The organism is Lysinibacillus sp. UBA5994, assembly GCF_002429725.1.
GTDB lineage: Bacteria > Bacillota > Bacilli > Bacillales_A > Planococcaceae > Lysinibacillus > Lysinibacillus capsici.
On sequence record NZ_DJAU01000012.1, the window covers coordinates 1 to 194338 of the forward strand.

The window sequence follows — 194338 nt, forward strand, 5'->3', positions numbered from 1 at the left end:
GTTAGACTGGTGGTTCTGATTAATTAATTTATGGAATCAATCTGTGCCTTAATCGTTCGATAGACTTCCTCAATTTTTCGTTTATAGGGCAAATCCACTAAATCCAGTGAATCTGTATAGGCCATTTTTGCAATTTCATAGGCTGTTGTTAGCTCACCAAAATGTGCATAGCAAAGGGCTTTATAGGAAAAGCATTCATTTAAGCTTAAAATATCATATGGATGATTAATATAGATCGGTCTGTGTTTATACTGTTCGAATGCAGCCTTCGCCTCCTCATATTGTCCAAGTAAATATAAGGATTTTCCTTTTTCAGCATAGTAAAAGTTTGGATCTAGCTTGTCTAAATAATCATCGTGTCTAAGCTGATAAAAACGTTCTATTTCCATCAGAGCCTGCTCATAATTATTGCTGTAATTATTACAATAATGTGCCTTCAATACAAAAATAAAAGCATCAACCTCAACACGTTCAGCAAATGCCTGATATTGCTCCAGTTTCATAAACATATGATTGGTTTGTTCAAAATCACGATCAATCATGGCACAATAGGCACCAATTCTGTACATATTATCAATCTGATAGAACAATTGGTTTTTATGAGCATTGGCAATCGTCTCTTGAATTAATTTTTTCCCTTCCTCATGCTCACCAATTGCAAGTTGGAAAATACTTGTATAATAAGTCATTAATAAGGCATCACGAGAATCGAGCTGATAGTCCTCTTGTTCGATAATTTCCTTTGCCTGTAAGATACGATCGTACGCCAATGTATATTGACGTTTTGCTGCTAAAATAGCCATCTCGAGGATAAAGGTTTTGAACCAATGGCTGAGTAAATTAATTTCCTTAAAAATAGTGCGGGCTTGCTGAAGCGGGACTTCCCATGTTGTTAATCCAGCTTCATACTGGGCATCTGCGTAAATATACAATAAACGGCCAGCTTCATAACTTTGAGGCAGGCCCTCCACAGACTGCTTAATTAAATCGACAATTTCTTGATGATGATGAGCATCACCACGTTTTACTTCTGCAAATAAACTTTCCACCTGCTCTAATAGCTGGCGTATGGAGGATGGGGTTACTTCTTCCAGTAATTCACTAGCTTTTACACCTAAACGTTCAGCAATATAGTCAAGGCTTTCCATAGAAGGCTTAGCCTTATCATTTTCTATTTGGCTTAACATTCCTTTAGTTAGACGATCACCGGCAAGTGCCTCTAATGTTAATTTTTGTTCTTTCCTTAATTTGCGAATTCGTGTGCCTAAAGAGTCCACTGCCTCGCCTCCTTTTGTTTAATTATATTAAACTTTCGCTTGCATGAAAAGAGGGAGCTGTGGTATATTTTGTTTAACATAATTAAACTTTTTAATTTAGTTAAATAATGGAGGGATTTAGATGAATGAAGCGGAAAAATTAAAAAAGGCGACCTATCACTTATGGACGTTCACGGCGAGTAAAATGATTGCCATGTTAGGTGCAAACGTCATGGCATTCGGTATTAGCTTGTATATTTTAGCGATGACTGGGTCGGCAATGAGCTTCGCTACCAATATGATTTGTTCAGTATTACCACGCGCACTTGTGGCACCCTTAGCAGGCTATGTCGCAGATAATTTTTCAAAAAAACGTACAATATTAATAGCACAGGCAGGAACCATTTTGACAGTAGGGGGATTACTGCTTTATACAGAAACAGTAGGAATGTCCGTTTATGCTATATACATAGCTACTGTTTTTAATACGATTTGCTCAGCCTTTTCTGGTGTAACGTTTTCATCAGCAATTGCCACACTTGTCAATCCAGAGAGATTACAACGTGCGATGTCATTTAACCAAATGTCAATGTCCGTAGCTGCAATTGGAGGACCAGTCATTGGTGGTATGATGTATGGATTTTTTAATATGGATGTATTTTTAATGGTGAATATGGTGGCCTATGCGATTGCCTTTTGTTTAGAGGCAACAATGGATTTTAACCTTTATAGTACAAGAGGGGAAGATACGAAAAAAGAAAAGATGTGGGAAGGGCTGAAAAGTGGTTTTCATTATATCAAGCAACGTAACGTCATTAAGACCATTATGTGGGTGGCATTGTGGATCAACCTATTCTTTTCTGCCATTGCTGTTGGAGGAACGTACATCATTATTGAATTGCTAAAAGTAGAATCCACACACTTTGGCTTTATTGAAGCGTCTGGTGCATTAGGTATGCTCTTAGCATCCCTTTATTTCGCAACAAGATCTGAAGTAAAGGTCCCTTTACGCTTTTCGAAAATCAGCTTATTACTATTGGCGGGAAGTGTTGGCTTAGCAGTCATCCCTTTAGTTACTGATTTTTCCTATATGGCTATTGTGATCTTCTATCTCATCATTTACTTTATTTTCGCAATTTTCGAAATGGGGATTAATATGCCCATCGGGGTGTATATGCAAAAAATCATTGCGGAAGAGTACCGTGGGCGTGTTTTTGGGCTAATGGAGACGATGGCGATGTCCATGATGCCGATTGGTATGGTAGTCTATGGCATGTTATATGATACATTACCAGCAACTATTATTTTACCAGTAACGAGTGTCATTATTATTATCATTTCACTTGTGATGCTACGCTCATCTATTTTAAAAGAGGCACATCCAGAGTATTATGAAAAAGCAGCTCTCCCAGAAGGTGTTGCGAACACAACAACTTAAAATAACGAGGCTGGGACAGAACTCGATTATATTGAAAAACAATAAAAATGGATATTAGCTTTTTCACTTTAAGAAGTTAAATATGCCTTCCTAAATCAAAAAAATGTTAGACTAATTATATCTTGGTCTAACATTTTTTCTTTTTGTCCCAGCCTCGTTCTTAGTGTTGAAAAACAAAACATTCAATTGAAAGGTAGAAATGGATTTCCGTTGCAGGCTACTTGCTTTCCTGTGGGCGAGCGCCGAATCGCTTCCTCCGCTACGGCTCCGTGCAGTGTTTCGCCTGTCTCGCTATCCCACGGGAGTCAAGTAGCCTTCCACTTCAACCCACTAACTTTTTAGCAAAGGTTTTCAAATAAAGTGAAGGTCTTCACTACCCATTTTATGGAGGGCTTTTGACACTCATTACTTCTTCGCAATGAAATTAAGAGTCTATCCTTTCTCTAATCATACAAATAATAGGCTAATTTGATTACTACGGCTAGCTAGTATGAAAGATAAGGAAAAGCATCTTTTGCAGAATGGTTGATTGGAGTGGAGCCAGCGTCACTCCTAGGGGATTGAGCGTCACAGAGGAGACCCTGGAGCGAACGGAAGTGAGTGAAGCGGCTCATCGGACGCCCCCTGGAAAGGACGCTGGCGGAACGGAAATCAACCCCTCACCTTGCAAAGTTGCTTTTTCTGCAGTTGACATCATCTTTTTCAACAACAAGAACAGGCATGCGGTGAAATGCATGCCTGTTCTTTTACTGATCATCAATAACAATATAGGTTGCTTGAATAGGGCCATGGACACCAACGATAAGAATCATTTCGATATCGGCTGAGTTACTTGGTCCCGTAACAAAGTTGATACAGGAAGCAATTTTTTCACCCTGACGGATTTTTTCACTAATCCAACGAGCTGCCTGTGTCATACGAGGCACAATTGTACTTTTAGGAATGATAATGATCGACTTTTCAGGTAAAAAGCTAATGCTTCTCCCTCTATCTTTGCTACTAAAAAGCACGGCAGTTCCCGATTCTGCTAACGTCATTTCACTAATTGTCACGCCAATATTTGCTTTTTCAGCTTGACGGATATTTTCCTCAGGTTGCTGTGAATCCCATTCATAAAGCTGAATATTGGCTTGTGGCCATTGTTCGTTCATAAGTGCGGATAACCCGTAGTCCTGGAACCGTTTATCCTTCCATGTAATAACAGACTGACCTCCATACTTGTCAACAACGTCCTGTAAATCCTCTGGAAGTGTGGCAGTATTAGAAATGACAATATTGGTATGGATGTTGGCACACTGCTTAATTAATATTTCCACCAATTCATCCTTTGTCGCATCTTTGAGCACACGATCTTGTGGCTGATACTGCCAAGTTGGTCGTGGTAGTTCTGTCTTAGGCGAACGTCCGAGCTGCTTCGCAATATTTGCTAAAAAGGTTTCTCGACGCTGAATCATACCAGTCATTATTGCCCGCCTCCTTTTGTACGATGCTTCATCCAGTCTCTAAAGCTGTCTTTACTTGGTGCAGGGAAATCCCTTGCCTCAGTCCATGCTTTTAATGGGCCTGGACCATTAGAAATAGTCTTGTTTTTGATAAATGGAGACATGGCAGGTGCAGCCATTTTTGTCGCCATTTTATAAAGGGTAGGGGAGGAAGCCCCTAGACCAAATGCCTTCATTAAAAGCTTTTCAGAGATAGGTGCCTTGCCCTCATTTTCAACAATAACCTGACGATGGCGATGAATGAGCTGATGTAATGGAATTTTAACAGGGCATGCATCTGTACAAGCACCGCACAATGTAGAAGCATAGGGCAGTTCTTTAAAATCATCGTAGCCTCCTAAAAGTGGAGAGAGCACAACACCTACAGGTCCAGAGTAGATAGAGCCATACGTATGCCCACCAACATGACGATAGACAGGGCAAGCATTAACACAGGCAGCACAGCGAATGCATTGTAAAATAGGCTGGAATTCACTACCTAAAATAGCCGAGCGTCCATTATCAACAATAACTAAATGAAATTCCTCTGGTCCATCCGTATCCTCTTCGTCCTTTACGCCTGTTAACGTTGTAATATAGCTCGTTAGCTTTTGACCGACAGCACTTCTTGTTAATAAACTAACAAGGACCTCCATTTCTTCAAATGTAGGAACTATTCTTTCCATTCCCATAACTGTAATTTGTGTTTTTGGTAGCGCTGTTACTAAATCAGCATTCCCCTCATTCGTAACGAGTGTAATCGATCCACTTTCAGCAATAGCAAAATTACAGCCTGTAATACCAATATCGGCTGTTAAATATTCCTGTCTTAATTTTTCACGTACATAAAGGGCAAGTTCCTCTGGTTTTTCTGTTTGACTGTAGCCTTGTTTTTCCTTAAAAACATCTCGAATTTGCTCCTTATTTTTATGCAAGGCTGGCGCCACAATATGCGAAGGGGGCTCGTGATCTGCCACCTGCAAAATATATTCACCTAGGTCTGTCTCAATCACTTCACAACCAAGCGCTTCTAAAGCCGTATTTAAGTTAATTTCTTCTGTTACCATTGATTTGGATTTCACAATTTTTGCCGCATTTTTCTTTTTAGCAATGCTTTGAATATAGTCGGTTGCTTCCTGTGCAGTTTGCGCAAAGAACACATGCCCACCTCGTTTGGCAACATTTTCACTTAAATGATAAAGGTAATAATCAAGATTTGCTAAAACATGCTTGCGAATTTCCTCTCCATGAGAACGCCATTCTTCCCAATGTCCTAATTCCTCTGCTTGTTGAAGGCGACGTGTTTGAAAACGTTCTTGGGCACTCGAAACCGCACGACGCATAAACTGATTATCTAGCTCTTTCGTGACACGTTGTTGAAACCGATCATCACTTGTTTTCATGGCCATGTTTATTTCCCCCTTTTATCGGCAATTTAACACTTCTGCAATATGCATCACTTTAATTGGCTTACCCTGACGTTGAATGCGGCCACCGATATTCAATAAGCAGCCTGCGTCAGCTCCTATCAAAATGTCAGCGCCTGTTTCTTCCACATTCAGTACTTTTTCATTGACCATTTCTCCAGAAATATTGCCCATTTTAACTGAAAATGTACCACCAAATCCGCAGCATCGATCCTTACCAGGGAGATCCACATAATGCAAGCCCTTGACGTTCTTTAATAATTGGAAGGGTGCCTCTGTTACACCAAGTAATCTTGTCATATGGCATGACGTATGATAAGTAGCTTTACCTTCTAGATACGCTCCAACATCTTCTATCTTTAATACGTTGACAATAAACTCTGTGAATTCATAGGTTTTAGCTGCTAATGCTTGCGCTTTTGGCTCCCATATGGGGTCTCCTTTAAAAACTTCTGGATATTCCTTCAACATATAAGCGCAGGAACCAGAGGGAGAGACTACATATTCAGCATGCTCAAAGGCTGTGATCATTTTTTTCATCGCATTTTTCGATTCTTCGACATAGCCGCTATTGTAAGCAGGCTGTCCACAGCAAATTTGATCCTCTGGAAAGTCGATGTCACAGCCAAGTCTTTCTAATACTTCAACAACTGCTTTTCCCACATCCCCTTGAAACATATCCACTAAGCAAGTGGCGAATAGTGTGACTTTCATATTCATCGCTCCTTTTGTAAACAACTGGTCATCTGATGACTTGTCAATAATTTAATCTTACAACAAATTTGAAAAAGTGAAAACGTTTTTTTATGAATTTTCAGAAAAGAAAAACTACCTAGCTTGTACTAGGTAGTTTTTAGTGTGAATTGGATTCTGCTGTTTCGAAATATTGTAATAGCACTTTTTCAACGTTGCTTAAATGAGATGCCATTGCATGTTTGGCTAGCTCTTCGTTTTGCTGTTTAATCGCGAGGAAAATCTGCATATGTTCATCATATAATTGTTCGCTCGTTGTTTTTTGTGAATACAACCAAATTCGCCGTGTCTCTTTCATCGTTTCGATCATTAAACCAGAAATTTGATCTAAAATTGTAGTGAGTAGGGGGTTTTGAGAGGCATTGGAAATAGCTTCATGAAATTGATAATCTGCTTTTTCACCAAGCTCGCCATCACCATGTGCCTGCTTCATATCCTCTAAAATTTGTACCATTGCCTGAATATCCTGATCTGTACGTTGGAGGGCTGCACGTCCTGCTGCTCCCACTTCAATAATTTTGCGCACTTCTAGTAAATGAGCAATATCCTGTTTATTCGTTAACATAGCGGTGGATAAAGGAAAGTCAAGCTGATGGGCTGGGACACTTTTGACAAACGTTCCAGAGCCTTGTTTGATTTCAATCAATCCCATTGCTTTTAATGCAGATAATGCCTCCCGTACAGCGGAACGACTCACTTGTAATTGCTCGGCAAGCTGCTCAACTGAGTCAAGCCGATCACCTGGCTTTAGGACACCAGCTCGTATTTTTTCATGCAAGACTTCTGATACTTCTTCATAGATCTTTTTTGGTCTAATCTTTCTTAATTCCAAGGGCTACACCTCTTTTTTTCGCTCATTTGCTATCATCATTATACATGAAAATAAGTCATTTACTCATGGTTTACCATGAACACTTTGTGTAGAGTAGAGGAATGTCGAGATTTAAAGAAAAAATAATGAAACATATAAACATATAATAAGGTCATCTGATGACTGTATTTCCAGATGATTTAAAAGATGAGTATAAAATAAATAGTTTCTTACTATAACATGAGCGTGATAGTGTCTATGAAAATCAGAAGCTTCTTTCAACATTAATGACAAGTAATCGACACTGTCAAGAAAAAGGTAGAAAAATTAGCTATACTCTTTTTGAAAAAGGTGGAAGATTGGCGGATTTTGTTGACAGAAAATCAACAGGGGCGCATAATGCAGAAGTAGCTTGGTGGGACTTCTCAAAAATCTCATCATTTTGCCATGAAACGTTCACAAACTAGAAGGGCGCTTTTTATTTTGTTTTTTGGTACGATGGATGCAGTAACTGTAAGGAGCGAATAAAAAATATGGGATCTGATATTAACGTATTTTTAGCTTTTGGTGCAGGGTTCTTAAGTTTTATTTCACCATGTACTCTTCCACTATATCCAGCATTTTTATCGTACATAACGGGTATGACATTAGATGAGCTAAAATCAGAAAAAGGTATGCTACAAAAACGTGCCATTTTCCACACACTATTCTTTTTACTAGGCTTTTCCATTATCTTTATCATTATTGGACTAAGTGCTTCATATGCAGCAGAATTCTTCCTAAATTATCAAACATTATTACGACAGGTTGGGGCTATTTTAATCGTCGTATTCGGTCTAATGATTGTCGGATTATTGCAGATAGACTTCTTAATGAAGGATCGAAAGTTCCAATTTAAAAATAGACCATCTGGCTATTTTGGGTCTGTCTTAATTGGTATTGCCTTTGCGGCAGGCTGGACACCATGTACAGGACCAATCCTTGCATCGATTATCATGTTAGCAAGTACAAACCCAGGTGCGGGCTTTAGCTATATGTTTGCGTATTATTTAGGATTCGCCATTCCATTCTTCGTGCTATCTTTCTTCATTTCACGAATGACTTGGATTCGTACACACAGCCAGAAAATTGTAAAAATCGGCGGTTACATCATGATTGCCGTTGGGATTTTATTATTCTTTGATGGCTTAACGTATATTACACGCGTTTTACAGCCTATTTTCGGTGGATTTACAGGGTTTTAATTTGTTAAACTAAAGAGGCATACCGAACTTTAACGTGGAGGGAGATGAACATGTGCCTACAGTTTTAGTAGTAGATGATACGCTATTTATGCGTGTTGCAATCAGTAATATGTTTACAGAATGGGGCTATGAGGTAGTCGGTAAGGCAGTAAATGGTAAGGAAGCTGTGGCGATGTATCGTGAGTTACAACCAGATTTAGTCACAATGGATGTAACGATGCCCGTTATGACAGGTATTGCAGCCGTAAAAAAAATCATCCCAGAATTTCCAGATGCAAAAATCATTATGGTAACAGCATTAGGGCAGCAAAAATTAATCGTAGAAGCGATTGAGAGTGGGGCAAAGGATTTTATTACAAAGCCTTTCGAGCCAGAACGATTAAAGGCTGTTGCTGATCAATTACTTGGACAAAATTGTTAATTAGACATTAGAGGAGGATTTTTTTATGTTAAGCAGCATCCCTTCTCACTATTATGTTATAGGGTCGACCATTATGGCCATTCTTATGGGGAGCTTTGTGATGGTCATACGAATGAGAGCTTCCAAAATGCCGACAAATGAGAAGAAAATTATTATTCCACCAATAGCGATGTCCTCAGGTGCACTGATGTTTTTATTCGAGCAATTCCGTGTACCACCGATGCAAATCTTAGAGGCGGCAGCTGTAGGAATGGTATTCTCGACAATATTAATTGCTACTTCTAAATTTGAAGTAAAGGGTCGAGATATTTATTTAAAACGTTCAAAAGCATTCGCTTTTATATTAATCGGATTGTTAATATTCCGAGTGGTGGCGAAAATGATTTTAAGTAGCTCCATCGATGTCGGTGAATTAGCAGGTATGTTCTGGATATTAGCCTTTGCCATGTTGGTACCTTGGCGTATCGCAATGCTAATCCAGTTTAAACGCGTCAAAAAAACAATTCCAAAACTACACTAGTGCTGAAGCTAGTGTAGTTTTTTTATGCATTTAAGCGCTGGAGGAACTGGATAGCCTCATAAAAGTGGCGGATAAAGCAGCAAAGCATGGATAGAAGTCCAAAAAAAGAGGATACAGCTAGCAAAGTGCAGGATAGCATCTTAAAAGTAGCGGATAAAAACTCAAAAGTAGAGGATAGAGCAGCAAAGCGCGGATAGAGGTCCAAATGAAGAGGATAAAGCTAGCAAAGTGGAGGATAGCTTCATAAAAGTAGCGGATAGAGCAGCAAAGCGCGGTTAGAAGTCCAAAAAAAGAGGATAAAGCTAGCAAAGTGCAGGATAACTTCTTAAAAGTGGCGGATAAAAACTCAAAAGTAGAGGATAGAGCAGCAAAGCGCGGTTAGAAGTCCAAAAAAAGAGGATAAAGCTAGGAAAGTGCCGGATAGCCTCATAAAAGTAGCGGATAGAACCTCAAAAGTAGAGGATAGAGCAGCAAAGCGCGGCTAGAGGTCCAAAAAAAGAGGATAAAGCTAGGAAAGTGCCGGATAGCCTCATAAAGGAGGCGGATAGAACCACAAAAGTAGAGGATAGAGCAGTAATGCGCGGTTAGAAGTCCAACTAAAGAGGATAAAGCTAGGAAAGTGCAGGATAGCTTCTTAGGACAATAATCCCATAGCTAAGTAAAAACGCTGCACAAAGATTTGTGCAACGTTTACTCATTCGAATAGATGTTCGTAGGGGGAGATGTCAATTTGCATTTGCTCTAATTTTTTGCGTAAAAATTTGTGATCGCGTTTTGGTGTTGCTTGGATATAGCCGCGAATAATGAGGTCATTGTTAATGGCAGCTGCTTTTTCTTCTAATGCGAGCTCACCAATTTTTCCTGCAATTTTTTCCTTCGCCACTTGTCTAAAAAGCTCAGGGACGGGGCTTACGAGTTCATAGAGTAATTCTTTTTCAGCTTGTCCCCACAAGTGAACGGTTTTATCTAAATAATATTCTTGCCAATCTAAATCTGATTTTCCATCCTGCTTTGGGAGTGCCTTTAAAAATTTGCGGAACATGAAGAATCCGCCAATAGCCATCAATGAAATGAGGACGACAACCCAAAATAAAATAAACCATAAAAACCAACCTTGTAACAAATCGTTCACCTCTTTGCCTTCTCTCACTCTATTATAAAAGCTTCCGAAAAAAAATTCATCCTTAATGTCCCTTTTTTAGCAATTCGCCTTTATATAGTGTGCAGAAGGGAGGTGATGCTACATGGCTAATGTTAACTTTGTAAATGCTACACTGCGTCTCAAGTATGTGGATGGCTATGATGAGAACAATGAGCCTACGTTCACCACGAAATCGTATCGAAATATTAACAACACACATAGCGCGGACGATTTGTTAGCTGTTGCTTATGCTATTGCTAGTCTTTCATCACAATCACTGGCTGGCATTGCGAAACAGGAAACACACGATTTATCTTAAGGAGGGATCACAGAATGACACAAGTTCTAGAATTGCAATTTGCCACAACTGATGGGAAAACGACAACCCTTTCGATTGATGCACCGAAGCCGAATATCACGGTGACTGACATTCAGCAGGCAATGGGAACGATTATGGCTAAAAATGTTTTTACTGGGCAAGGTGGTGCACTGTCAGCCATCAAGGGAGCTCGTATTGTAGATCGTCAAGTCACAGAATTTGAAGTAGTAACAGAATAATTCAACAATGGTCTTTGCTACGAGAAGTGCAAAGACCATTTTTAACGTGAGAGAGGAGGAGAAGGATGGAACAGTGGTTGAACATGATATCCGATATCGGTTTTCCGATTTTAGTGTCATTTTATTTATTACACCGCGTCGAAGTAAAGCTTGATGCGATTCATGCTGCACTCGTTTCATTAAAATGAAATGGATTTCACAAAGATGTACGAAAGCTGTCACTTAGAAGTTCTTGTCAACGCTTACAACCTACGTTAGGATGGGGATAGTGTAGGTTAGGGAGAGTGTTGACATGAAACGTAAATTAATAGGGCTAGTGCTGCTGTTAGCCTGTGCATCTGTGCTAGGCGCATGTGGAAACTTAAAATTTAAAGCAGATTATAGTCTAGAAATACCCGATTTTGAACATGTTAATCAACGTGGTGAAACGGTTTCGCTTGAAAGCTTAAAAGGTAAGCCTTGGATTGGTATGTATATTTTCACAAACTGTGTGTCCATCTGCCCGCCCATGTCATTAAACATGGCACAAGTCCAAGAAAAGCTTCAGAAAAAAGGAGTAGAGGACTATAACATCGTTGCCTTTTCAGTAGATCCAGATGTTGATCAACCCGATGTGTTAGCGGATTATCTTAGTAAATACAATGTTCCAGATGAATCTAAATGGAACCTTCTTACAGGGTATTCACAGAAATATATCGAACAATTTGCGGTGAAAAATACAAAGATTTTAGTGAAAAACGACCCTAACAGTGACCAAGTCATTCATGGCAATCAATTTTTCTTAGTCGATAAAGATGGTGTCCTCGTCAAAATGTATAATGGCTATGCTGAAAACATTGAAGATGTACCGATTGATACGATAGCTTCTGATATCGAAACATATATTGATGAAAATTTATAAAGTAACAGTAAACCGTCTCAAATGGTTGAGGCGGTTTTTTTATGTATTTTTCTATCTGGAAAAATAATCTTTTTCTGGTTGTGAGTCGTTTATAGTGTAGAAGGAGGATGATGGCGTGTCTGATCATGAAAATTTCGAGCAGTTAATGGCTATACATACGGAGCAATTGTTTCGAATTGCTTATTACTATACAAAGGATTTACAAATAGCCGAGGATATTGTACAGGATGTGTTTATTAAGTTCTATCATCAAAAACAATATGAGGAACGAGGAGAAATGAAGGCATACTTAGCCCGCATGACAATCAATAAATGCAAAGATTATTTAAAAAGCTGGGCATACAGAAAAATAACATTTCAGCATAAATTTTTTACTAAACAAAAATCAACATTGCCGGACACACTGATTCGTCAAGATGAACAAGCACTGTTAGATGATGCCATTTTAAGCTTACCTCTCAAACCACGAGAAGCAATTGTCTATTTTTACTTGGAGGAGATGACGATTAAAGAGATTGCGGAGCTACTTGCGATTCCTGAAGGTACTGTGAAATCACGTTTAAAGAAAGGAAAGGAGCTATTAAAAATAGAGTTACAACATATTGAATGGGAGGTGCTTTTCCATGGATAAGCATACAATGCAGGTACTACAAGATGTTTCAGCACATAAGGAAGCCATTATTCATAAGGTTCGACAACAAATTCAGCAAGAGCCTGTTATGCCCAAGCCAAGATGGACATATCGTGCCGTTACGATAATGATTACCTGCTCTATTTTATTATTCATTGCCTGGCAAGCTGCAAAACCGATGGATGAGCTGGTGACACAGGATGAAGGAGAAACACCTACATTCACGGATTTATTTCAAACAGAAGTGGAGGGAAAAGCCACAGCATACAGTAATTTTCTTCCACTTGCTAATTATTTAAGTCAGGCAAAACATATCCAATATTATGCACCACTTCAAGGTTTAGAGGCGATGCAATCAGTAGCAACATCACTGGAGGATGTCGTTCATCTCACTGATCCTGAAAATTTACCATTTCAACCAAAAATACATGAGGTCTATGCAATTTCAGCAAAAATGGAGGATGGTAGCCAACAAACGCAATTTCAATTTAGCTATAAAGAAAAATCCTCCACTGGGGTGGATTTACAATTTATTAATTTTACCGTGACAAATGTAAAGTATAATCCCTTAGCGAGCTATGTGAAGTCTAAAAATATGGAAGAAACTTTAGGGATGAAAGTTTCGAATATAGGCTTAAATTTTATGAATCCCCTGTTTTATCGGGAGATGTCACCAGAACGAGGTTATGTATATACTTATTATAATTATGATGAGACGGATAAGCGAATCTTTCAAATGACTACTAGAGCCAATGAGTTTTATTCTTACTATAACGGCTATGTCTATCATATCGGGTATCAACTTGATGGAGAACCACAGGAGGTTCAAGAAAAAATGGCGATCCTTGCAAGAGATTTTATTCTTGGCGAATAAGTCATGAGACATTTCAATTGAGCTATAATAGAATGATAGAAAAGAGGGGATGGAGGTTCGACTATGACAATTGCACAAACCTATTTACAAGTTGTTCAGAAAAGATTTCAAAGTGTGAAAGAGCTAGGGGATAAAACACTTGCCCAAATGGAAGAGGCACAATTGCACTGGGCATACAATGAAGAATCCAATAGTATTGCAGTGATTGTAAAGCATATAAGTGGAAATATGGTTTCCCGCTGGTCAGATTTTTTAACGACAGATGGAGAAAAGCCAACGAGAAATCGAGATGATGAGTTTGAGGATAGTCTTCACACCAAAGAAGCAATCATCTCAGCTTGGGACAAGGGGTGGCAAGTGTTATTAGAGGCCTTGGCGAGTTTAACAGAATCCGATTTACAGGGACATGTCACGATTAGAGGGGAGCGGCTAGCAGTCATTGATGCTATTGAAAGACAAATGGCACACTATGCACAGCACGTCGGTCAAATCATTTATATCGCCAAATTGGTAAAAGGCTCTGATTGGCAAACACTCAGTATTCCTAAAGGACAGTCACAAGCTTTTACTGAAGCCATGCTAGATAAACATCAACGCTAAAGAAGAAAGATCGTAGCCAAGTAGTAGGTGCTACGATCTTTTTTCTGCTAAATAGAGCTTGTATAAGGCTGTTTCTAGATCGGTCGCTTGAGCGAGTTCAAATGCCTCCTGCTGACTTCTATGATTTGTGATTATCTCATAGAAAAAGTGAATTAGAAACATGAGATTAGCATTACCCTCAATATAATCATCAGGTGCTAGGTAGGAATGACAGCCACTCTCTAAAAAGGCTGTCGCTAGCTGCTGCCAGCCTAATGTACAGCCTGCCGCAATGACCTTGACACCCTGTAGCTGACAATAGGTTAAGACATCTTGAGGTTCAAAATAGATACTCCTTGGTTCATTTTCTTCATATACCTCTTCTCCTAGCTCAGGCAGACAAAATCGCCCCTCATCGCCGTGAAAGTTTAATAGCAAATAATCCATTTTGTGAGGAAGATCATTTCCAGATAAAATATCAATTAAATCATTTGGTCTGCCAATTAAATCGAGTGTCACTCCTGCACCAAAGGATTCCAGTGCTGCTCGAATGGCCATGGATTCAAAATCACAGTCAGGACCAACTACTAAATGTACGTATAATTCTGGTCTACTCATATATCATCACCTCTATTTAAGTATAGCTGAAACTTATTAGATTAGTAAATCGTATATGACAATAATTACTATAAATGTAAAGTGGTAAAGGAGGTGATAAAGTGTACAAGAGTGGTTATATTCATACACTTATTCTGGGCATTGTTCTAAGTATAAGCACACTACTACTCTTCATTTACAATGAAAGGCAGCGGGAGGAGCTAGTGCCGCTGCATACTCCCATTCAATCAATTAAAGAGGCTTGGTATTTGTCTGGAAGTAATGGCAAAGAGCAATATTTATATCCATTAAAGCAAGTATTCTACGTCGACCGCTATGAGGTGAAAGATACAGATCGCCTTCAGCAAGTTTTACAAACTAAAAAGGACCTTAGCAGTCGACCAGCAGACCATGAAGCAGTAAGTGATTTATACATACACTTCCATAATGGCAAGGAAACGGCCTTGAAAGTAATAGTCGAGGATGAACGATTCTTCCTAATGGATCAAAAAACAGGATTGTATTATGTACTGCAAGCACAAGAAGCTGAGGATTATTTTCATTTGTTAAATGAGAAAAGCAAAATGTCGTGGCTATTATTTATTGTTTATACAATTTTATTTTTTGGTCTTGTCTATATGCTTGTAAAGAAACTAATAGCCGCTAAATCCACAGAGAAAGAAAGCATTCCCTCCGATACGAGGGAAAAAAGATCACTAGCAGATTCTATTTATCCAGCCATCCTGCCCTTGGTCATCACATTCTCTATGCAGATTTATGGGGCTCAACATAGCTTACTATTACTGAGTGCGATGATGCTAACTTCAGGCATTCGAGAGTTTTTAGAAAAAAGAGGTCATTTTCTGAAAATGCTCCTACTTCTTCCGCTCTTTTGGTGTTATCTCTATGGTTTCCAAATGATTACTTCCTATTTCAACTAGTAAAATAGTGGATATTATTGTCAATAGATTAGATGCGAAATTCTCATTATTGTTAAATTTTAGCGATAGTTTAGGAGGATGAGCATAGATTTTATAGGCTAATAGGTTTAGGTAGGCTATACTCAAGTGGATTATAGAAGAATAGAGGGAATCATATGAGACTAACTGTGGAACGGAAATTGCAATTTGCTTTTGGTATTGTCCTCATCTTTTTACTGCTTATATCAGGGATTGCTATGTACTACTTGAATAATAATAATCAGACATTAGCAGAAATCGAAGACAATACGGAATTAATCCATTTATATCAAGATATCTCGTTCCAAACCGTACGAGCGAATGCGGCTATTCGTGGGTATATGTTATATGGCAAGGAAGAAATGCTCAACAATCATCATGAAATCCGAAATACCTTACATACGTCGATTAATCGACTTCAAGAAGTAGGCGATAGTAATCAAGATTTTGATCAATTTTTATCGCAGCTTGACGACTGGGAAAAGGCTATAGATGGGCAGATAGTGCCTCTTTATCAGCGAGGGGATCATCAGCAGGCACAACAAATGGCTTTACCGATTTTAGGTGAGGGCTCTCAGAAATTGGTTGTCTTTGGAAAAACGATGGCAACAGCTCAGCAAGAAGATATGCAGGCTCATATTGAGGCTACCAAGCAAAAAGGAGAAAGAAGTGGCCTGGAAATTATGATTCTAGTGGCTATTTCTCTACTTATAAGCATTATCATTGCAACACTATTTGGTAGACGGATCGCAAAAAATATTCAACAAACAGTAGTTGAAATGGATAAGTTTTCGGAAGGGAATTTGCATACGCATTTACAATTTAAAACCAAGGATGAGTTTGCACACTTAGCCGATTCCTTCAATAGTATGTCAGAAAAGCTTCGACTGATGATGAAACAAGTCGGAAACTCCTCTGAGCAAGTTGCCGCAACATCCGAACAGCTAACAGCAAGTAGCATGGAGGTTACACAGGCGACAGAGGTGGTAACAGAATCTATTCATGATATTGCACAAGGAATTGATCAGCAGGATACATTAACAAGTGATGTACGAAATTTATCTGCCCATATCTTGAAGAAAATGAATGATATTTCTACAAGCATACAAAGCGTGAATCAAGCAACAGTCAACACGAAAAATATGGCACAAACAGGTCGTTCTTCGGTACATGATGTTACAGCGCAAATGAATGAAATCTCTACTAACACAAGTGAGCTAAATACACGTGTGCAAGATTTAGATGACAATACAGCGGCGATTGTATCAGCAGTAAATGTCATTAAGAGTATAGCGACACAGACCAATTTACTAGCAATCAATGCCTCTATTGAAGCCGCAAGGAGCGGGGAGCATGGGAAAGGCTTTGCGGTAGTGGCAGAGGAAGTCCGCAAGCTAGCAGATGAGTCAAATCTTGCTGCAGTCGATATTGAAAAAGTAGTGGCCCAAATTACAGATAGCACGAGGATTATCGAGGAAGATATGGTTAATAGTAATGATTCTGTCCATGTAGGTCGTGAAAAGGTTAATGTGGCAAGGGATAACTTTATACAAATTGATGATGCCATTAATGATGTACAAGCACAGACCGAGCTAGTAACGGCAGCCATTCAAGCAATTCATCAAGATATTGAAAAGTTAGTGCAGGAAATGGACTATATGAGTGAAGTGTCGATAAAATCAAGCCATCATGTGCAAAGTGTTGCAGCCTCTTCAGAGGAACAAAATGCAGCTATGGAGGAGGTAGCAGCAGCCTCTACCCATCTAGCAAAGATGGCAATAGACCTGCAAGAATCCATTCAATCGTTTAAATACTAAATTCAATTGACCCCTGTCTAGTTACAGGGGTTTTATTTGTCGGTAAAGCCTGAATAATATGAAAATCGTAAAAATGTTAGAAAAAATTTTTTTCGTCCGATAAAAGCTTTGGGAGAAATGTTAAGCAGATAAAGAGAGGGAGAGGTTTAGAAAAAATCAAAAGGAGATTGATATATGAAGAAACTATTTAGCAGTTTTAAGGGCAAGCTTTATACGCTATTCGCGCTAGTATTACTTATCCCTGTCATATCTGTTGGGAGTTTGTCTTATTTATCTGCAAAAGACTCGATTGAAGAAGAAATTTTATTTAGTGCCAATGAAAGTGTAGGCATTTTAAATAAGCTCATTGACAAAACGATTAGTGAGAAAATGAGTGACATCAATGTATTTAGTAGTGAAATAGATGCGCGTCAATATGAAGAAGCACAAGCTTCGATTGTGGCTAAATTTCAGCAATATACAAAGCTTAATGCAGATGTATTGAGTGTTTATATTGGCATGAATGACGGTCGATTTACACAGGAGCCAAAATTGAATGGTGCAGACTATAATCCATTAGATCGAGATTGGTATAAAGAGGCGACAGCTTTAAAAGGTGAAACCTTAATCACCAACCCTTACAAGGATGCGGGGACGGGTGATATGGTGGTAACAGTTGCTAAGCAGACGAAGGATCATGCTGGAGTTGTGGCAATCGATATTAAATTAACCGATCTTCAAAAAATTGCTGATTCAATTCGAATCGGAAAAAATGGGTATCCTTCCATTTTTGGAGAAGACAAGATGGTCATTTCACATCCTACACTTGAAGCGGGAGGGGAGCTGAAAGAAAGTTTCCTTGATGAAATGTACGAAAGTCCATCAGGTACGTATGAATATGTCTTTAATGGTGATGATCGTCTATTATTCTATACGACAAATGAACTGACGAATTGGAAAATAACAGGAACGATTTTTGCTGAAGAAATTGATGAGTCTGCTTCCTCGATTTTATACCATACGATTCTAGTCCTCATAGCAGCAATTATTATCAGTTCCATCATTTTTTATTTTGTAATGAGGGCTGTCATTAAACCAATTAAAGCCTTAAAGGATAGTGCGGTTACGATCAGCAAAGGGGATCTCACGGAAATGGTAACGATTACGTCAAAAGATGAGATTGGCCAATTAGGACAAGCCTTTAATGATATGCAAGAAAGCTTACGGACACTAATTCAAAAAATTGAGCAAAATGCAGAGGAGGTTGCTTCTTCAGCAGAAGAGCTAACTGCCAATGCCAATCAGACAAGCATTGCAACAGAAAAAGTGGCGATTTCCATTCAGGATGTTGCAACAAGTGCTGATTCTCAAACGATTAGTGCCAATAAAAATGCAGCTTCTTTACATGAGCTTTCTACTGCCATTCTGCATATTGCTGAAATCTCCTCGTCTGTGACGGACCTTTCACAGCATGCGACATTACAGGCGGATGAAGGCGGACAAGCTGTTCAAAATACAAAGAATCAAATGCAATCCATTCATTTATCCGTAGCAGACTCCAATGCGAAAATCCAGACATTGCATGAACGCTCTCAGCAAATTACATCCATTTTAGATGTGATTACAAGCATTGCAGATCAAACAAATTTACTAGCTTTAAATGCAGCTATCGAAGCAGCGAGAGCAGGAGAGCATGGGAAAGGCTTTGCAGTCGTGGCAGACGAAGTGCGTAAGCTTGCAGAGCAATCACAGGAATCAGCTAAACAAATATTTGAACTTATCCGAGGGATTCAGCAAGAAACGGAGCAATCTGTCAGTATTATGGCGAAGGTTACAGAGGATGTGCAAAGTGGATTGCATATTTCCGATGAAGCCATTGCAAAATTCCAAGTCATTATGACAAGTATGAATGAGATTACCCCTAAAATGGAGGAGGTTTCCTCAGCCTCTGAACAGATGTCTGCAGGTGTTCAAGAGGTAGCGGCAGTAACAGAAGATTTGGCATTCTCCGCGAAAGGCAATGCAGCGGCGTCTGAGGATGTAGCGGCATCAACAGAGGAGCAATTAGCCTCAATGGAGGAAATCAATGCCTCTGCGCAAGCACTCGCACATATGGCGGATGAATTAAAGCTACTGATTAGTCAGTTTAAATATTAAAGCACAACGCCACTCCAAAATTTTGGGGTGGCGTTAAGTGTTGATTACTAGTAGAGCAAAGTAACCGTTTTTTATAAAATTACCTTTATTTAAATATCGAAAAAACGCCACTCTAATTTTAGAAGTGGCGTTCAGTATTTTATCGATCTTCTTCTTCCCAACAGTCTGTATTTTTTAAGGTTGGGATTGATTTTGCATAGAAGACAGGATTTTTTCCTGCTCTACGTTGCTCAGTAAAGTCGTCTAGCACAAGGAAGGCAATTTTACCGAGCATCATAATGATGGCGATATTGATAAGTGCCATCAGCCCCATAAAGAGGTCAGCGAGATTCCATACAAGCTGTACCTGTGCGATGGAGCCGAACATGACCATAACTAACACTAAAATTCGATAGCAAAACATCCAAGCTTTATGGGCATCCATAAATTCAATATTGGATTCACCATAATAATAATTACCAATAATCGAACTAAAAGCGAAGAAAATGATGGAGATGGCAATAAAATAAGGAGCCCAATCACCAACATGAACAGCTAAAGAATTTTGCGTCAAAATAATACCATCACTCTCACCTTTATCATATAAGCCCGCTAAAATAATGATAAAGGCAGTGGCCGTACAAATCATAATCGTATCAAAAAAGACACCTAAGCTTTGTACAAGTCCTTGCTTAGCAGGATGCGAAGTATTAGCAGTCGCAGCAGCATTCGGTACACTCCCCATCCCTGCTTCATTGGAAAATAAACCGCGACGTACGCCCTGCATGATTGCTGCCCCAATTGCGCCACCAGCAGCTTCCTGTAGGCCAAATGCATGAGTGAAAATTAATGAAAAAACATGTGGGATTTCCGATAAATTAGTCACCACTACAAAAAGAGCTACAAGTAAATAGAAGATGGCCATAACTGGAACAAGAACTTGTGTCACCTTTACAATTCGATGGACACCACCAAAAATAATTAATCCAGTTAAAATGACAAGTATAGCCCCGATAATCTTTGGATTTACATCGAAGGCTTCGCCGACTGAAGTGGCAATTGTGTTGGATTGCACAGCATTAAAAATAAAGCCAAAGCTTAATGTTAATAGAATACTAAAAATAATGCCAAGCTTTCGCTGACCTAATGCTTTCTCCATATAGTAGGCGGGCCCACCACGGAATGTATCGCCATCCTTCACTTTATAGATCTGTGCTAAGGTACTTTCAATGAAGGCAGTGGCCATCCCTAAAATCGCGATTATCCACATCCAAAATACTGCACCAGGACCGCCTACACCAATGGCTAAGGCTACCCCTGTAATATTTCCTGTGCCGACACGTGAAGCAGCACTAATGGTAAAGGCTTGGAACGGAGAAACCCCCGAATCGCCCTCTCTTTTTTCTACAATTAAACGAAACATTTCAGGAAAAAGACGAATTTGTACAAACTTCGTACCGAATGAAAAATATAGTCCTGCTGCTAAAAGTAAGATAATGAGGATATATGTCCATAAAATATTATTTCCACTGTCAACTATTGTTGAGATCCATTCCATAAGTTGTCCTCCTTTCACAATACGCTTTAGTCTACACTGTTTTTTTATTAAAAATCAACTTTTCTAAAATAATGAATTATACTAAAATTTTGATATTTATAATTTATTAATTGAGAAAACTGATTTTATCTACTATTTTCCAATCCTTGTATATTATTTTTGGAAAATTCTCTTATTTTTGTTTTAGAGAGGCGTATAATAATAGAAAAAGGAGTGATGTAGACATGAAAACAATCGGCTTAATCGGTGGGATGAGCTGGGAGTCATCTGCTGAATATTACAGACTTATCAATGAACAGGTTAAACATAGGCTAGGGGGCCTACACTCTGCGAAATGTATTTTGTTTAGTGTAGATTTCCAGCAAATTGAGCATTTTCAAGCTAACGGGGAGTGGGACAAAGCAGGTGAGGTTCTAGCTCAAGCTGCACAAGCACTTGAGCGGGCAGGCGCAGACCTAGTCATCATTTGTACCAATACAATGCATAAGGTCATTGATGTTATCGAGTCTGCTATAACCATCCCTATTTTACATATTGCGGATGCCACAGCTAAGCAAATCAAAGAAGCGGGGTTACAGAAAATAGCGCTTCTTGGCACAAAGTACACAATGGAGCAAGCGTTTTATAAGGCAAGGGTAGAAAGCTTTGCCATAGAGGTGATTGTGCCTGACAGCAACGACCGAATGGAAGTAAACCGAATTATTTACGATGAATTGTGTCTTGGTACCATTGTACCAGCATCTAAAAGGTACTATAGCCAAGTGATCGAGGAGCTTGTACATGCGGGGGCGCAAGGGGTAATTTTGGGCTGTACGGAAATTGGCTTACTGATTCAGCAGGAGGATGTCAGCATTCCCGTGTTTGATACAACGGCTATCCATGCACAGGCTGCTGTGTTAATGGCGATTCAGGAGGATGCATAATATGCAGGGAAAAGTAAGACAATTGGGCATTGAAATTGGTGTGTTACCAGTTGGTCAGAAAAACTGCATCACCGATGTAGAAGGAGTTCAAGTGGGGCATGTGACATTGGATGAGCCATTAGATCAGAATGGGGCCTATGCGTGTACAGGCGTTACAGCCATTTTACCGCATGGAGGCAATGTATTTCAGCAAAAGGTGACAGCGGCAAGCTATGTACTAAATGGCTTTGGGAAAACAACGGGACTTGTGCAAGTGAATGAACTAGGTGTACTGGAATCGCCCATTATGTTAACCAATACTTTTGGCGTACCCGCTGTGACACAAGGTACATTAAGCTATATGCTTGATAGGAATGAAGACATTGGACTGACAACAGGAACCATTAATCTCGTTGTGGGCGAGTGTAATGATAGTTATCTTAATTCGATTCGAGCTTGTCCAGTGACACCTGCGCATGCCATAGAAGCCATTCGTCAAGCCTCTACAAAGACGGCACAGGAAGGCGCTGTTGGTGCAGGAAAAGGGATGATGTGTTTCGGCTACAAAGGAGGAATTGGTTCTTCCTCTCGCATCGTCAAAGTAGAATCAAATGAAGTGAACTATACAGTAGGCTGCCTAGTTCTTAGTAACTTTGGACAAGACAGGGAGTTTTTAGCCGAGCATTACAAAGTCTCAACTATGCAAAACCAATCTACTCTATCACCAACAGATGGCTCCATTATCATTGTCCTTGCGACAGATGCCCCGCTAAGTAGTCGACAATTAACACGTGTCATTAAACGCTGTGGTATCGGTTTGGGACGGACAGGCAGTCATTTTTCACATGGTAGTGGCGATATTGTGATTGGCTTCACGACGGCACATTGTATTCCTCATATCGCTGATCAGCTTATTGAGACTAGAACTCAGCTTCGTGAGGATCATCCCATCATGAATCAACTGTTTACAGCCGCAGCGGAAGCGACAGAGGAAGCGATACTGAATTCGTTATCGCAGGCACAGACAACAACTGGCCGCAATGGTCATACTGTACAAGCTTACTCCTTTCATCGGGCATAAAAGAAAAGGCTATTGAAACAGCAATTGTGTTTCAATGGCTTTTTTTGAGCACCAAACAGGTTTCGTTAATTTTTTAGCATGAGCGAGCTATAAGATGAATAAAATCCTTAATTAGAGGATATAAGTGGTTTTTCGACCCGTCAATTGCTGGAATATGTATCATTGTAAGAATATATCCATTATTTTGTAATTATTCTTTTTTTATCTAGTCAATGGTAGAGAGATATGATAACATTCAACTTAAAAAACTGAATTATCTAACTATTTAAAGGAGGGTTCTGTTATTATGGACCTTTTTCAACCGATAGCACCCTCTCTAAATGGAAGCCCCTCGCCATCACTAGTTGTCTGTGAAAACAATGAGCCGCTTATCCAGCTTACAGGTGCTCATCCTAGGATATTTATGGAACCCATCTACTATCAGCAACAGATTTCTAATAGTTTACGAGTTATTCATGTAAGAGAAGGAGTCTATGAGCGTTTGCAACAGGTGTTAACATTATTACCTCAAGAGTATTGCTTATTACTTTATGATGGCTATCGTCCATTTCAAGTACAGCAGCATTTGTTTAGCCATTTTTCTCAGCAATTAGCAAAAAGGCTGCCGCAGTTAACATCACAAGAGATTGTGCAGGCGACCAAAAAATATGTAGCATTTCCAAGTAAAGATGCAGCCCATTTAGCCCCCCATTTAACAGGGGGTGCCATCGATGTAACACTGGCTGATGTTCATGGTAAAGCCCTCGATCTTGGGACAGCGTTTGATGAAATGAATGAAAAATCCGCGACCCGTTATTTTGAACAACATACGCATGAAAATCCGCTTGCCTGTCAGTACCGACGTTTGCTGTATAACTGTATGACACTTGCTGGATTTACGAACTATGCGGAGGAATGGTGGCATTATGATTATGGCAATGTGGCATGGGCTAGACGTGTTCAAGCACAGGCAGCGCATTACGGAGCAGTACACGCAACAATTCAAAATCACCATGTAAAGGAGTTTCGATTTCTATGAAAGTTTATATTAGTGCAGATATTGAAGGGATTACAGGTACAACTTCGTGGAGTGAGACCGAGTTAAACGCACCTGACTATCAGTTTTTCCAAAGACAAATGACACGTGAAGTAGAAGCTGCCATTGAAGGAGCGATAGCGGGGGGCGCAACCGAAATTTTAGTAAAGGACGCACATGATTCAGCCCGCAATCTAGACATTTCCAATTTACCAATCAACTGTAAAGTTATCCGTGGCTGGACATACGACCCTATGTGTATGGTAGCGGGTCTCGATAAAAGCTTCGATCGTGCTATTTTTATCGGCTATCACAGCAAGGGTGGCAGTGAGCGTAACCCACTAGCCCATACACTTTGCACATACGCGGATGTCAAAATCAATGGCGAATATGCGAGTGAATTTCTGATCAATACCTATGCAGCAGCCTTACACGGTGTTCCTGTGTCCTTTGTGAGTGGGGATGTGGGGTTGACAGAAGAGATTCAATCCGTAAACGAACACATTGTCACATTTGCTACTAAGGAAGGAATCGGCAATGCGACGATTAGTGTCAGTCCACAACTAACTATCATGGAAACCAAGCGACTGGTAGAGTCTTCTATGAAGGTTCCTCGTACCGCATTACAGGTAACGTTGCCAGAACACTTTAGGGTAGAGCTTATTTATCGTGATCATACACGAGCCTATCGTAATTCATTTTATCCAAATGCCAAATTCAAACCGCATAATACCGTGGAGTTCATGACCCATGATTTTTATGAGGTGCTGCGTGTCCTGCAATTTTTAACATGATGGAAAGGTTTAGTGAGAGCTTTTATATCAAGTGAGGATTCTAATTCATGAAAGGTGAGAAGTGATCAAAAAAGTGGTGGACCCGCTCAAAAAGCAGTGGGACACGCTGTCTGAGTGGTTTGATAGTTGATAGAACCAAAAATTTAATCTCATAACTGTGACAATGAGTATGTACCGTTGTTCATTTCATCGATAGATGGTCGATTTAGACAGACCTAGCTTATGTTTGAATGATCCTATTGAAGATGCAATCCATCCTACCAATAGGATTTTCATTATAAAAAGATGACTAGGGGGATGCTTGTGAGAAAATATTGGTTGCTGTTCGTATGTCTGGTCGTATTATTTTGTGTAGCCTGTAATGACAAGTCAGCGAGTGAAAAAGCATCGGAATATCGAGTGGTGTATTCAGGGGAAATTAAAACGTTAAATTATTTAAAGACGTCAGAAACAAATGAATTTGCGGTAGCTGCGAATATGGTGGATGGGCTCATTGAATATGACAACTATGGGGTGGTCCAACCAGGATTAGCGAAAGAGTGGTCTGCGAATGAGGATGCTACGGTGTGGACATTCAAATTGCGTGATGACGCAAAATGGGTGACACATGAGGGCAAGGAATATGCTGATGTTGTGGCACAAGACTTTGTGGATGGCTTACACTATGTGCTTGATGCTAAAAATGAATCGTCGACAGCTTGGATTGCGACGGTGGTGAAAAATGGGGAAGCCTTCTATAATGGCGAGATGAACGATTTCAAGGAAGTAGGCATAAAGGCGCTAGATGAACATACAGTAGAATATACTTTAGAGGCGCCGACACCTTATTTTCTTTCTATGTTGAATTATGTTTGTTTCTTCCCTGTGAATGGCAAGTTCATTGCGGAAAAGGGAGAGGATTTTGGCACAACACGTGAAAACTTCCTCTATAACGGTGCCTATATTTTAGATAAATTTGAGCCACAAAATGAACGCGTTCTTGTGAAAAATGAAACGTACTGGGATAAAGACAAGGTGCTGATTGACCGTATTCGCTATAAATACAATAAAGAGGCGGCAACTGTGGCGCCTGAGCTGTTTTTACGTGGCGAAATCGATTCGGCTAGTATCCCGACCTCCATCATTGATGAATGGTTTAAAGATGAAAAGAAAAAATCTCAGGTTCGTCAAACACAAAATAACTTCTATACCTACTTTTATGCACTCAACTTCAACCCACAATTTGACGCACAATACGAACCTGATAACTGGAAAATCGCCGTCAATAATAAAGATTTCCGCAAATCCTTATTCCATGCGCTTGACCGTGTCTCCGCGATGCTAACGGTTGAGCCTTATAATCCAGCAGATTTGCTGAGCAATACCATTACACCGAAAAACTTTGTTGATGTGGAAGGAGTGGATTATACACAACTAGCACCCCTTACATCCATTTCCAATGAGGATTCCTTCAATAAAGAGCTGGCCCTAGAGTATAAAGAAAAGGCAAAAACAGCGTTAGCAGGTAAGGCCACATTCCCTGTAAAGGTTTTAATGCCTTATAACGCTGGTATGCCAGATTGGGCTAATCGCTCTCAAGTAGTCGAGCAGCAAATGGAAAAACTACTAGGGACAGATTATGTCGACATTATCGTAGAGGCTGGTCCATCCACAGGCTTCTTATCAGAGGTACGTCGTCCTGGTAAATTTGCGCTCTTAGAGGCGAACTGGGGTCCTGATTATGCAGATCCATCAACGTATACAGATCCTTTCACAGTCGATGGTACCTATAATAAACCAGAATTAGCAGAGGGCTATAAAGAGGCGAATGGTAAAACAACTTATCAAAATCTTGTGGATCAAGCGAAAGAAACAATTGACACAGCCAAACGCTATGAGCTATTTGCGAAGGCAGAAGCGTTTTTAATTGAGGAAGCCTTTGTTATTCCATATTCAGTTGGTGGTAGTGGCTATATGGCATCTAAATTAAATCCATTCGAGGCGCAATATTCGCCATTTGGTGTAACGGCAGAGAAATTTAAAGGCCAGCAAGTGCTAGAAAAGCCAATGAGTAATGAAGAATTTAAAAAAGCACTTGCCGAGTGGGAACAAGAACGTGCGGAAGCACTAGCCAATGCTGAAAAGTAGTAGAATTTCGTAGATGAAAAGGAGATACCGAAAAGAATAGTCGGCATCTCCTTTCGTCTTTTTGACAAAGGAGGATGGCGCGATGTTGCAGTATATAGGAAAACGACTCTTACAATCCGTTTTAACCCTTTTTATTATCATCACCATTGTCTTTTCATTATTACGGCTAATGCCAGAGGAAGGCTATTTAGGAGCGGCAGCTGATAAAATGTCACCTGCTCAGCAGGAAATTTACTTAACAAATCTCGGCTTGCGAGACCCAATCCTTGTCCAATTGGGTAATTTTTACAAGAATTTACTGCAGGGGGATTTGGGTAAATCAGTGACTTATCGTACCGATGTCCCAGTAGTGACGATTATTGCAGATAAAATCACGTATTCTCTGCTCTTTGGTTTAGGAGCAGTCGCTATATCACTCCTGATTGGTGTGCCGCTAGGAATAATGATGGCCTATCGTAAGGGACGTTGGCTGGATCGACTTGGGACAGGCTATATCGTATTTGTTGTTGCAGTCCCTGCAGCGGTTTATTACTTAGTTATTCAAATGTATATTACAGAACTCTTTCAATTACCGATGCTGTTTGATGAATACAGGCCGATTACTTGGATTCTTCCACTTACGTCAATGGCATTGGCTCCAACTGCCTCCTACGCGATGTGGATGCGACGCTATATGGTGGATGAACTGAACAAGGACTATATTAAGCTGGCTAGGGCAAAGGGCGTAAAGGAGCGGACACTGATGTTCAAACATGTATTACGTAATGCCTTTATTCCCATGGCACAATATTTACCTGCAACAATTCTGTTTACGATTACAGGCTCGATTTATATAGAGTCGTTGTATTCCATTCCAGGGATGGGGGGCTTACTTGTGGATGCTATTCAGCGACAGGATAATACGATTGTTCAAGGCCTAGTGTTAGTGTTCTCTTCCCTTGGTATCATTGGCCTTATTTTAGGGGATATTGCCATGGCACTTGTCGACCCTCGTATTAAATTAGGCAAGGGAGGGGGTGTGCGTTAATGGGGATGTATACAGATGAAATCAATAATATTTCCAATAAATCACGTGAAACCTTATTTGAATTTGCCGAAGTGGACGCAAGACAGGCGGAGGAAACGGGCTATTCAAATTATTCTTATTGGCGGTCTACATGGCAATCCTTTTTGAAAAATCGACTGGCCGTTTTTTTATTAGTTGGGGTGATCATCATTGTTGGCTTTACGATTCTACAGCCCTATTTACCTGCGCAAAAATCACCAACTGAAATTTACTTGGATGAACAAACAGGGATGCAGGCACGTAATATTGCACCTAGTGCAGAATTTTGGTTTGGCACGAATTCAATCGGTCAGGATTTATGGTCTCGTATTTGGGCGGGGACGAGAACCTCACTTTTTATTGGCTGTGTTGTCGCCTTAGTGGAGGCAGTGGTGGGCATTACAATTGGCACGCTATGGGGCTTTTCACGGAAATTAGAAGCGCCTATTACACAGCTTTATAATGTTGTCGATAATATCCCCACAACCATTGTGCTCATTTTAATGTCCTATATCTTACGGCCAAGTATTTCAACCATTATTATTGCCATGTGTATTACGGGATGGGTGGAAATGGCGAGGTTTATCCGCAATCAAATTGTTATTTTGCGTGACCGTGAATACAATCTAGCCTCGAAGTGCTTAGGCACACCTGATTATCGTATTATCCTAAAAAATCTATTACCTTATTTAATTTCTGTCATTATGCTCCGCATGAGCTTAGCGATACCCTTTGCAATTGGGGCCGAAGTCTTTTTGACGTATATTGGCTTAGGGCTTCCGATCAGTGAGCCATCCTTAGGAAATTTAATTAATGAAGGACGTGTCCTTATGATGTCACCAGATCTACGGTATCAGCTTATTTTCCCGAGTATTGTGCTAAGCGTTATTACGATCGCATTTTATATTATTGGTAATTCCTTTGCAGATGCAGCAGATCCGAAAAACCATGTATAAGGAGAGGAAGCGAGTGACATTGAAAAAATCAAGCATATTAGGCATCCAAAATTTAGTGATTCAGTTTACGCTACGTGGTCGAATTTTAACAGCGATTCGCGGTATTTCACTCGACCTTTACAAGGGAGAGAGCTTAGCCATTGTGGGTGAATCAGGTTCGGGTAAATCCGTGCTGATGAAATCCATTATGGGCTTGCTCGATAAAAATGGTCGTATTAAGCAGGGACAAATTATTTACAATGCACAGGATTTAGGCAAATTCACAACAGAGCAAGAATGGCTAGGGATTCGTGGTAAGGAAATAGCGATGGTGACACAGGATCCGATGACATCGTTAAACCCGCTCAAAACCATTGGAAAGCAAATTGAAGAATGTGTGGTTATGCATCAAGGATTAAGAGGTAAGGAAGCCTATACAGAAACACTAAAACTGTTAACAGATGTCGGCATTACCGATGTGCAAAAGCGCTATAAGCAATACCCGCATGAATTTTCAGGAGGGATGCGCCAACGTATCGTTATTGCGATTGCCATTGCGTGTAAGCCGAATATTTTAATATGTGATGAGCCCACAACAGCTTTGGATGTAACCATTCAGGCACAAATTTTACAGCTCTTAAAAAGTCTTCAGCAAAAATACGGCTTAACAATCGTCTATATTACGCACGATTTAGGAGTAGTCGCAAAAGTGGCTGACCGTATTGCCGTGATGTACGCGGGCGATGTCATCGAGGTTGGGGAAACACATGAAATTTTCTTTCATAGTAAGCATCCTTATACGTGGGCGCTTATTTCCTCCTTACCACAGCTTGGCTCAAAAGGGGAACAATTGTATTCCATCAAGGGCACACCTCCGAATCTTTTTCAGGAAATAAAGGGAGATGCCTTTGCCCCACGAAATCCATATGCATTGAAAATTGACTTTATCGAGCGGCCACCTTTTTTTCAGGTCAGTGATACCCACTATGCTCGTACATGGTTATTAGACCCACTTGCACCAAAGGTAGAGCCTCCAGCAGCCTTACAAGCATTTTTTGCAGAGGGGAGGCATTATGCGAATGACTGATAAAGAGGTGCTTGTAGATGTAAAAAATTTATCTGTTGTTTTTGGCAAAGGGAAAAATAAGTTTACAGCCATTGATGATGTCAGCTTTCAAATTTTTAAAGGCGAAACATTTGGCATTGTAGGTGAGTCAGGTTCAGGGAAGACAACGATTGGTCGAGCGATTATGCGCATCAATGAGGTCACAGAGGGACAAATTTTGTACCATGGTAAAAGTATTCAGGGGAAAATCCCGAAAGATTGGGATAGAGAAATTACGCAAAAAATCCAAATGATATTCCAGGACCCTATGGCATCTCTGAATGAACGAGCAAAAGTAGATTATATTGTCTCAGAGGGCTTATACCCTTCGAAAAAATATAAAGATGAGGCAGAGCGGCAACAAAAGGTGCGCGATGCGTTATTGGACGTTGGGCTACTTCCAGAGTTCTCAAGCCGCTTTCCGCATGAGTTTTCAGGAGGTCAACGCCAACGTATTGGCATTGCTCGTGCGTTAGTGATGGAGCCAGAGTTTATCATTGCAGATGAGCCAATATCCGCCTTAGACGTATCCATTCGAGCGCAAGTATTAAATTTATTAGCAAGCCTTCAACAGCGAAATCATTTAACGTATTTATTTATTGCCCATGATTTATCGATTGTCCGTTTTATTACGGATCGTACGGCAGTCATTTATAAGGGGAAGATTGTGGAGCTAGCGGAAACAGAAAAGCTTTTCGCTCATCCGCTGCATCCTTATACAAGGGCTTTATTATCAGCAGTACCAGAGCCGAATCCCTATAAAGAGCGGGAGAAAGTTGTAGAAGTGTATGATCCGTCACAGCATCGCTATGAGGAAAATCCCCCCTCATTTGTTGAAATAGAGGAAGGTCATTTTATTTTAGCCAATGAAGAGGAACTGGCCCATTATCGTACTTCACTGAAAAGGGAGGAAAAGATATGATTTGTCCAAAGGCATTGAAAAAGGGTGACACAATTGGTCTTATTAGTGCTTCTGGAGCAACGCCACCCGAAAAGCTGCAACCTGCTATTGCTAGTATCGAAAAGCTAGGGCTCAATGTGGTCGTTGGGGAGACCTGTCACGCAAGACATGGCTATTTAGCAGGCACAGATGAATTACGGGTAGCAGATGTTCATCGTATGTTTGATGATCCAATGATTGATGGTATTTTTTGTATACGTGGGGGCTATGGTGCGACGAAAATTTTAGCCCAATTAGACTTTGACTTGATAAGTGCCAATCCCAAAGTATTTGCAGGCTATAGTGATGTGACCGCTCTACATATAGCTTTTAATCAGCTATGTGGCTTTGTAACCTATCATACGCCGATGCCATCCACAGAATTTATTAGACAGGAGATGGATGACTATACTTGGCAGTCGTTCATTCAGCTGATTATGGAGAATGAAAGAAAGGCGTATTACTTAAAAAATCCCTCTCACCAGCCCATGTCTACACTGGTTCCTGGGAGCGCTTCAGGTCAACTCATCGGTGGCAATTTAACATTAGTGACAGCTTCACTTGGCACACCCTATGAAATTGATACACGAGGTAAAATTCTGTTTTTAGAAGATATCGATGAAACGGAGCAACGGGTGGATCGTATGCTGACACAATTAAAACTGGCAGGAAAGCTAGATGACGTGGCAGGCATTTTATTGGGCGCTTGGACAAATTGCGAACCTGAAAATCCCGAAAAGCCAGCTCATAGCTTATCATTACAAACTATTTTTCAAGAAATTCTAGTGCCTTTAGGGAAGCCTATGATTGCAGATTTGGCATGTGGTCATTGTTTACCAACGATGTCGCTTCCTTTAGGAAGAAGCGTCAAGATGGATGCGGACAATCAGCGTATCCATGTAGTTGGATAGGTGGTCTATGGAGCAGAGAATTACTACACTTATTCAAGAATCGCCCTATAACGTACATTTGTTTATTAAAAATCTAACAACGAATCAGTTGCTCATCAGTCATCAGCTAGAGACTTCATTTTCAAGTGCAAGTTTAATCAAAGTGCCGATTCTGTTAGCCTTGCTCTCATATATAGAGAAAAACAAATTATCACTTAATTCTACGCTTACGATTTCACCAACTGATTGGGTGGATTTTAGTGTGATTAGTGAACAAAGACTTACACAAAGCACTTTCTATGATCTGCTATTGTGGATGATTATTACTAGCGATAATACAGCTACGAACGTCTTAATCGATGTAGTTGGCATGGAATATTTGAATGACTATTTTCAGCATATCGGTTTACAGGACACACTGCTACAGCGAAAAATGATGGATGTGGAGCGGCTAGCAAAGGGCATAGATAATCGCACATCAGCAAGGGATATGGCGCATCTTTATACGCAAATCTATCAGCAAGAGCTTTTATCGCCTCCCTACAATAAACTAGTCATTGATATTTTAAGCCGTCAGCGTATACATGACTCCCTAAAGCGCTATCTAGTAGAGGATGTGAGGCTGGCACATAAAACAGGCGGACTGGATACAGTCGATCATGATGTAGGGATATTTTACACGAATGCAGTCGATTATAGTATGGGTGTTTTTATAACAAATGTAACGGACAATGATCAGGCGCGCCAACTCATTGGTCGTCTATCAAAAGTTGTCTATGACCAGCTGGTGAAGCGGAAGGGGGAGAAGGATGAAGGCTATCGTTACAGCCATGATTGCTAGCTTGCATGCCATGCCAGATAAAGCTTCTGAACTAGTCGATGAAGTGCTTTATGGGATGACCGTAGAGATCATCAGGGATGTCAATGAAGCTTGGGTTTCTATTCAAACGGCCTATCGTTACGAGGGTTATTGTCAGAAGGCGGACTTACTGCTAGAGGAAGCACTTGCATCTACATGGCAACAAGATGCACAGTATGTAGTTTGTCAAAGCTTTGCAGATGTTTTGCAGCAGCCACGTATTCAAAGTACAAAGCTGCTAACGCTTGTAAGAGGCTCTTCCATTCGTGTTATGTCAGACGAAGCAGTACCTGAAGAATGGTCAGCTGTACAGCTAGTGTCAGGACAAATAGGGTATGTTCGAACAAAATGGCTACAACCAAAAATAACAGCACATTCATTATCGGAGCAGCAGTTCCGAGAAAATGTGGTGGACACAGCGCTCAGCTATTTAACGGTCCCTTATCGCTGGGGTGGCAAATCGCCACTAGGTATTGATTGCTCTGGTTTATGTTCAATGGCTTATATGTTAAACGGTGTCTATATTTATCGTGATGCCCGAATAGTAGAGGGCTTCCCTATTGTTAACATAGAGCAAGCCCGAATGCAGAAGGGTGATTTAATCTATTTTCCAGGTCATATTGCTCTATACATGGGTGATGATTTGTATGTCCATTCATCGTTAGGTGGTAATGAAGTAACCATTAATAGTCTAGATGCCAAACATCCCCTCTATCGACAAGATTTAGCCACGACCATACTAGCAGTAGGTACTTTATATAACTCACAGAAGACTAGTTAAGCTTTTTTAAAGGTCAGTCCCATCTTGAGGATGATAAACGTACTGAGATGGATCAGTGCTAACACGATAAACTGCCAGAGCCCAATTAAAAATGTACTCATGCATAAATCAAACACTGCTTCACCTGGGGGCATATCTGGATAGGGCTCTAGTTGCCCATAATGCCACACAAAATAACAGGCTATAGAGGTGCCTTGTCCCACATAGACAAAGGTCCAATGGATAGAGGCTGCTACTCTTTGCCGACTACAACATAGTAAAAGGTTCGATAAAATAATAAGAGCGGGGAAAATAATAAGATAAAAGGAACCCTCAGCTATTTTTGTTGTGAAATATAGGTTGTAGCTAAGCTGAATCAATGGCAATAGCATAAGGTTAACGGCGAGAAGACTGAGCAATTGTGTACGCTTCACTGTGTTCCTATCCTTTCCGCATTTTTACACTAAGACGTTTAGACAAACGAATAAGTTTCATGAGAAAAAACGTCCATACTCCTTGATGAGTCATGGACGTTTTATGTTAATAATGATAAATATTAAGTTGCTGGCCTGCTTCAAGACGTTCTGTTCGAAGCTGATTCCACTGCTTAAGTGATGTCACCTTCACATTATAGGCTTCGGCAATCTTCATAAGTGAATCTCCATCAGCCACCGTGATGGTTTTCTTATCTTTTACAGGGCTATCATATTGCTGAAGGTCATATTTTGCGATCAATGTATTTAATTTTTCATTGTAAGCCGAATCAGTTGCATAGGAGCCTGTTAAAAACTTGGTCGCATCTGTATAGGTAGTTGTGTTGCTTTTGAAAACGCCTGCGTAAAAATCTTTATTCCATGACACGCCATTACGCATTAATTTTACATAATCCTGCATGGATGCTTCATAGGAAGGGTATTTGCGGAAGTCAGCCATGATGGTAGAAAGGTTGCCTGCCCCATCATCCTCTGTGGTTTCGAGTGTGACGGAATTATTTTGGTAGCTGCCTTTCATTCCAAAAAGATTATAATTAGGGGCAGAGCCAAGTCCACTTTGCCCATGCTCACTTTCTAGAATCGCCTGAGCAATCATCACGGATGCATATAAGTCATTGTCAGCACCAAGATCTCGTGCGGTCTCTGCAATCTCACCGATAAACTCTTCCACACTTGGACGATCATCAATAACCACAGACTCTTCTCTTTCAGTCGTATTAAATAACTGTGTCACCATATAAAACGAAATACAAATAACAACAACGACAATCATAAGTCCTTTAAAAAAGTTTAGCACGTATTTCATTGTAGCTGGATGTTGGTCGTGACCACATCTCCCTCCCTTCTATTAAAAGTTTAGCTATCTCTCATTATTACAGAGAGTGAAAGAGATGTATAGTTGAATAGACTTCATCATTCATAGAACGTTTCTTGCCTTAATTAGTTCCTAAATCTATCTTAAAATTCTGAGACATAAATTGTTTGAATCTCTCAAAATATCGCTCGGACGCTTCCCATTGAATCGTGTTTAAATAAGATAGCTCTTGTCGACCAAAAACGTTAGGAGGCTGATAGTGGCGAGCAACATAGGATTGATTTTCGAGCGTATAAAAATAATACGCTTCATCAGGCGTCATAATTTCAATGCGAGCATGTATCCTATCGCCTTCATCATCCAAATAGGTTTGACGGAAGCTATAGCATTTGGAACCATCCCACAATCCATCATGTTCATCGTCTAAATCCAGAATCGTAGGATGCTGGAGAATTTGTTGTACATCTCGCACCTCGATACTATGCAAGTAAAGTTCTGCTACATTGATGCAGGTTAACAACATCAGCCAGTGCTGTTGTAAATCCACTAAATCCTCCTGGGGGGATGCTGTAATATCCCACCATTCAGCTTCTTCATCTAGTGTTTTTGTCAAGAGAGAGACGGATTGATCCTCATTAAGCCAAATAAAATAATGACACTGCGAGGTCAATATATAAATACTATCATTGCGTACATCTCCATCAGCATTGGTATGTGCGCGTTGGATCATAAAATAAACATCCTGTTCCGTCAAATCGAAAGAAGGTTTGTCAGGTGTCATCAGAATACATGAAGTCAGTTTCAGTATGTTTTCCGCATTGATCGAATGGTGCGTGAAATAAATAGGAGCTGCTATTGTCCTTTGAGGAACGCTTGTAAATTGAGTGAGTGCAGAACGCCCTTGTTTTAGAATTTCCACGAGTGAAGTGAAGGAAAAGCCGATGTCATCCTCATCCTCAGGTAAAAATATCTCGTCTACTAATACATCTTCAATACGGATAGGGAGCTCCTGAAAAACGCCATCTCCGTGCCATATATTTACGATACAAGGAATCGACTTCTGACCCTTTACGTTGATGCGATACTCATCATCTTGAACCAAAATTGCTGCCTGAAGATTGCCATTAACGATCGTTTCGCCATGATTGTAGGAGCCACATAATATATTCTCGACTGTCAGATGCCCGTGCACATAGATTTCCTGACCACCTACAGCTATATTTTTAGAAAGTACATTGCCCATCACTATCAGCCCAATTGCCCCATCTGTCTCTAAATTATAGAGGGTGTCTACGGTTAGATGACCATTGATGAAAATGAGAATGGTCTTGTCCTGTTGTGGGAATGGCATATCCCAGTCCAAATCAAGAGAGGGAAGTGTTAAATCCCCCTCATAGTACGCTACTAGATCATCCTCACTAAAATCCTTGTAAAACTTTGCCCACCAAGAGTCTGCTGGAAACCTTTTTGCTAGTTGTGAAATCGCCAAAAACTGAAAGCCATTATGCATAGGTCACGACCTCTCTACTACAATTTTTATTATTTTCTCACAGCTAGTAATTGGCAGTCAATTTCATAGAATGGTAGAGACAAGATTAATTTCATAGAAAATGGTATTATTAACCTTTAAAACAATGAGTTGAAAGGGCGTTTTGATTGAATACGATTTTTAATGTGACACAAAAACAACTATATGATTTTCTACTGAATGTAGCGACAATAAGACCAGTTTTTATTTGGGGAGCACCTGGCATTGGGAAATCAGCGATTGTTGAAAACTTTGCTAGTGAATTAGGGCTACATTGTGTATCGTTATTGGGCAGTCAGCTAGCACCTGAGGATATTATTGGTGTTCCGCAGATTAAGGATGGCTACAGTGTTTTTTGTCCACCCAAAATGATTGCACGCGATGAACCTTATTGCCTTTTTTTAGATGAATTAAATGCTTGCTCACAGGAAGTACAAAAAGCGTTTTATAGTCTTATTCATGAACGCAGGATTGGAGAGTTTACATTGCCAGAGGGTACGATTGTTATTGGTGCAGGCAATCGGGCTCAGGATAACGCGATTGTTAAGCCGATGTCCTCCGCATTAATCAATCGGATGGTCCATGTTCAGCTGAGGGCATCGCATAAAGATTGGCTTGAATGGGCCTATACACATGAAATACATCCATATGTGATTGAGTATATTCAAATGCGTCCCGATCATTTATGGAGCGAACCTCCGAAAACAGAAGAACCCTTCTCCACGCCTCGTTCATGGCATATGTTAAGTGATTGTTTGTATGCATATGGCAATAGCTTACAAGAACAAACAATTGATCTATTAGCAAGTAGTTGTCTGTCCGCGCATACTGCCAGTCAATTTAAAGCCTTTATCAAGCAAGTGCAAAGTAAATATGATCTCGCTAAAATTATTCAAGGAGAATTACGTTGGCCCGATCAACCTGATGAAAGAGATTTGCTTTATTTCATGGCACAATCCTTCCGTGCTCAGTTACTGAAGGAGCTTCCGAACGAGCATACGACATTGAAGGGCAATCAACGGCAATTAGCCTTTCGTGCCAAAGATTTGATCAAGGACTTATCATCCATCAGCTTAGAAATTGCACAGATGGTTGTATCAGAGCAAAAGGGTGAAGCATTGCCTGCCTGGTTTATGCTGGAGGTTATCCGAGATTTACCTCGTTTAGTAGCCAAAAAGGAAGGGTAGCTTATGGCCAAAAAGAAGAAAGCATCACAGCAGGAGCATAAAAATGAGAAAGCCATTGCACGTGGGCATGACATTGTCTGTACACATCCCCTGTTCGAGGCGTTGTGTCATGCTGTTTACATGCAATACGAAAGTATGCCCCAAAAGGATTGGGCTTACGTTACAAGCGCAGGTGTTATTTATGTGAATCAGGATAAAAAAGGTCAGCCAAATGAATGGGCTTATGTGATAGCGCATTGCTTGCTACACCTTGGCTTACATCATCATCAATCAAAAGAGCAGCAGGAGCTGTGGAATATTGCCTGTGACTGCTATATAACAAAATTTTTAGCAGAGCTAAAATTTGGTCAAGCACCAAAGGAAATGAGTAATCCTCTTTTTGAGGCCATTAGCTCTGAGGAAAAATTATATGAAAGATTTTTACGCGAAGGTGTGCCAGATGATTTGAAAGGCTATAGTACAATGCCAGGTCAAGGGGACTTTGTTATATCACAAAATCAAACAGGCTATTTTTATCGAGGGAATAGTAATTTCGCTGCATTATTTGCACAAGGTTTATCGAAAGCCGTACAAAGTGCCATACGAGTAGCGGGAGGGGTAGAAAATACATTGGGAGGCACAACGAGGGTAACACAAGCACAGCGCGCAAAGGCTTGGTTTATGAGCTCCTATCCCTTATTTGGTGCTTTGGCAGCAGATTTTACGATCATTGAAGACCCACTTATTTGCACAAGAATGGATATTTCGGTCGCAGCCATTGCAGTTGAAACAAAGGAAATTTATTTGAATACGGCGGTGGGAATGACCGATGAGGAAATGCGGTTTCTCATGGCACACGAATTGCTTCATGCAGGTTTGAGCCATGCGACCCGCAGACAAGGACGTGATCCCTACTTATGGAATGTTGCTTGTGATTATGTTATCAATGGCTGGCTCATCGATATGCAAATCGGCGAGATGCCAGCATTTGGCGGGCTATATGATCCAGCATTAAAAGGACTTTCAGCCGAATCTATTTATGATCGTATAGTTACAGACATTAGGATGTATCGCAAATTAAGAACCTTTCGAGGGCAGGGCATAGGAGATATGATCGAAACGAATCCACCAGATTTTTGGGAAGGCAAGGTTGGCGTGGATTTAGATGCTTTTTATAGAAGGGCATTGAGTCAAGGGTTAAGCTATCATATGACCCAAGAGAGAGGATATTTGCCACAAGGGCTCATTGAGGAAATTCGTAGCCTAGCACAGCCTCCTATTGCCTGGGATGTGGCATTAGCCAAATGGTTTGATCGGATGTTTCAACCGATAGAGAAAGTTAGAACGTATACCCGCCCCAGTAGAAGGCAAGCATCGACACCTGATATAGCTAGACCAAGATGGATTCATCAAAGCGGTGAGGAAGATGGACGTACTTTCGCAGTCCTTATTGATACATCAGGCTCCATGGACCGTCTCTTACTAGGAAAAGCACTCGGCACAATAGCGAGCTATAGCATCGCTAGAGATGTCCCCTTTGTTCGCGTTATATTTTGTGATGCTGTTGCCTATGACGCTGGCTATCTAGCCCCTGAAGAACTATTAACGAAAGTGAAGGTAAGAGGTAGAGGAGGCACAGTATTACAGCCTGGTATACAGCTACTTGAAGCAGCACAGGATTTTCCAAAGGATGGTCCTATCCTGATTATTACAGATGGACAATGTGATCGTTTAGCCATTAAAAGACAGCATGCCTTCGTACTACCACAGGGGGCCAAGCTACCGTTTGTGCCCAAAGGCGAGGTATTTAGAATGAAATAGTTGCAGCTATCTACAAATGTTTGAAATGATTTTTGTTGGTGAAATATAAAAAGTGAACGCATTTCATGAGCACATTTTAAAGGAGATGACAGATGATTATATTTGACAATGTCTCAAAACAATATGATAACAACCAAATAGCTGTCAAAGCGCTAAATGTAGAAATTAAAAAGGGTGAATTCTTTGTTATTATTGGCCCTAGTGGATGCGGCAAAACTACTTTGTTGAAGATGATTAATCGATTAATACCCTTAACAGCAGGTACCATCTGGATCAATGATAAAAGAATTAGCGATTATAATATCCATGAGCTGCGTTGGAGTATTGGCTATGTACTACAGCAAATCGCCCTATTTCCGCATATGACAATAGAGGAAAATATTGCGGTTGTACCAGAACTGAAGAAATGGAGTAAAACGAAAATCCATCAGCGTGTAGACGAACTATTAGCGTTGGTGGGTCTGGAGCCAGCGAAATATCGTCAGCGTAAGCCAAAGGAGCTGTCAGGAGGCGAACAGCAAAGGGTTGGCGTTGTTCGTGCCTTGGCAGCTGACCCAGAAATTATTTTAATGGATGAGCCCTTTAGTGCGCTAGACCCTATTAGTCGCACCAAACTACAGGATGATCTACTAGAGATGCAGCGTACCATCCAGAAAACCATTGTATTTGTATCACATGATATGCAGGAAGCACTGAAATTAGGAGATCGTCTCTGTATTATGAAAGATGGCGAAATTGTTCAGATAGGCACTCCACAGCAATTGCTACAGAATCCTGTAAATGATTTTGTCCAACAGTTTATTGGAGGTAAGCAGTTGGATCAATTGTTTACGATCCATGATGTGTTACAGCCAATCACAGTGACAAACGACTTTGGGCATACCATTCCTGTTGATGCCCCATTTCCGATGATTCTTGAAAAATTAGCCGAGCATGACGTGTTAGGTGTCGAAGAGAATGGCAAGCTCATTGGTATGGTGACAAGAGCTTCCACGCTTCGTTATTTAGCAGCGGATTCTAAGAAAAGAGGGCATGTGCATGGTGGCTAATGTGGTAGATGTATTTCAGGAACGGAAGGCACAGCTGCTGGCTGCATTACTAGAGCATATCCAAATCTCTTTTATTGCGCTATTTTTTGCTGTCCTCATCGCTATTCCCCTAGGTATCTATTTAACCAATAAAAAGAAAATAGCCGAGAGTATTATTGGAATCAGTGCTGTGCTGCAAACGATTCCTTCCTTAGCGTTGCTCGGCTTATTAATCCCTTTATTCGGTATTGGGAAAGTTCCCGCAATTATTGCGTTAGTCGTCTATGCGCTGTTGCCTATTCTACGAAACACCTACACGGGCATCAATGAGGTTGACCCATCACTGAAAGAAGCGGCATTAGCTATGGGAATGAATCGATCAAAGCGTTTAGTAAAGGTTGAGCTACCACTTGCTATGCCTGTTATGATGGCTGGTATTCGGACAGCAATGGTGCTGATTGTGGGGACAGCAACATTAGCCGCTTTAATTGGGGCAGGAGGCTTAGGAGATATTATATTACTTGGGATTGACCGAAATAACACGGCACTCATTCTTATAGGAGCCATTCCCGCTGCTATTTTAGCCCTGATTTTTGATGTGGCGCTTAAAAAATTAGAATCTCTGTCCTTTAAAAAAACAATAACGACGTTGAGTCTCATTAGTTTAGCGGCACTGGTAATGATTTTCTTCCCGCTCCTAAGCAGTAAACAGCAAGATGAAATTGTCATTGCAGGAAAGCTTGGTGCGGAGCCTGAGATTCTCATCAATATGTATAAATTATTAATTGAGCAGGAGACCGATTTAACGGTGACATTAAAGCCAGGGCTTGGTAAAACTTCATTTGTATTTAATGCTTTGAAATCGGGCAGCATTGATATTTATCCTGAATTTACAGGCACCGCTATTTCGGAGTTTTTAAAGGAAGAAGCCATCAATAATAACCAAGAGGACGTCTATCTTCAGGCAAAAGAGGGGATGCAGGAGCAATTTGATATGGTCATGCTAAGCCCCATGAACTATAACAATACGTATGCACTCGCTGTATCAGAGGAGCTGGCTGAGAGCTATCAACTGCAAAAAATCTCTGATCTTAAACCGATAGAGCAGAAGGTGAAAGCAGGCTTTACATTAGAATTTAATGACCGTGAGGATGGCTATGTTGGCATACAAAAACGGTATGGGATAGCCTTTACGACACTTGCAACGATGGAGCCAAAGCTTCGCTATCAGGCAATACAATCAGGTGATATTAATTTGCTAGATGCTTATTCAACGGATAGTGAAATTCGTCAATACAAGCTACGTGTATTGGAGGACGATCAAGCATTATTCCCACCATACCAGGGAGCGCCTTTACTAAGGAAAGAAACGCTGATTGACTATCCAGAGATTGGAGAAGCGTTAAATCAACTAGCTGATCACATTACAGATGATGAAATGCGAGAAATGAATTATCAGGTGAATGTAGAAGGAAAGCTTGCAGCAGAAGTAGCAAAAGAATATTTAGTAAAGATAGGATTATTAAAATAAACCCTCTACCTTTAGAGGGTTTATTTTTATCAATAATTTATTAATGATAAACATTAAAAAATTATTGATAGAGATAAAAGGGGATGTATAATAGAGAGAAAGGAGGGAGAGGTTGATAATGGGGCAAACAATTCAAAGTAAAGAATTTCGATGGATGACAAAGGGGCTTCGTACCGCTTTTACCATCATCATGGTGATGATGATTTTTGTCTTGACGATGCTCGCGATTTTTATGGTGGGAGCAATGGTGGTATCAGAGCAACAAGTGAATCATTTATTAGCAAAGGGCAGTGTGACCGCTGCCGTTCAGTTAGAAGGATTGGAAATGAAGCTGGCAGACCATGTGACAAGGGACATTCACTATTCAAAAAAAGATGTCATGACCTTTCTATTTACTGCTACAATATACATAGCTATTTTATTAATGATTATTGTACAAGTGAGGAATATATTAAGTAACTTATCAAAAGGTATTGTATTTTCACTCGCAAATAGTAAAAAAATGGAGAGAATTGCCTACTGTGTGATTGTACTGAGCTTGACAGTAAATGTATTTCGTACATATACCGTCTATCTGATTATGCAACAATTCCAATTGGAGTCCCGATTTGTAGAGACGGGTTTGATCAAGGGGATTAGCTATCATTTTACAGGCATTCACTGGACTCTTTTACTATGTGGTGTGGTGATTTGGACCTTTGCACGTATTTTCCGATACGGTGCATTCCTTCAGGATGAATATGATGCAACAGCTTAGGAAGTGAAAACATGACCATAATTATTCGATTAGATCGTATGCTAGCGGATCGTAAAATGCAGCTGAGTGAACTTGCAGAGAGGGTAGATGTTTCGATTGTCAATCTCTCTAATTTAAAAACAGGCAAAGTAAGGGCCGTACGTTTTTCTACATTAAATGCCATTTGTAAAGCTTTGGGCTGCCAGCCAGGAGATATATTGGAGTATGTAGAGGAAGAAGATGACATCTAGAAGCAAAGCAGAAAGGATTTTTTGAATGACGGCTTTTAGTTTTTTAATGCTCGCTATTATAGCAGAGGTTTTTGCCAGTTCCTTGCTCAAGCGTACGGAGGGCTTCACACGAATTGGGCCATCAATTGGCGTAGTAGTAGGCTATGGAACGGCATTTTATTGTTTAGCCTTAACATTAAAAGTGATTCCTATTGGCACAGCCTATGCAATTTGGGCAGGTTTAGGGACAGCGTTAACAGCTATTGTGGGAGTTGTCCTCTATAAGGAACGATTTAATCGCAAGAAGGTATTAGGGATTCTATGCATTATCTTGGGTGTTGTGGTACTCAATCTTGCTGGTGGTCATTAGGAGGCTGAACAGGATGAAAGGCTATTTATTTTTAACACTATCGATTATAAGCGAGGTCTTTGCAACAACCATGCTGAAGTTCTCAGACGGCTTTACTGTCCTCGTTCCATCCTTGGCGGTAGCAATTGGCTATGGTATTTCGTTTTATAGCCTATCCCTCTGCTTAAAAACCATGCCATTAAGCTTGGCCTACGCTATCTGGTCAGGTGTCGGCACAGCTTTAACCGTTCTGGTAGGCATTGTCATTTGGCACGATATTTTTACTGTTTATTCTGCGATCGGTATTGTCCTCATTATAGGAGGCGTTATCTTGTTGAATCAGGGGGAAAAGGTAAAGAAGTGGTGGAAAAGGGTCAGATCTGTGAAGATAGGCGGATAGAGATGCGAAAGTAGCGGATAGCGGGTCTAAATTGATGGATAGGATTAGAAAATCGACGGAGAGGTCTGCCAAAACCTAGGCTTAGTTCAGCGCAAACCAATAGAATGGGGAGAATTTGATGATAAAAGCTCTAATTTTTGATTTTGACGGTACAATCATTGATACGGAAACAGCATGGTATAACGTTTTTAAGGATGCCTATGCACAATATGGTGTTGAATTATCGTTAGCAACCTATGCTAAGTGCCTTGGGACCAATCTTCAAACCTTTAATCCCTATACATATCTTGTTACACATCATCACATACAACTGGATGTGGAGGCTTTTCAAACATCCATTCAGCAACGCCATGCACAATGGATGGAAACGGAAACGCTAAGACCTGGTATTTTAACATTGCTACAGCAGGCAAAGGAAGCGGGTTTGAAGATTGGACTTGCTAGTAGCTCCAGTCGTCAATGGATTGATGTGTATATGGATCGGCTGGGTATCCGACATTACTTTGATTGCTTTTGTAGCGCTGACACGGTGACAAATGTTAAGCCTGATCCAGAGCTTTACTTGCAGGCGCTTGAACAATTAGGAGTAGAGGCCGATGAGGCCATGGCAATTGAGGATTCACCGAATGGCGCACAAGCCGCTGTAGCAGCGGGGCTTTATACAGTGGTCATTCCGAACGAGATTACCAAGCAATTACCATTCAATACAAAACACCATACCGTTACGGCATTAGAACAATATACAATACATGATCTCCTCGCAACATAAGCTTTTGCAAAAGCCTCCCCCTCATTGGTGGAGGTTTTTTTAGTTTCTTTAGGAAGAAGTCGCCATATTTTTTGTCGCAACATATGATAACGAGAGGGCAACTTACACGGATCAAATCGTATAGTCAAACTAAGAGAGGGGGCTACGAATTGAATAGTGATAAGAAAAGAAATCACTTTTTATGTGAAGCTTTAAGTGATTTAAAGGATCTTCAGGATATTATGATGAATTTTCATTCTAAATATTTTGGTCAGCTACTTATTAAAATTGTCGGGAGTGATACGATTCCATTTTTTTTAATTACACATAGTGGTGCTCATTTAAGCTTATTGGATACAGTGAAACAGTTTGAGACAGAGTTTTTCCGCATTGAGGATGTTGATAGAGAGCGTTGCCGTGGCACAGTATCATTGTTGCGTGCTTTTGATTATGAAGGAAACGATACAAATTCGATTGCAGATGTGGTGAGGTTAGAAAAAACAAGTACAAAGAAATCTATTGAACTCAGTGGTATATCGGCCATTCAGCTCTTAAAACCAGACATGTTGAAGGGGAAATTTATCATAGAGCCGAAATGGTAGTACCATATTAAACTACTAAAGCTAGAGCATCTGTCTATATGCAAGGGATACAAAGTGAATGTAATAGAGAGAGAATCTAATGAAAGGAAGTTTAGCTATGACGATTATTGGTATGCTGCATCATCGACTTGATCCAACAACAGTGCTCAAGTCCTATGCCTTTGCAGTAGTTGCGAAAGCTGAAGGCGCAACATTTTTTTACTTCACACCTAAAAGTGTGGACTTTGCCAAACGTTCTATTCGAGCAAAGGTCTATGAGAATGGACAATGGCAAGAGAAAACAATGCCCTTTCCTGATGTTATCTATAATGCAGGAAGCCCTGAGAAATTATCTGTCTCGAAGGAGATTATTGACCGTTTAAAAGAGGAGATTCCATTCACAACCCATTCAATCGGGAACAAATGGAATGTGATGAAACGATTAAAGGAAGCGAAGGAATTTGAACAGTATTTGATTCCCTCTGAAATTGTAAAGGATGCCGATTTATTTCATAAGTTCGTTAATTATTATAAACGAGTTGTGTTTAAGCCAATTGATGGACGAAAAGGGAAGGGTATTTATTTTATAACGAAGGCGGGAGCCAAATATTTTGAGGTGCGAAAGGATAGCACCACGACAACCTATACAAAGCCACAATTGGATGCATTGATAAAGGAGCAACTTGCGTCTGGCACCTTTATTATGCAGCCGTATATTCAATCTGTTACAAAATCTGGTCAGGTCTATGATTTCCGCCTACATGTTCAAAAAAATGGAGAAGGTAAATGGGTAGTGACAACGGTGTATCCACGCATTGCACCGAATGGCTCCATCATACCGAATATTAATAATGGTGGCTATACCAATTATTTAGATCCTTTTTTGGAGCAGGAGTTTAAGGAAGAGGCCTATAATATTCGGCGAATGCTTGAGCATTTTTCACTGGCGCTGGCACATCATCTGGATGAAATTCAAATGGCGAAATTTGGGGAAGTTATTGATGAAATTGGCATTGATGTAGGGTTAGATCAAAATCAAAAAATTTGGATGTATGAGGTCAATTGGCGCCCAGGCTGTCCTCCTGCCTTTTACTTGGAATTAGATGTGGTCATCCATTCCATCCGTTATGCGATGTATCTTGCCAAAAATCAAAAACCGCTGAAAAAGAAAATTGTCCAACAAAAAACGAAGCAGGTGGAGGCAAAGAAAACCTTACCTATTATTGCGATTACAGGAAGTGCAGGGAAAACCACGACAAAGGCATTTGTGGGTTCGATCTTATCGAAAAAGTGGAATGTATTTGAATCAAAGGATTATTGGAATACGACGGAGCATACGAAAAAGCATAAGGAAGAAATCAATGATACACATCAGGCCGTTGTATTAGAGTATGGTATGGCTTACCCAGGCATTATTACCAATCACTGTAGCATCATCCAGCCGAATATTAGTATTGTAACGAATATAGGCTTAGCCCATGTTGGGAACTTTGATGGAGATGTAAGAGGTGTTGCCAAGGCAAAATCGGAATTGATTCATGGTATGGATCAACAGGGATTACTCATTGTCAATCAAGATGATGACAATTCAAGATACTTAGAGACACAGCAATTTAAAGGGAAAATCATCACGGTAGGCATTAAAAAAGAAGCGGATTACCGTGCATATGATTTGCAATATAAAGATGTCGGCATGTCCTTTAAAATGAAGCTGCATGGGCAAGAAATAGAATTATATATTCCTATTTTAGGAGAACATCATGTATACAACGCATTGAATGCAGTGGCAGTGGCTGATCTTTTAGGATTTAGTCCACTTGATATTCAGGCAGGACTCAACTTTAAAAAACCACCAAGACGTTTAACGATTTATAATTGCCGTGATGATATAACGGTTATTGATGATACAGTACACTCTCATCCGCAGGGGGTTCGTGCTGCGCTCGATGTACTGAAGAATATCGCGACAAATCGCAAGGTAGCCATTATTGGACAAATGCGAGAACTTGGTGTCTTGAGGGAAGAGGAATATCGTAAGGTTGGAGAGTACGTGTATGAGATAGGCATCGATGAATTTATTACCTATGGCTTTAGGACAGATGAAATGAGTAATGCTGCCATATCGAAGGGCATGGACCCATCCAGAGTACATCATTTTATTAATAAAGATCAATTGCATGCTCTCCTTGAAAAGCTCATTAAGCCTCATGATACCATTCTTGTGAAGGGTGCAAGTAAAACCAATATGTTTGAAACCGTGAAGTTTTTAGATCAAACGTTTAAAGAAGAATAATCGTTTACGACTTATGAAGATAAAAAAGCCCGAGTAACTGTCCACTGGCAAGCGGCAATTATTCGGGTTATTTTTTTCAAACTCTCAAAATGAATTTTATTTCCTTCGCTGCAGTGATTGCGTGATTTCTTGCTTCCTTCAAGGTTGCTCCCTCTGCAATGACATAGGCGTAACGGTGACCCATCGATAAAGGTGGGGTAAGGAGGGTGCCTCTTCTTGGTTTGACATATACTTCAACGACGCCAGTTGACCTTGTCGCTCTTGCCTTGCCAATAACCTTTTCTAAAATTCCTCTACTTTCCACAATGACATATTTTGTATACACAAATTTTTTATGTCTTGGTTGCAGATTAGGCTGTTCTCCTAGCAAAATCTTCAGTGTTTCTTCTACTAAACTAAAACCTAGAGCTGCTTGTAGCATATTATTCATAGCGCCACCTGAAATTCGAGGATTGATCTCGATAAGTTTCCAACCATTTTGGGTTAATCGAAGCTCTAAGTGAAGAGCCCCATTCTCAATACCAAAGGCTTTCACGATGGAATGGAGTACCTCCTCGATGCCTGATTGGATGTCTTTAGGGGCTTTCACTAGAACACCATAGCCAGTAATGATAAATCGTTTTCCTTGCGTAATTTCTTGCTCAATTATACCAATGACATGTGGTTGTCGTTGATAAACAACCGCCTCTACTAAATATTGAGGGCCATCTAGATATTCTTCAATCATGATGGTTTCATAGGGATTTTTACTGCGTAGTGCTTTGAGGTGGTTATTGAGCTGGTCGGCATCCGTTGCTAGTAAGACATCTTTTGAGCCAGTTGATTTAGGAGATTTTACGATTAATGGAAAGGTTAAATTTTTAGCTATAGGTTCGTTCGGTTTCATGAGCGAAAATTTTGGTGAGTATGGTTGGTCTTGTAAAAACTTTCTTGTTTTTTCTTTATCCTCCATAGTTTCAATGGCACTGGAGGATGTATAGTTCTGACAAAATTCATCACATAGTATTGAAGCAATATGGACAAATGGATCAACAAAACTAACGATACTTTTAATATTTAATCCAGCTTTTCCTAGTTTCTCAATTTCATCTTTCATGCTCTCGATATCAAAAGTATCAATGAGTATCATTTTATGGATGTCGGGGTAGGATCTGCGCTGCTGAAGTTGTTTTTCATTATTTGTGAAAAGTACTGTGAAGTAGCCTAATTTTTCTGCTGCCCTTGTTGCTTCACGACTAGACCCAGATTTGTTTGTACCGATAAATACAATGGCTTTCAGGTATATCACTCCTTCTATTGGTACTTAGATACTTAATCACCTTTATATATATGCAATGAAATAGATTTCCTCTAGTTATGTATCTTGTCTACATCCAAGCAACTTTTAAGAGGTTACATATACTAGAAAAGAAAGGAGGGAGAAAAGATATGAAGCCTCTTTCGGTGAAAAATTTAGCAATGATTACGGCAGGCTATCTAGTGCACGGGTCAGAGGATACACTGATTCAGCATGGGGCTTATCGATTAAAGCAAGTGAAAAAGTCCAATACGGCACTTTTTACAAGTAAACGTATTGTTAATTGGAAAAATCTTGAGCCACTTTCTCCTCTAGTGCTAGTGACCGATAGAGCTTATCGGCCAACTGACATTCCCAATCATGTCATTATGATACAGGTAGCGAATGCAGAAGAGGCCTATTGGAAATTTGTCCATTTTTATCGCAGCCAGTTTCATATTCCGATTGTCGCGATCACAGGTACATCAGGCAAAACAACGACAAAAGAGATGATTAAACATATTCTTTCGGCTGATCGGAAAGTGACTGCGACGACATTGAGCAGCAATTCTAGAACGGCTTCTTTGCAATATTTACTGGGCATTGAGGATGAAACCGAGGCTGCCGTTTTTGAAACAGCAGTGGGCTCACCTGGAGACGTTACGAATGCAGGGAGATATTTCAAACCGACAATCGGTATTATTACGAATATCGGAGCCCATCATTTAAATTATTGCAAAACATTAGAAGGCTATATTCAAGCAAAGGGAGAAATGCTAGATATCATTCATCCAAAAGGTACATTAATTATCAATGCTGAAGATATGAATACGAAAAAAATAGATGTTTCGAGATTTCGTGGGCGTTTGATTAGGGTAGGAAAGCATGACTCCTGTGATTTTCGCGCAAGCCATATCCACTACTATCAAAAAGGGATGAAATTTATTCTGCATCATGATAGAAAAAGCTATGACATACTTGTACCAGGGTTTGGAGAGCATCAGGTTTATAATGCTCTAGCTGCCATTGCCGCGGTCCATGATATGGGGATCCCTATTCCAGTCGCAGCACAACAGCTTCAATCATTCCGTCAATTAAAAAAACAACTGCAACTCTTTGAGGGCATTAATCATTCCATGTTATTGGATGATACATGGAGTATTACAACCACTTCCTTAGAGGCTGCCTTAAAAGTGTTGAATGAATTAGGTGACGGAAAGAAAAAGATTGCGGTTATTGGTACGATTACCGATTTAGGTTCATGGGGCTACATTATTCACGAACAGGCGGGTGAATTAATTCAACGTATTGGCGTGGATGTTCTGATTACCATTGGAGAACACGCAAGGATTATGGCTGATCATGCAGTAAAGCTAGGATTTAGCGCGCCTGTTTATACATTTAAAAATAGTACGCTAGTCTACCCGTTATTGCAGAAGATTGTGGATGAAAATACCATCATTCTCATAAAGGGAGATATGTATAGCAAACAGGTCTCTAAACTAGCAACGGAGCTAAAGCTAAAGCCTCCACCACCTGCTGATTAGCTTCTTTCCATATAGGATATTGACTGTGCCACATAGAAGAGCTTTCTAATAAGGTATAGTAATTGATCAAAAAGCAGCACGCTAGATCAAGAGAAGAAATAAGTCATCTACAAGATTGATAAAGAGAGGAGGCGTAGTACACTTGCAATCCATTAGTGTGCAGAAACTTAGGAATGTCCTACAGGGAAAGCTCATTCACGGATCAGAACAATGGTCTGTTAAGCAGGCGATCTACTATAATCGGCATGATTTAACAAAGAGCCATTCGCTCCTGTTTGTTAGTCGAAACGATCAAATCAATTGGCAAGAGATTGATCGGAAAGGTCCGTCTCTTATCATATCCGATAAACCGTCTACAGAGTTAAAAAATGCACTGGAGAATACAACCGTTTTACAAGTGAAAAGTGTTGCACAGGCATATTGGACATTTATCGAGTATTATCGTGGGCTCTTTGAAATTCCCGTTGTGGCTTTAACAGGAACTTGTGGGAAAACAACGACAAAAGAGATGTTAAAACATATTGCTAGTAAGCATTGGCAAGTGCAAGCATCCATCAGTAGTAAAAACGAGCCAAGGCAATCATTACCTTATTTAACGGGCATTGACGATAAAACACAAGCCGCTATCTTTGAATTAGGCTTAGGGAATACGGGGAATATTAAACATCAATGTATGATCTATCAGCCAACTATTGGGATCATTACAAACATTGGTGTGCATCATCTAGATGGCTGTCTCAATTTGGAGGGCTATATTAAGGCTAAGGCAGAAATTGTGGAAGGCATTAAAGAAGATGGCACGTTAATCATCAATGCTGATGATGCCAATACTAAAAAAATCTCATTGAAAAGATTTAAAGGGAAGATTATCAAGTTTGGCTTACAGGATACGGCAGATTACAAGGCTTCGAAAGTGGAGTTTGCCAATACGGGCATGAAATTTGTTTTAGAGGTAGCGGATGAAACATACAATGTGTTTGTCCCAGGCTATGGAGAGCATCAGGTCTATAATGCCTTAGCCGCGATTGCAGCTAGCCATGAAATGGGGCTGACCATTCGTCAGGCAATCGCAGGACTAAGAACATTTAAACAGATGGCAAGACATTTAGAATTTACGACAGGACTTGGTGACAGTACGATTATTGATGATACATGGACAAATAACCCAACATCTGTAGAGGCAGCCTTAAAAGTGCTAGATACGGTGGGAAAAGACAAAAAGGTCATTCTTGTTTTAGGGGATATAAAGCGATTAGGCAATTTTGAAGAAAAATATCATCGCGAAATCGGCTCCATGGTAGCACTAAGAAAGATCGATACATTGATTACCATCGGCAAAAGGGCAGAGAAGATTGCCGATCAAGCGCAAAAGGATGGAACCAGCGCAGAGGTTCATACGTTTAAAGAGGTAGCAGGCGTTTTAGAATTATTGAAACCAAAGCTAGATGCGGACACGATAGTTTTAATTAAGGGACCGATGTCTAGTAGATCCATGATCGAATTTGCCAATAAACTAAAAAACGCATAGAAAAAGGGTGTCTCAAAATGAATGAGACACCCAATTCTTACTTATTTTAAAACACGCCGAGCTGTTACCCATGTTATGCTTAAACTTTGTTTCACAACAGTTCGTAGTCATATTAATATATTGATTACTCCCTATAATAGATCCTCGTTTGTGTGATTTCTATTGGTAGAGATGAATAATAAATCTACTTTTTGAAACTGAGATTTTTGAATACGTTTACCAACTAAAGCTTGTGTTTGCTAATTTATTCTTCAACTCAATACCATGTTTCTTAAAGACATAGTAAGTAAAACCTGTACTTGTAAAAGTCAGTGCACTTAACAGGGCGTAGAGTTATTTAGTAGAGATAACGCGCTTCGCAGTAATATAGTGTTGAGCATAATAATCAACAAATAATACTCTTGTCATGACACCATCGGAATTAGGGATGATGATACGGTGATCGCCTGCATAAATCCCTACAAGAGAAGGTTTTTTTGAACCTTTCACACTATTAAAGAAGACTAAATCACCCTTTTTCAAATTAGCACGCGCTACAGTTGATCCTTTGCTCATTAAACCGCTTAAAGAAGTTGATCCGAGTTTAACGCCACTTTTACGGTAGATGAAATCGACAAATGCTTGAGCGGTAAAGCGTAGACTTGACTCATTTGTTGTCGAGCTAATCGATACTTTATTTTTATAAGTCAGCGCATTCTCAACAATTTTATCGCCTTTTGTTGCAGGGTTGGCTGATAGCAGAGTAGGTAATACTCTACGTGCCGATACATAGTTTTCTTTATAATACGGCTTACTATTTAAATCAGAGATAACTATATTTTGTTTGGTATCAGCCATATGGATGATTTTATTGTCGCCAATATACATACCGACATGATCGGGATCAGTTCCCGTTTTTTTACTTTTAAAGAACACTAAATCGCCTTTTTGTAATTGGTTTCTCGCTACATAAGTCCCTTGCTGAATCATATAATTTTCATTATACGTACCAAGGTCTATCCCGTTTTTCTCGAAGATGTACATTAAAAATGAAGCACAAGAAAATTTGTATGGGTATGTAGGCTTGTAAACCGAATTGCTGTATGTTGCTTGCCCCATTAAGCTTTTACCAGTCTGAATTAATTGGTCTGCTTTTGCAGCTACCGCCTGTGCGTTGTTCTGAGCATTTGTTGTCGCAGCCTCTACTTGTATTGGCTGGATCGCTGTTTGCACCATTCCAAATGAACTAAATCCAATTGTTAATGCAAGTGTTGTAGATAAAAATCGTTTATTCATTTTGTGTAACCTCCTAAAGCATCTAGTAGGATTTCTCCTGTATACCTTTGCCATGGAAATAATCGTAGCATGAAAAAGTAGGGCTTCTGAGCGGTAAATGTTACCAGGGTAACTGAAGGGAGGGCTTCAACACTTGCTATAAAAGGCTTTATCAAGGGAATTTACAGTTTTATTACAAATGTTTCAGTAAGATGTAATATGGAACAATTCCATGAAAAAAGCTGCCCCAAAACGAGGCAGCCTACACGATTTTCTGTATCATTTCTACACGATTACCAAAGGGATCACGGAATTCAAAACGCTCGTAATGAGGAATAGGCACAGAATCGAGTATCTTGATTTGATGAGCTGCGAGTTTCTTCCGCCAATACTGAATATCCGCTACTTGATATGCAATATGCGCCTTTGTGGTCAAACGATCGAAGCCATCCTCTGTCCCTACATGGACCTCCTGTTGACCAAGCTGTAACCAAAATCCCCCACGTCCTTTGAGAGAGTCAGGCTTCTCTAATTCTTGAAGTCCTAAGACATGACAATAAAAATCCTTCCCTTGCTCCTCACAACCTTTCGGAATTGTAATTTGCACATGATGTAAACCCATTATCATCTCAGACTGCCCCCCTTTTTTCTTAATTATAGAGTAATTTCTAAATATTTGAAATGGATGGAAGGATAGAATTTGAACTGGTGGATAGAACTTCAAAAGTGGAGGATAGAATTCTAAAACTGGCGGATAGAATCATCAAATGGAAGGATAGAGTTTAAACTGGCGGATAGCGCTCCAAAAGTGGAGGATAGAATTCTAAAACTGGTGGATAGAATTATCAAATTGAAGGATAGAGTTTGAACTGGTGGATAGAACTTCAAAAGTGGAGGATAGAATTCTAAAACTGGTGGATAGAATCATCAAATGGAAGGATAGAGTTTAAACTAGCGGATAGCGCTCCAAAAGTGGAGGATAGAATTCTAAAACTGGTGGATAGAATTATCAAATTGAAGGATAGAGTTTAAACTGGTGGATAGAACTTTAAAAGTGGAGGATAGCGCTTCAAATTAAGTGGATAAAACCTCGAAAGAGAGGGATAGCGCTCTAAATCTAATCTTTAGAACTTCAAAAGCCCAATATTTCTATTCTGTTAAGATTTAATACTATGGTATAATAATAAAAACGGAATAATAGGATAGAGGTACAAATTAGATTTTTTAATTTGTTTAAAAGGGAAGATCGGTGTGAATCCGACGCTGTCCCGCAACTGTAAATGGGAGCACATTTCAAAAGGCCACTGTTACGAGTCGTAATGGGAAGGTGAAAGGTGTGATGAACATAAGCCAGGAGACCTGCCTTTATCTAGTACAGCCAAAAAACCTACGCGGATAGGGGGTGTTGAGTGTGACTAGAGAATTTCTCCTGCATGCTCATAGTACGATGATTGCTAAAAAGGGTGCTTCTATGTTTAATAGAAAGCTTCTTTCCATCTGGCAATCACCGTATTATGTCGTGTATTTGTCATAGTAGACATCTTTCTGATGAGGGAAAGATGTTTTTTTATGGAAAAAATTAAAGGAGCGGTCCACATGAATCCACAAGTTGTTGAGTACTATGAAAGCTTATTCAAATTTGAAATTATGCAAGAGCCTAAACCCTTAAAGGAGCTTGTCGAACAATATGTTGGGCATGATGCTTCACATGAGCAATCTATTTTAGCAGCGTACGCAAATGTTTTGAAAGAATTAAGAGGATAGAATATGTTTGGCTACTTCGAAAAACGAAGTAGCCATTTTTTAATAAGCGCATGCTTTGACAATTAATAATAGTAGGCGTACAATTTCGTTGAACAATTGTTTTGAACGTTTGTTCAAAAAAGAGGTGAGAACTATCGATCAAAAAGAAAAAAATAAAGAGGTAAAGGATCAAATTTTACAAGCGGCAAAAACCTTGTTTTCATCAAGGGGCTTTGATGGCACCACGGTGAGACAAATTTGTGAAGAAGCAGATGTGTCACTTGCACTTGTTTCCTATCATTTTGGTGGCAAGGAAAATGTCTTTAATGCATTATTTGAACCGCTACGCCACACCTTTATGAATGCTCATTATGACGTTCAAGATTCAATCGGTGCGCTTCGTAGCTTTTGTCGTAACTTTGTTCTTTACCGAATCCAGGAGCATGAGTTAATTGATATATTACAGCAAGAAATAGTCATGAATAGTCCTAGGCTTGAGATGCTAAAGGATGTGTTTTTACCTTCCTGGGAGCAACTTCGGACAATTTTATTGGCTTGTCAGGAGCAACAGACCATTTACTTCGAGTCACTTGATGTTGCACTGAACTTTATTATGGGAACGTTAATGTATTCGTTGAACAATCCCTTTTTAAACCGTTCTTCATTACAAGTAACACCTGATCAGATTGCGGAGCTTGCAGTGAACTTCGTGTTACATGGTCTTCAAACAAACTTATAAAAAGAAGGTAGTAGAATGAAAGCAGCAAAATTTTACGGTGTAAAAGATATTCGAGTAGAGGAGGCACAACTGCCAACACTAGAGCCAGGCATGGTGAAAGTAAAAGTTGCCTTTGCTGGAATTTGTGGTAGTGATTTACATGAATATGTTGGTGGGGCTTATGCATTCCGTACACAACCCGTATTAGGGCATGAATTTGCAGGTGTCGTTGTAGAGGTTGCAAAAGGCGTTACACAGACAAAAGTAGGAGATCGTGTGGCAGTGGAGCCACCAATTCCATGTGGTAAATGTGATAATTGTCGACGTGGCTATTCCAACTTATGTAAACGTGGTCAATCTTATGGCTATACAATTTCTGGCGGATTTGCAGAATATGCAGTTGTACAAGAAGAAAATATTCACCTTCTTCCTGACAATATGAGCCTAGAGCTAGGCGCACTTGTTGAACCTACAGCAGTCGCGGTTCACGCAGTTCGTCAAAGTCAATTAAAGCTTGGCGATACAGCTGCTATTTTTGGTGCGGGTCCTATTGGTTTATTGGTCTTGCAGGCTGTGAAGGCTGCGGGAGCAAGTGAAATTTTTGTCGTAGAGGTATCCGATGAACGACGCCAAAAAGCACTTGAATTAGGCGCAACGTATGTCATTAATCCAATTGATACGGATGCAGTAGCGTTTATACGTGGAAAAACAACTGGTGGGGTAGATGTTGCGTATGATGCAGCAGGTGTGCAAGCAACATTTACAAGCGGAGTTAGTGCTGTTCATCCAGGTGGCGAATTTAAAATCGTCAGCGTTTGGGAAAGACCTGTAGAATTTAACCCTAATGCGGTGGTTTCTCCAGAGGTAAAAATCAGTGGCTCGTTTGCCTATGTGAATATTTTCCCTGAAGTGATTCGATTACTTGCTCGTGGTGTAATTGATGGACAAGCTGTTATCACAAGCCAGATTGCAATAGAGGATATCGTGGAAAAAGGTTTTGAAGCTTTAACAAAGGATCGTAGCCAATGTAAAATTCTTGTGAATATGAGCATGTAATTTTCTGAAATCATAGCCGAACTTGAGGTTTGGCTATGATTTTTTGGGCTACCTTAATAACATAATACCAATTGGAATACATTTGTTTGTCATAAAACTGCCTTTAGGACTTCATTCATATTTCACTTTTTACTTATATAATTAATCTGCTATAAATAGAGAGATTGGAGATTAAATATGAAAAATTTGCTTTATTCTAGGTTTTGGCGACTTCATTTTTTCGCAGCACTTTTTATTACGCCTTTATTGCTGTCTCTCACATTAAGTGGGATTGGTTATTTGTTTTTTACAGATGTAGAAAATCGCTTATATGACGATTATTTCTTTGGTGAGAGCCATAAGGAAGAGGTCTTAACAATTGATGATGCCGTGGAAAAAGCGGAGGCGGCATTTGCAGGATACTCTACTACGAAAGTGATTATGTTGGAGGAGCCATATAATACGCGTTTAACTTTATCAAATGGCACTAAACAAAAGTACGTATTTTTAGATGATCACAATCAAATGGTTGGTAGTCAGGACGCCGATTATACATTTTCAAATATTATGAGAAATACGCATAGCTCCCTCTTTATTGGTGGTACCTTTGTAAACTATTTAGTAGAGCTAGCAGCTTGTTGGACGATCTTTTTATTACTGTCAGGTCTTTATATGACATTCAAAGGTAATCTCCTAAAGAAGGGCAAGTTGGAGAATAAGAGGCAAAAAAGTAAGAGATTGCATGCACTTGTTGGGACAATCATTACCATTCCAATGGTGATGTTCATTTCGACTGGGCTATTATGGTCTGCTTTTCAAGGTTCCATGCTTGCAGATATAGCGTCAGAAAATCCTACTTTTGGGTATCCATTACTCCAACAAAAGCCACCAACATCTGATGTCTCTGAAATACCATGGGCGACTCGTCAATTAGAGGCACCGACATCAGAAGGAGAACATGCCCAACATCATGGCGGTGGAGCTGTCCGTTATACGAACGATAGCCAAATGACGATTGCTCAGCTTGAAAAAGAAATCAATTCGATGAACATTGCTAAGCCTTACTCTATAATTTATCCGTCAAACGGTGAGGGCGTCTATACAGTGGCGAAGGCTAGTAATTCTGGTGTAACAGGGCTAGATGTAAAACCTACAGCAGAAGCCACAATGTATTTTGATCAGTATAGTGGCAAGTTTATCGATCAAGTGAATTATGACGATTATGGCCCATTAGCTAAATTCTTTACATGGGGAATACCATTACATGAGGGGCATTTATTCGGCTGGCCGAATAAGCTTTTAAACTTAGTGGTTTGTCTAGCCTTCTTAGCCGTAATCGTGTGGGGCATTCGCACTTGGATTTTACGTAGAAAAAAAGGGGAGCTGTCTGCACCACCGCAAATTTCTCATAAAATATCCATGCCTTTCATTATTTTCCTTGTCATATTAGGGATTATGATGCCGCTATTTGGTGCGTCATTAATCGCTGTGGTAGTAATTGAATTTATCCTTTTAGGTTGGCAAACAAAGAAGAAGCTAAGAGCACAAGAAACTAAATAAAGCAAAGATGATACGGCACAGCGGGTTTGTGCCGTATCTTTTTTTTTGTTTATTTCATTTATAGGAACGCAATACTATACTGAGGCGGCAAAAATGTTTATAGATTTTTCAGCATGATTTTATAAAGTTTTAAGATTTGTATGGTACATTGCTAGTAGTTTCAGCTTATGGGGGTATGTAGATGTCAATAAAAACAAGGTTTTTGCTATCTTATGTGGGTGTCATCATCATTGCCATCACACTATTACTAGCAGCGGTTTTTCTTTTTTCCTTTGCCATTACAGGTGATGTCAAAGCGATTGAGCATTTTTATAAAAAATCTTATGTCCAAAAGCCTTTGACGACAGTAGAGGAAAATGCGTTTCTAGATTTAAAATTACTAGCTAAAAAAAGTCCCCAGCAGCTTTTAGATCTCGAACAGCTTGAACAAATCAATGCGCCTTCGATAGAGATTGTGGTACGAAAAGATCATCAAATCGTGTATTCAACACAGAAAGAGCATAAACAATTATTGCTTCAAAGCTTACCTAGCTTTGAAGCGACCAATATTAATTCTCGTGACACCATCATGATAAATCGAGCCTTTTATACGTATGTTAAATTTGATTTTTATTTTCCAGATCAAACAGAGGGCAGTATTTTCGTATTGAGAGAGGTTAGTTCCCATGCAGAGGTAACGAGGGAACTGCTACCGATTCTTTTAGGTATTTTATTTGTCCTGTTTATGATGATTATTGGCTTTTTAAATTATTTAGTATCAAGAAGTATTATTAAACCGATATCGGCATTAAAGGAAGGGGCAGAACGAATTAAATCGGGCGACTTGGATTTTGAAATTGCGACCCACTCGAAGGATGAAATTGGTCAGCTGAATCGGTCATTCGAGGAAATGAGAGTCAAATTAAAAGAATCCATCCAGCTTCAGCTTCAATATGAGGAAAATCGAAAGGAGCTCATCTCCAATATCTCCCATGATTTAAAAACGCCGATGACTTCCATTATCGGCTATGTGGAGGGCATTAAAGATGGTGTGGCAAATACAGAGGAAAAGATGGATAAATATTTAACTACTATCTATACAAAGGCAAAGGATATGGATGTATTAATTGATGAGCTATTCTTATTTTCTAAATTGGATTTAAAAAAGATTCCCTTCCAATTGGAAAGCATCAATCTCCACCAATATATGCATGATTATGTAGAGGATGCAAGCTTTGATTTTATTGCACGAGATATTCATTTACAATATCTATCAGCAGGCTCGCCGCTTTTGGCAATGGTGGACCGAGATAAATTAAGACGTGTCCTGACGAACCTTTTAAGTAATAGCGAAAAATATATGGATAAGCCATATAAGCAAATCATTATTTCCTTGCATGAGCGAGCAGAGGATGCGATTATTCAGGTAACAGATAATGGTGCAGGCATTGATCCTGTCGCATTGCCCTATATTTTTGATCGATTTTACCGTGCGGAGCCTTCACGTAATTCGCAAACAGGAGGCAGTGGCTTAGGGTTAGCCATTGCCAAACAAATCGTTGTTGAAATGGGTGGCGATATTTGGGCAAAGAGTGAATTAGCAAAGGGGACGAGCATATTCATTTCATTGAAAAAGGCTGAGGAGAAGGTGAATCATCATGAAAAAAATTCTGCTAATTGAAGACGAAGTGAGCATAGCTGAGCTTCAACGAGATTATTTAGAGATTAATGGCTTTACAGTAGATATCCAACATCATGGAGAGGATGGGCTACAGCAGGCACTTAAAGGTAATTATGATTTAATCATTTTGGATATCATGCTACCAGGGATAAGTGGCTTTGACATTTGTAAACAGATTCGAGCAGTACACAATATTCCCATTTTATTTGTTTCAGCTAAAAAGGAGGATATTGATAAAATTCGTGGTCTTGGACTAGGAGCGGATGATTATATTACAAAACCATTTAGTCCGAGTGAATTAGTGGCAAGGGTCAAGGCCCATTTATCGAGATATGAGCGTCTGGCGACCCATCAACAAACAAATCATATGATGTCCATTCATGGTATTACAATCGATACTTCGGCTAGAAAGGTGTTTGTTAATGGTGAGGAGATTGCCTTTACAACGAAGGAATTTGATTTACTTGTCTTTTTTGTTAGACACCCCAATCAAGTATTAAGTAAGGAACAGCTATATGAGCGAAACTGGGGCTATGAATCAGCTGCAGACGTTTCGACTGTCACTGTTCATATACGAAAGCTACGTGAAAAAATTGAACGAGAGCCAGCGCATCCCAAGTTTTTGGAAACAGTATGGGGTGCAGGCTATCGCTTCAATGTTTAAGTAAAACTACCTCGTCCTTGTGGCGGGGTAGTTTTTTTAGACTTTTTTAAGAATTCGTTAATGGGCAATTTAGCATTACCGCTTACACTGAGGAAGGAAAGGCGGTGTATTAAAATTGAAAAAAAGGCAGGCAGTAATCATTGCATTAACATTTTTACTTCAAGGGTGTGCCTCAATTGATACAGAAACAATACAGCATGATAAAGGTGGGAGTGAAGTGGTGGGAACAGAATGGGCGAGTGAGTTGCTCAAGGCAGCTGAAAGGGGAGATATCGATGGGCTTCAACATGCTTTGAAACAAAAAGGGGACATCAATGTACAAGATTCAAATAATCGAACAGCTTTGATGATAGCTACCTATAATCAGGATATAGAGGCAGTTAAATTATTAATAGATGCAGGAGCAGATGTTAATATTCAGGATAATCAGCAAAATACGCCATTTCTCTATGCAGGTGCGGAGGGCTATCTGGCTATTTTAAAGATGACCATTCAAGCTGGTGCTGATCCGACTATTTTAAATCGATATGGAGGAACAGCACTCATACCAGCAGCAGAGCATGGTCATGTGGAGGTCATCGAGGAGCTATTGAGCAATACCGATATTGACGTCAATCATGTGAATCATTTAGGCTGGACAGCCCTGATGGAGGCGATTGTCTTAAATAACGGCAATCCAACACAGCAAACCGTAATACAACGACTAATTGAACATGGTGCTGATGTAAATATTCCCGATCAAAATAACGTGACACCTCTGCAACATGCAAAACAACGAGAATTTAAAGCAATCGAACAAATTCTACTTGCAGCAGGCGCAAAGTAACCCAAACTGTAGAGACGGCTCTCTACAGTTTTCTTAGTGTTGAAAAACAAAACAGTCAATTGAAAGGTAGAAATGGATTTCCGTTGCAGGCTACTTGCTTTCCTGTAGGCGAGCGCCGAATCGCTTCCTCCGCTACCGCTCCGTTTAGAGTTTCGCCTGTCTTGCTATCCCACGGGAGTCAAGCAGCCTTCCACTTTAACCCACTAACTTATTAGCAAAGGTTTTCAAATAAAGTGAAGGTGTTCACTACTCTTTATGAAGAGGTGTTGTCATGCATCACTTCTCCACATTGAAAATAAGAACTTATCCCCTCTAAGAATACAGTTAATGGACGATTTGTTACTATAAAAAAGTCAAGACACTTTGCAGAATGGTTGATTGGAGTGGAGCCAGCGTCACTCCTAGGGGATTTAGCGTCACAGAGGAGACCCTGGAGCGAACGTAAGTGAGTGAAGCGGCTCATCGGACGCCCCCTGGAAAGGACGCTGGCGTAACGGAAATCAACCCCTCGACTTGCAAAGTTGCTTTTTCTGGCGTTGACATCATCTTTTTTCAACAACATGCAAACTGTAGAGACAGCTCTCTATAGTTTTTTGTTCTTAAATTATTTTTCCTATTTTTTAATTCTTTTTTAATAGTTTATTTATTAGCAGTTTAGATATGGACTTTATGATAAATTTTGTAAACCAAATTACACCATAAAGGAGAGTTCAACAAATGAAATTAAGAAAACGTATTGTCCCAGCAGCATTAGCTTTATCCGTATTATCTGCAGGTCTAGTAACCATAGGCGAGCCATTAAATGCAGATGCGGCAAGCAATAAAGCAGTAGTAGCGGAAAACGAGCAAGTAGCTAAAATTACAAACATCAAGCCATTAAATACAATGACACTACAAATTACATTTAATCAGCCATTAGCAGCAGCTGATGTAGACCTAAATCATTTAGATGCTATAAAAAAACATTTTACGTTTAATGGAGATTTAGAGATTGTCAATGTGCCACGCTTAATGACAGGCTCTAAGAGTACATATATTGTACCAACAACATTCCAAGAAGATGATTTTATCTATACATTGAGCTATAAAGAGCAACGCAATAAAGTTTTTGAGGGCACAGATGAAAAGGTATATGTACGCAATGTGGAGCAAGTCACAAATGATACATTTACATTGGAATCCTTTCAGGAGGATGGCGTAGTAGATTATGCTAATATTATTGAAGCCTATCGCGCAGGCCGTGGAGATTTAGCATTTAGCTTAGATGGTCATAATCGAGATGCTAGCGGCAAACGCTTTGATGTTATTTCTTCCTTACGTGATCGCTATGTGACGGTGAGAACAAGTGAGGGAGAAGAGTTTGTTGCTAATTATGTACCATTTACACAAGCAGCTGATGGCAGACAGGCTCCACAATTTAGACTCCCTGCTGGCAAGGTTTTAAAACCAGGTGTGACTTACCGTGTGTACGCACAATGGGCGGAAATAGATGTAAGGAGCTTTGTAGCGAAAGAATTCGCGCCAATCACTCTGCAAACAGCGAAAGCCATGGATGAAAAATCCTTTGAATTACAATTAAGAAACGATCCGCAATCTGATTTACTTGCTGGCCGAAGTGTAGTGTTAAAAGGCAGTGATGGGAGTACATTGCAAGCACAATATCGTTATTCATCACGTAAAGGTGCTGTGGGCATTTTTGATCTAACGAATGGTGGTACGTTGAAAGCAAATGTCAGCTATACCGTAATCCCATTAAACAACTGGGCTATAGCAACAGATTTAGTTCTACAAGGAAAATAAACGTTCTTTTGCTTAATAAAACAATGAATCTGTCGTTTGAAGCTTAATAAATGGAACGTATTTTATGCTAACATTGTAAAAATCTCGTCACAGCTGTGGCGAGATTTTTTTTATAGCCAGCCTTTTTCACCTGCTACCTGAGCGGCTTGCTGTCTAGATTCAACTTGTAGCTTTTGAATAGAGGTAGATAAATAATTGCGAATCGTGCCCTTCGTTAAAAATAACTGCTTACTGATTTCGTTTGTGGTCAAGCCTTTTTTGACTAGCTGAAGCACCGCAATTTCTCGTTCATTTAAAGGGTTTTGCTCCTTCATAAATAAGGAGGCGGCTAAATCCTTGCTGACCACCTTTTCTCCTTGCATGATTTTTCGAATAGTAGCAATTAAATAATCGATGGGTTCATCTTTCAATAGATAGCCGTGTACCTCGCAATCCATTGCCTTCTGCAAATAACCAGGGCGTGCAAAGGTTGTTACAATCATTACCTTGCAAGGGAGGTTGGCCTGTTTAATTTTTTCAGCAAGCTCAAGCCCTGATAGATGGGGCATTTCAATATCGACTAGGCAAATATCTGGTGGCTCCTGCTGGATCAATTCCCATGCTTGTTGTCCATCTGCCACCTCAGCTATGACCTCAATATCAGGCTCAAACGCTAGTAGCGAAGTTAGGGCACCACGTAACATTTGTTGGTCTTCTGCTAGTAATACACGTATCATGTTAGAGGCTCCTTTCCATCTTGAATTGGTAGAGTGAGGGTGACGCTGGTGCCTACTGGTGTGTCACTTTCAATCAGGGCAAAGCCTTGCAGCATATGCATTCTTTCTTTTATGGAGTGGATGCCATTCCCACGTCCTTGTGACTGTAAACCGATGCCATCGTCTTTCATCACAAGTGTATAGTGTCCAGCACAACATTGAATGGTGAAATGACATTTTTTTGCCTGACTATGCTTGAGAATATTCGTAGTCGTCTCTCGTACACATAGAGCAAGCATCGTTTCCTCCACACTAGAAAGTACGATTTGAGGACATTGATTGTCAAGGGTTGTCGTAATATTCGCGCTTTGTAAAAGCTGTTGGCAATGGATAAGCTCCGTTTGCAAAGAAATAAAATTCATATCAGACACAAGCTCACGTACTTGTTTTAAGGCGGTACGGGTAGTGGCTAATATGTCATGTAGCTCAGGCTTCACGCTTGAAGGATCTCGGTCAATCAGTTTGGTCGTTAGTTCGGTTTTTACTTTAATCATTGTGAGCGTATGGCCAATTATATCATGAAGGTCTCTAGCGATCCGTTGTCGTTCCTCTTGCTGAACAAGCTGTGTATTTACGTCTGCCAGCTCAGCCTGCAGATTTTTCGACTTTTCCACAAAATAAATGAGAATCGGGAGCACCAGTTGAAACATCATAATCGGTACTAGTACCTGTGATTCCTTTGGTAAAAGGGAATCTGTTGTCATGTACAAAACCGTCAAAAACATGACAGCGATGGCTACAATCCCACAGGCAATATGCCATTTTGATTTTGCACGTCCTAGTAAGTCGGCAAAGGTAAAGCCAAAAATAAGCATAAAAGGATCGACAATTATGCTAAGTAAGGTGATAAGGACAAAGGCTACTAGAGATGCAGTAAGTAGCCTCCAATCTCGATGCCATAAAGCAATGTAGAAGGCTATTAGGTATAAAAGGAGCACTGTTATTTTCATAGCTAAGGGAAGGGAATGAGACCCTAATACTAATGCGAATAGGAAAATGACAGAAGCTGCATCAATGATTAAATAATGCTTAATTTGTTCTCTAGGATATATTTTTATTACTAGCACCATCCTTTGTTGCTGATTACTGTGTCATCGCTTGAAGGGCTTTTTTACGAATCCATTCCATAGGGCCCATTTGAAATTTCTGTAACCAAGCGAATGCTATAACAAGTTGTAAGATTGATAGAGATAGCCAAATACCAATGACAGTGAAGCTATTGACTTGCCCACCTAAGCCAAGCCCCCAGCCATAAAAAATAATCGACGCAAGCACATTTTGGAGGACATAGCAGCTTAAAGACATTTTACCAACATGAGCAAAGCGCTGCCAAAGCCAGTCTAGCCTCTTATATTCTACCAGTTTACCTAAAATTCCAATATAGCCAATGGATAGAAGAGGGGCACAAAGATAGCGAACAGGTAAATCAAAAAGCCCACCAGGAATAAAAATAAGCAGATTGATAGGAAAGCCAACGAATACACCGATATTAAAGAGCTTTTGTCGAGTTTGACGTCCTTTGTCTGTTGGTGAAAATACCTCATTACGCATGAACTTCACGCCAAGTAAAAATAAAAAGACATTCATCGGGATAATAAATATAGCTTCTGAGCGATAAAATAAAAAGTTTGTGAGACGATGCTGCACCTGCGCAAACCATGTGCCATGTTCATAGAGCTCAGAAACGGATGCCATACCATTTAATGAAACACCAGCTCCTTGTAAGGTACTGATAAAAATAAGTAGAATCATTAGAATGTGAAAGCCACCAAAAAAATAAAAGGCTCCTGTCATGACCTTATCACCCAAACGTACAATAAAAGCGACGATGAATGCTGTGACAGCATAGCTCATTAAAATATCATACTCCATCACAAGCGTGTAGTGCAGTAGCCCTTCTAACCCTAAGAAGACGATAGTCCACAGGTACACTCCTGGCCAGGCTGTACCTCTCCGTAAGGCTTGCTGATATTTTAATTGCAGGCCTACTCCAAACATAATTGTTAACAATCCAAGCAGCTTGCCATTAACGAAAAATAATACGACCATACGTAAAAAATCATTGAAGGACCACCAACCAGAATAATCACTCGTTGTTATATACGATAAATCACCAAGATAAGCAAAAATCCAAATATTCGTGCCAAGCGTTCCTAAGACGGCAAAGCCTCTTAACATATCGATAAAGGGAAGTCTTTGTTGTGTTTGCATAAGTTCGATCACTCTTTCTTTGTTTTCTTACCTTAAGGATAAGAAAATTTCAAGAGAAAACCTATTCACACCAGTCAAAGAATCTTGATGACAGGTGTCATAAAGTATGCTGTGCCAGCACAAAAACCAGCAACGCTTTTGCTGCCGGCTCATTATTTTGTACAGGTATAGATGCGATAGTCTAAAATGTCTTCGTATTTTTCATTCATGGCAATATGCTGATCCATGATTTTATAGAATTCGGATTCTATATCTTTGGAAACTTGAAATTCAGGCTTGGATGAGATGGATTTGTTTTTTTGTATATGGATATCATAAAAACCAGCCTGTTGCAGTAGTCTTACCCAATCCTTTTTCCTGAGTAGAGACTGAAAGCCGTAAAATTGTTGAAGGTCGTCTGCAAGTTCGGTACGAAGTGTTTGAGGAATGGTAAATTCGATAGCAATGAAGCGGCCACCTTTTTTCAATAAACGATAAATTTCCTGCAAAGCCTGCTGCAAATTAACAAAGGCCAGAACCGACTCAGCTAGAATCAAGTCAAATGTCTCGTTCGCTAACGAGGTTTGTTCAATAGAGCCTTGCAGAAGTTTAACAGGTAGACGCGCTTTATGCATTCGCTGACGAGCCTTTTCTATCATGATGGGCTGAATATCGAGACCTGTGACGTTTGCTTGATAGGAAGATGCTAAATAAGCAGCCGTTTGCCCTGTACCACATCCCACATCTAAAATATGTGTGTTTTGCTCGATATTCTCCGCTTGCAAAACAGCCTTTGATAGATTAATGCCCCCAGGATGTGCGCCTCCGACCCCGAACTTAGCTAAAAAGGTAAGATAATGAGAGTCTTGTATAGTACCACCTTCTTTTTTCTTATAGTATGACAGGGAAACTAGTATGGTTCCCTTATTATTTTTAACCTCTTCTTCAAAAGTCTAATTCGCTATAAAAATTTTTACATATACTAGTTAGAAGCTTTCAGATAGGGGGTGTATAAATGCCATATTTTCAGCCGAATGCTAGAAGAGGTCCATATCCGCCAAACAATAGGCAATATTTTGGCCCACCTTTTCGAGGTAGGATGGTGCAACCATACTATTCTCCCAATCAACAACAGCAAGGTCCTAGATTAGGAAATTTACCAGATCATTTAAATACAATTATGGGGCATGCTGGGACGATTACAAATGGAGTAAATATGTTGAGACAGATGGGAGCGTTATTAAGTTTATTTAGATAAAAACTAGAAACCCTCTTAAGATCAGGCTCTTAAGAGGGTTATATTTAGGTTTAATGGGCTGGTGCATATTGCTTTTCGATAATAGAGCGATTTTTCTCTTTAAATAGCTCATTATGTGAGGACACCATGCCATGACGATAGGCAGTTGGTTCTAAATACGTTTTAATAGAATTGACTGCATTGGCGGCATCTTGGAATGTGCCAAGTAGCAAATTAATTTTTCCATCAAATGATAAAATATCACCTGCTGCAAAAATACCTGGCTGTGCTGTTTCACCTGTTGCCTTTCCTTCAACATAATAATCATCCTTTTTCGGAATGGCAATGGCCTCATCAAATGCAAGAGACGCCTCACGATTATAGCCATGACTGACGATTACCTCATCGATTTGACGCGTATAACTTTGCTTCGTTATCGTATTCTCACATGTGACTAATTGAATAGCCGTTTTATCAATATTTGCGGAAAGCTTTGTAATCGTTGTATTACACTCAATGCGCACACCTGCATCCAGTGCTTCCTGTACAGTGGCTTCGTGTGCTGATAGATTCTCTTTGCGGTAAACAATCGTTACGCTTTTGGCAATCGGACTTAATTCAACAGCCCAATCGATGGCTGCATTACCACCGCCTGAGATCATGATATCCTTATCGACAAAACGTTTATACGATTGCACAGTGTAATGTAGATTGGACATTTCATATTTTTCAGCGCCCTCAAGTGTTAGCTTTTGAGGGCTAATAATGCCGCCACCTACAGCTAACAGTACCGTTTTAGAATAATGCTTTTCACCAGCTGCTGTATGAATGACAAAAATATCATTGTGACGTTCAATTAAATCTACTTTTGTACCTGTCAAAATTGTAGGATCGAATGTTTTGGCTTGCTCGATTAATTGTTTAACAAATTGTTCACCCAAAACGGGCGGATGTCCCCCAATATCCCATATCAGCTTTTCAGGATAAAGTAATACTTTACCGCCAAGCTGTGGTTGACTTTCTAATAATTTTGTTTTTAAACCCCGTAAACCACTATAAAAGGCACTATATAAGCCAGCTGGGCCACCGCCAATAATTGTCACATCATACACATGCTGCATTTTTATTGCCACATCCTTAACAAATAGTAAAAAAGTAATTGACAAAATCTTATCAGGTAACTAGACTAATTCTAGTGATAATGATTATCATTTTTAGCTTTGAATATCATAGCATGGAAAGAAGTAAAAAGAAAGTGAGGGTCCGATTTGCGTTTAGAAGTTGAATCGATTCGTGTTGGTTATGAGAATAAAACGATTGTGCATGACTTATCGCTGCAAATTCCTGATGGCAAAATCACGACAATCATTGGTTCAAATGGTTGTGGAAAATCAACCTTGTTAAAAGCTATCACACGGATTTTAAAGCATGAGAGTGGACAGGTCATATTAGATGGTCAAAATATTTCCAAGATGAAAACAAAAGAATTAGCAAAAGAACTGGCAATCTTACCACAGAGTCCAGAAAGTGCACATGGTTTAACAGTGGAAGAGCTTGTATCCTACGGTCGATTTCCTTATCAAAAGGGCTTCGGGAATTTATCACAAAAAGATAAAGATGTTATTGGCTGGGCTTTACAGGTAACCAAAACAGAAGAATTCCGTTTACAATCTGTAGATGCTTTATCTGGTGGACAACGTCAGCGCGTATGGATTGCGATGGCCTTGGCCCAAGAAACCGACATTATCTTTTTAGATGAACCGACAACTTATTTAGATATGGCTCATCAGCTAGAAGTTTTAGAGCTACTTTACAGGCTGAATGAAGAACAGGGGCGCACGATTGTCATGGTCCTCCATGATTTAAATCAAGCGGCACGTTTTTCAGATTATATTGTAGCGCTTTCACAAGGTGAGCTTGTAAAATTCGGAACGGCTGAAGAAGTGATGGTTCCAGAAGTATTGAAAAAAGTATTTAATATAGATGCAGTTATTGGCAAAGATCCACGAACGAACAAACCAATGTGCATTACATATGACTTATTACAAACCATTTAAAAGGAGAATAACAATGAAAAAGTGGCTATTACCAATGTTTATGATGCTTGTGCTAGTACTTGCAGCATGTGGCAGTAAGGAAGAAAAAACAGAGAAGGCTGATGAAGGCTCAAAAGAGGAAGCTTTAACAGAAACAATCACATATCAATCAGAGTCAGGTCCTGTAGAAGTACCAGCAAATCCGAAACGTGTTGTTGTACTATCTTCTTTTGTAGGAAGCTTATTACAGCTTGATGTAAATGTTGTTGGTGTGGATGCATGGGCAGCAAAAAATCCCAACTTCGAAGATGCGATTAAAGATGCTGTTGTAGTTGAAAATACAGATATTGAAAAAATTCTTGAGCTAGAACCAGATTTAATTATTGGCTTAAATGGTATTGAAAATGCTGATAAATTAGCAGAAATCGCGCCAACTGTATTATTTACGTATGGTAAAGTAGACTATTTACAGCAGTTCATCGAAATCGGTAAAGTGGTAAATAAAGAAAAAGAAGCAACTGCTTGGGTGGAAGATTTTAAAACACGTGCAGCAGAAGCTGGTAAAAAGATTAAAGAAAAAATCGGTGAAGATGCGACTGTAACAGTAGCAGAGAACTTTAATAAACAGTTCTATATTTATGGCGATAACTGGGGTCGTGGAACAGAGATTTTATATCAAGAAATGGGCTTGAAAATGCCTGAGAAAGTAAAAGAAACAGCGTTAGAGCCTGGCTACTATGCTATTTCTCAAGAAGTTTTAGGGGAATATGCAGGTGACTACGTGATCTTCAGTATGTTCCAAGATCAAGATAATTCCTTTACAGATGCAGCATGGTTTAAAGATTTAGAAGCAGTGAAAAATGGTCATTTATTTGAAGTGAATGCAAATGCCTTTTATTTCAATGACCCTATCACATTAGAACATCAACTGAAGTTCTTTGAAGAGAAATTTTTACAATAATTAGTAGAGAGTAGCGAAGGCGAATGACAAAGTTTCGAAAGCTTCCATTTTGGCTTCAAGTATTGCTTGCATTGCTTGTATTAATTGGTACTGCTAGTATCTCGCTGTGCTTAGGGGCAGCGAATACAAGCATTCAAGATGTCTTTCAAGCAATTGTCGGACAAAGTGGAGGTAAACATTACACGATTTTACGTGAAATTCGATTTCCTCGTATCATTGCAGCTATTTTTGTTGGGAGTGCCCTCGCAGTCGCTGGGGCGATTATGCAAGGGGTTACACGGAACCCATTAGCTGATCCAGGGCTGCTTGGTTTAACGGCAGGGGCAAATGCTGCCCTTGCTTTAACAATGGCATTTATCCCTAAATTCTCGTATTATACGTTAATTTTAGCCTGCTTTGTTGGGGCGGGAATCGGTATGATGTTAGTTTATGGGATTGGTGCTTCTACTAAAAAAGGCTTTTCCCCTTTAAAGCTTGTTTTAGCTGGTGCGGCTGTCACAGCCTTATTACAGGCAATCGCTGAAGGGACGGGCATTTTATTTCAAATTTCCAAAGATGTTTCGATGTGGACAAGTGGCGGTTTCATTGGCACAACATGGCAGGCATTATTGATCGTACCCGTTATTATTATTGGCTTACTGCTTTCATTTGCTTTTAGTCGTCAATTAACGATTTTAAGCTTAAATGAAGAAGTAGCAGTGGGTGTCGGACAAAATACTACGCTCGTAAAGGGTGTAATGATGTTCGTTGTGGTTATTCTGGCTGGCTCTGCTGTGGCCCTAGTCGGAAATCTAGCTTTCGTTGGCTTAATGGTACCGCATATTGTCCGCGCGTTTGTTGGGACAGACTATCGTTTTGTCTTACCAATGAGCGCCATTGTTGGTGGCTGGTTTATGGTGTTGGCTGATTTCGCAGGGCGTATGATTAACGCACCTTATGAAACGCCAGTTGTCGCTATTATTTCGATTTTAGGTCTTCCATTCTTCCTATTATTAGTGCGGAAGGGAGGACGTCAATTTGTTTAAAGAAGGTCGCAAAAAACAGCGTAAATGGTTACTCATATGGCTTGTGGTAACCTTGTTCATTTTTATTTTAGGGATTTCATTAGGTGCTGCTTCGGTTTCTATTGACCGAATTCTTCCAACCTTACTGGGCGATGGTAGTTTTAAAGAGTCCTTTGTACTCTTTTCAGTCCGTTTACCCAGAATGTTTGTGCTAGCGGCTGCAGGTATGGCATTAGCACTGGCAGGGGCCGTATTACAGGGCGTAACCCGCAATGATTTAGCAGACCCAGGAATTATAGGTATCAGTGCTGGCGCAGGTGTTGGGATTACTGTCTTTTATTTGCTAGTAGATGGCGACCTTCCTCACTTTGCCTATATTTTACCGATTGTCGGCTTTTGTAGTGCCTTAGTGACAGCACTGGGTATTTACTTTTTCTCTTATCAGCGTAATAAGGGTGTCCATCCCGTACAGTTTATTTTAGTAGGGGTAGGCGTAGCATCAGCCTTATCAGGGGTCATGATGGTATTAATATCCTCTGCTGAGCGGAGCGATGTACAATTTATTGCACAATGGCTAGCCGGAAATGTATGGGGCACAGATTGGCCATTTTTCTGGGCGCTAATGCCTTGGCTTGTACTGGGCATCCCTTACATGTTCTATAAAGCCAACGTTTTAAATGTCTTGGCCATGACGGAGCAAACAGCAGTCGGTCTTGGTATGAACATTGGGCGAGAACGTTTCCGATTATTAATTGTTGCGGTTGCACTAGCGGCTGCCGCGGTATCCGTAACAGGGGGAGTAGCCTTCATCGGTTTGATGGCTCCCCATATTGCAAAACAGCTCGTTGGTCCACGCTACCAATTCTTTTTACCACTGACGCTATTCATTGGCGCAAGCTTGCTAATGCTTGCTGATACCATTGGACGTGTTGCTATTGCAAGTGCAACGGTTCCTGCTGGGATTGTTGTTGCATTTATTGGCGCACCTTATTTTCTATATTTATTACGGAAGAATGTCTAGAAAAGTACTAATCAAAATTGAATGATGCTCGAAAGAAAAGACTTTTGTTCTAGCGAAAATAGGGGAATTTTTATTTTAGGCATTCTATATGGTAAGTTTTTAGGAACCTCATTCATTGAGGTTCTTTTTTTATATAATCATGGCAGGAGGTGATTAGATGATTTTATTAGAACGTCAAACATCAGAGACGCAAAAGATGCTAGAGGCACTTGTACAAAGACTTCCTATATCCCATAGTAAATACACAATATATTGTGAGCATTTAAGGCGCCTACAAGCAGGATTCGCTGGTGAACAGTTCGTTGATGCAAAATGGCTTGAACTTGACTTACCATTCCCCCACTATTTTCTTCATGACTTTCAAACAATGAATGACTTCGGTTCTACCCATCAAATGGACACCGTCTTTCTCTGTCCTCACTTTTTACTCATCCTAGAAATCAAAAATATTACAGGCAAACTTTCATATGATGCTTCGTTCGCTCAATTAACACGTACGACCGCAGATGATACGGTCGAAGGCATGACGGATCCATTTCTTCAGCTGGAACGGCATGTAGTATGGATGAAGAAGCTATTACAGAAGGAACGCATCGATTTACCAGTTTTGCATGCGGTGGTATTGGCAACGAAAAATGGTATTTTGACAAAGGGATTTGACGGGCTGCCTATCTTTCATGTGGCAGGGTTACGATTTTATTTACAAAAATGGATGGAGCGGCATCAACCTAGAGTAAGAGTAGACCTTTTGCGATTCGCCAACCTTTTATTATCCCTGCAAACTAAGTTGAAAAAAGAGGTAGAGGTGCCGTTCAAGGAAATAGTGAAAGGTGTGCTATGTCCACAATGTGTTAATGGGCAGCGATTATCGTATCACTATAAAAAATGGACGTGCCCACGCTGTGGATTGGTGGACGATGATGCATTGGTTCGAACATTAGAGGACTACAGGTTACTAGTCGGGCAGCAGGTAACCAATCGAAGCTTCCGCGAATTCTTTGGCATTGACTCTCCCGATTTAGCGTACAAGTTGATGCAACAACTCCCTTTGAAAGCGGAGGGTGTCAAAAAGCATCGGAAATATTGGATTAAGGAATAGCGAACTAAGCGTTACAATTCAAGCGGTCTGAATTGTAGCTTTTAGTGCTGTAGAGAGAAAGGGCGCTTGAAGTAGGTGGATAGAATGCTGAAAGTGACTGATAGAACAAGGAAAGTAGTGGATAGAACGCGCAAAGTGATGGATAGAGCAGAGAAAGTGGAGGATACGCTTCGTGTAAGTGGATAGATTGCTGAAAGTGACGGATAAAACAAGGAAAGTAGCGGATAGAACGCGCAAAGTGATGGATAGAACAGAGAAAGTGTAGGATACGCCTCGTTTAAGTGGATAGAGCAGGATACCACTCACCCCCAAGAGCGATGTTTCGCTTATTTCCTACTAGACAAATAGAGTTTTTAGGTATATAGTTAGCTAGGCTAACTAATATAAAAGGAAGTGATAGTGTGACAATTGAACAGGAATTTTTTAATCAGTACCGCTTAATGTATCGGCCGTTTATTAATCAGTTGAATGTGCAGCTTGAACCCTATCAGTTATATAGCTCACAGTGGGCAGTGCTTCGTTTCTTGAATGATAAGGGTCCACATTCATTTGTAGATATCGCGAATTTCATGTCTATAGAGAAGCCAAGTGTCACGAAGCTTGTACATAAACTGGTGGAGCTAGGCTATGTGGAAACGATGACGGGCAAGGATAAGCGTGAAAAGCTGGTACACCTATCAAAGCATGGGGAAGAGCTTGTGCTGGAAATAAAATCGCATCTACATCCATTTTTTGAGCAGGCTTTGGCAGGCGTGCCAAAACAAGATATTGACATTGCGACACAGGTTTTAGCAAGAATTTGTATGAATATTAATCAATAGGAGAGAGCAACGTGGAAGCAACCAGAAAGAAACTATGGACAAAAGATTTTTTAATTGTCTCACTTATTAATTTTACCATTACGTTAATCTTTTATTTATTAATGGTTACGATAGCAGCATATGCGGTGGAGCATTTTAATGCCTCTACAAGTACAGCGGGGCTTGTATCGAGTATTTTTATTATCGGGACACTATTAGGTCGTCTTGGGACAGGGCGTATTATTGGAGACTGGGGTAGCAAAAAAACATTATTTTGTGGACTATTATTATTTATGTTATCAACAATGTCTTATTTTATAGCAGGCAATTTACCACTGCTGATGATCAATCGTTTAGTACAGGGGATTGCACTAGGGATTGCCAGTACAGCAACAGGTACCATTATTGCACAAATTTTACCAGCTGAGCGTCGTGGAGAAGGGATTGGTTATTATAGCTTAAGCGCTATTCTAGCCACAGCCATTGGCCCATTTATTGGAATATTATTAACACAGCTATTTGCAGATTATCGTATGATTTTTGCAGTAGATTCTGTGTTAGCGATTATTTGTTTCTTTATGTATTACATTGTGACCGTGCCAGATGCACCGAAAAAAGCAAAGGATACAGCTGTAAAGGCTGGGTTTAAAGTGACGAACTTTATTGAAATGCGTGCAGTACCGATTGCCTTTGTGGCACTTGTGATTGGCTTTGCTTATTCAGGTGTGATGTCGTTTATGACGTTTTATGCAAAGGAGCTAGATTTAGTATCAGCAGGTAGCTACTTCTTTATTATCTATGCTATTGTCATTTTGGCTACACGTCCATTTACAGGGAAATTGCTTGATACAAGAGGGGCAAATATCATTATCTATCCATGCTTAGTGTTGTTTGCAATAGGCATGTATGCCTTTAGCTCAGCAACAACTACGATTGCCTTTTTAATCGCTGCCGCTTGTATCGGGATTGGCTATGGAAACTTCAACTCGGTGGCACAGGCAATTGCCATCAAAGTAACACCAAATGAGCGTTTAGGACTTGCGACATCTACGTATTTTATTTTTTATGATTTAGGCTTAGGTGTCGGGCCTTATTTCTTAGGCTTATTTGTACCATCTATGGGCTACAGCTCGATTTTCTTCTCGATGGTCTTTGTTATTTTAGTGTCGATTGTGCTTTATTACCTTTTACATGGAAAACATGAAAATTTGAAACAAGCAAAAATTTTGTAGATTAGAATCATTATATTGTAGAAAAAACGTCTTTTTTCTAGTTGTTTGTAAAGAATAACTGAAAAATGACGTTTTTTTCTATTTACAAAAATAGTTGTTGCAATAGATGATGATAATCATTATCATCACAATATAAAACAAATTCGGAAGTAGGTACGAAGTATGAAAAACAAATCATTTTTGTCGGTATTAGTAGCAGGAGGCATTTTAATGGCTGGCTGTGGCAATACAGAAGAAGTAAAAAAAGAAGATAAGCCAGCAACAGAACAGGCGGAGCAAGCTACAAAAGAGGTGGATTTATCTTCTGAATTATCAGCCTATCAACAATTTGCGTTAGAGCAAATGGATCAATTTTTACTAGATACAGAGAAATTTGTGAACCTATTCAAAGCAGGCGATATTGAAGGGGCAAAGGCAGCGTATGCGCCAGCACGTATGTATTTTGAACGCTCTGAGCCAATTGCGGAAAGCTTCGGTGATCTTGACCCTCGCATCGATGGACGTTTAGCAGATATTCAAGAAGAAGGTAAGGGTGAGGAAGAATGGTCAGGCTACCATAAGCTTGAGTATGCGCTTTGGGAAGAAAATACAACAAAAGGTTATGAGGCTGTAGCAGATCAGCTTCTTGCAGATGCGAAGGAATTGCATGCACTTGTGCAAACAGTGGAAGTGACACCTGACTTAATGATTACAGGTGCAGTAGATTTATTAAATGAAGTATCAACATCTAAAATTACAGGTGAGGAAGAAATTTACTCTCATACAGACCTTTATGATTTTAAAGCAAATATTGAAGGCGCAGAAAAAATCTTTGAGATTTTACGCTCAAAATTAGAAGCAAAAGATTCTACATTAGTGGCAACACTTGATGAAAAATTCAAAGCAGTAGACGATTTATTAGCACAGCATACAACGGCTGATGGTGGCTATATATCTTACGAAGAATTAACGGAGGAAAACACAAAAGCACTGGCAGCAGCGGTGAATCAGCTTGGAGAACCATTAAGTCAAATGGGTATCATTTTGGAGTGAACATAAACAATGACAACGTCAAACGAGGAAAAATTTATAAATAAAAAAATTTCTAGACGTGATATGTTAAAGCTAACAGGTATCGGTGTGGCAGGTGTTGCCATCGGTGCCTCTGGCTTGGGTGGTGTCATGAAAGCAATGGGCTATGATGTCTTTGAGCCAGTAGCAGATAGCACGACGGCTAGCAATAAGGTCAATTTCTATGGCAAGCATCAGTCAGGTATTGTGACACCTGTACAGACGAATATTTATTTTGCTTCTTTAGATGTATTAGTGACATCAAAGAAGGAACTACAAGCGTTGTTCCAGCAATGGACACCCCTTGTTGTGCGTTTAATGAATGGTGAAGTCATGGTCGATGTATCGACAAATACAAGAGTGCCAACTGGCGATACTGGAGAGGCAGAGGGCTTAGATGCATCTAATCTATCCATTACCATTGGTGTCGGGCCTTCATTATTTGATAAACTGGGCATCCAGCATTTAAAACCAGCGGAGCTAAAGGATTTACCACATTTCCCTAAAGATCAGCTACAGAAAGAATACACAGGTGGTGATTTGTGTATTCAGGCTTGTGCAGATGATCCGCAGGTGGCCTTCCATGCTGTTCGTAATCTAGTACGAGCTGCTTCAGGTAAAGTAGAAATAAAATGGTCACAGGCGGGCTTTAACTCGTTTCCAGCTAGTGGAGGGACACCACGAAACCTCTTCGCCTTTAAGGACGGTACTGTAAATCCAGCCATTACGGATGAAAAAGACTTAAATGAGGTCGTGTGGGTGGATAAAGGCTGGTTAAAGGGTGGCTCTTATTTAATTGCACGTAAAGTTCAAATGCATCTTGAAACTTGGGATCGTACATCATTGAAAGATCAAGAGGCAACATTTGGCCGTTACCGCGACAGTGGGGCACCTTTTGGCAAAACAAAGGAATTCGATGATTTTGATGTAGAGGCAAAGGATGATAAGGGCAATTATATTATGCCTGATACATCACATGTCCATTTGGCGCGGAAATCAGGTGCGCGTATTTTGCGACGCTCTTATTCTTATGCGTCAGGCGTGATGTCGAATACAGGGACCCATGATGCGGGGCTAATCTTTATTTCTTTTCAAAAAGACCCAGCCCAATTTACAACCATCCAAAATAGCTTAGGGCGTATGGATAAAATGAATGAGTACATTACCCATCGAGGCAGTGCCGTGTTTGCTTGCTTCCCTGGTGTACAAAAGGGGAGTTATTTAGGTGAAGCACTTTTTAACGCGCTGTAGTATCGTGTTTGCCCTTATGCTGACTTTAGCTTTACCTGTGCAAGCTGCGCAGTCCTATAGTCATCTCTATATTGCGATTAGTGATGCACTGATGAATACAAAGCAGGATAAAGAGGCGGAGGCCAAGCAGGCACTTGAACAATTTGCTATTGATTGGGCTAAAGTATCTTCAGAGCAGAAAGAGGCAAAAGCAAAGGTTGATGAAATCCTTGCACAGGCTACTGAGGCAACGTCTAAGGATGAGCGTTTAGAGGCGCTATCCGCACTATCCAATGCATTGCGTGCATTAGAAAAGCTTGAAAATCCAGTGGATGAAGCGGCACAGCGAGCAGAGTTTGGACAAAAATTTAAGCCGATAATGGCAGACTTTGAAAAAGCTTTAGCAAGTGGTGATATTCAGGCCATTGATGAAGCCTACAAAGATTTTAATAGTAAATGGAATAAAAATGAGCGACCTGTGCGTGAACAAAGTATCGCAATGTACGGGCAAATCGAAACACAAATGGCATTTCTTCGTATCTCTATTTCTGCTGAGGAGCCTGATGTAGCGCTTATGCAATCTCAATTTGCTGCTTTAAAGCAAACGATTGAGGATTTTGTAGCTGGTAAAGAAACAGCCGAAGTGGTAGAGGGGGAGTATTCATTAGCGACATTAATTGCCTATATAGATGAGGCCAATGATTTTGTCAATGCTGGTGATTACCAGGCGGCTTCAAATAAAATACGTGAGTTTATTACCATTTGGCCAAGCGTAGAAATTGAAATCTCCACACGTAATGGTAGTCTTTACACGAAAATTGAAAGTGATATGCCGATTATCGCGAGTGATTTATTAAAATCCAACGTCGATCAGCAAGCTATTACCAAACAATTAAATATATTCCGTACTGAAATTGAGCTAATTCAAGGGGATACCGATTACACCATTTGGGACGCTGCGTTAATTTTATTACGCGAAGGACTAGAGGCATTACTGATTATTTTAGCCTTAGTGTCATTCCTTAATAAATCAGGACAAAACAAGATGCGCAAATGGATTTATGTCGGAGCGTTTGTCGGCGTTCTATTATCCGCCGTAGCTGCCATCCTTATGTCGACGATTTTAAATTCGGCAACGATTGATACGAATCGCGAGTTAATGGAAGGCTATGTAGGGTTAATTGCTGCAGCGATGATGATCGGTGTGGGTATTTGGCTGCATAGTAAATCAAGCGTGGTCAGTTGGAATCGCTATATTTCCAAACAAATGGGTAATGCCATTTCGAGTGGCTCTATTTTTGCGATGGCTATGATTAGCTTTTTATCGGTCTTCCGTGAAGGTGCAGAAACACTAGTCTTTTATGCGGGGATTGCACCTAAAATGGAAACGTCGCAGTTTATACTTGGAATTGTGGTGGCACTGCTCATTCTTGCTGTACTTGCAGTTGTGTTATTTAAAGCAAGTGGCAAAATTCCAATTCACAAATTTTTTGCAGTAGCAACTATTTTAATTTATGTGCTAGCCTTTAAAATTATTGGTGTCAGTCTGCATACTTTGCAGCTGACAGATAATCTGTCCACAACGATTGTTGATGGCTTACCTGTTATTAGCTTGATTGGCTTCTATCCAACGGTGGAAACAATCATAGGACAGTCTATTTTACTTGTGTTAGTGGCGGCTACTGTGCTTTATAAAAAGAAACAAGCCTAATGAAAAAGGGTAGATGAGCGTAAAACGCCATCTACCTTTTTTTATTGCCAATGAGCAGGTCGTTTTATATAGGAAGGTAATTTAGTCGAACGATCCCCCTGTGCGGCGTTGATTTGCATTTGGGTTAAAAACAGACTTGTTGAAAGATCAGCACCGCGTAAATTGGTATCTCGCAAATCAGCCCCGATGAAATCTACTCCCTGTAAATTTGCATCTTGAAGATTAGCTGCTATTAAATAACTCCCCCTTAGATCAGTCGCTCGTAAATCCTTGCCTTTTAAATTTTTGCCCATCCAATCAGCCCCACGCTGATTCAAGTTTCTAGAAGTCTTTCCCTTCACACTGTGCTGGCGAATTTGTTCGCTAGTTTGGAGCAATAGTGCATTGATCGGCATACGAATAGCTACCATATCCAATGCTAATAAGGTATCTGCATCCTGAGCTATTGTCTGCTGTAGGTGCTTCAATTGAGCAAGTAGCTGTTCATAAAGCATATTATCCACCTGATAGGACAAAGCCTCCGCCACATACGCAATCATTTCGTAAAGCTGTTCCATAATAGGAAAAACACGAAACATCTTGTCAGCATGCTCACGAGATTGTCGCCAATCCTGTCCATGAAATGTCACCTGTGAAACCTGTTGACCTGCGCCTAGGCAATCAAAAACGGTACAGCCCTTAAAACCTGTCTCTCGTAGCTGACTATGTATGTGACAGCTATAGTTATCCTGCAAATTAGGACATGGCGTGCCTGCGGGTTTATTGATCGCAAAATCACTAGAAGCCACAATATTTAAAGCGGTACAGCACAAGCCAAAACAGCTTTGACAATCTGCCTGTAGACTGTGTCGGATTTTTGTACCAATGGTTTTTGTCTGATTAGACATCCTCATTTTCCTCTCTGATCTTATCCATTTAGTTACTATTTTAACACTAACAAGCTACCAGTTAAAATAGAGAGCAAACTGTATTTTGAAAGATAGTAGGGGATATGGTATTCTTCTTCAAAAGAGTTGTAAAGAAAAGTGGTGGTGGAACATGGGGTAACGGTCAATGAATTATTACAATTGCCATCTTTTCGTGGCGCAGAGGTGTTAACAGGGCGAGATAATCTGCACCGTACCGTATCATCTCTATCTGTATTAGAGGTATCGAATGTTGATTTTTATTCGAAAATTATTAACCGTGTACAGGAGGAATGGTATGCAGAGGAGCTTGTCATTAGCTCCTTTTACTCCATTCGAGATAGTGTGGAGCAGCAATGTGAAACGATTCAGCATTTACATGATTTAGGAGAGCTGGGGCTTATTTTATATTATGTCGGTATTGTATTGCCTGATATTCCAGAAGAAGTGCTTGCGTTAGCGGAGGCACAAGGCTTTATTATCATTTGTATGCCGCGAAATGATTATTCACTGCGCTATAACGAGGTTATCTATGAGGTTATGGAAGCGATTGTTAGTAATCAAGGCGTTAATGATCATTTTGTCAAAGAGACATTAGAAAAGGTATCGTTACTACCTGAGCATTTAAGAAGTGTTGAAATTACACTGAAAATGCTTTCAGATCGTTTAAAGGCGAATATTGTACTCACCAATAGTCATTTTGACATTGTGAACCAAGTGATGTGGCCACGAAATTCATCATTAGATGTAGCGAATGTCATTGAAGAATGCTCCCAATCCAATTTTCAGAGGGAAGCAGGCAAGCTCGAGCTGCTAAGAAGTGATGTCGCCTGTGTCGTAGACTATAAAAGAGTACATCAAAAAAATGGCGAGCCGCTATTTTTATTTCTGATTAAAGAAAATACAAAATTACCTGCTAAGACAATTGAAAAAGTAAGTGAGGTTGTGCAAGTAGCCATAAATTTATGGGGAGACAAGCATGATGAGGTTAGTGAATATGCCTTAGTTAAAGCTATTATCAATGACGAAGGGGAGAAAATGAGAAGATTAGCCAATCTTCTTCATATTGATGTTTCCGCCATTCAAATGATGTGGCTTGTCTACATGCATGATTTAGCAGACGAAAAAAGAATTCGCGATGAATTAGAAGAGCAACTGTCCAAATATTATCAAACAAGAGTCATCCAATGCATTGACCATTGTATGATTGTACTGGTAGGCAATTGCTTTTATAAGTATCATGAGTTTGAGATTGCCATTGAATATAGTGAAACTACTCAGTATGATGCCCAAATCGCAGAAATTGTTTATGCACCTAAAATGAGAAATACAAAGTCTGTTCGTCAAATGTATCAATTGGTCAATCAGGTGGGGGACAAAGCCCATACGATTTATCCGATGCGAAAATTGTTTACTGCAGCGGAAGTGCGCTCCATGAAAAGGGCAATTGATGTCAGTAAGCAGGGCGAGGAAATGATTGAAGAATATTTGTCTGTAATTGAACCCATTATACGTGACCATGATTCCTTGCAGACTTTGATAACCTTTTTATTAGATGCAAATGCTAGTGTGGAGCGCTGTGCAGAGCTCCTCTATATCCATAAAAACACGGTGAAATACCGCATCAAAAAAATTAGTGAGCTGATTGGCACAGATGTTACCGTATATTCGGAATTTTATGATGCCTACATGGCTTGCATGCTATATCGATTGATTAATGATTAGAATAATCTGAAATTTTGTCATTTTGAACAAAATTTCAGATTATTTTTTTCATTTGCGCAAAAGACTCAACTCTTACCTATCTTCTATAATTAAAAACATTAATCCATCACCAAATAAGGAGGGAGTCACATGCAAAATGAAAATAAAGGTCAATCTTGGTATAGCTTAGGCATTATTTGGGCTGGTGCCATGATTTGTATTCCCAGTTTATTAGTCGGTAACGCACTGATTACCAATATGAGTTTATCAAAGGCACTGGCTGTTGCTTTTGTAGGCTATGCTATTGTCGTGATCATCATGATTTTGCAAGGCATGCAAAGCAGTGATTTAGGAAAGCCCACTGTCCATATAGCAGGACAAGTGTTTGGAAAAAAGGGCTCTCGTACAATATTATCCATTATCTTAGCTATTGCTTGCTTAGGGTGGTTTGGCATTCAGGCCAATGTGTGTGGCGTAGCCTTAGCAAATTTATTAGCAATCTATCATTTGAATATACCTATTCCAATCGCTTCATTCATTAGTGGTATGGTCATGGTCGTATCCGCACTTTATGGGATGAAGGTGTTGCGTATTTTAAGCTATATCGCCGTACCATTGCTCGTCATCATTTGTCTGTATGGTTTAGGTCAAATATTAACTGGTGAGCAACTACAGCTCGTTCGGGATTATCAGCCACAGGGCAATATGAGCTTTATGGATGGTTTAGCTGTAACGATTGGGTCCTTTGCATTAGGGGCTGTTATAGCGGGTGATTATTCGCAATTTTCAAAAAATCGTTCAGACGTTTTCAAAGCCGCTACATTAGGGATTATTCCTGCAGGGGTGCTAATGATTGCTGTGGGAGCTGTCTTAACGATTGCCTATCAAACAAGTGATATTACAGCAGTCTTTCTGCATATCGCAACACCCTTTATTGGTGGAGTGGGTCTGATTTTAGCAACATGGAAAACCAATTTGGTCAATGCAATTTCAGGTGGAATTGCCTTAATTAATGTATTTGATGTTGCTAAAAACAAAGAACGATTAGCCATAGGTGTGGCGGGTACAATTGGCACAATCTTAGCCGTTGTAGGGATTTTAAATTATTTTACACCTATCATGTCAATTTTATCGGCGATGATTCCGCCTGTTGCAGGGGTGATGATTGCTTCCTACTGGGTCATTCATAAAGGCAAAACAGATAGCTGGCAGGAAGTTGAAGGGGTCAATCGATTAGGTGTATTTTCTTGGCTAGTAGGTGCTGTAATTGCCTGTATGCCAGTGGTATTTTCCTTATTCCCTGCATTGCCAGCACTACCAAACCAACCGATGATTGGCATCATTATTTCATTCGTGATTTATTATGTTGGGTATCGTGTATCTGTACAAAAAACGGTCATATTGGAGGAACATAGATGAGATATTTAGATCAGGCAGCTATTGAACATATTGCCATAGGGGCAGCATTTTTAGGAACAGGTGGGGGAGGAGATCCCTATATTGGAAAATTAATGGCGCTTTCTGCTATCGAAAAAAATGGCCCTGTAAAATTGTATTCAGTGGATGAAATTGCGGATGATGATTTTTTCATTCCAGCCGCAATGATGGGGGCACCATCAGTTTTAGTAGAAAAATTCCCACGTGGCGATGAGTTTGTTAAGGTTTTCCAAAAGCTTGCCCAATATTTAGGGAAAGAAAAAATTGCAGGTACCTATCCAATGGAAGCAGGTGGGGTCAATTCGATGATTCCTATTGTAGTAGCAGCACAGCTTGGCTTACCATTGATTGATTGTGATGGCATGGGGCGTGCATTTCCGGAATTACAAATGGTGACATTCCACTTAGATGGGATTTCGGCAACGCCAATGGCCATCACTGATGAAAAAGGGAATATTGGTATTTTTGAAACCATTGATAATAAATGGACCGAGCGTATCGCCCGAACAGCAACAGTAGAAATGGGCGCTAGTTCTTTAGTGAGCCTCTACCCAACAACGGGTGCGCAAATTAAACAAAGCGGTGTTCATCATATAGTGACGCTTTCTGAAAAAATTGGTGAAATTATTGCCTCGAAAGACCAAGAGGTGAACGATAAGCTACAAAGCCTTTTAAAGCTTACGGATGGATATGAGCTTTTCCAAGGAAAAATAGTGGATGTTATTCGTGAAACGAAGGGTGGCTTTAACCTAGGTAAAATGAATCTTGAAGGTATTGAATCTTATAAAAATGATCAAATGAAGGTTCATTTCCAAAATGAAAACTTATTAGCTGAGAAAAACGAGCAGGTTATAGCGATGACACCAGACTTAATTTGTTTGGTGGATTATGAAACTTTATTGCCTGTTACAACAGAGAGCTTAAAATATGGTAAACGTGTGCGTGTGATTGGCTTACCAGCACATGAAAAATGGCGTACAGCAAAAGGTATTGAAACAGCTGGACCCAAATACTTTGGCTATGAATATGAGTATACGCCAATTGAGGAATTGGTGAAAAAGGAGGTAGCAGAGCATGTATAAAATTGGAATCGATGTAGGTGGAACAAACACAGATGCCATCCTTTTAGACCATAATAGCCAGCTTATTTACAGTGTGAAATCACCAACAAGCTTAGATATTAAAACAGGGATTGAAAAGTCACTGCAACAATTACTAGAGGGTGCAAATATTGACAAAACAAAAATTACTCATGCGATGTTAGGGACAACACAATGCACCAATGCCATTGTTGAACGTAAAAAGCTAGCAAAGGTTGGTGTCATTCGACTAGGTTATCCAGCGACGGCTTCCGTACTCCCTTATACAGCTTGGCCAGCAGATATGATTGATAAATTATCTGGTAATTATGCCATTGCCCATGGTGGTTATGAATATGACGGCCAATTATTGAGTGCGCTTGATCAACAGGAAATTACAAAACTACTGGAGGAATGGCGTGGTCAAGTAGAATCCATTGCGATTGTTGGTGTCTTTTCCTCTATTAAAAATGATCAAGAATTGCAGGTTCGTGAATGGATTCAAGAAGTCTATGGCGAGGAATTCCCAATTTCCTGCTCCTCATTAATAGGTTCAGTCGGGTTAATAGAACGTGAAAATGCTACGATTCTAAATGCTGCATTATGTAAGGTGATTGAGACAACAACACAGGGCTTTGTACAGGCGTTACAAGCGGAAGGCATTTTTGATGTAGAGGTGTATCTATGCCAGAATGACGGTACATTAATGTCTATCGACTACGCCAAGCAATTCCCAATTTTAACAATTGCCTGTGGACCAACAAATAGTATCCGTGGAGCATCGTATTTATCTCAAATTCAAAACACAATGGTATTGGATGTTGGGGGTACCACTTCAGATATCGGTGTATTACAGGATGGTTTCCCGCGAGAATCCTCGGTCGCAGTTGAAGTGGGAGACATTCGGACAAACTTTAGGATGCCAGATATTATTTCAGTCGGACTTGGCGGGGGAAGTATTGTTCGTGTGAACGGCAACAAAATTACAGTCGGGCCGGATAGTGTAGGCTATAAAATCAGTGAGGAGGCCCTTGTTTTCGGTGGCTCGACCTTAACGACAACAGATATCGCTGTCCGTTTAGGCTTAGCAGATGTAGGTGATTCCACGTTAGTGGCACATATTGATGAAGCCTTTGCCAAAGCCGTTCAAGAAGAAATTTCTTCGTTACTAGAACAGGCGATTGATAAGATGAAAACTTCCTCAGAGGATGTGTCATTAGTCTTAGTAGGGGGTGGTGGTATCATTGTGCCAGAAAATATTCGGGGCGTTTCCACAATTGTAAAATCTGAATACGGTGGTGTTGCGAATGCCATCGGAGCCTCGATTGCACAAATTAGTGGTCAATATGAGCAAATTTATATTTATTCCAAAGAACCGCGTGAGGAATCCTTGAAGGATGCACAAAACAAGGCTGTGAAACAAGCCGTATTAGCAGGTGCTCTTGAAGATACCATTGAGCTAGTGGAAGTAGAAGAAACACCTCTCGCGTATCATCCAGAAAATGCAACAAGATTGAAGGTAAAAGTAGTAGGGAAAATGGTGTAACAGTCAAAGGAAGAGTCCTAGTTAAACAGGGCTCTTCCTTTTATTAATTGCTCAAATGAATGAATCACTGCATCAGGTTTAATGTCAGTAGGATTCGTGAGCCGATGAGGATTGTACCATATGCCCTTCATCCTTGCTCGCTGACAACCAGCAATATCTTTTGCTAAGTCATCCCCAACGAATAAGGTTTCATTTGGCTGAACTTGGAGCTGATGTAGAGCTAATTCAAATATGCGTTTGTCAGGCTTAGTTAAGCCTACTTCCTCCGAAATAAGGATAACATCAAAATAGCTAGCTAAACCTGTATGTGTGATTTTAGCCTTTTGTCGCTGTGTAGAGCCGTTTGTGATAATGCCAACTTGTACTTGCTTCTTAATCGTTTGGAGAACCTTCAACACATGTTGATCAATAGAAAAGCAATATGGAAACTGCTGATCCCAAAAATCTTGCATGTCATGGCGAGGTAATTGAAAGGTTGATGGAAACGCATCAAAAAACGATGATAAAACATTGGTTTTATCAGCAATCCCATAGTCTCTTTTATCGTATTCCTTAAATCTTTCCAGCATGTCCTTTTTGAGCATACCCTGAATAGCACCATAGTATTTTTCCAAAATAATATAAAACAGGTTATCGACAGCATGATCTCGATTAAGTAAGGTATCATCTAAATCAAATAGTATCGCTTTCAACGAGCTTCATGTACTTTCTTGCTCATCAAGAGGTTTTCGTTTATGTTTTTCATTAATAATTTTTTTGTTTAGGATCGTTACCTTGCCAACCATGAGCAACCTCATATCTTCCACAATATACTTAGCTAGCTCTTCGTCCGATATGTCATCTCCATCAATATCAAGGCGAAAATCCTGCCCTTGTATGCCACCACCATTGGTAAATTCAATTTCAAAATCAAAGACAACTCTTTTATCCATTCAAGTACCACCTTACGCTTAGTGTTAGAGTGCTATCCATATATTCTGTGTTTAATAGGTGAATACCTTCTTTGAGCATAAGCGTAATTGTTGAGTAAACAAAATTTCCTTTTTCTTGTATTTACCACTTGCCAACAAAAAAGTCATAGTGTAATATGTGACTAGTACACTATGACACGAGGTGTTGTGATTGAAAAGCTTTACAGGACTTTTAAAAAAAGAATGGGTACTTTATCGCTCATGGTTTCTAGTAGGGATATTTATGGGACTTATGCTATCTTGGATCGTTCCATATATCTTACATCAGTATGTCGATCTCTTTGCACATGAGCATCAACTAGCATTTGCATTTACGATGCTCGTCCTTTTTCTAGGTGGATTCTATTCTATCTTACAATTTTTAGCATCGATGCGTTTGGATATTAAAGCAAAGGAGAGCTGGCTCCATTCAACAAGCTCTATCACAAAGCTTATCGGAGCAAAATTGGTTTGCTCATTAGTAGGTTATGTCCTCTTCACTATCCTTTTCACGAGTATAGCCATTTTCAATATTAAGGATGAGCTGATCGCGAGCGCTGGACAAATTTTATTAGTTTTGGTAATAATTGTTATTATATTGGCGATTTTACAATTAATGCTATTTATCGTTCTTTTATTCTTTTTAGCTTTTTATTTGCAATTGAAGCGCATAATAGGTCGTTTTTCAATTGTGCTGACAATGATTGTGTTTTATGTAACCACAGCTGGTTGGGCGCGGGTAACGGAGAGTCAGCTGTATCGAACGATCTTCCTCCATGGAGAAGTTTCGCTTCAAAACATCGAACACTATCTACCAAAAGCGAAAGAAATGACGATGGAATGGATGCTTGGCTCGATATATGTCGTTGAGGAAATAGCCATTACGTTATTACTACTACTGCTGTTTTTAGCAGCATCGAAGTGGCTTGAAAGGGTGGTTTTACGATGACGATGGATTTTTCGCGTGACAAACCCATTTATAGCCAGCTTGTCGATCGAATTTGTGGAGACATTTTGAAGGGGAAGTTGGAGCTAGGTGATCGACTTCCCTCTGTTCGAGAATATGCAGTAGAAACAGGTGTCAATGTCAATACGGTGCAACGTGTATATAAGGAGTTAGAGGCAATGAATATAACGGAAACCAAACGAGGACAGGGTACATTTATTACGAGCAATGAGGAGCGCATTGAGTTATTGCGTGAAGAGATGAAAAATCAGCTGGCTGAAAATTTTTTAACATCGATTGAGGCATTAGGCTTTTCGAAGGAAGAGATGCTTGTGGTTTTGAAAAATAAAGCGTGAGGTGAAGGGATGTTACAGCTATCAAATGTATCTTTTCAATATAAGAAAAAGCCAGTTTTACAGGATCTATCCTTCTCCTTTCCGATTGGACAAATCATTGGACTAGTTGGGGAAAATGGTAGTGGTAAATCTACGCTTATGAAAGTTTTGGCTGGTTTACTGAGACCCACTGCTGGTGAGATCACACTAGAGGGTAAGCCCGTCACACGTAGAAGTGCTGACAAAATTGCTTATTTACCAGATACAGATTTATTTTTTGAGTACTACACGGGTGAACAGCTTTTCCAGCATTATGCTTCGCAATTTGAAGATTTTTCCTATGATAAAGCCTGTATCGTCGCACAATTTTTACAGGTAGATACGCGCACAAAGCTACGCCAATTATCAAAGGGTAATCGTGGTCGCATGAAAATGGCTGCCACCCTTGGACGAGAGGTTCCTTATTATGTCATGGACGAACCATTTGCTGGGCTAGACCCAATTGTGAGAGAGCAGTTGATTAAAGGCTTAATTCAATTTACGGACATCGAAAATCAAACGATTTTGCTATCCACACATGAATTATATGAGGTAGAGCCTATTTTAGATCAAATTATTTTATTGCAGGCAGGATCAATCATGGCCTATGAGAATGTGGAAACATTACGCGATGTGGCTAATAAGGATGCAGTTGAGTGGATGAAAGGGTTTTATCGTCCTTCAGTAAAAGACAGCTAAAGGTGAAGAAAGAATCGTCAATAAAGCAATGTTGTCGTGCCAGACTGCATAATGCTCAGGCGAAATAGATTAGAAAGGGTGAAAAATATGACAGAACCGATTGTACAATTGCAAAATTTATCGAAAACTATTCGAGGAAAGCAATTAATTCAACAGTTAAACATTGATTTATATCCAGGCCAAATTACAGGATTTTTAGGACCGAATGGAGCGGGGAAAACAACAACAATCCGAATGATGACAGGGCTTATGCATCCAACAGAGGGCAATGTCATCATCGACGGGCTTTCACTGAAGGAGCATTACGAGGAAGCCATTAGTAAGGTTGGTGTGATTGTTGAAAATCCAGAAATGTATAAATTTATGTCAGGCTATAAAAATTTACTACATTTTGCACGTATGCATAAAAATGTAACAAAGGAACGAATTCAGGAGGTCATTCAACAGGTTGGGCTCGAAAATCGTATACATGAAAAGGTCTCTACATATTCACTTGGTATGAGACAACGACTAGGATTAGCCCAGGCGTTATTGCACAGACCGAAATTTTTGATTTTAGATGAGCCGACGAATGGCTTAGACCCTGCTGGTATTCGTGAGTTTCGTATGTACCTGCGTAAGATTGCTTCAGAAGAGGGCGTATCCGTCTTTGTCTCAAGTCACTTGTTATCAGAAATTGAATTGATGTGTGATCGAGTGGCTGTGATTCAAAATGGGCAGCTGATTGATCTGCGCGATATTCATAATGAAAGCTCATCGTTTTATTATGTGGAGGCACAGCCAAAAGAGCAGGTGTCTGCTTATCTGGAACAGTGTGACTTTAACTTTGTAGCAGAGAATCAAGGCTATGTGGTGGAAATGAAGAAAGAGGATGTCCCAGCTATGACTACACAACTAGTCCAAGCGGGTATTCAATTATTTGCTGTACAGCCACATCAAAAAACATTAGAGGATCAATTCTTAGAAATGACTGGAGGCGGACAAATTGCTGAAGCTAATTCAAAATGAGTGGATGAAATTATGGCATAAAAAAGGAACATGGGCAATGGTGGCCATGCTGATTCTTGTCATTCTTGTTCCTGCTGGAATCACCAAATATTATGAAGTAAAATCCCCGACGGAAGGCTCTTGGCAGGACATAGAGCAGGATGCCATTCAATCTTATAAAGAGACGCTAGCAGGTGAAGATTTAACGGAGGAAGATAAGGCATACTTTCAAGAGCAGATGGCTATTTCTGAATATCGTTTAGCGAATGATGCACCAAGTCAAAAAGATAGTAGTCTTGCAAGCTTTATGTCCTTTACAAGTGGTATGCTTACGCTTGTTACTTTATTTACAGTCATTACCGCAGCTAGTATTGTATCGAGCGAATTTTCAACAGGGACGATTAAAATGCTCTTAACGCGTCCAATGTCCCGTGCAAAAGTGTTAACGTCTAAATTACTGACAACATTCCTTTTTGGTTTGTTATTGTATGTGGTCAATGTTGTGGTAAGTGCCCTTATCGGCTTAGTCTTGTTCGGCATGGGAACAGGTGTGGAATTAGAAATGGTCAATGGACAGGTCGTTGAAAAGGCTGTATGGAGCGATTTAGCCTATCATTACCTATTATCTGGTGGCGATTTTGTGATGTCTACATTATTTGCCTTTTTGATTGGCTCAGTATTCCGTTCAAGCTCATTAGCAATCGGTTTAACGATGTTCCTTTCTTTTACAGGCGGCATGATAGTTATGTTCTTAAGCCGATACGACATCGTCAAATATATTTGGCTCACACATTCTGATTTAACACAGTATGAGCATGGTGGTGGCTCCATGATTGCTGATGTGACGTTACCCTTCTCATTAATTGTACTTGCTATATACGCAGTAGTTTTCCTTGTCATTAGTTATTCAACCTTTATGAAACGTGATGTCACGGCATAAGCTAAAGAAGAACTGTGCCCTAATTTTGGATTAGGGTGCAGTTTTTTTGTTTAACATCACGAAATATTAAAAAAGTATTTATTTTTTTTTGAATTGCGCCTATAATAATAGCAACTTAGTGAAAACGCTTTTTTTTTACTAAAGTGGTCTAGACAACTATACCAAAGGGGGATAAAGAATGTTTGCTTTCTTACAAAAAATCGGTAAGTCGCTCATGTTTCCAATCGCAACATTACCAGCAGCAGCATTACTATTGCGTTTAGGTTCAGCGGATATGCTTGGGGCAGTACCGAATGAAGCCATCCAGTACATTGCTAGTATTATGGCCGCTTCTGGTAATGCTATACTAGGGAATTTACCAATTATTTTTGCTATCGGTATTGCAATGGGGTTTGCACATGATAGCAGTGGTGGCGCAGCTCTAGCAGGTGCGATTGCGCATCTTGTTTTAGTCGCCGTTTTAGGGACTGTTAACGAAGAATTAAATATGGGTGTGTTTGGTGGTATTATTGCCGGTATTACGGCAGGCTTATTATATAACAAATATTATAATGTGAAATTTCCAGAATGGTTATCATTCTTCGGTGGACGGCGCTTTGTACCGATTATTACGTCCATCACCATGGCAATTTTAGGTAGTATTTTAGCAATTGTTTGGGGACCAATTCAAGGTGGTATTGATGCTGTCGGTAATTGGATGATTGGTGCAGGATCACTTGGCGTAGGGATGTATGGCTTCTTCAACCGTCTATTAATTCCAGTGGGTCTCCACCATGTAATCAATACAATTATTTGGTTTGATTTCGGTGAATTTACAAATGCTGCAGGCGAAATCGTGAAAGGGGATATCAACCGCTTCCTAGCAGGAGACACAACAGCTGGACATTTCCAAGCTGGTTTCTTCCCCATCATGATGTTTGGCTTACCAGCAGCCTGTCTAGCAATGTATTTTGCGGCGAAAAAAGAAAAGCGTCCAATCGTTGGAGGGATGTTCGTTTCCATCGCTTTAACAGCCTTTTTAACGGGTGTTACAGAGCCTATTGAATTTTCCTTTATGTTCTTATCACCAGTTCTTTATGGTATTCATGCTGTATTAACAGGTATTTCATTGGCTGTGGCCTATCTCGTTGGATTCCGTGACGGCTTTGGGTTCTCTGCAGGCTTAATTGACTACTTACTCAACCTTGGTCTGGCAGATAAACCATGGCTCTTATTACCTTTAGGTTTAGGCTTTGGGGCGATTTACTTTGTGGTATTCTATTTCTTAATCAAAAAATTAGACTTAAAAACACCAGGACGTGAAGACGATGAGGATGAGGATGGCGAAGTAAATGCTATTGCTGATGATGTCGATTTACGTGCATATTATACAATTGAAGCATTAGGTGGAAAAGACAATATTAAGCAAGTGGATTATTGTACAACTCGCCTACGATTATTAGTACAGGATTCTGCTAGCGTCGATGAAAAAACATTGAAGCAAACAGGTGCAAGAGGAGTTATGCGTATTAGTAAAACCAATGTCCAAGTAATCATTGGGACATCTGTTGAGTTTTTAGCTGAAGCCATAAAAGAACGTTTGAAAAAAGGCAATCCAGCACCAGCCAATGTAGGACTTCCATCAGCTCAGCCTGTCATGGAAGAAACGGTGAAGAATGACACGATGACATTCCGTGATTTCGAAATGCCAATGACGGGTGATTTATTGCCTTTAACAGAAGTGCCTGATGAGGCATTTTCAGCAGGCTTGATGGGCCCAGGTTTCGGGATACGTCCGACAGATGGAGCAGTCTATGCACCATTTGATGGTCAAGTAGTGATGGTGTTCCCAACAAAGCATGCAATTGGCTTAAAATCTGATACGGGCATTGAAGTATTAATTCATGTTGGCTTAGATACGGTCAAACTAAATGGTGATGGTTTTGATCTGCTCGTTACAGATGGTCAAAAAGTTAAGCGTGGGGATGCGTTATTAAAAGCAGACCTTGTACAGATTGAAGGGCAAGTACCTTCTGTCATCACACCAGTTGTCTTTACAAGCTTAATGGGGCAAGAGATTACACTTGAAAAGACTGGCTATCAACGAGCAGGCTCAACGAATATTATTACAATGAAGAAGTAACAACTAATGGGGCTGTTAGCGAAGGTATACAGAGGCAATGAGCTATTGCACACGGATGCCTTTTCGACAGCCCTTGTTCAAGAAGGAGATGTTTTTCTTGAGTTTACTCATTCGAAATATCACAGTAGTGAATGGCAATGGACGAGATGAACAGGTAGATGTATGGATGAAGGATGGTAAAATTGCGCAAATTGCTCCTCAGCTTGATATCCACGATGTAGAACAGCTTGATGGTTCAGGGAAATTTTTATTGCCAGGATTTATTGATATGCACATTCATGGATCCGCTCAAATGGATACGATGGATGCTTCTGATGAAGGGCTTCATACGATGGCTCAATCCCTTTTAAAAGAAGGAACGACAAGCTTTTTAGCTACAACGATGACACAAAGCTATGACAACATTGAACGAGCTATTGAAAATGTAGCACAGTTCCAGCCACAGCCAGATGAAGCAGAGGTACTAGGTATTCATATCGAAGGGCCATTTGTTTCAAAGCAGCGAGCAGGGGCACAGCCTCTTGAATATATTGTCGAGCTAGATTTAGATATATGGACAAAATGGCAGCAACTAAGTGGCCATAAAATTAAGCAAATTACGCTAGCACCAGAAGAACCGAATGGCATGGCAGCTGTGCAAAGTATTTCTGCTAGCGGTGTCATTGTTTCAATTGGTCATTCGGATGCTACCTTTGAGCAAATGCAACAAGCGGCTCAATTAGGTGCCACACAGGGGACACACTTATACAACCAAATGCGTCCATTCCACCATCGAGATCCAGGTGTAGTTGGCGGTGTCCTGCTGCTAGATGCGATTAAGGCAGAACTGATTGTTGATTTTATCCATATGCATGAAGGCGCTGTGGAAATGGCCTATCGCTTAAAGGGAGCAGACGGGCTTATTTTAATTACAGATGCCATGCGCGCAAAGGGAATGCCCTACGGAGCATATGATTTAGGCGGTCAAACAGTTCATGTGACAGAAGCAGGTGCCCATTTGTCAAATGGATCGTTAGCAGGCAGTATTTTAAAAATGGATCAGGCTGTACGGAATATGCATCACATTACGAATTGTACGCTGGAGGAGCTTGTCAAAATGTCCAGCTTTAATGCTGCTGAGCAATTGAAGCTAGGTAATAAGGGTCAGCTTATACAAGGCTTTGATGCGGATGCAGTGATTTTAGATGAACAATTAAAGCTCCACCAAACGATTAAGGCGGGCAAGGTCTTATATGATGCAAATTCAAGTGGACAATAGTTACTAATATGCAGCAGGTATACAAACATCTTGCATGAAACGATGGAAATGAAAAGGTGATAGAACATGAATACCTATTTTCAACAAGTAAATCGATATTTAACAATGGTGGCACAGCAGGAAAGCAACCAACTTATGCATATTGCCAAGCAAATTGTTAAACGTCTCACAAAGGGAGGCATTATCCAGCTCTTTGGCTCTGGTCATTCCATGCTATTAGCACAGGAATGTTACTATAGAGCAGGTGGCTTAGTGCCTGTCAAACCGATACACATAGAATCGTTAATGCTACATCAGGGTGCACGGCAATCCTCACAAAATGAAAAAAAACAGGCTTTTTTAGCCACCTATAAGGATCAGCTGCAATTTGATGACCAAGATGTTTGTATCATCATTTCAACCTCTGCCAATAATCCAGTGCCCATTGATATGGCTATCTATGCAAAGGAAGCGGGCGCTTTGACTATTTCACTCCAATCACTGGAATATCAGCACCAGCCGTCGCGCCATCCGTCAGGCAAGCGTTTAGAGCAAGTAGTAGATGAAGTTTTGAATACGCATGTGCCATTAGGTGATGGTGTGTTAACCGTTGACCAATTGCAATATGCCCCTGTATCAACGGTGTTAGGTGCGACTTTATTAAATGCTTTATTCGCTCAAATCATTGAACTTATGCTTGCACAGGGCGCTAGTGTACCAGTGTTTGGTAGCAGTAATTTAGGGGAAAATAATAACGATGCGCTCATTGATCAGTATGGTCAGCGTATTCATTTCTAGGATACAAAGGAGGATATGTGGTGAAAGTAAAAAGATTTTCCTCAATGGATGATTTATATTCACATGCAGTAGCGACCATCGTTGAAGCCAAAAATAATGGCGCCACAACGTTCGGGTTAGCTACTGGTGGAACAATGGAACCACTATATGCTAAAATCTGTAAAACAGATATTGATTTTTCACATTGTATTAGCTTTAATTTGGATGAGTATGTTGGACTTGAGGTAACTCATCAGCAAAGCTACGCCTATTATATGAACAAACATTTATTTAACCAAAAACCATTTTTAGCATCGTATTTACCAGACGGATTAGCAGTAGATCCTTTAGTGGAAACAGCTCGCTATGAAGGATTACTGCAACAATATCCCTTAGATTTCCAACTGCTTGGTATCGGTCAAAATGGTCATATCGGCTTCAATGAGCCTGGTACGTCATTTGCTTCTTTAACACATCTTGTAACACTCGAAGAATCTACTCGTCAAGCTAACGCGCGTTTCTTTTCATCCATTGACGAAGTTCCAACACAGGCATACACGATGGGTATTCAATCGATTATGCGGGCAAAATGCATTTTGTTACTCGCAGTGGGAGAAGCTAAGCGTGAGGTGTTAGAGCGTTTACTGGCATCTGATTATACAGAAGACGTACCTGCAACTGCTTTATCGAAACATCCAAATGTAATGGTTTTAACAGACTTACAAGAAGAGGAGAATAAATTATGAAAACACAACAATTTACAGTAGTCGATCCTTTAGGTATTCATGCACGACCAGCGAGCCAACTTGTGGCAAAAGCAACACCATTTACTTCATCTATAGAAATACGTACAGAAGAAAAAGCAGCTAACTTGAAATCAATCTTAGGTGTGATGGGATTAGCCTTAAAGCAAGGTTCACAATTTACACTTGTTGTAGAGGGGGAAGACGAAGAGCAAGCATTAGCAGCACTAACGACACTCATCACGGAAATGGGGCTTGCACAATGACACGACTCACTGGTATTGCCGCTTCAGACGGCATTGCCATTGCGAAAGCATATCGTTTCGTCCAACCAGATTTAACATTCGCTAAAACAACTGTTCATGATATCGAGGCAGAGCAGAAACGTTTAGCAGCCGCTCTTGCCAAAGCAGAGCAAGAACTGATTGTCATTCGACAGCAAACATTAGAAAAATTTAGTGCAGAAGAAGCCGCAATTTTTGAGGCACATTTATTAGTGGTTCATGATCCCGAATTAATTGGGCCTATCAATCAAAAAATTGCAGACGAAGCGGTAAATGCGGAGTATGCATTGCATGAAGTAACCTCTATGTTTGTGGCATTATTTGAAGGTATGGATGACGAATACATGAGTGCCCGTGCATCAGATATTAAAGATGTGACAAATCGCATATTAGCACATTTACTCGGAGTACATATTCCAAATCCAAGCAATATTAACGAACAGGTAATTATCGTAGCGAATGATTTGACACCTTCAGAGACAGCCCAATTAGATCGCAACTATGTTCTCGGTTTTATTACCGATATTGGTGGGCGTACATCCCATTCAGCCATCATGGCTCGTAGCTTAGAAATCCCAGCAGTCGTAGGGGCAGGGGTTGCTACGACAACAATTCAAGATGGCGATACTATAATTGTTGACGGTTTGACGGGTCAAGTCCTAGTGAATCCAAGTGCCGGTGTGATTGCAGACTATCAGGAAAAGGCACAAAAATATCGTGTACAGCAGGCGGAATGGTCTACTTTAGTGAATGAGCAAACCGTTTCTAAAGATGGCGTGCATGTTGAGCTAGCGGCTAATATTGGATCGCCAAATGATTTGGATGGTGTATTGCGTCATGGAGCAGAGGGAATTGGCTTATATCGAACAGAGTTTTTATATATGGGCAGAGAAAATTTACCCTCTGAGGAAGAACAATTTACAGCGTATAAAACAGTCTTGGAAGGAATGAAGGGCAAGCCAGTTGTTATTCGAACACTCGATATTGGTGGCGACAAGCACCTGCCATATTTACCTTTGCAAGAAGAAATGAATCCATTCCTTGGTCACCGTGCCATTCGTCTATGTCTTGACCAGCAGGAGTTATTCCGCACACAATTGCGAGCACTACTGCGAGCATCTGTCTACGGAAACTTAAAAATTATGTTCCCCATGATAGCGACCATTCAAGAATTCCGTGCGGCTAAAGCCATTTTGCTTGAGGAAAAGGAAAAGCTGATAGCTGGAGGGATTGCAGTAGGCTCTTCCATCGAGGTCGGGATGATGGTTGAAATTCCCTCGACAGCCGTAATGGCAGATATTTTTGCCAAAGAAGTGGATTTCTTCTCCATCGGGACAAATGATTTAATTCAATATACAATGGCGGCAGATCGGATGAATGAAAAAGTTTCCTATTTATATCAACCATATAACCCAGCCATATTACGTTTAATTCAAATGGTCATTAAAGCTGCCCATCAAGAAAAGAAATGGGTAGGAATGTGTGGAGAAATGGCTGGCGATGAGCATGCTGTTCCACTATTGCTAGGCCTAGGCTTAGATGAGTTCTCTATGAGTGCTACGTCTATTTTAAAAACGAGGGCCTTGCTAAAGCAATTATCTGTCCCAGAGATGCAGACTTTAGCAACAGAGGCATTACAGCTAGCGACAGCTGAAGAAGTGCTGGAAAAAGTAAAGCAAGCTGTGAAATAGGATAAAACAAAAACCCATCTACCAACAAGTAGATGGGTTATTTATTGGCTGAAAGAGTCAATGAATATCGGTATTTCTAATAAATCCTCCACGATGGCATCCGCTTGAACATGTTGCCATTGTTTATCTTTTTTCCAAATGCCCTTCATTCCCACATGTTGAGCACCTTTGACATCATTCACAGGATGGTCGCCGATAAAAACACATTCATGAGGAAGGACATTCAGCTTTTCGATGGCATTTAAAAACAGTTGAGGATCGGGTTTTTTCATTCCTGCCCATTCCGAAACTAAAATGACATCAAAATAATGTTCAATTGCTAATGCCTTTATATTGTCCATCTGAAAACCATAGCCATTCGTAATCATGCCTAAAGCCAACTGATCCCTTTTCAATTGTTCTAGCATAGGGATAAGGTTAGGAAAAGGGACACAGCTATATTTAAATTCGTTTAGGTAATCTTGAAGAAGTTCTTCCCACGTAATATGAACAAGGTGAAATTCTTCTACCAATTGCTGATAGACATGGTCCTTCCACACGTAGCCCCGCTTATCTAATTGGATAAAACGAGCTATATATTGTTCTTTTGGAATGAAACCTAGTACTCCCTTTAATCGCTCATATTGCTGCTTAATGAAGAGTTCGACAGATGCATCTCTATTTAATAATGTTCCGTCTAAATCAAATAATGCCGCTTTCATCATCATCCTTTTCACCCTCCTATTTGATCATAAAAAAAGTAGCTGAAGTTAGGCTTCAACTACTTTTTAGTTCATTAGGCATGTTTTGAAATGATTTGCTGAAGCTTTGCTTGTAGTGTCGGTAGGTCATGCATCGTAACCGTTGTGCGAACATAGCTTTCATCCATATCTAATGCTTCAGCAAAAAAGCTACCAATGCCTTTTACTTTGCGATCAATTTGCATGAAAATCTCTGCAGAATGGTTGGATTGAGAAAGGAAAACTAATTCAAGCTCATCTAAATGGCCTCTATATTGTCCAGTGGGTACAAATTCAAATTCCTGGACAAATGGATAGTAGCCGCGGAAGCGTGAAGGAGCTTGTTCACATTCAGCTTCACGTAAACGGAAACCTAATCCACGAATCGCATCTAATATATGACCTGCTAGTGCTGTTGGCTCGACACGAATATAATCCTTATCACTCGGATCGACCGCATTTTTAATATCAAGACCCGTTTGAATCCATACCTGTGTTTTACCTGCACTAATCGGTGTTTCAAATGGCAAAGTTAATGAAATAGGGAAGATTTTTTCCTCGCCGGCGCCCAGTGTGAAAGGCTCTGTTACTTTGACCTTCTGCAGTGCGGCAACCTCTGTATGTTTGTGATCATTCGACTCACGGATATAGGTCGTATTGACGGATAGGTAAATCGTGTCGACCTGTTGCTCAACTTGACCGCCACGCACAATGATTTCACCCTGCATGACCTCTCCAGCACGATAAGTATCCTTCTCCAATCTTGTATCCACTGTCGCTGAACCTATACCAATACTTGCTAATGCTTTATGAAAAAAAGACATCTTTCATTCCTCCTACTGACATCGTTAGCTATACATACGCTTATGTTGAAAAAAGGTTTCAAGACTTACAAATTTTTCGTTATACTAGTTGAAAACGAAAGAGGGATGGCGATGGAGACAGAGTGGCTACGCACATTTATAGTGGCAGCACAAACTGAAAACTTTCGAGAAACAGCTGAAAAACGATTTATTACACAATCGACCGTAACGAAGCATATCCAACATTTAGAAAGGGCATTGCAAACCCCATTATTTAATCGACAGAGCAAACAGGTGACGTTAAATCAGCAGGGTGCTTATTTTCGTCTGCAGGCACAAAAAATCCTGTCCGCTTTAGATGAAGGGCTACAACAAATGGATTCCTTCGTAAAAGGCTACACCGCTAAGCTTACGATTGGCGTTGCTCCGCAAATAGCGAATTCAACATTACCAGCTATTATTACAGCATTCCAGCATCGAAAGCCCTCTACTCAGGTAGTGATAGAACTTTTAAAATCCAATGAAATTGGGGAAGCGGTATTTACTGGTGTAATCGATATGGGCTTATCCAAATTAACCTCAACTCGTGAGCTTCACACGGTAATGCTCGCACAAGAACCATTGCATTTAATTGCTCCTATTGCTAAAAAGGAATATGATGCTTTCACCCTTTTACAGCAGGAAACGCTTTTCACACATGAATATGCGCCCTATTGGCAGGAAGTACAACAGGTGCTACAGCAATTTACTAGCCATCAAACAATGCATATTAATCAAACAGAGGTGATCAAGCATTTCGTCAAGCATGGTCTTGGTATTGCCTTGCTGCCTAAGAGTGTAATTGAACCAGATTGTCAGCAAAATCTTCTACATAGCTATTCAGTAAAAGAATTTTCTCACATTGTATCGGATACTTACTTGCTTACAAAGTATGTCTCGGCTGATTATGATGATTTTTTAGTAGCGTGTAATAGCGTGTATGGGTAAAGCCGTTTTCTGCACTGTTTATTCATAATGTTCCTTTATACTATTTTAGTATAAATAATAGATAGAGGGTGTTTAGATGTATAGTATATTGTCCACCATTAGTCAGTTTATTAGTGAACCGCTTACGCAATTTGTACAGGGCTATGAGCATTCTGCCCTGATGATGGCCATTCTTCTTGGCTTGATAGGTGCCTTTGCTCCATGTCAGTTAACAGGTAATATGAGTGCCATTACATTTTACGGCAATCGAACACTTCAAAAGAGCAGTAATTGGCAAGAAATTATGTTTTTTATAGTGGGGAAAGTGGTTGTTTTTAGTGTGCTTGGCTTTTGTGCTTGGCTTTTTGGGCAATCATTTGAAACAAAGATGACCGGTTATTTTCCAATCTTTCGTCAGGCTATTGGGCCGATGATGCTGCTAACAGGGCTGGTGCTAATCGGTTTATTCAAATTAACCTTTCTACAACGTTTAACATCGCTGCTGCCGCCTGTAGTAAAAGAGGGGAAATTTGGCTCGTTCTTAATGGGTGCTAGTTTTTCTATTGCCTTTTGTCCCACTATGTTTGTTCTATTTTTTGTATGGTTAATGCCCCTTGTGGCGAGCACTTCCTATGGGCTGCTTCTACCTAGTATTTTTGGCGTAGCGACCGCTGTACCGCTCATCATCATGCTTCTGTTGATCTATGTCTTTGATGCCAAGCGTATTATCCTACGAAAAAGTATGAAAATGGGAAGAGCTATTCAAATGACAGCAGGTATCCTATTAATTTTAATCGGAATAACGGACACCATTACATATTGGAGTATGTAAGACATGTATAATAGAGTGAAAATGAGAAAGAGAGATACAGTATGATCGCTATATTATTATTTATTCTTGCGGGAATTGGTGAAATAGGTGGGGGCTATTTAATTTGGCTTTGGTTACGAGAGGGTAAACCTTTTTATTGGGGCATTATTGGCGGTATTGCACTTGCTCTGTACGGCGTTGTTGCAACATTCCAGTCCTTCCCTACCTTTGGCAGAGTTTATGCAGCCTATGGTGGGGTATTCATCGTGTTGTCTATTTTATGGGGGTGGGGCATTGATGGCAAAAAGCCCGATCATTTAGACTTTATTGGCGCAGGGATATGCTTAATAGGCGTCATTGTAATATTGCTGCCTCGCTCTTAGCATTGAAAAAAGGTTACTACAACAGAATAGTAACCTTTTGTAATCTATTTTTTACGAGCAATAAAGCGCAGACGATAATAATCAATGACCCATTCATTCTGTTGGAAACAAGTTGGCTTTAATAATTCCTCACATGTCGCATAAACCTGCTCTTTCTCATCAGCCTTTAAGTGCTGTAGAAGATTTTCACTAAACATGACCAACCAGTTGCGAAGCCCATCCTGCCCTTGAAGTGGTGTAGGGCGTTTATAGAGTGTGATATTCTCGACCTGAAAGCCTGCATTTTCTAATTTTGATTGATATTCCTCGACGCTTGGAAAATACCAAGGGAAATAGTGGTCGATATAGGGAAATTGTAAAGATTCCATACTTTTTTGCAGAGCCCAAATGATAGATGCAATATTGCCTTGTCCACCCATTTCAGCAACCAAGCGTCCACCGTTCTTCAGTGCACCATAGACATTTTCGATAACTACATCAGGTTCCTTCATCCAATGAAGTGCGGCATTGGAGAAAACGGCATCAAATTGCTGAGAAAAGTGCATCGCTGTAGCTTCCATCGTTTGAAAGTTAATGGCAGGATATTTTTGCTGAGCAGCTAAAATCATTGTAGCCGACGCATCTACTCCGAGCACAGAAGCTCCAAGTGCTGATATGTCATTAGCCAAATCTCCTGTACCACAACCCACATCTAAAATATGTTCATTTTTTTGCGGCGCTAGTAGATTGACTAAGCTTGTACCCAATTTTGACACGAAATCATGCTTTTCATCATATAAATGAGCATTCCATTTTGTTTTTGTTGTCATCCTCTTTCATCTCCTTTAGTAGAGCATAGCAAAGGAGGTCATCCAACAGAAATGCGAAAAATCATGAATTTTGATTCCAAATTGGAATGATAGCTTTCTCTCCAACAGCTAGCTTTACACGCTATCAAATTTCCGAGCCGATAAGGGATTAAAATTATTTTATACAACACATAGTCAAGGTAGTAAGAAATGGTGTTTCCACAAAAATTTTGAGTAAAATAAAAAGGTAGCTGATGTTGTTTTCAGCTACCTTTTGTTATGGTTAAAGCTTTGTTAATGTTTTGCCACTCCAGCCAAACAAGATCGTAAGAATTGGTCCAAGTAAACAGAAGAAGGTGAATGGTAGGTAATCCAGTGTGGAAATACCGAGAACACTTGCGATAAAAATACCACAAACACTCCAAGGCACAAGAGGGTTGACAACCGTACCAGCATCCTCCATGACGCGTGAAAGGTTTTTTGGTGCAAGCCCAACCTTTGCAAATTGTGCCTTAAAGGCCTCCCCAGTTAATAGAATGGATAAGTACTGTTCACCGATCAATGTATTGACACCGATGCCCGTGATGGCAGCACCCGTAATAACAGAACCAGCACTTTTAAATAAGCTTTCGACTTTCGTTAAAATGCTTTGAATAATGCCTAGTGTGAATAAAAGGCCACCCATTGTTAAAGCAAGTAAGACAAGCGCGATTGTAAATAGCATACTATTCATCCCACCACGAGTGAGCAAGGCATCTACCTCTTTATTACCAGTTTGAGAGACATAGCCATCAAACAGAATTTTGAAGACATCTGAAGCGGGAACTGGGTCAAGTAGAGAGCCAAGACCTACTCCAATAATGGACACAACAGCCAATGTAATGACTGCAGGTGCCTTGTAAAAAGTCATGATTACGAGAACAACAATTGGCAATAATGTATACCAATGAATAAGTCCTGTAGACAGTAAACCCCCTTTAAATTGCTCCACTGTCTCAAAGGATGTAGCAGCTCCTGTTGGGGAGATAATAGCATAGAGCACAAAGGAGATAAGAAAAGCAGGGATGGTTGTCCAGCCCATATTTTTAATATGCTCAAAAAGGTCTACACCAACTGTACCAGAAGCAAGATTGGTTGTATCGGATAATGGAGACATTTTATCACCAAAGAAGGCCCCAGAAACAATCGCTCCAGCTGTAATGGTTAGCGAGATATCCATAGCTCCGGCAATGCCCATAAATGCTACACCAACCGTTGCGACAGTTGTCAGAGAGCTTCCAATTGAAATACCAACGATACTACAAATTAAAAACACGATAGCAAAGAAAAAGTTTGGCGACACAGTTAAAAAGCCATAATAGATAAGGGTTGGGATCGTTCCACCCATAATCCAGCTGGAAATTAAAATGCCAATAAAAAAGAAAATAAAAACGGCGCCAAGTCCAGCGCTAGCACCAGCAATCATACCACCCTCAAGATCGCGAAAGGGTACTTTTTTCAGTAATCCATAAGCCAGTAAAAGGGCAATCACAAGAAAAATCGGGATATGCGGCGTAGCCTTTAAATAGCCAATACTATAAGCCATTATGGCGATAATTAAAATAGTGATAAAGCTTGCCTCAAGAAATCGAGGGTTACTCTTTGCTTCTATTCGAAACATGTGAATCCTCCTAATAAATACTTCTGCGCTTCAATGCGGTGAAGCCCAAAAGTATTATAGCACGCTAATATTTTTTGTCAATTGACTGAAAATTGGCGGTCTCAATGAAAGAAATAATCCCAGGCATTTTTCAAAATCAATAAACATGTCATGACAATAAAGATGACACGCATCATGCTCGTTCCACGCTTCAGCGCAAATTTGGATCCAAGGATTGCCCCAAAGATCATGACAAAGCCCATCGAAAAACCATAGAGAAAATGAACTTCTCCTAAAACTAAAAACATGATTAATGCCGCTAAATTTGAGGTGAAATTAAAAGCTTTCGCATTACCAGCAGCTTGGAGAAAATCATAGCCCATCATTAATAGAATAAAAATAAAAAATGAACCTGTACCTGGTCCAAAAAAGCCATCGTAAAAACCAATAGCCGCAAATGCACCTATATAGGCTAAATGTTTGGCTGTACTAAGTACACGCTCTTGATATTGCTGTCCCCAATCTTTTTTAAACATTGTATAAGCAGCTACAAGGACGAGCATAACAAGCATAAGTGGTTTTAAAATAGCAGGGGACACAAGATGGACAGTAAAGGCACCGAGTAAAGACCCTACAAAGATAAAGGGGAGGATTTTTCCGATTTTCTTGATATCAACTTTACCTGCACGTAAAAAAGTTAGCATACTTGTACCATTACTAATGGTATTGGCCAGTTTATTTGTGGCAATGGCTGTACTTGGAGGTAAACCAACAGCCATTAATGCAGGTAAGGAGATGAGCCCACCACCTCCAACAATCGCATTTAAAAAAGATGCGATAAAAGCAAGTAGTAATAATATTGTGAGTGAAAGTAAATCAATATCCATAAATATGCTCCCATCTTTCCTCATTGCGTTTTAACATAGCGTACTGCGGAAGTCAAAAAATAACAATGAAATTCCAGCATTTTCATGTAAATTTCGTTTACAATTCCTTAACATTTCACAAGACAAACAAATAAGCAGAAAAAAGTTTATTTCAAGTATTTTTATAAAAATAAAAGAAAAAATGGTCATTTTTAAAGAAAAAATAGTGATTTTTAATATTTGATTTCCAACGTTTACAACTTGCGAAATAGCTTAAAAATAAATGTGGCAAATTTTATATTACAGTTTTGTAAAATCAACATCTTAGTGTTTAAAATTTTGTAGAATTGTGTAAATGTTTTGTTATGATGGTTCAGAAATTGACAATATTTTTTCAACAGGAGGAACAGGATGTTCAACTCAAATAAGCAAGATCCATTTTTTCAGTCACTATTAAAAATCGCGAAAAACGTGAATGAGGGTATCTATTATGCTCATAATGCCCGTATTCAAGATATAGATGCGCTAAAAGAAATTGCAGATACAATGAAGCAATACGAAACAAGTGGCGATAAATTAATCCATGAGCTAATCGTTATGCTGAATAAATCCTTTATGACGCCAATTGAGCGTGAAGATATTTTAGCATTAGCCAATAAATTAGATGATGTGATTGATGGAATGGAAGGCTGTATTGCGCACTTCAATATGTACAACCTAACAGAAGTAACAGAGCCAATGCGTCAATTCCTCACATATATTGCGAAAAGCACGGACGAAATGGTACAAGCCATGGAACTGTTAAATAGTAAAAAGCTTGTGGAAATGCGTAAACATGCTATTCAAATTAAGGACAATGAACGTGAATGTGATGAAATTTTCCGTTCTTCAATGAAGCAATTATTCATCCAAGAAAAAGACCCAATGCGTTTGATTGTTTTCAAGGATATTTATGAGCAATTTGAAGACATTGCGGACAGCTGTCAAACAGTAGCAAACACAATTGAAACAATAATTATGCGTAATGCATAAGATGGAGTGTACGAAATGGATACGATCTTATTAATCACCATATTAGTCGTTATTTTCGCACTTGTGTTCGACTTTATTAACGGCTTCCATGATACAGCCAATGCGATTGCTACCTCTGTATCGACCCGTGCCTTAAAGCCACGTACTGCGGTTTATATGGCAGCAGTAATGAACTTCGTCGGAGCGATTACATTCGTTGGGGTAGCCAAAGCCCTAACAAAAGATATTGTGGACCCATTTTCTTTAAATGCCTATGATGGCGATATTACAGGTTCTGTTGTTATTTTAGCAGCCTTATTATCTGCCATTACATGGAATTTATTAACATGGTATTTTGGGATTCCATCAAGTTCTTCTCATACATTAATAGGTTCTGTTGCAGGGGCAGCTATTGCCGCAGCAGGATTTGATATTTTGAACTATGCTGGGTTTATTAAAATTCTTCAAGCACTTATTTTTTCACCATTACTAGCGTTCGCAGCTGGTTTCCTGATGATGACATTATTAAAAGTCATCTTCAAAGATATGAATTTATATCGAACGAATAAAGGCTTCCGTACAATGCAAATTGGGACAGCAGCCTTACAATCCTTTACACACGGGACAAATGATGCGCAGAAGGCAATGGGTATTATTACCTTGGCGCTAATCGCCGGCGGCCTACACCAAGGAGATGATATTCCTTTCTGGGTACGTTTTGCTGCAGCAACTGCGATGGGTCTTGGTACATCTGTCGGAGGTTATAAAATTATCAAAACGGTTGGCGGTAAAATCATGAAAATCCGCCCAGTAAATGGGGTAGCAGCAGACTTAGCTTCTGCATCGATTATCTTTGGTGCCACATTAATCCATTTACCAGTTTCTACAACACATGTTATTTCTTCATCCATCATGGGTGTCGGAACAGCACACCGTGTTAAAGGCGTTAAATGGGGGATGGCACGTAAAATCGTTACAACATGGGTCATCACGATGCCAATCTCTGCTGTCATGGCAGCATTGATTTACTATATTCTAAGTTTATTTTTCTAGTTCGCTAAGGAATGCACAATCACAGTGCATTCCTTTTTTAATGGGATAAAAATGAAGGATGTAGTGGATAGAACCGGCAAAGTGGCGGATAACCCGGTTAAAGTAGTGGATAGAACGGCAAAATTGGCGGATAGCCTGGTTAAAGTACCGGATAGAACGGTAAAAGTGAAGGATAGCCCGGGCAGGAAGAAAACTGCTTCGATGAAATCGGTAGCCTCCTCCCCTTGTATAAAGTGCGGATACGCTCTAAGGTAATTATAAAGAAAGTGTAAAGTTCGGAGAAAACCGTTTTTTCCGTAGTAAGGTGAATGCAGGAGGAAAATGATGAAGGAAAAATTACTACTGATTGAGGATGATACAGCGATTGGGCGCATTGTGAAGGATACGCTAGAACAGGAGGGTTATTGTGTGACATGGGCTACTACTGGCCTTGAGGGACTGGAAGATTTTCAAACGCAACCTTTCGATTTAGTGCTAGTGGATTGGATGCTGCCAGAAATGGATGGGTTAACGGTTTGTCAAAATATCCGTTGGGAGAGTGATGTGCCAATCCTAATGATGAGTGCCCGCAAGGAAGATGCGGATAAGGTGGAGGGCTTGCAGGGGGCAGACGATTATATCGCTAAACCATTTAGCTTAGAAGAATTAAAGGCACGAGTTGCCTCTCATCTTAGACGCTGGCGACGCTACCACAAGCAAGACGTGATAGAAGAGCATACTGCCTATGCGAATGGATTAACAATAGATTGGCAACGACAAATAGTATGTGTTTATCAGCAAGAAATTGCATTAACTCAAAAGGAGTTTGCCCTTGTTAGGCTGCTAGCTAAAAATCCGAATCAAACCTTTACAAAAGAAGAACTGTATCAGCATATTTGGCAGCAAGCAACGTTAGAGGACACTCATACTGTCACAGTGCATATCAAGGCACTTCGCGAAAAGCTCAAGGATTCTGTGAAAAACCCAAATTTCATTCAAACTGTGTGGGGTAAGGGCTACCGTTTTATTGGTGAACCATTATGAAAATAAAAGCGTGGTTACTAATTATGTTTTTTATTGTAATGGTCATACCCATAGTAGGAGCTTATAGCCTTTATGTGTGGATTAATGCTTATTACCAAGATAAAAATGTGGCGGAGTACTTTGACAAGTGGACAGAGCTAAATCAGGTAAAAGATGTCGTTGACAATCCAGTGCTTTATCAAAAAAATGCCGATTTTGAGGAGATAGAGGAACTTACCAATGAGAAGTTGGCGATTACCCTCTATACGAAATCTGGCTATGTTTTATATTCCTCCAACCCTTTGCTAACGGGCTATGTAGGGAAAGAGCGCATGTTAAATGGTTTATTTGATTTACAGCAAGCATACAACGCCTTTACATACAAGGAGCCTGTATATCTAAAAGGTGATTTGCTTGGCATCTATGAAATTCAATTAATACGAACAGATTGGGTAAAGGGTGTAGAAAAGCGTTCATGGCTTGTCATCGCAAGCACGATCCTGTTGTTTCTTATCATTTATTTAACTGTCATCTTGTTGCTTCATCGGAAACTGAATCGGCCATTAGGTGAACTGATGCAGCACATGCGTAATTTTGCGAAAGGTCAGCATGTTAAATCAACTCTAAGCGTAAGAAAAGATGAGATTGGGGCACTCGCCAAAACATTTGAGGCGATGCAGGTTGAAATTGAAAAGACTCGAGCTTCCTTAAAAGCGGAACAACAGCAAAAAGAAATGATGATTGCAAGTATTTCCCATGATTTGAAAACACCCCTTACAGCCATCCAAGCCTATGCGGAATCTTTACAAAATAAAGGCTTATCAGAACAGCAGGTGGCAGAATATCAGCAGGTCATCGTTACGAAGGCAGATCGGATGAAGCATATGCTAGAGGATTTAATGATGTTTACCTTACTTCAATCAACGAACTATACATTAGAGCTCATTGCTGTGGATGGAGAAGAATTTTTTGACATGGCCTTGTCTGACTATGAACCGTTATGTGAGGAAGAAGGATTTACATTAAAAGTCTTCTGTTCCGTAGATGGACTCTATGCTGTGCATCCTAAACAACTTCAGCGTGTCATTGATAATTTATTGAGCAACGCCTGGCGTTATGGGGAAAAGGGGACAACAATAGGCTTAGCGGCAGTCAATGCTGGAAATGATCCCGAATGGGGCTTTGATTTCTTGAAGTCTGCTTTAAACAAGCAAGAAGGTATGTATATAATTGTGCAAAATCACGGAAGAGGCATACCACAACAGGACATTGTTAAATTATTCGAGCCAATGTATCAAGCAGATTATGCGAGATCAAAGGCTGGTGAACGAGGAACAGGACTAGGCTTAAATATTACAAAACAAATTATTGAAAAACATGGGGGTACTGTCGAACTGCTTTCTAGAGAGAACATTGGAACAGCGGTAATTTGCTGGCTACCACCTTATAAAGGAGTAAATGAATGATGAATTGGAAAAGATCTTGCCGAGCAGCAGGCTTAATTGCTGTTATGACATTTAGCTTGGTGGGCTGTAATTCAGAGGCAACTTATACACCTCAGGAAATTATCGACCAAGCCCTTCAAGAATCGAAAGAGCCACTCACTTATTATGGCGAATATACGTTAGATATGGGAGAGCTAGGTGGTAAAGCTCAAGTGAAGGAATGGGTAAAGGATAGCAATAGACGGATAGAAATGACAGGCGATAATGGTGAACATGTTATCACAGTTAAAAATGATGCTAAAGTGATTAGCTATGATGTCACTGAAAAGACAGCCTACACAATGGATTATTCACAACCTGAATTAGACAGCTTGCAATCACCTAAAGATCAGGTACAGCTTATTTTTAATATGGTTAAAGATACGCATGATATTAAGATAGCAGGAGAAGAGAAGGTTGCAGGTAGAGATACCTATAAAATCGTCGCAAAAACGAAGAATACGGAATCGTTATTTGGCGATATCGAAGCATGGATTGACAAAAAAACTTGGCTGACATTAAAAATGAAGACAGATAGTGCAGGGACTCATATGCTCACTGAATATTCTAAGATTAATTTTGGTGGAAAAATAGATGCTCAACAATTTACACTAGATTTACCAAAGGATGTAACGATTCAGGAAATTAGCGGACAGGATACTTCTGAATCCATTTCATTGGACGACGTAAAGCAGCAGCTTGAAAAATTTTTATTAGTACCAGAAGTAAATGGTCTAACGTTAGACAACATATCCATGGTTAAAGGGATAGAGGAACGACCAGAATACTCTTTCGATTATGTTTTAGATGGAGAGCTAGCCTTTTTTGTCACGATTTTTAAAGCAGATGCTAGTGTTGCAGATATTGGTCCCATTTTAAATGAAAAAGAAATAGATATTCGAGGACAAAAAGGCACTGTTATGGATGGTGAAAATTTCCGTTCCCTTGCTTGGCAAGAAAACGGCTACCAATATAGTATGGTTGGACAAAATCCAGAATTAACAGTTGAGGATCTTTTAAGCTATGCGCAACAAATGACCGTTGTACAATGAGGTGATACTATGAAAAAAGCGCAAGGACTAAAATGTCTGGCATTATTTTTATTTACCACTATTTTCTTATATGGGGTAGGAGAAACATATGAGGTGTCTTGGCTACAATTTCACTTTACGGGACAATATCAGGATGTAGGCTTTTATTTCAGTTTTACATCCCTCATTCCAATATTAATTGGATTGTTAATGGTGGGTCTATATGAATCATTGTTAAAAAGATTCATCTAAATAATTTGGAGCAGGATCAAAGTGGAGGATCCTGCTTTTTTTATGGTAGAAATAGAGTTGGTATATTACAATATTTATGTAAAGAGGATATTAATAGGAGGTTTCTTCAATGGCTACATTTCTACATGGCTTTGCTCAACAACTCATTTTCCCCTTGTTTATGATTTTATGCTTTTATTTCACATTAACTTATTTTCATCATCTAAAGACAGGCGATGACCGTGATATTAAGAACACAAAATGGGCTGCAGTGGTGTGTTTCGCTTTCGCTTTGGTTGCACCAGCGCTTTATAATGTGATTACGTTCATGATCATGATGAGGTAAAGTGATAATTTTGGCACAATACGTACATAATGTAAGGTAACAGGTTTAGTCCTTCTAAAATGAGGGAATATACATTCATCCTAGGATATTGTAGGTGGTACATATGTTTGACAATTTACTATTTCAGTTACCTTTTATTATTTTTATCGGTTTGTTTTCACAGTGGTTAGCATGGCGTTTTCGCATGCCTGCCATTGTCATTATGAGTATCGCTGGGCTAATTATGGGTCCGTTTACAGGGTTAGTGTCTCCAAAAGAGACATTTGGCCCTATTTTTCATACCATTATTTCTCTGGCAGTTGCCGTTATATTATTTGAAGGAAGTTTAAGCCTTGATTTTCGAGAAATACGTGGCTTTAAGAAGTCCATATTGCGTATTTCCACAGTAGGGGCAGCCATCGCTTGGATTGCAGGCTCTACTGCCGCGCATTTTGTTGCAGGGCTATCATGGCCAGTCTCTTTTGTCATTGGTGGATTATTTATTGTGACAGGTCCAACCGTTATTTTGCCTTTATTGAGACAAGCAAAATTGAAGGAGCGACCAGCAGCTATCTTAAAGTGGGAAGGCATCGTTGTAGATCCTTTTGGCGCATTGTTAGCGCTATTTGCGTATCAGGTCGTTTTGGGTATATATCATTTAGAAGGTGGGACATCTCTAACCGTTTTCTTTGTTTCCGCCTTTTTAGCCGCCCTGTTAGGAGGGGGCGTCGGTTATGTAATGGGGCAATGCTTGGAGCGTGGTTTAATTCCAGAGTTTTTGAAATCACCTCTGTTACTTGCTACTATTTTACTTGTTTTTGCCCTAAGCGATGCCATCATGCACGAGACGGGCTTATTGGCTGTGACAGTGATGGGGCTTGTGATGGCAAATATGCATTTAACAAGTCATCATGAGCTGTTGCATTTTAAAGAAAATATTTCGGTTATTTTAATTTCAAGTGTCTTTATTATGCTGACGTCGTCTTTAACCATCGATACGTTATGGCAAATCGTTGATTGGCGTATGCTACTATTCGTGCTAGCAATGATGTTTATTGTTCGACCGTTATCGATTTGGATTGCAACCATTAATACGGGCTTAACATTGGAAGAACGGGCCTTAATTGGGTGGATTGCACCGAGAGGGATTGTAGCATTAACCGTTTAAGGTTACTTTACAACGGCACTACAAGACGTAGGTTTTCAAAGTGCACAATTATTAACAGCGCTCACATTAGCACTTGTTTTTGCGACAGTGGTTGCCCATGGCTTTAGCATTGGCTGGCTTGCGAAAAAATTAGATCTACAAGCTTCCACTGGGAAAGGTATTGTGATTGTAGGCGCTTCTCCATTTACAACACAGCTCGCAACGTCCCTGCAAAATAACGGAATTGATGTGTTGATGATGGATCGTGCATGGGAAGATTTATCTGCTGCTCGACAAAATGGTATTAAGACGGAAACAGGTGATATTTTAAGCGAGCATACTGAGTTTTATGTTGATTTAACCCCATATGATCAACTAATTGTAGCAACAAAGCAGGACGCCTATAATGTCCTTGTTTGTGCAGACTTTGTTCCAGAATTAGGGCGTCTCAATATTTTTCAAACGGCTTTACATTCTACAGACCCTAAAAATTACTCACGGAAGTACGGGGGACAGCTTCTTGTCGATGCACAGCATGATATTCATCAGCTCAATGAACTGATAGAGCAAGGTGCACAACTTCGTCAAACGAAAATTACAGAAGTATTTACATTTAAGGATTATGTAGAACAAAATCCTCATGCCGTCTGGGTGTATGCTATAACACAGGATGGAGCTATCGTGTTGGATATGGTCAATAAATATGACGATATAAAACATGAACCACATACTATTATTAGTTTAATTCGCTAAAACCAGCCACCTGTTTGTGCAGGGCGGCTGGTTTTTTGATGCAAGAGAAAGGAGACTAGTTGACTGAAAATGACCATGCTTGGAATTAGTGTTCTGCCTGTTTTATACAAAACAAGAACAGCTAGCTTAAAGAGAGAATCCCACCCCAAGAGAGCATTTAATTGGGAGATTTTTCTAACCCATTTCTACTAAAAATCGCAGTGTTAAATGGCTAGCCATACTTTCCTCCTCATTACGCAATCTGCTGTAAATGTGTCTTCTTAAAAGCGTCATCATATTTTAAACCATAGCCAAGTGCGCGATCTAAGAAAATATGTGCGAGCCAAATCAGGGCAGCCATCAGAGGTATTGATGTAGTCGTTAGTAAACCAATCACCATCAACATGGCAGGTAGCACAAAACTATGCCCCATATTATAGAAAAGAGCGCCTATTTTTGTATTGATGAGATAGCCAACCATGGTGATGTCTGGGAGCAATAAAAACACAATAAAATAAAGCCATGGAAAATTTAGATGACCATAGAAAGAAGCTGTGATGATGAAAGCAAGGATATATTCGATTGAGATGATTTTACGTAGTGACATTTAACCACGACCTTCCAGTAAATTTTGATACATATCCTCAATGAGTAAGGCAATTTTTTCTTGATTTTCTTCAAATTGTCCGTCAGCCATTAATGTTTTTGTCAGTTGTAACGAATGAAGCGCATGCTGATAGAATCGTAGTTGCTGCTCAATTTGGGCAATCTTTGTGGAAAATAGCTGTACCGTTTCTTCATTACATGCTGTTGAAATAGGCTTTTGTTCGAGTGTCAGTAAATGTTTAATTTCTTGAAGCGTAAAGCCTAGCTGACGTAAAACGATAATAAATTTCATTGTATGTTCACACATGGCATCATACACACGGTAGCCATTGTCTTGTTTTTGCGGCTGTAAGAGTCCCTCTTTTTCATAGTAGCGAACGGTATCAGTTGTTAATTGAAATTTCTCGGCGAATTGTTTAATTTTCATGTAAGTACCTCCTAAATTCATCCTAACATTGGAGTATGCTCCAAGGTCAAGGTGCTTGAGGAAAAAATTTAAAAAAATGAAACGGTCATTCAGTGGCAGTCGTTTATAGTGTAAGAAGGGGAGGTGGACGGCATACTTGAGGAAATGATCGAAGAACATGCAGCACATTTATTACGTCTCGCCTATTTTTATGTAAAAAACCGACAAACCGCAGAGGATATTGTGCAAGAGGTCTTTATTAAATTTTCTCAGCGTGGTTATGAAGAACGCGGGCAGTTGCGTGCGTATTTATCCACTCTAACGATTAATCAAAGCAAGGATTATTTAAAAAGCTGGCATTATAAGAAATTACTATTACAAGAAAAAATATTTCCTATTCAGGGGAATAGACAACGAGATGAGCTCGTGGCAGCAGAGGAACGGTCTCACATTGGGGCAGCTATTTTAAAGCTTTCACTTACCTATCGGGAGCCTATTATCCTTTATTATTTTGAAGAAATGAAAATTTGTGATATTGCCCAGCTACTTGGCATTGCGGAGAATACGGTGAAAACAAGACTGAAGCGGGCAAGAGAAGCATTAAAGCCTCATCTAAAGCAGGAGGAATGGGAGGTGCTTAGACATGAATGAGATACAGAAGGAATTACTCAAAGTCGCTGGTGATATGACAGCAAGCAAAGAACGAGTCAAAAAACAAGTACTACAACAGTCTATCAATAGAAGGAAGCCATTTCGTTTCACTCTATTAACCATCCTACTGACACTTTGTGTGGTGGGGTTTATGATGGTGCAGCTTCTTACGAACGAAACAGAGCAAACAACCTCACTATTTCATGAAAGACAGCTTGAGCATTTCGAACGTATTAATCGGCTAATGTGGCCAGGGAAAGAGCAGGAATTTTATAAAGAGGAAGCCTATCTATCGTATGAGAAGCTCGTTGCCGCCTACTATTTTGCGAAATCATTAGGAATTGATTATTCTAAGGCAGAGCTAGAGGCGGAGAGAAAGAAGCAGGTAGAACAGTTGGAAATGCTTTATCAAGCATCTGAATACGAAGCACTATTTCAGGGATTAGCACCGAAACAGTATGTTGAAACATATCTCGAGCCCCTACTGCCGATGTATACAACGCGAACAAAGCTATATGCCTTCTATAAAGAAAAATATCCAACTTTTTATGCTTACCAAGAAGTAGCCAATATTGATGCCAAACGATATTTCCAAGCGCATTATACTGATCAGGCAACAGCCTTTCAAGAGGAGCATAACATCGTAATACGGACTAGTTCACATGGCTCTTCAATGGTTGGAACAGTTGCAGAGGTTGAAGCGAATGTTTTCTTATTTATTGAAGGAGTGATTCCCGAGGACCTTGATCATATGACGGAAGAACAGCTTGCTGAAAAATATGAACAGGCCAATTGGTATCCTGTGCTGGATGATTTTCCTGTCAAGCAGGGGGATTATATTACTTTAACTTCTATGGGAACAGGCAGTATAGAGGAAAACGGGGTCGTAAGAAATTATGGTTTATTATCTAAACTGGAAAAGCTAGAGCAAACCATTACAAAAAAGCTTGAGCTAGAAAATGACAAAGAGGTCGCTCAGTTTTTACAGGATATCCCTTGGCAGCCCGCAAATTATATGAAAAGGCCACCCGAATATTCATTTGAAGTAGAAGGCGTCCGTATTGAAATGTGGAAGGGCTATGGCGGTTCAATTTATCTCCAAAAGGCTGGAAGCGGAGAAATTCACCTTAGTGCCAACAGAGCGAAGGCATTAATAGCCATCCTAGGCATAGAAGAATCTTAACAAGTCTCTTGAAAGAGGCTTGTTTTTTGTTTAGGGGAAAATTATAGTGAAAGTACCATGTTAAAATAACCTTTAATTGAATGTAGGAAAAAATACACAGTGATTTTCTTTATTAGGCTGAATTACTTAATGTCGAAAAAATAAATGAGTCCAAAGAATTGTAATATTTTAAGGTCAAAGGTAGTATTAAAGAAGTAAGGATGAAGAAAAGGAGGGGCGGTATGAACGCACAAGAATTTGAAGAACTATGGATTACGCTTAATGAGTTATATAATGCGGATCGTTTTTTAGAATATATAGAAATAAGTAGTGCCGCAATTGAAAGTGCCATTAAGCTTGAAATGTACGATAAGGCTATCCTTCTATTACGTTATAGCTGTGCCAGTTATTTTCAAACGGGTGATTTACAGCTTTCTATAAGTGTCCTTGAACAATATCGTGAGTTAACCTTTCAACATGGCAACGATATTGATTTAATTCAATATTACAATTTAGCAGCCATTTATTGGGGAACATTTGGTCATTTAAAGAAATCAGAAGAGTTGATGCTGAAAGGCTTAAAAATTGCTGAAGCAATTCAGCACGTGGAGAGCATGGGGAAAATCTATAACAATCTGAGCGACTTAGAAATATCCATGGGAAGCTATCGGACAGCTAAGGAATTTGCCTTAAAGAGTTTATATTATGCGAATGCGTTTGAAATAAAGCATAAAGAGCCTTATACAGGGATTATCCATCCGAAGACAAACCTAGCTGTTGCACTTATTTGGCTTGAAGAATTTGAGGAAGCCAATACGATATTACAAGAATTAATGGCAACGATTCATCATCCACCCTATTCGAAAGTACAACTTGAGGTACTCAATGCCTATGCCTTCCTGTGTGAAAGACAGGGACGTATAAGTGAGGCCATAGATTTATATCAAAAGACAAAGCATTATGCTTTACAAAACAATGACCTTTCTTTACTTCAACTAATTTATAATTCTTTAGTGAAGCTAATTGAGGAGCAAGGCAATAAAATTGTATTATGTGCGATACAAAAGGAATATATAAATATTTTGTTAGAAATCCAGCGTGAAAACTATTCACATGTATTGTTTGAAATGGAATATAACGATCATAAGAAGCAGTTTGAAAAAAATGCCTATATTGATCCTCTGACGAATATTTACAATCGTCGCTATTTTGATGAACAGGCCAAAAAGATGGTCGAAAAGGCGACTGAAAATCATCAGCAATTGGCCCTGATGATGGTGGATTTAGACCATTTTAAAGAAATCAATGACATGAATGGCCATTTATTTGGCGATGATGCTTTGACGAATACAGCCAAAACTTTACAGGACTATTTTCAGCCCTTTGAGTCCATTGTTGCCCGTTTTGGTGGGGATGAATTCATTGTGTTGAGTCAAGTAAAGGAAGGTGAATCAGTGCAAACATTGGCTGACAACCTGTATCAAACCTTAACGGCACTGTCACTAACAGTGAATAATCAAACGGTTCAGTTGGAATTTAGTATAGGTGTCAGTACGAATGATCATGGCAAAATTCAGAAAGTAGAGGAGCTTATCCAGCATGCGGATGAAGCGCTCTATAAATCAAAGCGTAACGGCCGCAACCAAATTACGCACTATAATCATTATTGCGATGTGGGAAATGGTATTTAAAAGAGAGAGAGGCATATCTACGAGGGAAGTGCCTCTTTCGTAAACGTGTTGCTAGTGTGATGGATTAAGCAAGCCATAAAACACAATATCTTCAAAAGTACCGTTTTTATAAATATGATCCTTTAATGTTCCCTCATAGCGCATGCCACATTTCTCCATAATTTTCCCAGAGGCGGGATTGGAATGGAAATACCGGGCGTAAATACGATGATACTGTTTCTCCTGAAAGGCAAATTCTATCATCGCTTGAGCAGCTTCTGTTCCGTAGCCATTACCCCAATAGGGCTCTCCAATCCAATAAGCGATTTCTCCTCTTTGATGTTGGGATTGATTTGACAGTCCTATCGCTCCATATAATTGTCCACTTTGTTTGTCTGTTATCGCGAATTCGTAACTTCGATTTTCCTCAAAGTTTTGTTGATGCGTGGAAATCCATGATAATGCACGTTCTAATGTATAAGGATAAGGTAAACTCAATGTGCTTTTATAGATCGCATAATTGTTACATAAAACACTTACTTCCTGTGCATCTGCATTCGTAAAAAGTCGAAGTATTAAACGTGTCGTTTCTATCGTCTTTTCGATTGGTGAATAAATCATCGAATACCCCCTTTTCAATGGTTGGATTGATTATAGCACAATAAAAAGTAAAGTAAACCAAATAATGGGTGTTATAAAGTATCTTGAATTGGAATAAAAATTTATTGAAAAACGATAAATTATATGATAAATTAAACAGGAGAATAAATAAAAGAGGTGCGTAAGATGAAACGAGAAACGCTCTTTTTAAAGATAGCTGTTTTTCTAATAGGTATACCCGTTCTTGCCTTATGTGTATGGGTGGTGCCTCGTGTTGCTTTGAATACAGTGGAGCATTCTCCCATTTTAACCATTGTTGCTTTAATCGGCGTCTATGCAACGGCTATTGCTTATTTTGTTGCGCTATTTACGACGATCAAACTATTAAGCTATATTGACCAAAACATTGCATTTTCAGAGCTGTCTGTCAAAGCTTTAATCAAGATCAAATATTGTGCAATTATTATTAGTAGTGTTTACGTGGTTGGCATGCCACTGATCTACTATGCTGCGGAAGTAGACGATGCCCCAGGTCTTATCCTTATCGGAATGGTCATTATTTTTGCTTCCTTTGTCGTGGCAGTCTTTGCTGCTGTGCTGCAAAAGCTTCTAAAAAATGCCATCGATATCAAATCAGAAAATGATCTAACGGTTTGAGGTGAATACTATGGCAATGATCATTAACATTGATGTAATGCTGGCGAAACGAAAAATGAGTGTAACAGAGCTTTCAGAAAAAGTTGGCATCACGATGGCGAACCTTTCGATTTTAAAAAACGGCAAGGCCAAAGCCATCCGCTTTTCAACATTAGAGGCTATTTGTGAGGCATTGGATTGCCAGCCTGGCGATATTTTGGAATATCGGAAGAACGAGGAACTACAAAAATAAGGATCTGCATAAAGCAGATTCTTTTTTTGTAGAAATTATTGCCAACAGAAGTAGTCCTATGCTAGGATAAAGAAAAGATATATCGACAGGCAGTCGGTCAATTACAAGGAGTTGTCTTATGAGAGAAATAAAAAAAGCGGAAGAACGCAGAAATGAAATATTAGATGCAGCGGATGAATTATTTGCACAGAAGGGATTTGATGGCACTAGTACGAGTAATATTTTGGAAAAAGTAGGCATTGCTCGAGGCACCCTCTATTATCACTTTAAATCTAAGGAAGACATAATGGATGCGCTCATTGAGCGTTATACAAGCACAATGCTCGCAAAGGCGAAAACCGTTGCAGCAGACAAGACTATAGCTGTGAATGAGCGGATATTGCGCGTTGTCATGGCATTGAATATGCAAAATGAACAGGGTGGACAGGAAATGATGGAGCATGTTCATAGACCGCAAAATGCCTTGATGCACCGTAAAATACAGCAAGTGGTCATCAATCAAGTGCCACCAATCCTTACTGCCATTATTCGGGAGGGCATTGAGCAAGGTATTTACCAAACGCCTTATCCCTATGAGTGTATGGAAATGATTATCGCTTATACCAATACGGTATTCGATGATGATCTCGTCTTGATGACAGATGAGGAAAGAGCTGCTCGTATTCCGGCATTAATTTTTAATATTGAACGAATGCTAGGGGTGGAAAGTGGTAGCTTATTGTATATGATGCAAATGTTTGGAAATAAAGGAGGAGGCAGTCCGAACTAAATATTTTAGGTGTCTTGTTAGATTTGATGGCGATTAACAATATACAAAGAGGTGACTTATGTATTGGAAAATTGTGCGAAATGATATGGCAAATAGCAAGCTAATTACAGGTATGACCATGCTATTTGTGGCGGTAGCAGCTTTACTTGTCACACTATCAGCAGTACTTATGGTCCATTTGACAAGCGCAATTGACACACTGATGAAACAAGCAGAAACGTCTCATTTTCTTCAGATGCATGCAGGGGAAATCGATCAAGTGCGGCTTTCTGAATTTGCAGAGCAAAATAAATATGTAGATGAATATCAAATGAATGAATTTCTAAATGTGGAGGGCTCAAAGATCCATATTGCGGGTACCACATTGGCACATAGTGTGCAGGACAATGGTTTCAGCACACAAAGTGAGAAATTTGATTATTTACTTGATCTTGATGGTCATGTGATTGAAGTGGCAAATGGTGATATTTATGTACCTGTAAGCTATTGGAAGGACGGTATTGCCGACTTGGGGGATACTGTCATCGTTCAAGATCAAACCTTTACAATAGCTGGATTTCTAAGGGATTCACAGATGAACTCAATGCTGGCTTCCTCCAAACGCTTTCTTGTCAGTGAACAAGATTATGCAGCAATCCAGGAAGCGGGAACAGTTGAATATTTAATTGAGTTTCGTTTGAAAAATTTGGCGGATTTAAAGAATTTTGAGGAAGCCTATACAAGTGCAGGGTTAGAAGCAAATGGACCAACCATTACCTATAAGCTTTTTCAAATGCTGAATGCCATATCAGATGGGCTTATGATTGCTGTGATCTTGCTCATCAGTGTCCTTGTAGTCGCTATTGCGTTTATGTGTATTCGATTTACATTGCTCACTAAAATTGAAGAGGATACTCGAGAAATCGGTGTGATGAAAGCAATTGGCCTACGAGTGGCAGATATTCAGAAAATGTATCTAGCCAAATATGGCGTTATAGCTGTGATTGGTTGTATGCTCGGTTTTGCCTGTTCCTACTTCCTTCGAGATATTCTATTAGAAAATATCCGTCTGTTCATGGGAGAAACAGACAAAGTTTCACTCATTTGGTTGTTCACGGGTCTGGGGTTGTTGCTCGTGTTTATCGTGATTATGGGCTATGTACAATCGGTACTGAAACAGTTTCGCAAGCTATCAGCCACGCAGGCTCTGCGCTTTGGCACAATGCAAGGAAAAGGGCAACATGCAAAATTATTGAACCTCAGCGCCAATAAAAGGCTACCGATTAATCTTTTCCTTGGCATAAAGGATGTGCTATCACGAAAAACACTTTATGCGACAATGCTCGCAGTATTAGTATTGGCAACATTTATTATCATCGTCCCTCAAAACTTACACAACACAATTGCAGCTAAAAGCTTTATTACGTATATGGGTATTGGAAACAGTGACATCCGAATTGATATCCCACAAGGCAAGCAAAATGAACAACAGGTGGCAGCGGTGATGGATAGGCTTGAGCATGACACAGCCATTAAGAATTACACTGTTTTGACAACAAAAAAATTCACAACGATTGCTGAGGACGGAACAGCGCAAAACCTAAAAATAGAGCTGGGTGACCATACGATTTTTCCCTTAGAATATGCACACGGAGAGGCTCCAGTTGCTCCTAATGAAGTGGCACTTTCGGTGCTCAATGCAGAGGAGCTTCAAAAAAAGGTTGGCGATAGTTTAGCAGTGGTAATTAATGGACAGAAGAAAAATTTGAGGATTAGCGGTATTTATTCAGATATTACCAATGGAGGCAAGACTGCGAAGGCAGCTTTCTCTGACCAGTCTACGGATAGCATGTGGAGTGTCGTCTATAGTACGATGGCAGATCCATCTCTTGTTGCAGATAAAAGGGCGGAATATGCAAAAACCTTCTCATTTGCCAAAGTGTCAGGTATTGATGATTATATTTATCAAACTTTTGGTACGACGATTCATGCCATCGAAAAGGCAGCTCGTGCAGCACTCGTCATTGCCTTATTGCTGTGTGTGCTCGTGACATTATTATTTATGAATATGCTGATTGCGAAGGATCAAGCGCCCATCGCTATCATGAAGGCATTGGGATTCACGAATGTCGATATAGCTACACAATATGCTGCACGTTCGATTTTTGTATTACTGCTTGCTATCTCGATGGGGACGTTGCTCGCAAACTCGTTAGGTGAATATTTAACTAGTACGGTCATTGCCTCATTCGGAGCGGCTTCCTTTGATTTTATGATTAACCCACTAGCAGCGTATGTTTTTTGCCCACTAGCGCTTACAAGCGTTGTTCTGCTAGCTACGCTATTTGGTACGTCAAGGGCAGGGCAGGTAAAAATTATTGAGCATATAAAGGAGTAGAACCTATGAATATCGTAAGTGGTGAGCAAATAGCAAAGACGTTTCAAGTAGGCAAAGAACAGCATCCCGTTTTACTGGATGTATCAGTTGCCATCAATCAAGGGGAGTTTATTTCCATCATGGGCCCATCAGGCTGTGGTAAATCGACACTGTTGTATGCCCTTAGCGGGATGGACAGTATTGATCAAGGTCAGGTCATCTTTGATGGAATGGACTTAACGACATTAAGTGACAAAGAACTGGCTGATTTGCGTAGAACGAAAATGGGCTTTGTCTTTCAGCATCCGACCTTTCTAAAAAGCTTAAATATCCTCGATAATATCCTGTTACCTGCGATGCGTGATGAGCGAAAAAATGTCAGGGCCTTGACAGAAAGGGCACTACAGATCATGAACAAAATGGGGATTGCAGACTTGGCAAAGCGAGATATTACACAAGTGTCTGGTGGGCAGCTTCAACGGGCAGGCATCTGCCGGGCCTTGATTAGCAACCCGCAGGTGATCTTTGGAGATGAACCCACAGGCGCATTGAATTCAACGTCTGCTCAGGAAATCATGGATTTATTAGCCTCCATCAATAGTGAAGGCACAACGGTGATGCTTGTGACCCATGATCCAAAGATTGCCGCAAGAACAGAGCGTATCCTTTTTATGTCTGATGGTGCTATCGTGAATGAATTGAGATTGCCTCGATTCACAGGCACCGATTTAGACGATCGAATGGTCAAAGTTGTCTCTACTATGCAAAAAATAGGTATTTAGCTTGAAGAAATCCGTAATGATTTAAAAATTACGGATTTTTTTTTGATAAAATGAATCGCATTCGTTACGGCGACCGTCAGTAGTGTAGAAAGTAGGTGAGGGCAATGATGGCTATTGAACAGATAATCGAGGAGCACGGTGATTACTTACTAAAGGTCGCTTATCTATATGTAAAAAATAAGGCAACGGCGGAGGACATCGTGCAGGATGTGTTCATCGCCTTTTATCAAAAGCAGGGACAGTTTCGTCAGGAAGCATCCTTACGTACATATTTAGTGAAAATGACGGTTAATCGAAGTCACGATTATTTACGAAGTTGGAAAAGTAAACGACTGACATTGTTTGAAAAGATCACGGGGCGCACAACAGCTATGACACCTGAAAAGGAGATGCTAGAGAAAACTGTAAAAAAAGAGCTGGTGGAGGCACTGTTTGCATTATCAGTTGCCTATCGAGAGGTCTTGATTTTGTATTATTTTGAGGAGATGTCGACAGTGGAAATTGCACAGCTTGTACAATGTCCGGAAGCAACGATTCGCACAAGATTACAGCGAGCTCGTAAACAATTAGCAACAGCAATGGGTGACTTTGATTGGGAGGTGCTACGCCATGAATCAATTTAAAGAGGAACTATTAAAGGAGCTACAAGATGTCAAGCTCTCACAGCAGCGCAAACAAGTAATCGCGGAAAAAGCACGACGAAAAGTTCAACGTAAAGCAGATGGTCAATGGACGTATCGCATCGTGTTCGCAACCTTTACTATTTTTGTTATCGGTTTTAGCTATATCTTGACACAACAGAAGGGGCAACAGGGTTCAGGCCATCAGGCGGCTAGCCTACAGTCCGATAATTGGCATTGGTGGTCACTATTTGCTTCGGATTATGTAAGAGGAATGATTTTACTGAGCATTTTTATAGGCGCTACATTTATTGTCAAACGCTATCTATTGAAAAAGGGGTATGGTTTACCTGTTTGTATTGAATGTGGGGAGAGTTGGTCTGAGAAGGATGCACGTAAATTATATCGCAAAAATAGTGAAATTGTGTGCCCTCATTGTGGACAAAAACAATATCGCACAAAAAAATCCATGCAAATCAGTGGTGTAATGACGATGCCAGTGCCACTGCTGATTATGCTACAGTATGTTTTCCATCATTTTGTTATCGGTCTCATTTTCTTTTTAGTGGGCATGTTCTTCTACCATTATCAAATTGCGCCATATGTGTTTAAGCTACAAGAGAAAGACCCGATGAATGAACCTTTATGGTAATGATTTTGGCAAGAAATTGCTAGGCTAATCTAGCAATTTCTTTTTTTATTCTAAAATAGATTGACAATGGTTTTCATTTGCTTTATCTTTGTGTTAACTTATTTTTATTATTAGTTAACGCACAAGGGGAGGCTTTTTACATTGAAAAAAGGAAGTACATATCAATATGTGTTAGCAGCATTTGGGGCAGCAATAATCGCAGTTTTAGCACAGGTAACAATCCCACTACCACTTATCCCGATTACAGGTCAAACGTTAGCGGTTGGAATTATCGTGACGATTTTAGGGACAAGATTAGGCACGTTATCTGTTCTATTATATATTTTACTAGGGGCAGCAGGTTTACCTGTATTTAGCGGTATGTCAGGTGGACTAGGAATTTTAGTTGGTCCAACAGGTGGATATATTGTAGGCTTCCTTGCCACAGCCATTATTATGGGCTTATACTTAGATAAATTTGGTATTACATTTACTCAAGCTATTATTGCGAATATCATTGGGATGATTGTTACATTAGCGTTTGGGACAGTGTGGTTAAAAATTGTAGCAGATTATACATGGACAGCTGCCTTTATGGGTGGTGTTGCACCATTTATCGTGGTTGGTATCGTCAAAGCGGTACTTGCAGCATGGATTGGTGTGATCGTTCGGCGTCGCTTAGAAAGAGCGCACTTAATTGAAGCAATAGCATAGGACATGGGAGGAATTGTTTTGGCAACATTATGGACAGGTGGTAAGATTTACACGATGGCTCAGGTTGGTGAAACAGTGGATGCAGTCCTTGTTGAAGATGGAAAAATTGTGGCGACAGGCTCAGTGGAGAGCTTGTCGCCACTAGCTGCTTCTATCCAACATTTAGAGGGTAATATCATGTATCCAGGCTTTGTCGACAGCCATTTACATATTATTGGCTACGGAGAAAAACTCAAGCATCTTGATGTATCGGCAGTTACGAGTAAAGAGGCGTTACTTGTGAAGCTTCAGGAGCGAATGGCTCAGGCGTCAGCACATGAATGGGTCATTGCGATTGGACTAAATGAAAACCAATTTGAGGAGCCCGTTTTTCCGACCTTAGCAGAGCTAGATGCCCTTGGAGATGCTCATTTAATCATTAAACGGAGCTGTCATCATTTGATTCTAGCCAATTCCAAGGCACTCGCTTTTGCAGGAATTACAAATAGGACTCCTTCGCCAGAGGGGGGTGTCATTGACAAAGTAGATGGTCAGCTCACAGGGATCCTAAAGGATGCTGCCTTGTATTTAATTGTTAACCAGATGCCACATATTACACCTGCTTATATTGAGGATTCACTGACAAAGGCGGTGACCTCATTGCAATCCTATGGTTTAGTAGGGGGACATTCAGAGGATTTAAGCTATTATGGACCGCCAAGCCAGCCGATTCAGGCTTATCGCAAAATAGTAGAGGCACAGCAATCCTTTAAGGTGCATGTATTACAGCATCATACAGTCTTTGAAGAGGTTGCGAAGATGGATTTAGCTTCCTCACCATTTTTGGAGTTTGGTGCGATGAAAATTTTTATTGATGGAGCCTTTGGAGGTCGTACGGCTGCACTACGTCAGCCTTACTGCGATGATTCGGACAATGCAGGGATGCTTATTCATACAACTGAGCAATTAACAAGCTATGTTCAGCTGGCACGTCAATATGGACAAACCGTTGCCGTGCATGCCATTGGGGATTTAGCAATCGACACGATTTTAGACGTTTTTGCGGCATATCCTCCTCAGGAAGGTCAGCTTGATCGCGTAATTCACTGTAGCTTAGTCGATGAGGAACTATTAGCCAAGCTAGCTGCATTACCAGTGGCAGTGGATATGCAGCCGCAGTTTGTACAGGGAGAATACCAAGCAGAGCTATCGAGACTTGGAGAGGAGCGCGCACAGGGCTTACATCCTTTAAAATCGCTTCTTGACAGAGGGCTGATTGTCGCAGGCGGCAGTGATGCGCCAATTGAAGTGCCAAACCCGTTGCATGGTATTTATGCGGCTGTCACTAGAAGAAATTTTGAGGAAACACATGATGGCTATAACCCTCATGAGAAAATTTCCCGATTTGAGGCAGTCCGTTTGTATACAGTAGGAGCGGCTGAAATCATTGGACAGCAATTGATGCGTGGCAAAATTGCAGAAGGCTTTGCTGCAGACTTTACGATTTTACAAGAAGACGTTTTTACGGTAGAGATGGAGCAGCTTCCACACATTCAAGTCGCATGTACGGTTGTGAATGGTCAGATAGTATATGAAAATCGCTGAGAAGGTTATCCTTCCCAGCGATTTTTTTATGGGACTATTGTTTGTCAGTTAATTGTTTTACTTGTTGTTCTAGGGTCGACACACGTTTTGATAAGTCCTCTACTTGCTGTTGCATGGTTGGTGGAGGAGACACAGGGGCAGTGGATTTCATTTTTTTGATCATATGGATCATTACGAAAAAGATCGCTAGAAACATACATAAAAGAACGGTTGTACTAATGATATCACCAAGGTTGAATTTCATGTTTGCGCTCCTTTCTGTAGCGGGTATCTAGTTATATACAGGGTAGCCTGCTAAAAAGTTTCAAAAAAATGGTGAATGTCACGATTAATACAAAAATTGACGCCTACTTTGGTGTAGAGGAGTGCTATTTTATTGGCTTCGAGGAATGGGTCATAGCAGTCAAAACATACGTTAGTAGTGAGCGATTTTAACAGCATGATAGGGGTGAGTATGTGCACAAGGCAGGACAAGTAATGCGACAGGCTGTCCATAATATTTATGTTTATCGATTCGATTATGTACAGGTTTTCGCATTAATTAGAATCTTTCAGTTTTTATTAATGATCCCTGTAACCTCTATCGTATTGAAGCTCATGCTACGAGTAACAGGGTTTACACATATTACTGAGCAAAATTGGCAAAGCTTTGTGACGCATCCCTTTGTGATGATAATGATTTGTCTATTAATTTTGCTGTTTTTATTATTTGTATATTATGAGATGGGCTTTCTATTTCTCATGGCCTTTCATCAGCAACGAGGACTTCGCTACCGATTTCTTCCTTTATGGCAACAATTAAATCGCAAGGTTGTCTATTTTTTTAGTGTGCAAGTTCTATTTCTCATCGTCTATTTAGCACTATTAATGCCACTAGCTTCCTTTATGCTACCCCTTACATTGACTCAATCCATCTCCCTACCACATTTTCTAACTGAAGAAATCATGAGTAGTCGAGCGGGTAGGCTAGCATATGCTGCGGTGGCAAGCATTATCGTGATGATAGGTATTCGAAGCATCTTAACGTTACCTATCTTTACAATCCAGCCGAACATCTCTATTTTGCGTTCTTTTAAGCAAAGCTGGCGATTTTCCAAGCGTGGATTATTTGAACTAGTCGTGCTATTAGCTATGCTTTTAACAGGTCATCTGTTGATGATGCTTGGTATCACAGTGGTCGCTACGTTTCCCCTCTATTTAATTGAACGTTTAATGCCAAGTGCAGCCTTGGTTACGGCTGGGCTGACACTAGCCTTTTTAGAAATGGTCTTTGTGGTGCTATTTAGTTTATTACAGGCGATGTTTTCACAAGTTATGGTCGCCATCACGTATAATACGCTAGTTATAGGCAAATTGAGCGGGACTACACATCGGAAGCGGCGCTATAAGCCATTACTATTGATCAGTGGCATTGTGTTTCTCGTATTAAGTATGATGAATATCAATTCATTAGAGAAAAGTGTCTATGCGCCAGATACCAAAATTATTGCCCACCGCGGCTATGTAGCAGGCAATGTAGAAAATACAATTAGTGGATTGGTGAGTGCAGCCAATGCGGGGGCAGATTTAATTGAAATCGACATTCAACAAACGGTGGATGGGGAATTCGTCGTCTTCCATGATCGAACATTACGAAGGTTAGCAGGTAAAAATGGTGTTATTGCGAATATGACCCTGAGCGAACTAAAAACGTTAACCATTCATCAAAATGGCTTTAGCGATAAAATTGCTTCATTAGATGATTGTATTGAAATTGCCAAAGCGTTAGATGTGGCGCTTCTAATCGAATTAAAGGTGCATGGTCAAGAAACAGAAGATGTTTTACCTAAATTAGTAGAGAAGCTACGAAAATACAAGGTGCTAGATTCCTATTATGTGCAATCCGCTGATGGACAGAAAATGACGCAATTAAAAAAATTGGTGCCGAATTTGCGAGTCGGTATTGTCTATGCACTCAATATTGGACCGATGGAGGAAAATGTTGATTTTATCGCACTGGAGGAATCCTGGGTAACGGAGCAGCTTATCCAAGAATTGAAGCAACATCCGACCGATTTATTTGTTTGGACACTCAATGACGACCGCTCCCTGCAAACCTTTATCGAAAAAAATGTCAGCGGCGTCATCACTGACCACCCCGACGTCGCCCGCGAGCTAAGAACCCAGCAAAGCGAAAACCAGTATTTCTTACAGCGCATCCTGAATCGTCTGAGATTTATCTTTTGATCAGGGGAGAATAAAATTGCGAAGAAGCGAATATCCAAAAGCAAAGCACCGCCATCTAGTAAATCGAATATTCAAGAGAAGTCGCTCGCAAATCGCTATAGCTCAAAATGAGGAAGCAAAGCTCTAGCCATAAAAATGGAGACAGTTTGTAACCTTTTTCGTGTGAACACGACTACTTTATTGAATTCGGGAAAATGAAGGAGATGCTTTTTGTATGAAAATGACGAAAGTCGTACCATTTGCTATGTCAGCATTATTATTAGGGGGCGCGATTGGAGCTCCAACTGCATCAGCGAACGAAGGAGAGGCTACTGTGATTAACGCAGAAACTTCGGAGCAACAAGTGCAGCCTATTTTTATTAAAGTGACAGGTACAGTTGAAAACGTAGAAGTACGTGAAAATGCCACATACTATACAGTGGTTGATGGTGACAATACAAATATTGTGATTGCCAATAAAGACTCATTAGTTTTTGACAATATGGGAAAAGAAGCCAAGCTTCAAAAAGGAGATAAGGTGTCAGCTTACTCATATGCCAAGAAGCCGATGCTTGCGATTTATCCACCACAATACAACCCAGAAGTAATCATTGTAGAAACAGAAGAAATGGGTAGCGTGGAAGTGGATTTCTTCAATAAAGATTTAGTGGATACTGAAAATAACCTCAAGTTAAATGTTGGGGAAGACACGAAGCTAGCAAGTGCTACTGGCAAAGCTGTGAAAGTGGACGATTTAAAAGAGCAGCATTTAGTGGTGTTCTACACAATCGCAACGATGAGCATCCCTGCTCAAACACCGCCATCAAAAGTGATAGTATTAGATACAATTGAGAAAGAAGAGCCTGTTGAAGTGGATCCAGTTCCAACACCAGAACCAACTCCAGCTCCAGTTGATTCAGCGGTTCAAGAAATTATCAATAAAGACTTTTATGAAGTAGATGGGACAAAAATGGTGCCGCTACGCTTAATCGCTGAAAAGCTAGGCTTTAAAGTAGAAGTAACGCCAAAAGGTGCCATTGTTTCAAAAGGAGCCCTTTCGTATACAATTACGCGAGGTCAAAAAGAATATGGTTATAATAAAGCGCTTCGCCAATTTAAAGTAGCCCCTGCTTTATTAGAATCTGGCAAAACATACGTACCTGTTGAATTTGTAGAGGAATTAACAAAATAATCTCGTCATCTCCCTTTATGGTTTCTACCATGAAGGGGGATTTTTTATGGGAAAAAATAGTTGTAGAAAAATATTTTAAAAAAGGTTTTAGAGAGCAGTTGGAGACAACTGAAATTGGTTTTTTGTGGAGTTTTCATTTTACGCTTAAGAGAAATAAGTGGCTTTAGAGAGAAAAAATCATACAGAAAATAAAATTCAGAGTATTGACAATTATTAAACTATTATTTAAAATTCAAAACAAATCCACATAAATACAGAAATAAAGTGTTGGATTTGTGGATTTTGTTGGATTTAACTTTGTGTTTGGAGTGATGATGTATGTCTCTTTCGTTTGAGGAACGTAAAAAAGTGATTTTAGATATTTTAGATTTAGAAGGAAAAGTGAAGGTAAGTGATGCAGAGCAGCTATTAAATGTATCAGGCGAGACTATACGTAGAGATATGGATCGATTGGAGAAGGAAGGGCTTCTACACAAAGTCTATGGGGGGGCTGTGAAGGCAAAGGAAAAGTATGAGAGGACCTTTGAACAGAAAACGTCACTTAACAATATAGAGAAGAGAAGGATTTGTAAGGCTGCTGCAAGTATTGTGGAAGACGGTGATGTTATCTTTATCGGTCATGGTACAACAGCCTATGAAATCGTTCGTTATTTAGGTGATAAGCCCAACGTCATTGTCGTCACAAATTCACTCCCAGTTCTATCATTAGCCGCAGAATGCTTTCAAGGGAAGGTGCTCTTTGCGGGAGGAGAATATGAACATCGACAAAAATTTATGGGAGGTCCATTAGCTGATTTATTTTTTAATCAACTAAAGGCAAATAAAGCCTTTGTTGCTGCAGGCGGAATTTCGTTAGCAGATGGTATTACCGACTATGATATTACGGGCGCAGCGATTTCAAAGAAATTAATAGAGCGGGCAGAAAATACGATTATTTTAGCAGACCATACGAAATTTGGTGTCTCTACATTTGCGCATATTTGTCATTTAGAGGACGTTTCGATGGTGATTACAGATCAAAAGAGCTCCACACAATGGCAGGAACGATTACAGCAGAAAAAAGTGGAATTATTCATTGCAGGTGAAATGTTGGATGACGTCAATGTATAGGAAGGTGGAAACTATGGACTATTTTGCAAATAAACAGGCAACCTTACAAAAATCAATTGACTGGTGGAATCCAGGAAAAACGAAACAGTGGCAAATCGATGGTGTTGATGTCGTTATCGGGAAACGAGAGGGCTATTATTTCTACGATGTGGATGGCAAAAAATTAATGAATGCGCATCTCAATGGCGGAACATATAACCTTGGCCATCGTAATCCAGAAGTCATTGCTGCATTAGTGGAAGGAACCAATTATTTTGACATTGGTAATCATCATTTTCCATCTACTGCACGTGCACAGTTAGCTGAAAAATTAGCAGCCTGCACACCAGAAGGCTTAACATATTCTATTTTCTCTAGTGGTGGAAGTGAAGCAATTGATGTGGCTCTAAAGTGTGCGCGTTATGCTACAAAACGTAAAAAAACGATTTCCATTAAAAATGGATATCATGGACACACAGGTCTTGCAGTTTCGCTTGGCAATGAACGCTATTCAAAACCATTTTTAAGTGAGGGCAGTCCCCATGAATTTGTGCACGTACCTTTCAATGATCTGGCGGCAATGGAACGAGAGCTTGCTAGAGGGGATGTAGCTAGCGTAATTATCGAGACTATTCCTGCGACATATGGTTTCCCCTTGCCCACTGCTAATTACTTGGCTGATGTCAAATCACTTTGTGAACGATACGGGGCATTATATATTGCAGATGAGGTGCAAACGGGCTTGATGAGAACAGGTAAGCTGTGGGGAATTGAGCATTATGGCGTGAAACCGGATATTCTGGTGACAGCAAAGGGGCTAAGTGGCGGTATCTATCCAATTGCAGCTACAGTGGTCAATGAACGAGCAGGCGGCTGGATGGAAGAAGATGGACTAGCCCATATTTCTACATTTGGTGGAGCAGAACTAGGTTGTGTAGTGGCGATGAAAGTATTAGAAATCTCCCAACGTCCTGAAGTAGTAAAGAATGTAGAATATGTTGCTCGTTATCTACGAAGTGGTTTAGAGCGTATTCAACAACAATATCCTGATTTCTTTGTGGGCATTCGTCAGCTTGGCGTTGTTATGGGCCTAGAATTTAATCATCCTGAAGGGGCTAAATATGTGATGAGCTCCTTGTACAAACATGGTGTATGGGCCATTTATTCAATGCTGGATACACGTGTGTTGCAATTTAAGCCAGGGCTATTATGTGATAAAGCGTACTGTGATGAATTGCTTGAAAAATGTGAGGCGGGCATAAAAGAAGCAGCGCAGCTTGTGAAATTTGCACGCTATTAAAGGAAAGAAAGCTTGTCAATTTAGTAAACAGGGGGTTTTCTAGATGGGTCAAATGGATTTCATAGATTTAGAATTGGTCCTTTCCAACTTTCATCAAGCAGCAAATGATGCATTAAAGGAGTTTAGTTGTTTACTAGAAGCATCTTGTAAAATGATTGATTATTCCGAAAATGCGACGTATCTCGTAGAAGATGGGCAGGGCAAAAAATATATTCTGAGGATCAGCCGACCAAATTACCATAAAAAAGAGGAGATCGAAGCGGAGATTGCCTGGTTAAACTCGCTCCATGAGCAATCTCCTATTGATGTATCACTACCGATGCGAGCAGATGACGGTGACTACGTACATGCTCATTCGTATAATGACACGATATATTATAGCACATTATTTACATTTTTGGAGGGCAATGCTCCTGATGAGAATAATGAAGATGACTTAATTCAGCAATTTGAAACATTAGGCGAAATTACAGCCATGTTCCATAAACACACAATCGAGCAGCATGATTATTACCAAGCCTTTCAGCGCATGACATGGGACTATGACACGATTCTAGGTCAATCTCCAAAATGGGCGAGATGGCAGGATGGACTAGGAATGACCCCTGCACGAATCGCTTTATATGAGGAAGCATCACATATCATTCAAAAGAAGCTTGAGGCATTTGGTAAAGATAAAACACGATTTGGTCTTATCCATGCGGATTTACGCTTAGCTAATTTACTCATCTATGGGGACGAAATTAAAGTGATTGATTTTGATGATTGTGGTTTTGGGTGGTTTTTATATGATTTAGCCACATCGGTGAGCTTTATTGAGCATATGCCTTATCTTGATGAGTTGATCGCTTCATGGGTTAAGGGCTATAGCAAAATTCGATTATTAACAGACGCAGAAAAAGAAATGATTCCAACTTTTATATTAATGAGAAGACTACAGCTTATTTCGTGGATTGGAAGTCGTGATAATGAGACAACGCGCTTACTTGGTGAAAATTACACGCTTCAGAGTGATGATTTAGTGAAAGCCTATGTAGAAAAGTATCAAGACTGTACCAACTAAATAACGATAAAAGGTGGCGAATAACATGTCTTCGAAAAAGGATGAAATCATCGTATTAAAGAAAGCCCTTACACCCATCCATTTATGGACAATTGGCGTCGGCATTGTGATTTCTGGGAACTACTTTGGCTGGAATTTTGGTTTAAGTCAATCTGGTTTTTTAGGAATGCTCATTGCCACATTATTTATGGCGATTATGTATTTAACGATGACCTTAGGTATTTCTGAATTATCGACGATGTTACCTTATGCAGGAGGACCTTACTCCTTTGCTCGACGGGCGATGGGGCGTTATATCGGTTTTATTACAGGAGTTGGTGTCGTGCTGCAATATGTCATTGCCGCACCAATTATCGCGATTGGTATTGGGGGCTATATCAGCTTTTTGTTTCCAGCCGTACCGACAGTGGTGGCAGCTGCCTTTATGTATGCTCTGTTCATGGGGGTTCATATTATTGGCATTAAAGAATATGCCACGATCGAAATGGTGCTTGTTTTTATTGCTTTAGGCTTACTAGTCTTAATGTATTTCGTTGGTTTACCGCAAATTAATGTGGGCCATTTATTCCCTGAGAATGGCGATCTTATACCAGGTGGATTTAAAGGCATCTGGTCAGCATTGCCCTATGCGATGTGGCTATTCCTAGCAATCGAGATGTTGCCTATGTTATCGGAGGAGACGAGAGATGTGCAGAAGGACATGCCGAAGGGGTTAATTTCAGGTATGGTGACCTTGCTGATTTTATCCATTTTGACAACAACTGTTGCCATTGGGCTAGCTGGCATCGATGTCATGACGGTTGCTGAAGATCCATTGCCAGCAGCGATTGCCGCTGTTTTTGGAAATACGTATTGGTTGGCGCAGATTTTAGCATCTGTTGGCTTAGTAGGACTAATTGCAAGCTTTTCGGGTGTGATTTTGGCTTACTCTCGTCAGGTCTATGCTTTATCACGTGCAGGCTATTTGCCAAGCATGTTATCGAAGATGCATAAAAAGCGTCAGACACCATATATGGCCATTATTTTGCCAGGCTTTATCGGGTTAGTGTTAGTCATTTTATTTAATCCAGATGATTTAATTTTAATTTCTACATTTGGGGCATTAGTATCGTATATTACGATGAATTTATCGGTGTTGATTTTGCGTAAAAAAGAACCTCATTTAGTACGTACCTTTAAGACACCGCTGTATCCATTTACGCCTATTGTCTCACTTGTGCTAGCCGTCATTGCTATCTTTGCGAGCTTCTTTGCGAATTTGACTTTTTTCATCGTTTGTTTGGCTGTTTTTGCTGTGGCAACGATCTATTATTGGGTGTGGGCAAGACACCATATTAACGAGGATGCACCAGAGGAACGCTTTGCGAAGGACGCTACAGTGCAGGTAGAGGTGCAAGCACCAGTATCGCCAATAGAGGCTATACGAGAATAAATAAAGGGATGGGTTTTCCTATGACAAAAGTGGAATGGGTCATTTTTGATAAGGATGGAACAATCATAGAAATGGATTCTTTATGGATTGCCTGGGCCAAAAATTTATATGCTAATTTAACTGAAAATTCAGACTTAGAGATCTATTTTTCCTTACAAACTTTTTTAAGAAACATAGGGGTTAATGACAATGGAACAACGATTGACCCAACGAGTCCTCTAGCTATTGGAAGTATACAAGAAGCTGAGACGATCGTGGCGTTCTTACTCTATCAGCAGGGAATCCCATGGAGCAAAGGGGTAACACTTGCGAGAGCAGCTTCCAACTTAGCCACATCGCAGCAGGAAAATAGCAAGGTACAGGCATTACCAGGTATTCGTAATCTCTTAATAACCTTAAAAAATAAAGGGAAGAAATTAGGGGTGATTACAGCTGATCAAACGGCACGAGCCAAATCTCATTTACAACAGCTAGAGTTATTAGCTTTGTTTGATTTCGTTCTAGGAAGTGACCAAGCTACATCCAGTAAGCCCTTCCCAGACTTAGCATATGTGGCAAAGGAACAGTTTCAAGTATCGCTTGAGAAAGCCGTGATGATTGGCGATTCGAATGCAGATATGCTCTTTGCTAAAAATGCTGGCATGTGCTTTTCAATTGGCATCATTCCTAGTGCCACATACCCAAAGGATTATTTACCTGATGCAACCGCAATTATTGAAGCGTATGACGAATCTGTTCTCACCATGCTAATCGAAAAGGAGTGAGCATATGGACAATCAGCTAATTGCCAAGATTACTGAATTGGTATTGGAAAAACTAACGCAAGGCTCTCAGCCTGAACAAGCTTCTAAAACGTTATCAAATGAGGAATTACAGGAATGGCAATCATTTCGATTAATAAAAGAAAACCAACATCAGACGCAGCAAACAACTGCCCCTGCATATGTAGCATTATCTACGCATGAATTACAGCATTGGCAAAGTCTGCACCAGCAATCATCAGGCACTGTCTCTGTAGCTAATTCGAGCGACTTAATTGCCCTAAAAAAATTTACATGACGGGAGGTTCGTCATATGGTGAGAGACCAAGATTTGGTTTCGATACAAGAGGCAAGAGACGGAATAGCAGCCGCTTCGATTGCGCAAAAAATGTATGCCAGCTTTACGCAAGAGCAGGTCGATCGAATTGTCGAGGCCATTGCCCAAGCTGCTTATAAACAGGCAGAAAATCTTGCTGTATTAGCTGTTACGGAAACAAAGATGGGCATTATTGAACATAAAAAAATAAAAAATGAGTTGGCTTCTCAAGGTGTCTATGAAGCCATTCGGCATGAAAAGACAATTGGCGTTATACACGAGGATAGGGTAGCAAGGCAGGTGGAAATTGCTTATCCATTCGGTGTTATTGCGGCAGTTACACCTGTTACGAACCCGACTGCTACAGCCATTTTTAAAACGCTAATTGCCCTAAAGGCGCAAAATGCCATTGTCTTTAGTCCTCATCCAACAGCAGTCAACTGCACTATCGAGGCATTGAAAATTTGTCAGCAGGCAGCCGTTCGTGCAGGGGCGCCAGAGGGACTTATTCAATGGATTAGCCATCCAACAATAAAAGGAACAGAGGAACTTATGCATCATCGTGATGTACAGCTAATTTTAGCAACTGGTGGAGCAGGGCTTGTCAAAGCTGCCTATAGCTCAGGGAAACCAGCCTATGGTGTTGGCCCTGGGAATGTTCCTGTCTATATTGATCGCACAGCAAATGTGAACGAGGCAATGAAGCAAATTATCGATAGTAAATCATTTGATAATAGTACGATCTGTGCCACAGAACAAGCTATTGTCGTACATCAGGAGGTCAAAGCACAGGTGATGGCTGCTTTAGCAGAAAATGGGGCCATCCTTCTAAGTGGGCAGGACAAGGAAAAATTAGCAAAGGTGATTTCACCAGTAGCTCGTACATTAAATAGCCAAATTGTCGGGAAGCCAGCAACCGTAATAGCCCAAATGGCTAATATTGATGTCCCTCGACATACACGCGTATTAGTCGCGGAGGAACATCAGATTGGGAAGGAGTATCCATTTTCCATGGAGAAGCTTTCTCCCATCCTAGGTCTTTATACGGCTCGTTCTCAGGAAGAAGCAGTAAAGATTTGCCGTCGCTTGCTTGACGTTGGAGGGAGAGGACATAGCCTGGCTATTCATGCACAGGACGAACATTTTGTTAAGCAGTTTGCCGCTCAAATGCCCGTGTCCAGAATATTAGTCAATACTTTAGCATCTGTTGGGGCTGCAGGCGGTACGACAAGTTTAACGCCTTCCTTTACATTGGGCTGTGGGGCCTATGGGGGAAATATTACGAGTGATAATATTTCTGCACATCATTTATTAAATAAAAAAAGAGTGGCCTATGGTGTGAAGGAACTAACGATTCCACCCCCAAAGCATCCACAAAATATACAGGCTCCAGCGATGCAAGCAATTGAAGGGGTGTCTATTGACAGGTTGTCCATTGAAAAGATTGTAGAGGAAGTACTCACAAAGCTAAGTAATTAGAGGAGGAAAAGGAAATGAGCGTAGAGATAAATGGAGCTTTAGGCATGATTGAAACAAGAGGCTTAATCGGATCAATTGAGGCGGCAGATGCCATGGTAAAGGCAGCAAACGTCAATATTGTAGGGAAAGTACATGTTGGTGGCGGCATTGTGACGGTGCTGGTGACAGGTGATGTCGGGGCAGTCAAGGCAGCGACGGATGCAGGCTCTGAGGCCGCACGTCGGGTAGGTGAGCTATTATCGGTACATGTTATTCCACGCCCTCATTCAGAATTATACGCAATTTTACCTAAGTGAAAAGTGAGGGATTGTGATGACAAACAATCAAATACATGCCACTGAAGTTACAAATCAAAGTATCCCGATTGCGATTTCTGCCCGTCATTGTCATGTTAATGAGGAGGATTTCTATTATTTATTTGGTAGAGACGCAGCGTTACAGAAATGGAAGGAACTTTCCCAGCCAGGTCAATTTGCTTCACAGCATGTTCTAACGATTAAGGGACCCAAAGGCCAAATTGACAAGGTTCGGGTTTTAGGCCCATTTCGCACTGCAACCCAAATCGAAATCAGTCAAACGGATGCCATCAAGCTGGGTGTAACACCACCAATTCGTATGTCAGGCGACTTAGAAAAATCTGAATCAATCACATTGATTGGACCTCATGGAACTCGCCATAAAACACAAGGATTGATTATTGCACAAGCACATATTCACATGGCTGTATCCGATGCTGCTGCCTTCAATGTCCAAGATAAGGAAATCGTGACGGTTGAAATCTGTGGGGATGGACGTCAGCTACGATTAATGAATGTGGTTGTGCGTGTCTCCTCAGCATTCGTCCTTGAGATGCATGTAGATACAGATGAAGCGAATGCCGCCGCTCTTCAACAGCATACAATTGGCAAGCTTATCAAAATGGAGTGACAGGTATGGATATAAAAGAATTACAGAGAATCATCGAAGAAGTAGTCATATCAATGATGGATAAAAAGCATAAAAGACTTTTGCTTGTCCATTCTCATACGACCATTTCTAAGAAACAGGTGGACGTATTACAAAGCTATTGCCATGTTGAGGAGTGGCAGGCAAATGAAACCACAAGTCCCACTCAGCTATTCTACGATGCTATTGTTTTTCTCGAAGTGGATCAAGCATTTATCGTCAGCAGTGCCCAAGGCTTGCCTACTACACCGGCAGCCTTGTACCTGTCTGAGCTGCTGGTTAGCAATCAAACAGCAATTTTAATTCCAAATGAAAAATTATCTGCTGTTGTCACAGCAAAGGAACCGAATCCTTACATGAAAATGTTGCTGCATCATATAGAGCGCTTAAAGGAGTTTGGCTGTGACATTCAGTTATTTGCACAGCTTATTCGATTTTTAAAGCAGCAAGAGGAACCGGCTCGTTCGACTATAGTGGCAAACTATTTGACAGCAGAGATGCTTCAATCGTACAAGGGGAAACGGCTGACACTACCTGCCCACACAAAACTTACACCACTAGCACAAGAAATGATTCAGGAAAAGGGAATGACGATACAAAGATATTAGCAGGAGTGTTGTTACATGATGAAATCGATTGGTATTGTGGAGACAAGAGGACTTGCGATTTCAATACGAATCGCAGATGCTATGCTTAAAGCAGCGGATATTCGAATACTTCGACAAGAAACCATCGATTTGGCTCTAGTAACCATTGCCATTGAAGGGGACACAGCGGCCATTCAGGAAGCGATAGCCATTGGTACACAACTAGCTAAAGCAGCCAACCAATGGATTGCCTCTTCAACTATTTTAAGGCCAGATATCGCGGTGAATGGATTAGTAACAGAAATTGCGAAAAAGCCAAGTACTTAAAATGAATAAAAGGAAAGGTGGAGGAACGAGTTGAAGGTCGATTTAACAGGGAAGGTTGTCATAGTTACTGGTGGTAGTAAAGGAATTGGGAAGGGGATTGCTACCGTATTTGCTGAACAGGGTGCTCATGTGGTGATTGCAGCAAGAGGTATGGAAGCTGCCACAGATGTAGCAAATCAATTACAAGCGCAAGGACTCTCCGCTTCTGCTGCCACTGTTGATGTTGAAAACTATGAATCTGTTGAAAGCATGGCTACGGAGGTTGCTAACTCTTTTGGTTCCATCGATATTTTATGTGCCAATGCTGGTATTTTTCCCTCGATGAAACTAGAGGACATGACGACGGACCATTGGGATCAGGTATTAAATGTCAATGCCAGAGGAACGATGTTTGCTGTCAAAGCTTGCGTGCCCCATTTAAAGAAAGCGAATGCTGGCAGGGTCATTATTACCTCGTCGATAACGGGTCCAGTGACTGGCTATGCTGGATGGACACATTATGCCGCAAGTAAGGCAGCTCAATTAGGGTTTATGCGGACTGCGGCTCTTGAATTAGCACCCTATCATATTACGGTCAATGCCGTGTTACCAGGAAATATCGCAACAGAAGGCTTAGATGGTCTTGGTGACACCTATCTACAGAAGATGGCGAAGGCGATTCCTTTTGGTAGCCTTGGTCGTGTGGAGGATATAGCGTATGCTGCATTGTTCCTTAGTAGTAAGGAGGCAGGCTTTATTACGGGTCAATCGATCATTATTGATGGTGGCCAAACATTACCTGAAGATGCAGAGGCATTTTAATAGAAGGAGGGATACGAAATGAATTTAGGCGCATTAGGAATGATTGAAACAAAGGGCTTAGTGGGCTCTATTGAAGCAGCTGATGCAATGGTCAAGGCTGCCAACGTGAATATTGTGGGTAAAGTCCATGTGGGTGGCGGTATTGTCACGGTGCTTGTTCGTGGGGATGTAGGGGCTGTAAAAGCCGCAACAGATGCAGGAGCAGCAGCTGCACAACGTGTTGGAGAGCTATTATCTGTACATGTGATTCCGCGACCACATGCAGAATTGGAAGCGATTTTAAAAATGCAATAATGAGTGAGGTGGCTATATGAATGAACATGCAATAATAAAAATTGTTAATGATGTCATAGCCGAATTACTACCTAAAAAAGAAGTAGCTCCTACACCCAATGAAATTCCTATAGGTATCTCAGCAAGGCATATTCATTTACAACAAGAACATGTCGAGCAGCTATTTGGCAAAGGTGCTACGCTGAGTGTAAAAAAAATGTTAGCTCAACCCGGTCAGTTTGCAGCACATGAAACGCTACAGGTGGTGGGACCAAAAGGAAGCATCCAAAATGTACGTGTATTAGGTCCTGCTCGCACCTTCACACAAATTGAAATTAGTCATACAGATGCCATTGCCCTAGGAATTCAACCACCTTTGCGTGAATCGGGAGAAATTGCTGGCTCAGCTAGCTGTATATTGGTAGGACCTAGAGGAAGTTTGATTTTACAAGAAGGGGTCATTATCGCACAAGCACATATTCATATGGCACCTGCTGATGCACAGCAGTTAGGGGTTCAGAACGGTCAATACGTCTCCGTTAAGGTGCAAGGGCGACGTCCCATTACCTTTGAGCAAGTGAAAATTCGTGTGGCTGATCACTATCATTTAGAAATGCATATTGATACAGATGAAGCAAACGCAGGCTTCATCCAACAGGGTGAAACGGGTACAATTATAACAGGCAAGATGGCAGGAGAGCCTTACAATAACTTCGTCAGTCCTCCAATTGAAATTAACCACAAGATAATAACGGCAAATGATGTAAGCCGTTATCAAGGTGAGACAGTGATAGTCCCCAAAGAGGCAAGGTTGACGGCACTGGCGAAGGAGGCCGTGGAAAAATTAGAAATTGAACTTCAGTTTCACGAAAAAGGATGAGGATGCATGCGGATAGGAACAGTGGTCGGAAATATCTGGGCAACACGTAAAGAGGAAGGGCTACAGGGATTGAAATTACTCATTATCCAGCCAATAAAGCTGGATGGTCAACTGAGTGATGAACAAATTGTTGCGGCAGATCGTATAGGTGCAGGTGTTGGAGATAACGTCATTTTAACAATGGGCAGTGCTGCTGTACGAAGTTTTTCTACGTCCAGTATTTGTCCAATTGATGCCATTGTTGTTGGCATTATAGATGGCACAGATGAATCGTGAGGTGAGCAAAGTGACAGAAGCGATAGGAATGATTGAAACGTATGGCTTGATTGGCTCCATTGAAGCTGCAGACGCCATGCTAAAGGCAGCCAATGTCCAATTAGTGAAACAGGAGCTAGTAGACGGTGGTATCGTAACCATTATTGTTGAGGGAGATGTTGGTGCAGTACAGGCTGCGGTTGATGCTGGTAAAGCGGCAGCAACGCGAACGAGCAAGCTACTAAGCGCACATGTAATTCCACGAGCAGCCAATGAAGTATTCACAGCGATTATTGATGAAACACAGCCGATAAAAGTGACGGAGGCAGCAGCCAAAAAAACAAGCACTCGCCAGAAGCCTCAACAAGCAAAACTTGTAGAGGATGAGCAGGCAGATAAGTAGTCGATGAATCTATGTCGTTAGGAGGGGGAGGCAGATGAGCTTTAGGCGACCCAAAATCGCCATCATTGGCGCTGGACATACAGGTGCAACCGTAGCGTTAATGGTCGCACAGAAACAGATCGGGGATATTGTGCTTATCGATTTACCAGACTTCGAAAATGCTGCGAAAGGGAAGGCATTAGATATTCTCCAAGCTGGACCAATAGAAAGATTTAACGTACAGGTGACGGCTACTTCAAAGTATCAGGAAATAGCTCATGCTGATATTGTGGTTATCACGGCAGGTATTGCAAGAAAGCCTGGCATGACACGGCAGGATTTAATTCATACAAATGCGGCAATCATCCGCTCGGTAAGCGAACAAATCAAACGTTATGCGCCAACTAGCTATATTATCGTCTTAAGTAACCCTGTCGATGCCATGACCTATGTTTGTCTGGAAACAACGGGTTTTCCCAAAAATCGTGTCATGGGACAATCAGGTGTTTTAGATACAGCGCGCTTTAATACCTTTATCGCACAGGCTCTTCAGCTTGCTGTCGAGGATATATCGAGCTTCGTTTTGGGTGGACATGGCGATGAAATGGTGCCACTCGTTCGCTATACGTATGTCGGAGGAATACCATTAGAAAAATTAATGCCACAAGCACAGATTGAGCAATTAGTGGAGCGAACGCGAAAAGGTGGAGGCGAAATTGTCGCCCTACTTGGCAATGGCAGTGCTTACTATGCCCCAGCCGCCGCCATTGTCCAAATGATTGAAGCGATTGTGAAGGATCAACGGAAAGTAATGCCCATCATTACTTATTTACAGGGCGAATATCAAGTAGACAATGCCTGCATCGGTGTCCCAGTTGTTTTAGGGGGAGCTGGTATTGAAAGTGTAATTGAATTGCATTTAAACGAAGAGGAACAGCAAGCATTTAATCATTCGGTTCACCAAGTTTATCAAACATTAGCCTATATCAAATGATGCGAGCGCATGACACCATCTAATAGTGGCATGTATTAGATGGTACTTTACATAGTTGAGGCACCTTACGATGTTGTAAAGGTGCTTTTTGTTGTGCAAAATTTTCTTTTAATGGAAGATCGTTTTCTGTACAATTAAAAAAGTTACTACTGATGCACAAAGGAGGATACGATGAAACAAGCACTCATCATTATCGATATACAGGAGGCTTTCTTTCTAGATGGCCAGCAAAATCTTTGGAACAGTGAAGCTATTATCAAAAATATTAATGCCTCCATTACATGGGCACGGCGCAACGAAGTACCCGTTATTTTTATTCAGCATACAGACGCAGATGATGTGGATTTTGCATTAGGTCAACCAGGCTGGGAACTGTATCATGGATTACTTAGACAGGCGGAGGATCAAGTGATTCAAAAAACAACGTGGGACGCTTTCTATCAAACGGAGCTTGCAGCTTATTTACAAGCGCATCACATCGACCAATTGATTTTCGCGGGTGCTCAAACAGAGTTTTGTCTTGATACAACAATCCGTAGTGCTTTTAGTCATGGCTACCATCATAATATTTTAATAGAAGATGCACATAGCACCTTAGATAGTAATGTACTGGCAGCACCACAAATTATTCAACATCACGAATCCATTTGGCATAATCGTTTTGTGCGGATTCAGTCAATTGGAGGATTCCAACATGCTGATTGATCAGAAAGAGCTCCAGATAAAAGAGCTATCCTATACAATTCGCTGTGCCCGACGCGAAGATGCCCAAGCCTTATCAGATTTACGCTTGCAATTAGACGGTGAAACGGAAAACTTCGATCGTAAACAGGGCGAGGCATTGATTGATCGAGCAGGCTTTGAGCAGCTTATTCAACAGGATAGCGAAAGCTCAAAAAATTTATGTTTAGTAGCGGTTGTCGGTGATCGGATCGTTGGGTTCTCAAGATGTGAGGGCTCTGCACTCAAAAGGCTTGCCCATAAAGTAACCTTTGGTGTTGGAGTCAGTAAAGAGTTTTGGGGCTATGGCATAGGAAAAGCCTTGCTGCAAGAATCCATTGATTGGGCAGATGCCAATGGTATTCGCAAAATAGCACTAGAAGTGTTAGAAACCAATGAGAAAGCGATACAGCTCTATAAAAAAATGGGCTTTTTAGTGGAAGGCATTCTGAAAAATGATAAATGCCTTGCAGATGGCAGGTTCTATCACACGATCATTATGGGAAGATGGCAGGAATAGCATCGGAGAAGGAATTTAAAACAGCATGACAAATTTTATGTATATCTTTTGTTTGATTGTCTGGGGTCTTAATTTTATTGCAGTCAAAATTCAAGGAACGCCAGTCAGTTTAGAATTATCTTTAACCTATCGTTTAGTCATGACAGCCCTTTTATTTTTCATCCTTGCTTGGTTCTTGAAGCCACAGGGTAAACCACAACAGGGCGATGTACCTTTTATCATCGTTTTTGGCGTTTGTAATTTTGCATTCAGCTATTTAGCGCTGTATTATGCGACGATATGGAGCTCGGCTGCTATTGTCACATTAATTTTTTCATTAAAAGTCATACTAACACCCATCGCCCTACGGATATTTCTCAAGGAGCCATTGCATCGTCGTGTTTTAATTGGCGGTATTTTAGGCGTCATCGGCGTGGGGGTGCTGATTTATCCATCTTTACATAATATGGAGTTAAAAGGAGTGTTAATTGCCTTCGTAGGGACTGTCCTAACAGCCATTGGGGATGCAAGCTCTGCCCGAAATGCCAAGCATCAAATCAACCCGATTTATGCGAATGCCATTGGTTTTGCAGTGGGTAGTGCAGTCATGTGTGTCATTGTTTGGTTACAGGGACAAACAGTCGTAATACCCAAATCCTTTACCTACTTATCAGCTCTCTTGTATTTAACGCTTATTGCATCCTTTTTCGCATGGTTATTTTACTTAAAACTAGTCGAACGAATTGGAGGGGCAAAAAGTGGCTATATGGTTGCATTATTCCCCGTGATTGGTGGTATTGCGTCTGTTGTCATCGGCGAATCAACACTCAGTATTTATTTAATCTTAGGCTGTCTTTTTAGCTGCATTGGAGCTGCGATTGCCTTAGGCTTTAAAATTAAGCCTATTTTACGATGAACGAAAACCCCTTTTCCTTCATAAACTAGAGAAGAACGCTTGAAAAGGGTGAGGGACAAAATGTCATTCGTTCCATTGAATGCAATGGGTATCAGGAGAGAAAAAGATGAGGATCACTGGGACATTGATCGCTGGGAAAATGATGGTGGCAGAAGCCTAGAGGCGTAAGGGAGACAGAAATTTGTCTCCCTTTAAATATTTTTGAAACCTTTTGATCAATTGCTCGTATGATAAGTAGACAAGCTTTCGTTGTCAGCTATAAAAAAGGGAGAAATGATTTTTTTGAACCATTGAACAAAACGATTACTATTCATTATTTACGTGATTGTCATTGCGGATGCGTATTACACAACGCTCTATATTGAACCAAAAACACCGCCGCAACACCAAACCATCAAAGCAACAGCCATCACGGTAGACCAACTACGGTAGCAAGCCTCACAAAAGGAAGCGGACAACCCGTCGTTTGAAGCCTTTTTGCTTCAAGCAATTTCTTCAAAGCGTGGTCCAGGAATTGGTGATGCAAGAAATATTCGTAGAAGCACGAACTCCAAAGCGTGTCTATTTACATTATCAACAGCTACGTTGCTGACACCCTGTACATTTACAGGGTTTTTTTAATAGGAGGAGCAAAATATGAGTATGGCAACCTATATAGGCTTCAATTTTCCAGTTGAAATACAGGATGACTATACAGAAAATGAAGTTGACATAAATTATTTTTTCTCGGTAAAAGAGAATCGCCAAATTGTACAGGCAAAGCATTTTACAACACCCTATGTATATGAAATCGAAACAAAGGGAGAGCCCATTTGGCAAATGCATAACGAAAATAAAGTGTATTCCCCCCATAACTATGAAAAAGCCAAAAGAACTTTTCACCATGTATGTGACTTTCTAAAAAAATTCCTTCCCAAAGGAGATTATTGCGAAATCTACATTTGCTGGATAGGAGAAGAAGGAGAGGAACATGAGAAAAAACTGGCACTGCTGTTAGACCAACTGTCAGTAGATGAGGTAGAAATAGTTGAGAAATGTTTGCTGATGTTGAGAAATTAAAATCTTCATAAAGTAAAAGATTGAAGCAATAAGCCTCAATCTTTTTTCTGTTTGCTAGGAAGCTGATAGCCCTCTAAGTCTGGAATAAATTCTTGTGGGTCAATAGATACATTCACTTCAAGCCTTTCTGGATGAACATAGCTTGTCAGCTCACCATTTTGGTCATATGTTTCACTTTTAACGAGAATCCCAGTATCTTTATCCACCCAAAAACGAAACGCTTCTGTCGTGCCTTTTAAATTTTCACTATTTGTCACCTTTTCATCCATTTTCCCAGCTAATACGATTGTATTATGACCTAACAACGCTTCATTTTGTTTTTCAATCTCCCAATGCTCCATATTTCTTAAATAACTAGCAGCTTTCTCATAAGCGAATAACGACATACTTGAACTTCCAAATGAAGGTCTTTCTCTCAATTTATTATATGAAATAGGCGGATATTTCAAGTCAATACTAAAAGCTTGCTCAGGAGTAACTACGTCTCGTTTTGATTTCTGTTTCGTTTCACTAACTGTATAAACTTTTTGTCCATAAAGTGCTGTATATTTTAACCAGCTCTTTCTGTTGTTATAAAAGTACTCCTGTGTATCGTTCTTGATTCCCGTCGTGTTATCATCTAAAGCGATTATTTTTTCATAGCCTCCAACTTCTTTTTTGGTACTTACTTTATAAGTAACACCCAATGTTCTAGTGGAACCGTCTTGAGAAATTTTATGTTCTTCAAATTTTCCAGCTGCTGAGTGAAAATAATCAATCGAATTTAATAATTTACTCACGACATCCTCTTTCGTCATATCCCCGTAAAATTCTTCTTGGATCGGGGGATGATAAAGAGTAGTTTCCATTATAGGTTCTTGTGAACGGTCTCCCTTATCAACTGGTTGTACTGTCAGCTCCGTGACCATAAAATAGCTAGCTCCTATAAGAAAAAAACCAATGACTGCTATAGGTAACAAATGATTGAAAATGGATTGGAATTGGGGCTGTTTCTTGTAATCTTTTCGAAGCCTCTGCCTTACTTTTTCTTTATGTTTCTCATTAAAATGAATGTCCTGGAATGCCGTGTCATCCAATGCCTTGCCTATATTTTTAAACATATCATTCATTTATCTTGCACCCTTCCATTGATTTTTTGAGCATAAGTCGAGCCCTATGAAGTCGAGACTTAATGGTTTGTAAACGCAAATCTAACAAATCAGCTATTTGGTTATAGGACAGCTCTTCATAATAATAGAAAATAATGAGTTCTCGGTATCTTATTGGTAGAGCAAGGATTTTTTCAGAAAGTAATCGTTTATCCTCCTGTCCGACTAATTCCAACTCAGGGGATTGACTAGTACTCTTAATTTTTGAGAAAAATTCTGTCAGAACAATATTTCTATAAGACCAGCTTTTTAATTTATCTTTACATAGATTGACAGTAATTCGATATAACCATGTTTTATAGGAAGATTCATTCCTGAAATTATCTAAATGCTCATAGCACTTTATAAACACTTCTTGCGCAATATCTTCCGAAAGCTGCTTGTGCTTCATATACGTAAAGGCAAGACGTGCTATGTCATCTCCGTATGCCTTCATCAACCATTCAAGCCTCTCCTCCTTACTACATTCACCGCTAACTTCTATTGATGTTCTCACATGTTCAAGCATCTTCCACACCCTTTCAATTATTAGACGGAGTTGGTGCCATTTGGTTGTAATCAATTTACTATAATAACGAGTGATTTGTAATAGCAGTAAAAGAGAGTATGAGAGATTTTTGTGTTATTATTCAATAGTAAAATGCTAATAAATGGTGAAAAAGGGGAGTAGTATGCATACACAATTCGAATTTACGGTTTTTCCTCAATTGGAAACAGAACGTTTTATTTTACGAAAAGGGATAATGGATGATGGCCAAGATATTTTGAGACTTTATTCTAATGAAAATGTAGTGAAGTACCTGCCATTACCATTGTTTGCTTCAGTTGAAGATGCTATTGATGAAATCAATTGGTATGAGAAAATTTTTAAAGAACAAAAAGGCTTAAGATGGGTAATCGAGGAAATTCAGACCAACAAGGTGATTGGCACATGTGGCTATTTGAATTATGAAAAAGAGCATAATCGTATAGAAATTGGCTATGATTTAAACCCTGACTATTGGGGGAAGGGTGTGATGCAAGAGGCTTTAAGTTCGATCATCCACTTTGCCTTTACATCCATGGGAATCAATAAAATCGAAGCAAAAATAGAGCCAGAAAACACAGCATCTATCAAACTATTGGAAAAATTAAACTTTTCTCAAGAGGGTCTTTTGAGGCAACATGAATTTGAAAAAGGGAAGTATGTGGATCTCGCTATCTTTTCCCTATTGAAAAGTGAATATTAGGAGGTTAGGAAAGTCGCTCTCATCATGAGGGTGGCTTTTAATTTTGCTATTACTGCGAGATACATAGAGAATCAGCCATGTTAAACGTAACTTTTAAATGGAAAATATTATAAAAAATTAACTAGTGTAAGGTATTATTATAATAAATGGCTAACCTTCTAAAGAGGAGTGAGAGAGATGAAGCTCGTAAATGTTGTATTGACAGGACTATTGATAAGTGGATTGTTAATAGGTTGTACCGAGGAAGGAGAAACGAAAGGGGAACAGGTAAAAACAGAAGAAACAACAATCAAACACGTAGCAGCAGTAAACCCTTCGAAAATCTGGAGTGATGTATCAACCCCTGAAGGCTTCAATAACTATGAGATTGAACCAACGTTGGAAGCTTGGATTGCCTATCATGCCCAAGATATTAACAAAACAACAGACGTAGACGAATATTATCTAAGGGCAGATCGTCTCACGAAGGAAATGATATATTTTAGGGTTCAAGGGGAAGACCTTCAAAAGGATTTTGAAAATTTAAATGTACTGCAGATTTTGATGGGACATCTGGATTATGTAATATCGGTTGAGAAACTCCAAGGTCTTGATACAGCTGAGTCCTATGGAGAATTAACTAAGTGTTTTACGTATTTCACTGAATTACTTCACGATCTCAACGTAATCATCAATAACGATGGCAAGGGTGAAACATATGGGCTCACACACCAATTAGACGGGAGCAAGGTGGACGAACTCGAAAAATTTCTTTATACAGAGGCCAGAAAGGAGTAAAAGCTCAAAGTGAAATATTTATTAGCAATATTGAAGGGGGAATATTTTTGAATAATAAACAACTAATTCCTACAAATGTAATTAAAGAAGAGTTCGAGGCTATTTTATTAGAACATGCTAGTATTGCGCATTGTGAGATTAATTTAAAAAACGGCACGTTCAAAAATATACAACGATTAGACACCCGCTATGACGAGTTTGCTTTGGATATTATGAATAATGAATTTTGTTTTAGTCTAAAAGAAAAAAATAACATAAACTTTTATAGAATTAATCTTGAAACATTTAATCAAACACATGCTATCACATTAAATTTAAATAATTATTTTTCTTCTGAAGAAATTAAGGATGAAAGTTATTATTCCAAGTTAATTTACCTTAATCCTCAATATTTGTTGTATTTTATTACGAAAAGAGAAATTAACTATGGACGTCCTTTTTATCAATGTATTTTTTTGATAAACACTTCAACAGGAGAGATAAAACGATTAAATCCTTTACTTCCAAACGGAGATAATTTACTTAGATTAGATACTTCCAAAAACATCTATCTAAGCAATCACAATCACTTATTACTATTAAAAACTGGGAGAATTAGACCCTTTGAGAAACAAGCAATGTATAATGGAGTAGATATTGAAAGTCCTTATCATGACCACCTTGAATCGATTTACTTAATGGAGGTTTCATCTTTAATTAACCAACAGAATTTTAATAATGCGACATTACTATCTTTATTAAATTATTCAGGTGTTTCTGAAAACTTACGATATGAGAACAATATTCTTTCATACGTAGTATCTGATTTTACGAACAACACTAAAGAGTTAATAAAACATGATTTGTTAGACGGGGATGTTTCAAAATTTCAAGATGACCAATTAATACGAGATTATTTAAATTATGATTTTGAAATATTACCAAACTACTATCATTATATCTCTAAATTATCTAAACAAGATAAAGCTGATACGTTTAATCTAATTGACGATGAATTGTCGTTTAATGTAAAGCTGGATAAAATAAGCTGAGAGAATTTTCACTAGTTATAAGCATCTGTAATGGAGTATGGATTACATAGGAGGCAGAATAAACCACTCTCCGATGAAGTGACTGCATAGGATAGATACAATTATTTTCATTAGGAAGCTATTTGGCATGGATTCGATAGTCTATCGAGATTCATGTCTTTTAATTTTGCTTCCAACCATGCTAAAAATATTTCTCATAAACAAAAAAAGATTGAAGCCCATTAGCCTCAATCTTTTTATGGTCGCTTTCATTATTTTACGTTCGGATAAATCATTGTTGCTGGGTCTACATATTCATCGAACTGTTCTTCTGTAAGTAAGCCACTTGCGATGGCTGCTGCCTTTAAGGTCGTGCCTTCTTTGTGGGCCTGTTTTGCGATTTTTGCTGCGTTTTCATAGCCAATATATGGGTTTAACGCTGTTACAAGCATTAATGAATTTTGTAAATTATGATCGAGTACCTCTTTGTTTGGCTCAATGCCTACTGCACAATGGTCGTTAAATGATTTCATTGTATCCGCTAATAGGCGAGTTGATTGTAAGAAGTTGTAAATAATGACTGGTTTAAAGACGTTTAGTTCAAAGTTACCTTGAGAAGCGGCGAAGGCAATCGTTGCGTCATTTCCAACTACTTGTGTAACAACCATTGTCATTGCTTCACTTTGGGTAGGGTTTACTTTACCTGGCATAATGGAAGAGCCTGGTTCGTTTTCTGGGATCGTAATTTCCCCAATACCTGAACGAGGGCCACTTGCTAGCCAGCGAACGTCATTGGCAATTTTCATTAAATCAGCCGCTAAAGCCTTTAATGCACCGTGTGCTACAACTGCTTCATCATGACTCGTTAGGGCATGGAATTTATTTGCAGCTGATGTAAATTGTTTGCCTGTTAGCTCACTAATTTCCTCAGCCACACGATCACCAAATTCAGGGTGAGCATTGATTCCTGTACCGACTGCTGTTCCACCAATTGCAAGCTCCTTCATATAGTCAATATTTTGGATAATCATATGCTCTGATTTTGAGAGCATGGCTGCCCAGCCACTAATTTCTTGACCTAATGTGAGAGGTGTCGCGTCCTGTAAATGCGTACGACCAATTTTAATAATGTCTTTAAATTGAGCTGCTTTATCTTCCAAAGTTGCTTTTAGTAAACGTAGTCTTGGTAATAAATAATCTTCCACTTTTAAAACAGCCGCAATATGCAATGCTGTTGGGAATGTATCATTTGAGCTTTGTGATTTATTGACATCATCATTTGGATGAATACGGTCCGCTTCACCAGCATCCTCTAATAGTTGATTCGCACGGTGAGCAATGACTTCATTCACATTCATATTGGATTGTGTACCACTACCAGTTTGCCAAACCACAAGAGGAAATTGATCGTCCCATTGACCATTTAAAATTTCATCTGCAGCCTGCACGATGGCATTTGCTTTAATATCAGAAAGTTTGCCTAGTTTATTATTCGCAATCGCCGCACTTTTCTTTAGGATTGTCATAGCTTGCACAAGCTCGATTGGCATTTGTTCTGTACCAATTTGGAAATTTTCTTTACTGCGCTGTGTTTGCGCGCCCCAAATTTTATTAGCAGGTACTTTAATTTCACCCATAGTGTCTTTTTCAATACGATAATCCATGTCAAAACAGCTCCTTTAGTATGTAAAGTTCTCCTCATGTACAGATAAAAACGGATACTCTTAGTCTGATGTAAGAATATCCGTTTGATACATGCTTATTCAAAAAAGAGGGGGATTCTGAATGAAGCAATTTGGAGGAAGAAATAATCTATTGATAATGATAATTGTTATCAATTAAAAAGTCAACGGTTTTGCTTGAAGAAATTTAAAGTGAATGATTCGCAATCATTACCTATTTTATTCCCGAAAATTAAGGGAATAAACCATGTTTTAGTTGATTATCTCTTTTTCTTTCCAAGCTCTTTAAGAGGCTGCTTTTTAGGGATTTTTTCGAATAATATCTTCACATGAAAATTGTTGTCATCAACTTGAAGTACCTCCAACACCTTTGCCTTGCGCCCTTTAATGCGAATATCTTCATCCACAGTAGGTAGCTTGACGAGCAATTGACTTAAAACGGACGTCTTGTTTTCGTAGTAATGCGTCACAAACATCGCGATTCTCCTTCTGACTTTTGATTGTTACTCAATTTATGAGCGAAAGATAATAGTTAGAACTTTGGAGATGGTGAGCAAAGAATGAATGAAACCGTTCGAAAAGCCGTTAGAGGTGATCATAAAGAGAGGAAACCCGCTCATCGAGTTACTGAAGGTAATCATAAAATGAGAGAGCCAAGCACAGAGGAAAACTAGTAATTAGTTTCCTATAGAAGTTTATAACTTAGTGAGGGGAAAGAGGCGTAGAATCCCATACAATACTTAATAGTCATATTGTGGGTGAATGGAATAAATATATTTTACATTTCCGGTTGGTTAATTATGTTAATATCACGTTATATTAACATGATTAGATAGTAAAGAAAAGGAGGCGAGTAAGTAGAATGACAAATAATATCATTGAACAAGCAAAACGAGGGTTGGAGGGTTTTGCTATTGGGGGTTATCATACTAGCGGAAATTTTAGTAAGTATCGGGAGGATTACTATAAATATTTTGGAGATCCAGATGATGAAACAAGAAAATACGCTATAGCTGCATTTACTTGTATGCTGGGTACTTGGGAAACGGGTTCTCTTCAGATATTTCAGCCCATACAAGAGTGGGAGGAAAATAAAAAATGGAGCTCAAATCCATTAGACCAGAAGCGATTTTATCGTTTAAAAGATTATCTTTATGCACTGTTAGCACATCATGAGCAGATAGAGAAAGAATTCCCCTATATGTATGAAGATATTGTTTTATTTTTAATAAAAATAGAAATAAATCAAGGGATCAGATATGAGGAATGGTTTCCAGAGCATAACCCGAATTTGTTTCAGCGATTAAGAGAAGAAATTTTAATACCTAAACAACATTTGGTAGATAAAAGAAGTCATCGGAAATTCTTATTAAAAGAAATAGGTATTGAGCCTTTTTTTGAATCGGATCAATTTAGGTAATGAAAGTAATCCAAAAGTGGATGGAATCGCTCAGAAAGGGTTCCAAGGTAATCGAAAAGAGAGACACCCCGCTTATTAGAGACAATCATTCAGCAAGCCACTGCGAAATAAAATTGCAATGGAAAACACTACTGCATGTTGCAGGGAAATCATTCACTTAATCAGTTAGAGAGGAGGTCAATGTCCACTTTTTTTATAAAAAAATCAAAAATATGACATGATACTACATGTAGGAATTGCAACTTTCGACATGTTTTTTATTTATTTCTCGGGAAATATCTCATAGCTAGTTGTGAAAATGGTAGGGTCTTCGTCAGCTGTTTTAGGCTATTTATGTTGGGCAGGCTCGGGTGGATACATAAAAAGGTGACATTTCAATCAAACAGGTGGGTGGATTACGTTTCAGCTTGAGGGATGTTCGCTATAATAAGAGTAAGGAGGAAATGAAATGTATTTAAAGTCATGTAAGGTGTTACAGGATACGATTCCCAATAAACAGGAGTATCCTTTTAATATTCCAAGCTTGCAGGATTTGCATGAGCTGGAGTTTCCGACGAATGTGACGTTCTTTGTTGGGGAAAATGGTTCGGGGAAATCAACATTACTGGAGGCGATTGCTGATCGTTGCGATTTCAATACGGCTGGTGGCGGTCGTCAAAATTTATATGAAGTACATAAGGCGGAATCTTCATTGGGGGAATATATCCGTTTGTCGTGGCTGCCAAAAATATCGAATGGGTTTTTTCTTCGATCAGAAACATTTTATCAATTTGCCAGTCATATTGATTTGTTAGAGCGCCATCCAAACAAATATGCTGCTTTTGGTGGGAAATCACTACATCATCAATCTCATGGTGAATCCTTTCTTGCGTTATTTATGAATCGTTTTAAGGGTAAAGCCATTTATTTATTGGATGAGCCTGAGGCGGCATTGTCACCAACGAGGCAGCTGAGCTTGCTGAAAATAATGAAGGACCTTGAGCATGAGGCACAATTTATTATTGCTACACACTCACCCATTTTGCTTGGCTATCCGAATGCCACGATTTATAGTTTTGATCAAGGAGAAATTGAATCCATTCGCTATGAGGATACCATTCATTACATCGTGACCAAACGTTTTTTGGATGCACCACAGTCGATATTAAGAGAGTTATTTGATGAGGAGAGGGAATCATGAATCAACGAAAAGGCTTAATCATGCGAGAAATTCGATTGGATGAAATGGCACAGTCCATTGATTTACTGAATTATGTCTTTCAAATGTCAATGTCCATTCACAAGGATCGTCGCTTTGTGAATGCGAAGAGTAGGCAATTTAATGAAGGGCATGCGATCGGGTGGTTTGATGGTTCACAACTAGTATCGCAAATTTTAAGTTTGCCTTTTGAGGTGAATGTGCATGGCAAGATTTATGAAATGGGTGGCATCACAGCAGTTGGGACATACCCTGAATATTCAGGACATGGCTTAATGGAGAGTTTGATAATTGAAAGTCTGCAAAGTATGCGAAATGAAGGACAGTATATATCCTATTTATTTCCATATTCTATCCCTTATTACCGCAAAAAGGGATGGGAAATTATGAGTGATATTGTGGAATTTCAAGTGAAGGATACACAGCTTCCTCATTATGCTGGGCTTAATGGGAAAATTCGCCGTGTTGATCCCAAGCATGAGGATGTGGTGGCTATCTACGCACGCTATGCGCAGAAAACGCATGGGGTAATGGTGCGCAATAGTATTGCCTGGAACGAGAAATTTCAGGAGGATTTCTGGGAGGAGAAATTTATAGATAGTGATGTGAACCTTCAGGCAGCGGTCTACTATGATGAAGAAGATGTGGCACAGGGCTACATGTTCTATCGTATTATGGAGGAAAATTATTACATTGATGAAATCGTCTATTTGCAGGAAGAGGCTCGTAAAGGTTTATGGAATTTCGTCTCGGCTCACAGCTCGATGGTCTACAATGTCTACGGGAAAACAACCGGTAATGAAGCGGTAGCCTTTCTATTAGAGGACAGTGAGATCATTCAAAAGGTATCGCCTTATTTCATGGCAAGAATCGTCGATGTCAAAGAATTTTTACTGCGCTATCCATTTATTGGTCAGAATTTCGAGCTTCAGCTAGCTGTCAGTGATCGCACTGTGGCGTGGAATAATGGTACCTACATCATCAAAATGAAAGATGGAAACCTTTCTGTGCAGAAGGTAAGTGAGACGTTGAGCGCGAATGCTGTCCATTTAACAGTGCAAACACTGGCTACTATGCTGTTAGGCTACAAACGTCCAACCTATTTAGAAAGAATTGAACGATTACAGGGACGTGCAGAGGATATTGCATTGCTCGAGGCGGTTTTACCAGTAGGTATCCCAACATTTATTGATTATTTTTAAGTGGTATGGTAAGAGCCATAACGTTGACGGTTATGGCTGCCACGCCTCTTTTAACAGCTCAATGCCCAGCTTGATTTCTTCCAACGCTAATTTACTAAAGCCTAATTGCAGCATTGGTTCCTCATTTTTTTGATGGATAAAAAAGGGGCTTGTCGGATAAACCTTCACACCGTAAGTCGCCGCTCGTTGGATCAGCTGCTGCTCGGAAAGCGGAGACTTTATCTTCACTAATACATATAGTCCTGATTGCTCGCCTAACACGGATATTTGCTGACCGAAATGTCGTTGTAGCTCCTGTACAAGGTGCTGCATTTTTTGTTTATAGGTCAAACGCATTCGTTTAATATGGCGTGACCATTCTCCCTGCGCCATAAATTGGGCCATTGTGCGTTGATGGAGGGACGAAGCATTTTGTTCAAAATGAGCAAAACGCTCTTTATAGGGCTGAACAAGTGCATTTGGTAGCACCATATAGCTTAAACGCACACCTGGTAAAAACGATTTAGAGAAGGTGCCGAGATAGATTACCCTTGATGAGTCGATGGAAGCAAGGGCAGGAAATGGCTGTTGCGTATAGCGAAACTCTCCATCATAATCATCCTCTAGAATATAACCATCGACTTGTTGAGCCCATTGTATTAAGGTCTGTCGCTGCTGAATAGACATGGACACACCGTATGGGAAATGATGTGACGGGGTGACATACATTAAGCGTGATTGACAGTTTTGGAGTATGTCAAGTTGAGCTCCTGTTTCCATTACAGGTAGTGGCTCTATTTCGAAGTGATGTAACTGGAAGGCTTCCCGTGCACCATCATAGCCAGGGTCTTCCAAAAGAATGCTTGGGAAAGATTCTTTTAGTAAAAATCCAAGATACAAGAGCATTTGCTGTGTGCTACTACCAATAACGATATTGTCGCTCGTTGTATAAACCCCTCTTGCTTGCAGTAAATATTGCACAAGCTGCTCCTTTAGCACTGATTCTCCAAACAGTTCTCCATATTCGTAACAGGTTGATTCCTGTAATACTTGATTGGCAATTTGGCGCCATGTTTTCATGGGAAAATGTTGCTGATCGACAGCCCCAGCGCGAAAATCTACAAGATAGGATGCAGCCTTCTTTTTTGGCTGTGTCATAGGGGACTGTTCCTGCTCCTTTAGAAAAACCTGCTCTAGTGCATTGACGAAATAGCCTTTTCGTCCCTCCCCACGTATATATCCTTCTGCTACAAGCTGTTCATAAGCGGTTAATGTAGTATTACGACTGACCTGTAAAGTATCTGCAAGTTTTCGTATAGAGGGCAGGGAATCATCTGTTTGAAGTGAACCTTGCATAATAAGTGCTTTAATTTGCTGGTACACTTGCTTATATTTTGCCTCTTTTTCTGTTAATAGAAAGATAAAATCGTCCATCAGGCACCACCTTGACATGTTAAAATGTTTGGAACTGTTTCTTTTGAAATGTCAGATTATTTACTACCATCATACTAGAAGGACAATCAAAAGGAAATGGAGATTAAAATATGAAAATTTGTATGGTGACACAGCAAACGATGGGAGACGTAGTCCCATTATTTAATGCCTATCGTGAATTTTATGGACAATCATCTGATTTACAGCAAGCTGAGCAGTTTATACAGGAGCGAGTAATGGGAGCAGAGTCTATTATTTTCCTGGCATATTTGGAGGAGGAGCCAGTTGGATTTGCACAATTGTTTCCAGTCTTTTCATCCGTAGCTATGAAACGAGCGTTTCTCTTAAATGATTTATTTGTGGCGAAACAAGCCAGAAAACAAGGTGTAGCACAGGCGTTGATGGAGCAATGCTATAGCTATTGTCAGCAGGAAGATGCGCGTTACATGATGCTAGAAACTGCCAGAGATAATGTCCAAGCACAGAAGCTCTATGAAAAAATGGGCATGACGATTGATGAAACTGTTTATTATTACAGTATTTATTGGTAATTTTTTTCGATGTGATGGATGTTGGTGGAGAGCCCGCTCAATACCACTATAAATCTAAGTTTCAGCCCCCACCATTGATTGTGACTATGGTGGGGGCTTTGTGGTTAGGCGTGGCTCATCCATCCTGCGAAGAGACCTGATGAGAAAAAGCGGGTAATATTTTGAAAGCCCGCTTCACTTAATAGCTGTTGGATTTCTTGATCGGAGAGGAAGGAAATATTCATGATGCCCTTGCCCATGCTATCTACCTTTTCTTTTGTATAGCCGGTCTCTAAAAAGTAGCTTTGCCATATTTTGATGCGATCTTGTAGCTCGTCACTTTCTCGTTCTCCGTAGGCACAAGCGAGGACAAAGGGCTTTCCAGGTTTTAATTGCTTGTGAATATTTTGCAGTAGATGGAGTTTCTCCTGTCGATCTTCAATAAAATGAAGAACTAGGATACAGCTTGCCGCATCGAATTTCGGTGTTGATTGGGGTAAGCGCTCAATTGTTCCTTGTAGTAGCTGAACGCGACTTTCAATATCCAGTTGCACGGCTTTATGTTGTGCAATTTGGAGCATTTCCTCAGATGGATCAACCCCAGTGAACATCCATTTAGGGTTTGTTGGTCCCCATGCAGAAAGCTCGTTGCCCCCACCAGCTCCTACAACAAGCAGGGATGCTTCTTGTTCTCCTAAATGCATGCGGAAATAGGCTTGTGTCACGGCAAATAATGTGTCATAGGCAGGCACTGAAATTCTTGTGCTGTGCTCATATGTTTGTGCCTTTTCTAATAATTGTGTAGATAATGTACGCATTGTGATAGCCTCCAGTGTTTTATCGTCTCTATTACAGACCTTTAATATCTGTAATTGAGTATAAATGAAAGTAACTGAAAAGACAAAGGAGAAGCCCTTAGACATCGTTTTTTATTGTAAAACATTTAATAATTAATAATAAAGATAAATAATTTAATGTTTATCGTTAAATATCTATTGAAAAAAATGGCACTTTCTTCTATGCTTGTAGTAAACAGGAGGGGAAATAAGATGATGAATAGTTTAATCAGTGCCATTTTGCAAGTGATGTTATTTTCAGTGATTCCGTTTATTTGGTGGCTTTGTACAGCGAGAAAAAAACAGCTCTTTTTAACGTGGATAGGATTGCAAAAGCCTATTATTGTGCACAAGGGAAGGTATGCTATGTACATTGTACTTTCTATTTTCACGATGTTAATACCGAGCTTTGCGCTAGTCTTTTTCTATATTGATCGCTCCTTGCTAGCGGCGAATCAATTCGCGGGACTTGGAGCTGCTGCCGTCATTCCAGCACTTTTCTACGCTATTATTCAAACAGGTTTATCAGAGGAGCTATTATTTCGCGGCTTTTTATTAAAGAGATTGATGAAGATTTTTGATTTTCAAGTAGCAAATCTCTTGCAAAGTATTGTTTTTGGCTGTGTTCATGGGGCCATGCTATGGTCGGTGCTTCCGCTTCATGTAATCTTATTAGTTGTGCTTACTACAGCGCTTGCTGGCTATGTGATGGGCTGGGTGAACGAACGAATTGCTGGAGGTTCCATTGTCACTAGCTGGAGTATCCATAGTATTGTAAATTTCATAGCGGCGTGCTTGTATATGTTTAAATTTTGACTTATTTGCATTTCTTTGCTGTCACTTGCATAATAGGGCAGAGAAGATTTTTTCGTGAAGGGACGTGCAAGCATGACAGAGTGGCCTAAGGGAGTAGCAAAACCAGCAATTCGCGCATTACATGCAGCGGGCTATACAGAATTGAAGCAGCTAGAAAGAGTTGAGCTTTCTACATTAGCTCATCTTCATGGAATGGGTCCAAAAGCTTTAGCAGCGATTGAGGCGGCACTAAAGGAAAGTAGGGAACTTCGTGAATAAGCTGACATTGTTTTTACTGGCGATGGTTGTCTATTATATCCTCGTTGTAGTCGTTATTAGCAAGCTGTTTATTATTCCTATTATGAAAGTGATGGCTCTTATCTTTTTTATAGGGGCAGGCTATATCTTTTCTCGTAAAATGCGTAGGAAATTACAGTAGGAGGTAATATGAAAATTGTTAAATTAACATTCTTTTATTTAGCTATTATTTTATTGGCATTGACGCTGTCCTTAGCGGGTGTTCGTCTATCCATCTCTCTTGGGATATTTGCATTAATTACGGTAGGGATGATTTATCGCCATATACATATTTTATACCGCACAAACAATATGGAGCAGGTGGATAAATGGGTTAAAAATCACCGAAAAGAGCCTATATTTGCTGCTCTCTATGCATCAGCTTACGGGACAAAAGAGGAACAGATTCAGGCAATCGATGTCATCATCCATCATTATAAGCAGCCAGCCATTAAGTACAATTACCTCTTTATTAAGGCCATTATGGAGGAGAATCTTGGTGCTGCTAAAGTAGCCGCAAGACAAATTGATAAGGAGCCTTTAACTAGCTATGCACTATGCTATATTGCTGCGCTGGAAGGTCGAGCGGCCGATATGAGAAGTGATAAACTAACACAGCCGTGGATGCAACTTGCAATTGAAGCGGTCTATGCCTGTACAATAAAGGATCAGGCTAATTTCCGCCAATTCGCGGATGCCAGCATCCAACAAGCACGTGGCATACAGAAATACGGTTTAATACATAATTTTAAGCAAATGGAAGATGAATTGGTAAAGGCATAATGGAAGGGCTACTTGATAACAGTATCAGGTAGCCTGATTTTGTGTCAGAAATCATAAATTAATTCAATGAGGTGAAAATGTTTGTCTAAAATGGATCAAATGATGCAGATTTTATGGATGTTGAATTCAGGTAGGAAAATTACCGCGAAAGAAATCGCTGAAAAATTAGAGATTAATATCAGATCCGTTTACCGCTATATTAACTCACTTTCTGCCAGCGGTGTGCCGATTATAGCTGAAACAGGTCATCATGGAGGATATACCCTGTTGAATAATTTTATTAAAAGTCCTCTTATTTTTGATGTTGATGAGAAAGCGGCATTACTTCATGCTTCTATTTTTGCAAAAGAAGCTGGCTATTTTTTAGATGAGGCATTAATCAGTGCAACAGCAAAGCTTACAATGTATTCAAATCAAGAGCAAGAAAAAATGATTCAACAGCATTTACAAGGTTTCGAGATAATCGGTCCAGATGAATCCTCCTTGGAGCCACTGTTAAAAAAATTAGAAGAGAGTATAGTAAAGAGAACATCTATAGAAATGGAATACCATACTAATAATGAAGAGCAATCTAAGTCTAGGGTGGTTAATCCATATGGTTTGGTTTATTGGAAACAAAACTGGTATGTCGTTGCATTTTGTCATGTAAGAAATGAAATCCGTACTTTTAAAGTAGGCCGAATTAGTAGTCTGCATCAAACAGGCATTCCTTTCCAACGACCACAATCTTTCTCTGCCAGTGATTTTTTTATGAAAAGCCTTTTTCCCCAAGCCGAACATAAACAGAACCTTGTGCCCTTCATCATTTGTGGAAAGACAAGTGCTGTGGATGCGATCAGTCAGCATTGGTTTTTAAAGTATCACCTCCAAGAACGCACCAATAAGAACGCAATATTTTTAGTAGATGAGGAAGCACTACATACATATGTACCCTATTTACTTTTTCCCTATGGAAAATCAATCCAAGTAGTAGAACCAATAAGTCTAAAGCAAAAGATAATTGACGTTCTATATGAGCTCATCCATTTTTATGAAAATGAAAACTTTACTGACGGAGAATGTCAGTAAAGTTTTTTTATACTAAGCATAGTTTCAATAAAAGGAGTGTTTATTATGCAGACAAGAAAAGTGTATCTTTATGTATTTGATACGATGGCAGATTGGGAGATAGGGTATTTAATGGCCGAATTAAATACAGGTAGATATTTTAAAAAGGGGTTAGAGCCTTTAGAGGTGATGACAGTAGGGATTGATAGAAGTCCAGTTACGACGATGGGTGGCATCACCATACTTCCAACGATGGCCGTTGCTGAATGTCACTTGAAAAGCATGGATGTCTTGATTCTCCCAGGAGGCAATACATGGCTAGAATCTATTCATGAGCCTGTATTGAATAAAGTCTCAAAAGCGTTGAATGAAGATGTTTTCGTAGCTGCAATTTGTGGTGCAACGTTTGGTCTTGCAAAGGTTGGTTTGCTTGATACAAGGCAACATACGAGCAACGATCTCGAATACTTGAAGATGCTTTGTCCACATTATATTGGGGATGAACATTTTAAACAGAAGCCAGCCGTAACTGAAGGGAATTTAGTAACGGCATCTGGCATTGCACCATTGTATTTTGCCTACCATGTTTTGAGGCTGCTCGATGTTTTTACACCTGAAACATTACATGCTTGGTATAAGCTTTATGAGACGCAGGAGAAAAAATATTTTTATGAATTAATGACATCCATTGAATAATAATTAGTCTAAGAAGAGCATGTTCATTGTTAAAACATGCTCTCTTTTTTTACATTAACTTTTTTTAGCCAACAAAATGCCTCGCACAATCCCTATCATGAAGATGCCAAATAACAGCAGTAAAAATAAGTAAGCATGCCATTGTTGTAAAATACGTTCACGACCTAGAGCTACCGTCAGGTCATTGAATAGGGAGTAGGTAAAATACAATAGAATACTATTTTTGATGAGACAAAACGTAAGGATGCCATTTTGTCGCTGTTTATGGGAGAGAGGTGCTTTATTTTTACGCATCACAGGATAAGCTGCCTTTATCTCTAAATAGTGTAAAAGTAGAAAGAGCATAAGAGCGACAAAGGGTAAATAAAAAATAGCAATTTTCGGACCGAATTGGGCATGGTCACTCGTGAAGCTTTGCAAGACAGGAATCATGGCAGGGAGCTTGCCGTATTGAATGAGTGTCGCTGTAATGCCGGCTAGAAAAATAGTCGCCACAATAACCGTTAGCTGGTGACAAAAGCGTGGTGTGGGTGTTTTTTGTTGTATATGCATCCTTGCTCCTCATTTCCATCATCATTGATAATAACAATCTGTTATACTGTATCATAGAATGATTGCTTTTTGTGTTAGGGAAAGAAGGATATTATGGAATACTTGTTGTTTTTACTTATTGGCATCATTGGGAATGTCATTGGTACGTTAGTTGGGGGTGGTGGCTTAATTACCTTGCCAACGATGATGCTAATGGGTGTACCCGTCCATTCGGCTATTGGCGCAAATAAAGTGTCCAATATGGTGAGTGCTTTTTCAAGCTTTTATACAATTTATCAACGTAAGGAATTAGCATGGAACGAAATGCGTTCGGTGTTACTTGTCTCTTTAATCGGAGGTACATTGGGGGGACTTTTCGCTTCATTAATGAGTAGTCAATCATTAACGTTCATTGCTATTATTTTACTTGGCTTTGCGCTTGTCATGTCCTTTATGGGTGGAGCTGATTTTGGCGACAAGGAACGTTTTACGATGAATCGAAAAAACGGTCCTATCCTTCTTGGAGTTGGCTTTTATGACGGTATGTTTGGTCCGGGCAGTAGTACATTGGCGCTTTATACATATGCACATGAGAAGATTTCCTATATTAAAGCCGTGGGGCTATCACGGGTAGGGGTATTTGCAATGTGCTCAGGAGCAGCGATTACCTATATTGCTACAGGGAAAATCGAATGGCCGTTAACGCTTATTTTAATGATTGGCTCGACGATTGGTGCACAAATTGGGCTTGTGCTAGCCAGAAAAGTGAAAGCACATCAGGTAAAGCTTTTACTGCGTATTGTAACGATTGTGCTGATTATACAGCTTGTTTATGATTTCATCCATCAGCTTTAGGAGGTGATTGTCCTGTTTGAAATTTCACCCTATCCAACCTTTTCGTGGTCGTTATCGCGTCATAAAACATTGACAAGCTGTGCCCGCAAATACGGCTATGAATATTACTTTTCACATAACGGGTGGCTCAGTTACAATGTGGAGCCATATCATCAACAGGTGTATCGCTTAAAAAAGCTGCAATCGATGCCTATTTTATTTGGGCAAATTGTCCATCGATACATTGAGCAGGCCATTAATGATTATTTACAAACAGGAAAAGCTCCAACAGTAGAGGAGCTAATTCAATTGGGGCGCGGGCAGCTGAATGCAGCCTTTATTGACTCCACTCGTCGTCTTGAATTTTGGAGGCAAAAACCAAATAAGTATTATATGATGCAGGAAATCTATTATCATGGCACCCTTTCTCCTGAGCTTGTGCAAGACTATAAAGAACGTTTACGACTTGTTTTTAATCATTTTTTAATGAGTGAAACATTCCAGCAAATCACCTCACAAAAAGGCTCTCTCCGTATCGGAGAACCAGAGCAATTCCGCTCCATGAAAATAGAAGATGTCCAGGTATTCGTTGTTATGGACTTTCATTATTATGATGAACTGAGGGATAAATGGATTATTGTTGACTGGAAGACTGGTGGAGAGTCTGATGATGACCGTCAGCAATTAGCCCTCTACGCTTACTATGTTCAGCAAAAATACCGTGTGTCTCTAGCGCAAATCGAGGTCTATAATGAATATTTATTAACAGGCAAACGCAAGAAATATAGTTTTACAGACATCGATATGGAGAATATTTTGTATACGTTTCAGCGCAGTGTTTTAGAAATGAAAAAGTATCAGGCTGATATTTTTTCCAACGAGCCCGTGGACATCGAGGACTTTGAACAAACACAAGAAAAATGGCATTGTCGTGGCTGTAATTTTAGGGAGTTATGTGCGCAGAAATATGATGAAAAATTGAGCAAGTGACCAAAAAGTCATCGAAATGGTCGCTTGCTTCATTTTTATCCTTTTTGGTTAAATGACTATATGTGTTGATTGTCATTTTTATATCAGAGTGACCGAGTTGCTCCTGTATGATCTTAAAATTTACATACCGACTGACCATAAATGAGGCATATGAATGTCGTAATGCGTGAAAATTCAACTTTGGTAAACTGTACTTTTCAATAATTCTTCTCCAAGCAAGATTTATAGCAGCAGGTTTTGATGGATTACCATCTGATTTTTTGTAAAGTTTAAGTTTAAGGGAGTTCCATCATCATCTTTTATCAGATTCCAAGCATCACTCTTTTCATTTTTTAGTTCCTAATAGCCATCAACAAATAACTTTAGTTCACGCATCAAACTCTTTGGGACGTTAACTAATCGAGGCTTTTTGTTTTTTGGGGGTAAAATTTTTAGTTTTCTAACTTCAATATCAAATTGAAGGGTTTTGTCTACATAGATAGTATTATTTTCAAAATCAAAAGATTCCACACATAATCCTGCTATTTCTGCTAGTCGTAGTCCAACCATTGCTGCCAACTTAATCTGGAGCTTGAGTTTAGGATTTACGTTTTCTAATACTCTGAAAAGATGTTTTAACTGTTCTTCGTTGTAAAATTCTAAGTCCTTCTTTTTAGGTTCCAAACGAGAAGATTTAATGTTTGTCCATAGGATTATCTTTAATTAATTTCCATTCAATCCCTTTAGAGAAGATGCTTTTTAAAACAGTATATTGTCCTTTTGCTTCACTAGGACATCTTTCTCTCCATCTTTTTAGACATTCTACTAGATATAGGGTTTAGATGTTAGAATGTTTATAGTCACCTAAATCCTCTATAATACATTGATCAATAAAATTTGCAAATTTAATATTTTCAACTTTTCATCTTCTTTATTTAATACTTCGATTTCAAAATCTGTAATAGCTTCCTTTATTGCATATTGCACGATCAGACATGGATTTCGTACGTATGGTTTTAGTATATCTAAGTCGTTTACCAGTGTCTTCATCATACCCATGTTCAACAGTAACTTTTATTCGAGGTTCTCCTTTCTTGGTAGGTGGTAAAACTACATATAAATCCTACTTACTCTTGTACCCTTCAAGAGCTTCATCTAAAAAGTCTTCAGTTACGTTAAGAAAATCAGCTAGCTCATAACGATTCACTATTTGTAATTTATGAGCTTGTATTATTTTTGAAAAGGAAACAAGTATCATGTATCCCAATCCACGTGCTCTCAACTCTTGTGGAAACTCTGTTCCGCCACCATTTGCCGAAGCATTTGTATGAGCAAATTTACCTGAGATGTGTGCAACTAGCAGTAGATACGCAATGAATATTTGATAAATTTTGTAGAGAAGGGAGAATGGAAATGAACAACATAGTTATCCACGAATTAAGGAGGAAGTTGCAGCTATTTTAAAACAATCACCAGCAGAGCCCACATTTGAAGATACAGTTATAGAAGGAAAAGAAAGACGTTATACAATAATTAATGAGCTTGATGTTGAAAAGTATTTAAACATTGGAGAGCGACAAGAACTAGCGATTGTGTTAGTTAGGATCTCCCAAACATTAAGAATGGGATAAACCGTTGGGAAAGAGTTGCAGATTTTCCTTAGAGTTAATGAACAATATGCTATTTCTTTTCATATTTTTTACTATCCCATGCCCAATTTAAAAAAGCATAAACAATTACTGCCCATAAAGAAAAGAAGAGATTATTAAGAAAATCCCAATTACCTTTTTTGAAATAATCCGAAACAGATAAAAGTAAAAAAAGTATAACGAAGTAAACAATATTCAAGTATTTTCTGATAAATGTCATTAGAATCACCTTAATATGTATTTTGTGTAAATTATAACATAAAAAGTCTTAGTGATTTGTGACTTAATGCTTCTAGCCAATGATGACTACTACCAAAACCTAAAACGCATCATCAAGACTGTGGAAGACCTATACAACGAGTTAGGTGAGGATATGCATACCATTGTAGATATGCGTTACTGGATACAGATGACTGTTATGAATGCGAGGACATAGCCGATAAGCTTATATTTCACGTCATAAGGTATTGTGTAAACGTAACATTTTAATAGATAAAACAGCAGAAAGTATTGGTTGGGTTTAAAATTTATTTCATTTCATTTGTATTTTTTAACACTACTAAAGTCATGTTTTATTATAAATTAAATATTATTATAGTAGAATCTTGATTTGAAAAAATAGATGATTCAATATAAGAACCTTCATCATTAAAGAATGGAGGTTCTTTGGCAATGAATTGGTGATTTAACACTTTATAAATTGTAACTATTTGTCATTTAATAAAAGGTAATTAAATACTATTTAAGTTTATTTTGTAAAATTATACAATTGCGGTGTACCCAGAAAAATAAAGGAGTGGAAAAATGAAGAAATTTAGCGGATTATTGATAGTTTTATTTATGACTATATTAGTAATTCCTGTAACAGCAAAAGCTAACGATGATATTTTATCGGAGTTAGTAAAAAAAGAGGCACAAGATTACTGTGGTGTTTACACTCTAAGTCCAATGGACGGTTTTGAACCTATAGAAGTGCCTGAAGGCGAAATTCCAACTGATGAAATAAACTTTGCTGAAGAGAACGAGGCAATGAAAGCAGCGTCACCGATGAAAGATCAGGTGGCAACATCATCCTCTGGTTCAAAGATTGTAATGCCAGCAGCTAAAACTAGAAATTACGGTTATTGTCATATTTATGAGTATCATATGAAGTTTTCTAAGGGGAAAATAAAATATGAAACTCAAGTAAACAATGAATGGAAATCACAATTCAAATATGCTTATTATCCAGCAAAATCTATGGATATCGCAATGGAAGTAATAAATGGAACAGACGAACTGTTAAAAGATCCTACAGTTAAAGATCGTTATACAAAAGAATTTATTTCGTTTAAAGAAGGACAAAGAGTTAGGGTTGCAATTCAAAAAGGGAGTTCATGGTCAGGGTCATATTCAAAGTATGATTGGATTATTGTATCAATGTTCCCTGTATTCTAAATGTGTGTTATAATCTATATTATGGAAATTTTTAAAGAAAGTGACTATGGTATGGAAAATAATAAAATTATACAAAATGTGAAACAAACTATTTCTGGGATTGAAATTGGGTATTTTACCACTGCCAAAAACTATATTTATGATGAGTATTTTAAATATTTTAATGATGATGATAAAGAAACTAAAAAATATGCATTATTAATTTTTACATGCATGTTAGGCAACTGGTTTAATAAGTCTACTTTTGTCTTTAAACCTGAAAAGGAACGTTTAAAATACAACAATGAAAAAGGAACAAAATTTTTTAATTTTGAGGATTATATAACTTCATTGTTAGATAACTATCAAAATATTAAACAAGAATTTCCTTATATGTTTGAGATTATTGTTGTGTATTTAATTTTGATAGAAAAGGATAAACATATGATTTATGAAGAATGGTTTCCAGAAATTAATCCGGAAATATTTCAAGAACTTAGGGAGAAAATTTTAATTCCCAACAAAAATCTGGTCGATGATTGTCATCCAATAAAATATTTATTTAGAGAAGTTGGAATTAAACCTTTTTTCAAAGGTGATTTTTTTGATGAATAAATACTAAAACCACATTTCAAATGTACAGCACCCCCTAAGTTAGGCCAAAAATCTAACTTTTAGCCTGTAGACCTCGAGGACTTTGAACAAACACAAGAAAAATGGCATTGTCGGGGCTGTAATTTTAGGGAGTTATGTGCATCAAGGTGAAAAAGAAGCGAGTGCTAATATAGCCTCTCGCTTCTTTTTAAGTGATTTTCGTAAAGTGAGTTTTTGTGCTTTTTTTAATAAAGTAAAGAAAAATTAATTGCACAAGTAAAACGATTAGAAACATGATGCCCAAAATAATGAATGAAACCATTTTCACTTCAGGTGTTTGCACAATCCCTGCACCATCAACATTTCTTGCCCCAATAAATACGGCGATGCCAGAAAAGATCAATAACCATACAATATTTACAGCCCACCAAATTATTTTCATACCCAATATGAACCCTCCTTCTTCTTGTAATTCCCCAGGGAGCTTAATTATAGCAATTTACCTTAAATTTGGAAATGCCCTATAGACGGTCCTACATCTCAGCCTACAGACGGATTGACTATTTTTAAAATAGAAGTTTTTCACAGACTTCATTCCTTGTTTAGGGGATATATGGTAAATTTGGTATGTGCATATTATGTATTACCTTAGAAAGGAGGCAGCATATGATGAACAATAAAAAGACGTTTATAGGATCAATCGTTATGTTGGGTATTTGTATGTGTCTGTTTTTTCCGTATCCCTACAATGAAGCGATGATCGCACATACTACATTCATGTCGATTCCCATCGAAACACAGGATGGATACGTGTTACTTGGCATCTTTGGCTCGATTTTATTTATAATTGCTATGATTTTACTACTTAGGAGTATCAACAAATATCATTTTCGAACATTTGTTATTGTAGTATTACTTTATTCATTTTTACCTCATTTGCTTATCATGGCGTATCAAGAAACCTTTGCTAGTGGCATTATGGCCATTTCATACAAAGGGGATGGAGAATGTCGTTTTGATATGGTGAGAAAAGACTTAATGAATGGGGAATGTACCATTGTCCTACATAATCGAAGCAATGAAGCTGTGTCCTTTGATTTACAATTTATCGATACGAATTTTTTTAAAGGCGATAAGCGGATGAATTCACTTATGAATATAGCAGGGCCATATCATGTGACCATCGAGGCCAATCGTGAAAAAGCTATTCATCTAAAGGAATTACTCCATTTAACAAATGTTCCTAATCATATAGAGGGAGGTGGCTCCTCCAAGGTGCATGTTCAATTAATAGACGGTGACAAGGAAAGAACTTTATAAATAGTCCATGCGTGGAAAATATTTTGCGTCTTATACATAGTTCAACATTGTATTTGCTTTTGTGGTAAACTTGTATTAAATTATAGTAAGCTATGAATTGATCTTGAGAGAGGAGGCAAAAAGTCATGGAAACTATTTTCAGAAGAACGGCGATTGAGGTAAAGACATTTTTACAATTAGATGATTTAGGCTCAAAGGGACCAGTCTGTGGTTTTTTAAGAAAACAGCATAGTGAAAGTAGTAACCGGAAGCTTTTTGCTTTTGTCAGTCATGTGTGAAAAATGACTTTTTAACCATACAAAGTAATTGGTAGACGCCGGTTTTATGGCGTCTTTTTTGTTGTGATAAAACGGAGAGAGGGTGAGTGAATTGCTAAAAAAACTAAGACAATTAAGGAATGTTGCAGTGTTCCAAGCGCTTCTAATTTAGAAAAATAATTAGAAGCGAGGAATTTACTATGAAAAAACAACCAATTTTTACTTCATCATTTCTTTTTCTATTCATAAGTAATTTTTTTATTTTTATAGGATTTGAAATGTTATTGCCTATTTTACCAGCCTATTTATTAAGCATAAACGCCAATCCGATGCAAGTAGGCTTGGTGACGACGGTATTTACACTAGGTGCCATTACGATAAGACCTTTTGTAGGGTACTATTTAATGGATCATAAGCGGAAAAAACTAGCGATTGTGGCAAGTATAGCCTTACTCATAATTACAATGCTGTATCCATTGCTTAACACGATTTGGATTTTCCTATTACTCCGACTTTTCCATGGAACAGCGTGGGGTGTATCCACGACAGCCAATAGTACAATGGCTGTAGATAGTATCCCTAAAGCTCGATTAGGAGAGGGAATGGGCTATTTCTCGGTATCCACAACCGTGGGAGCGATTGTTGCCCCAAGTCTCGGTATCCTTATTTACAGTACCTTTTCTTTTCACACGCTGATTTGGTCGTCAGCCTTCCTAAGCCTATTTGCGATCATAATGCTTTCCTTTGTGCATGCAACGACACCTATTCAAAATGACAAGCAGCCATTTCGGTTTATGGAAGCGATATTTGAAAAAGAAGTAAGGTTTCAAGCAGTATTGACTGTTGTGACGACGCTTGGTTTTGGCGCTATTATTACATTCTTAGTTCTTTTTGGTGAACAAAAGGGATTAAAGCATATTTTTCTATTCTTTCTTATCAACGCAATTGTTTCCACTTTAATACGTCCTTTTACAGGGAAATGGTTTGATAAGCATGGACCATGGTCGATCATTATTGTGTCAGCGATTTTCGGTTTTCTATCTTTAATCGTGTTATCCTATACTACAAATAATTTCACATTGATTATCGCCGCGATTTTATTTGGTGGAGGCTATGGCACCGTTATGCCGTGCCTACAAACCTGGGCTGTTCAAAAAGTAAGTGAAGCCAAAAGTGGTGCAGCCAATGCCACTTTTCTTTCCAGTTTTGATGTTGGAGTAGGTATGAGCGCATTTATCTTAGGAATTTTAGCTGAATGGATAAGTATAGAAATGATTTTCCGACTTGTTAGCCTTAGCTTTCTTCTTGTCGCTCTGTTAGTCTATCGGGATTACATTCTTAATAAGAAAACAAACCATTAATATAGGAAGAAGGACCAGTCTCAAGTGTCTGGTCCTTTTTTCTTTGACTTATATAACGCAAGGGTAAACTATTTTTCCCAAAGCTCAATCAGTCGTCCTTCTGGATCTTTAATCCAAATAAACTTTCCAAATTCGTTACACTCTAGAGGTTTTGCGAGTGGGACATCAAGATGTTCAAGATGCTTTATCATCTCGTTTACATCATGAACTTGGAAATTTAACATCACTTGCTGTTCTGCTGGAAAATAATTGTCCTGTTCAGTGAAAAAAGAAAAGATCGTTTCATTGCCTTCTTGGGGTTTAATGATTGTCCCATTCCAATCGTTTATTTCTAGCATCAAGGTTTCGCTATACCACTTTTTTACAGAATCTAGATTCTTTGTTCGCCAAAATATACCTCCAAAGCCTTTTATCATCGTCTCGATCTCCTGTCTGTTTAACGTTTCCTCATCTTTTCCATTACTATAGCATGACAAGATGGCCATAAGAAAGAGACCATGCTATTTTGGATGGTCTCTACCTATTATTCGGTAATCGTTTCTGCAAATGTTTTACGGCCAGGGCTTACTTTATTAATATGAATATCGATTTTACTGATGGAATCTTTGCTTAGAGGAATTTTGCCATCCTTCTCTAATCTCTTCCAAGCCTTTACATTACTACGATAGAGATATTCGGATAGACGAAAGACATCCGCATCCATTTTTAGTCCTTCCTCAAAGGTAGTTAGGATTTCTTCCTTGACGGCTTTTTCTACTTTTTTTCTTACCTGATTGGGTGTTAGCCTCCCTTTAAAACCATTTAAAATCGTATCGAATTTTAAATTTATTTCAAATGTTACGTCATTACCTTTGACAATTGGCTTGACTTTTACATCAAGCTTTTTAATATCGACAGTTAAGTAATCACTTTTTTCATTATTTTCTAATTCGACGGTAATTTCGCCTTGCTTTGTTTCATCATTCATCCACTCGATTCCACGTGCGGATTTGCCTTTTATATAGCCTTTAAAACTATCCTTTGAAAGTATACCGACACCTGCAAAAACGGTTGCAGTTTTTGAGCCATCCATTGTCTCCCAGTTTTCGTTAACGGTTACGTAAGGAATTTTCATTTCGTGGTTGGGCTCATTTAAACCAATAACGAGCTGTCTTAAATTGACAGGCTCTACAAATGACTCCTGCTTCGCTGTATTTTTAGGATTACTTAATTTGGCGGCAGTTGGTGATTTCTCTAACAATGGAGAAACTAATAAAACATCCTCGATAGGATCTTGGGTACAGTAAACCCAAATATGATATCTTGTCTCTCGAAAGCGTAGAAAAGTATCAATAACCGCAATCGCATGTTCAGCTTTCATGGCACTCTCTGAGAAGAGAAGAAAGGTCATATGTCCCCAAAATACTTCTTGGTCCATTGAACGATACAATTTGTAAATGGCTTCTTCTATTGTCTTACCCTTCGCTTGACCAATTTCGGTAGGCGCTGCATTAGGGTTAGCTGATTCTGTTTTCGCTACGTTAGCAAAGTTGATAATTTGTAAGTATGCTGTATATTCATTATCCTTGTAGTCAACCCCCACACCTTGTACGTAATACATGCGTTGCGGCTCTGTTACATCCCAACAGCCTGATAGCAGTAGTGTAGTCGTCAGCATTAAAATAACAATCGCAATTTGTTTTTGGCTCATATATCTCCCTACTTTTTGAAGTTCGTGTATATTAGTTTGTACAAGAACGCAAGGTATTATAAGTAGAGCCCATTTGTATGTAGGAAAGTGCTGCTCTCGTCAAAATGACGTAGAGACAGCACTAATGATTTTAGTGGAAATATTTTTGGACGCGTTCAACGACCTCGTTTGCCGATAGTCCATTCGCATCAATCACAGGACCTTCCATAACTGGATCACTAATTCCCATGACATCGCGATCCTGACCTGTAATAATACAAGCATCACATTTTTTCGCATCCTCTTCATTGCGAAGCTGGATGACTTCAAAGCCTTGTGCTTTTAAAGCATCTTCGATATTCGTTAATGATTGTTCCACACCAATAATTCTAGACATTTCTTGTCCACCTCCTACAAATAATGTGCCATTTCAGGTTGCTCATTATTCATACTATTTTTTAGAGGGGAGAGATAATTTCTAGAGATCCGTGCGTAATAGGGGTTGTGTACTACATCTAAAAGAACCGCCAAAGCTTCGAGAAATCGTAAAATCAACATATTCTACGGTGATACCTCTCTTCGCTAGTTGCTCGCCAATCCATGTAAATTCTTTGTCTGTAATGTAGACTTCTTCATTAATAGGTAAGCCGTTAGTAGCAAGTTTTGCGGCATTCTCTAGGGAAACGTGAATTTTATCCCAATCTTTTAGTTGTTTGGGAATACCATCAATGAGTGCTTCCTCGCAGACAATCATTAGACCCTCTCTAACGAGGCTAAGCGCACAGTCGAGATGAAGAATGGTTGGATGAAGCGGCACTTCGACCACCGTATAATCAAAGTTACTTGCTAAATTACGCAGCCACTGCACACCATTTTTATTGGAGGCTAGTCCTGAATTCCCGACGAAAACTGTTTTATCTAACACTAACACATCGCCGCCCTCTAAAAACGGGCCAGCTTCAGAATCTAAACCATCTGCCATATCAGGCTTTGGAATGGAGACATAGAAACATTGATTTTCATTTGCTTCCTGTGCTAAAAGATTACGTACTGGCAAAATTTCGTTGCGTCTATGTGGGAATCGAAGGGAGCCCTCGATTAAGAAATGGCCGATAGTGAAAAAGGGATCGCGAACGAAGAAATTGCTATAGCCATCTTCTTTTCCTACTTCTTTTTCATAGTCTGTTAAACGTCTTGGTACTTGTACTTCTACCCCGTATTTTTCTAATACTTTTTTTAAATTTGCTCGTTCCAATTCCCATTGCTGCTGTCTTTCTGGAAAGACATCTTTAAAATTTTTACCGAGTGTATCTACGCTTGCATAAAGTGCTAGTGTTTCTTCTGTTAAAAATTCATCATCTGTTGGAGCCTCCTTAGCTGGAAAAGCAAATTCCGATTGCGCCATGACAACTCGTTTTAAAGGAGCAAACTCACTTTTTACAAAAATATTCGTCATCTTACTGCCTCCTGTTGTATGATTTAGAAAAAGTAGTGAAAATTTTTCCTGTAATGTTCCTTATCGTAAGATATATAGTTACTATATAGTCAAGGATGGGCTGTAAGGTGGTGAAATGATGGGCATTGCAGAAGTGTTGACCATTGTCTTTGTCGTATTAAAGCTAACAAATGTCATTACATGGTCGTGGTGGCTGGTATTATTACCAGCGATTCTTTCATTTAGTCTGTATGCCATTATTGGGCTGGTGAAGCTTGGGATGGTATTGATTGCTGTGGTAGCAGTGAAAAGGCGGGAAAAGAAAGCAGAATTATGAAAAAGGTGAGGATAGTCCAATTAGGTCCACCCTCACCATTTTATTATTTGCTTAATTCATAAGTTTTCACAGCTGGAGGAACAAAGCTTTCACATTTATCTAATAGTGCTGCTGCGTCCTCATCAACAATAAGTGCATCACGATATTGTGCTTTTAAAAATTGTTCATTTTGCATATGGTCAAAGAAAGATATTAATAAATCAAAATAGTTTTCCATATTGAAAATAGCACAAGGTTTTTGAAGCAGCCCGATTTGATTCCACGTAAATACTTCAAAAAATTCCTCTAATGTTCCAGGTCCACCAGGAAGGGCAATAAAGCCATCTGCTAATTCCATCATTTTACTTTTACGTTCATGCATTGTCTTTACAACAATCAGCTCTGTCAGCTGTTGATACGCAATTTCACGTTCTTCTAATAATGTCGGAATCACCCCAATGACCTTGCCGCCTTCTTCTAGCACTGTATTCGCTACTGTTGCCATGATGCCTACAGAAGCACCACCATAAATAAGAGTAATTTGTCTTTTGGCTAATTCTTTTCCTAGTAAAATCGCTCCTTGACGATAAGCATCGGAAGCGCCTAGACTGGATCCGCAAAATACGGCAATACTTTTCATAGCTGATTTCCTCCATATCTGATCGAATTCTTTTATAGTATAATTTATTTTGAAGAGGAAGGAAATGGAGGAAACTGAATTGGAACTAAATGAATTTCAACGCTGGGTAAAGGATTACTATGAAGCACGTGGCTGGTCAGAGCTTAATATTTTTACACGTATTGGCTTCTTGGCAGAAGAAACAGGTGAGGTAGCCAGGGCGATTCGAGCAATCGAGATTGGTAGAGATCGACCAGATGAAAAAACACCATCCTTTGAAGAAAATAAGCAGGAGCTAATTGAAGAGCTAGGGGATGTCTTAGGAAATCTTATAGTGATTGCCAATCAGTACGATATTCCATTAGAAGAAATATTTGCAGCTCATCAAGACAAGCTGATAAAGCGTTACCAGGAATAGGAGGATCGAGATGGAATATCAAGTAGAGGTTTTACGGGGACACCATGAGGATTTTACAAATTTTTTAAGCGAAAAAATTCGTGCCTATAATAATGAGCAATCTCCTTATCATCGCGAAAGTAGAAAGAAGGGTGCGGTTCTTCCTTTACAGTTAATCGTCACAGATCAACAGCAGCAATGGATAGGTGGTATAACAGCTGAAGTCTACTGGGGATGGATAGAAATACATAAATTTTGGTTTAGTGAAGAATATCGTGGAAAGGGAATTGGCACAAAGCTCTTAGCACAGGCAGAGTTAGTAGCCAAGGACATGGGGGCAACAAAAGCCCTACTGACAACCTACGAGTTTCAAGCGCGTACCTTTTATGAGGCACATGGCTATCAAGTAGTGGGAGAAATTAAAGATTATCCACCAGGCAGTAGCTACTATACGATGGTGAAAGTGCTTCCTTAAGAATAGGCTGTCTAAGGAGATAGACAGCCTGTTTTAATTGACATCGCCCAAATAGATTGTTGTTTGTTGTCCTCGTATAAATTTCTTTAATGGTTGGGTAAGCGCTTTGGGGTAAAGTCTATATGTATGAAGCTTTTCAATCGGTATCCATTGTGTCCCAATTTGAAGACTATCAGGATTCGTTGGTTGACAAGTTTGCGCATTTAGCTGACAGAGAAAATAATATTCTACCTGATGTACATCAGCGTCAAAGGCGGCATGCTCATGATTTTGTCCGATGTATTCACGGATAAATAACAGCTCTCCAATGTGAACGGAGGAGCCAATTTCCTCCAGGCATTCCCTTTGCAACGTCTTGTGAAAGGTCTCTCCATGCTCCTGTCCACCACCTGGACAAAGGTAAAAGTAGCCCTCTATATCTTGATTTTTTGTTAGCAATAGTTTCCCATCCACGATGATGATGGCTTTGACAGAATTTCTAATCATGGACTTCTCCTTTTAATTGTTATTTTTCGTGATCATGACTAAAACGCTTCATGAATGTCTACCTTAGTAAAAAGGGGAGATGAAGCGTGTATTCAATGTCCAATTTTAAATTACTTGTCGAAAAACAGACCGAAATTGATACCATTTATCAGAAATGTAATGATTTAATTCAATCAACTGTTACACCAAAGCTAGATGCAGAGGTCGAGCAGTTTTTAAAGCTGGTTGAACAGCATTTGACACAACAAGGCTTTACAATTACGAATACATCAACAGGGTTAATCGCCAATTATCAAGAGGCTGTCATTAATGTAGATAAACATTCAAAGCATTTGGAAGAATGCTTTTTTATCAATTTAAATAGTTATGCTGAGGATCAAGTCTCTATTGTACTCGATATCTCACCAACGATGCTACCGAAAATTTCAAACCAGCTCGATGGCTACACAGATATTATTGAGCAAATGACGGATAAGCTAAAGCAAGCAAAAAGTCTAGAGAAAGCCTGTACGAATCCCAAATTTCTTTATAAAACGCAAAGCAACAAAGTTTTTCATACCCCACAGGAAGTGTTGGATTATTATTTTCAAGGATAGGAGAAGCAGCTAGAAAAAACTAGTAGGTGTATAAAAAGTGGAAAATTGATGTTGAGGACTGACCTCAACAGTATAGACAAATAAAAAAATACACCTTCGATTGAATATGGGGTTAAAAACTAAATTTCAATTAGGAGGTGATTTTTCTAAGAGTAAAAGGTTTTAAATGAATTAATTGATCCCATTTGCGAAATATATATATAAAGGATGATGATTCAATTACAAATCACCATCCTTTTTAGCGTATTAAATCTGTAAATAAATCATTCCTTAATCCGTTTCAAAGGGCTTTTCTTTATACTTGGAAACATCATAACGCCCAATTACTTGATAATTAGACGTTTCATCGTCAGCCTTGAATTTATTGAAATCAGCTACATCCAGAGCATCTGTCATCATCTTCAATAAATATTGTGGTTCCGGAGCTTCTTCTACTGCTGCAAGAACTAGTGCATTTCGTAAATATCCTGCATACTGTGAGAGCAATTGAGCATTGAAGTCTAGCCTATTTGCTTCAGCAAAAAGCTTCATGAAAATCGATACCGTTCGTGTATTTCCTTCTCGGAAAGGATGAACACGCCAAAGTTTTGTCATAAATGAAGAAAAGTCCTCAACAAGGAGAGGATTAGAATACTTCCATTGCTTAGATTTAGACCAACTGAAAATAGTTTTTAAATCAGATACAATGTGATCTTTATCACTATAAGCAACAGATAATCCACTTAAAACATGTTCGCTTTTATAAATATTGACTGTGCGGAATTCTCCTGCCCATAAATATAGCTCATGAAAAAGGAAGTGATGAATCTTTTGGAGACTTTTATATTTTTGGAAGTCAATCTCATGCGTGATAGAAGAAATATCTATAATCCCAGCGATTAACAGTTGTGCTTCAACGTCAATCAATTGTTGTTCATCTCGAATATTTAATTTGTTGATTAAGACATTTGTATTAGGATAAATATATGGATCCATAAACTACTGTGAAGCCCTTGTATATTTTTCAACAATCGCTTGTTTCAATTGGCTGGATGATACTTGACCATTTTCATATTGGTTTAAGAGGTTCTGTGTAAATGCGCTCGGTTTTCCACCGTCAATGGCAGCCATACCAACTGCGAATTGCACTTGCTTTTTACGTTCTAAGGATGAATTTCCTTTCATAAATAACACCCCTCACTTTAATGGTATATCTATTATATCAGTTTTATGCATCAGGAGATAGTTAGATCACTGCACGATGCCTACTGACATAGTTCAATCTTTGTCATTAAGTATTTACACTTTGAGTGAGAAAATTCAATAGGTGCCAGTGGGAAAAATTTAGAGCTAGGCTATCCTATAATCAAAGTGGGTGAAATTTTACGAAGAGTAAAATTTCACCCACTTTTTCTATTCGGAGAAGAGGTTTTGTTCTAGTCTTTCATCTATCTAAAAGCGATAGCGATTGGAAGCCCGCTTTCTTCCATTATCGAATAAACTTTCTCCCGCAAAGCCACATTATCAAGGATAGACCTAAGAAATAAAGTGGCATTGTCAGTAAAGAACCGTTATGCAGTAAGCTCATACCAGATGTGATGGCACTGACGAGTAAGTAATAGCCGAGACTAAAGATAGCGCCTGCTGTGCCAATCACATCCTGAAAATCTACTAACGCTAAACTTAAGCAATTAGGAAGTGCGATGCCCGAGCCTAGCAGTGTGATAAAAATAGTAATCAGCATACCAATGGCCATCATGCTCGCGTGCAATGGCAGGGTACAAACGATGGTCAAAAGCAAAGTGCCACCAAGCATTACCAAACAGCCAACATGGATGATTTTTTGTGGCGAATGGCTGATGACGAGTCGCTTTGAAATCATAGCCCCAATTATGGAAGCAAGGGCAACGATAATGCCAAGAAATCCGTACAGGCCAGGTGACAGCTGGAAATGCTCGATGAATATAAAGGGTGCTTCGGCATAGTAGCTAAATAGAACACCATTAATGCCTCCTATTAGTAGCCCATAGACAAGCACGATGGGTGAAGCAAAAATGCGTTTGACGACAGGCCAAATCGCTGTTCTTTGTCTTGTTGCAGGATTGGTTGTTTCTGGAAGTCTGCAATAAGCATAGATAAACAACAGGATACTCATGATGACAAGGACAAAAAACACGGCTCGAAAGCCCAGTGCTTGATCCACCCAACCACCAATTAACGGCCCTATAGCTGGGGTAAAGGCAATGACGGCTGAAATTTGAGCAAACATAGCATGGCGTTGACTTCCCGTCACACTTTCACGCAAAATGGTTTGCGTAATAATGGAGCCAGTTGCAGCGCCGAATGCTTGTAGCAATCGACTTGCTAATAGAAAAGGGATTGTCTCTGCGTAAAAGCAGAGTAGGCTACCTATTCCATAAAAAATTAAACCACCTAGCATGGCAGGTCTACGGCCAATAAAATCAGAAATCCATCCCCAGCAGAAAACGCCGAACGCAAAGCCAATAAAATAGATACTTAATGTTAATTGGACAGAGCTATTGGCTACATCAAGTGCAGCGGCAATATCCGGAAGTGATGGTGTGTATATTGTTTCACTAATTTGTGGAAAAGCCACAAGAACAATCATTAATAATAAAGATGGTACTGCCTGTTTTTTCAACATATTGCCCTCCTACAAGCAAAATTCTACTTTGTTAGTTTCAAGTAGATTGCGTAGCTAGGGAAACGGCGGGACCATTATAAGAATACGTTCATAGGATGTCATGTTGAAATCACCTTTATATGCTTGAAGTAGGAGTGCATAGTCTAGCAACTATTATAGGCTATTTTACAATAATTATATAGTAATAATTGCTAAAGCTAAGAGATATTGCTTGTATATGGAAGGGGGATTTTGCAAAATGAAACATATGTTCTTTTGAGAGGGTGTATCTAATTGAATTTTGAGCTAACTTTATTTACTTCTAGTGATATTCAGGGATTAATCGAGCTATCAGCTTCCGTTGGATGGGATTACGATGCCTACGAAATTGAAACGATTATGGCAGCAGGTAGAATAGTTGGACATAAAAATATGGAAGGAAAAATTGTTTCCAGTGCAGCCATTATTCCCTACGACACAAATGTAGCTTCCATTGGCATGGTGATTGTGCATGAGCAATGCAGAGGTTTTGGCTTAGGTAGAATCGTTACACAAGCCTGTATCGATAGTGTTTCAGCGGAAACAGCGATTATGCTCGTAGCTACAAAAGAAGGACAACCTTTATATCAAAAAATGGGCTTCACAACTGTTGAGCATGTACATAAATATTTGGCAGACAAATATGTTGAGACGACCAGCGAAGCCGATTTTTTAGGTACCATCAAAGAATTTCAAGAACAGGATTTTGAACAGCTGGCCCAACTTGACGCAGCAGCCTTTGGGGATAGTAGAAGAATCTTTTTGCGTAAAAGAATACAGCAGTCACAGCGCTGTGTTGTTGTCAAAAATCAAGACAACCAAATGATTGGCTATGGCTTAACAATCGCGGGGCCAATTTATCTACTTTTAGGACCAATCGTCGCGCCAAGTAAAGAAATAGCGCATCATATTATCAATGAATTGGCTAAGGGCTATCAGGGGAAATTACGTATCGACTGCCCATCTGTTCAAAAGGAGCTTGCTCCAATCTTACAACAAAGTGGCTTTACGATGGCTGCAACACCACCTGTCATGATCCGTAATGCCAAAAAAATACCTACAAGAAATCAAACATTATATGCTCTAGCAGCACAAGCCTTCGGGTAATCAAACGTGCAAGCCTACTTTGGGGTTTGCACGTTTGTATTGTCAAAAAAGGATTTTGAAGGAAGAGTAGAGAATGATATGGATGGTAGAGGAGGGAACAGCATGTTTCCAGAATTAGAAACAGCAAGACTTAGGTTAAGAGAGCTCACAGAGGAGGATGTTCCTGCGATTTTTCGTTGCTTTTCCAATGAGGCTTTAACACGCTATTATGGGCAGGAGCCTTTTACTGACACACAGCAGGCTGAGCAGTTAATTAAGCAATTTGCTAAAAATTTTGAGGAAAAGCGTGGGATTCGTTGGGGAATTGAACGAAAAGATTCGAATGAAGTGATTGGTACAGTTGGCTTTCATTTATGGTCGGCGGCACATCAACGAGCAGAAATTGGCTATGAAATTCACCCTGATTACTGGCGGCAGGGTTATACAAAAGAAGCTGTGCAGAAAGTAATTGCATATGGTTTTGGGGATATGAACTTAAACCGGATTGGAGCCGTTGTTTTTTTAGAGAATGAGGCATCTTCCAAGCTTTTAATTCAGCTTGGATTCCAACAGGAAGGCATATTGAGGGACTATATGTATCAAAAGGGACAAGCACATGATACATTTATCTATTCTTTGTTAAAAAAAGATGAATAACATAGCTTTAGCGCTTTTATAGAATAATCATTTACTTGGAAATGGATAATAAATAATAATTTAGATGGAGTTTTGAGGCTGCTTTTTTCGGTTATAGTTCTTATATGAACAACAATTCATAAGTTCGTGTAAAAAAGTAACAGATGAGGGGCTGGGTGTTATGGAGCAATATAGCACAGCTTATTTTCAAAAGCTAGATTTACTGTCTAGCTTATACGCGGGACAGGCTGCTTTAAAGGATTCCATTCCAACAGAGAAGGTCAAGCGAATGGAGCGCTATCAACAAATTGAAGCGGCGATTACAAAACTAAATAACGAAATTAGAATAATTGAACGGACCATATTAAAGTCCTCCCATCCTACTAGAAATAGTTAATGGTAGCTCAACCCATGCAGATCCCAGCATGGGTTTTTCGTTTGATAAGGTAAGCTTATGTATTTTTATAATAATTATAGATTTTTCTTATGGGTGATCTACTTGTACACTAAAATAAAAGGGGAGGGTGAAGAGAATGGGGATTGATTTCCATAATCAGCAACATCGTACGTCTTATACAACTAGACAGGCAGATAGCTCATGGAAGGCAGCGTTAGCGAAACATATTCCTTTTCATAGTATGGGAAAGGCAGTAGATATCGGCTGTGGCGGAGGGATTTATGCCAAGGCACTTGTCGATATGGGGGTGGCATCTGTAACAGGTGTAGACTTTTCACTAGCCATGCTAGACGGAGCGAAAGAAAATTGTCGAGCATATCCGCAAATCACATTTGTTCAAGGAAATGCTTTCAATACAGGGCTTGCAGGGGATACTTTTGATATCGTGCTTGAAAGAGCCTTAATTCATCATATACAAGATGTCAAAGCATGCTTTCAAGAGGCATTTCGGCTTTTACAGCAAGGCGGTTATTTTATCGTACAGGATCGCACCCCAGAGGATTGCTTACTTCCAGGGGATGCTCATCATATAAGGGGCTATTTCTTTGAAAGTTTTCCTTCGCTTATTCAAAAGGAAGTAGAGCGCAGACACACTAGTCAGTTGGTGACAGAAAGCTTACAAGAAGTAGGCTTTCAAGAAATTAGTGAACTCAAACTATGGGAGACGAGACAGGTCTATGCTAATAAGGAGCAATTATTGGCTGATTTACAAGGTAGAGTGGGGCGTAGTCTATTGCATGAATTGAATGACAACCAATTATCGACCCTTCTTGAACATATAAGGAATGCAATTACCACTGAAGGTTCCATCATTGAAAAGGATCGATGGACGATTTGGATCGCCAAGAAAAAATAATAACCACCTTCTGGAGAGGATCAACCCTCTCCATTTTTATTCGATTGCAGCATCAAAATCTTACTCCGCTTTCTCAGAGCTATCCGTCAATTCACAGGATCTATCCGCCACTTTTAACTTTCTATCCATCACTGTAGGATTGCTGTCCACTACTTTGCACATTTTATCCGCTTTCCCAGAGAAAACCCTTATAGCATCACTATAAGGGATTATTTAGCAAGTGCTAGCAAAAATTCATCGCGGTCTGCTTCTTCCTGCATTTTACTATCGACAAGCATTGCACCTGATTGAACACTTGTGATGTCGTTGTCTACCAGAAACTGTACATTGACCTTGGCTACTTCATTGTTAACCGTGCAATCACCCTCAAACTCTACAACATCCTGTCCCTTTTGTGTTTCAAAATAGACCCAATATGGATTTTCACAGGCAGAGGCAAAGGCACTCTCCAAAGTTTTTGCGCTATTTTCATAGGAATAGTTTTTTACGTATGTAATATATTCATTGTCTGTAATATCCTTTTGTGGACCATAGAAGTACCAAAATACCGCTAAGATACCGATTGGCACAATCCACAGTATATTTCTTTTACTTAATTTCCCCATGTGTTATATCCCCCTTTATGTGAATATTTTAACATCTTCTTTTGCATTTTTGCTAGCTTACGATAATATTTTCTATTGAAGGCTGCGATTCTGTTCACAGCGTGAGCTTTGAATTCAGGTGGCAGTTATGATAACGTTAGTTGATAGATTTGTTTCGATGTCGCCAAATGGCTTGGTGAAGGAGGTTTTTACATGCATAAAAGAAGACGTGGTGTGCTGCTAGTTCTTGTGCTGATGTTAATGGGTCTAGCCTTTTTTATCGGCATGAAAATGAGGCCAGTCACACTACCGACTAGAAATCCTGAGACAACGCCCATTCAAGAGGATGCGTCCGAACAGGAAGGTGGTTCAGACAATATAGAGGTCCTCATTCAGGATATTGCTCAATTAGCGCGAGAAGGAAAAGTACCTGATGTGCCATTTGCAGCAGGAGATACAGAACAACAAGCGGTTCGTGAGCAATGGGGAGAACCGCAGCAGGTCACGGAATCCGCCAATGGACAATATGAAGATTATGAGGATGTGACGATTGGTTATCGAGGTTCACAGGCCTTCGATATCCGTTCATCGAAAGAGAATATCAAAAGCATTCGTTTAGCAGATATTAAAAATAAGTTGGGTGAACCTGATGAAGTTCGTTACTATCAGGATCCTTCAACCGATCAAATTATTCTTGTCTACCAAGTAAATGCCAGCTATCAATTAAAGTGGATTTTACCGAAACCGATTGACAGTGATGCCAATCCTACTGTTCATCATATTTCGGTCTATACGGAACTGAAGCCACAAGCGCCAGATACGGTGGAACAAATGACATTGGACGAGAAAATCGGTCAAATGATGTTTGCAGGTGTTTCAGGTACGACGCTTCAGCAGGAGACAATAAGCCTTATTCAAAAGGCTAAAGTAGGTGGTTTAATTCTTTATGGCAATAATCTTGAAACACCCCAGCAAACGGTCACATTGATGAATGACTTAATGGCTGCCAATTCGAATAATCAGCTACCACTTTTCCTTGGCACCGATCAAGAGGGTGGAAAAGTAGTCAGATTACCAGGCGCTTTAAAAAATTTCCCAACGAACCAAAAAATTGGGGACATTAACCAATCCAAGTTTTCATTTGAAGTAGGCCAATTATTAGGGGAGCAATTAAAGGCATTTGGCTTCAATCTGGACTTTGCGCCTGTATTAGATGTCAATAGCAATCCGAATAATCCAATTATCGGGGATCGTTCGTTTTCCAATGATCCAGCTATTGTCAGCAAATTGGGCATTCAAACAATGAAGGGTCTGGAGTCGGAGCAGGTTATTCCTGTCGTGAAGCATTTCCCTGGGCATGGTGACACATCTGTGGACTCCCACTTAGAATTGCCAAAGGTGACAAAAAGCTTGAACGACTTGAATCAGCTAGAGCTTGTCCCATTTAAAGAGGCCATTAACAATGGTGCAGATGTCGTCATGGTCGCACATATTTTATTGCCAAAAATTGATCCACAGTATCCTTCCTCCATGTCGAAGGAAATTATCACGGGTATGCTAAGAAAGCAGCTGGGCTTTGACGGTGTTGTGATGACTGATGATATGACGATGAAGGCCATCACGAATCATTATGCGATCGGGCAAGCAGCTGTCGATTCAATCAAGGCTGGTAGTGATATTATTTTAATCGCTCATGAATATGCCAATATTACAGCAGCGATAGAAGCGGTGAAGGTAGCCGTCAGCAATGGGGAAATAACAGAGGAACGCATCAATGAAAGTGTCCAAAGAATCCTAAAACTAAAAGAAAAATATCAGCTTGTCAATCAGCCCGTGCCAGCAGTTGATATCAACAAGCTTAATACGGACATCGAAAAAGTTTTGAATACGTATATGAAATAAACGCAAAAAGGGACATACAGCTACCAGTGTATGTTCCTTTTTGTGAATGATGGATAGGGTGAGAACGTGGATAAGGAATTCAAATTAGCTAGTCAATTATTACTGTTACTAGATTCTGAACAAAGATGGTTTACTTTAGGGGAGGTTGAAAAAAGCTTACATATTTCAGATAAGACCATACGGAAGCTCGTAGAAGAGATCAATCGGCAATTACCAGCAACAATGACGATTGACGTATCTAGAGGAAAGGGAATTTTTCTACAACGAGATGGGCGAAGTACAACCGTTAGTGAAGTGCTTTCGAGCATGTTCAGGCAAACCATCTTCTATCGCTTCATGCACTTATTGTTTATCAATGGGCAACCTTATTCGATGGAGGAGCTAGCAGAGGCGATGTTTATGAGCACTTCCTCGTTGAAGAAGCTGATTACGCAACTAAATAATCATGATTTGAAGCCGTATAAGCTACGCATTACATACTCGACGCCCGCCGTAAAGGGAAATGAATTGAATATCCGCTATTTTTATTGGAAATTATATGGTGATGCCTATGAGTATACAGGATGGCCATTTACCAATAGTGACTTTGATTTTATCAATCAATGCATCACGCAAATAGAGCATGAGCAAAACATTGTTTATTTTATTAACTCCAAGAGGAAATTATCCTTTTTAGTGGCGATTGTCTTGGAAAGAGTACGAAAGGGGAACTATGTCAAAATTACGGAGGATGATTACGCCTGGGAAAGAGGAATGTTCTATTTGCCAGTAAAAGACTTTGCACAGGCACTGGAAGAAAAATTTTCGATTGAATTACCAAAGCGTGAATTTTTTTTTATGCAATCTCTATTTAGTCTAAGCCAATATCATTATTATGAAGGATCAGACATGACGCCAATGAAGGAAATCGAATTATATAAAAATAAAGAAATTGATCAAATGGCGCAGCAGTTGTTCACCTTATTGGCAAAGGCTTACCCTAATGTACATATGAATGAGCGGTTTAGCTTGGAGGTATATGAGTTTTTAGACAAGCTTTTAATCGATAATGCCATCCCTGAATGGCTGATGATTTCAAAAAGTAATTTAACAAACTATGTTCAAATTGAATGTCAGCAAATTTACCAAGATATGCAGGTCTGTATGCAAACATGGAAAAAAGCGTACCCTTCTATCCTGTATAATGACTTTCATTTAACCAAGCTTACCTTGCTTGTTCGTTCAGGGCTACGTTATAAAAGTAAACGAGCCTTCTTGGTTATTGGAGAGGAATTTTCAATCCGCCATTATATCGCCAATTTAATCAAGAATGAAATTGGGGACCAGCTGATTATTAATACCTCTATTATGAAGGGATTAACGGATGAGATGGTACAGCAGCATCACATTGATTTTGTCATAAGTAATTTTCCCGTTGCCTTGACGACAGTGCCGGTTGTTATTATATCTACGATTCCTACCAAAAGGGACTTAGATAATATTCGTCAAGAATTACTTCGGTAATTTGGTCAATTATTTCCCGTACACAACGTAACAATCTGGTCTAGTTTGTCAGGTTTATTAAACCTTATACTCATAGTAGTTTCTGAACAGATTTCTTGTAAAAGAAGTAGTTTTGGAAATGGCTGTGGGTATTTTTTATTGGTAAATGAAAACGGTTACCTATTTGGATTGGAGATAAATGACAAGTTTTTGGAGGAATGAAAATGAGTAGACATTTAGGAGCAAAAAAGGGAGAAATAGCTGAGCGTGTCTTGCTGCCTGGAGACCCTTTACGTGCAAGATTTGTAGCAGAGCATTTTTTAGAGAATGTCTATTGCTATAACGAAGTAAGAGGAATGTATGGGTATACAGGAACGTTCAAAGGTGTACCGATTTCCGTGCAGGGGACGGGCATGGGGAATCCATCGATGAGTATTTACGGTACTGAATTGGTCAACGATTATGGCGTGAAAAAATTGATTCGTATTGGCACATGTGGCGCGATGCAACAGGACATTCAAATCCGCGATATCATTCTAGCCCAAGCAGTGTCTTCAGACAGCAATTTGACGGAGAAAATTTTCTACGGCAATAATTACGCACCAATTGCGGATTTTTCCTTATTAATGAAAGCGTTTCAACTAGCGCAAGGGAAAAAAGGCAATGTGTTTGTTGGCAATATTTATAATTCAGATGAATTTTATCGTGAAACATTAGACAGGCTTCATAAGTTTATGGAATTCGGTGTTTTAGGGGTAGAAATGGAAAGCACCGCCCTCTATACGTTAGCCGCAAAATATGGGGTAAAGGCATTGTCTATTTTGACGGTAGGTAGTCAACTATTAACAAATGAAAGCTTAACGCACGAGGAAAGTGAAAAATCCTTTTTTGATATGGTGGACATTGCTCTTCATACAATCATCGATGCGTAAGGGATTGCATGGGATGGGAAGAAAAAGCATTTGAAAACATTGTTCGTTACGGAGGGGACAACATGCATTATATTATTTCGATAGTAGGTCTACTACTCGTGCTATTTTTAGCATGGCTTGCAAGTAATAATAAGAAAAATATTAAATATCGCCCAATCATTGTGATGATTGTTATCCAGCTTGTTTTAGGGTTTCTATTACTGAAGACAGGTATTGGGGAATTTTTAATTAAAGGATTTGCTGATAGCTTTGCAAAACTACTTGAATATGCCAATGAGGGCACAAATTTTGTATTTGGTGGGATGGCGAATGAGGGTGCACATACATTTTTCCTCTATGTTTTAATGCCAATCGTATTTATGTCAGCCATCATCGGCATATTGCAACATTATAAAATTCTACCGTTTATGATTAAATATATAGGTTTCGTATTAAGTAAAATCAATGGCATGGGAAAACTAGAATCCTATAATGCGGTTGCAGCGGCAATCGTAGGGCAAAATGAAGTATTCATTTCAGTGAAAAATCAAATTGGCTTTTTACCAAAGCATCGGCTTTATACCTTATGTGCTTCTGCGATGTCAACGGTATCGATGTCCATTGTGGGCTCCTATATGACGATGCTAGAGCCAAAGTATGTAGTGGCAGCTCTCATATTAAACTTGTTTGGTGGTTTTATCGTGGCCTCAATCATTAACCCGTATGAAGTACAAGCGGAGGAAGATATAATCGAAGTGCAGGAAGGTGAAAAGCAAACGTTTTTTGAAATGCTAGGCGAATACATTATGGACGGTTTTAAGGTAGCCATCATCGTCGGGGTTATGTTAGTAGGCTTTGTTGGGTTAATTGCCCTCATTAATGGTGTGTTTAATGGCATTTTCGGTATCACATTCCAAGGTTTCCTAGGCTATGTCTTTGCCCCAATTGCGTTTGTCATGGGTGTACCTTGGCATGAAGCTGTGAATGCAGGGAGTATCATGGCGACAAAGCTTGTGGCAAATGAATTCGTTGCCATGCTGGACTTCGTTAAAATTCAAGATAGCTTCAGTGAGCGTACAGCAGCGATTGTCTCTGTATTCCTCATATCCTTTGCTAACTTTGGCTCAATTGGTACCATTGTAGGTGCCGTAAAAGGGTTAAATGAAAAGCAAGGCAATGTAGTGGCACGCTTTGGATTAAAATTGCTATACGGTGCCTCACTTGTAAGTGTTCTATCAGCCATCATTATTGGGATTGTGTTTTAAAGAGAAGAAATGAGAGGTGCATATTTTAGGCGTATCAATCCCTAAAATATGCTTTTTTTTTGATCTTTTGTCAGGTGAGAAACATTGTAACTTTCTTCCATGATTTTCGTTTGATCTATTAAGAGGTTGAATTGTACCAGCAGTAAAAATTCATAAGGGGAAGGATAAGAATGAAAACTTTCTATCATTGTTTAATCATGTGGATACCTTTTATAGTGCTGTTTGCCTTAGCTGGATTTGGCTTAGAAGTTTTAGAAGGAAGAAAAATCAGGACATCAGAATATATGACGGGATTTCGTGATTTAGGCGTTGGCTATATGTTCTTAATGGGCTCTTTTGCTTTTATTCTCTATCCGATTTCGTTTTTACCGCTAACATTTATTGTGAGTCGTTTTATGAAAAATTGGCTGTTTAAAGTGGTTACCTTCACTTTATTTGGTGGGGCAATAGGGGCTTTTTCTTTCGTAATCATTTATGATTCGCGATTTATAGAAGAATATAATTTAAGTATTATCAATTCGATGCTTATTTTTGGTATTGCGAGTTTACTCTATGCTTTAGTAGAAAATGCGGTGAAGAAAAATATAAAATTTGTTTAACGAATGAATGTGTCTTTTTTTATCTAGCGGCATATGGAAAATTATTTCTACTCATTTCAGTCTAATTACCGATAGCATATTAACGGATTATCCTTTATGGTTAATAGGTCGTAAAAGACACTATCAGGAATATCCTGCAAATATTGAAATGATAGGTGGAAAATAATGAATTATCGAGTTTTATTATATTACCATTACACGAAGATTGAAGACCCAGAGACGTTTTCAGCAACGCACTTAGAAATGTGTAAAGAAATCGGTTTAAAAGGTCGTATTTTAGTAGCCAATGAGGGCATTAACGGGACTGTTTCGGGGACGATTGAGCAAACAGAGCAATATATGGCAAACATGCAAGCAGACCCATTATTCGAAGGCATTGTCTTTAAAATTGATGCGGCAGAAGGACATGCATTCAAAAAAATGCACGTTCGCCCACGTCCTGAGTTAGTCAACTTAGGCTTAGAAGAAGACGTCAACCCACATGAATTAACAGGTCGCTACCTGTCACCAGAACAATTCCTTGCTGAAATGCAAGATGAAAATACAGTAGTATTAGATGTGCGTAACACGTATGAATACGATGTCGGCCATTTTCGTGGCGCGATTCGACCAGAGGTAAAAAATTTCCGTGATACACCAGAATGGGTCCGTGCAAACCGTGAGCTCTTCGAAGGGAAAAATGTTTTAACATATTGCACGGGTGGTATTCGTTGTGAGAAGTTTTCGGGTTGGATGAAACGTGAAGGCTTTGGCAATGTCGGTCAATTACATGGTGGTGTAGCAACATATGGAAAAGATCCTGTGGCGAAAGGTCAATTATGGGATGGGCAAATGTACGTTTTCGATGAGCGTTTAACGGTGCCAATCAATCAAGTAGAGCATGTGATTGTCGGTCGTGATCACTATGACGGTGAACCTTGTGAACGCTACATTAACTGTGCAAATCCTGAATGTAACAAGCAAATTATCGCATCTGAAGAAAATGAAGCAAAGCATTTAGGTGGCTGTACAATCGAATGTACACAGCATGCGCGCAATCGCTACATCGTGCGTCACAATTTAACAGAAGAGCAAGTAGCTCAAGCAATTGAGGCGTTAATTTAAACAAACAAAGCGTTATTAAATATCTTTCATAACCTACTTTATAGAGGTTCTTAAAACACTCAATGTAAGTGTTCAAACTATCCATTTCAACAGTGGACTAGTCTGCTCGCTTATATAGGGTGTTTTTTCTTTTGTAAGGAAAATGTAAATGACTCCATCATTGGTGGAAGGGCGGAAGAAATCTGATGCTGTTTAAAGTAAATGTTCAGAGGGTATTCAACAAAATGTAACAGTGTAAGCACACAAAGTGTTTGTCACTAATTAATCAAAATAGGAGATGATAGCTGATGGGAAACCCACATCTAACCGATCCACGTAAAAAATTTCATACCGAAAAATTCCCAAATCAGGAACAGAACACGCCAGCGCTACAGCATGGAATGATCCCCAAACCTGACTGCGGAGAAGAATCATATAAAGGATACAATCGTTTAGAAGGGCGCAATGCCTTAATTACAGGAGGCGATTCTGGGATTGGCCGTGCTGCCGCTATTGCCTATGCACGTGAAGGAGCCAATGTAGCCATCCAATTCTTCCCTGGTGAAGAGGAAGATGCCAACGTCGTTAAAGAATTAATTGAAAAAGCAGGAAGAAAAGCATTACTGCTACCGTATGACTTGCGAGAAGACGGCACAGCGACAGAGATTGTTACAAAAACCGTAGAAGCCTTTGGCGGATTGGACATTCTTGTATTAAATGCTGCGCAACAGATCGCACAGCCATCCCTAAGTGACTTAACAATTAAACAAGTGCAAGACACTTTCAAAGTAAACATCATCAGCATGTTCGAGACCGTAAAAGCTGCTGAAGAACATTTGGAACCAGGAAGTGCAATTATCACCACCACATCGGTTCAATCTTTCGATCCATCCTCATCTTTAATGGATTATGCCGCGACAAAAGGTGCAATAAGCAACTTTATGGTATCCCTATCCTCGTACTTTGCTTCTAAAGGTGTCCGTGTCAATGGTGTTGCACCTGGCCCGATTTGGACGCCGCTTCAGCTAGATAACGGGAAATTAGAAGGAGAGATTCCTGAGTTTGGCCAAAATACGCCCCTCGGCCGTGCGGGACAGCCAGTAGAGCTTGCACCCGTTTATGTTCTTCTGGCCTCGGATGAAGGAAGTTATATCACGGGTCAGATTTATGGAGTGACAGGTGGTAAGCCGATAGACTTGTAAACTTACTAAAACCACTCTCGACATTAGTGATGTTCCACTGATTATGGTAGATAAACAGCTTAAGATGGATAATGAAAACGAATTAAATGATATGCCCCCTATAGTTAGTAGTTTGTCTCTAACTTGAGGGGGCATCTGCTTTTCAATCACCAATTGGAATCATCGTTTATAAGTAGGAGCGCTTAGCAGGCCATGAACCTTGTAGTTTACGAAGTTGAACAATTTGTCCTGTATGGTAAGCGTCGTGCAAAAGGATATTTAGATATTGTTGCCAAACTGGAAGAGCGGGACTAGGTTGATCTAATGCCTCTTCTTGCAAGGATGCTAATGAAGATTGTAGGGCATCATGTACGTGAAGGGTTCGATTCACTGTTTCTTGCCAAGCATCTTCATCATGAGCACCGCCTTGGACAAACGTTTCATCATTATTTTGTGGAGCAACAAATGTCTCCTCTTTATGTAAGCGAGAAAGTAAGCGCTCTTTAAAGATTAATAAATGGTTTACATTTTCCCAAATCGTATTAGCAGCATTTCCTTCTGGTTGCCAACTAGCTTGCGCAGCAGTGAGATTCTTTAATGCTTCTGATAACGGTGGGTACCATTCCTCTTCGTAAAAAACCTGATTGACTCCATTTTGCAAGAGCTCTTTTTTACTCATTTGAATAACCTCCTTTTTGTAACGCTCAAAACATTCCTTACTATTAATTTATCAAATTTTCCGAAAATAGTACATAGTAATAGAATTTTGTTGTTCTTTACTCGACATTGCCATTTCATCTAACTAAAAATCAAATTGTAAAGTTTGCTTGACATACGAAGTGATGTAAAGTAAACTTTACTTAACATTAAATGTATAGTTTGCTTTACATTTATAAAGGAGGCATTATGAAAAACAGAATTCGAGAATTACGAAAATTGAACAAGATTACGCAGGAAGAATTGTCGAAACAAGTTGGCGTTTCACGGCAATCGATCATTGCTATTGAATCAGGCAAATTCAATCCATCCTTAGAGCTTGCCTACAACATTTCCAAAGCGTTCAATAGCACAATTGAAGAAGTGTTTATATTTGAAGAGGGGAGAATGAATAATGGAGATTAATATCTGGGGTATGATTGGATTGTATGGGGGAGTGATTGGTGGACTTCTTGGATGGTGGTTCGGGCGACAGAAAGCTAGAAAAAATAGAGGTTTAGACGAGCTGTACTATCATATTTGGCAAAAGGCGAGATCCTATTCATGGTATGTGACATTAGGAGCGCTGTATGTTTTCTTTACGTTACTCAATTTTGGAATTGAATTAAGCACTGCTATGGTTTTAGGTATCCTTTTATTAACACACGTAGCGAGTTGGGGAATCATTGGGATTATTTTGACCATCAATATGTCCAGCGCAGCCCCGTTACAGCCCTCGCGTGTGAAGGTGGGCCTATTCGTCTTCATTACGTCCATTATTGTATTCACGATCATCTCGATCCTGACGACAAACTGGCTATTTTTATTATTTAGTATTCCACCTAATTTAATTGCACTTTTTACTGCACTTATTCCGAAGCGAAAAGATTCCGAGGTAACCTACTAAACTTCATACTAATATCGTACCGTTTTTTCCCCTATAGATATGGTGGTCTATGGGGGTGTTTTTTATAATGACAATAAAAACAGCTAAATGAAAAAATGGTAGTGGAAGAACACTATTTGACTAACATTGTTAAAATAAGTAAAATGATAGTTGTTACAAAATTTGGGAGGTGTTTACTTGCATACAAACTATGTTCTATATAATATTGTTCCTTTCGGATTTTTAGTGTTGTTGGTCTATATTTTTATAGATGTATTTCTTGATTACTTTAGAAAAGAAATCAAGAGTAATCAAAGACGCGTTACTTTATATAGCTTTCTCTTCTATTTACTATGTTTACTTCAAATTAAAGTAGGGGGAATAACACTTTTACCTCTAAATCCAGCAGACAAGAGTAGACGTTTTATTACAGCTAATGATTGGTTTGGAATTTTTGATAGTATCCACTTCAATATGTATTTGTGGAGCTATTCATCTATAGTTTATAATTTTTTATTATTACTTCCTTTAGGGATATTTTTATGCGTTCTTTTCCATTTTAAAAATATAAATAAAGCCATTTTTCTAGTGATATTGTGTTGTTTAGGTACAGAGCTTTTACGTCTACTATTAGGGTCGTTTAGTTTAGTTCCTAGGAACATTAGTTCTATAGATGCTATCTACTTGTTATGTAATATACTTGGTGGAATAATTGGTATATTAATAGTGAAAATATTTACGCATATACAAATGAAGCGAAAAGATAAAGTTTATAATGGTAGTTTTAATTGAATAATAGTTTTCGGCAATTGGGCGCGTTTATTTATAAACGTGTCTTTTTCTTTTAAAGGTCGATATTGTTGAATAATACAGTTATTTGAAACCTTTCCTACAATTTACCGTTAAGTATTGTTAAACGGCAATACAAATAGAAAGAGGGATTCGTTATGATTGGTTGGCTTAATATTGGCAGTCTCTTACTAGGAATAATCGCTTGGATACTTCCGATTTTTTATCTAATGGGAAATAAAAAACATGAACATTCTAATTGGGGTATCCTTGCCGTTCTCAGCATCAGTGCCTGCGCTATTTCAATTAGTTTTCAGATGTTTTATAATTATCATTTAGTAAAAATTGAGGATTGGACGGCACTCATGGACACGACACGTGCAGTCGTGATAGCCACAGCAGTTCTTCTCATTTTTACATTGCTATTAAATGGCCTTACTTTTATTGTATATCAAAAGAACAAAAAGTAAGATATTCGTTGCCTGTTCGTATGATTGAAATATATTTTTGGTTTTCAGAGAGTGTAATGAAGAGAATGGTAATTTTTGGGCCTTTCACAATCGGGCGCTTTATTTAAAATCTACTCTTTCTCGTGAGATGGCTAGAACAAAGGCTATGAAAAAAATAGTATCAATTATTTTTACGAACAGAAAGTTACCGGTTGATGAGAGGTGCATGTAAAACGAGTGAGAATTCATCTTGGAGCTCTGTACCGAAAAGATCATTCTAAGTAGGCTACACCCGTAATCATGTGCGAGA

Annotated in this window: 212 protein-coding genes, 1 pseudogene and 1 riboswitch; of the genes and pseudogenes, 160 read left to right on the top strand and 53 right to left on the bottom strand. The window is 39.5% G+C overall.

The genetic code is table 11. From position 1 onward, the window contains the following. Positions 1-23 precede the first annotated feature (23 nt). Complete coding sequence (locus tag B3D98_RS02405) at positions 24-1277, bottom strand: helix-turn-helix domain-containing protein (RefSeq protein WP_288580214.1); 1254 nt, start codon at positions 1275-1277, stop codon at positions 24-26. Positions 1278-1398: 121 nt separating this feature from the next. Between B3D98_RS02405 and B3D98_RS02410 the strand changes: the two genes are divergently transcribed. Then, on the top strand, positions 1399-2694 hold the full coding sequence (locus tag B3D98_RS02410) for an MFS transporter (RefSeq protein WP_288580216.1): 1296 nt from the start codon (positions 1399-1401) through the stop codon (positions 2692-2694). A gap of 746 nt (positions 2695-3440) precedes the next feature. Here B3D98_RS02410 and B3D98_RS02415 read toward each other — a convergent pair. The 4 genes from B3D98_RS02415 to B3D98_RS02430 all read right to left on the bottom strand — a co-directional run bounded on the left by B3D98_RS02415 (position 3441) and on the right by B3D98_RS02430 (position 7187). Continuing rightward, complete coding sequence (locus B3D98_RS02415; RefSeq protein WP_066038257.1) at positions 3441-4157, bottom strand: LutC/YkgG family protein; 717 nt, start codon at positions 4155-4157, stop codon at positions 3441-3443. Continuing rightward, entirely contained in the window at positions 4157-5584 is a 1428-nt protein-coding gene (locus B3D98_RS02420; RefSeq protein WP_288580222.1) for a LutB/LldF family L-lactate oxidation iron-sulfur protein, read from the bottom strand. Before B3D98_RS02420 ends, B3D98_RS02415 begins: the two co-directional genes overlap by 1 nt. Positions 5585-5599: 15 nt before the next feature. After that, entirely contained in the window at positions 5600-6316 is a 717-nt protein-coding gene (locus B3D98_RS02425; protein ID WP_115673934.1) for a (Fe-S)-binding protein, read from the bottom strand. Between the two features lie 139 nt (positions 6317-6455). Continuing rightward, positions 6456-7187, bottom strand: a complete 732-nt coding sequence (locus B3D98_RS02430; protein ID WP_288580226.1) for a FadR/GntR family transcriptional regulator — start codon at positions 7185-7187, stop codon at positions 6456-6458. Positions 7188-7699: 512 nt separating this feature from the next. On the opposite strand from B3D98_RS02430, the gene B3D98_RS02435 reads away from it, so the two are divergent. From B3D98_RS02435 to B3D98_RS02445, 3 genes are read left to right on the top strand one after another with little or no spacing between them, the layout of a single operon-like run. Beyond that, positions 7700-8410 carry a cytochrome c biogenesis CcdA family protein gene (locus B3D98_RS02435; RefSeq protein WP_016995208.1) on the top strand — a complete coding sequence of 237 codons (711 nt, stop codon included), beginning with the start codon at positions 7700-7702 and terminating at the stop codon, positions 8408-8410. 34 nt (positions 8411-8444) lie between these two features. Next, a complete protein-coding gene (locus tag B3D98_RS02440) occupies positions 8445-8831 on the top strand; it encodes a response regulator (protein WP_004229473.1) in 387 nt (128 codons plus the stop codon). 25 nt (positions 8832-8856) lie between these two features. Continuing rightward, complete coding sequence (locus B3D98_RS02445) at positions 8857-9351, top strand: CcdC family protein (protein WP_004229470.1); 495 nt, start codon at positions 8857-8859, stop codon at positions 9349-9351. Positions 9352-10045: 694 nt separating this feature from the next. Here the strand turns inward: B3D98_RS02445 and B3D98_RS02450 are convergent. After that, positions 10046-10474, bottom strand: a complete 429-nt coding sequence (locus tag B3D98_RS02450) for a DUF2621 domain-containing protein (protein ID WP_004229468.1) — start codon at positions 10472-10474, stop codon at positions 10046-10048. A 121-nt stretch (positions 10475-10595) separates the two neighbouring features. On the opposite strand from B3D98_RS02450, the gene B3D98_RS02455 reads away from it, so the two are divergent. The 7 genes from B3D98_RS02455 (at position 10596) to B3D98_RS02485 (ending at position 14056) form a co-directional block, all read left to right on the top strand. Continuing rightward, positions 10596-10811: a DUF1659 domain-containing protein gene (locus B3D98_RS02455; RefSeq protein ID WP_004229465.1), complete on the top strand. Its 216-nt coding sequence runs from the start codon at positions 10596-10598 to the stop codon at positions 10809-10811. Positions 10812-10825: 14 nt separating this feature from the next. Further along, positions 10826-11050, top strand: coding sequence for a DUF2922 domain-containing protein (locus tag B3D98_RS02460; RefSeq protein ID WP_066037397.1), 225 nt, complete (start codon positions 10826-10828; stop codon positions 11048-11050). A gap of 65 nt (positions 11051-11115) precedes the next feature. Beyond that, positions 11116-11238, top strand: coding sequence for a YvrJ family protein (locus tag B3D98_RS02465; RefSeq protein ID WP_004229459.1), 123 nt, complete (start codon positions 11116-11118; stop codon positions 11236-11238). 104 nt (positions 11239-11342) lie between these two features. Beyond that, the gene (locus tag B3D98_RS02470; protein WP_288580249.1) at positions 11343-11951 is read left to right on the top strand and encodes an SCO family protein; all 609 of its coding nucleotides are present in this window, start codon (positions 11343-11345) and stop codon (positions 11949-11951) included. A gap of 115 nt (positions 11952-12066) precedes the next feature. Beyond that, positions 12067-12582: an RNA polymerase sigma factor gene (locus tag B3D98_RS02475; protein ID WP_081011064.1), complete on the top strand. Its 516-nt coding sequence runs from the start codon at positions 12067-12069 to the stop codon at positions 12580-12582. After that, positions 12575-13456 (top strand): hypothetical protein, encoded by an 882-nt coding sequence (locus tag B3D98_RS02480; protein WP_288580254.1) that lies wholly within the window; start codon positions 12575-12577, stop codon positions 13454-13456. The genes B3D98_RS02475 and B3D98_RS02480 overlap by 8 nt, the downstream gene beginning before the upstream one ends. 63 nt (positions 13457-13519) lie before the next feature. Continuing rightward, the gene (locus tag B3D98_RS02485; protein WP_103117819.1) at positions 13520-14056 is read left to right on the top strand and encodes a DUF1572 family protein; all 537 of its coding nucleotides are present in this window, start codon (positions 13520-13522) and stop codon (positions 14054-14056) included. Between the two features lie 30 nt (positions 14057-14086). On the opposite strand, the gene B3D98_RS02490 is transcribed toward B3D98_RS02485, so the two are convergent. Further along, on the bottom strand, positions 14087-14653 hold the full coding sequence (locus tag B3D98_RS02490) for a hypothetical protein (protein ID WP_054550850.1): 567 nt from the start codon (positions 14651-14653) through the stop codon (positions 14087-14089). A gap of 101 nt (positions 14654-14754) precedes the next feature. Between B3D98_RS02490 and B3D98_RS02495 the strand changes: the two genes are divergently transcribed. From B3D98_RS02495 to B3D98_RS02505, 3 genes are all read left to right on the top strand, one after another. Beyond that, entirely contained in the window at positions 14755-15573 is an 819-nt protein-coding gene (locus B3D98_RS02495; protein WP_288580259.1) for a hypothetical protein, read from the top strand. A 155-nt stretch (positions 15574-15728) separates the two neighbouring features. Next, the gene (locus B3D98_RS02500; protein ID WP_279494592.1) at positions 15729-17408 is read left to right on the top strand and encodes a methyl-accepting chemotaxis protein; all 1680 of its coding nucleotides are present in this window, start codon (positions 15729-15731) and stop codon (positions 17406-17408) included. Positions 17409-17582: 174 nt separating this feature from the next. After that, positions 17583-19544, top strand: a complete 1962-nt coding sequence (locus tag B3D98_RS02505) for a methyl-accepting chemotaxis protein (RefSeq protein WP_288580263.1) — start codon at positions 17583-17585, stop codon at positions 19542-19544. 139 nt (positions 19545-19683) lie between these two features. Here the strand turns inward: B3D98_RS02505 and B3D98_RS02510 are convergent, their stop codons facing one another. Then, complete coding sequence (locus B3D98_RS02510) at positions 19684-21081, bottom strand: alanine/glycine:cation symporter family protein (RefSeq protein WP_259948729.1); 1398 nt, start codon at positions 21079-21081, stop codon at positions 19684-19686. 224 nt (positions 21082-21305) lie between these two features. Here B3D98_RS02510 and B3D98_RS02515 point away from each other — a divergent pair, with 224 nt between their 5' ends. From B3D98_RS02515 to B3D98_RS02570, 12 genes are all read left to right on the top strand, one after another. Beyond that, the gene (locus B3D98_RS02515) at positions 21306-22004 is read left to right on the top strand and encodes an aspartate/glutamate racemase family protein (RefSeq protein WP_257961319.1); all 699 of its coding nucleotides are present in this window, start codon (positions 21306-21308) and stop codon (positions 22002-22004) included. Between the two features lies 1 nt (position 22005). After that, on the top strand, positions 22006-23064 hold the full coding sequence (locus tag B3D98_RS02520; protein WP_288580270.1) for a P1 family peptidase: 1059 nt from the start codon (positions 22006-22008) through the stop codon (positions 23062-23064). Positions 23065-23350: 286 nt separating this feature from the next. Continuing rightward, a complete protein-coding gene (locus B3D98_RS02525) occupies positions 23351-24082 on the top strand; it encodes a M15 family metallopeptidase (protein WP_288580273.1) in 732 nt (243 codons plus the stop codon). Continuing rightward, positions 24079-24873 carry a M55 family metallopeptidase gene (locus B3D98_RS02530; protein WP_054550855.1) on the top strand — a complete coding sequence of 265 codons (795 nt, stop codon included), beginning with the start codon at positions 24079-24081 and terminating at the stop codon, positions 24871-24873. The genes B3D98_RS02525 and B3D98_RS02530 overlap by 4 nt, the downstream gene beginning before the upstream one ends. Positions 24874-25170: 297 nt before the next feature. Further along, a complete protein-coding gene (locus tag B3D98_RS02535; protein WP_288580276.1) occupies positions 25171-27000 on the top strand; it encodes a peptide ABC transporter substrate-binding protein in 1830 nt (609 codons plus the stop codon). A gap of 82 nt (positions 27001-27082) precedes the next feature. Continuing rightward, entirely contained in the window at positions 27083-28027 is a 945-nt protein-coding gene (locus B3D98_RS02540; protein ID WP_054550857.1) for an ABC transporter permease, read from the top strand. Then, positions 28027-29001 carry an ABC transporter permease gene (locus B3D98_RS02545; protein WP_048390234.1) on the top strand — a complete coding sequence of 325 codons (975 nt, stop codon included), beginning with the start codon at positions 28027-28029 and terminating at the stop codon, positions 28999-29001. The genes B3D98_RS02540 and B3D98_RS02545 overlap by 1 nt, the downstream gene beginning before the upstream one ends. Beyond that, positions 28994-30067, top strand: a complete 1074-nt coding sequence (locus B3D98_RS02550; protein WP_288580282.1) for an ABC transporter ATP-binding protein — start codon at positions 28994-28996, stop codon at positions 30065-30067. The genes B3D98_RS02545 and B3D98_RS02550 overlap by 8 nt, the downstream gene beginning before the upstream one ends. Continuing rightward, positions 30060-31007 carry an ATP-binding cassette domain-containing protein gene (locus B3D98_RS02555; protein ID WP_281216643.1) on the top strand — a complete coding sequence of 316 codons (948 nt, stop codon included), beginning with the start codon at positions 30060-30062 and terminating at the stop codon, positions 31005-31007. The genes B3D98_RS02550 and B3D98_RS02555 overlap by 8 nt, the downstream gene beginning before the upstream one ends. Then, positions 31004-31936, top strand: coding sequence for a S66 peptidase family protein (locus tag B3D98_RS02560; protein ID WP_259948749.1), 933 nt, complete (start codon positions 31004-31006; stop codon positions 31934-31936). Before B3D98_RS02555 ends, B3D98_RS02560 begins: the two co-directional genes overlap by 4 nt. Positions 31937-31943: 7 nt before the next feature. After that, a complete protein-coding gene (locus B3D98_RS02565) occupies positions 31944-32756 on the top strand; it encodes a serine hydrolase (RefSeq protein WP_269898713.1) in 813 nt (270 codons plus the stop codon). Next, positions 32725-33555: a C40 family peptidase gene (locus B3D98_RS02570; RefSeq protein WP_288580297.1), complete on the top strand. Its 831-nt coding sequence runs from the start codon at positions 32725-32727 to the stop codon at positions 33553-33555. The genes B3D98_RS02565 and B3D98_RS02570 overlap by 32 nt, the downstream gene beginning before the upstream one ends. On the opposite strand, the gene B3D98_RS02575 is transcribed toward B3D98_RS02570, so the two are convergent. The 3 genes from B3D98_RS02575 to B3D98_RS02585 all read right to left on the bottom strand — a co-directional run bounded on the left by B3D98_RS02575 (position 33552) and on the right by B3D98_RS02585 (position 36352). After that, complete coding sequence (locus B3D98_RS02575) at positions 33552-33968, bottom strand: hypothetical protein (protein WP_103117827.1); 417 nt, start codon at positions 33966-33968, stop codon at positions 33552-33554. The genes B3D98_RS02570 and B3D98_RS02575 overlap by 4 nt on opposite strands. A gap of 106 nt (positions 33969-34074) precedes the next feature. Then, the gene (locus B3D98_RS02580; protein WP_288580301.1) at positions 34075-34800 is read right to left on the bottom strand and encodes a glucosaminidase domain-containing protein; all 726 of its coding nucleotides are present in this window, start codon (positions 34798-34800) and stop codon (positions 34075-34077) included. 163 nt (positions 34801-34963) lie between these two features. Further along, positions 34964-36352, bottom strand: coding sequence for a hypothetical protein (locus B3D98_RS02585; RefSeq protein ID WP_048390250.1), 1389 nt, complete (start codon positions 36350-36352; stop codon positions 34964-34966). Positions 36353-36498: 146 nt separating this feature from the next. Between B3D98_RS02585 and B3D98_RS02590 the strand changes: the two genes are divergently transcribed. The 11 genes from B3D98_RS02590 to B3D98_RS02640 all read left to right on the top strand — a co-directional run bounded on the left by B3D98_RS02590 (position 36499) and on the right by B3D98_RS02640 (position 47253). Continuing rightward, positions 36499-37557 (top strand): AAA family ATPase, encoded by a 1059-nt coding sequence (locus B3D98_RS02590; protein ID WP_004229422.1) that lies wholly within the window; start codon positions 36499-36501, stop codon positions 37555-37557. Positions 37558-37560: 3 nt separating this feature from the next. Further along, positions 37561-39357 carry a DUF2201 family putative metallopeptidase gene (locus tag B3D98_RS02595; protein WP_288580306.1) on the top strand — a complete coding sequence of 599 codons (1797 nt, stop codon included), beginning with the start codon at positions 37561-37563 and terminating at the stop codon, positions 39355-39357. A gap of 92 nt (positions 39358-39449) precedes the next feature. After that, entirely contained in the window at positions 39450-40406 is a 957-nt protein-coding gene (locus tag B3D98_RS02600) for an ABC transporter ATP-binding protein (protein ID WP_288580309.1), read from the top strand. Beyond that, positions 40396-41916 (top strand): osmoprotectant update ABC transporter permease/substrate-binding subunit OpuFB, encoded by a 1521-nt coding sequence (gene opuFB, locus B3D98_RS02605; protein ID WP_054550867.1) that lies wholly within the window; start codon positions 40396-40398, stop codon positions 41914-41916. Before B3D98_RS02600 ends, opuFB begins: the two co-directional genes overlap by 11 nt. A gap of 118 nt (positions 41917-42034) precedes the next feature. Beyond that, positions 42035-42673 (top strand): DUF2975 domain-containing protein, encoded by a 639-nt coding sequence (locus B3D98_RS02610; RefSeq protein ID WP_066037418.1) that lies wholly within the window; start codon positions 42035-42037, stop codon positions 42671-42673. 11 nt (positions 42674-42684) lie between these two features. After that, positions 42685-42903: a helix-turn-helix domain-containing protein gene (locus B3D98_RS02615; protein WP_004229412.1), complete on the top strand. Its 219-nt coding sequence runs from the start codon at positions 42685-42687 to the stop codon at positions 42901-42903. Between the two features lie 25 nt (positions 42904-42928). Continuing rightward, a complete protein-coding gene (locus tag B3D98_RS02620; protein WP_048390263.1) occupies positions 42929-43252 on the top strand; it encodes a DMT family transporter in 324 nt (107 codons plus the stop codon). 13 nt (positions 43253-43265) lie between these two features. Continuing rightward, on the top strand, positions 43266-43631 hold the full coding sequence (locus tag B3D98_RS02625; protein ID WP_288580316.1) for a DMT family transporter: 366 nt from the start codon (positions 43266-43268) through the stop codon (positions 43629-43631). A gap of 118 nt (positions 43632-43749) precedes the next feature. Beyond that, entirely contained in the window at positions 43750-44400 is a 651-nt protein-coding gene (locus B3D98_RS02630; RefSeq protein WP_237900292.1) for an HAD family hydrolase, read from the top strand. 149 nt (positions 44401-44549) lie between these two features. Continuing rightward, positions 44550-44981 carry a hypothetical protein gene (locus B3D98_RS02635; protein WP_066037421.1) on the top strand — a complete coding sequence of 144 codons (432 nt, stop codon included), beginning with the start codon at positions 44550-44552 and terminating at the stop codon, positions 44979-44981. Positions 44982-45060: 79 nt separating this feature from the next. Then, positions 45061-47253: a YheC/YheD family protein gene (locus tag B3D98_RS02640; protein WP_288580325.1), complete on the top strand. Its 2193-nt coding sequence runs from the start codon at positions 45061-45063 to the stop codon at positions 47251-47253. Between the two features lie 76 nt (positions 47254-47329). Here the strand turns inward: B3D98_RS02640 and B3D98_RS02645 are convergent, their stop codons facing one another. Continuing rightward, positions 47330-48541, bottom strand: coding sequence for an ATP-grasp domain-containing protein (locus B3D98_RS02645; RefSeq protein WP_054550871.1), 1212 nt, complete (start codon positions 48539-48541; stop codon positions 47330-47332). Positions 48542-48681: 140 nt separating this feature from the next. Between B3D98_RS02645 and B3D98_RS02650 the strand changes: the two genes are divergently transcribed. Next, the gene (locus tag B3D98_RS02650) at positions 48682-50076 is read left to right on the top strand and encodes a Mur ligase family protein (RefSeq protein ID WP_054550872.1); all 1395 of its coding nucleotides are present in this window, start codon (positions 48682-48684) and stop codon (positions 50074-50076) included. Between the two features lie 142 nt (positions 50077-50218). Beyond that, complete coding sequence (locus tag B3D98_RS02655) at positions 50219-51604, top strand: UDP-N-acetylmuramoyl-tripeptide--D-alanyl-D-alanine ligase (RefSeq protein ID WP_054550873.1); 1386 nt, start codon at positions 50219-50221, stop codon at positions 51602-51604. Between the two features lie 333 nt (positions 51605-51937). Here the strand turns inward: B3D98_RS02655 and B3D98_RS02660 are convergent, their stop codons facing one another. Beyond that, complete coding sequence (locus tag B3D98_RS02660) at positions 51938-52879, bottom strand: C40 family peptidase (protein ID WP_288580329.1); 942 nt, start codon at positions 52877-52879, stop codon at positions 51938-51940. Between the two features lie 241 nt (positions 52880-53120). Further along, positions 53121-53486, bottom strand: a complete 366-nt coding sequence (locus B3D98_RS02665; protein WP_048390278.1) for a VOC family protein — start codon at positions 53484-53486, stop codon at positions 53121-53123. Positions 53487-54047: 561 nt separating this feature from the next. Further along, positions 54048-54239, top strand: a riboswitch (cobalamin riboswitch). Positions 54240-54269: 30 nt separating this feature from the next. On the opposite strand from B3D98_RS02665, the gene B3D98_RS02670 reads away from it, so the two are divergent. The 9 genes from B3D98_RS02670 to B3D98_RS02710 all read left to right on the top strand — a co-directional run bounded on the left by B3D98_RS02670 (position 54270) and on the right by B3D98_RS02710 (position 62864). Then, positions 54270-54392, top strand: coding sequence for a hypothetical protein (locus B3D98_RS02670; RefSeq protein WP_004229388.1), 123 nt, complete (start codon positions 54270-54272; stop codon positions 54390-54392). A gap of 62 nt (positions 54393-54454) precedes the next feature. After that, positions 54455-54622 (top strand): hypothetical protein, encoded by a 168-nt coding sequence (locus B3D98_RS02675; RefSeq protein WP_167444835.1) that lies wholly within the window; start codon positions 54455-54457, stop codon positions 54620-54622. An 88-nt stretch (positions 54623-54710) separates the two neighbouring features. After that, positions 54711-55340 (top strand): TetR/AcrR family transcriptional regulator, encoded by a 630-nt coding sequence (locus B3D98_RS02680; protein WP_244205678.1) that lies wholly within the window; start codon positions 54711-54713, stop codon positions 55338-55340. 15 nt (positions 55341-55355) lie between these two features. Further along, on the top strand, positions 55356-56375 hold the full coding sequence (locus B3D98_RS02685) for a 2,3-butanediol dehydrogenase (protein WP_288580345.1): 1020 nt from the start codon (positions 55356-55358) through the stop codon (positions 56373-56375). Between the two features lie 177 nt (positions 56376-56552). Beyond that, on the top strand, positions 56553-57914 hold the full coding sequence (locus B3D98_RS02690) for a PepSY-associated TM helix domain-containing protein (protein ID WP_288580348.1): 1362 nt from the start codon (positions 56553-56555) through the stop codon (positions 57912-57914). Positions 57915-58095: 181 nt separating this feature from the next. Beyond that, entirely contained in the window at positions 58096-59574 is a 1479-nt protein-coding gene (locus tag B3D98_RS02695) for a sensor histidine kinase (RefSeq protein WP_048390284.1), read from the top strand. Then, positions 59552-60238: a response regulator transcription factor gene (locus B3D98_RS02700; protein WP_048390285.1), complete on the top strand. Its 687-nt coding sequence runs from the start codon at positions 59552-59554 to the stop codon at positions 60236-60238. Before B3D98_RS02695 ends, B3D98_RS02700 begins: the two co-directional genes overlap by 23 nt. A 115-nt stretch (positions 60239-60353) precedes the next feature. Then, complete coding sequence (locus tag B3D98_RS02705) at positions 60354-61064, top strand: ankyrin repeat domain-containing protein (RefSeq protein ID WP_288580354.1); 711 nt, start codon at positions 60354-60356, stop codon at positions 61062-61064. A gap of 717 nt (positions 61065-61781) precedes the next feature. Continuing rightward, positions 61782-62864, top strand: a complete 1083-nt coding sequence (locus B3D98_RS02710; RefSeq protein WP_288580356.1) for a hypothetical protein — start codon at positions 61782-61784, stop codon at positions 62862-62864. Between the two features lie 110 nt (positions 62865-62974). On the opposite strand, the gene B3D98_RS02715 is transcribed toward B3D98_RS02710, so the two are convergent. From B3D98_RS02715 to B3D98_RS02730, 4 genes are all read right to left on the bottom strand, one after another. After that, positions 62975-63580, bottom strand: a complete 606-nt coding sequence (locus B3D98_RS02715; protein ID WP_004229368.1) for a response regulator transcription factor — start codon at positions 63578-63580, stop codon at positions 62975-62977. Then, positions 63577-64689, bottom strand: a complete 1113-nt coding sequence (locus tag B3D98_RS02720) for a sensor histidine kinase (protein ID WP_288580359.1) — start codon at positions 64687-64689, stop codon at positions 63577-63579. The genes B3D98_RS02715 and B3D98_RS02720 overlap by 4 nt, the downstream gene beginning before the upstream one ends. A gap of 13 nt (positions 64690-64702) precedes the next feature. Beyond that, complete coding sequence (locus B3D98_RS02725) at positions 64703-65830, bottom strand: DUF418 domain-containing protein (protein ID WP_103117842.1); 1128 nt, start codon at positions 65828-65830, stop codon at positions 64703-64705. Positions 65831-65982: 152 nt separating this feature from the next. Further along, positions 65983-66594, bottom strand: a complete 612-nt coding sequence (locus B3D98_RS02730) for a class I SAM-dependent methyltransferase (protein ID WP_054550881.1) — start codon at positions 66592-66594, stop codon at positions 65983-65985. A gap of 230 nt (positions 66595-66824) precedes the next feature. Here B3D98_RS02730 and B3D98_RS02735 point away from each other — a divergent pair, with 230 nt between their 5' ends. Further along, positions 66825-67067 (top strand): hypothetical protein, encoded by a 243-nt coding sequence (locus B3D98_RS02735; RefSeq protein ID WP_004229360.1) that lies wholly within the window; start codon positions 66825-66827, stop codon positions 67065-67067. 50 nt (positions 67068-67117) lie between these two features. On the opposite strand, the gene B3D98_RS02740 is transcribed toward B3D98_RS02735, so the two are convergent. Then, positions 67118-68167: an NAD(P)/FAD-dependent oxidoreductase gene (locus B3D98_RS02740; protein ID WP_288580365.1), complete on the bottom strand. Its 1050-nt coding sequence runs from the start codon at positions 68165-68167 to the stop codon at positions 67118-67120. A gap of 147 nt (positions 68168-68314) precedes the next feature. Here B3D98_RS02740 and B3D98_RS02745 point away from each other — a divergent pair, with 147 nt between their 5' ends. The 10 genes from B3D98_RS02745 to B3D98_RS02790 all read left to right on the top strand — a co-directional run bounded on the left by B3D98_RS02745 (position 68315) and on the right by B3D98_RS02790 (position 79190). Beyond that, positions 68315-69103: an ABC transporter ATP-binding protein gene (locus B3D98_RS02745; protein ID WP_048390300.1), complete on the top strand. Its 789-nt coding sequence runs from the start codon at positions 68315-68317 to the stop codon at positions 69101-69103. 13 nt (positions 69104-69116) lie between these two features. Then, a complete protein-coding gene (locus B3D98_RS02750) occupies positions 69117-70043 on the top strand; it encodes an iron-hydroxamate ABC transporter substrate-binding protein (protein WP_288580370.1) in 927 nt (308 codons plus the stop codon). A 23-nt stretch (positions 70044-70066) separates the two neighbouring features. Further along, a complete protein-coding gene (locus tag B3D98_RS02755) occupies positions 70067-71068 on the top strand; it encodes a FecCD family ABC transporter permease (RefSeq protein ID WP_048390305.1) in 1002 nt (333 codons plus the stop codon). Further along, complete coding sequence (locus B3D98_RS02760; RefSeq protein WP_257961298.1) at positions 71061-72068, top strand: FecCD family ABC transporter permease; 1008 nt, start codon at positions 71061-71063, stop codon at positions 72066-72068. Before B3D98_RS02755 ends, B3D98_RS02760 begins: the two co-directional genes overlap by 8 nt. Before the next feature lie 157 nt (positions 72069-72225). Beyond that, positions 72226-73167 carry a nuclease-related domain-containing protein gene (locus tag B3D98_RS02765; RefSeq protein ID WP_288580376.1) on the top strand — a complete coding sequence of 314 codons (942 nt, stop codon included), beginning with the start codon at positions 72226-72228 and terminating at the stop codon, positions 73165-73167. Between the two features lie 401 nt (positions 73168-73568). Beyond that, positions 73569-73988: a MarR family winged helix-turn-helix transcriptional regulator gene (locus B3D98_RS02770; protein ID WP_259419097.1), complete on the top strand. Its 420-nt coding sequence runs from the start codon at positions 73569-73571 to the stop codon at positions 73986-73988. 11 nt (positions 73989-73999) lie between these two features. Then, positions 74000-75199, top strand: coding sequence for an MFS transporter (locus B3D98_RS02775; RefSeq protein WP_054550885.1), 1200 nt, complete (start codon positions 74000-74002; stop codon positions 75197-75199). 162 nt (positions 75200-75361) lie between these two features. Next, positions 75362-76231 (top strand): iron uptake system protein EfeO, encoded by an 870-nt coding sequence (gene efeO / locus B3D98_RS02780; protein ID WP_048390316.1) that lies wholly within the window; start codon positions 75362-75364, stop codon positions 76229-76231. Between the two features lie 9 nt (positions 76232-76240). Further along, entirely contained in the window at positions 76241-77500 is a 1260-nt protein-coding gene (efeB, locus tag B3D98_RS02785) for an iron uptake transporter deferrochelatase/peroxidase subunit (RefSeq protein WP_048390318.1), read from the top strand. Beyond that, positions 77475-79190, top strand: coding sequence for an FTR1 family iron permease (locus B3D98_RS02790; protein WP_288580386.1), 1716 nt, complete (start codon positions 77475-77477; stop codon positions 79188-79190). The genes efeB and B3D98_RS02790 overlap by 26 nt, the downstream gene beginning before the upstream one ends. Before the next feature lie 41 nt (positions 79191-79231). Here the strand turns inward: B3D98_RS02790 and B3D98_RS02795 are convergent, their stop codons facing one another. Next, entirely contained in the window at positions 79232-80077 is an 846-nt protein-coding gene (locus B3D98_RS02795; protein ID WP_288580388.1) for a pentapeptide repeat-containing protein, read from the bottom strand. Between the two features lie 138 nt (positions 80078-80215). Between B3D98_RS02795 and B3D98_RS02800 the strand changes: the two genes are divergently transcribed. The 4 genes from B3D98_RS02800 (at position 80216) to B3D98_RS02815 (ending at position 85861) form a co-directional block, all read left to right on the top strand. Beyond that, entirely contained in the window at positions 80216-81820 is a 1605-nt protein-coding gene (locus B3D98_RS02800; protein WP_066037435.1) for a PucR family transcriptional regulator, read from the top strand. A 129-nt stretch (positions 81821-81949) separates the two neighbouring features. Then, positions 81950-83218: a cytosine permease gene (locus B3D98_RS02805; protein ID WP_288580393.1), complete on the top strand. Its 1269-nt coding sequence runs from the start codon at positions 81950-81952 to the stop codon at positions 83216-83218. Continuing rightward, positions 83215-84318: a DUF917 domain-containing protein gene (locus B3D98_RS02810; protein WP_103117851.1), complete on the top strand. Its 1104-nt coding sequence runs from the start codon at positions 83215-83217 to the stop codon at positions 84316-84318. The genes B3D98_RS02805 and B3D98_RS02810 overlap by 4 nt, the downstream gene beginning before the upstream one ends. Beyond that, positions 84311-85861, top strand: a complete 1551-nt coding sequence (locus B3D98_RS02815; protein ID WP_112117839.1) for a hydantoinase/oxoprolinase N-terminal domain-containing protein — start codon at positions 84311-84313, stop codon at positions 85859-85861. The genes B3D98_RS02810 and B3D98_RS02815 overlap by 8 nt, the downstream gene beginning before the upstream one ends. A gap of 17 nt (positions 85862-85878) precedes the next feature. Here the strand turns inward: B3D98_RS02815 and B3D98_RS02820 are convergent, their stop codons facing one another. Together B3D98_RS02820 and B3D98_RS02825 are read right to left on the bottom strand one after the other, a co-directional pair. Further along, a complete protein-coding gene (locus B3D98_RS02820) occupies positions 85879-86553 on the bottom strand; it encodes an HAD family hydrolase (RefSeq protein ID WP_281216625.1) in 675 nt (224 codons plus the stop codon). 6 nt (positions 86554-86559) lie between these two features. Continuing rightward, entirely contained in the window at positions 86560-86793 is a 234-nt protein-coding gene (locus B3D98_RS02825; protein WP_288580399.1) for a cyclase, read from the bottom strand. 190 nt (positions 86794-86983) lie between these two features. Here B3D98_RS02825 and B3D98_RS02830 point away from each other — a divergent pair, with 190 nt between their 5' ends. From B3D98_RS02830 to ptsP, 11 genes are all read left to right on the top strand, one after another. Continuing rightward, positions 86984-87760 (top strand): hypothetical protein, encoded by a 777-nt coding sequence (locus B3D98_RS02830; RefSeq protein WP_115673969.1) that lies wholly within the window; start codon positions 86984-86986, stop codon positions 87758-87760. After that, positions 87757-88113, top strand: coding sequence for a GntR family transcriptional regulator (locus B3D98_RS02835; protein ID WP_048390347.1), 357 nt, complete (start codon positions 87757-87759; stop codon positions 88111-88113). The genes B3D98_RS02830 and B3D98_RS02835 overlap by 4 nt, the downstream gene beginning before the upstream one ends. A 9-nt stretch (positions 88114-88122) precedes the next feature. Next, on the top strand, positions 88123-88830 hold the full coding sequence (locus tag B3D98_RS02840) for an ATP-binding cassette domain-containing protein (RefSeq protein ID WP_066037440.1): 708 nt from the start codon (positions 88123-88125) through the stop codon (positions 88828-88830). Positions 88831-88917: 87 nt separating this feature from the next. Next, entirely contained in the window at positions 88918-89838 is a 921-nt protein-coding gene (locus tag B3D98_RS02845) for an ABC transporter ATP-binding protein (RefSeq protein WP_009370928.1), read from the top strand. Further along, positions 89816-90757, top strand: a complete 942-nt coding sequence (locus B3D98_RS02850; protein ID WP_288580409.1) for an ABC transporter permease — start codon at positions 89816-89818, stop codon at positions 90755-90757. Before B3D98_RS02845 ends, B3D98_RS02850 begins: the two co-directional genes overlap by 23 nt. A 178-nt stretch (positions 90758-90935) precedes the next feature. Then, a complete protein-coding gene (gene nagE / locus B3D98_RS02855; RefSeq protein ID WP_066037442.1) occupies positions 90936-92879 on the top strand; it encodes an N-acetylglucosamine-specific PTS transporter subunit IIBC in 1944 nt (647 codons plus the stop codon). Between the two features lie 97 nt (positions 92880-92976). Next, complete coding sequence (gene nagA, locus B3D98_RS02860; protein WP_305193799.1) at positions 92977-94137, top strand: N-acetylglucosamine-6-phosphate deacetylase; 1161 nt, start codon at positions 92977-92979, stop codon at positions 94135-94137. A 66-nt stretch (positions 94138-94203) separates the two neighbouring features. After that, a complete protein-coding gene (locus B3D98_RS02865; RefSeq protein WP_288580417.1) occupies positions 94204-94914 on the top strand; it encodes an SIS domain-containing protein in 711 nt (236 codons plus the stop codon). A 20-nt stretch (positions 94915-94934) separates the two neighbouring features. Continuing rightward, the gene (locus B3D98_RS02870; protein ID WP_288580420.1) at positions 94935-95639 is read left to right on the top strand and encodes a glucosamine-6-phosphate deaminase; all 705 of its coding nucleotides are present in this window, start codon (positions 94935-94937) and stop codon (positions 95637-95639) included. Next, entirely contained in the window at positions 95636-95902 is a 267-nt protein-coding gene (locus tag B3D98_RS02875) for an HPr family phosphocarrier protein (protein WP_103117862.1), read from the top strand. The genes B3D98_RS02870 and B3D98_RS02875 overlap by 4 nt, the downstream gene beginning before the upstream one ends. After that, a complete protein-coding gene (ptsP, locus tag B3D98_RS02880) occupies positions 95899-97611 on the top strand; it encodes a phosphoenolpyruvate--protein phosphotransferase (protein WP_288580425.1) in 1713 nt (570 codons plus the stop codon). The genes B3D98_RS02875 and ptsP overlap by 4 nt, the downstream gene beginning before the upstream one ends. A 41-nt stretch (positions 97612-97652) precedes the next feature. On the opposite strand, the gene B3D98_RS02885 is transcribed toward ptsP, so the two are convergent. Both B3D98_RS02885 and B3D98_RS02890 read right to left on the bottom strand, forming a co-directional pair. Beyond that, complete coding sequence (locus B3D98_RS02885; protein ID WP_288581079.1) at positions 97653-98315, bottom strand: HAD family hydrolase; 663 nt, start codon at positions 98313-98315, stop codon at positions 97653-97655. Positions 98316-98386: 71 nt separating this feature from the next. After that, positions 98387-99154, bottom strand: a complete 768-nt coding sequence (locus B3D98_RS02890; protein ID WP_054550900.1) for a sporulation protein — start codon at positions 99152-99154, stop codon at positions 98387-98389. A 111-nt stretch (positions 99155-99265) separates the two neighbouring features. Between B3D98_RS02890 and B3D98_RS02895 the strand changes: the two genes are divergently transcribed. From B3D98_RS02895 to B3D98_RS02905, 3 genes are all read left to right on the top strand, one after another. After that, a complete protein-coding gene (locus tag B3D98_RS02895) occupies positions 99266-100120 on the top strand; it encodes a LysR family transcriptional regulator (RefSeq protein WP_103117863.1) in 855 nt (284 codons plus the stop codon). Positions 100121-100196: 76 nt separating this feature from the next. After that, the gene (locus tag B3D98_RS02900; RefSeq protein WP_115673976.1) at positions 100197-100931 is read left to right on the top strand and encodes a sulfite exporter TauE/SafE family protein; all 735 of its coding nucleotides are present in this window, start codon (positions 100197-100199) and stop codon (positions 100929-100931) included. Between the two features lie 41 nt (positions 100932-100972). Beyond that, positions 100973-101293, top strand: coding sequence for a YnfA family protein (locus tag B3D98_RS02905; protein ID WP_004229297.1), 321 nt, complete (start codon positions 100973-100975; stop codon positions 101291-101293). Between the two features lie 44 nt (positions 101294-101337). Here B3D98_RS02905 and B3D98_RS02910 read toward each other — a convergent pair whose 3' ends face one another. From B3D98_RS02910 to B3D98_RS02920, 3 genes are all read right to left on the bottom strand, one after another. Then, a complete protein-coding gene (locus tag B3D98_RS02910) occupies positions 101338-102102 on the bottom strand; it encodes a class I SAM-dependent methyltransferase (RefSeq protein WP_279494637.1) in 765 nt (254 codons plus the stop codon). A gap of 262 nt (positions 102103-102364) precedes the next feature. Then, complete coding sequence (nhaC, locus tag B3D98_RS02915) at positions 102365-103741, bottom strand: Na+/H+ antiporter NhaC (RefSeq protein WP_115673977.1); 1377 nt, start codon at positions 103739-103741, stop codon at positions 102365-102367. Positions 103742-103842: 101 nt separating this feature from the next. Next, positions 103843-104607 (bottom strand): sulfite exporter TauE/SafE family protein, encoded by a 765-nt coding sequence (locus tag B3D98_RS02920; RefSeq protein ID WP_066037452.1) that lies wholly within the window; start codon positions 104605-104607, stop codon positions 103843-103845. A gap of 390 nt (positions 104608-104997) precedes the next feature. Here B3D98_RS02920 and B3D98_RS02925 point away from each other — a divergent pair, with 390 nt between their 5' ends. The 9 genes from B3D98_RS02925 to B3D98_RS02965 all read left to right on the top strand — a co-directional run bounded on the left by B3D98_RS02925 (position 104998) and on the right by B3D98_RS02965 (position 112623). Next, positions 104998-105618, top strand: coding sequence for a DUF47 domain-containing protein (locus B3D98_RS02925; RefSeq protein ID WP_004229078.1), 621 nt, complete (start codon positions 104998-105000; stop codon positions 105616-105618). 15 nt (positions 105619-105633) lie between these two features. Then, positions 105634-106650 carry an inorganic phosphate transporter gene (locus tag B3D98_RS02930; RefSeq protein ID WP_004229076.1) on the top strand — a complete coding sequence of 339 codons (1017 nt, stop codon included), beginning with the start codon at positions 105634-105636 and terminating at the stop codon, positions 106648-106650. A 324-nt stretch (positions 106651-106974) separates the two neighbouring features. Then, a complete protein-coding gene (locus B3D98_RS02935) occupies positions 106975-107673 on the top strand; it encodes a response regulator transcription factor (protein ID WP_259948848.1) in 699 nt (232 codons plus the stop codon). Continuing rightward, a complete protein-coding gene (locus B3D98_RS02940) occupies positions 107670-109118 on the top strand; it encodes a HAMP domain-containing sensor histidine kinase (RefSeq protein WP_259948849.1) in 1449 nt (482 codons plus the stop codon). The genes B3D98_RS02935 and B3D98_RS02940 overlap by 4 nt, the downstream gene beginning before the upstream one ends. Next, on the top strand, positions 109118-110188 hold the full coding sequence (locus B3D98_RS02945; protein WP_279494639.1) for a LolA family protein: 1071 nt from the start codon (positions 109118-109120) through the stop codon (positions 110186-110188). Before B3D98_RS02940 ends, B3D98_RS02945 begins: the two co-directional genes overlap by 1 nt. Positions 110189-110197: 9 nt before the next feature. Continuing rightward, positions 110198-110419 carry a hypothetical protein gene (locus B3D98_RS02950; RefSeq protein ID WP_004229062.1) on the top strand — a complete coding sequence of 74 codons (222 nt, stop codon included), beginning with the start codon at positions 110198-110200 and terminating at the stop codon, positions 110417-110419. A 109-nt stretch (positions 110420-110528) separates the two neighbouring features. Beyond that, positions 110529-110744, top strand: a complete 216-nt coding sequence (locus tag B3D98_RS02955; protein WP_288580448.1) for a hypothetical protein — start codon at positions 110529-110531, stop codon at positions 110742-110744. Positions 110745-110847: 103 nt separating this feature from the next. After that, positions 110848-111891 (top strand): cation:proton antiporter, encoded by a 1044-nt coding sequence (locus B3D98_RS02960; protein WP_288580451.1) that lies wholly within the window; start codon positions 110848-110850, stop codon positions 111889-111891. A gap of 87 nt (positions 111892-111978) precedes the next feature. After that, entirely contained in the window at positions 111979-112623 is a 645-nt protein-coding gene (locus tag B3D98_RS02965; protein ID WP_288580453.1) for an NAD-binding protein, read from the top strand. 232 nt (positions 112624-112855) lie between these two features. On the opposite strand, the gene B3D98_RS02970 is transcribed toward B3D98_RS02965, so the two are convergent. Both B3D98_RS02970 and B3D98_RS02975 read right to left on the bottom strand, forming a co-directional pair. Then, positions 112856-113209 (bottom strand): DUF4260 domain-containing protein, encoded by a 354-nt coding sequence (locus tag B3D98_RS02970; RefSeq protein WP_048390391.1) that lies wholly within the window; start codon positions 113207-113209, stop codon positions 112856-112858. After that, on the bottom strand, positions 113210-113635 hold the full coding sequence (locus tag B3D98_RS02975) for a MerR family transcriptional regulator (protein WP_048390393.1): 426 nt from the start codon (positions 113633-113635) through the stop codon (positions 113210-113212). It abuts the gene before it with no gap. 123 nt (positions 113636-113758) lie between these two features. Between B3D98_RS02975 and B3D98_RS02980 the strand changes: the two genes are divergently transcribed. From B3D98_RS02980 to B3D98_RS02990, 3 genes are all read left to right on the top strand, one after another. Then, positions 113759-114265 (top strand): sigma-70 family RNA polymerase sigma factor, encoded by a 507-nt coding sequence (locus tag B3D98_RS02980; protein ID WP_103117871.1) that lies wholly within the window; start codon positions 113759-113761, stop codon positions 114263-114265. Then, on the top strand, positions 114258-115448 hold the full coding sequence (locus tag B3D98_RS02985; protein WP_288580458.1) for a hypothetical protein: 1191 nt from the start codon (positions 114258-114260) through the stop codon (positions 115446-115448). The genes B3D98_RS02980 and B3D98_RS02985 overlap by 8 nt, the downstream gene beginning before the upstream one ends. 221 nt (positions 115449-115669) lie before the next feature. Then, complete coding sequence (locus B3D98_RS02990; RefSeq protein WP_259948872.1) at positions 115670-117118, top strand: tetratricopeptide repeat-containing diguanylate cyclase; 1449 nt, start codon at positions 115670-115672, stop codon at positions 117116-117118. Positions 117119-117169: 51 nt separating this feature from the next. Here the strand turns inward: B3D98_RS02990 and B3D98_RS02995 are convergent, their stop codons facing one another. Beyond that, complete coding sequence (locus tag B3D98_RS02995) at positions 117170-117718, bottom strand: GNAT family N-acetyltransferase (RefSeq protein WP_288580464.1); 549 nt, start codon at positions 117716-117718, stop codon at positions 117170-117172. 165 nt (positions 117719-117883) lie between these two features. Here B3D98_RS02995 and B3D98_RS03000 point away from each other — a divergent pair, with 165 nt between their 5' ends. The 9 genes from B3D98_RS03000 to B3D98_RS03040 all read left to right on the top strand — a co-directional run bounded on the left by B3D98_RS03000 (position 117884) and on the right by B3D98_RS03040 (position 126042). Continuing rightward, entirely contained in the window at positions 117884-118354 is a 471-nt protein-coding gene (locus B3D98_RS03000; protein WP_048390401.1) for a DUF2975 domain-containing protein, read from the top strand. Positions 118355-118364: 10 nt separating this feature from the next. Continuing rightward, positions 118365-118586 carry a helix-turn-helix domain-containing protein gene (locus tag B3D98_RS03005; RefSeq protein ID WP_004229042.1) on the top strand — a complete coding sequence of 74 codons (222 nt, stop codon included), beginning with the start codon at positions 118365-118367 and terminating at the stop codon, positions 118584-118586. 118 nt (positions 118587-118704) lie between these two features. Next, the gene (locus B3D98_RS03010; RefSeq protein WP_288580473.1) at positions 118705-119355 is read left to right on the top strand and encodes a TetR/AcrR family transcriptional regulator; all 651 of its coding nucleotides are present in this window, start codon (positions 118705-118707) and stop codon (positions 119353-119355) included. 58 nt (positions 119356-119413) lie between these two features. Continuing rightward, entirely contained in the window at positions 119414-121732 is a 2319-nt protein-coding gene (locus B3D98_RS03015; protein WP_288580476.1) for an ABC transporter permease, read from the top strand. Positions 121733-121737: 5 nt separating this feature from the next. Beyond that, on the top strand, positions 121738-122493 hold the full coding sequence (locus tag B3D98_RS03020; protein ID WP_259948878.1) for an ABC transporter ATP-binding protein: 756 nt from the start codon (positions 121738-121740) through the stop codon (positions 122491-122493). Positions 122494-122597: 104 nt separating this feature from the next. After that, positions 122598-123116, top strand: a complete 519-nt coding sequence (locus B3D98_RS03025; protein WP_259948881.1) for a sigma-70 family RNA polymerase sigma factor — start codon at positions 122598-122600, stop codon at positions 123114-123116. Further along, positions 123103-123765: a TIGR04104 family putative zinc finger protein gene (locus tag B3D98_RS03030; RefSeq protein ID WP_259948883.1), complete on the top strand. Its 663-nt coding sequence runs from the start codon at positions 123103-123105 to the stop codon at positions 123763-123765. The genes B3D98_RS03025 and B3D98_RS03030 overlap by 14 nt, the downstream gene beginning before the upstream one ends. 141 nt (positions 123766-123906) lie before the next feature. Continuing rightward, positions 123907-124458 carry a biotin transporter BioY gene (locus B3D98_RS03035; protein WP_004229030.1) on the top strand — a complete coding sequence of 184 codons (552 nt, stop codon included), beginning with the start codon at positions 123907-123909 and terminating at the stop codon, positions 124456-124458. 18 nt (positions 124459-124476) lie between these two features. Continuing rightward, positions 124477-126042, top strand: a complete 1566-nt coding sequence (locus tag B3D98_RS03040; protein WP_288580483.1) for an amidohydrolase — start codon at positions 124477-124479, stop codon at positions 126040-126042. A gap of 34 nt (positions 126043-126076) precedes the next feature. Here the strand turns inward: B3D98_RS03040 and B3D98_RS03045 are convergent, their stop codons facing one another. Then, the gene (locus B3D98_RS03045) at positions 126077-126286 is read right to left on the bottom strand and encodes a hypothetical protein (RefSeq protein ID WP_048390417.1); all 210 of its coding nucleotides are present in this window, start codon (positions 126284-126286) and stop codon (positions 126077-126079) included. A 212-nt stretch (positions 126287-126498) separates the two neighbouring features. On the opposite strand from B3D98_RS03045, the gene B3D98_RS03050 reads away from it, so the two are divergent. The 23 genes from B3D98_RS03050 to B3D98_RS03160 all read left to right on the top strand — a co-directional run bounded on the left by B3D98_RS03050 (position 126499) and on the right by B3D98_RS03160 (position 145517). Next, positions 126499-128268, top strand: a complete 1770-nt coding sequence (locus B3D98_RS03050; RefSeq protein WP_288580487.1) for a glycerophosphodiester phosphodiesterase — start codon at positions 126499-126501, stop codon at positions 128266-128268. Positions 128269-128482: 214 nt separating this feature from the next. Further along, positions 128483-129439, top strand: coding sequence for a stalk domain-containing protein (locus B3D98_RS03055; protein WP_288580489.1), 957 nt, complete (start codon positions 128483-128485; stop codon positions 129437-129439). Positions 129440-129757: 318 nt separating this feature from the next. After that, positions 129758-130549, top strand: coding sequence for a DeoR/GlpR family DNA-binding transcription regulator (locus tag B3D98_RS03060; RefSeq protein ID WP_004229022.1), 792 nt, complete (start codon positions 129758-129760; stop codon positions 130547-130549). A gap of 13 nt (positions 130550-130562) precedes the next feature. Beyond that, positions 130563-131828, top strand: a complete 1266-nt coding sequence (locus tag B3D98_RS03065; protein ID WP_004229019.1) for an aspartate aminotransferase family protein — start codon at positions 130563-130565, stop codon at positions 131826-131828. Positions 131829-131871: 43 nt separating this feature from the next. Then, the gene (locus B3D98_RS03070) at positions 131872-132891 is read left to right on the top strand and encodes a phosphotransferase enzyme family protein (protein ID WP_054550922.1); all 1020 of its coding nucleotides are present in this window, start codon (positions 131872-131874) and stop codon (positions 132889-132891) included. Positions 132892-132916: 25 nt separating this feature from the next. After that, positions 132917-134323: an ethanolamine permease gene (eat, locus tag B3D98_RS03075; protein ID WP_048390427.1), complete on the top strand. Its 1407-nt coding sequence runs from the start codon at positions 132917-132919 to the stop codon at positions 134321-134323. A 20-nt stretch (positions 134324-134343) separates the two neighbouring features. Next, a complete protein-coding gene (locus B3D98_RS03080; protein ID WP_259948896.1) occupies positions 134344-135087 on the top strand; it encodes an HAD family hydrolase in 744 nt (247 codons plus the stop codon). Between the two features lie 4 nt (positions 135088-135091). Next, positions 135092-135382, top strand: a complete 291-nt coding sequence (locus B3D98_RS03085; protein WP_004229009.1) for a hypothetical protein — start codon at positions 135092-135094, stop codon at positions 135380-135382. 15 nt (positions 135383-135397) lie between these two features. Then, positions 135398-136879: an aldehyde dehydrogenase family protein gene (locus B3D98_RS03090; protein ID WP_279494652.1), complete on the top strand. Its 1482-nt coding sequence runs from the start codon at positions 135398-135400 to the stop codon at positions 136877-136879. Positions 136880-136893: 14 nt separating this feature from the next. Further along, positions 136894-137175: a BMC domain-containing protein gene (locus B3D98_RS03095; protein ID WP_004229005.1), complete on the top strand. Its 282-nt coding sequence runs from the start codon at positions 136894-136896 to the stop codon at positions 137173-137175. 16 nt (positions 137176-137191) lie between these two features. Next, a complete protein-coding gene (gene pduL / locus B3D98_RS03100) occupies positions 137192-137806 on the top strand; it encodes a phosphate propanoyltransferase (protein WP_279494653.1) in 615 nt (204 codons plus the stop codon). A 5-nt stretch (positions 137807-137811) separates the two neighbouring features. Then, positions 137812-138432 carry a hypothetical protein gene (locus tag B3D98_RS03105; protein ID WP_259419071.1) on the top strand — a complete coding sequence of 207 codons (621 nt, stop codon included), beginning with the start codon at positions 137812-137814 and terminating at the stop codon, positions 138430-138432. Between the two features lie 15 nt (positions 138433-138447). After that, positions 138448-138738: a BMC domain-containing protein gene (locus B3D98_RS03110; protein WP_048390435.1), complete on the top strand. Its 291-nt coding sequence runs from the start codon at positions 138448-138450 to the stop codon at positions 138736-138738. Between the two features lie 30 nt (positions 138739-138768). Then, positions 138769-139539, top strand: a complete 771-nt coding sequence (gene fabG, locus B3D98_RS03115) for a 3-oxoacyl-ACP reductase FabG (RefSeq protein WP_279494654.1) — start codon at positions 138769-138771, stop codon at positions 139537-139539. An 18-nt stretch (positions 139540-139557) separates the two neighbouring features. Next, positions 139558-139833 carry a BMC domain-containing protein gene (locus B3D98_RS03120; RefSeq protein ID WP_048390439.1) on the top strand — a complete coding sequence of 92 codons (276 nt, stop codon included), beginning with the start codon at positions 139558-139560 and terminating at the stop codon, positions 139831-139833. A gap of 16 nt (positions 139834-139849) precedes the next feature. Beyond that, positions 139850-140692: a phosphate propanoyltransferase gene (pduL, locus tag B3D98_RS03125; protein ID WP_259948906.1), complete on the top strand. Its 843-nt coding sequence runs from the start codon at positions 139850-139852 to the stop codon at positions 140690-140692. 6 nt (positions 140693-140698) lie between these two features. Further along, positions 140699-140968 (top strand): EutN/CcmL family microcompartment protein, encoded by a 270-nt coding sequence (locus tag B3D98_RS03130; RefSeq protein ID WP_016995124.1) that lies wholly within the window; start codon positions 140699-140701, stop codon positions 140966-140968. Continuing rightward, on the top strand, positions 140958-141350 hold the full coding sequence (locus B3D98_RS03135) for a BMC domain-containing protein (RefSeq protein ID WP_066037476.1): 393 nt from the start codon (positions 140958-140960) through the stop codon (positions 141348-141350). Before B3D98_RS03130 ends, B3D98_RS03135 begins: the two co-directional genes overlap by 11 nt. A gap of 34 nt (positions 141351-141384) precedes the next feature. Next, the gene (mdh, locus tag B3D98_RS03140) at positions 141385-142323 is read left to right on the top strand and encodes a malate dehydrogenase (protein ID WP_066037477.1); all 939 of its coding nucleotides are present in this window, start codon (positions 141385-141387) and stop codon (positions 142321-142323) included. Between the two features lie 171 nt (positions 142324-142494). Next, positions 142495-143028 (top strand): cysteine hydrolase family protein, encoded by a 534-nt coding sequence (locus tag B3D98_RS03145; RefSeq protein WP_103117891.1) that lies wholly within the window; start codon positions 142495-142497, stop codon positions 143026-143028. Further along, positions 143018-143563, top strand: a complete 546-nt coding sequence (locus B3D98_RS03150) for a GNAT family N-acetyltransferase (RefSeq protein ID WP_103117892.1) — start codon at positions 143018-143020, stop codon at positions 143561-143563. The genes B3D98_RS03145 and B3D98_RS03150 overlap by 11 nt, the downstream gene beginning before the upstream one ends. Before the next feature lie 25 nt (positions 143564-143588). After that, positions 143589-144458: a DMT family transporter gene (locus tag B3D98_RS03155; protein ID WP_258859280.1), complete on the top strand. Its 870-nt coding sequence runs from the start codon at positions 143589-143591 to the stop codon at positions 144456-144458. Between the two features lie 636 nt (positions 144459-145094). After that, positions 145095-145517 carry a hypothetical protein gene (locus B3D98_RS03160; protein ID WP_131519882.1) on the top strand — a complete coding sequence of 141 codons (423 nt, stop codon included), beginning with the start codon at positions 145095-145097 and terminating at the stop codon, positions 145515-145517. A 35-nt stretch (positions 145518-145552) separates the two neighbouring features. On the opposite strand, the gene B3D98_RS03165 is transcribed toward B3D98_RS03160, so the two are convergent. Together B3D98_RS03165 and B3D98_RS03170 are read right to left on the bottom strand one after the other, a co-directional pair. Further along, complete coding sequence (locus B3D98_RS03165) at positions 145553-146626, bottom strand: hypothetical protein (RefSeq protein WP_288580513.1); 1074 nt, start codon at positions 146624-146626, stop codon at positions 145553-145555. Beyond that, positions 146619-147173 (bottom strand): sigma-70 family RNA polymerase sigma factor, encoded by a 555-nt coding sequence (locus tag B3D98_RS03170; protein ID WP_054550936.1) that lies wholly within the window; start codon positions 147171-147173, stop codon positions 146619-146621. The genes B3D98_RS03165 and B3D98_RS03170 overlap by 8 nt, the downstream gene beginning before the upstream one ends. 163 nt (positions 147174-147336) lie before the next feature. On the opposite strand from B3D98_RS03170, the gene B3D98_RS03175 reads away from it, so the two are divergent. From B3D98_RS03175 to B3D98_RS03185, 3 genes are all read left to right on the top strand, one after another. After that, positions 147337-147894, top strand: a complete 558-nt coding sequence (locus B3D98_RS03175; protein WP_048390456.1) for a GNAT family N-acetyltransferase — start codon at positions 147337-147339, stop codon at positions 147892-147894. Between the two features lie 177 nt (positions 147895-148071). Then, positions 148072-148671, top strand: a complete 600-nt coding sequence (locus tag B3D98_RS03180) for a hypothetical protein (RefSeq protein WP_288580517.1) — start codon at positions 148072-148074, stop codon at positions 148669-148671. Positions 148672-148718: 47 nt separating this feature from the next. Beyond that, positions 148719-149702 carry a hypothetical protein gene (locus B3D98_RS03185; protein WP_288580519.1) on the top strand — a complete coding sequence of 328 codons (984 nt, stop codon included), beginning with the start codon at positions 148719-148721 and terminating at the stop codon, positions 149700-149702. Between the two features lie 251 nt (positions 149703-149953). Here B3D98_RS03185 and fumC read toward each other — a convergent pair whose 3' ends face one another. Then, positions 149954-151345, bottom strand: a complete 1392-nt coding sequence (gene fumC / locus B3D98_RS03190) for a class II fumarate hydratase (protein WP_048390523.1) — start codon at positions 151343-151345, stop codon at positions 149954-149956. Positions 151346-151623: 278 nt separating this feature from the next. Then, entirely contained in the window at positions 151624-151839 is a 216-nt protein-coding gene (locus B3D98_RS03195) for a hypothetical protein (RefSeq protein ID WP_259948915.1), read from the bottom strand. A gap of 386 nt (positions 151840-152225) precedes the next feature. On the opposite strand from B3D98_RS03195, the gene B3D98_RS03200 reads away from it, so the two are divergent. The 3 genes from B3D98_RS03200 to B3D98_RS03210 all read left to right on the top strand — a co-directional run bounded on the left by B3D98_RS03200 (position 152226) and on the right by B3D98_RS03210 (position 155183). After that, positions 152226-152783 carry a hypothetical protein gene (locus B3D98_RS03200; RefSeq protein ID WP_288580523.1) on the top strand — a complete coding sequence of 186 codons (558 nt, stop codon included), beginning with the start codon at positions 152226-152228 and terminating at the stop codon, positions 152781-152783. A gap of 448 nt (positions 152784-153231) precedes the next feature. Next, positions 153232-153963: an AAA family ATPase gene (locus B3D98_RS03205; protein WP_115674008.1), complete on the top strand. Its 732-nt coding sequence runs from the start codon at positions 153232-153234 to the stop codon at positions 153961-153963. After that, positions 153960-155183, top strand: a complete 1224-nt coding sequence (locus B3D98_RS03210; protein ID WP_288580527.1) for a GNAT family N-acetyltransferase — start codon at positions 153960-153962, stop codon at positions 155181-155183. Before B3D98_RS03205 ends, B3D98_RS03210 begins: the two co-directional genes overlap by 4 nt. Positions 155184-155213: 30 nt before the next feature. Here the strand turns inward: B3D98_RS03210 and B3D98_RS03215 are convergent, their stop codons facing one another. Further along, positions 155214-156596 (bottom strand): PLP-dependent aminotransferase family protein, encoded by a 1383-nt coding sequence (locus B3D98_RS03215; protein ID WP_288580529.1) that lies wholly within the window; start codon positions 156594-156596, stop codon positions 155214-155216. A 110-nt stretch (positions 156597-156706) separates the two neighbouring features. On the opposite strand from B3D98_RS03215, the gene B3D98_RS03220 reads away from it, so the two are divergent. Then, positions 156707-157147 carry a GNAT family N-acetyltransferase gene (locus tag B3D98_RS03220; RefSeq protein ID WP_009370971.1) on the top strand — a complete coding sequence of 147 codons (441 nt, stop codon included), beginning with the start codon at positions 156707-156709 and terminating at the stop codon, positions 157145-157147. Positions 157148-157251: 104 nt separating this feature from the next. On the opposite strand, the gene B3D98_RS03225 is transcribed toward B3D98_RS03220, so the two are convergent. Further along, positions 157252-157944, bottom strand: a complete 693-nt coding sequence (locus tag B3D98_RS03225) for a class I SAM-dependent methyltransferase (protein ID WP_259419065.1) — start codon at positions 157942-157944, stop codon at positions 157252-157254. A gap of 231 nt (positions 157945-158175) precedes the next feature. On the opposite strand from B3D98_RS03225, the gene B3D98_RS03230 reads away from it, so the two are divergent. The 6 genes from B3D98_RS03230 to B3D98_RS03255 all read left to right on the top strand — a co-directional run bounded on the left by B3D98_RS03230 (position 158176) and on the right by B3D98_RS03255 (position 161580). Continuing rightward, a complete protein-coding gene (locus B3D98_RS03230) occupies positions 158176-158778 on the top strand; it encodes a CPBP family intramembrane glutamic endopeptidase (protein WP_288580536.1) in 603 nt (200 codons plus the stop codon). Positions 158779-158850: 72 nt separating this feature from the next. Then, complete coding sequence (locus tag B3D98_RS03235) at positions 158851-159036, top strand: hypothetical protein (RefSeq protein ID WP_048390683.1); 186 nt, start codon at positions 158851-158853, stop codon at positions 159034-159036. Next, a complete protein-coding gene (locus B3D98_RS03240; protein ID WP_016993359.1) occupies positions 159029-159196 on the top strand; it encodes a hypothetical protein in 168 nt (55 codons plus the stop codon). Before B3D98_RS03235 ends, B3D98_RS03240 begins: the two co-directional genes overlap by 8 nt. Positions 159197-159204: 8 nt before the next feature. Next, complete coding sequence (locus B3D98_RS03245; protein ID WP_288580543.1) at positions 159205-159837, top strand: hypothetical protein; 633 nt, start codon at positions 159205-159207, stop codon at positions 159835-159837. 81 nt (positions 159838-159918) lie between these two features. Next, complete coding sequence (locus B3D98_RS03250) at positions 159919-160905, top strand: helix-turn-helix transcriptional regulator (RefSeq protein ID WP_288580546.1); 987 nt, start codon at positions 159919-159921, stop codon at positions 160903-160905. 45 nt (positions 160906-160950) lie between these two features. Beyond that, positions 160951-161580: a type 1 glutamine amidotransferase family protein gene (locus B3D98_RS03255; RefSeq protein WP_115674015.1), complete on the top strand. Its 630-nt coding sequence runs from the start codon at positions 160951-160953 to the stop codon at positions 161578-161580. 54 nt (positions 161581-161634) lie between these two features. On the opposite strand, the gene B3D98_RS03260 is transcribed toward B3D98_RS03255, so the two are convergent. Beyond that, positions 161635-162132: a hypothetical protein gene (locus B3D98_RS03260; protein WP_009370976.1), complete on the bottom strand. Its 498-nt coding sequence runs from the start codon at positions 162130-162132 to the stop codon at positions 161635-161637. Between the two features lie 93 nt (positions 162133-162225). Between B3D98_RS03260 and B3D98_RS03265 the strand changes: the two genes are divergently transcribed. Further along, entirely contained in the window at positions 162226-162966 is a 741-nt protein-coding gene (locus B3D98_RS03265) for a sulfite exporter TauE/SafE family protein (protein WP_115674016.1), read from the top strand. Between the two features lie 12 nt (positions 162967-162978). Further along, positions 162979-163935: a PD-(D/E)XK nuclease family protein gene (locus B3D98_RS03270; RefSeq protein ID WP_312143636.1), complete on the top strand. Its 957-nt coding sequence runs from the start codon at positions 162979-162981 to the stop codon at positions 163933-163935. On the opposite strand, the pseudogene B3D98_RS21660 reads toward B3D98_RS03270, so the two are convergent. From B3D98_RS21660 to B3D98_RS03280, 3 genes and pseudogenes are all read right to left on the bottom strand, one after another. After that, positions 163889-164176, bottom strand: a pseudogene (locus B3D98_RS21660) (tyrosine-type recombinase/integrase); the annotation flags it as partial. The gene B3D98_RS03270 and the pseudogene B3D98_RS21660 overlap by 47 nt on opposite strands. 98 nt (positions 164177-164274) lie before the next feature. Then, the gene (locus B3D98_RS21640; RefSeq protein ID WP_345803571.1) at positions 164275-164484 is read right to left on the bottom strand and encodes a hypothetical protein; all 210 of its coding nucleotides are present in this window, start codon (positions 164482-164484) and stop codon (positions 164275-164277) included. Positions 164485-164787: 303 nt separating this feature from the next. Continuing rightward, positions 164788-164967, bottom strand: a complete 180-nt coding sequence (locus B3D98_RS03280) for a hypothetical protein (RefSeq protein ID WP_250783401.1) — start codon at positions 164965-164967, stop codon at positions 164788-164790. 1400 nt (positions 164968-166367) lie between these two features. Between B3D98_RS03280 and B3D98_RS03285 the strand changes: the two genes are divergently transcribed. Further along, positions 166368-167000, top strand: coding sequence for a hypothetical protein (locus tag B3D98_RS03285; protein WP_066037497.1), 633 nt, complete (start codon positions 166368-166370; stop codon positions 166998-167000). Between the two features lie 51 nt (positions 167001-167051). Beyond that, positions 167052-167594, top strand: a complete 543-nt coding sequence (locus B3D98_RS03290; RefSeq protein WP_225340902.1) for a hypothetical protein — start codon at positions 167052-167054, stop codon at positions 167592-167594. Between the two features lie 187 nt (positions 167595-167781). On the opposite strand, the gene B3D98_RS03295 is transcribed toward B3D98_RS03290, so the two are convergent. Next, positions 167782-168015 (bottom strand): DUF3923 family protein, encoded by a 234-nt coding sequence (locus tag B3D98_RS03295; protein WP_259949182.1) that lies wholly within the window; start codon positions 168013-168015, stop codon positions 167782-167784. A gap of 224 nt (positions 168016-168239) precedes the next feature. Here B3D98_RS03295 and B3D98_RS03300 point away from each other — a divergent pair, with 224 nt between their 5' ends. From B3D98_RS03300 to B3D98_RS03310, 3 genes are all read left to right on the top strand, one after another. After that, positions 168240-168893 (top strand): hypothetical protein, encoded by a 654-nt coding sequence (locus B3D98_RS03300; RefSeq protein WP_288580567.1) that lies wholly within the window; start codon positions 168240-168242, stop codon positions 168891-168893. 125 nt (positions 168894-169018) lie between these two features. Next, a complete protein-coding gene (locus B3D98_RS03305) occupies positions 169019-169171 on the top strand; it encodes a hypothetical protein (RefSeq protein ID WP_167444836.1) in 153 nt (50 codons plus the stop codon). A gap of 179 nt (positions 169172-169350) precedes the next feature. Continuing rightward, complete coding sequence (locus B3D98_RS03310) at positions 169351-170511, top strand: MFS transporter (RefSeq protein ID WP_048390548.1); 1161 nt, start codon at positions 169351-169353, stop codon at positions 170509-170511. A 68-nt stretch (positions 170512-170579) separates the two neighbouring features. On the opposite strand, the gene B3D98_RS03315 is transcribed toward B3D98_RS03310, so the two are convergent. From B3D98_RS03315 to B3D98_RS03330, 4 genes are all read right to left on the bottom strand, one after another. Continuing rightward, entirely contained in the window at positions 170580-170927 is a 348-nt protein-coding gene (locus B3D98_RS03315; RefSeq protein WP_048390551.1) for a VOC family protein, read from the bottom strand. 107 nt (positions 170928-171034) lie between these two features. After that, positions 171035-172201, bottom strand: coding sequence for a Ger(x)C family spore germination protein (locus B3D98_RS03320; RefSeq protein ID WP_288580574.1), 1167 nt, complete (start codon positions 172199-172201; stop codon positions 171035-171037). Between the two features lie 130 nt (positions 172202-172331). Beyond that, positions 172332-172577 carry a YkuS family protein gene (locus B3D98_RS03325; protein ID WP_004228871.1) on the bottom strand — a complete coding sequence of 82 codons (246 nt, stop codon included), beginning with the start codon at positions 172575-172577 and terminating at the stop codon, positions 172332-172334. 81 nt (positions 172578-172658) lie between these two features. Then, positions 172659-173636 (bottom strand): dimethylarginine dimethylaminohydrolase family protein, encoded by a 978-nt coding sequence (locus tag B3D98_RS03330; RefSeq protein WP_288580581.1) that lies wholly within the window; start codon positions 173634-173636, stop codon positions 172659-172661. A 118-nt stretch (positions 173637-173754) separates the two neighbouring features. Between B3D98_RS03330 and B3D98_RS03335 the strand changes: the two genes are divergently transcribed. Beyond that, a complete protein-coding gene (locus B3D98_RS03335; RefSeq protein WP_054548795.1) occupies positions 173755-173952 on the top strand; it encodes a transmembrane Fragile-X-F protein in 198 nt (65 codons plus the stop codon). 43 nt (positions 173953-173995) lie between these two features. On the opposite strand, the gene B3D98_RS03340 is transcribed toward B3D98_RS03335, so the two are convergent. Then, positions 173996-174571: a TIGR00730 family Rossman fold protein gene (locus tag B3D98_RS03340; protein ID WP_288580587.1), complete on the bottom strand. Its 576-nt coding sequence runs from the start codon at positions 174569-174571 to the stop codon at positions 173996-173998. A 79-nt stretch (positions 174572-174650) separates the two neighbouring features. Between B3D98_RS03340 and B3D98_RS03345 the strand changes: the two genes are divergently transcribed. Both B3D98_RS03345 and B3D98_RS03350 read left to right on the top strand, forming a co-directional pair. Then, positions 174651-174968: a MazG nucleotide pyrophosphohydrolase domain-containing protein gene (locus B3D98_RS03345; protein ID WP_054548807.1), complete on the top strand. Its 318-nt coding sequence runs from the start codon at positions 174651-174653 to the stop codon at positions 174966-174968. Positions 174969-174978: 10 nt separating this feature from the next. Continuing rightward, positions 174979-175422 carry a GNAT family N-acetyltransferase gene (locus B3D98_RS03350; protein ID WP_288580590.1) on the top strand — a complete coding sequence of 148 codons (444 nt, stop codon included), beginning with the start codon at positions 174979-174981 and terminating at the stop codon, positions 175420-175422. A gap of 33 nt (positions 175423-175455) precedes the next feature. Here B3D98_RS03350 and B3D98_RS03355 read toward each other — a convergent pair whose 3' ends face one another. Next, on the bottom strand, positions 175456-175908 hold the full coding sequence (locus B3D98_RS03355; protein ID WP_288580593.1) for an NUDIX domain-containing protein: 453 nt from the start codon (positions 175906-175908) through the stop codon (positions 175456-175458). Positions 175909-176003: 95 nt separating this feature from the next. Here B3D98_RS03355 and B3D98_RS03360 point away from each other — a divergent pair, with 95 nt between their 5' ends. Further along, the gene (locus B3D98_RS03360) at positions 176004-176504 is read left to right on the top strand and encodes a hypothetical protein (RefSeq protein WP_231595564.1); all 501 of its coding nucleotides are present in this window, start codon (positions 176004-176006) and stop codon (positions 176502-176504) included. A gap of 270 nt (positions 176505-176774) precedes the next feature. Here the strand turns inward: B3D98_RS03360 and B3D98_RS03365 are convergent, their stop codons facing one another. The 3 genes from B3D98_RS03365 to B3D98_RS03375 form a co-directional block, all read right to left on the bottom strand. Further along, on the bottom strand, positions 176775-177479 hold the full coding sequence (locus tag B3D98_RS03365) for a Fic/DOC family protein (protein ID WP_048390571.1): 705 nt from the start codon (positions 177477-177479) through the stop codon (positions 176775-176777). A gap of 3 nt (positions 177480-177482) precedes the next feature. Next, positions 177483-177668, bottom strand: a complete 186-nt coding sequence (locus B3D98_RS03370) for an antitoxin VbhA family protein (RefSeq protein WP_288580595.1) — start codon at positions 177666-177668, stop codon at positions 177483-177485. A 304-nt stretch (positions 177669-177972) separates the two neighbouring features. Continuing rightward, positions 177973-179145, bottom strand: coding sequence for a multidrug effflux MFS transporter (locus B3D98_RS03375; protein WP_181574682.1), 1173 nt, complete (start codon positions 179143-179145; stop codon positions 177973-177975). Positions 179146-179421: 276 nt separating this feature from the next. Here B3D98_RS03375 and B3D98_RS03380 point away from each other — a divergent pair, with 276 nt between their 5' ends. The 4 genes from B3D98_RS03380 (at position 179422) to B3D98_RS03395 (ending at position 182201) form a co-directional block, all read left to right on the top strand. Continuing rightward, positions 179422-180273, top strand: a complete 852-nt coding sequence (locus tag B3D98_RS03380) for a GNAT family N-acetyltransferase (protein WP_103117910.1) — start codon at positions 179422-179424, stop codon at positions 180271-180273. A gap of 102 nt (positions 180274-180375) precedes the next feature. Then, positions 180376-180909 carry a GNAT family N-acetyltransferase gene (locus B3D98_RS03385; RefSeq protein WP_103117911.1) on the top strand — a complete coding sequence of 178 codons (534 nt, stop codon included), beginning with the start codon at positions 180376-180378 and terminating at the stop codon, positions 180907-180909. A 160-nt stretch (positions 180910-181069) separates the two neighbouring features. After that, positions 181070-181285 carry a hypothetical protein gene (locus tag B3D98_RS03390; protein ID WP_004228847.1) on the top strand — a complete coding sequence of 72 codons (216 nt, stop codon included), beginning with the start codon at positions 181070-181072 and terminating at the stop codon, positions 181283-181285. Positions 181286-181421: 136 nt separating this feature from the next. Then, on the top strand, positions 181422-182201 hold the full coding sequence (locus B3D98_RS03395; protein ID WP_048390579.1) for a class I SAM-dependent methyltransferase: 780 nt from the start codon (positions 181422-181424) through the stop codon (positions 182199-182201). Positions 182202-182410: 209 nt separating this feature from the next. Here the strand turns inward: B3D98_RS03395 and B3D98_RS03400 are convergent, their stop codons facing one another. Beyond that, entirely contained in the window at positions 182411-182806 is a 396-nt protein-coding gene (locus tag B3D98_RS03400) for a hypothetical protein (protein ID WP_048390581.1), read from the bottom strand. A gap of 192 nt (positions 182807-182998) precedes the next feature. Between B3D98_RS03400 and nagZ the strand changes: the two genes are divergently transcribed. The 7 genes from nagZ (at position 182999) to B3D98_RS03435 (ending at position 191229) form a co-directional block, all read left to right on the top strand. Next, positions 182999-184687 carry a beta-N-acetylhexosaminidase gene (gene nagZ, locus B3D98_RS03405; RefSeq protein ID WP_103117913.1) on the top strand — a complete coding sequence of 563 codons (1689 nt, stop codon included), beginning with the start codon at positions 182999-183001 and terminating at the stop codon, positions 184685-184687. Between the two features lie 66 nt (positions 184688-184753). Beyond that, positions 184754-186190 (top strand): helix-turn-helix domain-containing protein, encoded by a 1437-nt coding sequence (locus tag B3D98_RS03410; RefSeq protein ID WP_288580606.1) that lies wholly within the window; start codon positions 184754-184756, stop codon positions 186188-186190. Positions 186191-186393: 203 nt separating this feature from the next. Continuing rightward, complete coding sequence (gene deoD, locus B3D98_RS03415) at positions 186394-187101, top strand: purine-nucleoside phosphorylase (protein WP_103117914.1); 708 nt, start codon at positions 186394-186396, stop codon at positions 187099-187101. Between the two features lie 62 nt (positions 187102-187163). Then, positions 187164-188345 carry a NupC/NupG family nucleoside CNT transporter gene (locus B3D98_RS03420; protein WP_281116166.1) on the top strand — a complete coding sequence of 394 codons (1182 nt, stop codon included), beginning with the start codon at positions 187164-187166 and terminating at the stop codon, positions 188343-188345. A 170-nt stretch (positions 188346-188515) separates the two neighbouring features. Beyond that, a complete protein-coding gene (locus tag B3D98_RS03425) occupies positions 188516-188944 on the top strand; it encodes a hypothetical protein (protein ID WP_048390590.1) in 429 nt (142 codons plus the stop codon). 165 nt (positions 188945-189109) lie between these two features. Next, positions 189110-190048, top strand: coding sequence for a rhodanese-related sulfurtransferase (locus B3D98_RS03430; protein ID WP_288580612.1), 939 nt, complete (start codon positions 189110-189112; stop codon positions 190046-190048). 287 nt (positions 190049-190335) lie between these two features. Further along, on the top strand, positions 190336-191229 hold the full coding sequence (locus B3D98_RS03435) for an SDR family oxidoreductase (RefSeq protein ID WP_054548781.1): 894 nt from the start codon (positions 190336-190338) through the stop codon (positions 191227-191229). Between the two features lie 166 nt (positions 191230-191395). Here the strand turns inward: B3D98_RS03435 and B3D98_RS03440 are convergent, their stop codons facing one another. Further along, positions 191396-191887 (bottom strand): DinB family protein, encoded by a 492-nt coding sequence (locus B3D98_RS03440; protein ID WP_288580617.1) that lies wholly within the window; start codon positions 191885-191887, stop codon positions 191396-191398. A gap of 227 nt (positions 191888-192114) precedes the next feature. Here B3D98_RS03440 and B3D98_RS03445 point away from each other — a divergent pair, with 227 nt between their 5' ends. The 4 genes from B3D98_RS03445 (at position 192115) to B3D98_RS03460 (ending at position 194049) form a co-directional block, all read left to right on the top strand. Next, the gene (locus tag B3D98_RS03445) at positions 192115-192330 is read left to right on the top strand and encodes a helix-turn-helix transcriptional regulator (RefSeq protein ID WP_279494689.1); all 216 of its coding nucleotides are present in this window, start codon (positions 192115-192117) and stop codon (positions 192328-192330) included. Continuing rightward, positions 192320-192811, top strand: coding sequence for a hypothetical protein (locus B3D98_RS03450; protein ID WP_115674029.1), 492 nt, complete (start codon positions 192320-192322; stop codon positions 192809-192811). Before B3D98_RS03445 ends, B3D98_RS03450 begins: the two co-directional genes overlap by 11 nt. Before the next feature lie 177 nt (positions 192812-192988). Then, positions 192989-193582 (top strand): VanZ family protein, encoded by a 594-nt coding sequence (locus tag B3D98_RS03455; RefSeq protein WP_288580621.1) that lies wholly within the window; start codon positions 192989-192991, stop codon positions 193580-193582. Between the two features lie 155 nt (positions 193583-193737). Next, a complete protein-coding gene (locus tag B3D98_RS03460; protein WP_288580624.1) occupies positions 193738-194049 on the top strand; it encodes a hypothetical protein in 312 nt (103 codons plus the stop codon). Positions 194050-194338: the final 289 nt, after the last annotated feature.

Coding starts and splice junctions, on each gene's coding strand:
- B3D98_RS02890 (WP_054550900.1), bottom strand. CDS start 99,154: ATGTCTTTTTTTCATAAAGCATTAGCAAGTATTGGTATAGGTTCAGCG.
- B3D98_RS02465 (WP_004229459.1), top strand. CDS start 11,116: ATGGAACAGTGGTTGAACATGATATCCGATATCGGTTTTCCGATTTTA.
- B3D98_RS03420 (WP_281116166.1), top strand. CDS start 187,164: ATGCATTATATTATTTCGATAGTAGGTCTACTACTCGTGCTATTTTTA.
- B3D98_RS02525 (WP_288580273.1), top strand. CDS start 23,351: ATGGACCTTTTTCAACCGATAGCACCCTCTCTAAATGGAAGCCCCTCG.
- B3D98_RS03340 (WP_288580587.1), bottom strand. CDS start 174,571: ATGAAAAGTATTGCCGTATTTTGCGGATCCAGTCTAGGCGCTTCCGAT.
- B3D98_RS02990 (WP_259948872.1), top strand. CDS start 115,670: ATGAACGCACAAGAATTTGAAGAACTATGGATTACGCTTAATGAGTTA.
- efeO (WP_048390316.1), top strand. CDS start 75,362: ATGAAAAACAAATCATTTTTGTCGGTATTAGTAGCAGGAGGCATTTTA.
- B3D98_RS02975 (WP_048390393.1), bottom strand. CDS start 113,635: ATGAAAATTAAACAATTCGCCGAGAAATTTCAATTAACAACTGATACC.
- B3D98_RS03280 (WP_250783401.1), bottom strand. CDS start 164,967: ATGATGAAGACACTGGTAAACGACTTAGATATACTAAAACCATACGTA.
- B3D98_RS02420 (WP_288580222.1), bottom strand. CDS start 5,584: ATGGCCATGAAAACAAGTGATGATCGGTTTCAACAACGTGTCACGAAA.
- B3D98_RS02725 (WP_103117842.1), bottom strand. CDS start 65,830: ATGCAAACACAACAAAGACTTCCCTTTATCGATATGTTAAGAGGCTTT.
- B3D98_RS03330 (WP_288580581.1), bottom strand. CDS start 173,636: ATGACGAATATTTTTGTAAAAAGTGAGTTTGCTCCTTTAAAACGAGTT.
- nagZ (WP_103117913.1), top strand. CDS start 182,999: ATGCATAAAAGAAGACGTGGTGTGCTGCTAGTTCTTGTGCTGATGTTA.
- B3D98_RS02580 (WP_288580301.1), bottom strand. CDS start 34,800: ATGATTGTCGTTGTTGTTATTTGTATTTCGTTTTATATGGTGACACAG.
- B3D98_RS02750 (WP_288580370.1), top strand. CDS start 69,117: ATGAAAAAGTGGCTATTACCAATGTTTATGATGCTTGTGCTAGTACTT.
- B3D98_RS02675 (WP_167444835.1), top strand. CDS start 54,455: ATGAATCCACAAGTTGTTGAGTACTATGAAAGCTTATTCAAATTTGAA.
- B3D98_RS03135 (WP_066037476.1), top strand. CDS start 140,958: ATGAATCGTGAGGTGAGCAAAGTGACAGAAGCGATAGGAATGATTGAA.
- B3D98_RS03215 (WP_288580529.1), bottom strand. CDS start 156,596: ATGGACGATTTTATCTTTCTATTAACAGAAAAAGAGGCAAAATATAAG.
- B3D98_RS02720 (WP_288580359.1), bottom strand. CDS start 64,689: ATGGTGCTAGTAATAAAAATATATCCTAGAGAACAAATTAAGCATTAT.
- B3D98_RS02695 (WP_048390284.1), top strand. CDS start 58,096: ATGTCAATAAAAACAAGGTTTTTGCTATCTTATGTGGGTGTCATCATC.
- B3D98_RS03090 (WP_279494652.1), top strand. CDS start 135,398: ATGGTGAGAGACCAAGATTTGGTTTCGATACAAGAGGCAAGAGACGGA.
- B3D98_RS03260 (WP_009370976.1), bottom strand. CDS start 162,132: ATGCATATACAACAAAAAACACCCACACCACGCTTTTGTCACCAGCTA.
- B3D98_RS02935 (WP_259948848.1), top strand. CDS start 106,975: ATGAAGGAAAAATTACTACTGATTGAGGATGATACAGCGATTGGGCGC.
- B3D98_RS03365 (WP_048390571.1), bottom strand. CDS start 177,479: ATGGATCCATATATTTATCCTAATACAAATGTCTTAATCAACAAATTA.
- B3D98_RS03000 (WP_048390401.1), top strand. CDS start 117,884: ATGAAACGAGAAACGCTCTTTTTAAAGATAGCTGTTTTTCTAATAGGT.
- B3D98_RS03285 (WP_066037497.1), top strand. CDS start 166,368: ATGAAGAAATTTAGCGGATTATTGATAGTTTTATTTATGACTATATTA.
- B3D98_RS03025 (WP_259948881.1), top strand. CDS start 122,598: ATGATGGCTATTGAACAGATAATCGAGGAGCACGGTGATTACTTACTA.
- B3D98_RS02485 (WP_103117819.1), top strand. CDS start 13,520: ATGACAATTGCACAAACCTATTTACAAGTTGTTCAGAAAAGATTTCAA.
- B3D98_RS03460 (WP_288580624.1), top strand. CDS start 193,738: ATGATTGGTTGGCTTAATATTGGCAGTCTCTTACTAGGAATAATCGCT.
- B3D98_RS02510 (WP_259948729.1), bottom strand. CDS start 21,081: ATGGAATGGATCTCAACAATAGTTGACAGTGGAAATAATATTTTATGG.
- B3D98_RS02685 (WP_288580345.1), top strand. CDS start 55,356: ATGAAAGCAGCAAAATTTTACGGTGTAAAAGATATTCGAGTAGAGGAG.
- B3D98_RS02490 (WP_054550850.1), bottom strand. CDS start 14,653: ATGAGTAGACCAGAATTATACGTACATTTAGTAGTTGGTCCTGACTGT.
- B3D98_RS03430 (WP_288580612.1), top strand. CDS start 189,110: ATGAATTATCGAGTTTTATTATATTACCATTACACGAAGATTGAAGAC.
- B3D98_RS02810 (WP_103117851.1), top strand. CDS start 83,215: ATGAGATATTTAGATCAGGCAGCTATTGAACATATTGCCATAGGGGCA.
- B3D98_RS02535 (WP_288580276.1), top strand. CDS start 25,171: ATGCTTGTGAGAAAATATTGGTTGCTGTTCGTATGTCTGGTCGTATTA.
- B3D98_RS03230 (WP_288580536.1), top strand. CDS start 158,176: ATGATGAATAGTTTAATCAGTGCCATTTTGCAAGTGATGTTATTTTCA.
- B3D98_RS02470 (WP_288580249.1), top strand. CDS start 11,343: ATGAAACGTAAATTAATAGGGCTAGTGCTGCTGTTAGCCTGTGCATCT.
- B3D98_RS02795 (WP_288580388.1), bottom strand. CDS start 80,077: ATGTCTAATCAGACAAAAACCATTGGTACAAAAATCCGACACAGTCTA.
- B3D98_RS02960 (WP_288580451.1), top strand. CDS start 110,848: ATGTTTGACAATTTACTATTTCAGTTACCTTTTATTATTTTTATCGGT.
- B3D98_RS02565 (WP_269898713.1), top strand. CDS start 31,944: ATGGAGCAGAGAATTACTACACTTATTCAAGAATCGCCCTATAACGTA.
- B3D98_RS02610 (WP_066037418.1), top strand. CDS start 42,035: ATGGGGCAAACAATTCAAAGTAAAGAATTTCGATGGATGACAAAGGGG.
- deoD (WP_103117914.1), top strand. CDS start 186,394: ATGAGTAGACATTTAGGAGCAAAAAAGGGAGAAATAGCTGAGCGTGTC.
- B3D98_RS03195 (WP_259948915.1), bottom strand. CDS start 151,839: ATGTTTGTGACGCATTACTACGAAAACAAGACGTCCGTTTTAAGTCAA.
- B3D98_RS02505 (WP_288580263.1), top strand. CDS start 17,583: ATGAAGAAACTATTTAGCAGTTTTAAGGGCAAGCTTTATACGCTATTC.
- B3D98_RS02755 (WP_048390305.1), top strand. CDS start 70,067: ATGACAAAGTTTCGAAAGCTTCCATTTTGGCTTCAAGTATTGCTTGCA.
- B3D98_RS02740 (WP_288580365.1), bottom strand. CDS start 68,167: ATGCAGCATGTGTATGATGTGACAATTATTGGCGGTGGCCCAGCTGGC.
- B3D98_RS02875 (WP_103117862.1), top strand. CDS start 95,636: ATGAAAACACAACAATTTACAGTAGTCGATCCTTTAGGTATTCATGCA.
- eat (WP_048390427.1), top strand. CDS start 132,917: ATGTCTTCGAAAAAGGATGAAATCATCGTATTAAAGAAAGCCCTTACA.
- B3D98_RS03290 (WP_225340902.1), top strand. CDS start 167,052: ATGGAAAATAATAAAATTATACAAAATGTGAAACAAACTATTTCTGGG.
- B3D98_RS02930 (WP_004229076.1), top strand. CDS start 105,634: ATGGATACGATCTTATTAATCACCATATTAGTCGTTATTTTCGCACTT.
- B3D98_RS02715 (WP_004229368.1), bottom strand. CDS start 63,580: ATGATACGTGTATTACTAGCAGAAGACCAACAAATGTTACGTGGTGCC.
- B3D98_RS03295 (WP_259949182.1), bottom strand. CDS start 168,015: ATGAAAATAATTTGGTGGGCTGTAAATATTGTATGGTTATTGATCTTT.
- B3D98_RS03445 (WP_279494689.1), top strand. CDS start 192,115: ATGAAAAACAGAATTCGAGAATTACGAAAATTGAACAAGATTACGCAG.
- mdh (WP_066037477.1), top strand. CDS start 141,385: ATGAGCTTTAGGCGACCCAAAATCGCCATCATTGGCGCTGGACATACA.
- B3D98_RS03020 (WP_259948878.1), top strand. CDS start 121,738: ATGAATATCGTAAGTGGTGAGCAAATAGCAAAGACGTTTCAAGTAGGC.
- B3D98_RS02555 (WP_281216643.1), top strand. CDS start 30,060: ATGACTGATAAAGAGGTGCTTGTAGATGTAAAAAATTTATCTGTTGTT.
- B3D98_RS02435 (WP_016995208.1), top strand. CDS start 7,700: ATGGGATCTGATATTAACGTATTTTTAGCTTTTGGTGCAGGGTTCTTA.
- B3D98_RS03400 (WP_048390581.1), bottom strand. CDS start 182,806: ATGGGGAAATTAAGTAAAAGAAATATACTGTGGATTGTGCCAATCGGT.
- B3D98_RS03110 (WP_048390435.1), top strand. CDS start 138,448: ATGATGAAATCGATTGGTATTGTGGAGACAAGAGGACTTGCGATTTCA.
- B3D98_RS03355 (WP_288580593.1), bottom strand. CDS start 175,908: ATGATTAGAAATTCTGTCAAAGCCATCATCATCGTGGATGGGAAACTA.
- B3D98_RS02885 (WP_288581079.1), bottom strand. CDS start 98,315: ATGATGAAAGCGGCATTATTTGATTTAGACGGAACATTATTAAATAGA.
- B3D98_RS02570 (WP_288580297.1), top strand. CDS start 32,725: ATGAAGGCTATCGTTACAGCCATGATTGCTAGCTTGCATGCCATGCCA.
- B3D98_RS02530 (WP_054550855.1), top strand. CDS start 24,079: ATGAAAGTTTATATTAGTGCAGATATTGAAGGGATTACAGGTACAACT.
- B3D98_RS03225 (WP_259419065.1), bottom strand. CDS start 157,944: ATGCGTACATTATCTACACAATTATTAGAAAAGGCACAAACATATGAG.
- B3D98_RS03010 (WP_288580473.1), top strand. CDS start 118,705: ATGAGAGAAATAAAAAAAGCGGAAGAACGCAGAAATGAAATATTAGAT.
- B3D98_RS02615 (WP_004229412.1), top strand. CDS start 42,685: ATGACCATAATTATTCGATTAGATCGTATGCTAGCGGATCGTAAAATG.
- B3D98_RS02455 (WP_004229465.1), top strand. CDS start 10,596: ATGGCTAATGTTAACTTTGTAAATGCTACACTGCGTCTCAAGTATGTG.
- B3D98_RS02595 (WP_288580306.1), top strand. CDS start 37,561: ATGGCCAAAAAGAAGAAAGCATCACAGCAGGAGCATAAAAATGAGAAA.
- B3D98_RS03315 (WP_048390551.1), bottom strand. CDS start 170,927: ATGATAAAAGGCTTTGGAGGTATATTTTGGCGAACAAAGAATCTAGAT.
- B3D98_RS03370 (WP_288580595.1), bottom strand. CDS start 177,668: ATGAAAGGAAATTCATCCTTAGAACGTAAAAAGCAAGTGCAATTCGCA.
- B3D98_RS02520 (WP_288580270.1), top strand. CDS start 22,006: ATGCAGGGAAAAGTAAGACAATTGGGCATTGAAATTGGTGTGTTACCA.
- B3D98_RS02480 (WP_288580254.1), top strand. CDS start 12,575: ATGGATAAGCATACAATGCAGGTACTACAAGATGTTTCAGCACATAAG.
- B3D98_RS02970 (WP_048390391.1), bottom strand. CDS start 113,209: ATGTCACTACGTAAAATCATCTCAATCGAATATATCCTTGCTTTCATC.
- B3D98_RS03235 (WP_048390683.1), top strand. CDS start 158,851: ATGACAGAGTGGCCTAAGGGAGTAGCAAAACCAGCAATTCGCGCATTA.
- B3D98_RS02825 (WP_288580399.1), bottom strand. CDS start 86,793: ATGGATAAAAGAGTTGTCTTTGATTTTGAAATTGAATTTACCAATGGT.
- B3D98_RS02735 (WP_004229360.1), top strand. CDS start 66,825: ATGCCATATTTTCAGCCGAATGCTAGAAGAGGTCCATATCCGCCAAAC.
- B3D98_RS03200 (WP_288580523.1), top strand. CDS start 152,226: ATGACAAATAATATCATTGAACAAGCAAAACGAGGGTTGGAGGGTTTT.
- B3D98_RS02805 (WP_288580393.1), top strand. CDS start 81,950: ATGCAAAATGAAAATAAAGGTCAATCTTGGTATAGCTTAGGCATTATT.
- B3D98_RS03080 (WP_259948896.1), top strand. CDS start 134,344: ATGACAAAAGTGGAATGGGTCATTTTTGATAAGGATGGAACAATCATA.
- B3D98_RS03220 (WP_009370971.1), top strand. CDS start 156,707: ATGAAAATTTGTATGGTGACACAGCAAACGATGGGAGACGTAGTCCCA.
- B3D98_RS03210 (WP_288580527.1), top strand. CDS start 153,960: ATGAATCAACGAAAAGGCTTAATCATGCGAGAAATTCGATTGGATGAA.
- B3D98_RS21640 (WP_345803571.1), bottom strand. CDS start 164,484: ATGGTTGGACTACGACTAGCAGAAATAGCAGGATTATGTGTGGAATCT.
- efeB (WP_048390318.1), top strand. CDS start 76,241: ATGACAACGTCAAACGAGGAAAAATTTATAAATAAAAAAATTTCTAGA.
- B3D98_RS02895 (WP_103117863.1), top strand. CDS start 99,266: ATGGAGACAGAGTGGCTACGCACATTTATAGTGGCAGCACAAACTGAA.
- B3D98_RS02665 (WP_048390278.1), bottom strand. CDS start 53,486: ATGATAATGGGTTTACATCATGTGCAAATTACAATTCCGAAAGGTTGT.
- B3D98_RS02600 (WP_288580309.1), top strand. CDS start 39,450: ATGATTATATTTGACAATGTCTCAAAACAATATGATAACAACCAAATA.
- B3D98_RS03065 (WP_004229019.1), top strand. CDS start 130,563: ATGGACTATTTTGCAAATAAACAGGCAACCTTACAAAAATCAATTGAC.
- B3D98_RS03170 (WP_054550936.1), bottom strand. CDS start 147,173: ATGCTTGAACATGTGAGAACATCAATAGAAGTTAGCGGTGAATGTAGT.
- B3D98_RS02905 (WP_004229297.1), top strand. CDS start 100,973: ATGATCGCTATATTATTATTTATTCTTGCGGGAATTGGTGAAATAGGT.
- B3D98_RS03265 (WP_115674016.1), top strand. CDS start 162,226: ATGGAATACTTGTTGTTTTTACTTATTGGCATCATTGGGAATGTCATT.
- B3D98_RS03305 (WP_167444836.1), top strand. CDS start 169,019: ATGGAAACTATTTTCAGAAGAACGGCGATTGAGGTAAAGACATTTTTA.
- B3D98_RS02845 (WP_009370928.1), top strand. CDS start 88,918: ATGACAGAACCGATTGTACAATTGCAAAATTTATCGAAAACTATTCGA.
- B3D98_RS03045 (WP_048390417.1), bottom strand. CDS start 126,286: ATGAAATTCAACCTTGGTGATATCATTAGTACAACCGTTCTTTTATGT.
- B3D98_RS02995 (WP_288580464.1), bottom strand. CDS start 117,718: ATGATTTATTCACCAATCGAAAAGACGATAGAAACGACACGTTTAATA.
- B3D98_RS03425 (WP_048390590.1), top strand. CDS start 188,516: ATGAAAACTTTCTATCATTGTTTAATCATGTGGATACCTTTTATAGTG.
- B3D98_RS03255 (WP_115674015.1), top strand. CDS start 160,951: ATGCAGACAAGAAAAGTGTATCTTTATGTATTTGATACGATGGCAGAT.
- B3D98_RS03245 (WP_288580543.1), top strand. CDS start 159,205: ATGAAAATTGTTAAATTAACATTCTTTTATTTAGCTATTATTTTATTG.
- B3D98_RS03085 (WP_004229009.1), top strand. CDS start 135,092: ATGGACAATCAGCTAATTGCCAAGATTACTGAATTGGTATTGGAAAAA.
- B3D98_RS03300 (WP_288580567.1), top strand. CDS start 168,240: ATGATGAACAATAAAAAGACGTTTATAGGATCAATCGTTATGTTGGGT.
- B3D98_RS02950 (WP_004229062.1), top strand. CDS start 110,198: ATGAAAAAAGCGCAAGGACTAAAATGTCTGGCATTATTTTTATTTACC.
- B3D98_RS02540 (WP_054550857.1), top strand. CDS start 27,083: ATGTTGCAGTATATAGGAAAACGACTCTTACAATCCGTTTTAACCCTT.
- B3D98_RS03070 (WP_054550922.1), top strand. CDS start 131,872: ATGGGTCAAATGGATTTCATAGATTTAGAATTGGTCCTTTCCAACTTT.
- B3D98_RS02955 (WP_288580448.1), top strand. CDS start 110,529: ATGGCTACATTTCTACATGGCTTTGCTCAACAACTCATTTTCCCCTTG.
- B3D98_RS02660 (WP_288580329.1), bottom strand. CDS start 52,879: ATGAATAAACGATTTTTATCTACAACACTTGCATTAACAATTGGATTT.
- B3D98_RS03390 (WP_004228847.1), top strand. CDS start 181,070: ATGGAGCAATATAGCACAGCTTATTTTCAAAAGCTAGATTTACTGTCT.
- B3D98_RS03450 (WP_115674029.1), top strand. CDS start 192,320: ATGGAGATTAATATCTGGGGTATGATTGGATTGTATGGGGGAGTGATT.
- B3D98_RS03180 (WP_288580517.1), top strand. CDS start 148,072: ATGAAGCTCGTAAATGTTGTATTGACAGGACTATTGATAAGTGGATTG.
- opuFB (WP_054550867.1), top strand. CDS start 40,396: ATGGTGGCTAATGTGGTAGATGTATTTCAGGAACGGAAGGCACAGCTG.
- B3D98_RS02940 (WP_259948849.1), top strand. CDS start 107,670: ATGAAAATAAAAGCGTGGTTACTAATTATGTTTTTTATTGTAATGGTC.
- B3D98_RS03205 (WP_115674008.1), top strand. CDS start 153,232: ATGTATTTAAAGTCATGTAAGGTGTTACAGGATACGATTCCCAATAAA.
- B3D98_RS02545 (WP_048390234.1), top strand. CDS start 28,027: ATGGGGATGTATACAGATGAAATCAATAATATTTCCAATAAATCACGT.
- B3D98_RS03165 (WP_288580513.1), bottom strand. CDS start 146,626: ATGAATGATATGTTTAAAAATATAGGCAAGGCATTGGATGACACGGCA.
- B3D98_RS02585 (WP_048390250.1), bottom strand. CDS start 36,352: ATGCATAATGGCTTTCAGTTTTTGGCGATTTCACAACTAGCAAAAAGG.
- B3D98_RS03350 (WP_288580590.1), top strand. CDS start 174,979: ATGGAATATCAAGTAGAGGTTTTACGGGGACACCATGAGGATTTTACA.
- B3D98_RS03030 (WP_259948883.1), top strand. CDS start 123,103: ATGAATCAATTTAAAGAGGAACTATTAAAGGAGCTACAAGATGTCAAG.
- B3D98_RS02500 (WP_279494592.1), top strand. CDS start 15,729: ATGAGACTAACTGTGGAACGGAAATTGCAATTTGCTTTTGGTATTGTC.
- B3D98_RS02985 (WP_288580458.1), top strand. CDS start 114,258: ATGAATGAGATACAGAAGGAATTACTCAAAGTCGCTGGTGATATGACA.
- B3D98_RS02710 (WP_288580356.1), top strand. CDS start 61,782: ATGAAATTAAGAAAACGTATTGTCCCAGCAGCATTAGCTTTATCCGTA.
- B3D98_RS02815 (WP_112117839.1), top strand. CDS start 84,311: ATGTATAAAATTGGAATCGATGTAGGTGGAACAAACACAGATGCCATC.
- B3D98_RS02460 (WP_066037397.1), top strand. CDS start 10,826: ATGACACAAGTTCTAGAATTGCAATTTGCCACAACTGATGGGAAAACG.
- B3D98_RS03175 (WP_048390456.1), top strand. CDS start 147,337: ATGCATACACAATTCGAATTTACGGTTTTTCCTCAATTGGAAACAGAA.
- pduL (WP_279494653.1), top strand. CDS start 137,192: ATGACAAACAATCAAATACATGCCACTGAAGTTACAAATCAAAGTATC.
- B3D98_RS03435 (WP_054548781.1), top strand. CDS start 190,336: ATGGGAAACCCACATCTAACCGATCCACGTAAAAAATTTCATACCGAA.
- B3D98_RS02765 (WP_288580376.1), top strand. CDS start 72,226: ATGATTTTATTAGAACGTCAAACATCAGAGACGCAAAAGATGCTAGAG.
- B3D98_RS03310 (WP_048390548.1), top strand. CDS start 169,351: ATGAAAAAACAACCAATTTTTACTTCATCATTTCTTTTTCTATTCATA.
- B3D98_RS03360 (WP_231595564.1), top strand. CDS start 176,004: ATGTCCAATTTTAAATTACTTGTCGAAAAACAGACCGAAATTGATACC.
- B3D98_RS02865 (WP_288580417.1), top strand. CDS start 94,204: ATGAATACCTATTTTCAACAAGTAAATCGATATTTAACAATGGTGGCA.
- B3D98_RS02550 (WP_288580282.1), top strand. CDS start 28,994: ATGTATAAGGAGAGGAAGCGAGTGACATTGAAAAAATCAAGCATATTA.
- B3D98_RS03055 (WP_288580489.1), top strand. CDS start 128,483: ATGAAAATGACGAAAGTCGTACCATTTGCTATGTCAGCATTATTATTA.
- B3D98_RS02630 (WP_237900292.1), top strand. CDS start 43,750: ATGATAAAAGCTCTAATTTTTGATTTTGACGGTACAATCATTGATACG.
- fumC (WP_048390523.1), bottom strand. CDS start 151,345: ATGGATTATCGTATTGAAAAAGACACTATGGGTGAAATTAAAGTACCT.
- B3D98_RS03060 (WP_004229022.1), top strand. CDS start 129,758: ATGTCTCTTTCGTTTGAGGAACGTAAAAAAGTGATTTTAGATATTTTA.
- B3D98_RS03335 (WP_054548795.1), top strand. CDS start 173,755: ATGGGCATTGCAGAAGTGTTGACCATTGTCTTTGTCGTATTAAAGCTA.
- B3D98_RS02900 (WP_115673976.1), top strand. CDS start 100,197: ATGTATAGTATATTGTCCACCATTAGTCAGTTTATTAGTGAACCGCTT.
- B3D98_RS03160 (WP_131519882.1), top strand. CDS start 145,095: ATGAGTATGGCAACCTATATAGGCTTCAATTTTCCAGTTGAAATACAG.
- B3D98_RS03095 (WP_004229005.1), top strand. CDS start 136,894: ATGAGCGTAGAGATAAATGGAGCTTTAGGCATGATTGAAACAAGAGGC.
- B3D98_RS02620 (WP_048390263.1), top strand. CDS start 42,929: ATGACGGCTTTTAGTTTTTTAATGCTCGCTATTATAGCAGAGGTTTTT.
- B3D98_RS02650 (WP_054550872.1), top strand. CDS start 48,682: ATGAAGCCTCTTTCGGTGAAAAATTTAGCAATGATTACGGCAGGCTAT.
- B3D98_RS02925 (WP_004229078.1), top strand. CDS start 104,998: ATGTTCAACTCAAATAAGCAAGATCCATTTTTTCAGTCACTATTAAAA.
- B3D98_RS02515 (WP_257961319.1), top strand. CDS start 21,306: ATGAAAACAATCGGCTTAATCGGTGGGATGAGCTGGGAGTCATCTGCT.
- B3D98_RS02835 (WP_048390347.1), top strand. CDS start 87,757: ATGACGATGGATTTTTCGCGTGACAAACCCATTTATAGCCAGCTTGTC.
- B3D98_RS03385 (WP_103117911.1), top strand. CDS start 180,376: ATGTTTCCAGAATTAGAAACAGCAAGACTTAGGTTAAGAGAGCTCACA.
- B3D98_RS02945 (WP_279494639.1), top strand. CDS start 109,118: ATGAATTGGAAAAGATCTTGCCGAGCAGCAGGCTTAATTGCTGTTATG.
- B3D98_RS03105 (WP_259419071.1), top strand. CDS start 137,812: ATGGATATAAAAGAATTACAGAGAATCATCGAAGAAGTAGTCATATCA.
- nagE (WP_066037442.1), top strand. CDS start 90,936: ATGTTTGCTTTCTTACAAAAAATCGGTAAGTCGCTCATGTTTCCAATC.
- B3D98_RS03130 (WP_016995124.1), top strand. CDS start 140,699: ATGCGGATAGGAACAGTGGTCGGAAATATCTGGGCAACACGTAAAGAG.
- nhaC (WP_115673977.1), bottom strand. CDS start 103,741: ATGTTTCGAATAGAAGCAAAGAGTAACCCTCGATTTCTTGAGGCAAGC.
- B3D98_RS03325 (WP_004228871.1), bottom strand. CDS start 172,577: ATGTCTAGAATTATTGGTGTGGAACAATCATTAACGAATATCGAAGAT.
- pduL (WP_259948906.1), top strand. CDS start 139,850: ATGAATGAACATGCAATAATAAAAATTGTTAATGATGTCATAGCCGAA.
- B3D98_RS02910 (WP_279494637.1), bottom strand. CDS start 102,102: ATGACAACAAAAACAAAATGGAATGCTCATTTATATGATGAAAAGCAT.
- B3D98_RS03005 (WP_004229042.1), top strand. CDS start 118,365: ATGGCAATGATCATTAACATTGATGTAATGCTGGCGAAACGAAAAATG.
- B3D98_RS03150 (WP_103117892.1), top strand. CDS start 143,018: ATGCTGATTGATCAGAAAGAGCTCCAGATAAAAGAGCTATCCTATACA.
- B3D98_RS02425 (WP_115673934.1), bottom strand. CDS start 6,316: ATGAAAGTCACACTATTCGCCACTTGCTTAGTGGATATGTTTCAAGGG.
- B3D98_RS02445 (WP_004229470.1), top strand. CDS start 8,857: ATGTTAAGCAGCATCCCTTCTCACTATTATGTTATAGGGTCGACCATT.
- B3D98_RS03440 (WP_288580617.1), bottom strand. CDS start 191,887: ATGAGTAAAAAAGAGCTCTTGCAAAATGGAGTCAATCAGGTTTTTTAC.
- B3D98_RS03320 (WP_288580574.1), bottom strand. CDS start 172,201: ATGAGCCAAAAACAAATTGCGATTGTTATTTTAATGCTGACGACTACA.
- B3D98_RS02640 (WP_288580325.1), top strand. CDS start 45,061: ATGAAAGGAAGTTTAGCTATGACGATTATTGGTATGCTGCATCATCGA.
- B3D98_RS02560 (WP_259948749.1), top strand. CDS start 31,004: ATGATTTGTCCAAAGGCATTGAAAAAGGGTGACACAATTGGTCTTATT.
- B3D98_RS02625 (WP_288580316.1), top strand. CDS start 43,266: ATGAAAGGCTATTTATTTTTAACACTATCGATTATAAGCGAGGTCTTT.
- B3D98_RS02920 (WP_066037452.1), bottom strand. CDS start 104,607: ATGGATATTGATTTACTTTCACTCACAATATTATTACTACTTGCTTTT.
- B3D98_RS02690 (WP_288580348.1), top strand. CDS start 56,553: ATGAAAAATTTGCTTTATTCTAGGTTTTGGCGACTTCATTTTTTCGCA.
- B3D98_RS03120 (WP_048390439.1), top strand. CDS start 139,558: ATGAATTTAGGCGCATTAGGAATGATTGAAACAAAGGGCTTAGTGGGC.
- B3D98_RS03155 (WP_258859280.1), top strand. CDS start 143,589: ATGACAAATTTTATGTATATCTTTTGTTTGATTGTCTGGGGTCTTAAT.
- B3D98_RS03015 (WP_288580476.1), top strand. CDS start 119,414: ATGTATTGGAAAATTGTGCGAAATGATATGGCAAATAGCAAGCTAATT.
- B3D98_RS03145 (WP_103117891.1), top strand. CDS start 142,495: ATGAAACAAGCACTCATCATTATCGATATACAGGAGGCTTTCTTTCTA.
- B3D98_RS02410 (WP_288580216.1), top strand. CDS start 1,399: ATGAATGAAGCGGAAAAATTAAAAAAGGCGACCTATCACTTATGGACG.
- ptsP (WP_288580425.1), top strand. CDS start 95,899: ATGACACGACTCACTGGTATTGCCGCTTCAGACGGCATTGCCATTGCG.
- B3D98_RS02840 (WP_066037440.1), top strand. CDS start 88,123: ATGTTACAGCTATCAAATGTATCTTTTCAATATAAGAAAAAGCCAGTT.
- B3D98_RS03395 (WP_048390579.1), top strand. CDS start 181,422: ATGGGGATTGATTTCCATAATCAGCAACATCGTACGTCTTATACAACT.
- B3D98_RS02415 (WP_066038257.1), bottom strand. CDS start 4,157: ATGACTGGTATGATTCAGCGTCGAGAAACCTTTTTAGCAAATATTGCG.
- B3D98_RS02700 (WP_048390285.1), top strand. CDS start 59,552: ATGAAAAAAATTCTGCTAATTGAAGACGAAGTGAGCATAGCTGAGCTT.